At 68.3% G+C, this 167,489-nt stretch carries 163 protein-coding genes and 1 pseudogene; 106 read left to right on the top strand and 58 right to left on the bottom strand.

Annotated elements, in window-relative coordinates; genetic code table 11:
* The 5 genes from DAT37_RS37570 to coaD all read left to right on the top strand — a co-directional run.
* Positions 1 to 714: biotin/lipoyl-containing protein (locus DAT37_RS37570; protein ID WP_332873386.1), on the top strand; the 714-nt coding region annotated here is incomplete at its 5' end.
* Positions 711 to 1,274 carry a 16S rRNA (guanine(966)-N(2))-methyltransferase RsmD gene (gene rsmD, locus DAT37_RS37565; protein ID WP_109529684.1) on the top strand — a complete coding sequence of 188 codons (564 nt, stop codon included), beginning with the start codon at positions 711 to 713 and terminating at the stop codon, positions 1,272 to 1,274. The genes DAT37_RS37570 and rsmD, both read left to right, overlap by 4 nt.
* 41 nt (positions 1,275 to 1,315) lie before the next feature.
* Complete coding sequence (locus DAT37_RS37560) at positions 1,316 to 2,017, top strand: helix-turn-helix transcriptional regulator (protein WP_109529716.1); 702 nt, start codon at positions 1,316 to 1,318, stop codon at positions 2,015 to 2,017.
* A 105-nt stretch (positions 2,018 to 2,122) separates the two neighbouring features.
* Positions 2,123 to 2,494 carry a VOC family protein gene (locus DAT37_RS37555; protein WP_109529683.1) on the top strand — a complete coding sequence of 124 codons (372 nt, stop codon included), beginning with the start codon at positions 2,123 to 2,125 and terminating at the stop codon, positions 2,492 to 2,494.
* A gap of 132 nt (positions 2,495 to 2,626) precedes the next feature.
* Positions 2,627 to 3,115 carry a pantetheine-phosphate adenylyltransferase gene (coaD, locus tag DAT37_RS37550; RefSeq protein ID WP_109529682.1) on the top strand — a complete coding sequence of 163 codons (489 nt, stop codon included), beginning with the start codon at positions 2,627 to 2,629 and terminating at the stop codon, positions 3,113 to 3,115.
* An 82-nt stretch (positions 3,116 to 3,197) separates the two neighbouring features.
* On the opposite strand, the gene DAT37_RS37545 is transcribed toward coaD, so the two are convergent.
* Positions 3,198 to 3,713, bottom strand: a complete 516-nt coding sequence (locus DAT37_RS37545; protein WP_109529681.1) for a GtrA family protein — start codon at positions 3,711 to 3,713, stop codon at positions 3,198 to 3,200.
* Between the two features lie 401 nt (positions 3,714 to 4,114).
* On the opposite strand from DAT37_RS37545, the gene DAT37_RS37540 reads away from it, so the two are divergent.
* The 10 genes from DAT37_RS37540 to DAT37_RS37495 all read left to right on the top strand — a co-directional run bounded on the left by DAT37_RS37540 (position 4,115) and on the right by DAT37_RS37495 (position 13,162).
* Positions 4,115 to 4,861 carry a DivIVA domain-containing protein gene (locus DAT37_RS37540; RefSeq protein ID WP_109529680.1) on the top strand — a complete coding sequence of 249 codons (747 nt, stop codon included), beginning with the start codon at positions 4,115 to 4,117 and terminating at the stop codon, positions 4,859 to 4,861.
* 88 nt (positions 4,862 to 4,949) lie between these two features.
* A complete protein-coding gene (locus DAT37_RS37535; protein WP_109529715.1) occupies positions 4,950 to 5,582 on the top strand; it encodes a YceD family protein in 633 nt (210 codons plus the stop codon).
* 66 nt (positions 5,583 to 5,648) lie between these two features.
* Positions 5,649 to 5,831, top strand: a complete 183-nt coding sequence (gene rpmF, locus DAT37_RS37530; protein ID WP_109529679.1) for a 50S ribosomal protein L32 — start codon at positions 5,649 to 5,651, stop codon at positions 5,829 to 5,831.
* 22 nt (positions 5,832 to 5,853) lie between these two features.
* On the top strand, positions 5,854 to 6,576 hold the full coding sequence (gene rnc, locus DAT37_RS37525) for a ribonuclease III (RefSeq protein ID WP_109529678.1): 723 nt from the start codon (positions 5,854 to 5,856) through the stop codon (positions 6,574 to 6,576).
* A gap of 1 nt (position 6,577) precedes the next feature.
* Positions 6,578 to 7,438 (top strand): bifunctional DNA-formamidopyrimidine glycosylase/DNA-(apurinic or apyrimidinic site) lyase, encoded by an 861-nt coding sequence (mutM, locus tag DAT37_RS37520; protein ID WP_109529677.1) that lies wholly within the window; start codon positions 6,578 to 6,580, stop codon positions 7,436 to 7,438.
* A gap of 64 nt (positions 7,439 to 7,502) precedes the next feature.
* Entirely contained in the window at positions 7,503 to 8,084 is a 582-nt protein-coding gene (locus DAT37_RS37515) for a dihydrofolate reductase family protein (protein ID WP_109529676.1), read from the top strand.
* A gap of 5 nt (positions 8,085 to 8,089) precedes the next feature.
* Complete coding sequence (locus tag DAT37_RS37510) at positions 8,090 to 9,154, top strand: PHP domain-containing protein (protein WP_109529675.1); 1,065 nt, start codon at positions 8,090 to 8,092, stop codon at positions 9,152 to 9,154.
* A 126-nt stretch (positions 9,155 to 9,280) separates the two neighbouring features.
* On the top strand, positions 9,281 to 10,786 hold the full coding sequence (locus DAT37_RS37505; protein ID WP_198654633.1) for a PstS family phosphate ABC transporter substrate-binding protein: 1,506 nt from the start codon (positions 9,281 to 9,283) through the stop codon (positions 10,784 to 10,786).
* 81 nt (positions 10,787 to 10,867) lie between these two features.
* Positions 10,868 to 11,989: a winged helix DNA-binding domain-containing protein gene (locus DAT37_RS37500; RefSeq protein ID WP_109529674.1), complete on the top strand. Its 1,122-nt coding sequence runs from the start codon at positions 10,868 to 10,870 to the stop codon at positions 11,987 to 11,989.
* A gap of 108 nt (positions 11,990 to 12,097) precedes the next feature.
* The gene (locus DAT37_RS37495) at positions 12,098 to 13,162 is read left to right on the top strand and encodes an NAD-dependent epimerase/dehydratase family protein (protein ID WP_109529673.1); all 1,065 of its coding nucleotides are present in this window, start codon (positions 12,098 to 12,100) and stop codon (positions 13,160 to 13,162) included.
* An 18-nt stretch (positions 13,163 to 13,180) separates the two neighbouring features.
* Here DAT37_RS37495 and DAT37_RS37490 read toward each other — a convergent pair whose 3' ends face one another.
* Genes DAT37_RS37490 through DAT37_RS37480 form a run of 3 tightly spaced genes read right to left on the bottom strand, consistent with a single transcriptional unit; the run spans position 13,181 to position 16,380 of the window.
* Positions 13,181 to 14,206 (bottom strand): sensor histidine kinase, encoded by a 1,026-nt coding sequence (locus DAT37_RS37490; RefSeq protein WP_109529672.1) that lies wholly within the window; start codon positions 14,204 to 14,206, stop codon positions 13,181 to 13,183.
* Positions 14,199 to 14,897, bottom strand: coding sequence for a response regulator transcription factor (locus DAT37_RS37485; RefSeq protein WP_109529671.1), 699 nt, complete (start codon positions 14,895 to 14,897; stop codon positions 14,199 to 14,201). Before DAT37_RS37485 ends, DAT37_RS37490 begins: the two co-directional genes overlap by 8 nt.
* A 4-nt stretch (positions 14,898 to 14,901) precedes the next feature.
* A complete protein-coding gene (locus tag DAT37_RS37480; RefSeq protein ID WP_232840238.1) occupies positions 14,902 to 16,380 on the bottom strand; it encodes a hypothetical protein in 1,479 nt (492 codons plus the stop codon).
* Between the two features lie 153 nt (positions 16,381 to 16,533).
* Here DAT37_RS37480 and DAT37_RS37475 point away from each other — a divergent pair, with 153 nt between their 5' ends.
* The 6 genes from DAT37_RS37475 (at position 16,534) to DAT37_RS45100 (ending at position 20,658) form a co-directional block, all read left to right on the top strand.
* Positions 16,534 to 17,175: a glycosyltransferase family 2 protein gene (locus DAT37_RS37475; RefSeq protein ID WP_109529712.1), complete on the top strand. Its 642-nt coding sequence runs from the start codon at positions 16,534 to 16,536 to the stop codon at positions 17,173 to 17,175.
* Positions 17,172 to 17,852 (top strand): TIGR04282 family arsenosugar biosynthesis glycosyltransferase, encoded by a 681-nt coding sequence (locus DAT37_RS37470; protein ID WP_109529670.1) that lies wholly within the window; start codon positions 17,172 to 17,174, stop codon positions 17,850 to 17,852. Before DAT37_RS37475 ends, DAT37_RS37470 begins: the two co-directional genes overlap by 4 nt.
* Positions 17,849 to 18,523: a methyltransferase domain-containing protein gene (locus DAT37_RS37465; protein WP_232840237.1), complete on the top strand. Its 675-nt coding sequence runs from the start codon at positions 17,849 to 17,851 to the stop codon at positions 18,521 to 18,523. Before DAT37_RS37470 ends, DAT37_RS37465 begins: the two co-directional genes overlap by 4 nt.
* Before the next feature lie 38 nt (positions 18,524 to 18,561).
* A complete protein-coding gene (locus DAT37_RS37460) occupies positions 18,562 to 19,887 on the top strand; it encodes a molybdopterin-dependent oxidoreductase (protein ID WP_232840236.1) in 1,326 nt (441 codons plus the stop codon).
* The gene (locus tag DAT37_RS37455; RefSeq protein ID WP_109529669.1) at positions 19,884 to 20,330 is read left to right on the top strand and encodes a hypothetical protein; all 447 of its coding nucleotides are present in this window, start codon (positions 19,884 to 19,886) and stop codon (positions 20,328 to 20,330) included. The genes DAT37_RS37460 and DAT37_RS37455 overlap by 4 nt, the downstream gene beginning before the upstream one ends.
* Before the next feature lie 187 nt (positions 20,331 to 20,517).
* Entirely contained in the window at positions 20,518 to 20,658 is a 141-nt protein-coding gene (locus tag DAT37_RS45100) for a hypothetical protein (RefSeq protein WP_198654632.1), read from the top strand.
* A gap of 55 nt (positions 20,659 to 20,713) precedes the next feature.
* Here DAT37_RS45100 and DAT37_RS37450 read toward each other — a convergent pair whose 3' ends face one another.
* The 5 genes from DAT37_RS37450 to DAT37_RS37425 all read right to left on the bottom strand — a co-directional run bounded on the left by DAT37_RS37450 (position 20,714) and on the right by DAT37_RS37425 (position 26,777).
* Positions 20,714 to 21,799 (bottom strand): saccharopine dehydrogenase family protein, encoded by a 1,086-nt coding sequence (locus DAT37_RS37450; protein WP_109529668.1) that lies wholly within the window; start codon positions 21,797 to 21,799, stop codon positions 20,714 to 20,716.
* A 78-nt stretch (positions 21,800 to 21,877) separates the two neighbouring features.
* Complete coding sequence (locus DAT37_RS37445) at positions 21,878 to 22,801, bottom strand: potassium-transporting ATPase subunit C (RefSeq protein WP_109529667.1); 924 nt, start codon at positions 22,799 to 22,801, stop codon at positions 21,878 to 21,880.
* Between the two features lies 1 nt (position 22,802).
* A complete protein-coding gene (gene kdpB, locus DAT37_RS37440; protein ID WP_109529666.1) occupies positions 22,803 to 24,938 on the bottom strand; it encodes a potassium-transporting ATPase subunit KdpB in 2,136 nt (711 codons plus the stop codon).
* 1 nt (position 24,939) lies between these two features.
* Positions 24,940 to 26,610 carry a potassium-transporting ATPase subunit KdpA gene (gene kdpA / locus DAT37_RS37435; RefSeq protein WP_109529665.1) on the bottom strand — a complete coding sequence of 557 codons (1,671 nt, stop codon included), beginning with the start codon at positions 26,608 to 26,610 and terminating at the stop codon, positions 24,940 to 24,942.
* 83 nt (positions 26,611 to 26,693) lie between these two features.
* On the bottom strand, positions 26,694 to 26,777 hold the full coding sequence (locus DAT37_RS37425; RefSeq protein WP_109529663.1) for a potassium-transporting ATPase: 84 nt from the start codon (positions 26,775 to 26,777) through the stop codon (positions 26,694 to 26,696).
* Between the two features lie 288 nt (positions 26,778 to 27,065).
* Between DAT37_RS37425 and DAT37_RS37420 the strand changes: the two genes are divergently transcribed.
* The 8 genes from DAT37_RS37420 (at position 27,066) to DAT37_RS37385 (ending at position 34,564) form a co-directional block, all read left to right on the top strand.
* Positions 27,066 to 27,230 carry a hypothetical protein gene (locus tag DAT37_RS37420; protein WP_157978884.1) on the top strand — a complete coding sequence of 55 codons (165 nt, stop codon included), beginning with the start codon at positions 27,066 to 27,068 and terminating at the stop codon, positions 27,228 to 27,230.
* Positions 27,227 to 29,875: a sensor histidine kinase gene (locus tag DAT37_RS37415; RefSeq protein ID WP_109529661.1), complete on the top strand. Its 2,649-nt coding sequence runs from the start codon at positions 27,227 to 27,229 to the stop codon at positions 29,873 to 29,875. Before DAT37_RS37420 ends, DAT37_RS37415 begins: the two co-directional genes overlap by 4 nt.
* A 62-nt stretch (positions 29,876 to 29,937) precedes the next feature.
* Positions 29,938 to 30,648, top strand: coding sequence for a response regulator (locus DAT37_RS37410; protein WP_109529709.1), 711 nt, complete (start codon positions 29,938 to 29,940; stop codon positions 30,646 to 30,648).
* Between the two features lie 127 nt (positions 30,649 to 30,775).
* Complete coding sequence (locus DAT37_RS37405) at positions 30,776 to 31,258, top strand: OsmC family protein (RefSeq protein WP_109529660.1); 483 nt, start codon at positions 30,776 to 30,778, stop codon at positions 31,256 to 31,258.
* 87 nt (positions 31,259 to 31,345) lie between these two features.
* Positions 31,346 to 31,654, top strand: a complete 309-nt coding sequence (locus DAT37_RS37400) for an acylphosphatase (RefSeq protein ID WP_109529659.1) — start codon at positions 31,346 to 31,348, stop codon at positions 31,652 to 31,654.
* Between the two features lie 457 nt (positions 31,655 to 32,111).
* Complete coding sequence (locus DAT37_RS46160; protein ID WP_269814833.1) at positions 32,112 to 32,921, top strand: hypothetical protein; 810 nt, start codon at positions 32,112 to 32,114, stop codon at positions 32,919 to 32,921.
* Positions 32,921 to 34,087 (top strand): glutathionylspermidine synthase family protein, encoded by a 1,167-nt coding sequence (locus DAT37_RS37390; protein WP_109529658.1) that lies wholly within the window; start codon positions 32,921 to 32,923, stop codon positions 34,085 to 34,087. The genes DAT37_RS46160 and DAT37_RS37390 overlap by 1 nt, the downstream gene beginning before the upstream one ends.
* Positions 34,088 to 34,114: 27 nt before the next feature.
* Positions 34,115 to 34,564, top strand: a complete 450-nt coding sequence (locus DAT37_RS37385) for a DUF350 domain-containing protein (protein ID WP_109529657.1) — start codon at positions 34,115 to 34,117, stop codon at positions 34,562 to 34,564.
* Positions 34,565 to 34,625: 61 nt separating this feature from the next.
* Here DAT37_RS37385 and DAT37_RS37380 read toward each other — a convergent pair whose 3' ends face one another.
* Both DAT37_RS37380 and DAT37_RS37375 read right to left on the bottom strand, forming a co-directional pair.
* A complete protein-coding gene (locus tag DAT37_RS37380; protein ID WP_109529656.1) occupies positions 34,626 to 35,252 on the bottom strand; it encodes an MBL fold metallo-hydrolase in 627 nt (208 codons plus the stop codon).
* A complete protein-coding gene (locus tag DAT37_RS37375; protein ID WP_109529655.1) occupies positions 35,249 to 36,334 on the bottom strand; it encodes an S-(hydroxymethyl)mycothiol dehydrogenase in 1,086 nt (361 codons plus the stop codon). The genes DAT37_RS37380 and DAT37_RS37375 overlap by 4 nt, the downstream gene beginning before the upstream one ends.
* Positions 36,335 to 36,523: 189 nt before the next feature.
* On the opposite strand from DAT37_RS37375, the gene DAT37_RS37370 reads away from it, so the two are divergent.
* The gene (locus tag DAT37_RS37370) at positions 36,524 to 36,949 is read left to right on the top strand and encodes a DUF1707 SHOCT-like domain-containing protein (protein ID WP_109529654.1); all 426 of its coding nucleotides are present in this window, start codon (positions 36,524 to 36,526) and stop codon (positions 36,947 to 36,949) included.
* Positions 36,950 to 36,976: 27 nt separating this feature from the next.
* Here DAT37_RS37370 and DAT37_RS37365 read toward each other — a convergent pair whose 3' ends face one another.
* A complete protein-coding gene (locus DAT37_RS37365; protein WP_109529653.1) occupies positions 36,977 to 39,259 on the bottom strand; it encodes a hypothetical protein in 2,283 nt (760 codons plus the stop codon).
* Between the two features lie 268 nt (positions 39,260 to 39,527).
* Between DAT37_RS37365 and smc the strand changes: the two genes are divergently transcribed.
* On the top strand, positions 39,528 to 43,142 hold the full coding sequence (smc, locus tag DAT37_RS37360) for a chromosome segregation protein SMC (RefSeq protein WP_109529652.1): 3,615 nt from the start codon (positions 39,528 to 39,530) through the stop codon (positions 43,140 to 43,142).
* Between the two features lie 30 nt (positions 43,143 to 43,172).
* On the opposite strand, the gene DAT37_RS37355 is transcribed toward smc, so the two are convergent.
* Positions 43,173 to 44,090 carry an NmrA/HSCARG family protein gene (locus tag DAT37_RS37355; protein ID WP_109529708.1) on the bottom strand — a complete coding sequence of 306 codons (918 nt, stop codon included), beginning with the start codon at positions 44,088 to 44,090 and terminating at the stop codon, positions 43,173 to 43,175.
* 131 nt (positions 44,091 to 44,221) lie between these two features.
* Between DAT37_RS37355 and DAT37_RS37350 the strand changes: the two genes are divergently transcribed.
* A complete protein-coding gene (locus DAT37_RS37350) occupies positions 44,222 to 45,007 on the top strand; it encodes a TetR/AcrR family transcriptional regulator (RefSeq protein ID WP_109529651.1) in 786 nt (261 codons plus the stop codon).
* A 248-nt stretch (positions 45,008 to 45,255) separates the two neighbouring features.
* Here the strand turns inward: DAT37_RS37350 and DAT37_RS37345 are convergent, their stop codons facing one another.
* Positions 45,256 to 45,645: a DUF2237 family protein gene (locus tag DAT37_RS37345; RefSeq protein WP_109529650.1), complete on the bottom strand. Its 390-nt coding sequence runs from the start codon at positions 45,643 to 45,645 to the stop codon at positions 45,256 to 45,258.
* Between the two features lie 163 nt (positions 45,646 to 45,808).
* On the opposite strand from DAT37_RS37345, the gene ftsY reads away from it, so the two are divergent.
* From ftsY to trmD, 14 genes are all read left to right on the top strand, one after another.
* A complete protein-coding gene (ftsY, locus tag DAT37_RS37340) occupies positions 45,809 to 47,482 on the top strand; it encodes a signal recognition particle-docking protein FtsY (RefSeq protein ID WP_109529707.1) in 1,674 nt (557 codons plus the stop codon).
* A gap of 682 nt (positions 47,483 to 48,164) precedes the next feature.
* Positions 48,165 to 49,511 carry an ammonium transporter gene (locus tag DAT37_RS37335; protein ID WP_109529649.1) on the top strand — a complete coding sequence of 449 codons (1,347 nt, stop codon included), beginning with the start codon at positions 48,165 to 48,167 and terminating at the stop codon, positions 49,509 to 49,511.
* Between the two features lie 5 nt (positions 49,512 to 49,516).
* Positions 49,517 to 49,855: a P-II family nitrogen regulator gene (locus tag DAT37_RS37330; protein ID WP_039799550.1), complete on the top strand. Its 339-nt coding sequence runs from the start codon at positions 49,517 to 49,519 to the stop codon at positions 49,853 to 49,855.
* A gap of 100 nt (positions 49,856 to 49,955) precedes the next feature.
* Positions 49,956 to 52,403: a [protein-PII] uridylyltransferase gene (locus tag DAT37_RS37325; protein ID WP_269814832.1), complete on the top strand. Its 2,448-nt coding sequence runs from the start codon at positions 49,956 to 49,958 to the stop codon at positions 52,401 to 52,403.
* A 198-nt stretch (positions 52,404 to 52,601) separates the two neighbouring features.
* A complete protein-coding gene (locus tag DAT37_RS37320; protein ID WP_408637484.1) occupies positions 52,602 to 52,886 on the top strand; it encodes a hypothetical protein in 285 nt (94 codons plus the stop codon).
* A 144-nt stretch (positions 52,887 to 53,030) separates the two neighbouring features.
* Positions 53,031 to 54,593: a signal recognition particle protein gene (ffh, locus tag DAT37_RS37315; RefSeq protein ID WP_109529646.1), complete on the top strand. Its 1,563-nt coding sequence runs from the start codon at positions 53,031 to 53,033 to the stop codon at positions 54,591 to 54,593.
* Positions 54,594 to 54,780: 187 nt separating this feature from the next.
* On the top strand, positions 54,781 to 55,188 hold the full coding sequence (locus DAT37_RS37310; protein ID WP_109529645.1) for a DUF302 domain-containing protein: 408 nt from the start codon (positions 54,781 to 54,783) through the stop codon (positions 55,186 to 55,188).
* A gap of 117 nt (positions 55,189 to 55,305) precedes the next feature.
* Entirely contained in the window at positions 55,306 to 56,397 is a 1,092-nt protein-coding gene (locus DAT37_RS37305; protein ID WP_109529644.1) for an amidohydrolase family protein, read from the top strand.
* Positions 56,398 to 56,505: 108 nt separating this feature from the next.
* Positions 56,506 to 57,090, top strand: a complete 585-nt coding sequence (locus DAT37_RS37300; RefSeq protein ID WP_109529643.1) for a Uma2 family endonuclease — start codon at positions 56,506 to 56,508, stop codon at positions 57,088 to 57,090.
* A gap of 138 nt (positions 57,091 to 57,228) precedes the next feature.
* The gene (locus DAT37_RS37295) at positions 57,229 to 57,804 is read left to right on the top strand and encodes a dihydrofolate reductase family protein (protein ID WP_109529642.1); all 576 of its coding nucleotides are present in this window, start codon (positions 57,229 to 57,231) and stop codon (positions 57,802 to 57,804) included.
* A 228-nt stretch (positions 57,805 to 58,032) separates the two neighbouring features.
* Positions 58,033 to 58,473, top strand: a complete 441-nt coding sequence (gene rpsP / locus DAT37_RS37290) for a 30S ribosomal protein S16 (RefSeq protein ID WP_109529641.1) — start codon at positions 58,033 to 58,035, stop codon at positions 58,471 to 58,473.
* The gene (locus tag DAT37_RS37285) at positions 58,474 to 58,716 is read left to right on the top strand and encodes an RNA-binding protein (RefSeq protein WP_067782143.1); all 243 of its coding nucleotides are present in this window, start codon (positions 58,474 to 58,476) and stop codon (positions 58,714 to 58,716) included.
* Entirely contained in the window at positions 58,717 to 59,238 is a 522-nt protein-coding gene (rimM, locus tag DAT37_RS37280) for a ribosome maturation factor RimM (RefSeq protein ID WP_109529640.1), read from the top strand. It begins immediately after the preceding gene.
* 61 nt (positions 59,239 to 59,299) lie between these two features.
* Entirely contained in the window at positions 59,300 to 59,983 is a 684-nt protein-coding gene (trmD, locus tag DAT37_RS37275) for a tRNA (guanosine(37)-N1)-methyltransferase TrmD (protein WP_109529639.1), read from the top strand.
* 32 nt (positions 59,984 to 60,015) lie between these two features.
* Here the strand turns inward: trmD and DAT37_RS37270 are convergent, their stop codons facing one another.
* The gene (locus DAT37_RS37270; protein WP_109529706.1) at positions 60,016 to 60,867 is read right to left on the bottom strand and encodes a helix-turn-helix transcriptional regulator; all 852 of its coding nucleotides are present in this window, start codon (positions 60,865 to 60,867) and stop codon (positions 60,016 to 60,018) included.
* A gap of 119 nt (positions 60,868 to 60,986) precedes the next feature.
* Here DAT37_RS37270 and DAT37_RS37265 point away from each other — a divergent pair, with 119 nt between their 5' ends.
* The 17 genes from DAT37_RS37265 to DAT37_RS37185 all read left to right on the top strand — a co-directional run bounded on the left by DAT37_RS37265 (position 60,987) and on the right by DAT37_RS37185 (position 79,112).
* On the top strand, positions 60,987 to 62,678 hold the full coding sequence (locus DAT37_RS37265) for an AMP-binding protein (protein ID WP_109529638.1): 1,692 nt from the start codon (positions 60,987 to 60,989) through the stop codon (positions 62,676 to 62,678).
* A complete protein-coding gene (locus DAT37_RS37260; RefSeq protein WP_109529637.1) occupies positions 62,678 to 64,327 on the top strand; it encodes an AMP-binding protein in 1,650 nt (549 codons plus the stop codon). The genes DAT37_RS37265 and DAT37_RS37260 overlap by 1 nt, the downstream gene beginning before the upstream one ends.
* A 70-nt stretch (positions 64,328 to 64,397) precedes the next feature.
* On the top strand, positions 64,398 to 66,884 hold the full coding sequence (locus DAT37_RS37255; protein ID WP_109529705.1) for a Tex family protein: 2,487 nt from the start codon (positions 64,398 to 64,400) through the stop codon (positions 66,882 to 66,884).
* A 33-nt stretch (positions 66,885 to 66,917) separates the two neighbouring features.
* A complete protein-coding gene (locus DAT37_RS37250) occupies positions 66,918 to 67,781 on the top strand; it encodes a hypothetical protein (protein ID WP_109529636.1) in 864 nt (287 codons plus the stop codon).
* Positions 67,782 to 67,980: 199 nt separating this feature from the next.
* On the top strand, positions 67,981 to 68,322 hold the full coding sequence (rplS, locus tag DAT37_RS37245; protein WP_109529704.1) for a 50S ribosomal protein L19: 342 nt from the start codon (positions 67,981 to 67,983) through the stop codon (positions 68,320 to 68,322).
* Positions 68,323 to 68,449: 127 nt separating this feature from the next.
* The gene (gene lepB, locus DAT37_RS37240) at positions 68,450 to 69,241 is read left to right on the top strand and encodes a signal peptidase I (RefSeq protein WP_109529635.1); all 792 of its coding nucleotides are present in this window, start codon (positions 68,450 to 68,452) and stop codon (positions 69,239 to 69,241) included.
* Positions 69,242 to 69,307: 66 nt separating this feature from the next.
* Positions 69,308 to 70,072, top strand: a complete 765-nt coding sequence (locus DAT37_RS37235; protein ID WP_109529634.1) for a ribonuclease HII — start codon at positions 69,308 to 69,310, stop codon at positions 70,070 to 70,072.
* A gap of 124 nt (positions 70,073 to 70,196) precedes the next feature.
* Entirely contained in the window at positions 70,197 to 70,502 is a 306-nt protein-coding gene (locus DAT37_RS37230; RefSeq protein ID WP_011210678.1) for a DUF2469 domain-containing protein, read from the top strand.
* A gap of 112 nt (positions 70,503 to 70,614) precedes the next feature.
* Positions 70,615 to 70,971: a YraN family protein gene (locus DAT37_RS37225; protein WP_109529633.1), complete on the top strand. Its 357-nt coding sequence runs from the start codon at positions 70,615 to 70,617 to the stop codon at positions 70,969 to 70,971.
* A complete protein-coding gene (locus DAT37_RS37220) occupies positions 70,971 to 72,479 on the top strand; it encodes a YifB family Mg chelatase-like AAA ATPase (RefSeq protein ID WP_109529632.1) in 1,509 nt (502 codons plus the stop codon). Before DAT37_RS37225 ends, DAT37_RS37220 begins: the two co-directional genes overlap by 1 nt.
* A 62-nt stretch (positions 72,480 to 72,541) precedes the next feature.
* The gene (gene dprA / locus DAT37_RS37215) at positions 72,542 to 73,732 is read left to right on the top strand and encodes a DNA-processing protein DprA (RefSeq protein ID WP_109529703.1); all 1,191 of its coding nucleotides are present in this window, start codon (positions 72,542 to 72,544) and stop codon (positions 73,730 to 73,732) included.
* A 490-nt stretch (positions 73,733 to 74,222) separates the two neighbouring features.
* Positions 74,223 to 75,146: a tyrosine recombinase XerC gene (locus tag DAT37_RS37210; protein WP_198654631.1), complete on the top strand. Its 924-nt coding sequence runs from the start codon at positions 74,223 to 74,225 to the stop codon at positions 75,144 to 75,146.
* Positions 75,147 to 75,226: 80 nt separating this feature from the next.
* A complete protein-coding gene (locus DAT37_RS37205) occupies positions 75,227 to 75,958 on the top strand; it encodes an acetoacetate decarboxylase family protein (protein WP_109529631.1) in 732 nt (243 codons plus the stop codon).
* Between the two features lie 315 nt (positions 75,959 to 76,273).
* Positions 76,274 to 76,468 (top strand): hypothetical protein, encoded by a 195-nt coding sequence (locus DAT37_RS37200; RefSeq protein ID WP_109529630.1) that lies wholly within the window; start codon positions 76,274 to 76,276, stop codon positions 76,466 to 76,468.
* Complete coding sequence (locus tag DAT37_RS37195; protein WP_109529629.1) at positions 76,465 to 76,830, top strand: YidH family protein; 366 nt, start codon at positions 76,465 to 76,467, stop codon at positions 76,828 to 76,830. Before DAT37_RS37200 ends, DAT37_RS37195 begins: the two co-directional genes overlap by 4 nt.
* Positions 76,827 to 77,168: a DUF202 domain-containing protein gene (locus tag DAT37_RS37190; protein WP_109529628.1), complete on the top strand. Its 342-nt coding sequence runs from the start codon at positions 76,827 to 76,829 to the stop codon at positions 77,166 to 77,168. The genes DAT37_RS37195 and DAT37_RS37190 overlap by 4 nt, the downstream gene beginning before the upstream one ends.
* A 42-nt stretch (positions 77,169 to 77,210) precedes the next feature.
* Entirely contained in the window at positions 77,211 to 79,112 is a 1,902-nt protein-coding gene (locus DAT37_RS37185; RefSeq protein WP_109529627.1) for an alkyl/aryl-sulfatase, read from the top strand.
* A 41-nt stretch (positions 79,113 to 79,153) separates the two neighbouring features.
* On the opposite strand, the gene DAT37_RS37180 is transcribed toward DAT37_RS37185, so the two are convergent.
* The 3 genes from DAT37_RS37180 to DAT37_RS37170 all read right to left on the bottom strand — a co-directional run bounded on the left by DAT37_RS37180 (position 79,154) and on the right by DAT37_RS37170 (position 80,823).
* A complete protein-coding gene (locus DAT37_RS37180; RefSeq protein ID WP_109529626.1) occupies positions 79,154 to 79,669 on the bottom strand; it encodes a DUF1990 family protein in 516 nt (171 codons plus the stop codon).
* Between the two features lie 105 nt (positions 79,670 to 79,774).
* Positions 79,775 to 80,323, bottom strand: a complete 549-nt coding sequence (locus tag DAT37_RS45860; RefSeq protein ID WP_408637483.1) for a M23 family metallopeptidase — start codon at positions 80,321 to 80,323, stop codon at positions 79,775 to 79,777.
* Between the two features lie 242 nt (positions 80,324 to 80,565).
* Positions 80,566 to 80,823: a hypothetical protein gene (locus tag DAT37_RS37170; RefSeq protein ID WP_109529625.1), complete on the bottom strand. Its 258-nt coding sequence runs from the start codon at positions 80,821 to 80,823 to the stop codon at positions 80,566 to 80,568.
* Positions 80,824 to 81,203: 380 nt separating this feature from the next.
* Here DAT37_RS37170 and rpsB point away from each other — a divergent pair, with 380 nt between their 5' ends.
* The 5 genes from rpsB (at position 81,204) to DAT37_RS37145 (ending at position 85,891) form a co-directional block, all read left to right on the top strand.
* A complete protein-coding gene (rpsB, locus tag DAT37_RS37165; protein WP_109529624.1) occupies positions 81,204 to 82,076 on the top strand; it encodes a 30S ribosomal protein S2 in 873 nt (290 codons plus the stop codon).
* Positions 82,077 to 82,225: 149 nt separating this feature from the next.
* Complete coding sequence (tsf, locus tag DAT37_RS37160) at positions 82,226 to 83,050, top strand: translation elongation factor Ts (RefSeq protein WP_109529623.1); 825 nt, start codon at positions 82,226 to 82,228, stop codon at positions 83,048 to 83,050.
* A 286-nt stretch (positions 83,051 to 83,336) separates the two neighbouring features.
* Positions 83,337 to 84,065: a UMP kinase gene (pyrH, locus tag DAT37_RS37155; protein WP_109529622.1), complete on the top strand. Its 729-nt coding sequence runs from the start codon at positions 83,337 to 83,339 to the stop codon at positions 84,063 to 84,065.
* A 50-nt stretch (positions 84,066 to 84,115) separates the two neighbouring features.
* Positions 84,116 to 84,673, top strand: a complete 558-nt coding sequence (frr, locus tag DAT37_RS37150) for a ribosome recycling factor (RefSeq protein ID WP_109529700.1) — start codon at positions 84,116 to 84,118, stop codon at positions 84,671 to 84,673.
* A 315-nt stretch (positions 84,674 to 84,988) separates the two neighbouring features.
* Positions 84,989 to 85,891, top strand: a complete 903-nt coding sequence (locus tag DAT37_RS37145) for a phosphatidate cytidylyltransferase (protein WP_408637486.1) — start codon at positions 84,989 to 84,991, stop codon at positions 85,889 to 85,891.
* Positions 85,892 to 85,912: 21 nt separating this feature from the next.
* On the opposite strand, the gene DAT37_RS37140 is transcribed toward DAT37_RS37145, so the two are convergent.
* Positions 85,913 to 86,230 carry a LapA family protein gene (locus DAT37_RS37140; RefSeq protein ID WP_109529621.1) on the bottom strand — a complete coding sequence of 106 codons (318 nt, stop codon included), beginning with the start codon at positions 86,228 to 86,230 and terminating at the stop codon, positions 85,913 to 85,915.
* Positions 86,231 to 86,352: 122 nt separating this feature from the next.
* On the opposite strand from DAT37_RS37140, the gene rlmN reads away from it, so the two are divergent.
* Both rlmN and DAT37_RS37130 read left to right on the top strand, forming a co-directional pair.
* Entirely contained in the window at positions 86,353 to 87,462 is a 1,110-nt protein-coding gene (gene rlmN / locus DAT37_RS37135; protein ID WP_109529620.1) for a 23S rRNA (adenine(2503)-C(2))-methyltransferase RlmN, read from the top strand.
* 196 nt (positions 87,463 to 87,658) lie between these two features.
* A complete protein-coding gene (locus DAT37_RS37130) occupies positions 87,659 to 89,440 on the top strand; it encodes a serine/threonine-protein kinase (protein ID WP_109529619.1) in 1,782 nt (593 codons plus the stop codon).
* An 85-nt stretch (positions 89,441 to 89,525) separates the two neighbouring features.
* Here the strand turns inward: DAT37_RS37130 and DAT37_RS37125 are convergent, their stop codons facing one another.
* Complete coding sequence (locus DAT37_RS37125) at positions 89,526 to 89,939, bottom strand: DUF5997 family protein (RefSeq protein WP_198654630.1); 414 nt, start codon at positions 89,937 to 89,939, stop codon at positions 89,526 to 89,528.
* 103 nt (positions 89,940 to 90,042) lie between these two features.
* Here DAT37_RS37125 and DAT37_RS37120 point away from each other — a divergent pair, with 103 nt between their 5' ends.
* Positions 90,043 to 90,969 (top strand): LysR family transcriptional regulator, encoded by a 927-nt coding sequence (locus DAT37_RS37120; RefSeq protein ID WP_109529618.1) that lies wholly within the window; start codon positions 90,043 to 90,045, stop codon positions 90,967 to 90,969.
* Positions 90,970 to 91,032: 63 nt separating this feature from the next.
* On the opposite strand, the gene DAT37_RS37115 is transcribed toward DAT37_RS37120, so the two are convergent.
* The gene (locus DAT37_RS37115; RefSeq protein WP_109529617.1) at positions 91,033 to 91,302 is read right to left on the bottom strand and encodes a DUF2631 domain-containing protein; all 270 of its coding nucleotides are present in this window, start codon (positions 91,300 to 91,302) and stop codon (positions 91,033 to 91,035) included.
* 107 nt (positions 91,303 to 91,409) lie between these two features.
* Here DAT37_RS37115 and dxr point away from each other — a divergent pair, with 107 nt between their 5' ends.
* The 5 genes from dxr (at position 91,410) to DAT37_RS37090 (ending at position 98,161) form a co-directional block, all read left to right on the top strand.
* The gene (gene dxr, locus DAT37_RS37110) at positions 91,410 to 92,549 is read left to right on the top strand and encodes a 1-deoxy-D-xylulose-5-phosphate reductoisomerase (RefSeq protein WP_109529616.1); all 1,140 of its coding nucleotides are present in this window, start codon (positions 91,410 to 91,412) and stop codon (positions 92,547 to 92,549) included.
* Between the two features lie 203 nt (positions 92,550 to 92,752).
* Positions 92,753 to 93,952, top strand: a complete 1,200-nt coding sequence (locus tag DAT37_RS37105) for a M50 family metallopeptidase (protein ID WP_109529615.1) — start codon at positions 92,753 to 92,755, stop codon at positions 93,950 to 93,952.
* Between the two features lie 184 nt (positions 93,953 to 94,136).
* On the top strand, positions 94,137 to 95,291 hold the full coding sequence (gene ispG, locus DAT37_RS37100) for a flavodoxin-dependent (E)-4-hydroxy-3-methylbut-2-enyl-diphosphate synthase (RefSeq protein WP_109529614.1): 1,155 nt from the start codon (positions 94,137 to 94,139) through the stop codon (positions 95,289 to 95,291).
* 101 nt (positions 95,292 to 95,392) lie between these two features.
* Complete coding sequence (locus DAT37_RS37095) at positions 95,393 to 96,256, top strand: GNAT family N-acetyltransferase (protein WP_232840235.1); 864 nt, start codon at positions 95,393 to 95,395, stop codon at positions 96,254 to 96,256.
* A gap of 108 nt (positions 96,257 to 96,364) precedes the next feature.
* Positions 96,365 to 98,161 carry a penicillin-binding transpeptidase domain-containing protein gene (locus DAT37_RS37090; RefSeq protein ID WP_109529612.1) on the top strand — a complete coding sequence of 599 codons (1,797 nt, stop codon included), beginning with the start codon at positions 96,365 to 96,367 and terminating at the stop codon, positions 98,159 to 98,161.
* Between the two features lie 15 nt (positions 98,162 to 98,176).
* Here DAT37_RS37090 and DAT37_RS37085 read toward each other — a convergent pair whose 3' ends face one another.
* Positions 98,177 to 98,683: a peroxynitrite isomerase gene (locus tag DAT37_RS37085; protein ID WP_109529697.1), complete on the bottom strand. Its 507-nt coding sequence runs from the start codon at positions 98,681 to 98,683 to the stop codon at positions 98,177 to 98,179.
* Positions 98,684 to 98,749: 66 nt separating this feature from the next.
* On the bottom strand, positions 98,750 to 99,100 hold the full coding sequence (locus DAT37_RS37080) for a winged helix-turn-helix transcriptional regulator (protein WP_198654629.1): 351 nt from the start codon (positions 99,098 to 99,100) through the stop codon (positions 98,750 to 98,752).
* A 69-nt stretch (positions 99,101 to 99,169) separates the two neighbouring features.
* Between DAT37_RS37080 and DAT37_RS37075 the strand changes: the two genes are divergently transcribed.
* Complete coding sequence (locus tag DAT37_RS37075) at positions 99,170 to 99,928, top strand: SDR family oxidoreductase (protein WP_232840234.1); 759 nt, start codon at positions 99,170 to 99,172, stop codon at positions 99,926 to 99,928.
* A 126-nt stretch (positions 99,929 to 100,054) separates the two neighbouring features.
* Complete coding sequence (locus DAT37_RS37070) at positions 100,055 to 100,528, top strand: hypothetical protein (protein ID WP_232840233.1); 474 nt, start codon at positions 100,055 to 100,057, stop codon at positions 100,526 to 100,528.
* Here the strand turns inward: DAT37_RS37070 and DAT37_RS37065 are convergent.
* On the bottom strand, positions 100,525 to 101,016 hold the full coding sequence (locus DAT37_RS37065; RefSeq protein ID WP_109529610.1) for an ImmA/IrrE family metallo-endopeptidase: 492 nt from the start codon (positions 101,014 to 101,016) through the stop codon (positions 100,525 to 100,527). The genes DAT37_RS37070 and DAT37_RS37065 overlap by 4 nt on opposite strands.
* An 82-nt stretch (positions 101,017 to 101,098) precedes the next feature.
* A complete protein-coding gene (locus DAT37_RS37060; protein ID WP_109529609.1) occupies positions 101,099 to 102,508 on the bottom strand; it encodes an APC family permease in 1,410 nt (469 codons plus the stop codon).
* A 217-nt stretch (positions 102,509 to 102,725) separates the two neighbouring features.
* Between DAT37_RS37060 and DAT37_RS37055 the strand changes: the two genes are divergently transcribed.
* Both DAT37_RS37055 and DAT37_RS37050 read left to right on the top strand, forming a co-directional pair.
* Entirely contained in the window at positions 102,726 to 103,538 is an 813-nt protein-coding gene (locus DAT37_RS37055; protein WP_109529694.1) for an ABC transporter permease, read from the top strand.
* Entirely contained in the window at positions 103,535 to 104,347 is an 813-nt protein-coding gene (locus tag DAT37_RS37050) for an ABC transporter permease (protein ID WP_109529608.1), read from the top strand. The genes DAT37_RS37055 and DAT37_RS37050 overlap by 4 nt, the downstream gene beginning before the upstream one ends.
* A gap of 3 nt (positions 104,348 to 104,350) precedes the next feature.
* On the opposite strand, the gene DAT37_RS37045 is transcribed toward DAT37_RS37050, so the two are convergent.
* Together DAT37_RS37045 and DAT37_RS37040 are read right to left on the bottom strand one after the other, a co-directional pair.
* The gene (locus tag DAT37_RS37045; protein WP_109529607.1) at positions 104,351 to 105,220 is read right to left on the bottom strand and encodes a helix-turn-helix domain-containing protein; all 870 of its coding nucleotides are present in this window, start codon (positions 105,218 to 105,220) and stop codon (positions 104,351 to 104,353) included.
* Between the two features lie 74 nt (positions 105,221 to 105,294).
* Complete coding sequence (locus DAT37_RS37040; RefSeq protein ID WP_109529606.1) at positions 105,295 to 106,458, bottom strand: lytic transglycosylase domain-containing protein; 1,164 nt, start codon at positions 106,456 to 106,458, stop codon at positions 105,295 to 105,297.
* 444 nt (positions 106,459 to 106,902) lie between these two features.
* Between DAT37_RS37040 and DAT37_RS37035 the strand changes: the two genes are divergently transcribed.
* Entirely contained in the window at positions 106,903 to 108,429 is a 1,527-nt protein-coding gene (locus tag DAT37_RS37035; RefSeq protein ID WP_232840232.1) for a flavin-containing monooxygenase, read from the top strand.
* A 6-nt stretch (positions 108,430 to 108,435) separates the two neighbouring features.
* Here DAT37_RS37035 and DAT37_RS37030 read toward each other — a convergent pair whose 3' ends face one another.
* From DAT37_RS37030 to DAT37_RS37020, 3 genes are all read right to left on the bottom strand, one after another.
* Positions 108,436 to 109,143 (bottom strand): PAS and ANTAR domain-containing protein, encoded by a 708-nt coding sequence (locus DAT37_RS37030; RefSeq protein ID WP_109529605.1) that lies wholly within the window; start codon positions 109,141 to 109,143, stop codon positions 108,436 to 108,438.
* An 89-nt stretch (positions 109,144 to 109,232) separates the two neighbouring features.
* Positions 109,233 to 110,747, bottom strand: coding sequence for a catalase (locus DAT37_RS37025; RefSeq protein WP_109529604.1), 1,515 nt, complete (start codon positions 110,745 to 110,747; stop codon positions 109,233 to 109,235).
* Positions 110,748 to 110,853: 106 nt separating this feature from the next.
* A complete protein-coding gene (locus DAT37_RS37020; RefSeq protein ID WP_109529603.1) occupies positions 110,854 to 111,957 on the bottom strand; it encodes a glutamate--cysteine ligase 2 in 1,104 nt (367 codons plus the stop codon).
* A 264-nt stretch (positions 111,958 to 112,221) separates the two neighbouring features.
* On the opposite strand from DAT37_RS37020, the gene DAT37_RS37015 reads away from it, so the two are divergent.
* Positions 112,222 to 112,686: a hypothetical protein gene (locus DAT37_RS37015; RefSeq protein WP_232840231.1), complete on the top strand. Its 465-nt coding sequence runs from the start codon at positions 112,222 to 112,224 to the stop codon at positions 112,684 to 112,686.
* A 117-nt stretch (positions 112,687 to 112,803) separates the two neighbouring features.
* A complete protein-coding gene (locus DAT37_RS37010; protein ID WP_109529602.1) occupies positions 112,804 to 113,283 on the top strand; it encodes a Dps family protein in 480 nt (159 codons plus the stop codon).
* A gap of 172 nt (positions 113,284 to 113,455) precedes the next feature.
* Here DAT37_RS37010 and DAT37_RS37005 read toward each other — a convergent pair whose 3' ends face one another.
* The 11 genes from DAT37_RS37005 to DAT37_RS36955 form a co-directional block, all read right to left on the bottom strand.
* The gene (locus DAT37_RS37005; RefSeq protein WP_232840230.1) at positions 113,456 to 114,001 is read right to left on the bottom strand and encodes a GNAT family N-acetyltransferase; all 546 of its coding nucleotides are present in this window, start codon (positions 113,999 to 114,001) and stop codon (positions 113,456 to 113,458) included.
* Positions 113,998 to 114,984 carry an ABC transporter substrate-binding protein gene (locus DAT37_RS37000; RefSeq protein ID WP_109529601.1) on the bottom strand — a complete coding sequence of 329 codons (987 nt, stop codon included), beginning with the start codon at positions 114,982 to 114,984 and terminating at the stop codon, positions 113,998 to 114,000. The genes DAT37_RS37005 and DAT37_RS37000 overlap by 4 nt, the downstream gene beginning before the upstream one ends.
* 30 nt (positions 114,985 to 115,014) lie before the next feature.
* A complete protein-coding gene (locus DAT37_RS36995) occupies positions 115,015 to 116,097 on the bottom strand; it encodes a FecCD family ABC transporter permease (protein WP_109529600.1) in 1,083 nt (360 codons plus the stop codon).
* Positions 116,094 to 116,903, bottom strand: coding sequence for an ABC transporter ATP-binding protein (locus DAT37_RS36990; protein WP_109529599.1), 810 nt, complete (start codon positions 116,901 to 116,903; stop codon positions 116,094 to 116,096). Before DAT37_RS36990 ends, DAT37_RS36995 begins: the two co-directional genes overlap by 4 nt.
* Positions 116,900 to 117,766, bottom strand: a complete 867-nt coding sequence (locus tag DAT37_RS36985) for a class I SAM-dependent methyltransferase (RefSeq protein WP_109529598.1) — start codon at positions 117,764 to 117,766, stop codon at positions 116,900 to 116,902. Before DAT37_RS36985 ends, DAT37_RS36990 begins: the two co-directional genes overlap by 4 nt.
* Complete coding sequence (locus DAT37_RS36980) at positions 117,747 to 119,066, bottom strand: MFS transporter (protein WP_109529597.1); 1,320 nt, start codon at positions 119,064 to 119,066, stop codon at positions 117,747 to 117,749. Before DAT37_RS36980 ends, DAT37_RS36985 begins: the two co-directional genes overlap by 20 nt.
* Positions 119,063 to 120,106 (bottom strand): dipeptide epimerase, encoded by a 1,044-nt coding sequence (locus tag DAT37_RS36975; protein WP_109529690.1) that lies wholly within the window; start codon positions 120,104 to 120,106, stop codon positions 119,063 to 119,065. The genes DAT37_RS36980 and DAT37_RS36975 overlap by 4 nt, the downstream gene beginning before the upstream one ends.
* Positions 120,103 to 121,161: a pyridoxal-phosphate dependent enzyme gene (locus tag DAT37_RS36970; RefSeq protein ID WP_109529596.1), complete on the bottom strand. Its 1,059-nt coding sequence runs from the start codon at positions 121,159 to 121,161 to the stop codon at positions 120,103 to 120,105. The genes DAT37_RS36975 and DAT37_RS36970 overlap by 4 nt, the downstream gene beginning before the upstream one ends.
* The gene (locus DAT37_RS36965; RefSeq protein WP_109529595.1) at positions 121,149 to 122,018 is read right to left on the bottom strand and encodes a Rossmann-like domain-containing protein; all 870 of its coding nucleotides are present in this window, start codon (positions 122,016 to 122,018) and stop codon (positions 121,149 to 121,151) included. The genes DAT37_RS36970 and DAT37_RS36965 overlap by 13 nt, the downstream gene beginning before the upstream one ends.
* Positions 122,015 to 123,280: an ATP-grasp domain-containing protein gene (locus tag DAT37_RS36960; RefSeq protein ID WP_109529594.1), complete on the bottom strand. Its 1,266-nt coding sequence runs from the start codon at positions 123,278 to 123,280 to the stop codon at positions 122,015 to 122,017. Before DAT37_RS36960 ends, DAT37_RS36965 begins: the two co-directional genes overlap by 4 nt.
* Before the next feature lie 96 nt (positions 123,281 to 123,376).
* Positions 123,377 to 124,084, bottom strand: coding sequence for a hypothetical protein (locus DAT37_RS36955; RefSeq protein WP_408637485.1), 708 nt, complete (start codon positions 124,082 to 124,084; stop codon positions 123,377 to 123,379).
* 341 nt (positions 124,085 to 124,425) lie between these two features.
* Here DAT37_RS36955 and DAT37_RS36950 point away from each other — a divergent pair, with 341 nt between their 5' ends.
* The 3 genes from DAT37_RS36950 to DAT37_RS36940 all read left to right on the top strand — a co-directional run bounded on the left by DAT37_RS36950 (position 124,426) and on the right by DAT37_RS36940 (position 126,404).
* Positions 124,426 to 124,947, top strand: a complete 522-nt coding sequence (locus DAT37_RS36950; protein WP_232840229.1) for a DUF4254 domain-containing protein — start codon at positions 124,426 to 124,428, stop codon at positions 124,945 to 124,947.
* Between the two features lie 177 nt (positions 124,948 to 125,124).
* On the top strand, positions 125,125 to 125,727 hold the full coding sequence (locus tag DAT37_RS36945) for a DUF4126 domain-containing protein (RefSeq protein ID WP_198654628.1): 603 nt from the start codon (positions 125,125 to 125,127) through the stop codon (positions 125,725 to 125,727).
* A gap of 83 nt (positions 125,728 to 125,810) precedes the next feature.
* Positions 125,811 to 126,404, top strand: coding sequence for a GNAT family N-acetyltransferase (locus tag DAT37_RS36940; RefSeq protein WP_109529591.1), 594 nt, complete (start codon positions 125,811 to 125,813; stop codon positions 126,402 to 126,404).
* A gap of 62 nt (positions 126,405 to 126,466) precedes the next feature.
* Here DAT37_RS36940 and DAT37_RS36935 read toward each other — a convergent pair whose 3' ends face one another.
* Positions 126,467 to 127,594 (bottom strand): FAD-dependent oxidoreductase, encoded by a 1,128-nt coding sequence (locus tag DAT37_RS36935; protein WP_109529590.1) that lies wholly within the window; start codon positions 127,592 to 127,594, stop codon positions 126,467 to 126,469.
* 278 nt (positions 127,595 to 127,872) lie between these two features.
* Here DAT37_RS36935 and DAT37_RS36930 point away from each other — a divergent pair, with 278 nt between their 5' ends.
* The 4 genes from DAT37_RS36930 (at position 127,873) to DAT37_RS36915 (ending at position 132,207) form a co-directional block, all read left to right on the top strand.
* Complete coding sequence (locus DAT37_RS36930) at positions 127,873 to 128,724, top strand: PaaI family thioesterase (protein ID WP_157978883.1); 852 nt, start codon at positions 127,873 to 127,875, stop codon at positions 128,722 to 128,724.
* Between the two features lie 65 nt (positions 128,725 to 128,789).
* Positions 128,790 to 129,653, top strand: coding sequence for a type I methionyl aminopeptidase (gene map / locus DAT37_RS36925; protein ID WP_109529588.1), 864 nt, complete (start codon positions 128,790 to 128,792; stop codon positions 129,651 to 129,653).
* 103 nt (positions 129,654 to 129,756) lie between these two features.
* The gene (locus DAT37_RS36920) at positions 129,757 to 131,415 is read left to right on the top strand and encodes a cobyric acid synthase (RefSeq protein WP_109529587.1); all 1,659 of its coding nucleotides are present in this window, start codon (positions 129,757 to 129,759) and stop codon (positions 131,413 to 131,415) included.
* 228 nt (positions 131,416 to 131,643) lie between these two features.
* Positions 131,644 to 132,207, top strand: a complete 564-nt coding sequence (locus tag DAT37_RS36915) for a hypothetical protein (RefSeq protein WP_109529586.1) — start codon at positions 131,644 to 131,646, stop codon at positions 132,205 to 132,207.
* Here DAT37_RS36915 and DAT37_RS36910 read toward each other — a convergent pair.
* Complete coding sequence (locus DAT37_RS36910) at positions 132,187 to 133,248, bottom strand: alpha/beta hydrolase (RefSeq protein WP_232840228.1); 1,062 nt, start codon at positions 133,246 to 133,248, stop codon at positions 132,187 to 132,189. The genes DAT37_RS36915 and DAT37_RS36910 overlap by 21 nt on opposite strands.
* Before the next feature lie 288 nt (positions 133,249 to 133,536).
* On the opposite strand from DAT37_RS36910, the gene mqo reads away from it, so the two are divergent.
* The 6 genes from mqo to DAT37_RS36880 all read left to right on the top strand — a co-directional run bounded on the left by mqo (position 133,537) and on the right by DAT37_RS36880 (position 140,394).
* Positions 133,537 to 135,057, top strand: coding sequence for a malate dehydrogenase (quinone) (mqo, locus tag DAT37_RS36905; protein WP_109529584.1), 1,521 nt, complete (start codon positions 133,537 to 133,539; stop codon positions 135,055 to 135,057).
* Positions 135,058 to 135,069: 12 nt separating this feature from the next.
* Entirely contained in the window at positions 135,070 to 135,519 is a 450-nt protein-coding gene (locus DAT37_RS36900) for a GNAT family N-acetyltransferase (RefSeq protein WP_109529583.1), read from the top strand.
* Positions 135,520 to 135,665: 146 nt separating this feature from the next.
* The gene (locus DAT37_RS36895) at positions 135,666 to 137,726 is read left to right on the top strand and encodes a VWA domain-containing protein (RefSeq protein WP_109529582.1); all 2,061 of its coding nucleotides are present in this window, start codon (positions 135,666 to 135,668) and stop codon (positions 137,724 to 137,726) included.
* Between the two features lie 59 nt (positions 137,727 to 137,785).
* Entirely contained in the window at positions 137,786 to 138,400 is a 615-nt protein-coding gene (gene cobO / locus DAT37_RS36890) for a cob(I)yrinic acid a,c-diamide adenosyltransferase (RefSeq protein ID WP_109529581.1), read from the top strand.
* Complete coding sequence (locus DAT37_RS36885) at positions 138,394 to 139,923, top strand: cobyrinate a,c-diamide synthase (RefSeq protein ID WP_109529580.1); 1,530 nt, start codon at positions 138,394 to 138,396, stop codon at positions 139,921 to 139,923. Before cobO ends, DAT37_RS36885 begins: the two co-directional genes overlap by 7 nt.
* 72 nt (positions 139,924 to 139,995) lie before the next feature.
* Positions 139,996 to 140,394 carry a cobalamin biosynthesis protein gene (locus DAT37_RS36880; protein ID WP_269814831.1) on the top strand — a complete coding sequence of 133 codons (399 nt, stop codon included), beginning with the start codon at positions 139,996 to 139,998 and terminating at the stop codon, positions 140,392 to 140,394.
* 113 nt (positions 140,395 to 140,507) lie between these two features.
* On the opposite strand, the gene DAT37_RS36875 is transcribed toward DAT37_RS36880, so the two are convergent.
* The 4 genes from DAT37_RS36875 to DAT37_RS36860 form a co-directional block, all read right to left on the bottom strand.
* Complete coding sequence (locus tag DAT37_RS36875) at positions 140,508 to 141,605, bottom strand: hypothetical protein (RefSeq protein ID WP_109529688.1); 1,098 nt, start codon at positions 141,603 to 141,605, stop codon at positions 140,508 to 140,510.
* A gap of 2 nt (positions 141,606 to 141,607) precedes the next feature.
* The gene (locus DAT37_RS36870; protein ID WP_109529578.1) at positions 141,608 to 142,738 is read right to left on the bottom strand and encodes a phosphotransferase family protein; all 1,131 of its coding nucleotides are present in this window, start codon (positions 142,736 to 142,738) and stop codon (positions 141,608 to 141,610) included.
* Positions 142,739 to 142,877: 139 nt separating this feature from the next.
* A complete protein-coding gene (locus DAT37_RS36865; protein WP_109529577.1) occupies positions 142,878 to 143,873 on the bottom strand; it encodes an isopenicillin N synthase family dioxygenase in 996 nt (331 codons plus the stop codon).
* A gap of 17 nt (positions 143,874 to 143,890) precedes the next feature.
* Positions 143,891 to 144,361: a nucleoside deaminase gene (locus DAT37_RS36860; protein ID WP_198654627.1), complete on the bottom strand. Its 471-nt coding sequence runs from the start codon at positions 144,359 to 144,361 to the stop codon at positions 143,891 to 143,893.
* A gap of 84 nt (positions 144,362 to 144,445) precedes the next feature.
* Between DAT37_RS36860 and DAT37_RS36855 the strand changes: the two genes are divergently transcribed.
* Entirely contained in the window at positions 144,446 to 145,975 is a 1,530-nt protein-coding gene (locus tag DAT37_RS36855) for a PucR family transcriptional regulator (RefSeq protein ID WP_109529576.1), read from the top strand.
* 31 nt (positions 145,976 to 146,006) lie between these two features.
* On the opposite strand, the gene DAT37_RS36850 is transcribed toward DAT37_RS36855, so the two are convergent.
* Positions 146,007 to 147,386, bottom strand: coding sequence for a purine-cytosine permease family protein (locus DAT37_RS36850; protein ID WP_109529575.1), 1,380 nt, complete (start codon positions 147,384 to 147,386; stop codon positions 146,007 to 146,009).
* Between the two features lie 215 nt (positions 147,387 to 147,601).
* Here DAT37_RS36850 and cobA point away from each other — a divergent pair, with 215 nt between their 5' ends.
* From cobA to DAT37_RS45855, 3 genes and pseudogenes are all read left to right on the top strand, one after another.
* Complete coding sequence (gene cobA, locus DAT37_RS36845; protein ID WP_109529574.1) at positions 147,602 to 148,858, top strand: uroporphyrinogen-III C-methyltransferase; 1,257 nt, start codon at positions 147,602 to 147,604, stop codon at positions 148,856 to 148,858.
* A 141-nt stretch (positions 148,859 to 148,999) separates the two neighbouring features.
* A complete protein-coding gene (locus DAT37_RS36840; RefSeq protein ID WP_109529573.1) occupies positions 149,000 to 150,484 on the top strand; it encodes an MFS transporter in 1,485 nt (494 codons plus the stop codon).
* Between the two features lie 72 nt (positions 150,485 to 150,556).
* Positions 150,557 to 151,254: pseudogene (locus DAT37_RS45855) on the top strand (DUF5984 family protein).
* Positions 151,255 to 151,258: 4 nt separating this feature from the next.
* Here the strand turns inward: DAT37_RS45855 and DAT37_RS36825 are convergent.
* The 5 genes from DAT37_RS36825 to DAT37_RS36805 form a co-directional block, all read right to left on the bottom strand.
* Entirely contained in the window at positions 151,259 to 151,579 is a 321-nt protein-coding gene (locus DAT37_RS36825; protein ID WP_109529570.1) for a hypothetical protein, read from the bottom strand.
* Positions 151,579 to 151,815 carry a ribbon-helix-helix protein, CopG family gene (locus DAT37_RS36820; RefSeq protein ID WP_157978881.1) on the bottom strand — a complete coding sequence of 79 codons (237 nt, stop codon included), beginning with the start codon at positions 151,813 to 151,815 and terminating at the stop codon, positions 151,579 to 151,581. Before DAT37_RS36820 ends, DAT37_RS36825 begins: the two co-directional genes overlap by 1 nt.
* Before the next feature lie 74 nt (positions 151,816 to 151,889).
* On the bottom strand, positions 151,890 to 152,333 hold the full coding sequence (locus DAT37_RS36815) for a PPOX class F420-dependent oxidoreductase (protein ID WP_109529568.1): 444 nt from the start codon (positions 152,331 to 152,333) through the stop codon (positions 151,890 to 151,892).
* Positions 152,334 to 152,595: 262 nt separating this feature from the next.
* Positions 152,596 to 154,086: a CoA-acylating methylmalonate-semialdehyde dehydrogenase gene (locus DAT37_RS36810; protein WP_109529567.1), complete on the bottom strand. Its 1,491-nt coding sequence runs from the start codon at positions 154,084 to 154,086 to the stop codon at positions 152,596 to 152,598.
* Positions 154,087 to 154,604: 518 nt separating this feature from the next.
* Entirely contained in the window at positions 154,605 to 155,336 is a 732-nt protein-coding gene (locus DAT37_RS36805; RefSeq protein WP_109529686.1) for a DUF7873 family protein, read from the bottom strand.
* Positions 155,337 to 155,776: 440 nt separating this feature from the next.
* On the opposite strand from DAT37_RS36805, the gene DAT37_RS36800 reads away from it, so the two are divergent.
* Both DAT37_RS36800 and DAT37_RS36795 read left to right on the top strand, forming a co-directional pair.
* On the top strand, positions 155,777 to 157,084 hold the full coding sequence (locus tag DAT37_RS36800) for a lipase family protein (protein WP_198654626.1): 1,308 nt from the start codon (positions 155,777 to 155,779) through the stop codon (positions 157,082 to 157,084).
* Between the two features lie 89 nt (positions 157,085 to 157,173).
* The gene (locus DAT37_RS36795) at positions 157,174 to 158,763 is read left to right on the top strand and encodes a GMC oxidoreductase (protein WP_109529566.1); all 1,590 of its coding nucleotides are present in this window, start codon (positions 157,174 to 157,176) and stop codon (positions 158,761 to 158,763) included.
* A gap of 34 nt (positions 158,764 to 158,797) precedes the next feature.
* Here the strand turns inward: DAT37_RS36795 and DAT37_RS36790 are convergent, their stop codons facing one another.
* Both DAT37_RS36790 and DAT37_RS36785 read right to left on the bottom strand, forming a co-directional pair.
* Positions 158,798 to 160,006 carry an NADH:flavin oxidoreductase gene (locus tag DAT37_RS36790; RefSeq protein ID WP_109529565.1) on the bottom strand — a complete coding sequence of 403 codons (1,209 nt, stop codon included), beginning with the start codon at positions 160,004 to 160,006 and terminating at the stop codon, positions 158,798 to 158,800.
* 2 nt (positions 160,007 to 160,008) lie between these two features.
* Entirely contained in the window at positions 160,009 to 160,584 is a 576-nt protein-coding gene (locus DAT37_RS36785) for a TetR/AcrR family transcriptional regulator (protein WP_109529564.1), read from the bottom strand.
* Between the two features lie 180 nt (positions 160,585 to 160,764).
* Here DAT37_RS36785 and DAT37_RS36780 point away from each other — a divergent pair, with 180 nt between their 5' ends.
* Complete coding sequence (locus tag DAT37_RS36780; protein WP_109529563.1) at positions 160,765 to 161,097, top strand: hypothetical protein; 333 nt, start codon at positions 160,765 to 160,767, stop codon at positions 161,095 to 161,097.
* Between the two features lie 10 nt (positions 161,098 to 161,107).
* Here DAT37_RS36780 and DAT37_RS36775 read toward each other — a convergent pair whose 3' ends face one another.
* Both DAT37_RS36775 and DAT37_RS36770 read right to left on the bottom strand, forming a co-directional pair.
* A complete protein-coding gene (locus DAT37_RS36775; protein ID WP_109529562.1) occupies positions 161,108 to 162,361 on the bottom strand; it encodes a PucR family transcriptional regulator in 1,254 nt (417 codons plus the stop codon).
* A gap of 532 nt (positions 162,362 to 162,893) precedes the next feature.
* Positions 162,894 to 163,259, bottom strand: a complete 366-nt coding sequence (locus DAT37_RS36770) for a hypothetical protein (protein ID WP_157978880.1) — start codon at positions 163,257 to 163,259, stop codon at positions 162,894 to 162,896.
* A 536-nt stretch (positions 163,260 to 163,795) separates the two neighbouring features.
* On the opposite strand from DAT37_RS36770, the gene DAT37_RS36765 reads away from it, so the two are divergent.
* Complete coding sequence (locus tag DAT37_RS36765; protein WP_109529560.1) at positions 163,796 to 164,422, top strand: HD domain-containing protein; 627 nt, start codon at positions 163,796 to 163,798, stop codon at positions 164,420 to 164,422.
* Positions 164,423 to 164,563: 141 nt separating this feature from the next.
* Here DAT37_RS36765 and yaaA read toward each other — a convergent pair whose 3' ends face one another.
* Positions 164,564 to 165,307, bottom strand: coding sequence for a peroxide stress protein YaaA (gene yaaA, locus DAT37_RS36760; protein WP_109529559.1), 744 nt, complete (start codon positions 165,305 to 165,307; stop codon positions 164,564 to 164,566).
* A gap of 136 nt (positions 165,308 to 165,443) precedes the next feature.
* Here yaaA and DAT37_RS36755 point away from each other — a divergent pair, with 136 nt between their 5' ends.
* Together DAT37_RS36755 and DAT37_RS45850 are read left to right on the top strand one after the other, a co-directional pair.
* Positions 165,444 to 167,192 carry a proline--tRNA ligase gene (locus tag DAT37_RS36755; RefSeq protein ID WP_109529558.1) on the top strand — a complete coding sequence of 583 codons (1,749 nt, stop codon included), beginning with the start codon at positions 165,444 to 165,446 and terminating at the stop codon, positions 167,190 to 167,192.
* Between the two features lie 117 nt (positions 167,193 to 167,309).
* Positions 167,310 to 167,489: hypothetical protein (locus DAT37_RS45850; RefSeq protein ID WP_232840226.1), on the top strand; the 180-nt coding region annotated here is incomplete at its 3' end.

Below are 167,489 nucleotides of genomic sequence, written 5' to 3'. Positions count from 1 at the left end.
GACATCCCGGACTCGGTGATCGGGTTCCTGCGCGGCGAACTCGGCACCCCACCCGGGGGCTGGCCCGAACCCTTCCGCACCCGCGCGCTGGAAGGCCGTGGACCGGCCAAACCCGAAACCCCGCTGACCCCGACCGACGAGGCCGGGCTCGCGGGAACCTCCGAACAGCGTCGCGCCACGTTGAACCGTTTGCTGTTCCCCGGCCCGACTTCGGAATTCCTGGCGCATCAGGAGAAGTACGGCAACACGATGGGGCTCTCGGCCAACCAGTTCTTCTACGGCCTGCGCCGTGGCGAGGAACACCGGGTGCAGTTGGAGAAGGGCGTGACCCTGCTCATCGGTCTCGAGGCGATCTCCGAGCCCGACGAGCGCGGGATGCGCACGGTCATGTGCATCATGAACGGGCAGTTGCGTCCGGTCGCGGTGCGTGATCGTTCCATCTCCAGCGAAGTCCCGGCCGCGGAGAAGGCCGACAAGACCAACCCGAAACATGTCGCCGCCCCGTTCGCGGGTGTGGTCACCCTGTCGGTCTCCGAAGGCGACGCCATCAGCACCGGCGACACCATCGCCACCATCGAGGCCATGAAGATGGAAGCCGCGATCACCGCGCCGCGCTCGGGCACGGTCACCCGCGTGGCGATCGGCAAGGTCCAGCAGGTCGAAGGCGGCGACCTGCTCATCGAGGTGTCGGTACCGGAGTCCGCGAGCGAATGACACGGATCGTCGCCGGTTCGGCGGGCGGGCGGCGCCTGCGGGTGCCGCCCTCGGGTACCCGGCCCACCTCCGACCGGGTGCGCGAGGCGCTTTTCAGCGCACTCGACGCCAGGATCGATTTCGACGGGGTTCGGGTGCTCGACCTGTACGCGGGGTCGGGTGCGCTCGGACTGGAGGCGCTCTCGCGCGGGGCGGCGCTGGCGCTGTTGGTCGAATCCGATCGCAGAGCCGCCACGATCGTGCGCGGCAATATCGCCGACCTCGGCCTGCCGGGCGCGGAACTGCGGGTGGGCACCGTCGCCGCCGTTCTCGAACAGGGCGGTGCCGGCCTGTTCGATCTGGTGCTGTCGGATCCGCCCTACGACGTGGACATCGCGGCCGTCGTCGCCGATCTCGTCGCGCTGGCCGCTCGAGGGTGGCTGGCGGCGGGCGCGCTGGTCGTCGTCGAACGTTCGGTCCGTTCGCCCGAAATAGCGTGGCCCGCCGGGTATATCGCCGCGAAGCCGCGCAAATACGGCGAAACGCGGATCGAACTCGCGGAATACGATCCGGTGGACTGAGCCGCACCGAATCTGTCGGTACCGGGGGCTACCGTGTGCGCGTGAACCGCACGGATCGGTTGTACGCCATCGTCGAAGAACTCAGGGCCGTCGCGCCGCGGCTGCGCACCGCGCGGGAACTGGCGCAGCGGTACGAGGTGAGTATCCGCACCATCGAACGGGATATCACCGCACTCCAGCAGGCCGGTATTCCGGTCTACGCCGATGTCGGCAGGCGCGGCGGCTACGCGCTGGACAAGACCATGTCGCTGCCGCCGCTCAATTTCACCCCGGCCGAGGCCGTCGCCCTCGCGGTGGCACTGGACAACAGCCGTGCCACGCCGTTCGCCGACGCCGGGCGCAGCGCGCTGCGCAAGATCCTCGCCGTGATGCGGGAAACCGACGCCGAGGCCGCGCGTGATCTTGTGGCGTGTGTGCGGCGCGTGGAACGGCCCGACCAGCCACCCGCCGAGCAGATTCCGGCCGTGATCGAGCGCGCCATCGAGATCGGGCGGGTGTTGCGCATCGACTACACCGACAGATTCGAAGCGCACAGCGCGCGCGAGGTCGAACCGATGGCGTTCGTCGACGGCGTCAACGGCTGGTACCTGGTGGCCTGGTGCCGATTGCGCGACAACTCGCGGTGTTTCCGCCTCGATCGGATCCGCGCGGTGACGATGACGGACGCGCCGTTCCCACGCCGCCTCCTCGACCCCACCGCCGCCGCGCCGCCCGACCGCGTGGTGCGCGCGGTCGGCTTCTGAATCGGTGGAATCGGCTCGGAAACACCGACATAGGGTTGTCGCCGGGGCGGGAGATCGTGAACGGGCACGTCAGCATCCACATATCCACACTCCAGGAGGAGCGAGATGACACAGCCCGCGGAGAACACGGTCGCCTGGTTCCAGATCGGCAGCGACAAGCCCGCCGAGGTGGGCAAGTTCTACGGCGATCTGTTCGGGTGGAATTTCACCCCGGATCCGAACACCGACGGATACGACCTCATCACCTACCCCGGCGGCCAGGGACCGAGCGGCGGGATCATGCATTCCGCCGACGCGAGCGCCAATCACGCCACCTTCGTCGTTCTGGTCCGCGATGTCGCGGCCACGGTCGCCGCCGCCGAGGGATACGGCGGCAAGGTCCTGGTCCCGCCGACCACCGCGAAGGACGGACTCGTCTTCGCCCACATCCTCGACCCGTCCGGCAACAACTTCGGCGTTTTCACCCCCGGCTCGTAACGCACGACCCGCGCGGCTATCGGGCGGCGTACACGACAGCGACGTCGTGTCCCGCCCGTCTCGGCGTCGGCGACCCGTCGTCCTCGGAAGTGGCGGGCGCGCGGGCGGCCTCGCGGCTGCTACGGTCGGCCCATGGCTGGAGCACTGTGCCCCGGATCCTTCGATCCGGTGACCAACGGACATATCGACGTATTCGCCAGGGCGTCGGCACAATTCGACGAGGTCGTGGTGACCGTCATGATCAATCCCAAGAAACAGGGGATGTTCACCGTCGAGGAGCGGATGGAGATGTTGCGCGAGGCGACATCGGATCTGCCCAACCTGCGGGTGGAGTCCTGGCAGGGCCTGCTCGTGGATTTCGCGCGGGAGCAGGGTATCGGCGCCATCATCAAGGGCCTGCGCGACGCGGGTGATTTCGGCTACGAACTGCAGATGGCGCAGATGAACAAGAAGCTGTCCGGGGTGGACACCTTCTTCATCGCCACCAACCCCTCGTTCAGCTATCTGTCCAGTTCCCTTGTCAAAGAGGTCGCGTCCTACGGCGGCGATGTCACCGACATGCTGCCGCCGCTGGTGCACAAGCGGCTACTGGCACGGCTGGCGGAACGGAACAAGGGATAGGTGCCCGGACACGGATCCGCCCCGGCTCCCGATCACGGAGCCGGGGCGGATCTGTCGGTTCGAGCGGTCGCAGTAGCGGCGTTCAGAAGACAAGGCCGCGCAGAGCGAGGAAGCGCATACCGCCGACCGCTGCGGTGATGGCGAGTACGGCGGCCGCCTGCATGCTGTCGCCGAGGCCGGGCGCCCACACTTCCAGGGCGGCGAGTCCCGCGGTGGAGATGCCGAGTCCGACCAGTGCCAGACCGCCGCCCTCCCACTGCGCGGTGAACCAGCCGACGCGACCGGCCGCGTGGAAGGTGAGCTGACGGTGCAGTTCGTTGGCGATGACGGTGCTCACGACCGAACCCGCCACGTTCGCGATCAGCGGACCGACGCCGTGCATGGCGAAGAACAGCAGGACGTAGGTGATATTGCTCGATCCCCCGACCGCCGCGAATCGGATCAGCTGGGCGAAGGCCCGATCACCGCGCAGGTATCCGGCGATCCGACCGATGCGACGCGTCACCGGCGCCGTGTCCAGGACCGTGTTCGGCCCCACCCACGGCGTGTACATGCCTGCGGGCAACATCGGTGTCCGCGGTACTTCCAGAACGGTCATGGTCTATCCGATCCACACTCTGCCTTCGATTGGAACAACGGCGATGGTCATCGCTTCCTTCCCACCACCGGGTGTTCCGTTCGTCGTGCGCACGTCAAGGATCCAATGCGAACGCGAACTGGTCAATCGGTATAGGGGAAGGGTTGTTCCGACCGTCGGCCTCCTCTCAGTCCCACGGTTCCGGTCGGGGCCTGTACTTCTCTTATGAAGATCTTGTCGGGATCTCCCTCGGTAAAAATGTAACACGAAGCGGAGAGGTGGTCTCCACTTGATTTTGTGTGGTCTGCGAGACACTGGCGGTGACACGCCGGAAAGTGACTCGGCACGGGCCGTGATGAGGGGCACACTGGGCTCGGCGGAATGTTTCGCCCGAAGGCCTGTACGAGAGCGGGGTAGTCAGCATGTATCGCGTATTCGAAGCGCTGGACGAGTTGGTGGCCATCGTCGAGGAGGCGCGTGGCATACCGCCGACCCGGAGTTGCATCGTGCCGCGAGGTGATGTGCTGGAGTTGCTCGACGACGTGCGCGACGCGCTACCGGGTGAGTTGGACGACGCCCAGGACGTCCTCGATCATCGCGACAAGATCGTCACCGACGCCCGCAACGCGGCCGAATCCACGGTCACCGGCGCCAACGAGCAGGCCGAGCGGACCATCGGTTCGGCCCGCGAGGAAGCCGACCGGATGCTGGCCGATGCCAAGGCGCACGCCGATCGCATGGTCGCCGAGGCGAGCGCGCACGCCGATCACCTGGTCGAGTCCGCCCAGATCGAGGCCGATCGCGTGGTCGCGGAAGGCAATGCCGAATTCGAGGCCGTCACCGGGCGGGCGGGCGCCGAGGCCGATCGCATGATCGAGGCCGGTAAGGCCTCCTTCGAGCGCTCCGTGGCCGAGGGCAAGGCCGAACAGGCCAGGCTGGTCGCCCAGACCGAGGTGGTGCGAGCCGCCCACGCGGAATCGGCGCGCCTCATCGACGGCGCCCAGGAGGAGGCGGACCGGATGCGCGACGAATGCGACCACTACGTCGACTCGACGCTGGCCGATCTGGAGGAGACGCTCAGCACGACGCTGCGCACGGTGGGCCGGGGTCGGCACCAGTTGCGTTCCGGCACCGGCTCACCCGACTACGCGGGCGATTTCCGCCGGTAGTCGGCCCTGGGCCGTTTTGATTCGCTCGGGTCACCTCGCGTATTGTCGAGTGGTTGCCCAGACCCCTTCGATCGTGAGTGAGTTCGTGATGCCCGCCGGTTCCGGTTCCACATCGCGTTCGCACGCGGCCCAGCGCCGCGAGCCGGACGCGGCATTCGTGCTGGATGTGCGCAGCCTCGGTCGGCGGCCCGGCACCATGAAAGAACTCCGGAGGACGGCGGTCGCCGCCGATCGGCTGGGACTGGAGATGATCGCGGTGCCCGAGGGCGCCGAGGTCGAACTCGACCTGCGTCTGCAGGCGGTCTCGGAGGGCGTGCTCGTCACCGGAACGGTCACCGCGCCGACGGCGGGGGAGTGCTCGCGTTGCCTGGAACCGTTCACGGATTCGCAGGAGCTCTACCTCACCGAACTGTTCGCCTACCCGGACAGCGCCACCGAGCAGACCACCGAGGACGACGAGGTCTATCGCCTGGTCGACGACACCGTCGATCTCGAGCCGGTGATCATCGACCAGCTCGGTCTGGAACTGCCGTTGCAGCCGCTGTGCACGCCGGATTGCGCCGGGCTCTGCCCGGAATGCGGTGTCAGGATGGCGATTGCGGGTTCCGATCACGGGCATGAGATACTTGACCCTCGCTGGGCCGGGCTGGCGAAATTCGCCCCCGAATCGTCCGGCAGCGCCGGCCCCGATACGGGCGCGGCCGAGCCGGACCATCAGTAGCAACACCAGTCAGCCGCCGTGGCGAACACCGCCATGGCATGCACACAGGACAGAGGAGAAGTAGTCGTGGCCGTTCCCAAGCGCCGGATGTCCCGTTCCAACACCAGGTCGCGGCGCAGCCAGTGGAAGGCCACCGCGCCGACCCTGATCACCTGCCCGAACCGCGCCTGCGGTGAGAAGACCCTGCCGCATATCGCGTGCCCGTCCTGCGGCACGTACAAGGGCCGTCAGGTCACCTCCGCTGTCTGACGGTTCGATCATTCGTATCGACGTGGCCGTCAGCGAGGACGAAGCCGGTTCGACCGGTGAACACGCGAGCCTGCTCGAGGCACTCGGTGTCGAGGTGGGGCCGGATCTCCTGCGGCTCGCCCTCACCCACCGTTCCTACGCCTACGAGAACGGCGGATTGCCGACCAACGAGCGCCTGGAATTCCTGGGCGACTCGGTGCTCGGCCTGAGCATCACCGAGCGGCTCTATCACGAGCACCCGCACAAGTCCGAGGGTGAACTGGCGAAGTTGCGTGCCAGCGTGGTCAACATGCACGCGTTGGCCGAGGTGGCCCGGGGTCTCGGCGAAGGCGGTCTCGGTGTGCACCTGCTGCTCGGCAAGGGCGAGGAGCTCACCGGAGGCCGGGACAAGCCGAGCATCCTCGCCGACGGCATGGAATCGCTGCTCGGCGCCGTGCATCTCGAGCACGGTATCGGCGTGGCGCGCGAAGTGGTGCTGCGCCTGTTCGCCGATCTGCTCGAACGCGGACCGCGGATGGGCGCGGGCCTGGACTGGAAGACCAGCCTGCAGGAGCTCACCGCCGAACGCGGTATCGGCGTGCCCAGCTACGAGATCACCTCGACGGGCCCCGATCACGACAAGGAATTCACGGCGACGACGGTGATCGGCGGTGCCTACTACGGGCAGGGCGTCGGCCGGTCGAAGAAGGAAGCCGAGCAGAAGGCGGCGGGCGCCGCCTATCGGGCGCTGACCGCAGACGCCTGACGTGCCAGAACTTCCCGAGGTCGAGGTGGTGCGGCGCGGACTCGCCGCACATGTGGTCGGCCGCACCGTGGAATCGGTGACGGTGACCCATCCCCGGTCGGTACGTCGCCACCTCGAAGGCGCCGCGGATCTCGCGGCCAGGCTGACCGGGCTGCGCGTGGAATCCGCGCGACGTCGCGGCAAATATCTCTGGCTCACCTTCGACGAACCCGATACCGCGCTGGTCGTGCACCTGGGTATGAGCGGGCAGATGCTGGTGCAGCCCGCCGTCGCGCCGGTGGAGAAGCACGCGCATATCCGCGCGGCCCTGCACGACGGCGCCGAACTGCGTTTCGTCGATCAGCGCACCTTCGGTGGCTGGGCGCTCGCCCCGCTGGTCGAGGTGGGTGGATCGCTGCTGCCGGAACCGGTCGCCCATATCGCGCGCGATCCCCTCGATCCGCTGTTCGACCAGGAGGCGGCCGTCGCCGCGCTGCGTGCCAAGAACACCGAGATCAAGCGGGTGCTGCTGGATCAGACCGTGATCTCGGGGGTGGGAAACATCTACGCCGACGAGTCGCTGTGGCGCGCTCGCATCCACGGCAATCGTCCGGCCTCCGCGCTGACGCGCCCCGCCTTGCGCACTCTGCTCACCGAGGTCGGCGCCGTGATGGGCGACGCGCTGGAGGCGGGCGGCACCTCCTTCGACGCGCTCTACGTCAACGTCAACGGGCAATCCGGCTATTTCGAGCGCTCACTGGCCGTATACGGCCGCGAGGACGAACCGTGCCGCCGCTGCGGCGCCCCGATCGTGCGCGAGCGATTCATGAACCGGTCTTCCTACTCCTGCCCGCGCTGCCAGCGCAAGCCTCACCACCGCTGAGCCGAGCGAGCTACCGTTTCCTCAGGCGGTCGGGATATCGGTCCGGTCGTTGGAGGAAGGATTTATGCGCAAGCTCACGTATTACGTCGCATCCACGATCGACGGATTCATCGCCACCGAGGACGGAGCGGTCGACTTCTTCCCGGTCGGGGGCGACCACGGTCCGGCGATCACCGCGCAGTATCCCGAGACGCTGCCGACCAAGGTGCGCGAGGCGCGCGGGATCGACAAACGCAACGCCAGCTTCGACACGGTGCTGATGGGTCGCAAGACGCACGATTTCGGCGTGCGTACCGGCACCTCGAGTCCGTACGCCCATCTGCGGCAGTTCGTGGTGTCCACGACGTTGCCGGAGAATCCCGATCCCGCGGTCGAGCTGATCGCACGGGATCCACTGGCGACGGTACGCGAACTCAAGCGGGAGCCGGGGCTCGGAATCTGGCTGTGCGGCGGCGGGGAGCTGGCGCAGGCGCTGCTGCCGGAAATCGATCAGATCTACCTCAAGCTGTATCCGATCGTGCTCGGGCACGGTAAGCCGCTGTTCGGTGTGGGGACCAGGCTGCCGGACATCACCCGGTACCGGGTGATCACCAGCCGGGTCTTCGAGGACGGGGTGGCCTTCATCAAGTACAGCAAGATTCGATAGTCGCGGTGGCCGGACCGGAGTCGTCGGCCACACCGAGCCCGGCCGCGGCGCCGGGCGCGGTGGAAGCGCTGCGTGAAATCGGTTTCTGGCTCGAACGCGCACGCGCGCAGACACACCGGGTGAAGGCGTATCGGCGGGCCGCCGATATCGTCGCCGGTCTGTCCACCGACGATCGGGAGACGCACCGGGCCGCGCACAGCTGGCAGGAGATCGCGGGGATCGGGCCCAAGACCGCCGCGGTCATCGAGCAGGCGTATTCCGGTGCGGTGCCCGCCTACTTGACCGAACTGCGCGATGCCGCGACTCCCATCGGTGTCGAGGGCCGATCGATGCGCGCCGCGCTGCGCGGTGATCTGCACACCCATTCGGACTGGTCCGACGGCGGCAGCCCGATCGAGGAGATGATGGGCGTCGCCGCCGCGCTCGGGCACGAATACTGCGCGCTGACCGATCATTCGCCCCGGCTCACGGTGGCCAACGGCCTGTCGGCGGATCGGCTGCGCCGCCAATTGGATGTGATCGCCGAACTGAGGGAGCGGGTCGCGCCGTTCCGGATACTGACCGGGATCGAGGTCGACATCCTCGACGACGGCACCCTGGATCAGCGCGCGGATCTGCTGGCCGAACTCGACATCGTGGTGGCGAGTGTGCATTCGCACCTGCGGGCCGATGCCGCGGTGATGACCAAGCGAATGGTCTACGCGGTCGCGAACCCGAATGTCGACGTGCTGGGGCATTGCACGGGACGCCTGGTCGAGGGCGGTCGCGGGACGCGGCCGGAATCGAGTTTCGACGCCGAAGTGGTGTTCGAGGCGTGCAGGCAGTACGGCACCGCCGTCGAGGTCAACTGCCGCCCGGAACGCCGCGATCCGCCGTCGCGGCTCATTCGGCTCGCCGTCGAGATGGGGTGCTTGTTCGCCATCGACACCGACGCGCACGCGCCGGGGCAATTGGACTGGCAGGGTTACGGCTGTGAGCGCGCGCTGGCCAATGGCATCGCACCCGATCGGGTGATCAACACCTGGCCGGTGGAGCGACTGATCGCCTGGACGCGCGCCGACGCCGGTTGACCGGACGTGAACAGTCGCCGAACACTGACACCGCCACCGGGTGGGTCGCCGAATCCGCTCGAAAATGGTTGGCACGCGGGGGTAGTCGAGTTCGCGTGGCAATAATTTCGGGGGAGGGAACCGTCGGTGGGAGATTTTCCGGTCGACACGATACTGGCGCTGATCGGTATCGTGATACCGGTCGCCGCGTTCCTGTGGGAGTTCGTGATCGGCGGACGCCGCAGGCTCGGCTATCGCGTGCAGATGGACACGCCGGTCACCGGTGAGGTCGAAGCGGTATTTCCCGGGGTGCTGACGCAGCTGCGCCGGGATGCCGGTGCGCATATGCGCGACCTGTCGATCGTGCTGGTGCGGATCGAGAACAGCGGAACCTCGACGATCGAGGCCGCCGACTATCTGGCCCCGGTCGCCCGGGTCGGATTGCACCTGCGCTTTCCGCAGCGACGGGTGGTCGGCATGGCGGTGACCGAACTCAGCGATCAGGATCTGGCCGACTCCCTCGGCCCCAATTCCGGTATCGGCGTCCGAGAGGACACCGGCGGCCACATCGGCGTGATCGACCTGCCCAAGGTGCCGTTGAATCGCGGCGATCACTACAAGGTGCTCGCGATTCTGCAACGTTCGGAGGGCAGCGGCGAATATCCCGATCCGGTTCTGCTCGGCGGGATCAGGCGCGGGCGCGTCACCGAGACCAGGAGCCGTACCGGGGTGTCGCGGGTGATGCTGGCGCTGATGGCCTTCCTGGTGCTGGTGATCGTGGTGCAGTTCGTCGTCACACTGGTCGAGCCGCGGCCCGATCCGCTCGACTGCGCGTCGGGAAAACTGACCGTCGTCGGTTCCTCCGCTTTCGAGCCGGTGATCCGCGACGCCGCCGCCCAGTACGGGAAGCGTTGCACCGGGGCCGAATTCGTCTTCGATTTCGCCGGTACCGAACGCGGACTGGACCGCGTGACCGAGGCTGGCCCCGACCCGTCGCTGATCACCATCAGCGACGGCGCCAAGGGACCCGGCTATCCGGCGCTGCTCGCGCGCCCGCTCGCGCTGTCGATGTTCACCGTGATCGTGCACGAGGATCTCGGCGTCACCGATCTGAGCGCGAAGCAGATCGACGACCTGTTCCAGGGCAGGATCACCAGGTGGAATCAGATCGGCGGACCGGACCTGCCTGTGGTGCTGGTGGATCGCACACCCGGCTCGGGCACCCGCACGCTGTTCGAGCGCAGGATGCTCGGCGGCGGCCGGACCGAACGTCCGCACCAGAGCTGTACGGCGATCAAGGACACCGCGGGCACCTACTGCGACGTCCCGGTGACGAAGGATATGCACAAGGCCGTCGCCGAGATCCCCGGCGCCATCGGCTACAGCGAACTCGCCGAGGCCCGCAAGGCCGATATGCGGATCGTCACCGTCGACGGGGTTGCCGCCGACCGGCAGCGGGCCATCGACCGCTCGTATCCGTTCTGGGGCGTCGAGTACGCCTACAGCAACGGTGACCTGCCCGGCGACTCCCTGGCGGCGAGTTTCCTGCACTACCTGACCGCCGATATCGGGGCCGAGGTGCTGCGCGCACACGGGAACGAGCCGTGCGACAGCGCGCTGATCGAACCGGGACGTTGCGATCCGAACCGCTGAATCGGGCGTTCACGGCCGATGTCGTCGTCCGCGCACCGGTGGCCGCGCCGATCTGTCGGTGGTGTCGGAGAAGATTCATTCATGACGGAACTTTCGCTGCGTGCGCTGAACCGGACCCTGCTGGTGCGTCAGATGTTGGCCGAGCGGTCCCCGATCGGTCCGCTCGAGCTGGTCCGGCACGTGGTCGCCGTGCAGGGGCAGGAACCGAACTGGCCGTATGTCGGATTGTGGTCGCGGCTGGCGGATTTCGACCACGACGAGCTGGCGACGCTGCTGCGCGAGCGGAAGCTGGTGCGCTCCACCATGATCCGTCGCACCGTGCACCTGGCCACCGCGCAGGATTTCCGCTGGCTGCGCCCGACGGTGCGCCCGATCGTGCACGCGGCGCTGCGCGCACCGTATTTCCGTGACGAGATCGACGGTATCGACCACGACGAACTCGCCGCCGTCGGACGCGAGATTCTCGCGGGGAAGACGTTGAGCCGTAGCGATTTCGGGAAGCTGCTCGCCGAGCGTTTTCCCGATCGACTGCCCCGCAGACTCGCGGAATCGGTGGAGATGCTGGTACCGATGGCGCACGGTCCCGAGACCGGCGAGTGGGGCAGGTGGCGCAATCGCTACGTGACGATGAGCCTGGCCGACGAATGGATCGGTGACCCGATGGGCACCGAGCCAGACCCCGAGCAGTTGATCCTGCGCTACCTGGCCGCCTACGGCCCGGCGACCGTCGCCGATATGCAGGCGTGGGCGGGTGTCACCAGGCTGGCCGAGGTGATCGACGATATGCGCGACCGCCTGCGCGTCTTCACCGACGACAAGCACAAGGTGCTGTTCGACGTCCAGGACGCGCCACTGGCCGATCCGGACCTGCCCGTGCCGGTCCGTTTCCTGCCCGCCTTCGACAATGCCCTGCTCGGCCACAAGGACCGCCGCCGGATGATCAGCGAGGAGGACCGCGCGCGCACCGCCGCGGAGGCGTCCGCGGGGGTGCCCGTGTACCTGGTCGACGGTTTCGTCCACGGCCGGTGGGCGCTGGACGGCGCCACCGTCCGCGTCATCCCCTGGCATCCGCTCACCCCCGGTGACGAGGAGGCGGTGCGCGCCGAGGCGGCCTCCCTGCTGGGTTTCGTCGCCCCCGGCGAGGAGGGAAAAGTGGTCGTGACGGACCACAGCGGTGGCGCGGCAACCGTGACCGAAATCTGACGCTCCGGCGCGGGTACTCCCGCATCCCGGCACGACCGGGCACGATCGGGGTATGACACGAGACCGGCGAGTGGTGATGGGCGCGGTACACCGGCCGGAATCGCGCCGGTGAGCGGCATGAGAGTCCTGCTGACCGGCGCGGCCGGATTCATCGGATCGCACGTCTACCGCGCGCTGACCGGCGCGGGACACGAGGTGGTCCCGATCGATCTCATGGTGCCCGCCGCGCACGGCCCCGACGCGACAGCGCCACCGGGTGTGGCGCGAATCGACGTGCGCGACGGCGCGGCGTTGGACGGCGTACTGCACGGAATCGACGTGGTCTGCCACCAGGCCGCGGTGGTCGGCGCGGGCGTGAGCGCGCAGGACGCGCCCGCCTATGCCAGTCACAACGATGTCGGCACCGCCGTGCTGTGCGCCGCCATGGACCGGGCGGGCTGTCGCAGGCTCGTGCTGGCGTCGTCCATGGTGGTCTACGGCGAGGGGCGCTATTTCGGTCAGCGGTGCGGCCGAGTCGAGGTCGCCTCTCGTCGACCGGAGGATCTCGCGGCCGGAATCTTCGAATACCGTGGCCCCGACGGCGAATCGCTGACCTGGGACACCGTCGACGAGGACGCGCCGCTGCGGCCGAGAAGTCTGTACGCGGCGAGCAAACTCGCGCAGGAGAACTACGCGGCCGCGTGGGCCGCCGCTACCGGATCGACGGTCGCGGCCCTGCGCTACCACAATGTCTTCGGTCCAGATATGCCCAGGGACACACCGTATTCCGGGGTGGCGGCGATCTTCCGCTCCGCGCTCGAGGTCGGGCAGCCGCCACGGGTTTTCGAGGACGGTGGGCAGATGCGGGATTTCGTGCACGTCGCCGATATCGCGGCCGCGAATCTGGCCGCCGTCGAACGGCCGTTGCCCGGCTTCCAGGCGCTCAATATCTCCTCCGGACGCCCGATCTCGATTCTCGAGGTCGCCGCGACCCTGGCCGTGGCACGCGGCGGACCGGAACCGGTGGTCACCGGCGGCTACCGGGCCGGGGATGTGCGCCATATCGTCGCCGATCCGGGAAGGGCCGCGCGCGCACTGGGTTTCGTCGCGACCGTGGATCCGCTCGACGGTCTGGCCCGCTTCGCCTTCGAGCCGCTGCGTGAAAGCGCGGGAGTCTGCGCGCCGAGCGTGTGAGATTCGGTGCGTGTGGATTCAGTTCTTCGACAGCGGTAATCGCACTTCGAAACGGCTGCCCTTGTCGCGGTTGACGACGGTGATGTCGCCGTGGTGCGCCTGGACGAGTCCGGCGGCGATGGCCAGGCCCATACCGCTGCCCGCGGGAACCCCGTCGGCCGCGACCGGGGAACGCGCGGCGGTGCCGCGGTAGGCGACGTCGAAGATGCGGGGCAGGTCGGCTTCCGAGATGCCGGGGCCGGTGTCGTCGACGCGCGCCCACGCCTGGCCGTCGGTGGTGCCCGCCGACAGCGACACCTCGCCGCCGGGCGGGGTGTGGGCGATGGCGTTGGAGACCAGGTTGGTGAGTACTCGGCCGAGGGCCTGGTCGCTGGCGGTCACCATGATCCGGTGCTCGGGCTGCTCGGCGCGCAGGGTGATGCGGGCGCGTTCGGCGGTGGTCCGGTTGGCCGCGAGCACCTCGTCGATCAGTTCGCGCAGGTCCACCGGTTCCAACTCCAGTCGCAGCGCGCCCGCGTTGATCTTCGACATCTCGAACAGGTCGTCGACCATTCTGGACAGCCGGTCGGTCTCGCACCCGATCTGCGCGGCGTACCCCGCGACATCGTCGCGACCGCTCACGACACCGTCGGCGAGGGCCTCGGCCATCGCCCTGATCCCGGCGAGCGGCGTGCGCAGATCGTGGCTGACCCAGGCGACCAGTTCGCGCCGGGATTTCTCGGCCGCGCGCTCCTGATCCCTGATCTGCTTCTCCCACACCGTTTTGCGCGCCTGCTCACGCCCGAGCAGAATCGCCGCGGGCACGGTGACGGCGGCGACGACCGCCAGAACCACGGCGGTGCGCTGCAATTCGTGGGTGAACATCAGACCGCTCACGCCGATGATGCCCGCCAAGGTCGCCAGCGTCGGGATCAGGACGAGCACGGCCATGCTGACCGTCAGCGATCGATTGCTGTTGGCGCGCAGTATCAGCGCGCCGATCAGCACCACCGGCACCGAACAGGCGAGCGAGAACGCGATCAGCGCGACGGTGTCCTCAGGCATGGTTTCCTCCGGAATCGGTACGTCCCCAGGCGTAGCCGCGCCCCCAGACGGTGTCGATGCGGTGCCGGTCGCCGAGTTTGGCGCGCAACCGTTTGATGTGCACGGTGACGGTGGACAGATCGCCGAAATCCCAACCCCACACCCGCGCGAGCAGTTCCTCCCGGCTGAAGACCTCGCCGGGATGTCGGAGCAGGAAGACCAGCAGGTCGAGTTCGCGCGGGGTCAGATCGACGGGTTCGCCGTCGACCAGTGTCAGGCGCGCGGCGGGACGCACTTCGATGGGGCCGTCGCGCAGCACCTGGTGGCCGTTCTCGCGGACCGGTTGCGCGCGCCGCAGGACCGAGGCCACCCGCAGCGCCAACTCACGGGGGCTGAACGGTTTGGTGACGTAGTCGTCCGCGCCCGCCTCCAGTCCGAGAACCCGGTCGTCCTCGTCGCCGAGTGCGGTGAGCAGGATGATCGGGGTGTCCGGGCGCGGACCGGACCGGATGGCCCGGCAGATCTCGATCCCGTCCGGCGCGGGCATCATCACGTCGAGTACCGCCAGTTCCACCGCGTCGCCCTCCTCGGCCAGCGCGGCCGTCGTCGTCGCGCCGTCGACGGTTTCGCGCACGGTGTGGCCGTCGCGTTCGAGGTAGCGCCGGACCACGTCCCGGACGACGGGATCGTCGTCGGCGATGAGAATGCACATGGTGTCACCAATTCGTCAGGACCAGATGGACGAGCGTGAGCGTGCCCGCCGCCTGGATCGCGAGCCAGACCCTGGCGTGGGACCGGGGCAGCAAAGCTGTCGCGGCGAGCAGCCACACATCGAACGGTAACCAGATCCGCTCGGTTTCGGCTTTGCTGAGTCCGCTGATGTCCGCGGCGATGATCGCGCACAGCGCGGCGACGACCAGCAGCGCCGCCGGGTCGAGTGCCCGCAGCGTGCGCGGGGCCAGAGCGCGGGCCAGGCCCGCCGCGGTGGCGAGTCCGACCGCGCACAGGGTGGCGGCGAGGTTGCCCCACCAGTAGTACGAGTAGGGACGTTCGGTGGCGATGCCCTGGTAGTAGCGTTCGATCACCAGGTGATAGCCGTCGAACCAGCAGAATCCCGAGGCGGTGAACACCGCGACCACCGCCGCCGCGCCCGCCGCCGCGGGGAGCAGCGGGCGTGCGGTGCGTCCGGCGATCAATACCGCCACCGCGGGAAAGGCCATCAGCACCAGGCCGTAGTTGAGGTAGATCCCGAGTCCGAACAACACACCGGCGGACGCCGCGATCAGCGGTCGACCCCCGCGCTGTGGAGCGGTGATCACGGATTCGGCGGTACGGCGTTCGAAGCGGCCACGACCGGTGTGGTGTGAGACGGCGGATTCGGCGGCCGATATTTCTCCGGCCGGGGTGCGCGCCGCGCGGTGACGGGTCGCGATCGCGAGCAGGGCGACGGCCCACGCGGTGACACCGGCGAACATCGCGTCGGCGGAGACGGCGATCCAGATCGCGGCGGGCGCCAGCGCCAGGTACGGCAGCGCGGTGCGCGCGCGTTCCTCGGCGCCCAGGGCCCGCAGCGTCACCGCGACCGCCACCACGGTGCTCGTGCCGATCAGGAGGCAGGCCGTCGCCGCCCAGGTCCCGCCGCCGAGACCGATCCGGTCCAGGGCGACGAAGAACAGCAGCGCGGCGGGCGGATGCCCGGAGACGTGCGTGGTCCACGAATCCGGCTGGAAATCGAGGATGCGGTCCGAGAAACCACGCAGCGCGGCGGGAATGTCGGTGATGCCCGGCACCTCGTGCAGGTATTCGTGACCGTCGGTGAGGTGGTCGGTGAAGCCGCGCCGCCATCCGTCGACCATGGCGAGTGCGAAGGCCCAGGCCAGCGCGGTGAGCCAGGCCGTAGCCAGCAGCCGCTGCCACGGGAGTCGTGCCGCCAGGTCCGGTCCCCGGAGGATCACCAGACAGGCCACGATGACGGCGGGTCCCGTACCCCAGCCGATATGCGGTAGCCAGTTCCCGAAGATCGGCGCCGAGCCCGCGTACAGCGTGGCTCGCCACTGTTCGCTGTGGATTCGCGGAACGATGAAGGCCGCGGCGACCAATGTGGCGGCGATCCCCGCGGCGGTGATCTCGCCCCGCCACCGGAATCTCGGCTGTTGCGCGGATTCCTGCTCGATGGCGTCTTCGACGTCGTGCACGGCTCTCACCCTAGGGTGCCGTATCGGTGGTTACCGCAGTTCCAGACCGTTTTTCAGGCACCGTCACTGTTTCGTCACAGGATTTCGACCGCCGATCGATCCCGCACCGCATAGCGTCGAACCGTGACCGAAGCCCACGTTGATCCGCACGGAGTGACCGTGGTTATTCCGTGTCGAGACGAAGCTGAATCATTGCCGGATGTCCTCGCGGCGATCCCCGCCGGATATCACGCACTGGTCGTCGACAACGGGTCGACCGATGGCACCGACGCCGTCGCCCGCAGTCGCGGCGCGACCGTGGTCCGCGAGGAACGCCCCGGTTACGGCTCGGCGGTGCAGGCGGGTATCCACGCGGCCCGCACCGAATTGGTCGCGGTACTGGACGGCGACGGGTCGATGGATCCCGCCGAACTGCCCGATCTCGTCGAATTGGTCCGTGGCGGAGTCGATCTCGCGGTGGGGCGGCGTCGCCCGGTCGGCGCGGGGGTGTGGCCGTGGCACGCGCGGATGGGCAATATCCTGATCGCCCGCAGGCTGCGGCACAGGTACGGACTCCCCGTGCACGATATCGCCGCCATGCGGGTGGCCCGGCGCAGCACCGTGCTGTCGCTGGGGCCGCTGCATCCCCGCTCCGGATATCCCCTGGAACTGCTGGTCGGGGCGGCCGGTTCGGGATGGCGGGTCGTCGAACGGGATATCAGCTATCGGCCCAGGTCGGGCGGCCGATCCAAGGTGTCGGGATCGTGGCTCGGCACGGTGCGCGCCACCAGGGATTTCCTGGCGGTGCTGCGATGACCGGCCGCGAGACGACGCTGCTCGTCATCGCCAAGGCGCCGATCGCCGGATTCGCCAAGACCAGGCTGACCCCGCCGCTCGATCCGCGCGCGGCGGCCCTGGTGGCCGCGGCGTCGCTGCTCGACACTCTCGACGCGGTGACACGCAGCGGGGTCACCCACCGGGTGGTCGCGTTCACCGGTGATCTCGCCGTCGCCGAACGCGGTGCGGAATTGGCGCGGGCACTGGAGGAATTCGTGGTATTTCCGCAGCGCGGACCCGATTTCGGCACCAGGCTCGCGAACGCGCACGCCGACGCCGCCCGGTTCGGCGGTCCTGTCCTCCAGATCGGGATGGACACCCCGCAGGTCGGTCCCGACGTGCTCGGCGCCGCCGCGCGATGGCTGGCCGAGGACGATTCGGTATTGCTCGGACCCGCCGAGGACGGCGGATGGTGGGCGCTCGGACTGCCGGTGCCGCAGCCGGCGCATCTGCTCTCGGGGGTGCCGATGTCGACCTCTCGCACCGGTGAGATGACCCGTGACATGGTGCGCCACTGTGGTTTCCGAGTGCGTGACCTGCCCACCTTTCGGGATGTGGATACCTTCGCCGATGCGGTGGCGGTGGCGGCGGTCTCGGGTGGACGTTTCGCCGCGACCGTCGACGCCGTGCGCGAACACGGGCTGGTGACACGGTGAGCGGCACCGATTTCGACGTGTTCGATCGCATGCTCGCGGGGGAGCGATGTTGGATACGCAGCGACGACGGAATGCGTCATCGGCTGCCGACCCGGCGTTGGCTCGGGCTGTCCGGGGCCGAGCACCGGGCGGATTCGGCGCTGACCGCCTGCTGTGACGGACCGACGCTCGACCTGGGCTGCGGTCCCGGCAGGCTCGTCGCGCGATTGCTGCGCCGCGGGGTCCTCGCCCTCGGCGTCGACATCTCGCCCGCGGCGGTGCACATCACCAGGTTCCGTGGCGCACCGGCGCTGCATCGCGATCTGTTCGGCCCGTTACCGGGGACCGGACGCTGGGCGTATGCCCTGCTGGCCGACGGCAATATCGGCATCGGCGGCGATCCGGGGCGCATCCTCGCGCGCACCGCCGAACTGCTCGCCCACGACGGGCTGGCCATCGTCGAATTCGCCGTTCCTGGAACAGGTGTGGTGACCCGCCCGATCCGGTTGGAATCACGGTCCGGGGTCGGCGCGTGGTTCCCCTGGTCCCGTGTCGGCATCGAACACGCGGACGAGGTCGCGGACGGGGCGGGCCTTCGGGTGGTCGGCACGGCCTCGGTGGACGGCAGACATATCGCGTGGTTACGGCGTGACCCGGAGGCGGAGCAGGTGCGTTGCGATGAGTTCCGGTGATATCGATTCCGGCCCGGGGGGGTTCGGATTTCCGGCGGGTGCGCGAGTGGTCGCGGATCTCGCGGGCGCGGGGGCCCGAGGTCGCGAGCCGGGTCGGCATCGCGCTCGGCGTCGCGATCCTGATCTGTTTCTGCACCGGTCTGATCAGTCACGGCATCCAACATCCGCCGAACTGGTTCCGGTGGCCCGCGCATCCGGTCTGGCTCTACCGGTTCACCCAGGGACTGCATGTCGTGTCCGGGGTGACCGCGATACCTCTTGTCGTGGTGAAACTCTGGGCGGTCTATCCCCGGCTGTTCCAGCGTCCGCTGTTCGGCTCGCCGCTGCGCGTCCTGGAACGCGGATCGATCGCACTGCTGGTCGGAGCGGTCCTGTTCGAACTGTCGACGGGACTGCTCAATATCGCCCAGTGGTACCCGTGGAAATTCTTCTTCCCGACCGCGCACTACGCGATGGCCTATATCGTCGCCGGTGCGCTGGCGGTGCACCTCGCGGTGAAGTTGCCGGTCATCAGGGCGGCGCTGAGTCGTCCCTTGGATTCGGAAGCGGGGACCGTGCCGAGCACTCCGGTCCAGCCGCGTCGCGCGGTGGAGGCAGGTCGGCCCGTCGCGGCGCCGGGTGGTTCGTCGGACTCGGGTCGATCGGTCGAACCGCGCGGCGGTGACACGCCGAATCGTTCCGAGGTGTCGGCGCGTGCGGCGGGGCCGGACGGTTCGGTCGAGACGCCGGGAACGTCGAAGCCGTTGGACACCGATAGTGCTGGTGGACAGCGTAGTTCGAGGCGTACCGTGCTCACGGCGGCGTGGGTTTCGGCTGGGGTGGCTGCGCTCGCCGTCGCCGGACAGAGCGTGCCACTGCTGCGGCCTCTCTCGTTCGCGGCACCGCGCAGCGGGCATGGGCCGCAGGGGCTTCCGGTGAACCGGTCGGCGACGGCGGCCGGTGTGCGCGACAGCGCGCGGGATCCGGCGTATCGGCTGCGGGTCGTGGTGGGGGAGCGCAGTCGGGAATTCAGCCGCGCAGAGTTGTCGGCACTGCCGCAGACCACCGCGACACTGCCGATCGCCTGCGTCGAGGGGTGGAGTGCGTCGGCGGACTGGTCCGGGGTGCGTCTGCGCGACCTGCTCGAGATCGTCGGCCCGTATCCGGGCGGTGCGGTCGGCTTCGCCTCGCTCGAGACCGGCGGCATCTATCGCACGTCGTTGCTACCGCAACCGCACGTGGTCGCCTCGGACACGCTGATCGCCTTGACGCTCAACGGCGCGACGCTGGATCTGGACCACCGCTACCCGTGTCGCCTGATCGCGCCGAACCGGCCCGGTGTGCTCCAGACGAAATGGCTGTCGAGTATCGAGGTGCGCGCATGACCGCCGTGCGCGTGGCGCTGGTCGCGGCCGGATTGTGGCTCGGCTGGCACGGCATCGCCCTGTTGTTCGATCTGAGCCGCCCCGATCTGGTGTCGGTGATCCTCTGGTTCGCGGCCGCGATCCTGGTGCACGACGGGGTCTTCGCGCCGCTGTGCGCCCTGACCGGTGCGACGGCGCGCTACTACCTGCCGCGCACCCGGTGGGGTCCGATCGCCTGCGGTGCGGTCTGCACGGTCGCGGTGCTGCTGATCACCGCCCCGGTCCTGCGCCGCGGCGGGGCCGTCGCGGACAACCCGACCGTGCTCGACCGCGACTATCCGCTCGGCCTCACCGTCGCGCTGGCCCTGATCTGGATTCTCGTACTCGCCGCGGAAATGGCAGGACACCTTCGCGCGCGGCGGCTACGACATTCCGGCGGCAACGCGACAGGGAGTGCGACCTGACGGAATCGGCGACCGCACCGGGCGTCCCGAGTCGTCACCCGGGGCGATGCCACACGGAGGTCGACAGGTCGGCGTTCGCGAGATCGATGACGAGCCCATGTAAGTGGGGGCGTAGCGGATGGTAACCGGCGGACGCGCGAGTCCGACATACCGAGGGTAATAGCCGCTGCGGAAGGAGAGATTCGTCATGAGTTACCCGGATCTGATGAACTGGCTGGTCGAGGGCTACCTCAACGGTGACCCGATTCGCTACCCGATCTTCGTCACCATGATGTTTCTCGGTATGCCGCTGCAACTGCTGTCGACACTCTCGGGAGCGCCCTTCTGATCACCCCGCGGACCACGTGACCCGAGTCGCATACCCGGCGTCGTGTCCCGCCCTGTCAGCGCGGCCGCGGTCCCGACCCCGTCGGCGCCACGATCGCGCCGACATCCACCCCCGCCCGCGGGATCCCCTCGAGGAAATCCGCGCCCAGGGCTTGGCTCGGGGTGTGCGCTCCGGCGGGGACGGATTCGGTCTCGGCCAGTGTCCGCACCGCGTGCAGGGCGCTGGCGGCGGTGAAATCGTAGGTGTTGGCGACCACGAGGCTCAGCTGTCTCGCCTGCCCGGCGGGATCGCTGACCTCGGCCCACAGTTCGCTGCGGGTGTCGGCGCGGGTGTTCTCCGACGGGCCGGTGATCGCCGCCGCGATCCCCCGATCGAGCAGTTTCGCGACGCCGGGAAGGCGTAGCGTCGCGCGCACGACGGGATCGACGCAACGGAGGAAACCGCCGAACGGGATCCGGGTGAAGTCGGTGATATTCGCGATGCCGGTGGAGCGGTACGCGCTGCTGATGTCGCCGAGCGGGATGCTGTGGACGGTGACCTCTTCGCTGGCCAGCCGGACCCGGCGGGAGCGATGCGCGGTCGCGACCGACACCAGGTCACCGTTCGCGCGCACCCGTCCGCCCGCCTGTGCGCCCTCCAACGCGGTGCGCAGGGTTCCGCGACTGAACCCGCCCCGGCTGACCAGGGCGATATCGAGGTGGGTGGCGGTCGGCAGTTCCCGGGCCAGGCGCACCGCGAGGTATTCGGTGGGCACGACGTCGAACCCCACACCCGGCACGAGCGCGACCCCGGCCGCCACCGCCGCGTCGTGCAGCCCGTACAGCGCTTCGAAGACGTCGACCTCACCGGTGACGTCGGTGTAGTGGGTGCCGGTGCGCAGGCAGGCACGCGCCATCGGCAGCGCCGTCGCCGAGAACGGGCCCGCGCAGTGCGCGACGATATCGACGTCGGCGAGCGCCGCGTCCAGTCCGGCGCTGTCGGCGAGATCCACCACGACGAACGGCAGATCCAGTCGTCGCGCGACCGCGCCGACGGCCTTCGCGTCGCGGCCCGCGAGCACCGGCCGCTCACCGGCGGCGACCGCGCGCTCGGCCAGCAGCGCACCGGTGTAGCCGTTCGCCCCGTAGATCATCCACGTCATGCCGGTCTCGGTCCTCTCGCGCGGGTTGCCCGGTATGAACTACCGGTACTGACAAACTGTAACTTGTTCCCCGAGACCTCAGCCCCGGTAGGGATGGGCGCGGTCGAGCGCCAGGTTGAGTTCGACCACGTCCACGGTGGGTTCGCCGAGGAATCCGAGCACGCGACCGGAGGTGTTCGCCGCGACCAGATCGGACACCCGCTGTTCGGAAATGCCACGGGCCCGAGCGATTCTCGCGATCTGGATGGTCGCGTACTCCGGGGAGATGTGCGGATCGAGCCCGCTGCCGCTCGCGGTCACCGCGTCGGCCGGGACGGCGGGTTCGGCAGGCCCGTCGCCGTGGATCGGGACGATACGGCCCTCGGTGTAGCCGCCGAGTTCGCTCGCGCACCGGACCGCGACGCCGTGGTAGCGCTCCAGGAACGGGGTCGGATGTCGCGAGCACAGTTCGTTGACGCTGTAGACGGCCACCGGCCGCGAGACTTGCCCGTCGGCGTCGCGCGGTCCGATGACGGAAAGGACAGCGCCGATACCGTCGTCGGTGCAGAACGGACGGCGGCCGTCGACCCCCTCACGGTCGGCGATCTCCTTGCTCCGCGCGCAGACGGTGGTCAGCAGGCCGGGTTTCGTCACGGTATCGCCCGCGTCGTCGGTGACGGTGACGTCGCGGATGTCCTCCGGCCCGAGATTGGACGCCGAGGTCGACAGCGGGTCGTACCCGTCACCGGAGTCCGCGCCGAGCTCCCCGGCCGCCGACGGCCTGCTCTGGAAGTACTGGACGAGCGCCGCGCCGTCGGCGCCGGTGAACGGCTGGCCGATCAGACTGCTGCCGACGACCTTCCCGTCCACCTCGATCAGCGAACCGTCGGCCCGGTCCTTCAGGCCCGGTACCTGCCCGACCGCGAAAACCGCTACGGGATAGACGATTCCGGTGATCACGGTGAGTACGAGCAGCGCGCGCAGCGCTGCCAGATGCTGACGCATCCACGTCGACATACGCATTTCAGGACATCCCTGGGAGGAGTTGGACGAGCAGGTCGATGATCTTGATGCCGAGGAACGGCGCGATGATGCCGCCGAGACCGTAGACGGTCAGGTTGCGGCTCAACAGTTTCGACGCGTGCGACGGCGTGTAGCGCACACCACGCAGCGCCAGCGGAATCAGGGCGACGATGACGAGGGCGTTGAAGATCACCGCCGACAGGATCGCCGATTGCGGACTGGCCAGGCGCATCACATTGAGCAGGTCCAGACCGGGGAACAGCCCGACGAACAGGGCGGGCAGGATCGCGAAATACTTGGCGATATCGTTCGCGATCGAGAATGTGGTGAGCGCGCCGCGGGTGATCAGCAACTGTTTGCCGATCTCCACGATCTCGATCAGTTTGGTCGGGTCCGAATCCAGGTCGACCATATTCCCGGCCTCCTTGGCCGCGGAGGTGCCGGTATTCATCGCCACGCCGACATCGGCCTGCGCGAGCGCCGGTGCGTCGTTGGTGCCGTCGCCGGTCATCGCGACCAGCCGTCCGCCGTCCTGTTCCTTCTTGATCAGCGCCAGTTTGTCCTCCGGCGTGGCCTCGGCGAGGTAGTCGTCGACACCGGCCTCCTCGGCGATGGCCTTGGCCGTCAGGGGATTGTCGCCGGTGATCATGACGGTGCGGATGCCCATTCTGCGCATCTCGTCGAACCGTTCCCGCATGCCCTGTTTGACCACGTCCTTCAGGTGGATGACGCCCAGCAGCCGGGCCCGGCCCTCGGCCACCTCCGCGACGACCAGCGGCGTACCACCGGACGCCGATATGCCGTCGACGATGACGCCGAGTTCCACCGGAACCGCACCGCCCTGTGATCGGACCCATTCGGTGACGGCGCCCGCGGCCCCTTTGCGCAGTCGGTGATCATCGGCGAGATCCACCCCCGACATGCGGGTCTGTGCGGTGAACTCCACCCAGGTCGCACCGGTCAACTCGCCCGGCGTCCGTTCACGTTTGTTGTAGACCTGTTTGGCGTACACCACGATCGAGCGGCCCTCCGGCGTCTCGTCGGCGAGGCTGGACAGCTGTGCCGCGTCGGCCACCTCGTCGTCCGGAATACCGGGCAGCGGAACGAATTCCGCGGCCTGACGGTTGCCGAGGGTGATGGTGCCGGTCTTGTCGAGCAGCAGGGTGTTCACATCGCCCGCGGCCTCCACCGCACGACCCGACATGGCCAGTACATTGCGCTGGACCAGCCGGTCCATGCCCGCGATGCCGATGGCGGAGAGCAGTGCGCCGATGGTGGTCGGGATCAGACAGACCAGCAGCGAGACCATGACGATGCCGGTGATGCCGTGCGCGTCCAGCGCGGAGGTGTCGGGAACACCGGGGTTGTTCGCCTTGGAGTAGATCGCCAGCGGCTGCAAGGTCACCACGGCGAAGACGAAGATGATCGTCAGCGCGGCGAGCAGGATGTTCAGCGCGATCTCGTTGGGCGTCTTCTGCCTGCTCGCGCCCTCGACCAGCGCGATCATCCGGTCGAGGAAACTGTGGCCGGGTTCCTGGGTGATCCGTACGACGATCCGGTCGGACAGCACCGTGGTGCCGCCGGTCACCGCGGACCGGTCACCGCCGGATTCCCTGATCACGGGCGCGGATTCGCCGGTGATGGCCGACTCGTCCACCGAAGCGATGCCCTCGACCACGTCACCGTCGCCCGGGATGACCTGCCCGGCCTCGACGACGACGTGGTCGCCGCGCCGCAGTTCCGGTGCGCCGACACGTTGTTCGACCACGCGGCCACCCGGTGTCCAGTCGGCGAGCCTGCGTGCGACGGTGTCGGTCTTGGCTCTGCGCAGCGCGTCGGCTTGGGCCTTGCCTCGGCCCTCGGCCACCGCTTCGGCCAGATTGGCGAAGATCACGGTCAGCCACAGCCATACGACGATCGCCCAGGCGAAGAAGGCGGGGTCGGCGATCGCGAGCACCGTCGACCAGACCGCGCCGATCTCGACGATGAACATCACCGGATTGCGCCACAGGACGCGCGGGTCGAGTTTGCGGACCGCGTCGGGCAGCGAGGTCAGCAGCATCCTCGGCTCGAGCGCGCCCCGTGCGACGCCTCCTCTTCGCTGATCGGACTTGTTTTCCCTGACGGCACTGGTCATTTCAGTGAATTCCTTCGGCGAGCGGCCCGAGCGCGAGAGCGGGCAGGAAGGTGAGCGCGACCAGGATCACCGTCACGCCGACGACCATGCCCACGAATTGCGGCCGGTGCGTCGGCAGGGTGCCGATCGACGCGGGGGTGGCGCCCTGCCTGGCCAGTGACCCGGCGAGTGCGAGGACGAAGACGATCGGCAGGAACCGGCCGAACAGCATGGCCAGGCCGAGCGCGGTGTTGTACCACTCGGTGTTCACGCTCAGACCGGCGAAGGCCGAACCGTTGTTGTTGGCCGCCGAGGTGAAGGCGTACAGCACTTCCGAGAGTCCGTGCGGCCCCGAGTTGAGCATGCTCGCCCGCTGTCCCGGCAACGCCATCGCCAGCGCGGTACCCACCAGCACGATCAACGGGCTGATCAGGAAATACGACGCGGCCAGCTTGATCTCGCGCGGCGTGATCTTCTTGCCCAGGTATTCCGGGGTGCGCCCGACCATGAGACCCGCGACGAAAACGGTGATCACCGCGAGGATGAGCATGCCGTAGAGCCCGGAACCGGTGCCGCCGGGCGCCACCTCGCCCAATTGCATATCGACCATGGTCATCATGCCGCCGAGGCTGGTATAGGAGTCGTGGAACGAGTCGACCGCACCGGTCGAGGTGAGCGTGGTCGAGGCCGCGAAGGTCGCCGAATTCGCCACGCCGAAGCGGGTTTCCACACCTTCCATGGACGCGCCGATCGCGGTCGGCACGGTGCCGTGATGCTGGAGTTGGAAGAGGTTGGTGAGGCTTACGCCGACCAGCGCGATGGTGCCCATCACCGCCACGATCGCGTAGCCCTGCCTGGTGCTGCCGACCATCCGGCCGAAGGTGCGCGGCAGCGAGAAACTGATCAGCAGCAGCAGGAAGATCTCGATCCAGTTCGTCCACGCCGTCGGATTCTCGAATGGATGGGCGGAATTCGCGTTGTAGAAGCCGCCACCGTTGGTACCGAGTTCCTTGATGACCTCCTGGCTGGCCACCGGCCCGCCCGGAATGGTCTGCCGCGCGCCGTTGAGCGTCGAGGCGACCTGATCGTGCAGGTGGAAGTTCTGCACGACGCCACCCGCCACCAGCACGATCGCGAAGACGAACGCGAGCGGCAACAAGATGCGGATCGTGCCGCGCACCAGATCGACCCAGAAGTTGCCGAGTTCGCCGGTATGCCTGCGCGCGAAGCCGCGCACCAGCGCCACGGCGACCGAGATGCCCACCGCCGCCGACACGAAATTCTGTACCGCCAGACCGGCCATCTGCACCAGATGGCCCTGGGTGGATTCGCCGGAATACGCCTGCCAGTTCGTATTGGTCACGAAACTGACCGCGGTGTTCCAGGCCAGCGCGGGAGTCATCTCGGTGCCCGGATCGGTCAGGTGCAGCGGCAGTCCGCGCTGGAGCAATTGCAGGAAGTACAGGAACAGGACGCCGACCGCCGAGAACGCGAGCACGCTGCGCGCGTAGACGCCCCAGGTCATCTCGACCTCGGGTTTCGCGCCGATGGCCCGGTAGATCAGCCGTTCGGCCCTGGAATGCCGGTCGCCGCTGTAGACCCGGTACATGTAGTCGCCGAGCGGTACGTGCGCCACGGCGAGCGCGAGGACCAGGGAGGCGACGAACGCGATCCCCGCCGTTGTGGTGTTCACCTAGAACCTCTCGGGAAAGAGCAGAGCCGCCACCGTGTACAGCGCGACGAGGACGGCGAGCGCGAGTCCGACCAGATTCGCGATCACAGCTTCTCCACCGCCCGCTGGATCAGGCCGAGCAGTGCGAACACCGCCACGGTGAGCACCGTGAAAATCACGACAGACATGAACAATCAACCTCCGTTCGCACTCCCCTCATGGAGTGCGCACCGGTGAGTCAAGTCCGCGAAAGGGCTGTCGCCGCGCTTCCTTACGGGTTCTTGGCGGTCCAGCGGCAGGCCTTGACGTCTCGTTGACGGCGCGCGCCGCGGGTGGAAAGAGTCCGTCAAGGCCGGGCGCGATCCCGTCAAGACGTCGTAAAGACCGCGCTCGTCGCCGGACGCCGGGGGTAGGAACGACATCGAGGGGCCGAGCGGACATTCCAGCGCGACCCCGTGGTGGAAAGGAAGTCGGTCGTGGCGGTCACCCTGGTCGTGGGGTTCGTACTGTGCGCGCTGTCGATAAGGACATCGCAGGTGGCGGCCGGTGATGGTGGCGCCGGTCGGCGCGCGAGGAAGCTCGCGACAGACCGTGTTCGCAACGGTGGCCGCGCGTCGTGGCGCGCGATGATGGACGAGTGAAACGCGGTCAGCTTCGCATCTACCTGGGTGCGGCACCGGGGGTCGGCAAAACCTTCGCCATGCTCGGCGAAGCACATCGCCGCGTCGAACGCGGTCGCGATGTGGTGGCCGCGTTGGTCGAGACGCACGGCCGGGCCAAGACCGCGGAACTTCTCCAGGGAATCGAGCGGATCCCCACGATGCCGATCACCTATCGCGGCGCCGAATTCCGGGAACTCGATGTCGAGGCGGTGCTGCGCCGCCAACCCTCGGTCGTGCTCGTCGACGAACTGGCCCATACGAACGCGCCGGGCAGCAGGCACGAGAAGCGCTGGCAGGACATCGAGGAACTGCTCGACGCCGGTATCGACGTCATCTCGACGGTGAACGTGCAACATCTGGAGAGCCTCAACGACGTCGTCGAGCAGATCACCGGAGTCGAACAGCGCGAGACCGTTCCCGACGCGGTCGTGCGCGGCGCGGAACAGGTCGAACTGGTCGATATCACCCCGGAAGCGTTGCGGCGCAGACTTTCCCACGGCAACGTCTATGCCGCGGACAAGGTCGACGCCGCGTTGCGGCACTACTTCCGTCAGGGCAATCTGACCGCGCTGCGCGAACTCGCGTTGCTCTGGCTGGCCGATCAGGTGGACGCGGCGCTGGCGAAGTACCGGGCCGACCACAAGATCACCGATCTGTGGGAGGCGCGCGAGCGCGTCGTGGTCGCGGTGACCGGCGGTCCGGAATCGGAGACGGTGGTCCGGCGCGCGAGTCGCATCGCGACGAAATCGAGTGCCGATCTCGTCCTGCTGCACGTGGTGCGCGGTGACGGGCTGGTCGGCGTCTCCGCGGCGCGGATGGCGAGACTCCGTGATCTCGCGGCCAGTCTCGACGCGTCGCTGCACACGGTGACCGGCGAGAATGTGCCCGCCGCGCTGCTGGAATTCGCCCGCGAGGTGAACGCGACGCAGTTGGTGCTCGGCACCTCGAGGCGGTCGCGCTGGGCCAGGATCTTCGACGAGGGCATCGGGTCGACCGTGGTGCAGCGGTCCGGGAAGATCGATGTCCACATGGTCACCCACGAGGAGGCCAACCGGGGCCTGCGCCGACGGTCCATCGCACCCCGGCGGTCGGTGACGGCCTGGCTCGCCGCGGTCCTCGTGCCGCTGGCGGTCTGCGGGATCGGCGCCGCGTTCCTGGACGGGTACCTCGAACTCGGCGGTCTGAGCGCGATGTTCTTCATCGGCGTGGTCGCGGTCGCCCTCCTGGGCGGCGTCGTGCCGGCGGCGTTCTCGGCGCTGTTCTCCGGACTGCTGCTGAACTGGTTCTTCGCCGACCCCCGCTACAGCCTGACCATCGCCGAACCCGACAGTTTCGTCACCGTGGTGGTACTGCTGATCGTCGCGGTCGCGGTGGCTGCCCTGGTCGATGTCGCGACCGAACGCGCGGGCCAGGCGCGCAAGGCCTCTCGGCAGGCCGAACTGCTGACGATGTTCGCGGGCGCGATCCTGCACGGCGCCGACCTGCCCAAACTGCTGGAACAGGTGCGCGAGACCTATGGGTTCCGCGCGGTCGCCATGATGTGCGGTGACGTGGTGGTCGCGCAGGTCGGGGTCGATCCGCCGCGCCGCGCCGCCGACGCCGAGACCGTCGTCGAAGCCGGTGACACGACCAGCGCGTTGCTGCTCGCGGGATCCGCGCTCTCGGCGGGTGACCGGCCGGTCCTGACCGCTGTCGCGAACCAGGCGGCGGGACTGGTGCGACAGGCGCGACTGGCCGAGGAGGCGAACGCGGCGGCGGCGCTCCTGGAAGCGGACCGGTTGCGCCGGGCATTGCTTTCGGCGGTCAGCCACGATCTGCGCACCCCGTTGGCCGGGGCGAAGGCCGCCGTCTCCAGTCTGCGCAGCGACGATGTCGAATTCTCGCCCGAGGACACCGCCGAACTGCTCGAGGCCGTCGAGGAGTCGGTGGATCAGCTGACCGCGCTGGTCGGCAATCTGCTCGACTCGTCGCGTTTGGCCGTCGGCGTCGTCACGCCGCGGGTGCACCGGATCTACCTGGACGAGGTGGTGCATCGCGCGCTGGTCAGCGTCGGGATGGGCGCGCGTGGACCGCGCCGTGCCGCCATGGATCGGGTCGAGGTGGCGGTGGGCGAGATCTCGGTGCTCGCCGACAGCGGGCTGCTGGAACGGGTGGTCGCCAACCTGATCGACAACGCGCTGCGTCACTCCGGACACGACACCCCGATCCGGGTGACGGCGGAACGGGTCGGGGATCGGGTCTCGCTGACGGTCGTCGACGTGGGCCCCGGCATTCCCCGCGGTGCCGAGGAGCAACTGTTCGAACCGTTCCAGCGTCTGGGCGATCACGACAACACGACCGGCGTGGGATTGGGACTGTCGGTGGTGCGCGGGTTCGTCGAGGCGATGGACGGCACGGTGCACGCCGAGCCGACGCCGGGTGGCGGGCTGACGATGGTCGTCGATCTGCCCGCCGACCCGGAGGCGTCGTCCGGGGTCGTCGAGACGGAGGCGTCGTCCGGGGTCGTCGAGACGGAGGCGGGTGCGGAGTCGTCGATCGCGACGGAACAGACGTCGGAGGTGGTTCCCGCCGACGCCGCGTCCTTGCCCAACCCCGTCGACGAGCGTGAAGGCGGTGGCCGATGATGACAACGACCGTGATCGAACGGGCCACGGCGCAGTATCCGGAGAGGCGGAGCGAAGTCTCGATGACCGAAACCAAGCAGGACGGCTCGTCGATCACGGTGCTCGTCGTCGACGACGAACCGCAGATCGTGCGGGCGTTGCGCATCAACCTGTCGGTGCGCGGCTACGAGGTGATCACCGCGGGCAGCGGGGCGGCGGCATTGCGCGCGGCCGCCGAAAGGCATCCCGACGTGGTGATCCTCGATCTCGGGCTGCCCGATATGGACGGGATCGAGGTGCTGGCCGGGCTGCGCGGCTGGACGGAGATCCCGGTGATCGTGCTGTCGGCCCGCACCGATTCCGCCGACAAGGTCGAGGCGCTGGACGCGGGCGCCGACGACTACGTCACCAAACCCTTCGGCATGGACGAACTGCTCGCCAGGCTGCGCGCGGCGGTTCGGCGCGGTGCGGCCGCCTCGGCCGATTCCGACGATCCGGTGGTGGTGACCTCGTCGTTCACCGTCGATCTGGCCGCCAAGAAGGTCACCAAGGACGGTGTTGCCGTACATCTGACGCCCACCGAATGGGGCATGCTCGAAATGCTGGTCCGTCACCGGGGGAAGCTGGTCGGGCGCAAGGAACTGCTGCGCGAGGTCTGGGGGCCGTCCTACGCCACTGAAACCCACTACCTGCGCGTGTATCTCGCGCAGTTGCGGCGCAAACTCGAAGACGATCCGTCGCATCCGAAACACCTGCTGACCGAGGCGGGGATGGGGTACCGCTTCCAGGAATGAGCGGCGGCGCGCACGTTCGTCCTCGCGGGTGTGACGATGCTCCCCGCAGGAATGCGGGCGCGTCCGGACGGTGTTGGCAACCGTGAGTGGTTCCCGACCGTCCCGACGACAATGGCAGGATCGACCCATGGCTGACCAGACCGCTGCACCCGTGACCAATGCCGCCGTGAGCAACGCGGCAGCGCCGACGAGCGCGGAACCGACCACGCTGTGGGCCGAGCGCACCGGAACCCGCGAGTACACCGGTCGCAGTTCCCGTGGCGCCGAGGTACTGATCGGGTCGCAGGGGGTCCCAGGCCGGTTCACGCCGGGCGAACTGCTGAAGATCGCGCTGGCCGCCTGCTCGGGTCTGAGCGCGGATTTCCCGCTCTCGCGTCGGCTCGGCGACAATTTCGACGCCACCATCCGGGTGTCGGGCGACCCGGATCGGGAGAACGAGGTCTACCCGCAACTCGACGAGGTCTTCGAACTCGATCTGAGCGAACTCGACGACGAAGCCCGCGAACGACTACTCGTCACCGTGACGCGGGCCATCGACAAGGTGTGCACCGTCGGTCGGACATTGAAGTCGGGGACCAAGGTGACGCTGTCGTTCGAGGTCGACGCCTGAGCCGACACGCGGGAAGCCGCGCCGGGCGCGAACCGACTCCGCCGGTGGGGTGCACCCGTCGACGCCGCACCCGTTAGGGTCTGCGCCATGGGTGAGATACCTGCGCCGGGATCCGGGCCGGACGAGCGCGCGCGACTGAGCGCGTGGGTGCACGGCACCGTGCAGGGTGTCGGATTCCGCTGGTGGACGCGCTCGCGCGCACTGGAACTCGGACTCACCGGATATGCCAGGAACGCACCCGACGGCCGCGTGCACGTGGTCGCCGAGGGACAGCGGACAGCCTGCCTGAAGTTGCTGGAACTGTTGCGCTCGGGCGATACGGCTGGCCGGGTCACCCTGGTTGTGGAAAGCTGGGAGCCCGCGCGGGGTGATATGCCCGGATTCGAGGAGCGGTAGTGGTGGTTTCGAGAGTGCCGGGGAGGTTTCGTTGAGCACGCAGCAACCGGGTGGGGAATCATCTGGCGGTTCCGGTCGTGAAGAACCGGGCAGTAGTGCGCCGATTCCGCCGTCGCCCGGGGTTTTTCCCGGAGCCGGTGACAATGCGCCGCCGCCTTGGCCTCCGCCTTCCGGAAGTTCTTCCGGGGCCGGTGGTAACGCGCCTCCGCCGTGGCCGCCTTCCGGAGGTACTTCCGCGTCCGGTAGCAATTTGCCGCCGCCTTGGCCTCCGGCTTCCGGAGGTACTTCGGGTCCCGGTGATAACGTGCCGCCGCCGTGGCCGCCTTCTGGAGGCTCCGCTGGGTCGGGTGGTAACGCACCTCCGCCATGGCCGCCTTCCGGAGGTACTTCGGCGTCCGGTGGCAATGCGCCGCCGCCGTGGCCGCCTTCCGGGGGCACCGCTGGGTCGGGTGGCAACGTGCCGCCGCCGTGGCCGCCGCCCGGAGGTACTTCGGCGTCCGGTGGTAACGCGCCGCCGCCGTGGCCTCCGGCTTCCGGAGGTGCTTCGGGTCCCGGTGATAACGCGCCTCCGCCGTGGCCTCCGCCCGGAGGTCCTTCCGAGTCCGGTGACAACGCGCCTCCGCCGTGGCCGCCCCCGGATTCGACGGGTTCCGATGCGGGCCAGCCGGTTCCGACCACGCCATTCGGTGCACAGCAGGGTGATGACCGGCAGTCCTGGCAGGGCAGTGTCCAGCGCCAGGAACCCGGCGTCACCCAGCCGCGTCCACCGACCGTCGCCGAGTCGAGGGCGCGTGACAAAGCGCGCAAACGCGCCGAGGAAGCGCAGCGCGCGGCGGTCGCCGCCACGCAGAACAAGAAGCGCAACCGCAATCGCGTCCTGATCGGCGGTGTCGCCGTCGTCGGCGTCGCCGGATTGGTCGGCGGCGGCTACCTCGCGTATCGCGCGCTGACAGCGCCGGATTCGGTGACCGCCTCGTGCGTGCAGGTGAACGAGAAGGGGCAGGAGGTCGTGGTCGAGGACAAGTTCTGCAAACCCGGCCAAGCCGGGTTCGCCGACGACGACACCGGACGCAACAGCGCGGGCGCCATCATCCTGCTCGGTGGCTGGCCGCAGTACCGCTACTACTACGGCGGCAGCACCACCATCGGCAAACCGCCGACGGGAGCGGTTACCGTGCGGCCCAAGGGCGCCGAGATCAAGACCAAATCCGGCACCACCGTGCAGCGCGGCGGACTCGGGAGCAAGAGCACCGGGGGCGGATCGTAATGCGGCGTGTCCGAGGCACGCCGAGGCCAGGATGGCAGCAGATCATCGAAGGCCAGGGTCTGGTCTACGGTGCGCCCGGCCGCGACGCGAGCGGACAGCCGCGCCCGTACTGGGACGAATCGGTGCACTACGAATTCGACATGGCGGAGATCCTCGCGCTGGAAGCCGATGTCGAACTGCTGCATTCGATGTGCCTGCACGCGGTCGAACACGTCGTCCTGACCGAGCGGTACCGGGAATTCGGCCTGCCGGAGTGGACGTGGGAACCGATCGCCGAATCCTGGCGGCGCAGCGACCCGCACGTGTACGGCCGCTTCGATCTGCGCTACGACGCGCGACGTCCGGCGAAACTGCTGGAATACAACGCCGATACGCCGACCTCGCTGCTCGAGGCCGCGATCATCCAGTGGCACTGGCTGACCACGGTCCACCCCGACGACGACCAGTGGAATTCGCTGCACGAGAAGCTGGTCGAGCGCTGGCGCGAATTGCGCGACATCCTGCCCTCGGCACAACTGCATTTCAGCTGGTCGTCCGCCGACGCCACGGGTGAGGACAATGTCACCACCGCGTATATGCAGGAGACCGCGGCCGAAGCGGGGTTCGACACCATCGCGCTGCCGATCGAGGAGATCGGATTCGATTCCGAGCTGGAACGTTTCGTCGATCTCGCCGAGGCCCCGATCGAATCGGCTTTCAAGCTCTACCCGTGGGAGTGGGTGCTCGACGACGACTTCGGAAAGAAGGTCGTGCAGAGTCTGCCGCAGACCATGTGGGTGGAACCGCTGTGGAAAACCCTGCTGAGCAACAAGGCGATTCTCGCGGTGCTGTGGGAGATGTATCCCGGGCACCCGAATCTGTTGCCCGCCTATCTCGACGAGCCGCACGAACTCACCGAATACATTCGCAAACCGAAATTGGGGCGCGAGGGCGCGAATATGACGATCGTCGGCGCGGGTATGGAGACGGCGACCGGCGGGATGTACGGCGACGAGGGTTTCGTCTACCAATTGCTCGATCCGCTGCCGGAATTCGACGATATGCGGCCGGTCCTCGGTGCCTGGATGGTCGGCGACACCGCCGCCGGTCTCGGTATCAGGGAGACCGCCGGTCTGATCACCGACGACGGCGCCGCCTTCGTCCCGCACCGCATTCCCACGAACTAGACGTTCAGTGTTCAGGAAGGACCATCGATGACCGCAGTCGCCCTCGAATCGGGGTACTGGAGCTCACTCGGCGAAGGCGTGGGGGCCATTCTCCTCTACGCCGTGATCGGCCTGGTGTTGATGCTCATCGGCTTCTACGCCATCGATCTGACGACGCCGGGTAAATTGCGCAAGCTGGTCGCCGCGGGCAAGCCCAACGCCATCATCGTGACCGCCGCCGGCATCATCAGCATGGCGATCATCGTGGTCCTCGCGATCTTCTCCTCCGAGGGCAAACTGTCCGAGGGCCTGATCTCCTCGCTGGTGTACGGCCTGGTCGGCATCATCGCCCAGGTCATCTCGGTGCGCGTGCTGGAGCGGGTGCTCGGCATCCACATCGGGAACGCCCTGCACGCCGATACCTACACCGTCGAGGTTCTCGTCGTCGCCGCCGCGCATTTCGCGCTCGGTCTCGTCGTCGCCTTCGCCATCCTGTAGACCGCCGTCGCGGAGGCCGGAACCCGTTGGCGGGTTCCGGCCTCCGAGGCGTATCACCGGGTCAGTGACCGCGGGCGATCCAGTCGGCCAGCGCGGGCTTCTCGGCGCCGATGGAGGTGCCGTCGCCGTGCCCGGTGTGCACGGTGGTGTCCTCGGGGAGGGTGAGCAGCCGGGTCCGGATGGATTCGATGATGGTGTCGAAATCCGAATAGGAGCGTCCGGTGGCTCCCGGTCCCCCGTTGAACAGGGTGTCGCCGGTGCACAGCGCGTGCAGTTCGGGCAGGTGCAGGCTGACCGAGCCGGGGGAGTGGCCGGGGGTGTGCAGGATGTCGATATCGGTGCCCGCCACCGTGATTCGCTCGGTATCGGCGAGCGAGCGATACCCGACGCCGGGGTGGGTCATCTGCCACAGCGGCTCGTCGCCGGGGTGTAACAGGATGGGCGCGTCCAGGCGTTCGCTCAATTCCGGTGCGACGGTGACGTGATCGTTGTGCCCGTGCGTGCAGAGCACCGCGACGACGTTACGGTCGCCGACGGCCGCCGCGATCGCGTCCGCGTCGTGCGCGGCGTCGACGACCACGACCTCGCTGTCGTCGCCGATCAGCCAGACGTTGTTGTCCACATCCCAGGTGCCGCCGTCGAGCGAGAACGTGCCCGAGGTGACGACCCGATCGATACGCGCGCTCACAGGACCACCACCGATCGCAGCACGTCGCCCTTGTGCATCGAGTGGAATGCCGCTTCCACCTGGTCGAGCGCGATGCGTTCGGAGACGAAGCGGTCCAGCGGCAGCCGGCCCTGGCGGTACAGGTCGATCAGCACGGGGAAATCGCGCTCGGGCAGGCAGTCGCCGTACCAGGAGGATTTGAGCGCGCCCCCGTGGGAGAACAGGTCGATCAGCGGCATGTCGAGGGTCATCTCCGGGGTGGGGACGCCGACGAGAACCACGGTTCCGGCCAGATCGCGCCCGTAGAACGCCTGCTTCCAGGTTTCCGGACGGCCGACCGCGTCGATGACGACGTCAGCGCCGAATTCGTCGGTGAGTTCCTTGAGGCGCTCCACCACGTCCTCGGTACTCGCGTCGATGGTGTGGGTCGCGCCGAATTCGGTGGCCCAGGCGAGTTTCCGGGCGTCGCGGTCGATGGCGATGATGGTTTTCGCCCCGGCCAGCCTCGCTCCCGCGATGGCGGCGTCGCCGACGCCGCCGCAGCCGATCACCGCGACACTGTCGCCACGGGACACATTGCCGGTGTTGACCGCCGCGCCGATCCCCGCCATGACGCCGCAGCCGAGCAGGCCCGCGACGGCCGGATCGGTCTCGGGATCGACCTTGGTGCACTGCTTCTCGTGCACCAGCGTCTTGTCCGCGAAGGCGCCGATGCCGAGGGCTGGGCTCAGTTCGGTGCCGTCGGTGAGCGTCATCTTCTTGCTCGCGTTGCTGGTGTCGAAGCAGTACCAGGGCCGTCCGCGCTGACAGGCGCGGCACTGTCCGCAGACCGCGCGCCAGTTCAGCACCACGAAATCGCCCGGGGTCACGTGGGTGACCTCGGCGCCGACGGTGTCCACGATGCCGGCGGCTTCGTGGCCGAGCAGGAACGGGAACTCGTCGTTGATACCGCCCTCGCGGTAGTGCAGATCCGTGTGGCACACCCCGCATGCCTGAACGCGCACGACCACGTCGTGCGGTCCGGGGTCCGGGATGACGACGTCGACGATCTCTACCGGTGCACCTTTGCCTCGGGCGATGACGCCACGCACGGTTTCCGACACGAATGCCTCCTGGGTTCGGCCTGTCGCTTTTCGAACATCGCCCATCCTGCCGTGCACGGCATCGGTGCGCCACGGGGACCGGCAAACGGTTGACATTCCACATTGGAGGATTCATTCTTGAGTTACATTCCAATGTGGAATATGACCGCGGTGTCGCGGCCGTAGGAACAACGACATAAGGAATCGGATATGGATATCGCGACCGGTATGCGGGCATCGGACCAAGAGCGTGACCATGTGGTGGGGCTGTTGAGCAGGCATCTGGCCGAAGGCAGACTCGACCTCGCCGAATACGACCAGCGCGTGGCGAAGGTCTACGCCACCGCCACCCGGGACGATCTGGCTCTGGTGCTCTCCGACCTGCCCCGGCTCTCGAAGCAGGCACCGGGCGACACCGGCGTCACCCGCACCCGGATTCCGCTCTGGCAGCATATCGAGGGTGTGTCGTGGCTCGGAGTCAGCCTGCTGGTGCTGGTGATCTGGGGCGCGATCTCGCTCGGCGTCGGCGAACTCACCTACTTCTGGCCGGTCTGGGTGATCGGACCGTGGGGTGCGGTACTCGCGTTCCGCATGGTGACCGGATTCGAATCCGGACATCACCGCAAGCGGGTCTGAACACCGCGGGCGGCGCGATGTCGCCCGCTATCTGCCGTGGCGGGACCGCGGCACGTCGTCGTAGTAGTCGTCGTCGAAATCCCGGCGGCTCCGCGCGGCGGCCGCGCCGTCGACCCTGCGCTCGGAGGTCACCGGAGCGCGCCGCCGTGCCGCGTCGGCGGGCCGCGCTGGTTCGAGCGGCGTGCGCGCGGGCTGCGCCCGCGTGCGCTCGGAACGTTCGCGCCCCGGCGTCTCCGGTACGGACCGCCCGTTGCGGATCGGCTCCTGCTCGGCCGACCGCGAATTCGCCGCACGGCGCGCGTTGCTCGCGGGCGTCTGTCGCCGCGCGTCCTGATCGCGCCGCGCGCCACCCTCGCGCGCGGCCGCGCCACGACGGGCGGGAGGATCCTCGGACGACGCCCGTCGGTCACGCGGCTCGGCCGCCACGACCGGCCTGCGCGCCGGACGATCGACCGGATAGTCGTCCTGATCGCGACGTCCGCGACGCCCGTCGCCGACCGGCTCGGCCGGAACCGCACCGTTCGCGCGTGCGGACGCGCTACGCGCCCGAGGCGACGGACCGGCGGGCTCAGGGCCGGGATCGCTCAGCGAGCGGCGGGACCGGCCGCCGGGGTCCCCCGTGAACGGTTGCCCCGAATCGTGGCCGCGTGATCGAGCGGCGGTGGGGTCGATCGCGGACTGCGGCCCCGAGTTGTGTGCCGCGCGGCGTGATCGGCTCGCCGCCGGATCGGCGATCGATCGCTGCTCCGCGTCGTGTGACGCGTTGCGTCGGCTGGACGTCGGGTCGATCGCCTGCTGTCGACCAGAATCGTGTGCGGGGCGGCGTGATCGGCTCGCGGTGGGGTCGACCGTGGCTTGCGGCCCCGAATCGTGGAGGCCGCGGCGGGATCGGGTCGGCGTCGAATCGGTGGCGGGCCGGACCGGCCAGTCGGATCGTGGCGCGGCCGGGCGGTCCTGGGCTGCGGCGCGGGCGCGCACGGGTCGGCCGTCGCGGTCCGCGTCGGAGTCGTCCGGACGGAACCGGGCGGCCGGTGGTGTCGCGATCCGGTCCGCACGCCCGCCTCGGTCCGGTTCCGGGGCGTGACGGTCGCGCGTCGCCGGTGCCACACGGTCGGCGGCGGCTCGCGCGGGCACGGCGCGCCTGCCTCCGGTGTCGGCACGGTCGGTCGCGGCGGACCCGTTGCGCCGTGTCGCGCCGGAGCGGCGCGCGGTCGCGTCGTCGCCGACCGGACGACGTCGCGGCCCGGCATCGTCGTAGCGGACGTCGTAATCGGAGTAGTCGTCGTAATCTGCGGGAGCGGGCCGGTAGTCGGACCGAGCGGCGGCGGCGAACAATTCGTCGTCCGGATCGTCGCGGTACTCGTCGTCGTATTCGTCCTCGAGGTCATCGAAGTCATCGAAGTCGCCGACGTCATCGAATTCGTCGTCGGCGCGTCGCTGTGGGATCACCCGGGCCAGCAGCCCGCGCGCCTGGTCGAGCCGGTCGCGCAAGGACGGCGGATAGTCCTGCGCGGGCGCGTAATCCGCGATGTCGTCGAGATCGGAGTCGTCGACGTCCCGGTCGGCACGGCGACCACCTCGGACCGACACCCGCGAGGGTTCGGGCGTGACCCGGGGGTTCGGGCCGGACGGCGGGCGCGTCGCGTCGCGTCGGACCGGCGCCGCGGGCGCGGCGGTCGTTCCCGCCGCGATGGCGGCGACCCGGCCGGTCTGCAATTCGCGTGGCAGCCCGCGTTTGAGGATCGGCAGTTTGCGGGTGGCGTGGCTGGGGTTGTCGCCCTTCTCGCGGTAGGTCGCGGTGATGCCGTGCGCGCGCACCCACGCGCCGGGGTCGCGGCGACTGTGCCGATCCAGTCGGGGGACGATCTCCTCGAGTAGTCGCACCAGTTCGCCGTCGCCGCCGCCGAGGGCGGTCCGGATCGCGGGGAAGGTATTGGGACGGAAGGTCCACGACCACTCGTGGGCCTGCGGGCCGTCGGAGATCTCCCTGCCGTGGAACACCAGATTGCCCGACGGCGCGATCCGCGCCCGGATCCGCCGTCCCTCGGATTCGAGCAGGAACTCACCGGATTCGCCGGTCTCGGCGGCTTCCTGTTCGGCGGTCCGATTGCTCAGCGAGATCTCGAACCAGGCCGCGGCGATCCCCGCGATTCCCAGGCAGGCCGCGAGCAGCACCTCGCCGAGCACATCCGAGAGCATCGAACTGCGGCTGCGTTCACAGGCGTAGAGAAAGACCAGGCTGCCGAGCACCAGGGCGGTGATACGGGCAAGCCGGTAGCGGGTGCTGGTCCCGAGTGTGGGGGCTGGCATCGGCAATACTCCCGAACAACATTCCGCTGGCGAATCACGTGGATGGTAAGCCCAGTGAGGCGTTCATGGCAGAGTTTGCGCTCGAGTGCCGCCGCGACGGCATCGGGGCAAACACGGAGCACACCCGGATACCCGATATCGCCCGACGACTCGATAACCTGGACCGGGCGCCCCGCCGGTCAGCGGGTACGCGCTGCTCGGCCGATGGGCACGGTTGGTCGTCTCCCAGTACTGTCGGCCGTATCGAAGACGGAAAGGTCGTCCGAATTTGCACCTGAAGAGCCTGACGTTGAAGGGGTTCAAATCCTTCGCGTCCGCGACGACACTGCGCTTCGAGCCCGGCATCACCTGTGTGGTCGGTCCCAACGGTTCGGGCAAATCCAATGTCGTCGACGCGCTCACCTGGGTCATGGGTGAGCAGGGTGCGAAGGCGTTGCGCGGCGGCAAGATGCAGGACGTCATCTTCGCCGGAACCACCGGCCGCGCGGCGCTCGGCCGCGCCGAGGTGACCCTGACCATCGACAACTCCGACGGCGCGTTGCCCATCGACTACGCCGAGGTGTCCATCACCCGGCGCATGTTCCGCGACGGCGCGGGCGAATACGAGATCAACGGCAGCTCCTGCCGTCTGATGGATGTGCAGGAACTGCTCAGCGATTCCGGCATCGGGCGCGAGATGCACGTCATCGTCGGACAGGGACAACTCTCGGCCATCCTGGAATCGCGTCCCGAGGACCGCCGCGCCTTCGTCGAAGAGGCCGCCGGTGTCCTCAAACACCGCAAGCGCAAAGAGAAGGCCGTCCGCAAACTCGAGGCGATGCAGGCCAATCTGGCTCGCCTGACCGACCTCACCACCGAATTGCGCCGCCAGCTCAAACCGCTCGGGCGGCAGGCCGAGGTCGCGCGACGCGCGCAGACCGTGCAGGCCGACCTGCGCGATTCGCGGATGCGCCTGGCCGCCGACGATCTCGTGACCCGCCGGGGTGAACTGGAGAGTCAGCAGAGCAAAGAGGCGTACGCGCGCGAGCAGCAGATCACCGTGCAGTCCGAACTCGACGCCGCCAACGCCGCGCTCGCCCAGCAGGAATTCCAGCTCTCCCGGCTCACGCCGAGTGCCGAGGCCGCCGCCCAGATCTGGTTCCAGCTCTCCGCGCTCGCCGAACGCGTGAACGCCACCCTCCGGATCGCCGGTGACCGGGCCCGGCACCTGCACACCGAGACCCAGGTCGGCACCGGGCGCGACCCCGACCAACTGGAGGCCGAGGCGGCGCGCGTCGAGGCCGAGGAAGCCGAGCTGCGCGAAGCGGTGGAGATGGCCACCGAAACCCTGGAGGCGGCTCGCGACGCGCTGCACGAGCGCGAGTACGCGGCAAAGGCCGCCGAACAGGCGCATCTGGCGGCGGTGCGGGCCATCGCGGATCGCCGCGAGGGTTTGGCCAGGCTCGCCGGACAGGTCGACAACCTGCGTACCCGGGGCCAATCGTTCGACGCCGATATCGCGAGACTGTCGCTGGCGATCACCGAGTCGCGGCAGCGCGGCGAGATCGCCGAAGCCGAATTCGAGTCGGTGCAGAACGAACTCGGGGAACTCGAAGCGGGTGAGGCCGGACTCGACGCCCAGCACGAACACGCGGTGCAAGCCATGACGCTGGCCGACCAGCGCGTCACCGAACTGCGCGAACAGGATCGCGACGCGAGTAAACGGGTCGCGTCGCTGAGCGCGCGCATCGAGGCGCTGAGCATGAATCTGGCGCGGCGTGACGGCGCGGCCTGGCTGGCCGAGCATCGCGCCGACGGGCTGCTCGGCCCGCTGTCCGGAATGCTGCGCGTGCACGGCGGTTTCGAGGCCGCGGTGGCCGCGACCCTCGGTCCGCTCGCCGATGCCGTGGCGGCCGAGACCGGCGACGGCGCGCACGCGGCGGTCCGGGCCTTGAAGGACGCCGACGGCGGACGGGTCGCGCTGGTCTTCGCCGCGGGAACGGCGACACCTCCGCTCGGTGCGCCCCTGCCCGAGTCCGCCCGCTGGCTCGGCGATGTGGTCGACTGCCCCGAACAGGTGCGCGGGGCGATCGCGGCGCTCACCGCGGGCGTGGCGGTGGTGTCCGACCTCGCCGAGGCGACGCGATTGATCGCCGAACATCCGCAATTGCGGGTCGTCACCCGCGACGGTGACCTGGCCGGAAGCGGCTGGGTGCTCGGCGGTTCCGATCGCGCGCCCAGCCAGTTGGAGATCCAGGCCGACATAGATACGGCCGCGGCCGACCTCACCGCCGCGCAGCGACGCGCCGAGGAATTGGAAGCGGCGCTGTCCGGCGCGCTGGACGAACAGGCCGACCGCAAGGACGCCGTCGACCAGGCGCTGCTGGCGCTGCACGAATCCGATCAGGCGCTGACCGGGATCTACGACCGGCTCGGCAGACTCGGCGAGGCCGCCCGCGCCGCCGAGCGCGACAGCGAACGGCTCACCGGACAGCGCGATGTGGCCGAGGCGAACCGTGAGGAATCCCTCACCGCGCTGGCCGAATTGGAGGATCGACTGCGCGCGGTCGAACTGGAACAGGGCGACGACGACGGAGCGGGCGCGGCGGGCACCGAATCGGCCGGACGTGACCGTGAGGAAGCCGCCGCCGCGTTGGCCGAGGCCCGCTCGATGGAGGTCGAGGCGCGCCTGTCGGTCCGCACCGCCGAGGAACGCGCGGAATCGGTACGGGGCAAAGCCGATTCGTTGCGTCGCGCGGCCCGCGCCGAACGGGAGGCGCGTGCCCGCGCCGAACGGGCGCAGGCCGCGCGTCGCCAAGCCGCCGGAGTCGCCGCCGCGGTCGCCGAATCCGGTGCGAGGATCGCCGCCGAACTGGAGAAGGTGGTGGCCGAGGCGAGCGCGCGACGCGACGACCTGGTGCGCCGCCGCACCGAGGCCGCGGCCCAGGTGGACCAGGTCAAAGAGCGGGTGCGGGCGCTGGCCGTCCAGCTGTCCCAGCTCACCGACACGGTGCACCGCGACGAGGTCGCCAAGGCGCAGGCGGCGCTGCGCATCGAACAGCTGGAGGCGAATATCGCCGAGCAGTTCGGTATCGCGCTGTCGGATCTGATCGCCGAATACGGCCCGGACGTGCCGCTGCCGCCCTCGGATCTGGAATGGCAGGAATACGAACAGGCCAAGGAGCGCGGCGAGCAGGTCACCGCGCCCGCCCCCATGCCCTACGACCGCGCGAGCCAGGAGCGCCGGGCCAAACGCGCCGAGAAGGATCTCACCACCCTCGGCAAGGTGAACCCGCTCGCGCTCGAGGAGTTCGCCGCGCTCGAGGAGCGCTACAACTTCCTCGCCACCCAGCTCGAGGATGTCAAGAGCGCCCGTAAGGATCTGCTGGAGGTGGTCGCCGAAGTCGACGCGCGCATCCTGCAGGTCTTCACCGAGGCCTACGAGGACGTGGAACGCGAATTCGTCGGCGTTTTCGCGAAACTGTTCCCCGGCGGCGAGGGCAGGCTGGTGCTCACCGACCCCTCCGACATGCTGACCACTGGTATCGAGGTGGAGGCGCGGCCGCCGGGCAAGAAGGTCAAACGTTTGTCGCTGCTGTCCGGCGGCGAGAAATCGCTGACCGCAGTGGCATTGCTGGTCGCCATCTTCCGGGCCCGCCCGTCACCGTTCTACGTGATGGACGAGGTCGAGGCCGCGCTCGATGACACCAACCTGCGGCGTCTGATCGGGTTGTTCGAGCAGTTGCGCGAGAAGAGTCAGCTGATCGTCATCACGCACCAGAAGCCGACCATGGAGATCGCCGACGCCCTCTACGGCGTGAGCATGCGCGGCGACGGCATCACGCAGGTCATCTCCCAGCGTCTGCGCGGAGACGAGCCGTCGCCGGTGCGGTCCGCGAGCTGAGATCCACCGTCGCGAGGTATGCCCGTTCGATCAGCGTCCGGCGTCGGCCCGCTGCTGCTCGCGCTGGGTCGCGAGTTTCGCGGATCCGCCCGTGGTCAGCCAGGTTTCGAGGGTGAGCAGGCCGGGGTGCAGTTCCCGCAGCGCCGGGATGTCGGCACGCCAGCCGCCGGTTTCGCGTGACAGACGCCAGGCACCGGCGATCTCGGTGCCGAACGCCTCGGCTTCGGACTCGGTGAGTTCCCGGTAGCGGACGGGGTGACCGGTGACGCGGGTGATGATCGCCGCGGCCTCGTCGGGGGTGGGATCGTCACCGGCGATCTCGAGGATTTCGCCGTGGAAGCGATCGGGATTCGCGAAGGCCATGGCGGCGAACACCCCGATATCGGCCACCGCGATCATCTGCAACGGCCGATCGGCCCGGAAGATGTGGTGGTTCACGCCGTCGGCGATGCCGTCGACAGGGAAATCCCGGATCAGGTAGTTCTCCATGAACCGCACCGGGCGCAGCACCGTGTAGCGGGTCTCGCCGTCGATCAGCGCCGCTTCGATACGTCGCTTGCCCGCCGCGTCGCGCTGGGCGTCGCCGCTCATCGAGGCGACTCCGGTGAACACGACGTGCTCGACTCCGGCGCGCGCGGCGGCCTCGATGACATGGATGCCGCGGCTCGCCTCCAGATCGACATCCCACCCGGTGGGCCCGAAGGCCACCGGCGGCACCAGGAAGACACCGCGCGTGCCCGCGACCGCCGGTGCCAGACTCTCGGGCCGGTCGAGGTCACCGGTCACCAGTTCCGCGCCGGACGCGGCGAGATCCCGCGCGGCGGCCGACTGTGGGTCGCGGACCAGCGCCCGCACGGCGATGCCGTCGGCGAGGAGTCTGCGCGCGGTGGCGCCGCCCTGCTGGCCGGTCGCTCCGGTGACCAGGATCGGATCGTGCTGAGAGGACATGCTGACCTTTCGTTTCCGGACGATGTCGTCCGATCGGGCGATCTCGGTAGAATCGGGTCGTATGACCCGTATCGGCACCGTATGGCGCCGCTGCGAACCTGGCCAGCAACCGAAATGGAAGGCCGTAACGAATGTCTGCCCCTTCGCTCCGGCACGACGGGTTCGGTCGCGCCGACGCGCGCCGCAATCGCGGCCGTGTGCTCGATGCCGCTCAACGCGCCTTCGCGGAAAACGGGACCGGGGTGTCGCTCATCGAGATCGCGCGGCGGGCAGGCGTCGGCGCGGGCACCGTGTACCGACACTTCCCGACGAAAACCGATCTGCTGGAAGCGGTTATGCAGCAGCGGGTGGACGGTCTGGCCCGGCTGGCCACCTCTCGCCTCGGCGATCCCGACCCCGGGGCCGCCTTCTTCGCGGTCTGCACCGAGGTGGTCGCCCGCAGCCCCGGTAACCAGGCACTCTGCGATCTGGTCCAATCCGACGACGGCTGGCCGAAGGCCCTGTTGCGCGGTGCGGGGGAACGCTTCCAACGCGCGCTGGAGGAACTGCTGCGCGCCGCGCAGCGTCAAGGGTCGGTCCGCGCCGATATCACCGTCGCCGATGTCCAGGATCTGTTCACCGGATGCGTTGCGATCCAGCGATATCAACGCCCCGACGGACAATTGGTTCGCGCCGCCGCCCTGGTGCTCGACGCGTTGCGCACCAATCCCACCGCGCCTTCGGTGACGAAACACGCTCCCGAGAGTGATGACCGCGACGAAACAAGGGACCGTAACGAAAGTGCCACACTCGCGCGGTGCCCGATCTGTCGCGGCCCGGTGCGCAGGACCGGAATGGGGCGGCCCGCGCGATATTGCTCGGCGGCCTGCCGTCAGAAGGCGCACCGCAGGCGTCGGGCTATCGGGTCGGCTTCGTGAGCGCGACGCGCCGCTGAACCGGTGGACGGGACCGTCGCGCCGTCGACGTCGACCGATTCGGCCGATCGGTCCGCGAGGTGAACGAGCGGTTCCGACGTACGGGCGAGTGTGCTGCCTTCGCATCGGCGTCTGGCGCACGGTGGTTGTGAGCGGCGTTCGCATGGGGGAAGCGGTCGCGTCCGGGCATGCGTGAGCCCGACAGCCGGACCGCGTGCGGGCTGTCGTGGATCAGGGCGTCGGTGGGGGACTCAGAGCAGGTCGCTGACGTCGTCGGGCACGTCGACGGCGTATTTCCGCAAGATCTCGACGGAGATCACTTCCAGCGCGTTCTCGTGGGTGGCGGCCAGTACGACGGGGGCGGCGACGCCGTCCTCGTGCGCGTGCAGCCAGCGCACCGCGACCACACACCAGCGGTCGCCCGGTTGCAGTCCGGGGAAATTGTTCTCCGGACGCGGCGTACTCAAGTCGTTCCCGATGGACGCCTGATGCTCGAGGAACTCGGCCGTGACAACAGTGCATACAGTATGGCTTCCCAGATCCTCCGGCCCGGTACTGCAGCAGCCGTCCCGGTAGAACCCGGTGAGAGGATCGGCGCCGCACTCTTCCAGCGGCCCCCCAAGCACGTTTCGATCGGTCACGTGGCCGATCCTATTGTCACTTCGCGAGAAGTTCCGCAGGACAAGAAATCTCGGGGGCTGTGTCGATGGCCTCTTCGCCGCCGTCAGCGCATGCCCGCGCGCCGACTACCTGCGGCGCGACGCGGAGACCGGCATCCGCGCCGGGTTCTGCAAGGATGGTCGCGTGAGTTCCGAAGCCTGGATTCTGATCGCCGTTGTCGCCGCGCTGCTGCTGGTGGCGTTTGTGGCCGGATTCGTCCTGTACAAGCGTCGCCGCGTATCGCTGACGCCACCGACCGAGGAAAAGGAGCTGACCGACCGATCGGGTGGTTACACCGCCTCGGGCGGCTTCAGCTTCAGCCAGGGCGGCACGGCGACGCCGACACGCCCGGAGCCCGCGCCGATCGAACGGACCGACACCGAGGGCCAACCGCATATCGGTGACGACGCCGCGATCCCTCGCGACGCACCGAAGCGAGGGATCACCAACGTCGCGCTGCCCGACACCGACGTGGAAACCGTCGAGAAGGGGGCCGGGACCGAGACGCAACCGGCCACCGATACCGCCACTGGCACGTCCGGCACCGCGACCGTCGACGGGGCGAGCACCGCGCCCGAGACATCCGCACCCGGCACTCTCGCGCCTGATAACGCCGGTGCCGACGGAGCCGGATCCGGCACGCTCACGCCGGAGACCACCGATACCGGCACGCTCGCACCCGATACCACCGCGCCCGATACCACCGCGCCCGATACCGACGACACCGGCACGGCCGCGCCGGAAGCCGCCGCGCCCGGCGTCACGACGGCAGGAACCGACGGAACCGCCGTCGCCGAACCGGAAACACCGTCCGCGACCGTCGAACCCCCCGCCACCATCACACCGGAGACAGTCCTCACCGCGCCGGAGACCACCGCTCCCGCCCTCGAGGAGATAGAACCCACCGCGGGCCGCCTCATCCGCCTGCGCGGCCGTCTGTCGCGCTCCCAGAACGCCGTGGGCAAGAGCCTGCTCGGTCTGCTCGGCGGCGGCGATCTCGACGAGGACTCCTGGGAAGAGGTCGAGGACACCCTCGTCCTCGCCGACCTCGGCACCGCCAGCACCGCCGCCATCGTCACCCGACTGCGCGAGGAAATGGCACTCCGCAGCGTGCGCACCACCGATCAGGCCCGCGACGTGCTGCGCGACGTCTTGATCGAAGCGCTGCGCCCCGAACTCGACCGATCGGTGCGCGCGCTACCGCACGACGACCACCCGTCGATCCTGCTCGTCGTCGGCGTCAACGGCACCGGAAAGACCACCACCACCGGCAAACTGGCCCGGGTACTCGTCGCCGACGGCCGCCGGGTACTGCTCGGCGCGGCCGACACCTTCCGCGCCGCCGCCGCCGACCAACTACAGACCTGGGGTGAACGGGTCGGGGCCGAGACCGTCCGCGGCAAGGAAGCCTCCGACCCCGCCGCCGTCGCCTTCGACGCCGTCGCCGCGGGAATCGAACGCGGCGTCGACGTGGTCCTCATCGACACCGCGGGCCGCCTGCACACCAAAACCGGCCTGATGGACGAACTCGGCAAGGTCAAACGCGTCGTCGAGAAGAAGGCGAAAGTCGACGAAGTACTGCTCGTACTCGACGCCACCGTCGGCCAGAACGGCCTCACCCAAGCCAGGGTCTTCGCCGAAGTCGTCGACATCAGCGGTGTGGTGCTCACCAAACTCGACGGGACGGCCAAAGGCGGAATCGTCTTCCAGGTTCAGCACGAGCTGGGGGTCCCGGTGAAACTCGTCGGGCTCGGCGAGGGCGCCGACGATCTGGCGCCGTTCGAGCCCGGAGCCTTCGTCGACGCGCTGTTAGGTTAGGCCGCGCCTGCGGCGCGGCGTGGTTCGCGGCCCCGATGTCTCGCGTCCGAGCGGTCGAGACTCGCGCCTGCGGCGCATGCGCTTCGACCGCTCGGACGCGAGACGGCCGCGAACCGGGCGCTCGTAAGACTCGCGCCGGCGGGCTGGGTTTGGTTTGGAGGGTTCGTGCCGGGGCTCACCGTGGGTGGGGCCGGTTTGGTTTGGAGGGTTCGTGCCGGGGCTCATCGTGGGTGGGGCCGGGTTGGTTCGGAGGGTTCGTATCGCGGCTCATCGTGGGTGGGGCGGGTTTGGTTCGGAGGGTTGGTTTGAGGCTCACCGTGGGTGGGGGTTGTGCGGAGGGTTTGCTGATTTTCGGTTGATCGCAGATTTCCTCGTGAAGGGGGAGGGGGAGGTGACGTTCTTTCTGTCCTCGCGCGGAGATTCCGCAAACATCGCGCGCTCCCCGGGGGAATGTGACGCATGACCTACTGTCGGGTAGTCATATTTCGGGTGGCGCGGCACCGGCTTCACGCGGGGGCGGAAACCCGTGGTGTACACCGTGAAACGTGGTGGCAACACAACTCCGCCATCCGTTCACGCAGGTGAAACATTGCAGCATGACGGATGAAACACCGAGTGAGGAACCTCTTGTGCAGGTCCATTTGCCGGAGTCGGCTGGGCCCGAGATGAGGAGGACATTAAGGTGGCATTTCCCGTAATCGGCGCGCCGGACGCCGGTGACACCGCATGGATGCTGGCCAGTTCAGCACTCGTGCTCTTGATGACACCCGGACTCGCGTTCTTCTACGGCGGCATGGTCCGCTCCAAGAACGTGCTGAACATGATCATGATGAGCATCAGCTCCATGGGCTTGATCACGATCCTGTGGGTGCTGTACGGCTTCTCGCTGACATTCGGCGAGGACAAAGGCAATCTCATCGGAGACCCGGGTCAATATTTCGGTTTGAAGAGCGTATTCGGCGGTAGCTACCTTGCCTCCACCGATCCGGCGGCACCTGCCGCGGTTCCCTTGAACGGAACCATCCCGTTGTCGGTATTCGTCGCGTTCCAGCTCATGTTCGCGATCATCACCGTCGCACTCATCTCGGGCGCTGTCGCCGATCGACTCAAGTTCGGCTCCTGGCTCGTCTTCGCCGGTATCTGGGCGACCGTCGTGTACTTCCCGGTGGCGCACTGGGTGTTCGCGTTCGACGGCTACACCGGTGAGGCCGGTGGCTGGATCGCCAACAACTTGAAGGCGGTCGACTTCGCCGGTGGTACCGCGGTCCACATCAACGCCGGCGCCGCCGGTCTGGTGCTGGCCATCGTCCTCGGCAAGCGCAAGGGCTGGCCGGGCACGCCGTTCCGTCCGCACAACCTGCCGTTCGTCATGCTCGGCGCCGGTCTGCTGTGGTTCGGCTGGTACGGCTTCAACGCCGGTTCGGCCGTCGGCTCCAACGGCATCGCCGGTGCCACCTTCCTCACCACCACGATCGCCACGGCCGCGGCCATGCTGGCGTGGATCCTGGTCGAGAAGTTCCGTGACGGCAAGCCCACCTCGCTGGGCGCCGCCTCGGGCATCGTGGCCGGTCTGGTCGCCATCACCCCGGCGTGTTCCTCGGTGAACGCGCTGGGCGCCGTGGTCGTCGGTGTCGTCGCGGGTGCCCTGTGCGCCCTGGCGGTCGGCCTGAAGTTCAAGTTCGGCTTCGACGATTCGCTCGACGTGGTCGGCGTCCACCTCGTCGGTGGTCTGGTCGGCACCCTGCTCGTCGGTCTGGTCGCCGCGCCGGAAGCTCCGGCGGCGGTCGAGGGCTTGTTCTACGGTGGTGGGATCGAGCAGTTGAAGCTGCAGGCCGTCGGTGCGTTCACCGTGCTTGCCTACTCCCTGGTCGCAACGGCCGTGATCGCGTACGCCATCAAGTTCACGATCGGCCTGCGTAAAGACGAGGAGGGCGAGTCGGTGGGTCTGGACGAGTCCGAGCACGCGGAGACCGCATACGATTTCGCTGCTGTGGGTGGCACGGCACGCTCGCTCGTCAAGGAGGCATGACGACAATGAAACTGATCACGGCAATCGTCAAACCGTTCACACTCGAGGACGTGAAGTCCGGGCTCGAACAGGCGGGCGTGCTCGGTATGACCGTCAGCGAGGTGCAGGGTTACGGACGGCAGAAGGGCCACACCGAGGTGTACCGCGGTGCGGAGTACTCGGTCGATTTCGTGCCGAAGGTCCGGGTCGAGGTCGTCGTCGACGACGCGTCGGTCGACAAGGTCGTCGAGGTGATCGTCGAGGCCTCGCGTACCGGCAAGATCGGTGACGGCAAGGTCTGGGTGACGCCCGTCGAGGCGATCATCCGGGTCAGGACCGGCGAACGCGGCACCGACGCGCTGTAAGCGCAAGGTCGACACGAAAAATCGAAATCGAGCAGCGGCTCCGCTCCCACCGGAATTCCGGTCGGAGCGGGGCCGCAAGCATCTGACGGGCGGTGGGGTAGTGGGTAGCGATCGTGACAGCGGAGACCGGGTTTCCAACGGTGCCGCCGATCTGGTCAGGGCACGGGAACAATTACTCGACGGCGGAATGCCCCGTAATCCTCGGCTCGACGCGGAATCATTGCGTTCGGCCCTGGTCGACCTCTACGAATTATGGCTTTCCAGTAAAGGATCCGAACTAGGGATCACCGCCGACAGCGGACTGTCGGTCGTCGCGGTCGGCGGGCTCGGGCGCAGGGAGATGCTGCCGTACTCGGATCTGGATCTGGTGCTGCTGCACGACAATGTCGATCCGGCGCGGGTCGCCGAGGTCGCCGACCAACTCTGGTACCCCCTCTGGGACGCCCACATCAAACTCGACCACAGTGTTCGCACCGTCCCGCAGGCATTGCGTGTCGCCAACGACGATCTGATCGCCGCGCTCGGCATGTTGGAGGCCAGGCATATCGTCGGTGACGTCGAACTGAGCAACCTGCTGATCGGCGGGGTGCGACGGGAATGGCGCAACGGAATTCGTTCGCGCTTCGACGAGTTGATCGCCCAGGCCGCCACCCGCTGGCAGCGCAGCGGCGAGATCGCGCACCGGGCCGAACCCGATCTGAAGAACGGTCGCGGTGGGTTGCGCGATATCCAACTGCTCGACGCCCTTTCCATCGCCCAGCTGACCGACGCGATGCCGGGCCTGGGCCCCGACGTGCCCGGCGGCGGGCTCAAACAGGCCCACCGCAGGCTGCTCGACGTCAGGACGGAATTGCACCGGGTCGCGGGCCGGGCGCGAGATCAGTTGCGCGCCCAGGACGCCGACGAGATCGGCGCGGCCCTGCGGATCGGGGACCGCTTCGATCTGGCTCGCACACTGAGCGATTCCGCGCGCACGGTGAGTTACTCCGTCGATGTCGGCCTGCGGACCGCCGCGAACGCGCTGCCGAGGCGCGGTCTGGCGCGGCTGCGCCGGATGCCGGTGCGACGACCACTCGATGAGGGGGTGGTCGAGCACGCGGGCGAGGTGGTGCTGGCGCGAGACGCCCGCCCGCAACGTGATCCCGGCCTGATCATGCGGGTTTCGGCGGCCTCGGCGCAGACCGGGCTGCCGATGTCGGCGACCACCTTGAACCGGTTGTCGGAGGACGCGCCCGAATTGCGGGAGCCGTGGCCCAAGGACGCGCTCAACGATCTGCTGGTGCTGCTCGGCGCGGGTCGCGGCACCATCGACGCGATCGAGGCGCTCGACCGCACCGGGTTGTGGGGCAGACTGCTGCCCGAATGGGGCGCGGTACGCGATCTCCCGCCGCGCGACGCGGTGCACACCTGGACCGTTGATCGCCATCTCATGGAGTGCGTCGCCTACGCCAGCGCACTGGTCACCCGGGTCGCCCGCCCCGACCTGCTCATGCTCGGCGCGCTGCTGCACGACATCGGCAAGGGACGCGCGGGCGATCACAGTGTCGTCGGCGCGGAACTGGCCACCCACATCGGACGTCGGCTCGGGCTGTGGCCATCGGATGTGCGGACCCTCAGCGCGATCGTGCGCTACCACCTGCTGCTGCCCGAGACCGCGACCCGCCGCGACCTGGCCGACCCCGACACGGTGCAGCACGTCGTCGACGCGCTCGACGGCGACGTGCAATTACTGGAACTGCTGCACACCCTCGCCGAGGCGGATTCGCTGGCGACCGGGCCCGGCGTGTGGGGGGACTGGAAGGCCTCGCTCATCGGCGAACTGGTGCGCCGATGCCGTCTGGTCATGGCCGGTGACCCGCTGCCGACACCGGAACCCATCGCCGCGGAACTGCTGGAAAGGGCCGAGGCGGGCGGGGTGCACGTCGATCTGCGTCCGGGCGAGGGCAAGTACACCTACACCGTCACGGTGATCGCGCCCGACGCGGCGGGTCTGCTCTCCGACGCCGCGGGTGTGCTCGCGTTGCATTCGCTGCGTGTGCTCTCGGCCTCGGTGGGCGGTGAGGGCCGCTCGGCGATCAATACCTTCGTGGTCTCACCGAAATTCGGCGATCCGCCCGAAGCCGGGCTGCTGCGCCAGGAACTGATCAGGGCGACCTCGGGCGAACTCGATCTGACCGCGCTGCTCGCCAAGCGGGAACGCGAGGCGACCGGTGTCGGCCCGAGTCCCTACGCGCAGGCTCAGCCTCGGGTGATCTGGTTCGACGGCTCGAGTGAGGGCCAGGCGATCCTGGAACTGCGCGCCGAGGACCGGATCGGACTGCTGAGCAGGCTGGCCGCGACCTTCGCCGCGGCGGGCGCGAACGTGCGGTGGGCGAAGGCGGTCACGATGGGCTCCGCGGTGGTGGACGTGTTCGGTCTCGAGCTGGGTTCCGACACCGGTCCGGCGCGGCGCGAGGCAATCGAGAAGGCGGTCCTGGAAGTGGTGCCCCGACCCGCGCCCAAGAAGCCCGACGACCCGTCGACACCGGGCGGCGATCAGGTTTCCTAGTTATTTGCCAAATGTCCAGTCCGCTCGCCGATCTCCGGCTGTTCCAGTAAGAAGAGCCAGCAATCAAACCGTTGCAGACTATTTGCTGGAACATATCGGCGTGCTGCCTTGCGCACCCTACGATCAGAGCGTCCCGCCCTATCGCCTTAGTACGAGGGGAGCATGTCGGTGGCAATTGAGGTTGTTTCGGCTTCGATGATGACGAGTGACGAGACGACACATATGGCTCGGTGTGTCGGCGGCGACCGCTGGGTCGTTTCCTGGCTACCCGGGCGCACCCTGACCGGCAGGCAGGCGGTGACCGCGATGACCATCGCCACCACCGTCGCCACCCGCGAGATGCGGACCGGTGCGGAGTGGGCCCTGCTCGACGACCTCGCGTTGGAATTGGGGCTCACCGCCCGCGAGGCGACATTCATGGTGGCCCTGGAGAACCACGACTATCGCAAGACGGTCGAGCCGCGCGCTCGCGTGCTCGACTGATCGAACTCCTGTGACCTCGGAGGACACACCGGTTGCGCGCCGGTACGGGTGATCCGATTACCCTTGACGGTAATCGTCTCACTACGCGGTGCACCCGCTTGCCGCCGTCCCCAGTGATGTCCCCCGAGATCAGGAGCGCGATCGGTGTTCGAATCCCTGTCCGACCGGCTTACCGGTGCCCTCAAGGATCTGCGCGGTAAGGGGCGTCTGTCACCGGCCGACATCGACGCCACCTGCCGCGAGATCCGACTCGCCCTCCTCGACGCCGACGTCGCGCTGCCCGTCGTGCGCGGATTCATCGCCAAGATCAAGGAACGCGCCAAGGGAGCCGAAGTCTCCGCGGCGCTCAATCCGGCCCAGCAGGTCGTCAAGATCGTCAACGAGGAACTGGTCACCATCCTCGGCGGCGAGACCCGCAGGCTCACCCTCGCCAAGAATCCGCCGACCGTGGTCATGCTCGCGGGTCTACAGGGCGCCGGTAAGACGACGCTGGCGGGCAAACTCGCGAAATGGCTGAAGGGACAGGGACATCAGCCGCTGCTGGTCGCGTGTGACCTCCAGCGTCCCGGCGCCGTCACCCAGTTGCAGGTCGTCGGTGAGCGCGCGGGCGTCCCCGTCTTCGCGCCGCATCCCGGCACTTCCGTCGGCGCGGGCGCGAATCCGCTCGGCATCACCGCCGCCGACCCGGTCGCGGTCGCCCGCGACGGTGTCGCCGAAGCCAAGGCCAAACAGTACGACGTGGTGATCGTCGACACCGCGGGTCGCCTCGGTATCGACGCCGAGCTGATGCGCCAGGCCGCCGGTATCCGCGACGCGGTCCAGCCGGACGAAACCCTGTTCGTCCTCGACGCGATGATCGGCCAGGACGCGGTGAGCACCGCGGAGGCGTTCCGTGACGGCGTCGGTTTCACCGGTGTCGTGCTCACCAAACTCGACGGCGACGCCCGCGGCGGCGCGGCGCTGTCGGTCCGCAATGTGACCGGCGCGCCGATCATGTTCGCCTCCACCGGTGAGAAGCTCGAGGATTTCGATGTCTTCCACCCGGACCGCATGGCCAGCCGCATTCTCGGCATGGGCGACGTGCTCACCCTCATCGAGCAGGCCGAACAGGTCTACGACGCGCAGGCGGCCGAAGAGGCCGCGCGCAAGATGGGCAGCGGCGAGCTCACGCTGGAGGATTTCCTCGATCAGATGCTCGCCATCCGCAAGATGGGCCCGATCGGCAACCTGCTCGGCATGCTGCCCGGCGCGGGCCAGATGAAAGACGTGCTGGCCCAGGTCGACGACAAACAACTCGACCGGGTGCAGGCCATCATCCGCGGTATGACCCCCGCCGAGCGGGACAACCCCAAGATCATCAACGCCTCGCGCAGACTGCGCATCGCCAACGGCTCCGGCGTACAGGTCTCCGAGGTGAACCAACTCGTCGACCGCTTCTTCGACGCCAAGAAGATGATGGCCATGATGGGCCGCCAGATGGGCATGCCCGGCGCGCGTCGCGGAAACAACCGCAAGGGTAAGAAGGGCAAGAAGGGCGGTCGCGGACCGACCCCGCCGAAGATGCGCGGCGGAATCCCCGGAATGCCCGCCGGAATGCCGGGGCTGCCGCCGGGGATGGACATCTCGAATATGCCGCCCGGTCTCGACCAGTTGCCGCCCGGACTCGAAGGTTTCGACCTGAGCAAGTTCAAATTCCCGAAACAGTAGGCGCTACCTGCTCCCGAATCGGCCGCCGTCGAAATTCCGACGGCGGCCGATTCGCGTCTGTTCGTGGCGGCCGCGCAGTGGTGATCCCGTCCCGGGTGCGCGACATGCGCATCGCCCCCGCCCACTCGGTGTCATAGTGGAAAGGGGTGATGAAAAGGGGAAACGCTCGAACACGGAAGGCACGATCATGGAATTGGGACTGTCGACCACACTGCACACCGGTTTCGACCAGGCCGTCGATCGCACCCGTGACGCGCTCGCCCGGCAGGGTTTCGGTGTCCTGACCGAAATCGATATGCGCGCCACCATGAAGGCCAAACTCGACGTGGATATGGAGGATTACCTCATCCTCGGCGCGTGCAATCCGTCGCTGGCGCACCGTGCCGTCGGCGTCGACCGCAGGATCGGGCTGCTGCTGCCCTGCAATGTCATCGTGCGCCGTGATCCCGACGCCGAGACCGACATCATCGTCGAGGCGATGAATCCGCAGGTGATGGTCGAGGTCACCGACGACCGGGCGCTGTGCCCCGTCGCGGAGGACGCGACCGTCGCGCTGCAAGCGGCGATCGACTCGCTGACGACGGTGCGTCCGTAACCGCTCCGGCCTCCACGTCGGCCGTCACCGCGAGTTCGTCTCGGTCGGTCTCTGCCGTCGTGTCGCCGATCGGTGGGCGCGGTAGGTTCGACACAGCCGAGACGTCAGGAGGTCGCTGTGCATCTACGCGGGGTGGTTCTGCCCGATGACGAGGTGCGGGATCTGTGGGTCCACGACGGGCTGGTGACCGACGAGCCGGTGCCGGGGGCCGAAACCCTGTGTGACACAGGCTGGATCGTGCCGGGCCTGGTCGACGCGCACTGCCACGTCGGAATCCGGTACGGCGGCGGACACGAGGACCGCGACGGCGCCGTCGCGCAGGCCGAGACCGAGCGTGACGCGGGCGCGCTGCTGCTGCGCGACGCCGGATCGCCGATCGACACCAGGTTCATCGACGACCACGACGAATTGCCGCGCATCATCCGCGCGGGCCGGCACATCGCCCGCCCCAAGCGCTATATCCGCGAACTCGGCATCGAACTCGACGACGAGCGCGACCTGCCCGATATCGTCGCCGAACAGGCCCGTTTCGGCGACGGCTGGGTCAAGATCGTCGGCGACTGGATCGACCGTTCGGTCGGCGATCTGCGTCCGTTGTGGAGCGACGCGATCCTGAAGGACGCCATCGAGGCCGCCCACGCCAACGGCGCCCGCGTCACCGCCCACGTCTTCGGCGAGGACGCGCTGCCCGGCCTGATCAACGCCGGAATCGACTGCCTCGAACACGGCACCGGACTCACCGACGACACCGTCGCCATGATGGTCGAACACGGCACCGCCCTGGTGCCGACCCTCATCAATATCGACACCTTCCCCGACATCGCCGACGGCGCGGGCAAATTCCCCACCTACGCCGCCCACATGCGTGACCTGCACCGTCGCGTGCGCGGCACCGTCGCCAACGCCTACGACGCGGGCGTCCCCATCTACGCGGGCACCGACGCGGGCGGCTCCATCCGCCACGGCCGCATCGCCGACGAGATCACCGCGCTCACCGCCGCGGGCCTGTCCCCGCACGACGCCCTCGGCGCCGCCTCCTGGAATGCCCGCACCTGGCTCGGCAGCCCCTCCATCACCCCCGGCGCCCCCGCCGACTTCGTCGTCTACCGCGAAGACCCCCGAATCAACCCGGCCATGCTCACTGCCCCGCAATGGGTCGTGTTGCGCGGGTGCGTCGTCGAATCGGGCCCGGTAACAGGCCACCGCTGACCGGGGCGACGTTAGAGTGAATGTGGTTTTCTGTGTATTCGAGCAGTTGGCGAGTTCGAGTTCGAATCAAGCGGTTGAGCGGCGGCACGCGACGGGAGATCGGAAGATATGACGACGAGCTCCGAGGTTGAGATGATCCACCCCCTGGGGTCGAAGACCGTGGCAGACTGGCTGGCCGAAGAGCAGCCGTCTGATGGATCTCGACTCGAACTGATTCTGGGGTACTTCCACATGACGCCACCACCCGGTGGGCCACACCAGCATGCCGCGTTCAAGTTGTCGATGTTGCTTCACGAGTCACTGTGCCGCGCGGGGCGCACCGATCTCCATGTTCTGCCCGCGGTAGGTGTGCGGATCAGCACAGCCTTCCGCACGGGTGTGATCCCTGACATCGCAGTTGTGAACGTAGACGTAAATCGCACGAGTTTCGCACCGGAGGAACTGATCCTCGCGGTGGAGGTGTGGTCACCCGGCAATAGCAGGGAAGAGCGGGACACCAAGGTTGCCGGATACGCGTCGGCACGGGTTCCATTTCTGTGGGTCGTCGAACTCCCCGAAGGCCGCCCGGCCCGGTTCGAGGGCTATCGACTCGGCGAAACCGGCTACCGCCAAGAGGTTTTCGCCGCTGCGGGGGAGACCGTGACCGCGCCCGGACCCGTTCCCATCGAGGTGGACACCACTGCTCTGCGCTGAATCGGCCACACCGCCGTGCTCGAATCGCGAGCAGGTGGCCTGTTACCGAGATCGGTGAACTCTTCGGCGTAGCAGCGATGAGTTCCTGTCCGCTGTCGCGTCCAGATCGACAAGACCTATTGCGACAGGAGGTTCGAGATGCGGGATCTGGTGGTCACCCAGAACATCACGGTCGACGGGGTCATCGATGCGAGCGAGGGATGGTTCACCGTCGGTGACGACGCCGCGGACGATTCCGATATCAACGCCGAGTTGATGACGCACACCGCCGCCTGTGACGCGGTGCTGTTCGGCCGGGTCACCTTCGAGCAGATGCGCGGGTACTGGCCCGAACAGACCGACGACAAAACCGGGATCACCGACGATCTGAACGAGATGACCAAATACGTCGTGTCGGGGTCGCTCGGTGATCCGGGCTGGCGGAACTCGGTCGTCCTGCGCGGGGTGGACGAGGTCAGGGCGCTCAAGGAGCAGCCGGGCATGGATATCGTGAGCACCGGCAGTATCACGCTGGTGCACGCGCTGATCGCGGCGGACCTGGTCGACGAATACCGTCTGTTCGTCTATCCGGTCGTTGTCGGGCACGGTGCCCGGCTGTTCGTCGACGGCGCGGCGGTCCCGGCGTTGCGGCTGGTCGAGAGCAAACCGTTCCGGTCCGGTGTGGTCTTGCTGCGGTACCGGACGACGTCGACGGAAGGCGCGCCGGCACGGTGAGCGACGACGTCGGCCCCGACCGGGTCGACACCCTCGCTCCGACCGAGGCGATTTCCGGGCGCGGCGGCCGGTCTGGCACAATGATCCACCGTCCTTCCTGGACAGTGTCAGCCCGTCTCCGGTCACGTACCGCGCGGCGGTCACACACTCCAAGCGTGAAACCGGGCTCGCAGACCGTGCGAGTCGCTGAATCGCGCCGTGACCAACCACCGAAAGAGGCAGATCAGCATGGCTGTTCGCATCAAACTCACCCGTCTGGGCAAGATCCGCAACCCGCAGTACCGCATCGTCATCGCGGACGCCCGCACTCGTCGTGACGGCCGGGCCATCGAGTCCATCGGCAAGTACCACCCCAAGGAAGAGCCGTCGCTGATCGAGGTCGACTCCGAGCGCGTGCAGTACTGGCTGGGTGTCGGCGCGCAGCCGACCGAGCCCGTGCAGCGGCTGCTGGAGATCACCGGCGACTGGCAGAAGTTCAAGGGCCTGCCGGGCGCCGAGGGCACCCTGAAGCTGAAGGCCGAGAAGCCGTCCAAGCTGGACCTGTTCAACGCCGCGCTGGCCGCCGCCGACAACGCGCCGACCGCCGACGCCGTCACCCCGAAGAAGAAGGCCGCCAAGAAGGACGAGGCCGCCGCCGAGGCGACCGCCGAGACCGAGGCTGCCGAATAAATGAGTGCCGTCGTCGCCGATGCCGTCGAACATCTGGTTCGCGGTATCGTCGCCAACCCGGATGACGTCCGCGTCGAGCTGATCACCGGCCGCCGCGGGCGCACCGTCGAGGTGCACGTGCACCCCGAGGACCTGGGCAAGGTCATCGGGCGTGGCGGTCGTACCGCGACCGCGCTGCGCACCCTGGTCGCCGGAATCGGCGGCAGGGGCATCCGGGTCGACGTGGTCGATACCGATCAGTAGATGGAACTCGTCGTAGGACGGGTCGCCAAGTCGCACGGTGTGCGCGGCGAACTCGTCGTCGAGGTTCGCACCGACGAGCCGGAGGCGCGTTTCGCGCCGGGCGTCACCCTGCGCGGTCGGCTGCGGTCGAAAGAGGTTCGTGACTTCACCGTGGAGTCGGCCCGTGAACATTCGGGTCGGCTCCTGGTTTTCGTCGCCGGAATCGCCGACCGCACCGCCGCCGACGCGATACGCGGCGTCCTGTTCTTCGTCGACAGTGACGACCTGCCGCCCTCGGGCGATTCGGACGAGTACTACGACCACGAGCTGGAGGGCCTCGCCGTCCAGCTCACCGACGGGACCGCGATCGGCACCGTGACCGAGGTATTGCATTCCGCCGCGGGAGAACTGCTTTCGGTGCGCGCGGCCGAGGACGGCAGGGAGATCCTGATCCCGTTCGTCAATGCCATCGTGCCCACCGTGTCGCTGGCAGATCGGCTCGTCGTCATCGATCCGCCCGAAGGGCTGCTCGATCCGGAGTAGGGGTGGCACAGCACTCGGCACCGTCGAGGCGAGTGCGCGGGCGTGGAGACCAGGAGGGTCGATGAAGATCGATGTCGTCACGATCTTTCCGGAATATCTGGAGCCGCTGCGCACCGCGCTGCTCGGCAAGGCCGTCGACAAGGGCCTGATCTCGATCGATGTTCACGACCTGCGTCGGTGGACCCACGACGTGCACAAATCGGTCGACGATTCGCCCTATGGCGGCGGCCCGGGCATGGTCATGAAACCGACCGTCTGGGGTGACGCCCTCGACGAGGTGTGCCCCGACGACGCGCTGCTCGTCGTGCCGACTCCGGCGGGTGTGCCGTTCACCCAGGCCACCGCCGAACGCTGGGCGGTCGAGAAGCATCTCGTCTTCGCCTGCGGCCGCTACGAGGGCATCGATCAGCGGGTCTTCGATGACGCCGCCCGTCGCGTGCGCGTGGAGGAAGTCAGCATCGGCGACTACGTTCTCATCGGCGGCGAGGCCGCCGTCCTGGTGATGACCGAGGCATTCGTGCGCCTCATCCCCGGTGTTCTCGGCAATCAGCAGTCGCATCGGGAGGATTCGTTCTCCGACGGACTTCTCGAAGGCCCCAGCTACACCCGCCCGGTCACCTGGCGTGGCCTCGAGGTTCCACCGGTATTGCTCTCCGGCGATCACGCCAAGGTCGCCGCCTGGCGTCACGAACAATCCCTCGCCCGCACCCGCGACCGTCGCCCGGATCTGCTGCCCGACGCCTGAGCGCGGGATCGCCTGAGCGTGGGATCGCCGTGTCAGGCGAGCAGCCCGTAGCGGCGGGCCAGGACGACCGCTTCGTGGCGCGAATGCGCGTCGAGTTTGGTCATCGCGTTGCGGAGATAGCTCTTGACCGTTTCCGGCCCGAGTGAGAGCCGTTGCCCCACTTCCTGATTGGTGCAGCCGAGGGCGATATGAGCGAGGACGTCGAGTTCGCGCCGCGACAGGCGCGGTGCGTCGGCGACCGGAGCGCCGTTGAGGGCACGGGCCATGCGTTCGCAGACATCGTGCAGTCGGATGCGCAACTTCTCGTCGGAGGCGGTACGCGCCAATCCGCGCAATTCGGCGTGCAGGTCGCGCAGTTCCTCGGTGACGGCGGGCGCGGTCTCGGTCGTCGGCGCCGCCGATTCGAGCATGCGCAGCCGCCGGTCCACTTCGTCACGGACGGTGATCTCGGTGGTGAGGCGACGACCGGCCGCGACCATGAGGTCGACGGTGCGGTCGCCCAGCGGTGTGTCGCCGCGCGTCGCCGCGTAGAGCACGGCGCGCGAGCGGTTGGCCACCACCACCGGCACCGCGAGGACCGAGCGGATGCCCTCACCCGAAACCGGTCCGTCGTAGTGGTGGGTGATGGACGCGGCGCTGCGGTAATCGGTCACCGACGCCGGACGGCGCGTATCCATGACGCGGCCGCCGAGACCCGAGGTGCGCAGCACCGGAAGGCCACGTAATCCGTTGGTGACGGTGCCGACGAATTCCGTCAGCAGCAGGGTGTCCTCGTGCACCTCGCCGCCGAAGACAACCGGGACCCCCGCCGTGCTCGCGACCCAGCGGATCTCCGAACGCAGCGCGTCGCCGTCACGGGGGCGAAGCAGGGATCCGGTGGTCAACAGACTCACCCCTTTTCGGGGGTAGTGGCGAAGCGGGTGTGACCCACATCCTAGGGGAGACGGCAGTGGCCCGGATCACCGATGGGCCACGGCGGTACGAACACCGATGAGGAGACGACATGAGCACGGACCTGACGCGGCGGGTGCGCGATCTGCTGGACACCTACGACGGGCCGCACGTATGCGCGGCGCGCCTGCTGTGCGACCGGCATCCGAGCGACGCCGTCGCCTTCACCGTCATCGAAGCGGACCTCAGCGCCACCGACCTCACCTACGGCGACCTGCGGGAACGTTCGTCGCGATGCGCGGCCGCACTGGCCGATCTCGGCATCGGACCCGGCGACCGGGTCGCCACCCTGATGTCGAAATCCGCCGATCTGGTCGTGGCACTGCTCGGCATCTGGCGGCTGGGCGCTGTCCACGTACCCCTGTTCACCGCTTTCGCCCCGCCCGCCATCGCCCTGCGCCTGACCGCGAGTCGCACGGTTCTGGTCATCGCCGACGCCGATCAGGCCGCCAAACTGGCCCCCGGCGACGACATCCCCGCCGACGCGCCCTGGCGGCTCGTGATCGCGGGTGAACGCGCGCGGGTCGCGGCCGCCCTCGGCGCGGCCACGGTCGCGGATTCGGCCGAACTCCGGCCGCCGCCTTCGGTCTTCTCCTTCGACGAACTCCTCGCCGCGCACTCCGCGGACGACCCGGGAGCCGAAGCGGTGGCGGTCGGCGGCGACGGCCTGCTGGTGCAGTTGTTCACCAGCGGCACCACCGGCACGCCGAAGGGGGTGCCGATTCCGGTGCGGGCCCTGGCCTCGTTCCACGCCTATCAGGAATTCGCCCTCGACGTCCGGCCCGACGACGTGTTCTGGAATGCCGCCGATCCGGGGTGGGCCTACGGGCTGTACTACGCGATCCTCGGCCCGCTCGCCTCCGGTATCCGCTCACTGTTGCTGCACGCGGGATTCTCGGCGCCGCTCACCTGGCAGGTGCTCGAACGGTTCGGCGTCACCAATTTCGCCGCGGCGCCGACGGTGTATCGCGCGCTGCGGTCCGACGAGACGCCGGTGCCGGAGGGGATCTCGCTGCGGCGCGCGTCCTCGGCGGGGGAGCCGCTGACCCCCGACGTGGTCTCCTGGTCGGCGCGCGAACTCGGCGTCGCGGTGCGCGACCACTACGGGCAGACCGAGCACGGCATGGTGATCTGCAACGCCTGGCACGACGACCTCGACGCGCCGACCCCGCTCGGCTCGATGGGCAGGCAACTTCCCGGCTGGCGTTGCGCCGTCCTCGCCGACGACGCCGATGTCGAGGCCGCGCCGAACGAGATGGGACGCGTCGCCATCGACACCCGTGACAGTCCGCTCATGTGGTTCCTCGGCTATCTCGACGCCCAGGATCGCACCGCGCAGCGTTTCTCCGCCGACGGTCGCTGGTATCTGACCGGCGACGCCGGATCACGTGACGCGGCGGGGTTCTTCCGCTTCTCCTCCCGCGACGACGACGTCATCATCATGGCCGGTTACCGCATCGGCCCTTTCGAGGTGGAAAGCGTGCTCGTCCTGCACGATCGGGTCGCCGAGGCGGCGGTGGTCGGAATGCCGGACGAGTTGCGCGGCGAGGTGCTGGAGGCATTCGTCGTATTGCGCGACGGGCCGGGCGGCGATGCCGAACTGGCCGCGGAACTCCAGCGGCTGGTGAAGGAGAAATTCGCGGCCCACGCCTACCCGCGTCGCGTGCATTTCGTGGACAGCCTGCCGAAGACCCCCAGCGGCAAGGTGCAGCGTTTCGTGCTTCGCGGACAGGGGACCAAGTGATGTCGGCTCTGCCCAGCTACGCGTCCGGTACCTCGGACACCCCCATGCTCGGCGACACCATCGGCGCGAACCTGGATCGCACGGTCGCCGCGTACCCGGATCGCCTGGCACTGGTCGACGGCCCCAGCGGTCGGATCTGGACCTATCGCGAAGTCGGCGCCGCTGTCGACGCGGTGGCGACCGGCCTGGCCCGCCTCGGTGTCGGCCCCGGTGATCGCGTCGGAATCTGGGCGCCGAACTGCGCCGAATGGTTCCTGGTCCAGTACGCGACGGCGAAGATCGGCGCGATCCTGGTCACTGTCAACCCGGCCTATCGGACCGGTGAACTCGAGTACGTCCTGCGGCAGGCGGGCGCGCGCGTGCTCGTCGCCGCGCGGGAATTCAAGTCGTCGGACTACGCCGAGATGATCCGGCAGGTGAGTCCGAACTGCCCCGGGCTGGAACAGGTGCTGATCCTCGGATCCCCCGAATGGGAGGCGATGGCCGGCGCCGAACCCGATACCGACCTGCTGGCCGCGCTCGGCGCCACGCTCTCCGCCGACGATCCGATCAACATCCAATACACTTCGGGGACAACCGGTTTCCCGAAGGGGGCCACCCTCAGTCATCACAACATCCTGAACAACGGATATTTCGTCGGCGAGCTGTGCGGCTACACCGAACACGACCGGGTGTGCGTCCCGGTGCCGTTCTATCACTGCTTCGGGATGGTCATGGGGAATCTGGCCGTCACCACTCACGGTGCGGCCGTGGTGATTCCGGCTCCCGCCTTCGATCCGGTCGCGACCCTGGCGGCGGTCGAGGAATACCGGTGCACGTCGCTGTACGGGGTGCCGACCATGTTCATCGCCGTGCTCACGGAACTGGAATCCCGCGCCGACGGCGACCTACCGGATCTGTCGAGCCTGCGGACCGGCATCATGGCCGGATCCCCGTGCCCGGTCGAGGTGATGAAACGGGTCATCGATCGGCTGGGGATGACCGAGGTCTGCATCTGCTACGGCATGACGGAGACGAGTCCGGTGTCGACCCAGACCCGCCGCGACGACAGCCTCGACCGCCGTACCGCCACGGTCGGCCGGGTCGGGCCGCACCTGGAGGTCAAGATCGTCGACCCGGCGACAGGCGTCACGGTGCCACGCGGTGAACCCGGCGAACTGTGCACGCGCGGCTATTCGGTCATGCTGGGCTATTGGGAGCAGCCGGAGAAGACCGCCGAGGCGATCGACGCCGCACGCTGGATGCACACCGGCGATATCGGCGTGATGGACCAGGACAGATATCTCGCGGTCACCGGCCGGATCAAGGACATGGTCATCCGCGGCGGCGAGAACATCTATCCGCGCGAGATCGAGGAATTCCTCTACACCCATCCGGATGTTCTCGACGCCCAGGTCATCGGGGTTCCCGACGAGAAATACGGTGAGGAGCTGATGGCCTGGATCCGAATACGCGAGGGCGCGACGCCTTTGGACGCCGCGTCGGTGCGGAACTTCTGTACGGGAAGATTGGCGCATTTCAAGATCCCGCGCTACGTGCACATCGTGGACGATTTCCCGATGACGGTCACCGGCAAGGTCCGCAAGGCCGAGATGCGTGAACTCGCGGCACGGATACTGGCCGAATCCGGTGGATCGGCGACCGGATGAACGGGGTGTGGCGACCGCACTTCACCCGGGCGTCGGCCGCGTGTCAGCGGACAGCGGTAGTGTCTGCGGCGTGACGACAGCGCCCGAGACCGCCAGTTCAACGACGAACACCGAAACGCCGGCCGCCGCACCTGCCGCCGCCGCGCCCACCGCTCTGGCCAGCGTCGGCCGACGCATCGCCGAGGAACTCGGTGTGCGCGAGAGCCAGGTCAGATCGGCCGTCGAATTGCTCGACGCCGGTTCGACCGTGCCGTTCATCGCGCGGTACCGCAAGGAAGTCACCGACGGACTCGACGACGCGCAGCTGCGTCAGCTCGACGAACGCCTGCACTATCTGCGCGAACTCGACGAGCGTCGCGGCGCGATCATCGAATCCATCAAGGGGCAGGGCAAACTCGACGACGCGTTGCTCGGGCAGCTGATGACGGCCGAGACCAAGGCCCGCCTCGAGGACATCTACCTGCCGTACAAGCCCAAGCGGCGCACCAAGGCCCAGATCGCCCGCGAGGCCGGACACGAGCCGGTGGCCGACGCCCTGATCGGCGACGCCGCGACCGACCCGGCGCAGTACAGCGCCGAACAGCTCGACGGCGCCCGCGCGATCCTGGTCGAGCGCTTCGCCGAGGACGCCGATCTGGTCGGTGAACTGCGCGAACTGATGTGGAATCGGGGGCAGGTCGTCTCGTCGGTGCGCGCGGGCAAGGAAGAGGCCGGCGCGAAATTCTCCGACTACTTCGAATTCAGCGAGCCGTTCGCGAAACTGCCGTCGCACCGGATTCTCGCGCTGCTGCGCGGGGAGAAGGAAGACATTCTCTCGCTGCAACTCGAAGCCGATACCGAAGAACTCGAACCGGGCGAGCGCACGATCTACGAGGGCCGTATCGCCGTGCGATTCGGCATCGCCGACCGTGGACGCCCCGCCGACAGCTGGCTGCTCGACACCGTGCGCTGGGCTTGGCGCACCAAACTCCAGGTGAGCCTGGGCATCGACACCAGGATGCGGTTGCGCCAGGCCGCCGAGAAGGACGCCGTCGACGTCTTCGCCACCAACCTGCGTGATCTGCTGCTCGCCGCGCCCGCGGGCACCCGCACCACGATGGGACTCGACCCCGGCTACCGCACCGGTGTGAAGGTCGCCGTGGTCGACGCCACCGGCAAAGCGGTCGCCACCGAGGTCATCTACCCGCACAAGCCGCAGGGGCAGACCGAGAAATCCCTCGCCGTGCTCGGCGCCCTCGTCGCGCGCTTCGGTGTCGAGCTCATCGCCATCGGCAACGGCACCGCCTCGCGCGAAACCGATGCTCTCGCCACCGAACTCATCGCGCGCATCCCGGAGAACAAGCCGACCAAGATCGTCGTCTCCGAGGCGGGCGCTTCGGTCTACTCGGCCTCCGCCTACGCCTCGCAGGAACTTCCCGATATGGACGTCTCGCTGCGCGGCGCGGTCTCCATCGCGCGCCGTCTCCAGGATCCGCTGGCCGAACTGGTGAAGATCGATCCGAAATCCATCGGTGTCGGCCAGTACCAGCACGACGTCTCGGAGACCCTGCTGGCGCGCTCGCTCGGCGCGGTGGTCGAGGACGCGGTGAACGCGGTCGGCGTCGACGTCAACACCGCTTCGGTGCCGTTGCTCTCGCGCGTCTCCGGTATCGCGGGTTCGATCGCGGAGAACATTGTCGCCCACCGCGATCAGAACGGGCCGTTCCGCAGCCGCACAGCGCTGCTCGCCGTGCCGCGCCTGGGGCCGAAGGCCTTCGAACAGTGCGCGGGCTTCCTCCGGATCCGCGGCGGTGACGACCCGCTCGACACCTCCGCCGTGCACCCCGAGGCGTACCCGGTGGTGCGGCGCATCCTGGAGTCGACGGGCAGTCCGATCACCGAACTGATCGGCAACACCTCCGCACTGCGGGCCCTGCGTCCCGCCGAATTCACCGACGAGACCTTCGGTGTCCCCACCGTCACCGACATCATCTCCGAACTCGAGAAGCCCGGTCGCGACCCGCGTCCGGAATTCAAGACCGCCGAATTCGCGGCGGGCGTGGAGAAGGTCGCCGATCTGGAGCCGGGCATGGTGCTCGAAGGCGTGGTCACCAATGTGGCCGCTTTCGGGGCTTTCGTCGACGTCGGCGTGCACCAGGACGGCCTCGTGCACGTATCGGCCATGTCGCACAATTTCGTCAAGGATCCGCGCGAGGTCGTGAAATCCGGCGACGTGGTCAAGGTCAAGGTGCTCGAGGTCGATGTCGCCCGTCAGCGCATCGGACTGTCGTTGCGCCTGGACGACGAGCCGGGCGTGGCCGCCAAGCCGGAACGGGGCGGTGGCAATCGCGGGCAGGGCGGGCGCGGACAGGGCCAGCGCGGTCAGCAGGCCGGGCAGGGTGGCCAAGCGGGCCAGGGCGGTCAGGACAAACGACAGGGCGGTCAGGGCAAACCGCAACAGGGCGGCCAGGGCCGTAATCAGGGCCAGGGCCGCAACCAAGGTAATCAGCGTCGTAGCGCGCCCGCGCCGACCGGATCCATGGCCGACGCACTGCGTCGCGCCGGTTTCGGTCAGTAGGCTCCGGACCAGAAGCGGAGGTATCAGGCGGCCATGCGCAGATGGCTCGAAGACGATGTGATCGCGCAAGGCCGCCTGCCGCTGCTCTGTTTCCTGTTCGGCTTCATCGTCGGTTTCCTGTTCATCCGGCTCAGCGTGCGGCTGATCAGGAAGAAGGTGCGCTGGTGGCCGGGCAATCTGAGCGCGGGCAGCGTGCACGTGCACCACATGGTGTTCGGTGTCGTGCTGGTGCTCGGCTCCGGCCTCGGCATGATCGCGGTCTACGACGACGCCGACAATCTCACCGCGAGCCTGCTCGCGGCGTCGTTCGGCATCGGCGCCGCCCTCGTCCTGGACGAATTCGCGCTGATCTACTACCTGCGCGACGTGTACTGGGAGGAACAGGGACGCACCTCGGTCGACGCGGTGTTCGTCGCGCTCGCGGTGACCGGCCTGCTGCTGCTCGGATTCCATCCGCTGTCGCTGCTGGAGATCAACGATTTCCGCAGTTCCATGGGGACCGAGGCACGCACCGTCGTCAGCCTCTTCGCGGTGTTCAACCTGATGCTCGCGGCCATCGTCATCGCCAAGGGCAAGATCTGGACCGGCCTGTTCGGCATGTTCTTCCCGCCGTTGCTGATGGTCGGGGCTTTTCGGCTCAGTCGTCCCGGCGCGCCCTGGGCCCGCTGGCGCTATGCCGACCGCCGACGCATGATGTATCGCGCCATCGTCCGGGAACGTCGCTATCGCAGGCCCGTGATCAGGGCGAAGATCTTCATCCAGGATCTGATAGCCGGTAGCCCCGATGTCGAGCACGTGCGCGTCGCGGCCGAGGCCGAACTCACCAGGACGGTGGTGCCCGCCCCGCCGTCCCCGCACCCGCATCACCTACCGTGGGACCGCAAGTCCGAGCACTGAGGAACGCGCCGTTCCGCGCGTCGACGGCCACGCCGTGACGGGGCGATTTTTCCCGCGTGTCCGTGGTCTGGCACAATGCATGGGTTGCCCTGGGTGCATGTCGACCCCGGGAGCGTCCCTTGATTCGGAGCATGAACCGGTCGCGCAGTCATATGCCGCCAGGGTCCTCTGTTCGCGCAAACATCACATAAGGATGGACATGAACACCCTTGACTTCGTAGACGAGCAGTCGCTGCGCAGCGACGTCCCGGACTTCCGTCCGGGCGACACCCTCAATGTGCACGTGAAGGTCATCGAAGGCTCGAAGGAGCGCATCCAGGTCTTCAAGGGCGTCGTCATCCGACGCCAGGGTGGTGGCATCCGCGAGACCTTCACCGTCCGCAAGGTGTCCTTCGGCGTCGGCGTCGAGCGCACCTTCCCGGTGCACACCCCCAACATCGACCACATCGAGGTCGTGACCCGCGGCGACGTCCGTCGGGCCAAGCTGTACTACCTGCGTGACCTGCGCGGCAAGGCCGCCAAGATCAAGGAAAAGCGCTGATCTTCGTCGCTTGACACCTCGGGCCGGTGAACTCCACGGCCCACCCCGGCGCCTCGGTCGCGCCGCGAAGTTTCCTTCTGGCCCGGCACCGGACGAACAGTCCTGGTGTCGGGCTAGTCTGTTCGGCGTGGCAAACGAAAGTGGGTCGGTGGAGGTGTCCGGATCGGACGACGAAGGAGCTTCGCGCAGTCGCGGTAGATCGCGTCGGAAGAAGTCCAAGAAACAGCGCCCGTTCTGGCAGGAATTGCCGATCCTGATCGTTGTCGCGGCGGTGATCGCCGCGCTCATGGTGAGTTTCGTCGGGCGTCCCTACGTCATTCCGTCGCAGTCCATGGAGCCGACCCTGCACGGTTGCCCCGGCTGCACCGGCGACCGCATCTACGTCCAGAAGTTGACGTCCTACTGGAGCGATCCCGAGCCCGGTGACGTCGTGGTCTTCGTCGGACCGCCCTCGTGGAACGACACCTACACCTCGATCCGTTCGGACAACGCGGCCGTGCGCGGCGTCCAGAATTTCTTCGCTTTCTTCGGATTGGTACCGCCCGACGAGAACGACCTGGTCAAACGGGTGATCGCGGTCGGCGGCCAGACCGTGCAGTGCTGTGATGCCGAGGGGCGGGTCATGGTGGACGGTAAGCCACTGGACGAGCCCTACGTCGAGTTCGACTACAAATGGGTTCCCGGCCAGCAGAACGCGAGTTACCCCCACGGGCGAGTATTCGGTCCGGTGACCGTGCCCGAGGGCAATCTGTGGGTGATGGGCGACAACCGCAACCAGTCGCGGGATTCCCGCGCCCACGTCGGAGACGAATTCAACGGCACCGTGCCCCTGGACAATGTCCGAGGTAAAGCCGTGTTCAAGATCTGGCCGCCGAGCCGGATCGGTCCGATCAAGTCGCAGGATCCCCAGACGAATTGAGCCGGTCGCGGATCACCGAAGTGGCGGCGGGATAATCGAACGGTGGGGCAGGGTCGAGAAGCTGTGATGCCGAGTACTGGTTGGCCGCCGCGCGTGGTGATGCGCCGTGCGGGCGGACTACGCACCTTGGAAGCGGCGTTGATCCGCAACGGCCTCGGTCCGGTCGCGGGTGTCGACGAGGCGGGCCGTGGGCCGTGTGCCGGACCGCTGGTGGTCGCGGCGTGCCTGCTGGCGCCCAAGGCCTACGACAAGCTGGCCGGGCTCGACGATTCGAAGAAACTCAGCGAGGCGACCAGGGAGGAACTGTTCCCGGTCATCACCCGGTTGTCGCTGGCCTACGAGATCGTCGTGATCCCGGCGTGGGAGATCGACGCGATCGGCATCCACGTCTCGAATATCGAGGGCATGCGCCGCGCCGTCGCGGGGCTGAAGCAGACGCCCGGATACGTGCTCACCGACGGGTTCCGGGTCCCCGGTATCCCGGTGCCGTCGTTGCCGGTCATCGGCGGCGACGCGGCCGCGGCCTGTATCGCGGCGGCGAGCATCCTGGCGAAGGTCACCAGGGACCGGATGATGGTCGACTTGGACCGGCGCCTGCCCGGTTACGGTTTCGCGGCGCACAAGGGCTACAACACGCCCGAACACACCGACGCCCTGCACCGGCTCGGGCCGAGTAACGAACATCGCAGATCGTGGCGCAATGTCAGGGACGCGATGGGTCTGCGGCCGCTGGACGCGGCGGTGGATTACGCGGACACGGTACTGGCGTCGGGCTCCGTGGAAGGCTCCGGGGACAGCCGAGTGGCTGGCGATGCCGCTCATGCGAGATGATTGTCCGCATGCGACGCAGCGGTTTGAGTGACGGGCCAGGAAGCGGCAGCCTGCGTTACCACGAAGGGCCCCACGAACACCGCACATCGAACGCAGTGCGGCGAGAAGGAGGACGTCCCACCCGATGAGTGCCGAGGACCTCGAGAAGTACGAAACCGAGATGGAACTGTCCCTGTACCGCGAGTACAAGGACATCGTCGGTCAGTTCTCGTACGTGGTGGAGACCGAGCGCCGCTTCTACCTTGCCAATTCCGTCGAACTGCGTCCGCAGAACGCCGACGGTGAGGTGTATTTCGAAGTGCGGATGAGCGATGCGTGGGTGTGGGACATGTACCGTCCCGCCCGCTTCGTCAAACACGTCAGGGTGATCACCTTCAAGGACGTCAACATCGAGGAGCTGGAGAAGCCGGACCTGCGGCTTCCCGAGTGATCGCGCGGTAGCCGTCGGGCGAGTTGTCCACAGCCCGTCCGCTATCCACAGGGCAGATGTCGTGCCTGGTCGGCGTCGGTGACTCGCGGCGGTCGCGGGTGATGCTGTCCGGGTGGCAGACAAACAGATGCTCGGCGCGCAGGGGGAGGAGCTGGCGGCACGGTTCCTCGAGGCCGCCGGAATGCGGATCATCGAGCGGAACTGGCGGTGCCGATACGGCGAACTCGACCTGATCGCCCGCGATCGCGAGGTCACCGCCTTCGTCGAGGTGAAGACCCGAACCGGCCTCGGCTACGGCACACCCGCCGAATCGGTCACCTTCACCAAACAGCAGCGCATCCGCAGGCTGGCGCTGACCTGGCTGGTCGAGCAGGAAGGGCCGTGGCGCCACATCCGATTCGACGTGGTCGGGGTGTTGTTGCGCCGCGGGTACCGGCCCGTCATCGAACATCTCGAGGGGGTGTTCTGATGCCGCTCGGTCGTGCGAACTCCGTCGCGGTCACCGGGGTCGACGGGCAGCTGGTCGAGATCGAGGCCGATATCGGTCAGGGTCTGCCCTCGGTGAATCTGGTCGGCCTGCCCGACACCGCGCTCCAGGAGTCCAGGAACCGGGTCCGTTCGGCGGTCGCCAATTCCGGCGAGAAATGGCCGGACGGGCGTGTGGTGCTCGCGCTCTCGCCCGCGACCCTGCCGAAGATCGGCAGCGTCTACGACCTGGCGCTGGCGGTCGCGGTACTCGACGCGGCGGGTTCGGTACCCGCCGAGCGGCTGGCGAAGACCGTCCTGCTCGGCGAACTGGCCCTCGACGGCCGGGTGCGGCGGGTACGCGGCGTGCTGCCCGCCGTGATCGCGGCGCGCAACGCGGGCTGGTCGACCGTTGTCGTCCCGGCGGCGGCGCTGGCCGAGGCCGGATTGGTGGACGATATCGAGGTTCTCGGCGCGACCGACCTGCGCGCCGTGGTCCGGTGGCTGCGCGGCGAGGGCATGCTGCTCGAACCGGACGTGACATTGCCCGACCTGCCCGTCCCGGGCGGTGACCTCAGCGAGGTCGTCGGTCAGGAGGACGCGCGGTGGGCGCTGGAGGTGGCCGCGGCGGGCGGGCATCACCTCCTGCTCACCGGTCCACCCGGAATCGGTAAAACCATGTTGGCGCAGCGCCTTCCGGGTCTGCTTCCGCCGCTGACCGAATCCGAATCGCTCGAGGTGACCGCCATCCACTCGATGGCGGGATCCCTCTCGGGTGACCATCCGCTCATCACCGCACCGCCATTCGTCGCCCCGCACCATTCCACCTCGGCGACCGCCATGGTCGGTGGCGGCTCCGGCTCGGCGCGGCCGGGCGCGATGAGCCGCGCCCATCGGGGCGTGCTGTTCCTCGACGAATGCGCCGAACTGGGAACCAAGGTGCTCGAAGCCCTGCGTACCCCGTTGGAGGAGGGCGAAGTTCGGATCGCCCGGCGCGACGGCGTGGCCCGATACCCCGCCCGATTCCAACTCGTGCTGGCCGCGAACCCGTGTCCCTGCGCGCCCGCGCGCGATATCGACTGCATCTGCGCGCCACTGGCCCGTCGTCGCTATCTGGGCAAACTCTCCGGTCCCCTGATGGACCGCATCGACCTCCGTGTGCGCATGCACGGCGGCGCCGGTGCCGCCTTCGACAGCGAGGTGGCCGAGAGCAGCGAGGTCGTGCGCGCCCGGGTGACCACGGCCCGCCGCGCCGCCGTCGACCGGTGGAGCGAGTACGGCTGGACGACCAACGCCGAAGTTCCCGGTCACGCGCTCCGACAGAAATTTCCGCTGCCGAAGGATGCCGTCGCGCCGGTCGAAGCGGCGCTGCGTGTCGGTCGGATGTCGGCTCGCGGCGCGGACCGGGCACTGCGCGTGGCATGGACCATCTGCGACCTCCGTGGTGGCGAATTGCCCACCGCCCGGGACGTGCTGCTGGCCCTCAACTTCCGTCAGCGGGATGCGCAGTGAGCGCGGAGGGGCTCGGTGTTCCCGTCGGTGCGGGGAACTCGGAGTCGGTGGCATGCGAACTGATGCTCGCGCACCGTGGACCGCGGACGATCGACCTGGACCCCGCGGTGGCCGACGAGCGGCGGCTCGCATGGGTGTACCTGTCGCGGGTGGTGCAGGGTCCGTGCGCGCCGCTGTCGGCCTTGATCGAATCGGTCGGACCGGTGGAAGCGGCGCGCGCGGTGCGCGAACGCGATCTACCGGAATCCTTACGCGGACCGACCGATCAGCGGCGTGACAACGACTGCGCGGCAAGGGATCTAGACGTGATAGGAGCGCTCGGAGGTCGGGTGGTGACGCCGGATGATTCGGAATGGCCCGCCTGGCGGATGCTGGGATTGGCACAGTTGGAGACCGGCCGGGATCAGGACGGCGCGGTCCCCCTGGTGCTGTGGGTGCGCGGATCGCGATCACTGATCGACGCCACCGAGCGCGCGCTGGCCGTGGTCGGCGCGCGGTGCAGTACCGGATACGGCGATCGGGTGACCGGCGAGATCACCGGAGATCTCGCCGCGCGCGGCTGGACGATCGCGTCCGGTGCGGCCTTCGGCATAGACGCCGTGGCGCACCGGGCGGCGCTGGCCGTGGGCGGGACGACGATCGCGGTCCTGGCCTGCGGTGTCGACAAGCCCTATCCCGCGCAGCACGACCGGCTGCTCGCCGAAATCGCCGACGTCGGACTGGTGGTCAGCGAATATCCGCCGGGCACGGTCGCGCGCAAACATCAATTCCTGGCCAGGAATCGAATAATCGCCGCTCTCGCCGACGGTGTACTCGTGGTCGAAGCGGGCCTGCGCAGCGGCGCGCGGAACACCGTGAAATGGGCACGCCGAATGGGCCGTCCCGCACTCGCGACACCGGGCCCGGTGACCTCGGCCGCCTCCGTCGGCTGCCACCGCATGATCCGTGACGGCGAGGCGCTGCTGGTCACCCGCGCGTGCGAGGTGATCGACGAGGCGGGCCCACTACGCCTGTCTCTGCCTGACGCCTCGCCGACGTCGAACGCCCCGGCCCAGGCACTGACCGGCACCCGCGCCACCGTCTACGCGACCCTCCCGACGATCGGTGCTCGCCTCCCCGCCGCCCTGGCGACACAGACGGGTCTACCGGTGCCGGAGATCCGCGCCGCGTTGACCGAACTGGAACTGGCCGGGCTGGTCGGCCTCGACGACACCGGCTGGCATCGTGTCCCTCCCGGCCGTGGCACGGGATAGGTGTGGGAGCGTGGCTGTCGCGTGCCGACCCGTCGCCCGGACCTCGAACGATGTCTGCGGTGCCGCCGGATGGGCCACCTGCCCGAACACCCCGGCGGCGAACGGGCTGTCGAGGGCCCACTCGAACGGGGCGACCCGACGAAGAATCGGTGTGCGCGAGAGCGGGTCGGGCGGCGATCAACACCGCGACCAACGCCGTGGCGCCGAGGCGGGGACAACTCACTCGACCGCCTACTCCTCACGAGTACCGCCCCCGATACGGATCGTTGCTGGTCGGCGTCGGCTGCCGTGAGGTCGATCAGGAGCGGACCGAGCCGAGCGGGGCCGCAAGTGTCGACACGGCCGTCGCGTAGTGGTGTGCGGACAGACGCCGCGGTGTGCGCACGGCGTGCGCCGACGGGCAGGGTGCGCGCGGTCGTGCGTACCGCCGCGCGGCGGGGTACCGGCGCGGGGGCTTGCCAAGGAGGGGGTGGGGGGTGACGGTGGTGGGGTGGAGGAGTTACCGGAGGATCTGGGTGCGTTGGTGCGGGAATACGGGCGGCATCTGCGGTTGGGGCGGAACAGGTCGGCGCATACCGTGCGGGCCTATCTGGGGGACGCGCGCTCGCTGTTGGCGCATCTCTACGCGCAGTCGCCGGATTCGGCGATAGGGGAGTTGGATCTGAGTCTGCTGCGTTCGTGGCTGGCGGCGCAGTCGGCGGGAGGTGCGGCGCGCACGACGATGGCGCGGCGCGCGTCGTCGGCGCGCACGTTCACCGCGTGGCTGACCGCCAACGGCAGGCTCCCGGTCGATCCGGGGTTGCGATTGGGATCGCCCTCGTCGCATCGGGTGCTTCCGGCCGTCCTCGGTCAGCGACAGGCCGTCGGTGCGATGGAAGCGGCGCAATCGGGTGCGGCCCAGCAGGATCCGATGGCGTTGCGGGACCGGCTGATCGTCGAGTTGCTGTACGCCACCGGGATCAGGGTCGGCGAATTGTGCGGGCTCGATATCGACGATGTCGATCGGGAGCGACGGCTGGTGCGGGTGCTCGGTAAAGGGAACAAGGAGCGGTCGGCTCCGTTCGGCGGACCCGCCGACGAGGCGATCGAACGGTGGCTGCGTTCCGGCCGCCCGTCTTTCGCCCGCCCGGATTCCGGTCGCGCCCTGCTGCTCGGCAGGCGCGGTCGTCGGCTCGACCAACGTCAGGCCAGAACCGTTGTGCACGAAGTCGTTTCCGCGATTCCCGGAGCACCGGATATCGGGCCGCACGGGTTGCGGCACAGCGCGGCGACGCATCTGCTCGAAGGGGGCGCCGATCTTCGGGTGGTCCAGGAACTGCTCGGCCACGCCAGTATGGCGACGACCCAGCTCTACACCCATGTGTCCGTCGAACGATTGCGGAAGGTGCACGACCAGGCTCATCCGCGCGCGTGACATTCCGGCGGAACGGGATGTGACGAGCGAGGCGAACTCGTATTCTGAAACGAGTTCTAGTTTTGGGAGGATCCATCCGGATGAGCACGCATACCGTCCTCGGTCGCGAAGTCCAGATGCCGGTGCGGATCCGGCACGCGCGCGCCTTCATGGCTTCCTACCGCGTTCCGGCCGACGCCGCGCAGCGACTCATCGACTATTCCGGCCTCCGCGTCCTGCGGGTGCCGCGAGATCGCGCACTGTGCACCCTCGTCTTCGTCGAGTACATCGACGGCGACCTCGGGCCGTACAACGAATTCGGCGTGTCGTTCATGGTTCGCCACCACGCGGCCGCGCGCGATGGCGGCCTCGCTGACCTGCGGGCCCTCGCGACGGGGAAGGCGGGTGTCTTCATCCACCAACTGCCGGTGGACGGCGATTTCACCCTCGCCGCCGGACGCGGGATCTGGGGGTTCCCGAAGGAGATCGCGGAATTCGACGTGAATCACGAGGGCGGACTTCGTCGTGGGGTTCTCCGTCAGAACGGCGACCTCGTCGTCGATCTCTCGGTGAAAACCGGCCTGTCCACGCCCGGTGGCCGTGGCGCGGGGACCTCCTTCGATGCCTATTCCCATATCGACGGCCTGACCAGGTGCACGGAATGGGAGATGGCGCCGTCCGGTATGCGGGCCCGCCCCGGTGGGGTGGAGTTGCGGCTCGGCGACCATCCGATCGCCGCGGAATTGGCCGGTCTCGGACTTCCCGCCCGCGCGCCGATGGCATCGACGGTCGACCGCCTCACCATGACTTTCCAGGACGCCGTCACCGTCTGAGGGCCCGGGGAACGCGTAATGTATTCGGCTGTGACCGACGGGTTCTCGATCGTGGGATTCGAGGGATCGCGGCGGCGCGTTTGCCGGTGCCGCACGGCGTAGTGCGTGGACGGTCACTTCCCTCGGCGTTAGGCTGGCGTAGCGGTATGTTTGCTCCGATCCGGAAATCGACAAGGGATGGAGACGTCCATGAACCCGGAGGCTCGGCTGCGTCCAGCGGTTCGGCCCCCTGGGGTGCGTGAATTCCGGTCGTACCCTGGGGAATTCCTCGGATATGTCCTGCGGGCACGCGGAGATGCGGGGACGCCCGATGCGGTGGACATGCCCGTATCCGGCAACTACCTGGACAACAGCGAATGCGAGATTTCCGCCGCGCGGACGGTCCGTGAGCGACGACCGCTGAGCGTGATCGGTGACGAATCGGTCCGCCACGCCCGGACGCACGCGGCACCCGCGTCCGGCACCCGCCCGTTCGTCCGCGGATCCGGTGTCGGCGGTGGAGCGCCATGACCCTGCCGAGCCCGGCGGAGGAGTCCGAGGAAGGCGAGGAGGAGGTCGACTACCGCTTCACCCTCGCCAACGAACGAACCTTTCTGGCCTGGATGCGGACCGCGCTCGGCTTGCTCGCCGGTGGTGTGGCGGTGCATACCCTGGTCCAGCCCATGCACCTGCCCGGCATCCGCCGGGCGATCGGGATGAGTTGTCTGGTGCTCGCGGTGATCGTCGCGGTGGGAGCCTACGGGCACTGGCGCGGGGTGCGCGAGGCGATGCGGAATGGTCGGCCGCTTCCATCGAACCTGCTGGTCCCGATCCTGTCGGCGGGTATCGGCGTCGTGTCGGTGCTGGCCTGCGTGGCGGTGTTGCTGCGATGACCGGAACAGGTACGCCGCCGCCCGGCGCGGGCCCCGATGTCGGCTTGGCCGCCGAGCGCACCGCCTTGGCCTGGCGGCGCACCGCCATCTCGGCGATGGTGATCGCCGTCCTGTTCCTGAACCACGCCGCGGTCAACGGGTGGCGCGCGTTCGGAACCGCGCCGCTGGCGGCGGCGGGGACGATGATCGCGCTGGCGCTGCTCGGATTCTTCCGCAGCCGCGATCTGCGCGCGGGCCGCCGCGACATCGAGAACGGCGCGATCGCGATGGCCACGGTGGCGGTGGTCGTGGTCGCGGGGATCGCGGCGGGTCTGGGATTCGTGTATCCGGGGCCGTGAGGAACGACAGGACGGTATTCGGCAGAGCACAGGAGGACGGATATGAGCACAGCGACCGAACCCAGCACCGTCATCGCGGCCGCGCAACGGCGTGCCGCCGCGGCCCTGCCGTTCGCGGACGAGACGGATCGGGCCGACGCGCGCCGAGGATTCATCGCCGCGCTCGATCCGGGCGTGGTCACCATGGCCGACGGAACCGTGGTGTGGGACAGCGATTCCTACGAATTCCTGCGAGAACCCTGCCCGGCGTCCGTGCATCCGGGCCTGTGGCGGCAATCCGGGCTGGTCGTGGAACAGGGACTGTTCGAGGTCACCGAGGGGATCTATCAGATCCGAGGTCTCGATCTGTCGAATATGACTCTGGTAGAAGGTGATTCGGGTGTCGTGGTGATCGATCCGCTGCTGTGCGCCGAAACCGCCGCCGCCGGGCTCGCGCTCTATCGCGCGCACCGCGGCGATCGGCCGGTGACCGGTCTCGTCTACACCCATTCGCACGTCGACCATTTCGGCGGGGCGCTCGGCGTCACCACCGAGGAGGAGGTCGCGGCGGGTCGCTGCCCGGTACTCGCCCCGGCGGGTTTCCTGGAACACGCGGTGGCAGAGAACGTCTACGCCGGAGCGGCGATGGCCCGTCGCGCCGCGTACATGTACGGCGCGGTGCTGCCGCGCGGTCCGCTCGGACAGGTGGGCGCCGGTCTCGGGCAGACCACCTCGCTCGGCACCGTCACCCTGATCCCGCCGACCGTCGACATCATCGAGACCGGTCAACGGGAGATCGTCGACGGGGTGCATATGGTTTTCCAGATCACGCCGGGAACCGAGGCGCCAGCGGAGATGAATTTCCACCTCCCCGATCATCGGGCGCTGTGCATGGCCGAGAACGCCACGCATACACAGCACAATCTGCTCACCCTGCGCGGCGCGCTGGTGCGTGATCCCCATATCTGGGCGAAATACCTGACCGAATCCATCAACCTGTTCGCCCGCGACGCCGACGTGGTGTTCGCCTCGCACCACTGGCCGACCTGGGGCACCGATCGTCTGGTGGAATATCTCGCGCTGCAACGAGATCTGTACGGTTACCTGCACGATCAGACGGTGCGACTGCTGAATCAGGGCTACCTCGGCACCGAGATCGCCGAGCGTTTCGCCCTGCCGCCCGCGATCGATGCGGCCTGGCACACGCGAGGTTTCTACGGTTCGGTGAGCCACAACGTCAAAGCGATCTACCAGCGGTATATGGGCTGGTTCGACGGGAATCCGGCCACGTTGTGGGAATATCCGCCGGTCGAATCCGCCGAGCGGCACGTGGAATTCATGGGCGGAGCCGACGAGGTACTGCGCAAGGCCCGCGCGTCCTACGCGGCGGGTGATTACCGCTGGGTGGCGCAGGTCGTCAACTACGTGATCTTCGCCGATCCGGGTAATTCCGCGGCCAAGGAATTGCAGGCCAGTACCTTCGAACAGCTCGGCTACGGCGCGGAGAACGCCACCTGGCGCAATTTCTACCTCAGCGGCGCCTACGAATTGCGGTACGGCACCTTCGGGACGCCGACCACGCCGGAGTCCCCGACGGTGCTGTCGGCGCTGAGCACCGAGCAGATCTTCGACGCGCTGGCGCTGCGTGTCGACGGTCCCTCGGCCTGGGGGCACCGGCTGGTGACCGACTGGCATCTGGTCGACGAGGACCGCACCCATCGGGTGGAACTGCGCAACGGCCTGCTTGTCCACTACGACCGGCCCGACCACGTGAAGATGCCCGACCCGGACACCCTCTTCACGCTGACCCGCCGGACACTGATCCGGGTGCTGCTCGCCGGCGACGATTTCGGTGTCGCCGTCGCCGCGGGTGATATCGCCATCGAAGGCGATCCGGTCACCCTGGCCGATCTGGTCGGTGTCCTGGACACCCCTGATCCGGATTTCGCCATCGTCACGCCGTAGGTGACGCGCACCGGCTCCGTGCGGTCCGCCACGTCCGTCGATCAGGGCGAGGTGGGCAGCGCGGCGATATATCTGCCCGCGATGTACCGCTGGAGCGCTCGGACGACCGGGCCGCCGAGTCTCGTGTACCATGTCCCCGGTCGGGAAAAGGCGGTGACCACCCCGTAGACGCTGTCGTCGGCCGCGTCGTATTCCACCGCGAACAGTTCCTCGCCGATTTCCGGATGACCGGGCAGCGTGCCGTAGGCGAAACCGCTCCGGTCGGACTCCCCGAGCAGGTACACCACCCGGCAGGGAGCGGTGATCGCCAGCGGCCCGACGCCGAGCCGGACCGTCAGCAGTGTGCCGACCTCCGCTGTCGGTGTACTCGCCCCGTGGAAGATTCCGGTGCCCTTCTGCATCCGGTAGGCCAGGATCTCCACGCCCGCCCGCTCGAACAGCACACGTCCCGAACCGATTCGGCGTTTCAGCGTGAAGTGGTGGTACCCCTGCGGCAAGGTGCCCGCCGTCGCGCCGACCTCCGCGTAGGTGAGCGTAGCGCCCGATTCGTTGCTCATAGGCGAATCGTCGTCGCCTTCGGGCGGGGAAGGACGCGCGGGGTATCCAACCGGTCTCCGCCGAGCGACCGCGCAGGGCGGTGTCGTGTTCGGGAACGGTCGTCCTCACCGCGCACCGACCGGCTTCAGCCGCAACGGCGACAAGTGCAGCAGCGCAAGGGGATCGAGATATTCGCGCGGGTTTCCCGCGCCCGCCTCGCGCCGCAGACCCCAGTGCAGGCAGGCCGCCGCAGCGCACCCCTCGTGCCCGGCGTCCAACTCTCCGATCCTGCTACCGCGCCCGACCCGGCTGCCGATCGAAACCCGCGCTCGCACAGGTTCATACGTCGTCCGCAGCCCGCCGGGATGGTCGATCGACACGACCGGCCTGCCCGCCACCTCCCCGGCGAACACCACGATTCCGGCCCCGGCAGCGAGCACATCCTGTCCGGGAACGCCCGCCAGATCCACTCCACGATGCCCGGGCAGCCAGTCTCGGGCCGGTTTGTCGAAGCGGCGCTCCACATGCGGGCGCGGGCGCAACGGCCAGTCGAATTCGCCGGTGGGCGCCGCCGAGGCCGGATGCGAGGAATGCAGCGCTATCGCAGCGACGAGTCCGACGGCTAATCCGGTGGTCCGGCGCGTAGTCGGGGCGGCTGGCGGGTGCCTGTCCACCGGGCGAACAAGCCGGTCGTCGGCCCCGAGTGCGACGGCTGATGCGGTGGTCCGGCGCGTAGTCGGGGCGGCTGGCGGGTGCCTGTCCACCGGACGAACAAGCCGGTCGTCGGCCGCGAGTCCGACGGTGAATCCGGTGGTCAGGCGCGTAGTTCGGGTGGCCGACGAGTGCCTGCCCGCCGGAGGATCGGGCCGGTGGCATACCGGGGTTCGGCGTGCCCCGAGCCGGATCGCCGTGCGTCTCATCGCGACGAGCACCAGGGCATGCGCGCGGCATCGAGGGAAGTGGAGGGAATCGCCGTCCACGGGATCCGCGCGGGTCCGAGGACGCGCAGACGGCAGGGGGCCGAGCGTAGCCAGCCTTGCGGCACGCACGCCGAACCGGTACACGCCGTCGCGATACCCGAGGGTGGCTGCGCGACGGCGGGACAGGCCAGGACCAGGGACAACGCGAACATCAGTGGGACCAGCGCGGTCACCGTCACCGAGATACGATTCATGTCTCGACATTCGCCGATCGACCGGGCCGCCGGGGTCGCGAATTGTCGAATGTGGACAACTTTCGACCTGTGGACACCGTGTGTTTCGCCTGGCCGGTGCCTCTGCGCCCGGCCGATTTAGGTCGCGGGGACCGCGCGTCGTAGACTGATCGAGCGGTCTGTGCTGGCACGGACCGACTTCGCGCGCCGCCCGTGCTTGTTCGTTACGGCGCTGTTCGAACCGGACCTCATGGGAGATCGTTCGGGGCAGCGCATGTGCGGAGCAGGGAATCGCCGGCTGGTCCCGATCCACGTGATCGGGTCCGGTGATTCGGAGGCGCCAGGGCAGTGGATCGCCGATCCGCTGCGTCAACCGGCTAGGAAAGAGAGATACGAGAGCTATGGCTGTCGTAACAATGAAGCAGCTGCTGGACAGCGGCGCGCACTTCGGACACCAGACCCGTCGGTGGAACCCGAAGATGAAGCGGTTCATCTTCACCGACCGCAACGGCATCTACATCATCGACCTGCAGCAGACGCTGACCTACATCGACAAGGCCTACGAGTTCGTCAAGGAGACCGTCGCCCACGGTGGCACCGTTCTCTTCGTCGGCACCAAGAAGCAGGCCCAGGAGTCGATCGCGGCCGAGGCGACTCGCGTCGGGATGCCCTACGTCAACCAGCGCTGGCTGGGTGGCATGCTCACCAACTTCTCCACCGTGCACAAGCGTCTGCAGCGCCTCAAGGAGCTCGAGGCGATGGAGCAGACCGGTGGTTTCGAGGGTCGCACCAAGAAGGAAATCCTCATGCTCACGCGTGAGATGAACAAGCTCGAGCGCACCCTCGGCGGTATCCGCGACATGGCCAAGGTGCCTTCGGCCATCTGGGTCGTCGACACCAACAAGGAGCACATCGCCGTCGGCGAGGCTCGCAAGCTGAACATCCCGGTCATCGCGATCCTGGATACCAACTGCGACCCCGACTTGGTCGACTACCCGATCCCGGGTAACGACGACGCGATCCGTTCGGCCGCCCTGCTGACCAAGGTCGTCGCCTCCGCGGTGGCCGAGGGCGTGCAGGCCAGGGCCGGCGGCTCCGCGAGCGACGACAAGCCGGAAGCCGGCGCGGGCGAGCCCCTCGCCGAGTGGGAGCAGGAACTGCTCTCGCAGGCTGCCCCCGCCGCCGAGGCCGCTCCGGCCGAAGCCGCCCCTGCCGAGGCTGCCCCCGCGGAGGCCGCCCCCGCCGAGGCCGCTCCTGCCGAGACCCAGGCCTGAGACGTACCTGGAACGCGGTATTCAGACACTGTTCCGGCGGTGATCACGAGGCTGTGCCATCGTGATCACCGCTGCCCAGTACTCAGGAGCGTTCGGGCGGACAACAGTCGCCGCCCGTCGCGCACTCTCTCGAAGGAGGCTCGCCACCCATGGCGAACTACACCGCTGCCGATGTGAAGCGGCTCCGGGAGCTCACCGGCTCCGGGATGATGGACTGCAAGAACGCGCTGACCGAGACCGACGGTGATTTCGACAAGGCCGTCGAGGTGCTGCGCATCAAGGGTGCCAAGGACGTGGGCAAGCGCGCCGAGCGCGCCACGGCCGAGGGCCTGGTCGCGGCCAAGGACGGCGTCCTGGTCGAGATCAACTCCGAAACCGACTTCGTCGCCAAGAACGCGGAGTTCCAGACGCTGGCCGATCAGATCGTGGCCGCGGCCGCCGCCGCCAAGCCCGGCGATCTGGACGAGCTCAAGGCGCTGCCGCTGGACGGCAGGACCGTCGACGCCGCGCTGCAGGAGCTGGCCGCCAAGATCGGCGAGAAGCTCGAACTGCGTCGCGTCGTCTCCTACGACGGTCCCGTCGCGACCTACCTGCACAAGCGTGCCACCGATCTGCCGCCCGCCGTCGGCGTGCTGATCGAGTACACCGGCGAGGGTGACGCCGCGGCCGAGGCCGCACGTGCCGCCGCCATGCAGGTCGCGGCCCTCAAGGCCAAGTACGTGACCCGCGACGAGGTGCCTACCGACATCGTGGAGAACGAGCGCCGCATCGCCGAGCAGACCGCTCGCGAAGAGGGCAAGCCCGAGGCCGCGCTGCCGAAGATCACCGAAGGCCGCGTCAACGGCTTCTTCAAGGATGTCGTGCTGCTCGAGCAGGCGTCCGTCACGGATTCGAAGAAGACGGTCAAGGCGCTGCTGGACGAGGCCGGTGTCACCGTGAGCCGCTTCGCCCGCTTCGAGGTCGGTCAGGCCTGATCTGCTCGAAAGGCCTCTCGCACGTCGATCCCGATGTGCGAGAGGCCTTTTGCGTGCGTACCGCCCGCCCGCCGGCGCATTACTGAAGCGCGTACGTTTCGAAGGCGGTCCCGGAACGTCACGCGGGCAGTGATCCGCGCGAGGTCCCACGTCCGAGGGGGGCTTCTGTGGCCGCCGAAACCCCGTAAGGCAGGATGGGAGCGCTCTGTGTAGCGCAAACCACTCCGAATTACCGTTGACACCCGAGCCTGCCGAGCGGGCACAGCACCGAGGGAGAAGAGCACCGATGACGGACCCCGGGACCGACCGTCCAGGATATCGCCGTGTGCTTCTGAAATTAGGTGGGGAGATGTTCGGCGGAGGCACCGTCGGACTCGACCCGGATGTCGTGCAGACGGTCGCCGAGCAGATCGCCGAGGTGGTCGAGGACGGCATTCAGGTGGCCGTGGTGATCGGCGGCGGGAATTTCTTCCGCGGCGCCGAACTCGAGGAACGCGGCATGGACCGGGCTCGCTCCGATTACATGGGCATGCTCGGCACCGTGATGAACAGCCTTGCGCTGCAAGATTTTCTGCAGAAGCAGGGGATCGAGACCCGTGTGCAGACCGCGATCACCATGGGGCAGGTCGCCGAGCCGTATCTGCCGCTGCGGGCCAAACGCCACCTGGAGAAGGGGCGGGTCGTCATCTTCGGCGCGGGGATGGGCATGCCCTACTTCTCGACCGACACCACCGCCGCGCAGCGGGCGCTGGAAATCGGCGCCGAAGTGGTGCTGATGGCCAAGGCCGTCGACGGTGTGTTCAACGCCGACCCTCGGGTCGACGCGAACGCGACCATGTACACCGAGATCACCCACAAAGAGGTGATCGAACGCGGTCTGAAGGTCGCCGACGCCACCGCCTTCAGTCTCTGTATGGACAACCAGATGCCGATGCTGGTGTTCAATCTGTTGACGAAGGGCAATATCGCCCGTGCGGTCGCCGGTGAGAAGATCGGCACATTGGTTCGGTCCTGACCCCGCTACCCGCGGATCATGACGATGACGACGCTGTGGAGGAAACGGTCGTGATTGATGAAGCGCTCTTCGATGCCGAGGAGAAGATGGAGAAAGCCGTCTCGGTAGCGAAGGACGATCTCGGGAGCATCCGTACCGGCCGGGCCAACCCCGGCATGTTCTCCCGGATCGTCATCGACTACTACGGCTCTCCGACCCCGATCACCCAGGTGTCGAGCATCACGGTGCCCGAACCGCGCATGGTGGTCATCAAGCCCTACGAGCAGTCGCAGCTCGGTGTGATCGAAACCGCGATCCGGAACTCGGACCTCGGGGTCAATCCCACCAACAACGGCGACATCATCCGGATCTCCGTGCCGCAGCTCACCGAGGAGCGGCGCCGTGAACTGGCCAAACAGGCCAAGGGCAAGGGTGAGGACGCCAAGGTCTCGATCCGCAACGTCCGCCGTAAGGCCATGGACGAACTGTCGCGGATCCAGAAGGATGGCGAGGCGGGTGAGGACGAAGTCGGGCGCGCCGAGAAGGAACTCGACAAGACCACCGCGAAGTACGTCGGTCAGATCGACGAATTGGTCAAGCACAAGGAAACTGAACTGCTCGAGGTCTGAGGCATCACGGGTGTGGGCGGCGGGCCGGACGACACGGCCGCCGCGTGCGCGCGGATCGGTAACAGCCGAGGACATGCTCGAGTGGGGGACGAACGGAACGACGAGTTGAGCGACGGGACAATCGTGGCCGAGAAAGCCGCCGCGACCGGTGCGGCGAAGGAGCCGAAGCCGGCGAACGGCACACCTGAATCGCCGTACAGGCATTCCGGCGATGCTCCGACCGCAGGACCCCTCGGCGAGGAGCGGGCCGCCGATCTCGGTGCGGCGCCCGCACGCGAACCGTCCGCTCTCGCGCCTGCCGAATCGTCCCCGGCCGTGCCGGACGGGGACGCCGCGCCGTCCACCGAATCGATCGTCGCCGAAGCCGGTCACCCGGCCGAACCCCAGCCCGCCCCCTCGGGATCGCGAGCGGGCCGCAATCTGCCCGCCGCGCTCGCGGTCGGATTCGGCCTCGGTCTGTCGCTCATCGCGATCCTGCTGTTCGTCCCCAAGGTGTTCATCGCCGTGGCGGGCACTGCGGTCGGCGTGGCGACTTGGGAGGTCGCCAAGCGGCTGCGCGAGGCCGATGTCCTCGTCCCGAGGATTCCGCTCATCGTGGGTGGTCAGGCGGTGTTCTGGCTCGGCTGGCCGTACGGGGCCAGCGGCGTCGCCGGGGCCTTCGCCGGAACCGCGCTGGTGTGCATGGTGTGGCGACTCTTCGATCACGGACTCCGGACGGCACCGCGAAATTTCCTGCGCGACACCGCGATCACCGTGTTCACGCTCGCCTGGATCCCGCTGCTCGCTTCCTTCGCGACCCTGCTGCTGCTCGAACCCGACGGCAATCTGCGGGTGCTGACCTTCATGATCCTGGTCGTGTGCTCCGACGTCGGCGGCTACGTGGCCGGTGTGCTGTTCGGCAAGCATCCGATGGTGCCGTCGATCAGCCCGAAGAAGTCCTGGGAAGGGTTCTGCGGATCGCTGCTGTTCTGCGTCATCGGCGGACTGCTGACGGTGACATTGCTGCTCCAGGCCAATTCGATGGTCGGCGTCGTGCTCGGTGTCGGTCTGGTCGTGGTGGCGACCGTCGGCGATCTGATCGAATCGCAGATCAAACGCGAACTGGGCATCAAGGACATGGGCACGCTGCTGCCGGGGCACGGCGGCATCATGGACCGGCTGGATTCGATGCTGCCGTCGGCCTTCGTCTCCTGGCTGGTTCTGTCCACCCTGATCTGACCCGCGAGGACCTCCTGCGGGCTAGTGCTTGGCCGCGCGACGCAACTGCATGATGCGCACGCCGCCGACCAGCGCCATGACCAGCGCGCCGCCGATCACCGACAGCAGCACGGCGACGCCGATCGGCAGATTGAATTCCCAGAAGAACAGGCTGACCCGAATGGATTCCAGGTTCTGCAGGATGAAGATCAGCAGGATGATCAGGATCAGCGCGCCCGCCACCAGACCGACCCAGGCGTAGCCGGTGCGGGAGGAAATCGACTTCCTCGAGGTGACCGTCGGCGTCTGCGGCGGCGGGAACGCTTCGGGGTCGGGCAGATCGTCGGCATTGGTAGACATGACTGAATCATTGCCGACGGCTATCGCCGACGCGGGTATTTCGCCTGGACGGACTCCATGTCCCGCCGGTCGCTTCGGCCTGAATGTGCGCGCGGACGTGCTGATGAGAGAATGGGGGCACTATGACCGTCTCCCTGCCCCTCGTTTTCGATGCCCCGCGCCGTGGCATGCCCCCGCGGCATCTCGCCGATCTCGACGCGGACGGACGGAAGGCGGCGGTCGAGGCGCTGGGTCTCCCCAAATTCCGTGCCGATCAGATCGCCCGGCAGTACTACGCCAGATTGCAGGCCGACCCGGAGCAGATGACCGATCTGCCCGCGCCCGTGCGGGAGAAGGTCGGCGCCGCGCTGTTCCCGCCGCTGCTGTCGGTGGTCAAACACATCACCTGCGACGCGGGGGAGACGCGAAAGACGCTCTGGCGCGCCGGTGACGGCACGCTGCTGGAAAGCGTGCTCATGCGCTATTCCGACCGCAATACGCTGTGCATCTCCAGCCAGGCGGGGTGCGGTATGGCCTGTCCGTTCTGCGCGACCGGTCAGGGCGGGCTCACCCGTAATCTGTCCACGGCCGAGATCGTCGACCAGGTGCGCGCAGCCGCCGCGGCGCTGCGCGACGGTGAGGTCGCGGGCGGCCCCGGCCGACTGTCCAACATCGTGTTCATGGGTATGGGCGAGCCGCTGGCGAACTACAAGCGGGTGGTCGACGCCGTTCGCCGCATCACCTCACCCGCCCCGGACGGGCTCGGCATCTCCCAGCGCAGCGTGGTCGTCTCCACCGTCGGGCTGGCTCCCGCCATCCGCAAACTCGCCGACGAGGGACTCTCGGTGACGCTGGCGGTCTCGCTGCACACGCCCGACGACGAATTGCGCGACACCCTGGTGCCGGTGAACAGTCGCTGGCCGGTGGCCGAGGTGCTCGACGCCGCCAGGTACTACGCCGACAAGACCGGCCGCCGCGTCTCGATCGAATACGCGCTCATCCGCGATATCAACGATCAGCCGTGGCGCGCGGACATGCTCGGCCGGAAACTGCACAAGGCCCTCGGCTCGCGCGTCCACGTCAACGTCATCCCCCTCAACCCCACTCCGGGTAGCAAATGGGATGCCAGCCCCAAACCGGTCGAACAGGAATTCGTGCGCCGGGTGAACGACCAGGGCGTGCCGTGCACCGTCCGCGACACCCGCGGCCAGGAGATCGCCGCCGCCTGCGGCCAACTCGCCGCCGAGAACTGATCCGGCTTCGAACTCGCGGAGCGGAGGTCCCGGTCTCGTTCGAGAGCTGGGATCACGCGGTGGTCCATCTATGTTCGACCGGGTGAGAGTCGCGTGCGGGCGGTGTACAGTGCGCGACGGGCGGCCGAGACGGTCCGCCGCACGCGGCAGTGCGCTGCCGGGGAACTGATCGGAAACGTTCGAGGGGGATGATCCGGTGCTGCGCGAGGGGGAGGTTTTCGCGGGTTTCACCATCCAACGACTGCTCGGGCAGGGCGGGATGGGGGCGGTGTACCTGGCGCGGCATCCGAGGTTGCCGCGACTGACCGCGCTGAAGCTACTGAATCCGGAGTTGTTCTCCGACGACGAGATCCGCGCGAGGTTCGAGCGGGAGGCGGATCTGGTCGCGCGGCTCGACCATCCCAATCTGGTGACCGTTTTCGACCGGGGTGTCGAGGACGAGCAGCTGTGGATCTCCATGCAGTACATCGACGGTGTCGACGCCTCGGGTGTCGATCCGCGCACGTTGCCACCGCGGCGGGCCGCGCAGATCGTCGCCGAGACGGCGGCGGCGCTGGACTACGCGCACGCGATGGACGTCCTGCACCGCGATGTGAAACCCGGCAACATCCTGCTCGCCCGTGGCGCGGGACAGGAACGGGTGCTGCTCACCGATTTCGGTATCGCCCGGCCACGCGAGGACGCCGGGCACCTCACCAAGACCGGCAGTTTCACCGCCACCCTGGCCTACGCGGCGCCGGAACAGTTGACCGGCGGGCATCTGGACCACCGCACCGATCAGTACTCACTGGCCTGCACGCTGTACTGGCTGCTGAGCGCCACCGTGCCCTTCGATTCGCCGCACGCGGTGCAGGTGATCGAAGGACATCTGCGCAAACCTCCGCCGCCGATCACCGGTCATCGACCCGATCTGCCCGTGGAACTGGACGCGGTACTCGGCCGCGCACTCGCGAAACGGCCGACCGAGCGCTTCGACAGCTGCGCCGAATTCGCGGCGGCGGTGCACGCGGCGATGAGCCGGAACGGTTCTGGGACCGGGACCGCGCCACGGTCGATGCCGAGCCGGTCGATGCCGAGGGCGGTGCCCGCGGTGGACCCGCAGGCTCGGCAAGCGGGATCGGGTCCGGGAAATCCGCCCGCTCCGCGCGAAGTCGGCAGCACGCCCGTCGGCGGCGGAGCGTGGGGGCCGGGGCACCCGGTGCCGGGTTACCCGTCGCCGATGCCGCCGAACGTGCCGATTGTCGGAGCCCCGAACCGGATTCCCGGGCAGGCTCCCGCATACGGTCCGCAGGCCGTTCGGACGCCCGGACACGGTGGTGTGCGTCCCGGCCCGCCGCCGGTGGCCCGCCGTCCGGTCCCGCGCCCACCCCGGCGGCGGCGCAACGGTGTGACGATCGTGCTCACCGTGTTCGGTGTCATCGGCACGCTGCTGGCGGGGTGCGCCATCTTCGCGTGGCAGGACGAGACCACCTGGGTCTCGCAACTGACGGGCCGTTCGAAAGGTCACCAGGATCTGTCGGCGATGTCGGCGGCTTTCCCACGAATGCTGCCCGCGGGCAATCGCGACACGGGCACGGGATACGAGGGCGCCACCTGCTCACCCGCGTCGAAATGGAACGACTGGCGGGCAGAGAAAGGCGACAAGGCCGCGTTCGACCATTGGCGCGCACGGTGGAAGTGCCTGTTGGGCAGCGGGACCAGGTTGGCCTATACCTTCTACGCCTATGACTCCGAGGACGCGGCGCGGCGGGCTCTGAGCGCGTTCCGGGCCGCGACCGACGATCTGGGAACCAGCACCACCGGCAATCGCACCGACTACCGGGTGATGTACAACGGCGGCTACGCCCACGACGATCATCCGACGATCGTCTCGACGTTCGACGACCCGTCACGTGCACGCTGGATAGCGAACTTCGGGCTCGGGTCGGGCGACATGGACGAACTCGTCGCGGAGGTGAAATCCGCGCCGCTCAGCTGACCCGTTCGGACCGCTGCACCGGTGCACGTGGCCCGGTTCTCGACCGCCCGGCAGTCGGAGATGGCCCGGGCGAGTACTCGGTGTATCAGCCGCGATTCTTGGCCGGACGGTTGGTCGCCGCCCTGCGCTCGGCATCCCTGGCCTTGACGCGTTCGCTCTCCGCGCGCGTGGCGGCATGCGTTTCGCGCTCACGCACGAGCCAGGCGGGCGGATCGGCGAGCAGTGCCTCGATCTCCTGCGCGGTCATGGCGTCGGCGACGTCGGCGCGAGCCAATCCACTGTTGGATATCCCGAGTTTGCGAGCGACGACATCGCGCGGGAAGGGACCGTTGTTCCGCAGTTCGGTCAGCCACTCGGGCGGATCGGTGCGCAATTTCTCCAGGTCGGCGCGGGAGATCTCGGCGGCGCGGAATTCCTCGGGGGTCGCGGGGAGGTAGATGCCGAGCTTGTTCGCCGCCGTCAGCGGCTTCATGGTCTGCGGTTTCTTCTCCTGGCTCACCCGGCGAGTTTAATCGACGCCGCGCGAACGTTTCGCCACCGCGGGCCGACCTCGACGCGGCCTGTCCGATTCGCCGCAGGTCGAGGCGGCTAACCTTCATGCAATGAGCCGGTTCGACTCGATCGACGTGACCCGCGTGCGCTGGTTCGCCGCGGTCGCGCAGGAATTGCATTTCGCGCGGGCGGCGAAATCGCTGAACATCTCCCGGCAGCGGCTGAGCCGCACCGTCATCGACCTGGAAGAGGAACTCGGCACGAAACTGTTTGTGCCGGGAGCCCAGCCGACCGAACTCACCGAGGACGGGCGCGCATTCCTGGCGGCGGCTCCCGGGTTGATCGATGCCGCCGAAGCATCTGCCGCGCAACAGGTTCCGGATTCCGAGACCGGCTTGCGTGTGGGCTTCGCGCCCGGGGTGACGGTGTCCAAGTGGACCAGGATCTGGGGCGAACGTTTCCCGGAGACCCCGCTGCGGGTGGTCGCGCTGACGGCGGCCGACCAGGAGGACGCGCTGCGTGAGGACCGCGTCGACATGTGCTTCGTTCGCCTCCCGATCGACCGGGACGGTCTCAACGCCATCCCGCTCTACCGGGAGGTGCCGGTGGTCGTGGTGCCGAAGGATCACCCGATCTCGGTGTTCACCGAGGTCAGCACGGCCGACCTGGCCGACGAGCGGATGCAGGAGACCCACGCGATCGATGACGCCGCGGTCACCCTGGAAATGGTCGCCGCGGGTGTCGGCCACGCCGTCCTCCCGCATTCCATCGCCCGCCTGCACGCCCGCCGCGATCTCGTCTACCGCACGGTGACCGATGCCCCCGAGACCGAGATCGCCCTGGCCTGGCCCGCCGACCGAACCACCGACCTGGTCGAGGAGTTCATCGGTATCGTGCGCGGTCGTTCCGCGCACAGCTCCCGCGCCCCGGAATCACCGCGGGCACGCCCGGCTCAGCCCAAGCGTGTCGCTGCCAGGAAGCCTGCTCCGGCAAAGCATTCCGCCAAGAAGAAGCCGACGAAACGCCGCGGTCGCTGAGCCCGGAGAAATACGAACGCCGCCCTCGCGTGGTGCGGGGCGGCGACGTGGGAGCGATCGGAGTCAGCGGGGTTTGCGCGACAGGATCTTGTCGTAGCCGACGATGCCGAGCAGGGCGACGGCGAAGCCGACCAGGAAGATGTCCTCGACGCGGCCCTTGTGATTGCCGACGAGCATCGCGAGCAGGATGAGCGCGACGACGACGGCCGCGATCTTGAAGGTGCGCGGCGACTCACCGCTCCAGCCCCACGCGGCCGAAGGAACTTCGGCGGTATCGACATGAGAGACGAGGGCGCGCTCGGTGTTGGCGGGTTCGAGTTCCGTGGCGGCCACGATCGCTCCTTAGCTCGAGGTTCGGGGTGATCCCGATTCCGGGTACTTCACCGATATCGTGGCATACGACCGTCCGTCGTAGCCAGTGACCCTGCCACAATGGGCCCGTGTCCGACATCGTGAGAGTTCTGCTGCTCGGCAGCACCGGATCCATTGGCACCCAAGCGCTCGAGGTGATCGCCGCGAACCCCGACAAGTTCGAGGTGGTCGGGCTGGCCGCGCGCGGCGGCAACGCCGAACTGTTCGCCGCGCAGATGGCCGCGACGGGAACTCGTCACGTCGCGATCGCCGATCCCGTGGCCGCGCGCGCGCTCGATGTCGAACTCGGCGGTCCGGACGCGGCCACCGAACTGGTGCGCCGCACCGAGGCCGACGTGGTGCTGAACGCGCTGGTCGGCTCGCTCGGTCTCGGCCCGACCCTGGCGACCCTGGAATCGGGGACCCGATTGGCGCTGGCGAACAAGGAGTCGCTGGTCGCCGGTGGGTCGCTGGTGACGCGGGCGGCCGCGCCCGGCCAGATCGTCCCCGTCGATTCGGAACATTCGGCGCTGGCGCAATGCCTGCGCGGCGGGCGGGCCGAGGAAGTGGACCGGCTCGTTCTCACCGCGTCCGGCGGCCCGTTCCGCGGGTGGACCGCGCAGATGCTGGAATCGGTGAACCCGGAGGAGGCGAAAACGCATCCGACCTGGTCCATGGGCCCGATGAACACCCTGAACTCGGCGTCACTGGTGAACAAGGGCCTGGAACTGATCGAGACGCACCTGCTGTTCGGCATCCCGTACGACCGGATCGATGTCACCGTGCACCCGCAGTCGATCGTGCACTCGATGGTCACCTTCACCGACGGTTCGACCCTGGCTCAGGCCAGTCCGCCCGATATGAAGCTGCCCATCGCCCTCGCCCTCGGATGGCCGCACCGGGTGCCGGGGGCGGCGGCCGCGTGCGATTTCGGCACGGCGTCGACGTGGACATTCGAACCCGTCGACACCGAGGTTTTCCCCGCGATCGACCTGGCCAGGCAGGCCGGTGAGGCGGGCGGCAGCGTCACCGCCGTCTACAACGCGGCCAACGAGGTCGCGGTACAGGCGTTCCTCGACGGGCATATCCGCTTCCCCGATATCGTGCGCACCGTCGCGCGGGCGGTCGAGGCGGCGTCGCGGTGGCGCGCCGAACCGGAATCGCTCGCCGATGTGCTCGCCGCCGACACCTGGGCGCGCGAATACGCCGGTGCGCTGATCAGCGCGTGATCATGGTCGCTGGTACGGTGTCGACCGGCCATCGGGCGTCCGGCGCCTGGCGCGCCTGGCAGACTGTGACGTGAGGTCGGTCTGCGTCCGGTTACTGTGGTCGGGTGTTCGCGGCCGGAACCGGATGCGGGCGCGGTCGATGATCGCGGCCGACCGGCGGTCGTGTCGAGGCGAGCTGCGTAACGCAGGAGGGCTGTACATCAATGGTGTTCGCGTTGGGTTTCGCGTTGTTCGCCCTCGGTATCACGATTTCGATCGCGCTACACGAATGCGGGCACATGTGGACCGCACAGGCGACCGGCATGAAGGTGCGCCGCTATTTCATCGGCTTCGGCCCCAAGGTGTTCTCGTTCCAGCGCGGTGAGACCGAATACGGACTCAAGGCGCTGCCGCTGGGCGGCTTCTGCGATATCGCGGGAATGACGGCGCTCGACGAACTCGCGCCGGAAGATCTGGACCGCGCGATGTACCGGCAGTCCACCTGGAAGCGCCTGGTCGTCATGTCCGGCGGTATCGCGATGAACTTCCTGCTCGGCTTCCTGCTGGTCGCCGTGCTGGCCATCGGCTGGGGACTTCCGCGTTTCGATCAGCCGCCCGCCACCGCGCTCGGCACGATGGGCTGCGTTCCGCAGCAGAACCCCGACGGCACCACCCAGCCGTGCACCGGCACCGGCCCGGCGCAACTGGCGGGCCTGCGCCGCGGCGACGTCGTCGAGAAGGTCAACGGCGTGCCGGTCGACACCTGGAAGGAGTTCCAGGCCGAGACCCAGAAACAGACCGGTCCCTTCAGCTACACCGTCGATCGCGACGGGCAGACGCTTACCATCCCCGTCGATCCGGTCCGGGTGATGCGCTACCCGGCCGACGGCGGCCCCGGCAAGGAGGTCAGCGCGGTCGGTGTCGGCGCGGACTTCTACGAGCCGGTGCAGTACGGCGTGCTCGCCGCGATCCCGGCCTCGGTGGCGTTCACCGGCGACATGTTCGTTCGCACCTTCCAGTCGCTGGCCCAGATGCCGCAGAAGGTCTCGGCGCTGTGGACGGCGGTCACCGGCGGTGAGCGTGATCCGGAGGCGCCGATCAGCGTGTACGGCGCGAGCCGCATCGGTGGCGAGACCGCCGAACGGGGCCTGTGGAGCGTTTTCATCCTGATGCTGGCCAGCCTGAACTTCTTCCTCGGCGCGTTCAACATCCTGCCGCTGCTGCCGCTGGACGGCGGCCATATCGCGGTCGTGCTGTACGAGAAGATCCGCAACTCCATCCGCGGCTGGAAGGGACTGGCCCCCGGCGCGCCGGTGGACTACCTCAAACTCTTGCCCTTGACCTACGTCGCGGTGGTGATCGGCGGTGCCTACATGGTGCTCACCCTGGTCGCCGACATCGTGAACCCGGTCAAACTCTTCTGATCGGTACCCCCTCGCGGCCCGACCGTGATCGATTCCACGTGGGCGACGGGGGGACACCGGCCTGTCAGTACGCATGTCATCGCTCTCACAGGGCGACGTCGGGAAATGCGCGACTAAGCTTGGCAGGCGAACGGCACGCTCACAGAATCACGCTCAGGGAACGCAGGAAAGAAGGCAGCCGAAAGTGACCAGCACAATCGGATTGGGGATGCCCGCCGCACCGGCGGCCGTTCTCGCGCCCCGCCGAAAGACCCGCCAGTTGATGGTGGGCGGTGTCGGTGTCGGTAGCGACCACCCGATCTCCGTGCAGTCGATGACCACCACCAAGACCCACGACGTCAACGCGACGCTCCAGCAGATCGCGGAACTGACCGCCTCCGGCTGCGATATCGTCCGCGTGGCCTGCCCCCGGCAGGAGGACGCCGACGCGCTCGCGACGATCGCGCGTAAATCGCAGATTCCGGTGATCGCCGATATCCACTTCCAGCCGCGCTACATCTTCGCCGCGATCGACGCGGGCTGCGCGGCGGTACGGGTCAATCCGGGCAATATCAAGGAGTTCGACGGCCGCGTCGGCGAGGTGGCCAAGGCGGCGGGCGCGGCGGGAATCCCTATCCGCATCGGCGTCAACGCGGGCTCGCTGGACAAGCGCATGCTCGAGAAGTACGGCAAGGCCACCCCGGAAGCGCTGGTCGAGTCGGCGCTGTGGGAGGCGAGCCTGTTCGAGGAACACGGGTTCGGCGATATCAAGATCTCGGTCAAGCACAACGACCCGGTGATCATGGTCGAGGCCTACCGGCAGTTGGCGGCCCGCTCGGACTACCCGCTGCACCTCGGCGTCACCGAAGCCGGTCCGGCGTTCCAGGGCACGATCAAATCCGCGGTCGCGTTCGGCGCGTTGCTCAGCGAGGGCATCGGCGACACCATCCGGGTCTCGCTGTCCGCGCCGCCCGCCGAGGAGATCAAGGTCGGCGGGCAGATCCTGCAATCGCTGAATCTGCGTCCGCGCAAACTCGAGATCGTCTCCTGTCCGTCCTGTGGACGCGCACAGGTGGACGTGTACACGCTGGCCAACGAGGTGTCGGCGGGGCTGGAAGGCATGGAGGTGCCGCTGCGCGTCGCCGTGATGGGCTGCGTGGTGAACGGTCCGGGCGAAGCGCGTGAGGCCGATCTCGGTGTCGCCTCCGGCAACGGCAAGGGGCAGATCTTCGTCAAGGGCGAGGTCATCAAGACGGTGCCCGAGGCGAAGATCGTCGAGACCCTCATCGAGGAAGCCCTGCGAATCGCCGAGCAGATGGGTGAGGACGCGTCGGGCGAGCCGGTGGTCACCGTCGGCTGAGTCCGGAAACGTGGTCGCACGCGGGTCACGCGGCCACGCCGCGGAAATGTTCTTTTCGGATGCGCATACCGCAGTCGCGGTTTTCGTGGCAGGCTGTCGATGTGCGGAGTCTGCTGGAGCCGACGCGACGGGCGAAGTTCGCCCCCGCGCGTCAGCTGGCGAACCGAGATCTGGCACAGGTTCTCCGTGTCCTCGACACCGATCCCGTGGCGTCGTGCATGGTCGCGGCCCGACTACAGGAATTCGGTCTCGACGCGCGCGCCGGGACCGGCGAACTGTGGAGCCGGGGCGGCCCGAGCGAGTCCCTGTGCTTCTCCGGCGCCAATCTCGTTCCCTTGCGCGGTGACCAGGCGGCCCTGCGGGCCTTCGCCGATCGCGCCGCGCGCTGGCCTCGGATCTGTTCCTCGGTGGTCGGCCGGCAGGAACTGGCGTTGCCGCTGTGGGAGATGTTGGCGCACCGGTGGGGACCGGCCCGCGAACTACGCGGCGAACAGCCGCTGCTTGCCCTCGCCGAGGCGCCGCTGACCACACCGGATCCGCAGGTGCGTCGGGCCAGACCCGACGAGCTGGACCGCTACCTCGCCGCCGCGATCTCGATGTTCATCGAGGAGGTCGGTATCGACCCGCGCGCGGGCGACGGGGGCCGCGGCTATCGGCGACGGATCCAGAGCCTGATCGAATCGGGGCGCGCCTGGGCGCGTTTCGACGACGGCGAGGTGGTTTTCAAAGCCGAGGTCGGGTCGTTGTCCCGACGCACCGGCCAGATCCAGGGTGTGTGGGTGCATCCCGACCATCGGGGCCACGGTCTCGGCACCGCGGGCACCGCCGCGATCGCCTCCGCGATCGTCGCGTCGGGCCGGACCGCGAGTCTGTACGTCAACGACTACAACAGGGTGGCCAGGCGGGCCTACGGTCGCGTGGGGTTCCGCCAGATCGCGACGTTCGCCACGGTTCTGCTCGACTGATCCCGCGCGACCGAATCGCGGCACGCCGACACCGATTTGCCGCGTGTCGACACGAAATCCGCGTACTTCGCGGATGTTTGCCGATTGTTGGCTATACGATCGGTGTCGATGTGGACTCGCATGCTCGTTCCGCCCGCGATCATCGCGTTCGGCATCGCGGCAGCAGGCGCGACAGGCTGCTCCGCGGGCTCGCAGGGCCCGGTTCCCGCCGCCGACGCCTTCGTCGCCGCGTTCGCCGACCACGATGTCGATCGGGCCGCGCGCCTCACCACCGTCCCCGAGAAGGCCGCCGCCGCAATGGATTCGGCCTGGACCAAATTGCAGGCCGAATCCATGAGCGCCGAGACCGGCGCGGCCAGGGTCAGCGACGACACCGCGACCGTCGAATACACCTACGAGTGGAAACTGCCCAAGAATCGGACCTGGCGCTACACCGGTCAATTGCAGATGGGGCGCAGCGACGGTCGCTGGGTGGTGCGCTGGGCGTCCTCGGATATCCATCCCCGCCTCGGTGATACCCAGACCATGGTGCTGCGCGCGAATCCGGCGCCACGCGCGCGCGTCAACGAATCCTCCGGCAGTGATGTGATGGTGCCGGGCAAGGTCACCCGGGTGGCGTTTCGGCCCGCGACCGCGACGGACGCGAATTCGGTGTCGAACGCGTTGGCGGCGGCCCTGTTCCGTTTCGACGAGCGGTTGACCCCCGAGAACATCCTGCGCGCCGCGCGCGCCGCCGACGGCACCTATACCGTGGCGCTGCTCAACGAAGTCGAATACGGCGAGGTCGGCGCCCAGTTGCTGGGTCTGCCCGGCGTGACGCTGACCCAGGAGTGGGATCTGGTACCCACCGAGCGGGGGTTCGCTCCCGATCTGCTCGCGCAGGTGCGCAAGACGGTGATCGAGGAGGTGGACGGCAAGGCGGGGTGGAGCGTGGTGACCATGAACTCCAACGGCGTCGACACCGACGTGCTGAAAGAGGTTCCGTCCCAGCCCGCCCCGTCGTTCGCGCTCAGTATCGACCGGTTCGTGCAGGCGGCGGCGCAGCGGGCCGTCGACGTGCCCACCGAGCAGACCATGATGGTGGTGCTGAAACCCTCCACCGGCGCGGTGCTCGCCGTGGCCCAGAACGAGGCGGCCGACCGCGACGGTCCGGTGGCGACCATCGGACAGTATCCGCCGGGTTCGGTCTTCAAGACCGTGACCGCCGCCGCGGCGATGTCGACCGGTCTGGCCACCCCGGACACCATCCTGCCGTGTCCGAGCCGAATCACGATCGGCGAGCGCACCATCCCCAACTACAACCTGTTCGGCGTCGGCAGCGTGCCGATGGCGACCGCCTACGAACGTTCCTGCAATACCTCCTTCGCCGAACTCGCCAGTGAATTGCCGGGGTCGGCTCTGCACGACACCGCCGCGAAACTCGGGGTCGGTCCCGGCTATTCCGTGGTCGGGTTGCCGACCGCGTCGGGTTCGGTGCCGCCCGCCGACGATCTGGTGCAGCGCGCGGAGGACGGTATCGGCCAGGGCAAGGTGGTGGTGAGCCCGTTCGGCATGGCGGTGATGGCCGCGACGATCGCCAGGGGCACCGCGCCGGTGCCGTATCTGATCGCCGGTCGGCCCACCGTCGTCGACGGTGATCGGGCCGCGCTCACCCCGGAGGTCATCGACGGATTGCGGCTGATGATGCGCAAGGTCGTCACCGGCGGTACCGCCGAACGGATCGTCGATCAGGGCGAGGTGTACGGCAAGACGGGGGAGGCCGAGGTCGAGGGCGGATCGCATTCGTGGTTCGTCGGCTACCGGGGCGATATCGCCTTCGCCACGCTGCTGGTCAGGGGCGGCAGTTCCGACAACGCGGTGGGCGTGACCCGGGATATGTTCGCGATGCTGCCGCCGGACTACTGATCGAGTCCGGGAACCTCAGGCCCGGCGCAGCGTGGCCGCGAGGTGGTGGGTCAACGGTTCGCCGACCGCGGCCATGCGCAGGGTGTAGTCGATGGTGTCGCCCGCGAGGGTGAACGACCGGCCCAGCGCGGTGACCAGTTTCGCGGTGCTGCTGCGCCCGATGCTGGTCGAATCGAATTCCATCCGTAGCGAGCCGTCGCTGACGACGAGTCCGCCTTCGCAGATCTCGGTGATCCCGGTCGGGTGGGCCAGGATCAATTCGACGTGGTCCGGGCTCGGGCAGCGCAGGTAGCCGGTTTCGGCGTGCATCGGTCTGCTGCCGTCGGCGGCGCGGGTGCGCTGGCGATAGGTGAGGAAGGGGCGGCCGAGATGGCCGAACCGCACTTCCTCCAGGTAGTCGAAGGATTCGATGGTCGGGTACTCACCGTGCCCGCCACCGCGCCAGATGCCGAGCAACGGCGCCAGCGGTGCGATATCCGGATGGGGGGCGACGGACGGTTGAGGTACCACGCGCGAGAGCATACTGCGCATGGCCGCCCGGGTCGCCCCCTGAACGCGGAGTCGGCCGAACCTGTCCGTTTTATCGGATTACTCGGACGGTTCCCCGCCCGGCCTCGCCGCCCAGCTCCGCGACCATGTCCAGAGCGGTCGCATGGCCGCGGTGAGTTCGGTGCCCGCCGCGGTCAGCTCGTAGACCTTGCCGGGGGTTTTCACTATCAATCCCGCGGCCTGGAGATTGTGCAGGCGCACCGAGAGCACACTCGACGAGCACTGCCCCATGCGGCGACGCAACTCCAGGAACCCCAGCGGCGCCGGTTCCAACTCCCAGAGCACCCGCATCATCCACCGCTGGCCCAGCAGTTCCATGACCGCCAGCACCGGTTCGTCGGCCGGGTCGGCACGGCCCCTCGGCGGTTTGGCTCCGCTTGCGCTTCTCATTTCGAACTACGATAGTGATTCTGATTCAGAAGCATTGCCATGGGTCGACCGGAGACAGGAGGGCCGAGGGTGGGTACGACGGGCAACACGGGACGGCGGATCGTCCTGATCACGGGAGCTTCCCGGGGTATCGGCGCGGAAACGGCGCGGATTCTCGCGGAGGGCGGCGACCACGTCGTCATCAACTACCGGGAGAAGCGCAAACGCGCCGACGACCTCGCCGGGCGGATCGCGGCGGCGGGCGGCAGCGCGTCGGTCGCGGGAGCCGATATCGCCGAACCCGACGCCGCGCGCACCCTGATCGACCGGGTCGTCGCGGAATTCGGCGGATTGGACGTACTTGTCCTCAATGCCTCGGGCGGGCTCGAACGCGACGCGGCCCCCGGATACGCGATGGCGATCAATCGTGACGCGCAGCGGCGATTGGTGCGAACGGCGTTGCCCTTCATGCGATCCGGTGGTCGGGTCGTCTTCGTCACCAGCCATCAGGCACACTTCCACGGCCGCAAACCGGTGCCGGCCGACTACGAGCCGATCGCGGCGAGCAAACGCGCGGGTGAGGACGAGTTGCGCGCGATGATCCCGGAACTCGGCACGCACGGTGTCGATCTGCGGGTGGTGTCGGGGGACATGATCGACGGCACCATCATCGTCCGACTGCTCGAGCGCAGGAATCCGGACGCGGTGTCGGCGCGCAAGGAACACGGCGAACTGCCGACCGTGGCCGAATTCGCCGCCGCCGTCGCCGCCGCGACCCGAGGCGTCGCGGAGTCGGGACACACCGTGTACGTCGGCGGACCGGACTACCTGGCACTTTCCGCTACCTGACGATCGAACGTCCCATACCTCGAATTCCCGCGATTCGTGGTTCCGACGGGGCGGACATGGGGGACGAACGGGTTGTCCGCTGGGTTTCCGGTACGCGTTCGGTCACATTTAGGAGACGATTTGTTGATGTCGGAGACCGATGAACGGGCGACGCGGGCGATGAGTGGTACCGGCGATCATTGGCTGGTGCCGGGCAAGGAAATGGTTGTCGCGGTGTGCGGTGGGTTGACCCACGACGGTCATCCGATGCTGGATGCCGCGGGCCAACTCGCGCGTCTGCACGAGATCCGTGAGCGCACACCACTGTCCGAGGCGGCGGGGATCGATCGGCGGCGCCTACAACTGGTGCGCAGCATCGACCGATGGATGACGTTGACGACCCCGGTTCCCTATCACGAGGTCGGCACCTTCGACGCGACGGTCGGGCAGGTGGTCGACCGGCTCGCCGAGCGCGTCACTCAGGTCTGCGTGACGTTGGCCTACGCACCGGATTCGGTGGTCGACAACGCGTGGTCGCGGGTCTACGAATTGGCCGACGCCTACCAGGATCTGGTGGACGGCCTGTGCGCGGGTACCCACCGGGTCCCGGACGCCTGCTAGCGGCCGCGTCCGAAGATCCGCATGCCGCGTCCCTTCTTCCTGGGAAGGGTCGCGTAGACCATGGTCATATCGGCGAAGACCTCGGCCTCCTGTTCGCGTTCGGCGCCGAATTCGCCACGCCCGAGCGCGTGCTGGATCGACAGCGACGGGAGCAGGGCCGCGAGCGTCGTCGGCAACGGCGCGGTCGGCTCGTCCTCGGATCTCCCGTGGCCGAGCAGCATATGGCCGATCTCGTGCAGGATGATGTGGTCGGCGTTGCGTTCGGTGGCGTCGGCGTCGTAGACGATGATGTCGTCGTGATTGCGGGCGATCCACAGCCCTTTGCCGCGACAACCCCGCTCCGCGAGCATTTCCGAGGGAACCTGGCGCAGCGAGATCGAGCGTCCGCGATGGGCCGCGACCGCGGCGAGATAGGCGTTCATATTCCAGGGAAAGGGGAGGGGCACCGCTCTGGTCGCGTCACCGATGCGTGCTTCCATGCTGGTCATCCGGGCCCACCTTACCCATCGGGTTGCGCGGCGTCATCTCCGCATTTCGGACATGGCCGCCGCGCGCTTCCGGGTCGTTCGGTCACTCCTTCCGATCCGGCTCCGGTATCGGGACCGCCTCGGCGGCAGGTCTTTCGCCGTGCGAGACCCGGATCACCAGGTAGTTCACCACCCACAGGGCAGCGCCGATGGCGAGCAGTATCCCCGCGATGACGTACTGATCGGTATTGCGATCCGTCCACGGCGTCACGAGGAATCCGCAGGTGATCGCGCCGACCACGGGCAGCGCCGTCGGCGTGCGGAAATGCTTGTGCTCGACGGTGTCCCGACGCAACACCAGCACCGCCACGTTCACGATGGTGAACACGGTGAGCAGCAGTAGTGCCGTGGTTCCACCGAGTTCGGGCACCTCGCCGACGAACAGGATCAGTCCCAGCGCCAGCACCGTGGTGAACGCGATGGCCACGTGCGGGGTGCGGCGGGAGGCGTGCACCGCGCCGAGCGGACGCGGGATGACGCCCTGGCGTGCCATGCCGTAGAGCAGGCGGCTGGCCATCAGCATATTGATCAGGGCCGAATTGGCGACGGCGAACATGGTGATGAACGCGAAGATATGCGTCGGGAAACCCGGTGCTCCCGCTTCGACGACCTTCAGCAGGGGCGTATCGCCCTGTCCGAGTTCTTCGGCGGGGACCAGGGCGATCGCGGTGATCGACACCACGACGTAGATGAGGCCGGTGAGCAGCAGTCCCGCCAGCAGGACCTTGGGGAAGATCCGGCTCGGTTCCTTGCACTCCTCGGCCATGTTCACCGAATCCTCGAAGCCGACCATCGCGTAGAAGGCCAGTGTGGTGGCGACGATGACGCCGCCGAGCGCGCTGCGGTCGCCGGTGTCGAATTCGACGATCCGCCCGAAATCGCCGTTGCCGAACCCCAGCGCCCACAATCCGATGACGATGACGATCAGCAACCCGCTCAACTCGACGCAGGTGAGCACCACATTGAGTTTCACGCCCTCGGCGACGCCGCGCAGATTGATCGCCGCCACGACGAGGATGAAGGCGAGCGCGACGAGGGTGACGCCGATCCCCGTGCTCAGGTCGAACTCGAAGGCCTCGGCGAAATTCGCGGCGAAAGCCCGCGACGCGGTGGCGGCCGAGGTGATACCCGAACTCATCACGGTGAAGGCGACCATGAAGGTGAGGAAGTGGACGCCGAACGCCTTGTGGGTATAGAGCGCCGCGCCCGCGGCGTGCGGATATTTCGTCACCAGCTCCAGGTAGCTGAACCCGGTGACCAGCGCGACCAGGAACGCGACGAGGAACGGCACCCACACCGCCCCGCCCACCTGGTTGGCCACTTTGCCGGTGAGTGCGTAGATGCCGGTGCCGAGGATATCGCCGACGATGAACAGCAACAGCAGCCCCGGGCCCATCACCCGTTTCAGTTCGGGTTCGGGCGTGGTTCCCGAACCGGCGGTCACGTCGGCCATACGGTGTCTCCTACAGGTCGTGAACAGATTGTGGGAATACCCATTTCTCTCGCAAACCAGTCGCGGTCGGTGACCGCACGCGCAACGAAACCGTCTCGGCGTGAACCGCTCCCGTCTCTGTCGCGTTCCTCCGAAGATCAGCGCATTCTCCGGCATCTCGCCTCCGGGCGATCCACCGGATGCCGGGACGTGTCTCGCACAGGATGGGAAGGTGCAGATGACCAGTGATCAGCGCGCCGGGCCGCGGCTTCCGGCGGTGGCGCAATGGTGGGTGCTGGCCGGCCGGTTGATCAGGCAGTCCCTCCGCAACGGTGAGGTGCTGACGGCCGTCGCGGCGCCGACGGTGTTCACCATCGGGTTCTACGTCCCGCTGAACACGGTGATGAACCTGTACGGGCACGGACTGAGCAGTTACGCGCAGTTCCTGATGCCGATGATCGTCATGCAATCGGTGGCGTTCTGCGCCTCGGCCGCGGCGTTCCGTGCCGCGACGGACGCGCGGGACGGGCTCAACGCGCGTTTCGGATCGCTGCCGATGCCCTTGGCGCTCCCGTTGACGGCCCGGCTGACCGCGGCCACCTATCGCGCGGGACTGGCGCTGGCGGCCGCGGTGGTGTGCGGGTTCGTCATCGGGGTGCGTTTCTACGGGACCGCGGCGGATACGCTGGGATTCCTGGCGTTCGCGCTGTTCATCGCGCTGACGTTCTCCCTCGGCGCGGATGTGGTCGGCACATTGTCGAAGAGTCCGGAGGCGACCACCCAGTTGCTCATCATGCCCCAGCTCATCCTCGGCATGGTCTCGACCGGATTCGCCCCGGCCGAACAGTTCCCCTCCTGGTTGCAGGGGTTCGCGCGCAACCAGCCGATCTCCCAGTTCGTCTACGCCCTGCGGGCGCTGGCGGGCGATCCGTCCGGCAACGCGGGCGTCGTCGGCTGGGAGGTGCTCGGACCAGGGCTGGCCTGGGCGTGCGGCCTGTTGGTCGCGTTCGCCGGATGGGCCGCCGTCATCGTGATGCGGAGGTCGGGATGACAGTGACATCGCAGATGCCGAGGGCCTCCGGGCCGACGGAGACCTTGCGCCTGGTCGTGCCGCAGACGCTGATCCAGACTCAGCGGCTGTTGCTGCGCTGGTGGCGCGATCCGCTCACCGTCGTGCAGTCGCTGATCTTTCCCGCGCTGCTGCTGGTCATGCTGAATACCGTCCTCGGCAAGCAGATCTCGGCGGCGTCGGGGATGAACGCGCTCTACGGGTCGGTGCCGATGGTCGCCCTGGTCGGGGTGATGTCGGGATCTCTCGCCGGTGCGGTGACGCTCGGCCGCGAACGCGACGACGGGCTGCTCGCCCGATTCTGGGTGCTGCCGGTGCACCGCGCGTCGGGGCTCGCCGCGCGGATTCTGGCCGAAGGTGTCAGGATCCTGCTGTGCACCGCGGTCATGTTCGCGGTGGGCACCGCGCTGGGCTTCCGATTCGAGCAGGGGTTCCTCGCGGGCGTGGCGCTGTTCGGCGTGCCGTTGATGTTCGGGCTGGGATTCGCGACTCTGGTCACGGCCGTCGCCACCTATTCCGCCAAGGCCGCCCTGGTCGAGGCCATCTCGCTCGGATCGTCACTGCTGATGTTCTTCAGCACCGGATTCGTGCCGCTGGCCGCCTACCCGGGGTGGGCGCAGCCGATCGTCGCGAACCAGCCGATGAGCCATGCCATCGACGCGATGCGCGGATTGTCGGCGGGCGGCCCGGTGCGTGGGCCGCTGTTGGCCACCACGGCGTGGTCGCTCGGCACGATCGTGGTGTTCGCGATCCCGGCGGTGTTCGGCTACCGGCGCGCCAGCCGCGCCTGAGGCTCAGCCCCTGCGCTCCCTGTCCTGGGCGACCTGCTCGATATGGGCGATGGAATCGCGCGGGCTCAACGCCATGGCACGCAACTGGTCGAATATCACACCGAAGCGCCGGATCTCGAGGTGACCCTCGATCAGCGTGTCGCCCGTGATCCCTTCGACGTACACCAGTTCGGGGTCGTCGGGTTGGGGGAAATCGAGGAGAGTGAACGATCCGAGCATGCCGGGATGCGCACCCGCTGCGAACGGAAGTATCTGCAGGATGATGTTGTTCATCTTGCTGTGTTCGATGAGCTGCTTCAGCTGGCCCTGCATGACCTCGTGCCCGCCGACGACCCGGCGGATAGCGGCCTCGTCGAGGACCACCCACAGCTCCAAGGGCTCGGCCTTGGTGAGCACGCTGCCTCGGCTCATTCGCGCTGAGACCTTACTTTCGGTGACGGCCGCCTCGAGCTTCGGCATCGAGGTATCGATGACGGCGCTCGCGTATTGCGGTGTCTGTAGGAGACCGGGAATGTAGGAGGTCTCGTAGTGCCGCGCGGACAGTGCCGCGGATTCGAAATTGATGTACGCGGAGTAGACCTCGGACAAATTGTCTTCGTAAGGCCGTGACATCCCGGGTTTCTGCGCGTCCGAGAGCAGGTCCATGACGTATCGGCGCTTGTCCGTGTCGATGGCGTACAGGTCGAGAAGTGTCATCAGGGTGCGCCGTTGCGGGCGGGCCTGCGCCTGCTCGATCCGGTACAGGGTGGTGACATTGATACCGGTCCGGCCGCTGACCTCTTCCTTGCTGAGACCGACGCTCTCGCGCATCTCGGTCAGCAAAGCGGCCAAGCGGCGCAAACCGGCGGTGAGAACGGTGCGCTTGCCTGCCATGTCGCCAATCCTTTCACCTCGCGCGGTATTCGGGCCGGAAATCGGGTCGGCACATGGGCCCTCGGATGCCGGGGTCAGGTCTGCGGCATCGGCAGCGGGACGACGACGCCGAACGGCAGCGTGATGCTCGGCTGATGGGTGGCGGGCGGTGCGGGTTGTTCCTGCTCCTGCGGCTGCTGCTGCTCGAGACGGAACGGCGGCTGCTCGGGTGCGCGCACGGCGGGCGGATCGACGGGGTCGGGCCGGACCGGGGCACAGAGGATTCCGCATTCGACGGTGACGCCGGGCATGGTCACCAGCGGCGGCGTCGCGCGCACCGGCGCGCTGGTCTCGGTCATCGGTTCCAGCAGCAGCGGGCGATCGGCCCGTACGGCGCGGGTCGCGAGCACGTCCGGACCCGGCGCGGGTGACATCGTGCCCGGCGTGACGAGATCCGGGGCGATGGTGACCCGGCTCGGCGCGCCACCGGTCCGGTAGGCCGCAGACCAGCTCAGGACATCCGCGGCGTAGGCCCTCGAATTGTTGTAGCGCAGGACCGCTCGCAATTCCTGGGCCGGGTCGCGCAGGTCGAGATCGCCCGAGCAGAGGTACTGCCCGGCGCCGAGTGCGGCGTCGAAGACGTTGTGCGGGTCTCGGATTCGGTCACCGTTGCCGTCGGCGGCGTAGTGGTCCCAGGTCCCGGGCAGGAATTGCATCGGCCCGAGCGCGCGCACGTACCCGCCGCCGGGGGCGGCGATGACCTCGTTGGCGGGCAGCGTGCCGTCCAGCGCGGGGCCGAGGATCGGCTGCGTCGTGGTGCCCGCGGCATCGGTGCGCCCGCCGAAAGCGTGCCCGGATTCGATCCGTCCGATGCCCGCGAGAAGGTTCCAGCTCAGTCCGCAGCCGGGTTTCGACGATGCCATCGCGAGTTCGGCGTTGCGATAGGCCGCGAGCACGATCTCCGGAATGCCCAGCGCCCCGGTATTTTCGGGCAGGGCGATCTCGTGCAGCGAGACGGCGGCCGCCGTCGACGCGCGGTCGTCGGCGGGGGCTATCGCGTGCAGGGTGCGCGGCGAGTCCGGCATCACGGGCAGCAGTCCGACGGCGGTGTCCGCCGATGCCTCCGGCGCGGCGGCCGCGGCCGCGGCCGCGCCGGCGTTGTCGCGGGGCGCCGAAATCGCCGTCGCGGGTACGGAACCCGAGACGACGACGCCGACCGCGATCAGGGTCGACGCGGTGATCGGGGCGGATAAACGCATGCGGCCACACCTATCCCGACGTCGCGAGCCCGCGGCGTGACCGTGTCCGGTCGGTCGCCGTCCCGGACGACGCCGTCCAGAGAACAAGAACGCTCAGTAACATATCGCATGATCGGTCCATGTAGATAGCTTGTTCTTCGGTGATGCTCTGATCACATGAATGGTGAGGTGTCGCGTCGTGACGCGAGTTCGGATTACCGACCGGTCGGGTCTGATTAGCTGAATATCTGCTATTGGTATTCGGTAATCTGAAAAATTGCGCAACAATTCCTCGTGTTCGGTTTTAGCATGGCCGAAAGCATTCCGCTCACCAGCGATTTTCTCTGTCTCTAGCTCGGTTTATTCGGTCCGGTGCCGTTTTCATATCGCAATCAATCCATTCGAGCTCGCCACGCGAATAGAGATTGCTGAATGTTGACTGAATGAGAGAGGCTGGACGTCGACGTGGTGCTTGACCTGAAAGTGGTGGTAGTGGGCGCGGGGTTCGGTGGGATCGGTATGGGGGTGGCGCTGAAGCGTGCCGGGTACGAGGATTTCGTCATCCTCGAGAAGGGCGACCGGGTCGGCGGTGTGTGGCGGGAGAACACCTATCCCGGCTGCGACTGTGATGTGCCCTCACATCTCTACTCGTTCTCCTTCGCCCCGTATCGCAGTGCGAAGCAACGGTATCCGGGCCAGGAGCAGATTCTGTCCTACCTGCGTCAGGTCGCCGACGACCACGGCCTCACCCCGCATCTGCGGTTGAACTCGGCGCTGTCGGGCGCGACCTATCTCGACGATCTTGCGCGCTGGGAACTCACCACCACCGACGGTGAGACGATCCGCGCCGACGTCGTGATCTTCGCGCTCGGCCAGTTACACCGGCCCTACATCCCGAGTATCCAGGGGCGGGATCTGTTCGCGGGTCCGGCATTCCACACCGCGAGATGGGATCACCATCAGGATCTGCGTGGCCGCGATATCGCGGTGATCGGCACCGGCTCCAGCGCGGTGCAGTTGCTGCCCCAGATCGCGCGGATCGCCGGGCGCGTGCACATCTACCAGCGCACGCCGCAGTGGCTGCTGCCCAAACCCGCTCGCGAATTCGGTCCGGTGTCGCGATTGGCGCTGCACGTGCCGGGCGCGCATCAGGCCTACCGCAGGGCATTGCACCGGGGCGCGGACACCCTGCTCGCGCCGATCATGCATCGCGGCTGGTCGGCGCGGCCCGCGCAATGGTTCGCGCGCGCGTACCTGCATCGCCGGGTCACCGATCCCGGGCTGCGCGCGGCGGTGACGCCGGACTATCCGATCGGTGGCAAACGGATCATCTTCGACAATGCCTACTACTCGACGCTGGCCCGCCACAACGTCAAACTCGTGACCGACCCCATCCAGCGCATCGTCGCCGACGGCGTCGAGACCGTCGACGGCGCGCACCGGCGCGCGGATATCCTCATCTACGCCACCGGCTTTCGGGCCGCGGAGTTCATGGTGCCGATCTCGGTCCGCGGTCGCGGCGGACAGGTGCTCCAGGAGCAGTGGTCCGACGGCGCTGACGCCTTCATGGGATTGGCCGTGCCCGGATACCCGAACGCCTTCCTCATCGCGGGACCGAATTCCTTCACGCCCGCCGGGAGCAATCCCACCATGAAGGAATACCAGATCGGCTACATCATGGAATGCCTGCGCTGGCGCGAGGAGATCGACGCTCCCGCGATCGAGGTCGGTGCGACGGCGATGGCGCGGTACCGCAATTGGTTGCAGGGGGCGATCGCGAAGACGATCTGGACGGGATCGGTCAACAGCTGGTTCAAACACGCCAACGGTCGCGTGGTCAATCCGTGGCCGGGGACGACACGCAGTTTCGCGCGCATGCTCGCGCATCATCCGGCGGACGCGTTCACCGTGGTCCCGGCCGGTACGGGCATCGCGTCGAAGGCGAGCGCGGACGCCGAGCAGAGCGACCACGGCGAGGGCGCCTCTCGTTGAACGCGCCTACCGCTCGTTGGATTCGCCGGGGCCGTCGGCCCACTCGTGCGCGGTGAGCAGGAGGTGGTCGAGTTCGGAGCGCATGCGCGTCTCGGCCGCCGCGATCGTGGGCAGTCCGGCGATCAGACGTTCGGCCACGGTGCGCAATTTGGTGTTGGTGTCCTGGGAACGCCATCGCAGCACGCGGAACGCCTGATCGGGTCCGATGCCGTACACCACCATCAGCACGCCCTTGGCCTGTTCGATCACCGCGCGCGAGGCCACGAGATCGGGCAGGACCTCACCGAGCGCCTCGTCGCGATGATCGGCGAGGGTTCCGGTGATGTCGATGTAGTAGCCGATCGTGCCGACGACCTCGCCGCCGTCGTCGAGCATGCGGTCCGACACCACGATCACGTCACGGACCGTGCCGGAGGTATCGACGATCCGGTGGTTGCTGGAGAACGGAGATCCGTCCTCGACCGAGGTGACCAGAGCGGCCTCGACCCGATCGCGGTCTTCGGGATGTTTGTGCGACAGCAGTAGTTCGGTGGTCGGCACCACCTCGCCGGGTTCGTAACCGTGCATACGCGCGACCTCGGGTGACCACTCCCAGCTCTGATCGGCGAACAGGAACCGGAAACCGCCGACACCCTGCGGCTGTCCCGCGCCGACGACCTGCTCGAGCCGGTCGATGTCGACCCGGGGTCCGTCACCGTCACCGCCATCGGTCATCAGCCATTGGTACCACGTCGGCGTGGACGGCCGAGCGGTTTCGCCCTCGGGTGCGCGGCCCGCGCGCCCGAGGGCGAAACAACCCGCGGTCAGGCCTTGCGCTGCGCCGAGGAGCGGGCCGGATTGGCCTGTTCGGCGGCTTTGGGGTCGAGTTCGTCCTGTTTATCCCTGACCCCGGCCTCGATGCGGTCGCCGAGATCCTTGTCGACATTGCGCCAGTACTCGAACGCGCGGCCCAGCACCGGTTCGCTCACGCCGTTGAGCAGATGGCCGACGATATTGTCCACGAGCCGCTGCCTGGCCGGGTCGTCGAGGACATCGCGCACCATGGTGCCCGCTTGGCCCCAGTCGTCGTCCTCGGCGCGGACCGTATATGCCTGCCTGACCATCTCCCCGTCGGTATGCCACCCGACGGGCGGTCCCGACACCTGGGGATCGGCGTGCGGACCGCCCTTGGAATTGGGGACGTAGACCGGATCGCCGGGGTTGTGATGGCGCATCGCCCCGTCCTTGGAATACGAACGGACCGTCGTTGCGTGCGGCGAGTTGACCGGAAGTTCCTTGTAGTTCACACCGATCCGATAGCGGTGCGCGTCCGGATACGAGAACCAGCGCCCGAGCAACATCTTGTCCGGACTCGGGCCGGTGCCCGGGACGGAATTACTCGGTTCGAACGCGGCCTGCTCGATCTCGGTGTGATAGTCCGCCGGATTCCGATTCAACGTCATCCGGCCGACCTCGATCAGCGGATAGTCGCTGTGCGGCCAGACCTTGGTCAGGTCGAAGGGATTGAACCGGTAGGTCTTCGCGTCGTCGAACGGCATGATCTGCATCTGTAGCGTCCAACTCGGATGGTCGCCGCGATCGATGGCCTCCCACAGATCCCTGGTGTGGTAGTCGGTATCGATCGAGGCCATCTGGTCGGCCTCGTCCTGGGTGAAGAACTCGATGCCCTGATCGGTCTTGAAGTGATATTTGACCCAGAAACGCTCGTTCGCGGCGTTGTACCAGAGGTAGGTGTGGCTGGAATAGCCGTTCATGTGCCGCCAGGTGCGCGGGATGCCGCGATCACCCATCAACCAGGTGACCTGGTGCGCGGATTCCGGTGACAGCGTCCAGAAATCCCACTGCATATCGTGGTCGCGCAGGTTGTTGTCGGCCCGGCGTTTCTGCGAACGGATGAAATCCTGGAATTTCATGGGGTCGCGCACGAAGAAGATCGGCGTGTTGTTGCCGACCATGTCGAAATTGCCCTCTTCGGTATAGAACTTCAGCGCGAAGCCGCGCGGATCACGCCAGGTATCGGGGCTGCCGCGCTCGCCCGCCACCGTGGAGAAGCGCGCGAGTACCTCGGTCTTCTTACCGGGCTGGAACAGATCGGCCCTGGTGTAGGCACTGACATCCGCGGTCACCTCGAAGGTGCCGAAGGCGCCGCCGCCCTTGGCGTGCGGCTGCCGCTCGGGCACCCGCTCCCGGTTGAACGCGGCCATCTTCTCGATGAGATAGGCGTCGTTCAGCAGGATCGGGCCGTCAGGCCCCACCGTGAGTGAGTGTTCGTCGCTCGGTACCGGAATACCCGCGTCATCGGTGGTGAAATTCGACATCTTGCTCCCTTCTACCTCAGGTACCGGGAGATCGAGCCGTAGCTCGCGTCCGGCCGTGACAGTTGCCGCCTACCCCCGGCTCCAGCGGTGAAACCGGCCGCCTCGCTCAGTCGCATCCCTCGAGGGTCGCGCGGGCGAGTTCGGCGATGACATCGGTGACCTCCCCACGGGCTCGCATCGCCCGCAGTTGCCTGCGGGCGCCGTTGCCCCTGCTGTGGAGCGCGGCGATCGCCTCGGCGACGAAGTCGTGGTCGCCGGTTTCGCGCAACGCGGGTTCGATCCGTTCGACGAGATCGGCCAGCAGTTCGCGATGCGGCCTGACATGACCGGTCACCGGGTCGAGCCCGTCACCGCCGAGTCCGGAGTGGGCGGCTTTCCAGTAGGCGGCGCGCAGGACTTCGGCGGGGACCGCGGGCGCGCGGACCCCGCCGACGATGGAACGCAGCCCCATCGTCACCGTCGCCCGGATCAATGCCGCGAGCAGGGCAGATTCCTCGGCGGTCGCCGGAACGTCGCTGACACGCACCTCGACGGTGGGAAACGTCTCCGAGGGACGGATATCCCAATAGACCATCTTGTTGTCGAGAATGCTGCCGCTGGCCCGCATCATCGCCACCATCGACTCGTATTCGGTGGCGGAGCCGAAATACGGTGGCGGCCCCGCGCTCGGCCAGCGCCGCCACAGAATGCTGCGCCAGCTGGCGTAGCCGGTATCGCGGCCCCGGTAGATGGCCGAATTGGCCGTCGTCGCGAGCAGGACGGGCAACCAGGGGCGGACGTAGTTGCCGACGAGCACCGCCGTCTCGCGATTCGGCACACCGACGTGGACGTGGCATCCGCACAGGCCCTGCTCGTGGGCCAGCATGCCGTAGGCCTGCTCGATCCGCCGATACCGCGGGGTGTCGGTCACCGGGAAGTGCTCGGGGACGGTCGGGGGGATGGCCACCGCGATCAGCCTGGCGTCGTTGTCCTCGGCGCAGGCCGCGACCGTGCGGCGCTGCGCGCGCAATTCATCGAGCAGCGCCGGGATCCGCGAGTGCACGCTCGTGCTGGTCTCCACCTGACAGCGGGTCAGTTCCAGTTGCAGCGCGATCCCCGCCTGCTTCGCCGCGTCGGCCACCGCCAGATTCTTGGCGGCGGGTGCGCCGGTGACCGGGTCCGCCAGCAGGAACTCCTCCTCGACGCCGACGGTCGGTGCGGCTGCGTCCATGCCTGTAGGCTACGCCGCCTACATGTCGTCGCGGCTATAACAGCTGGTCGAAGGCGCGCCATCGAGGATCGTCGCGCCCACCTCGCCGCCGGGGCCGCGCCTGTAAGGATTCCGTAGGAAAACTCCTAGCTCCAATGGATTTGATTCACAGGTACGAACACGACAGTGGGGTTCGCCTCGACCGGGGATTCGATCCCGGAAGGTCGCACGGATGCCGATACGAGATCCGGATCCGATGGAGAAAAGGAGAAGACAGTGCCGACGATGTTTCCGACTTCCGTCACGGTGGCGAGCCAGGACACCACGCAGGATTACACCCGTTTCGGGTGGACGGTCGCGGCGACGGCCAACGGCGCCTGCCTGATCACCGACGACCGGGTCGCCGGTATCGAACTGACGGGGGAGTTGGCCGCGAATGTGCGCCGCTTCCTGCGCGCGAACAATCTGTCCGGTCCGGTGATCGAGATCCCGGGCGCGCAGCGTCGTGAAATCCATCTCGTCACCGGCCTGAATCGGGTCGAAGGAGCGATCGAGGCGCTGCGGGGTGCGGGAGCCGTCGTCCACAGCGACGGTGCGGGCGTCCCGCTGCCGCCGAGCACCTTGTCGACCGGCGCCCTCACCTGGGGCATCGCCCCCGCCGAGGCCCGCTGGATGCCGCCGCTGGTCGCCCTCGCGGCCGCCGTGCGCGCGGCCTCGCGCCGGGCGCGGATCGTCGGCATCGCCTGCTGAGAAGTGTCGCCCGGGCGACACTCGTGACTCGCGACACCCCGGTTTCGGCTCTATGAGGCCGGGTAGTTCGGTCCGTGAGGACGGCGAAAGCGTCGCGACACGAGAAAGGCGTGAACGATGACCAAACCGATCACGAGCACACTCGACCAGGAACAGCAGCGGATCGCCGGCGAGGCATTGCAGGCCACGGTGGTGGATCTGATCGACCTGACCCTGATCGCCAAGCAGGCACACTGGACCGTCATCGGCCGCAACTTCCGTTCGGTCCACTTGGCCTTGGACGAATTGGTGGTCGTCGCACGGGATTTCACCGACAGCAGCGCGGAACGCGCCACCGCGATCGGTATCAGCCCCGACGGCCGCGCCCAGACGGTGTCGACGGACTCCGGCGCGCTCGGCATCGGCGCGGGCTGGCAGCAGGACACCGACGTGATCGACTCCGTTGTCGCCAATCTCGGCGCGGTCATCGCGCGATTGCGCGACCGCATCGAGGCGACCGAGAAGGCCGATCCGGTCACCCAGGACCTCTTCATCGAGATCGCGGCGCGGCTGGAACAGCTGCACTGGATGTGGCAGGCACAGCTCGCCACCGTCTGATTGCCACCGTCTGATCGCTACCGTGCGATCGACCCGGTGCACACCGAGGTAAGGTTTATCCGCCGTCGACCACCGGTCGACGGCGGATCGCTGTACGAGAGGCCGTCCGTCCCACCGATCGCGGTGGGACGGACGGCCGAATTCGTTCGTGCGCGACCGCGACCGGTGCCCGTCAGTCCAGGGGAATGACGAGGTGGACGGTCTGGAACGTGGCTTCGGGACTTCTCGCGTCGTGGATGACGGTGCCGAAGTTTTTCCAGAAATCCAGCGCGCCGGGTGAGCGGGCATCGGTGTGCAGGTAGAGCCGGTCCAGCGCGGGGTTCTGTCGGACGAATTCGATGGCGTGGCGCACGAGTTCGGTGGCGAGGCCCTGTCGCTGGTGTTCGACCGCGACGTAGACGCGGAAGAGTTGCGCGGTGACGCCGTCCGGGAACTGTTCTGCCAGCCACGCCGGGTGCGGCGGATTCCTCGGTCCCCGTGCCTGGATCGCGGTGGTCGCGACGACCTCGTCGTCGCGTACGGCGACCCAGAGGCGCTGGTTCGGATGTTCCAGGTACGCGGTGCGCGCATCGATCACGTCGTCGTGATGTTCGGGCATGTAGCCGCAACCGAGGACCTTGTAGAAGGTGTCGAGCATGACCCGGCGCGCGCCGGGTAGGTCGCGGGCCTCGGCGACGCGGATCGCGTAGCCGGTGCGGGTCGAGATGGCCGCGGTCACCGCAGGGCTCCGAGTTTGCCCGCCAACGTCTCCAGACCTTCCACGGCGACCGGCCCCGGGCCGGTGTAGCCGAACGGGACGGCGATGACGCGATCGGCGCGGATCGCGTCGATCGCGGCGAGTTCGGGTCGGGCGCGCAGGGCGGCGCGGGCCGACTCGGGGGTCTGATCGCCCTGGGTCAGCAGGATCACGATCTCGGGGTCGCGCTGGATGAGGGTTTCGGTGTTCGCGCCGAAACTGCGTTTGGCGACATCGCCGAAGATATTGGTCAGGCCGAGGATGTCCATCTGAGTGTCGACGGTGCTGGTACCGCCGTAGGCGTTGAGCGTCGATCCGTCGCGGGAGAGGATCAGTGCGGCCGCCGGGCGTTTGCGCTGTTCCGGGGGGTATTTCGCGGTGACGGAAGCGACCCGCGCGCGCAATGCGGCCACTTCGTCCGCTGCCGCTCGCTCGGTGCCGAAGAGTGTGCCGTAGAGCTCGATGTCGGCGAAGACGTCCTCGAAGGTGCCCGCCGCGTCCTGGCAGTATCCCCGGGTCACGATCAGCGGAATCCGCGCGGCCGCGAGGTCGTCGGGGGTGACGGCCGCGCCCTCGAAACTCACCACCACGTCGGGGGTGCGGTTGATGATCTCCTCGCGGGCGAGTTCAGCGGTGGGAGCGACGTATTCGGCGTGTGCGAGCCGGTCGGCGTACGCGCCGGGGAAGGGCGCGGTCTCGAAGGTGCGGGAGACGACCCGGTCCGCGGCGCCCGCGGCGGCGATCATCGGCGCGGCGATGGAGCCCACGGTGACGACACGCTGTGGTGCTCTGTCGAAGGTGACGTCGCGACCGCAACTGGAGATCGTCAGCGGGAAGCCGCCGCCCGGAGTGGCTTCGGAGGTCGGTGGGGTCGATCCGCCGCAGGCGGTGAGGCCGACGAGCGTGGCGAGCGCGAGTGGTAGGACGGCGAGTCGGCGGGCGCGGCGCACCGGGGATATTTTCACGGCTTGTGGGATTCCTTCTCTGACAGTGAATTACGAGGTGACAGTGCGGAGTCGGCGGATCAGGAGCAGCAGCATGGGAGCGCCGACTACGGCGGTGACGATGCCGAGCGGCAGTTCGCGTGGCGCGAACGCGGTGCGCGCCACGACATCCGCGGCGACCAGGAATATCGCGCCGATCAGCGCGGATACCGGGATCAACTTGCGGTGCGCGCTTCCCACACAGAGCCGGGCGACGTGCGGGATGATCAGCCCGACGAATCCGATCGCGCCCGATACCGCGACCACGGCGCCGACGCCGAGCGCGACCAGGCCGAGCGCATAGGTGCGCAATCGGATCGGCGCGAAGCCGAGGGTGCGCGCGGTGTCGTCGCCGATGGCGAGCGCGTCGAACCTGGTGCCGAGCAGAAACAGCGTGCTGAGAGCCACGGCGACGGCGACGGCGGTGATACCCAACGACGCCCACGCGGCCGACCCGAGCGAGCCGAGCAGCCAGAAGAGTACGGCGCGCGCGCCTTCGGGCGAATCGGAGGCGAAGATCAGGAAACTCGTCGCGGCCGAGAAGATGTAGCCGATGGTGACCCCGCCGAGCAGCAGACGCAGCGAGGTCATCTGCCCGTTGATCCGGGCGATCATGAACAGCAGGGCGGTGGCGATCAGCGCCCCGAGGAAAGCGCTGGAGGCGAGCATGCCGGTGGCCACCGTCGTGGTCGAACCGAACAGCAGGCAGACGGCCGCTCCGGTGGACGCGCCGGATGTGACGCCGAGGATATGTGGGTCGGCGAGCGCGTTGCGGACGATGGTCTGGAGGACGACGCCGCTGACCGCCAGCGCCGCGCCGACGCAGGCACCGAGCAGTACCCGTGGCGTGCGCACCAGCCAGACGATGGAATCCTGGGCGGCGGTCCATTCGACGTCACCGGATCGGCCGAGCACGTGGTGGCCGACGATCCTGGCCACCGTCGACGGCGGTACCGAAACCGGCCCGATTCCGATCGCGACGATGATCGTCGCGCACAGCAGTCCGGCGAGCCCGCCGATCCACGCCGCCGTGATCCACCGTTTTCCCGCGTGGTCCAGATCGTCGACATCGGTGCTCGAGATGGTCGCGGTCACGGTGCGAAAACCTTTCCGGTATCGGTGGATACGGAGTCTTCGACACCCAGCCGCCCCGGCCCGAAGAGGAGCTGGATCGAGCCGAACGCGGTGGAACGCGCCACGGTGACCTGGTAGACGGGTTCGAGCAGCTCCGGGGTGAGGACCTCCGCCACCGGGCCCGCCGCGGCGATTCGCCCGCGATCCAGCAGGACCAAGCGGTCGCAGTACCGCGCGGCGAGGTTGAGGTCGTGCAGGACGACAACGGTGGTGACGTCGAGATCGTGTACGAGACCGAGGAGTTCGTGCTGGTAACGGACGTCGAGATGATTGGTCGGCTCGTCGAGCAGGATGTGGTCGGCCCGCTGGGCGAGGGCGCGGGCGATCAGCACCCGCTGACGTTCACCGCCCGAGAGCGAGGAGAACGGACGTTCGGCCAGCTCGCGTACCCCCACCCGTCGCATCGCGGCGGCGGCGGTGACCCGGTCGTCGTGTGAATACCCCTGCAGCGCACCGGCCCACGGTGATCTGCCGAGCAACACCATCTCGGCGACCGTGATCGGGGTATCCGCCGAGGACTCCTGCGTCACCACGGCGAGGCGGCCCGCGAGGTCGCGACCCCGCAGGGTGGCCACCGGTGCGCCGTCGACGGCGACGACACCCGTGCGCGGACGCAGGGCCCGGTAGATCAGGCGCAACAGCGTCGATTTGCCCGAGCCGTTGGGACCGATGAGACCGAGGGTGGTTCCCGGTTCGGCCACCAATCCGATTCCCGACAGCACGATATCGCCGTCGTAGTCGAAATGGACGTCGTCGAGGCTGATCACGCGACAACCCCGGCGGGGGAGACGGTCGCGGGCCCGGCATGTCGCCGGGCCACGACATGCAGGCGGTCGTCGTCGAGCCGGTCGCCGAGCACACCGTCACCCGGCCACGCCGGGTCGGTGAGCGGTCCCGGTCGGTCGAAGAGCGCGACGACCTCGAATCCGCTCAGGCCGAGCAGGTATCGCAGTTCCCGGGGGAACAGCAGACGCCAGGCGGTGTCCTGGGCGACCGGCTGGTCGCAGCCGTCCCAGGTCCAGACTCGCCGCCTGCGCAGCAGTTGCTCGGGTAGATCGACCGACAGCGAGGTACGCGAGGTGTACCCGACGCCCTCCCATTCGACCGTGCGGATCGATTCGTCGCCGAGCAGCTCCTGTCGTCCCCGGTCGGTGAGCAGGAACGCGCCGTTGCGCATCTCGAGGATCAGCAACCCGCCGGGGCGCAGGCACGCGGCGAACCGGGTCAGCGCCGCGACGATATCGGCGGTGTCGTGCAGGTGCAGCAGGGTGCTGCCGAGACACGTCACCACGTCGACGGGCGCGGCGGCTTCGACGTCACGCGCGTCGCCGACCGTCACGTCCAACTCCGGGTATTTCGCGCGGGCGTAGGCCACCATCCGGGCCGAGATGTCGACGGCGCTCACCCGGTAGCCGAGGTCGGCCAACCGGGCGGCATCGCGTCCGGTCCCCGCTCCGATATCGAGCAGCCGCCTCGAACGCGTCGCGGTGTCGGCGAACCGCGTCACCAGGTCGTGCACGAAACGCGCGTTGCGTTCGCCGTTGTCGGGGAAGGTCCGCTCGTAGAGCGCGGGATTGTCGGTCAGCAGATTTTCGCTGGTGAGCACCGGGCTAGCGTCGGTCGGTGTCATGGTCGGAATCACCTTTCACGAGAACGGTGTGCGGGTCCGGCCGAGCGTCCGGCGGGCTGTCGGGCTCGGGTAGCGTGCCGCGCCGGTGCAGGACTGTCACGGCGGCGGCCGAGAGGAAACCCGTCGCGGCGCACAGCAGCGCGGGCCACCAGGCCAGCGGTCCGCCGAACCGGTCGACCGCCGCGCCGACCGTGGAGGTGAGCGTCACCGTGAACACGCCCGCGACGAGATAGAAAGCGCCGTAGTAGGTTCCGGTCAGGGTCCGGCCGCTGAATCGCGGTATCAGCTCGTTGACGAAGGGCTGCACCGTCATGACGCCGACGGCGAGGATCGCCGCGGCCACCGCGACCGGCGCTACCGCCGCGACCGTGGGAAGCGTGCCGCCGGAACGGGATTCGAGTAAGCGCGCCGCGATCGGCGGGACCAGGAAGGCCGCGCCCATCGTCGTCATGCCCAGTGCCATCGCGGGTCCGCGCGCCCGGGTACCGAGCGCGCGGGTGATACGCACCTGGAGCAGCAGGATGGTGATCGTCTCGGTGAGGAACAGCGCCGCCACCGCGATGGCCGCGCCGTCGTCGCCCGCGGCCCGCTGTGCCTGCAAGGTCAGGATGAAATAGATCTGACTCTGCAAGGCGAACATGCCCATCAACGCGATGGCGAAGGACCGGAACGCGCGGTGGGTGAGGACGGTGCGGATATCGCCCCGCACGGTCGTCGCGCCGCGCGCGACCGGGCGATCGGGGAGCAGGAGCAGTTGTGCGACGGTGAGGCACAGGAAGATCGCCGCGGCCACCACGGCGCTGAGCCGGAAACCCACCGAGACGAGAACGGTGCCGACGATCGGTCCGAGTGCCGAACCGATATTGCCGAAGATATTGAACAGCGCGAAGGCGTCCGCCGCGCGGTCGTCGCTGTCGAGGGCGATATAGGAGCGGACCGCCGGATTGAACAGCGCCCCGGCGAATCCGGTGAGCACGGACGCGATCAGCACCACCGCGACGGACCCGCCCACCGCGAACAATCCGAATCCGGCCGCGCGAATGGCCGCCCCGATGATGATCACCCGGCGCGCGCCGAGTCGATCGGCCGCCGACCCGCCGACCAGGAACAACCCCTGCTGGCTCAGATTGCGCACCCCGAGCACCACGCCGACGGTCGCCGCCGACAACGCCAGATCGTGCAGCAGGTAGTCGGCGAGAAACGGGATGAGCAGGTAGAACCCGGTATTGCCCGCCAACTGGTTGACCAGGAGCAAGCGCACCGACAGCGGGAACGTCCGGAACAACGCGAGGGTGTTCACGCGGCCTCCCGTCGGCGGATTCCGAGTCCGGGCCCGGCGGGACGGCGCAGGCGACCGTCGAAATCGCCGAGCCCGCACCACGGGTCGGCGGCGATGAGCAGATGTCCGTCCAGGTCGACCCACCGCGCGGCGCCGCTCAGATGCGCAGCGGGGGCGATGCCGAGCGATGTCGACACCTGGCAACCGAGCATCACGTCGACACCCGAGCGCCGTGCCCAGTCGATCATCAGCGCGGCCGCGTCCAGGCCGCCGCATTCGGCCAGTTTGATATTGATGCCGGCCACGGTCGGGGGCAGGGCCGCCAACTGTTCGACCGAACCCGCGTCCTCGTCGGCGATCACCGGCATGGGTACCGCTCGGGCGACGGCATCGAGTTGTTCCGGCCGTCCCGCGGGTACGGGTTGCTCCACCGCGGCGATCTCGAGGTCGGCGAGTTCGGTGAGGATCCGCACGGCGGTCCCGGTGTCCCATGCCCCGTTCGGGTCGAGTATCAGCGTCGCGGTCGGAGCGGCCGCCCGCACCGCACGGACCCTGGCGATATCGGCGGCGGGATCGCGTTCGCCGAGCTTGAGTTTGAGCACCGAGAAACCGGCGGTGATCAGCCGTGCCGCCGAGCGCGCCGTGGCCAGGGGCGGTCCGATGCCCAGGGTGTAGGCGGTCGGGACCGAATCCCACGGCGGCATACCCAGGTAGGAGCACAGCGGCTGTCCGTCCCGGATGGCGAGATGGTCGTGTACCGCGATATCGACGGCGGCCGCGACGGGCAGCGCGTCGGCCAGACGTCGGCGCAGGACGGGCAGTGCCGCGCGCAGAGCGTCCGGGTCACTCGCACGCGCGACCCACTCGGCGGTGCCCGCGAGCGCCCGCCCGATCGTCGCGCCGGTGATTCCCAGACGCGGACTGGTGACGACTTCGCCCCGACCGGAGACGCCGTCGTGCGACAGGGTGACGCAGACGGCGTCGCGTTCGGCCATGGTGGCGCGTGAGATGCGCAGCGGTTCGGTGAGTTCGATCCGCGTGGTTGTCCATTCCAGTCTCATGCCCGCACCCGCGCGGTCGCCGGGTCGCGGACGACGCGGCAGCGCGCCCACCCCCGTGCCTCGGATTCGTCGGGGTCGCCGAATTCGACCGGCTCGGTGCGCGGTGCGCCGAGCAAGCCGCGCTCGGAACACCAGCCGTCGTCGTAGATGGTGTGCAGATACCGGTGCGGCCCGTCCGGAAAGACGGTCAGCACCCGCGATCCCGCTTCGCGGCGTGCCACCCAGTCGGCGACGAGCGCCGCGGCCCCGGTGCTCCATCCGCCCCCGAGGCAGGTACGCGCGGCGAGTTCGCGGCAGGCGGCGACCGATTCGACCGGGCCGACCCAGTGCACCTCGTCGAAATCGGCGTAGGCGACATTGCGCGGCAGGATACTGCTGCCGAGGCCGCGCATCACCCGGCTGCGCGCGGGCTGGCCGAAGATCCGCGAGCCGACCGCGTCGACGCCGACGACCCGCAGGTTCGGCCAATAGCGCCGCAGCGCCCGGGTCAGGCCCGCGGAGTGTCCGCCGGATCCGACGGTGACCACGAGCACGTCCATCGGCTCGGCCTGGTCCAGAATCTCGCGCGCCATGTCGAGATAGCCGAGCGCGTTGTCGGGATTGTTGTACTGATCGGGCCAGTACGCGCCGGGTGTCGACGTGAGCAGGGCGGCGATCCGATCGAGTCGGGCGCGCTGCCAGCCGCCTTCGGGATGTGGATGTTCGACGACCGCGAGGGCGACGCCGTAGACGCCGAACAGCGTACGCATATCCGATTCGAGTTCCGCGTCGACGACGAGGGTGACCGGATGGCCGAGCGCTCGCCCCACCAGCGCCAGTCCCACGCCGAGTGTGCCACTCGTCGATTCGATGATCGGCGCGCCGGGCTTCAGTTCCCCGCGATCGGCGGCGGCGAGCAGCATGGACGCGGCCGCCCTTGCCTTCATACCGCCCACGCCCGCCGCTTCGATTTTCGCCCAGTAGTTTCCGGACTCCGTGGGGATCGAGGTGACCGGCGTCCCGCCGATCAACCGCAGCAGCCCGGATCGACCGCCGTGTGGCTCTACTGTGCGCACGTGGACTCCGAACGGTGGTAGTGGAAGTGAGTGCTCGGGCCGCCGTCGAGGGAGAAGAACGGATACGGTTCGGCCGAAATCGCCGTGACGGCGTCGTCTCCGAGGAACCAGGGCAGCACGGCGCTACCGCTCTGCGCGAACATCACCAGAGGCAGGCCGTGCCGCCCCGCGTGCTCGAGCAGATGATCGAAACTGCCGTTGACCAGGGTCATGCCGGTGACCAGCATGGCGTCGTACGGTTCGGTGATCTCCGCTGTCGACCTCAGCACCGGTTCGTCCCATTCGGTCACCCCGCCCGCGCGGTCGCAGGGGATGTAGTCCATGCCGCGCTCGCGCAATTCGGCGAGCAGGGAATTGACGACCCCGACCACCAGCACCGTCCGTATGCCGCGCGTCGGCAGCAGGTCGATGACGGTGGCGGCCCGGCACCGGGATTTCGCCAGTGACGACGCGCCGTCGACCACGACCGTCCGACCCGGTCGACCCGCCGCCGAGGGGTGTGGGTGCAGGTGCATGAGGTAGGCGTCCAGTGCCGCGATACGGACGGCGGGTACGGCGTGGTCGAGCAATTCGGCGATCGTCGCGCCGACACAGTCGGAGACGACCGCCGAACGCTCGCCGGGTAGATCGGATTCCGATCCACAGGAGCCGACCACGGAACCGATACGCACACTGAAGATCTCGTTGTGATAGCGCTGTGCCCGCCCCGCGTGCCCGGTGCCGTACGTGGTGAGGAAGGCGCTCGCGACCGTGACGGTCTCCGGTGCGGGACCGAGCGCGCCCGACCGGACCAGGGCGACGAGTTCGGCGACCGAGCGCGGTCGGTGACCGAGTGCGAGGGGTTCGGCGGCCGTCATGCTCGGCTGCCGGAATCGCGATAGGTGACCTGTAGTTCGCTGATCGAGCGCTGGGCGAGTTCGCTCGCGGCACCGAACTTCTCGTCGACCACCATGACGTGTCCGAGGTACTCGTTGTTGTTGTCGGCGGTGCGCACGGTCTTGCCTGCCGCGGCGAGGTGATGATCGACGATCCGGTCGTCGAGCGACCACTGCCGCGCGCCGTCCACGGACTCCAGTTGTCCGGCGCGCTCCGGAATCAGGAAAGCGATGGCCGCGCTGCCGATACCGGTATCGACCGGTTCGAGGACGGGTTCGATTCCGGCGGCCAGATCCGCGTGGACCGAGGGGAGGTCGATGCCGGTGACCCGGCGCACCAATTCGGTGATCCGGTTACCCGCCGGTCGCGGGTTGACCTCGATCAGTCGCGGACCGCGCGCGGTCAGTTTGACCTCGGTGTGCGCGACCGTGTCGTCGAGTCCGAGCGCCGTCACGGCGGCGGCCGCGGCCGCGCCGATCGCCTCGGACTGCTCGGGTTCGGTGGCGGCGGGGAACATGTGCCCGGCCTCGATGAAGCAGTCCGAACCCACCACACGCTTGTCGGTGATGCCGACGATCGTGGTCCGGCCGCCGTGGGTGACGGTCTCGACACTGTATTCGGGACCGTCGAGACATTCCTCGACGAGTATGTCCGGCGCGCGCAGTTGACCACGCGCGTTGACGGGGAACCCGGCGATGGCGGCGACCGCGTCGTGTAGTCGGTCGACGTTGTCGACGCGGCGCACGAACATCCCGCCGCAGAGGTCGACCGGTTTGACGACGACCGGATAGCCGATTCGCTGCGCCGCCGCGGCGATCTCGTCCCATGCGGCCACCACCGCGAATGCCGGACCGGGAACCCCGGCGGCCGAGCAGATCCGGCGGGTCGTCGCCTTGTCGCACGCCGCGCGCATCGCGTCGCGGCTCGGTCCGGGAAGCCCGAGGTCGGCGGCGATGGCGGCGACGGTGGGCAGGTAGTAGTCACACGAGGACAGCACCCCGTCGAATTCGAAGACCTGGTGCAGACGACGCACGGTGGCGACGACGGCCTGCTCGTCATTGGTCTCGGCCGTAAGGATATTCGTCGCGCCGAGCAGGGGATGGCGCGCATCGGTCGCCGTCCGCAGGTAGTGCCCGAGATCGCGGGTCAGGAAACTGAATCGGTGTCCTCGGTCGCGGATGCCGTGCGGGAGCAGTGTGCTCATGGATCCGACCCAGCTCTCCACCATCAGTAGGTGTCCCATGTGTTCTCCTCGTCAGGTGCGGTCGATCAGTAATGATTATCGTTATCATTATCTCTCGAAACCCCTCCCCGGGAAGGGGTTTCGAGAGGGTGCGACCTAATGGGCGGGCGCGGTATTCGGCGAGGGGGAGTTGATCGTCGTGAAGTACTGCGCGGCGGCCAGTATCGCGACCGGTCCGGTCACGAGAAGTTGCCCCGCGACCGTGCCGAGCGCGCCGACCGCGACGATTCCGCCGAGGCAGCCGACGGCGGCGGCGGGGATGAACGAGCCGAACAGTCCGACGATCGCCGCCGCGGCGACGGTGGCTCCGGCGATGCCGCCGAGTGCGCAGCCCACCGCCGCGCCCGCGAGTCCGCCGGTCAGCGTCCCGATGGTCGCGCCCATCGAGATCGTGCTGGTCAGTCGACTCCAGGCCGCCTGTTCCCGTTCGTAGTCGTTCTTCCAGGGCGCCTTGTTCTCGTAGGGCAGGGCGACCGGTCGATACGTCGCGTGGGCCGGATCGAATCGTGGCGTGAGCGTCGCGGTGTCACCCGCGATGTCGGCGGCGATCGGGAAGACGAAATCGTCGACGCGGAACGCGAGTTCGGTCCCGGCGAGGGCGGTTCCGTCGGTCGCCCTGATCGTGAAGGTGCCGTTCTCGACGGCCATCGATCCGGAATCGGTGGTGATGACGGTGGAGGTCTCGGTGGTCTCGGCTCGATACGAGACGGCCTCGACGGGCACCGCGTGGACGGTCGCCTGGCCGAATGTCATAGCGGCGATCAGCAGTGTCGCACCCACGGTGGGGGCGGCGGTTTTCCTCATCTGCACGTTCGGATTCCTCGTCGGTCGGTGGAGCTGGCGAATGCGCCGACCCGATCTTAATGACAATGAATGTCGTTTGCATAGTGGGAGGGTGTGAGCCCGCCCGGCCGTCGGCTGTCGCGGACCGCGCGGTCTGTTGCTCGCCGGGTGCGGAACGCCGGAAACCCCTCTTGCACATGCCGTTCCGTCTGTTTCGCGGACTTCCCGTGGTCACGGCCGTGCGATGACTTCGAGATTGCATCTGTAAGAACATGTTGGTTGCAGCAAGTAGAACGCAATCTTGCGTTCTGGTATCCGTGAGCGCCGGTTGCCGCTAGCCTGATGCGAGAACAACTGATCCGATGACCGGGAAAACCGAATCGAGAGCCAATAATGTTGGTACTGAGAGCATTGGTGTCGGGCGATTTTCGGGGGATGCGATGAGCGCGCCGACTGTAGGGGTACTGCCGACCGCTCCGCAAATACTGTGCGCATTCCAGGGGCGGCGTTTCCTGGATCGCGAACTGTTGCGATCCGCCCACGCCCTCGCCGAACTGCATGCCCGTCGCGCCCAGATACGCGATGCCTTTCTTGTCGCCGAAATCGACTGTCGGCGAGTAGAGCTCGTCGACGATATCAACGACTGGATCTCGCAGGAGGTCCCGCAGCATCGCCAGGGTGCGTCATTGCATACCGAAAGCCTCGGGTCCGTCGTCGATCGGATGGCACGTAGCTGGGTCGATGCCAACCAGGCTATCGATGTCGACGGTCCGCGCAGCGACAGCACGCACAAGCATTGGTATCACTTGGCCGAACTCGTCGACGGTTACACGGATCTGGTCACCGACGTCGCCGGTGGTCGTCGTCGACTGCCCGAGAAGTAACGCCGGGAAGCGACCCGGAATCGGTCGGATGTCGTGAATCGAATTTTTATCGTGTTGTTATGAAACTGTATTCGATTCCGCGACAACGATTTCTCCGCATGGACCGCTGCCACGATGATCGTGTGGCAGCGGTCTCGCTTTGTGCTCATTCGCCGGGACCTGATTACGATCGACGGGGTGTCGCTGCTTCCTTTGATCTTCACCGCGGGCTGGGCCAGTGGAATCAATGCCTACGCGGTAGTCCTGCTATTCGGGCTCTACGGTCTGACCGGGTTATCCGATGACGTACCAGTCGGTTTGCAACGTGCCGATGTCCTGATCGCGGCGGCCGTGCTGTTCCTGATCGAGGCGGTGGCGGACAAGATCCCGTATCTCGATTCGTTCTGGGATTCCTTCCACACCGTGGTGCGCCCCGCCTCCGGCGCGGTCGTGGCCGCGCTGATCGCGGGACCGGACGGGTCGCTGCCGCAATTGGCCGCGGCGGCGGTCGGCGGGACCTCGGCGCTGGTCAGTCATCTCGTCAAAGCCGGGCTACGGATGGCGATCAACACCTCGCCGGAACCGGCGAGCAATATCGTCGTCAGCACCGCCGAGGATTTCGGTGTCGCGGCGATCATCACCCTCGCCGTCTTCCATCCGGTCCTCGCCGCGAGCATCGCCGGAACCCTGTTGCTCATCGGCGCACTGCTGGTCCTGTTGGCGGCGAGCAGGATTCGCCGCTTCCGCCGACGCAGGCGCGAACGCCGCGCCCGACGCGAGGAAGCCGCGCTCGCGGGCTGAGGCCGCTCGGGCGGTGGATCGGGCGACACTCCACCCGTCCGAATCGCCTTGCGGCCCCTCGGCGCGCCGACGACGATCGATACATGGAACAGCCGACGCCACCGCAGCGGGCGCTGGCGCGGGGAGTCACCCCGCCCCGGCGCATCGAACTCGGCGACCTGTTGCTGCGGCGATGGGAGAGCACCGACTTCGAGGCCCAGTTCGAAGCGCTCACGGCGTCGTTCGATCAGTTGCACGCCTGGATGCCGTGGATGGCGCAAGCCCCGTCGCGCGACCGGCAACGCGAATTCCTCGCCAAGGCCACGGCGGGCTGGCCGGACCCGACCGGGGAATGCGCCTACGGCATCTTCGATTCCGAGGGCGGTCTGCTCGGCGCGATCGGCCTGGGCGACCACCTGGGCCCGAAAGCGCTGGAAATCGGCTACTGGTGCCACTCCGCGCACACCGGCCGCGGGCTGATCACCAGATCCGCCGCCGCACTGACCGATATCGCGCTGGCACTGCCCGATATCGGGCACGTCGAAATCCACTGCGACGCCGCCAATACCCGTAGCGCGGCGGTTCCGCGCAGGCTCGGCTACCGCCTGGACCGGGTCGCGCCCCGGGAACGGCTCGCGCCCGCCGACTCCGGTAACGGCATGGTCTGGGTACGGGACACCCCGCTGAACGGTGTGTGACCTGTCCGCTCGGTGGCCGTCGTTCCGCTCGACCGGGAACGGCGCCTCGGCGCGGGCAGGGCTCAGAGTCCGAGCAGGTCGGCGGTGTCCTCGCCGAGGAGAGGGCCGAATGTCGTCGCGAGATGTCCGGCCCCGGTGACGACCCAGACGCGGTCGCTGGCCCGGATCCGGGTGACGGGCGCCGACGGGTCGGCGCTGTGGCTGCGGACATAGGACCAACGCCGCAGCACCCGGGGCAATTTGCGGCCGAGCAGTTCCTCGGTGACCTGGGTGAGGTGGTCGTAGGGTGCCTCGTCCACGTCGAAGGGGAAGGGTTCGGCGGATTCGTGGGTCCGGCCGATCGTCAGTCCGCCGTGCAGGCGCTGGACACAGAGCAGTTGCATCGTGTGTTGCGCGGCGACGGCGGTCTGGGACTGTTCGGCGATCAGCGCGTCGACGGCCGGGCCCGCGAAACCGGGGTGGTAGCGGAAACTGTCACCGTCGGCGACGGCGGTGCTCAGTGGTTCGCCCAGCGGTGCGGTCTGCATCATCTGCGCGCGGACCCGGTGCAGCGGAAGGACACCGGCGAGTTCGCGGGTCAGGCCGGTGTGGGTCGCGCCGGGGCAGTGCAGGACCAGATCGGCGTCGAAGACCCGGCCGTGATCGTCGAGAACCCGCGCACCCGAACCGGTATCGGTGACCGACCTGGCCTCGGCGCCGGAGTGGAAGGTGTAGCGCCCGGTCGCGGTGAGAGAGGCGCGCAGCGCGGGCAGCGCGCGGCGCGGTTCGATGACCGAATCGGTCGAACAGTGCAGTCCGGCGATGAATTTGCCACGCAGCGCGGGGGTGAGTGCCCGCACTGCTTCGGGCTCCAGCAGTTCCAGGCCGCGTGATCGCGCGTCGGCGTCCGCCGCCGCGGCCTCGGCGACGGCGAGTTCCGCGTCGGTGCGGATCACGGTGAGCGAGCCGGTCGGCCGGAACCCGATGCCGGGCACCCTGCCGCCGATCTCCTCCCACAGCTGCCTGGCGAGCAGGGCCGCCCCCAGGTCGGCGGACGAGCATCCCGACACCCGCACGAGTCCGCTGTCGCGCACCGCGGCGCCCCGCGCACTCGACTCCCGCTCGAGGTGCACGACCTCGTGCCCTCGGCGCACCGCGGCGAGCGCGTGGGCGGTACCGAGGAGTCCGCCTCCGATGACGACCGATCGCATGGACCCATGGTGGGCCGTTACACCGGAGCGCGGGCAGCGCGCGGGCGAACGGCAGGTTAACAAGTGACCGGTTCTCGACGTCTACCCACCGCGCTACCGGGTCGAATACCACCCGGACGACGCCGCGATGGCACGGCTGCGGGCGGTGGCAGCGCTGCGATAACGGGGCGCTCGGTCCGATCCGCCGCGACGGTCGGGAAACCGAGGGTGTCCAATGGCTACGAGACAGATGGTTTCCGAGACGAACGGTTTCGGGATGTCGGCCGGGAGGACAGTCGGTGACGAGCGATATGCGCGGGCAGGGTTCGGTCGAGGGGACGGCCCCGAGCGAGGAGACGAAACCGGAGATCGCGGTGCGCCCCGACCATCTGTTCCGGGTGCAGACCATCGCCGCCGACGCGGCGACCTCCACCGCCGTGATGGATATCGGTCCCTGGCTGCACGGACTCGACGGAAACTACGCGCACGGATCGCTCGGTGTCCTCGCCGATATCGTCTTCGGTCACAGCGTGTTCGTGGCGGCCCAGCCGCACGTGCGCGCCGTCACGACCGAACTGCTGCTCGAATTCTGCGACCCGGTCACGAGTGCGGGCGGCGTGTTGACCGCCGAGGGCACGACGATGCACGTCGGGAAGGGATACGGGGCCGGGGCCGGGGTGATACGCGCCGAGGACGGCACCGCGATCGCCACCGGCATGGTGCGCCTGCACTTCTTCCCGGGCGAACGAATCGGCCCGGCCCGCGCTCCGGCCTCGCGCGCGGATCTCGACCGGGCGCCCCATCCGCTCCGGGTACTCGACATGGACCTCGAATCGCGCCGCGACGCGGCCGATCTGCGCGTGCGTATCACCAGGGAGATCTGCAACCCCGGCGGCGGGATCCACGGGGGTATCTCGGTGTGGCTGTCGGAACTGGCCGCCGCCGAGGCCGTCGGCGCGGCGTCGGAACGGCTGCGGCCCACCTCGCTGCACATCACCTACCTGCGCCACAGCCCGGTCGACACCTCCGTCACCTTCGCCGCGCGCGTCGAACACCGCACGAATCGGTCCGCGGTCGTGCGGGTCGTGGCGACCAGGGAGAACGGCGGGGTCGGCACCGAGGCGACGATCGTCTACCGGAAGGTGGAATGAGGGCGGGCGTCGGCGGCGCCCGGCACCGCCGGGTGGTGATCGGCCGGTCCGGATAGTCTTGTCCCATGGCAGTTCGGACCCGCAAACCCCTCGTACCCGGCACGCAGTCGCCCACGCGTGAGGTGCCCCGCTCGATCGAGCGTCCGGAGTACGCGTGGAAGAAGACCGTGAACGAGGGGCGTGAGCCCTGGGTGCAGACCGCGGAGACGATCGAGAAGATGCGGCTCGCGGGAAAGATCGCGGCGCGGGCGCTCGAGGAAGCGGGTAAGGCGGTGGCGCCCGGCGTCACCACCGACGAACTCGACCGCATCGCGCACGAGTACATGTGCGATCACGGGGCCTACCCCTCCACGCTCGGCTACAAGGGTTTCCCGAAGTCGTGCTGCACGTCACTGAACGAGGTGATCTGCCACGGCATCCCCGACTCGACGGTGATCGAGGACGGCGACATCGTCAATATCGACGTCACCGCCTACATCGACGGCGTGCACGGCGATACGAACAAGACCTACCTCGCCGGCGATGTCGACGAGGAGGTCCGGCTGCTGGTCGAGCGGACCGAGGAGGCCACCGCGCGCGCCATCAAGGCGGTGCGGCCGGGGCGGGCGCTCAACGTCATCGGGCGGGTGATCGAGTCCTACGCGAATCGCTTCGGCTACGGCGTCGTCCGCGATTTCACCGGTCACGGCGTCGGCCCGACGTTCCACAGCGGCCTGGTGATCCTGCACTACGACCAGCCCGCGATCGAATCGGTCATCGAACCGGGCATGACCTTCACCATCGAGCCGATGATCAACCTCGGCGGCATCGACTACGAGATCTGGGACGACGGCTGGACCGTGGTCACCAAGGACCGCAAGTGGACCGCCCAGTTCGAGCACACGCTCGTGGTCACCGACACCGGCGCCGAGATCCTCACGCTGCCGTGAGGGTTCGGCGGTGCGGTGCGGGGCCGACGCCGTCGGGTGGTCGCGAGGTCGCGCGGGGGCGGCCGCGCGCACGGTCCGGTGATATCCCGGCGACGGTCACGTCGTGAAGGGAGCGTTACTGGTCGCGGGCACCACCTCCGACGCGGGCAAGAGCGTGGTGGTGGCCGGGCTGTGCCGCCTGCTGGCCCGTCGGGGCGTCAAGGTCGCCCCGTTCAAGGCCCAGAACATGTCCAACAATTCCGTCGTCACCCTCGACGGCGGGGAGATCGGCCGAGCGCAGGCATTGCAGGCCCAGGCCTGCGGACTGGAGCCGAGCGTCCGCTTCAACCCGGTCCTGCTCAAACCCGGCAGTGACCGGCGCTCGCAACTGGTGGTGCGGGGCAAGGCCGTCGGCACCGTGGGCGCGCGCGACTACTTCCAGCACCGGCAGAGTCTGCGCCGAATCGTCGCCACCGAACTGGATTCGCTGCGCGCCGAATTCGACGTGGTGATCTGCGAGGGCGCGGGCTCGCCCGCCGAGATCAATCTCCGTGCCACCGACCTGGCGAATATGGGTCTGGCGCAGGAATCCCGACTACCCGTGCTCGTCGTCGGCGATATCGACCGCGGCGGTGTGCTCGCGCACCTGTTCGGCACCGTGGCGGTTCTCGACCCCGCCGATCAACAACTCATCTCGGCCTTCGTCATCAACAAATTCCGCGGTGACGTCGAACTGTTGCGTCCCGGCCTGGAACGACTGACCGAGCTGACCGGCCGCCCGACCCTCGGGGTGATCCCCTTCGCCGACGATCTGTGGATCGACGCCGAGGATTCGCTGGGCACGGTCGGCGACACTGCCGTCGGCAGACCGCGGTCGCCCGTCGGCGCGCAGTGGCTGACGGTGGCCGCCGTCCGGTTGCCGCGCATCTCGAATTCCACCGATGTCGAGGCGCTGGCGTGCGAACCGGGCGTCGCGGTGCGGTGGGTGACCGAGCCGTCCCGGCTGGCCGACGCCGATCTGGTGGTACTGCCGGGCAGCAAGTCCACCGTCACGGATCTGGAGTGGTTGCGGCGCAGCGGTATCGCGAAGGCGCTGCGCGAGCGCGCGGCGATCGGCCGCCCGATCCTCGGAATCTGCGGCGGCTATCAGATGCTGGGCAAACAGATCAGCGACGACGTCGAATCCGAGGCCGGGATGGTCAACGGGCTCGGTCTGCTCGATCTCGACATCGAATTCGATCCGGTGAAGGTGCTGCGCACGGTCGACGGCCGGGGCGCGGGCGGCGCCGCGACCGAGGGAATCGCGGTGGCGGGCTACGAGATCCACCACGGTCGGGTCACCCACAGCGGCGATCGGGCGTGGCTGGAAGTGGACGGTCGGGGGGAGGGCAGCGTGCGCGGCGCGGTGTGGGGCACCCACCTGCACGGCCTGCTCGAATCCGACGAATTCCGCCGTGCCTGGCTGCGTATCGTCGCCGATCGGGCCGGACGCTTCGATTACGTCGTCGCCGAGGATATCTCGGTGGCGGCGGTGCGTTCAGCGCAACTGGACCTGCTGGCCGATCTCCTCGAGGAACATCTCGACATCACCCGGATCGAGGAACTGATCCGCGACGGCGCTCCCGCCGATCTCCCCGTACTCGCCCCCGCGCTGCTCGTGCCCGCGCCGGTGCAGCCGCATCGGCCCGCCGCTGTCGCGCTCGCGCCGGACGCTGTCGCGCTCGCGCCGGACGCGGCGATATCGAGTACGGAGTCTTCGGCGGTACGTGCGGCGGATGGGTGAACGATGGATCGGTCGTCGGATACGGGCAGGACGGTCGTGTCGGCGACCATGGCGGGCGGGGGCCGGATCACCGTCCCGGTGGACAGCGCGCGGATCCACGACGTGCTCGGGGAGGACCGGTGACGCAGGAGACACCCGGCGATGCCGGGCGATGACTGCGGGCCCGACCCGGCCCCGGCGACGCGGCGACGCGGGCGAGTTCAGCCGAGCGGTGTACCGTACACCGGCATGAATTCTCGGCGGATCACAGTCGGTGACCGGGCCTGGACCGTGCGGGTCGACGGGCCGGATACGCGGCACAGCGTGCTGCTGCTACCCGACGCGGGTGACCCCGTGGACGTGTACGACCAGGTATGTGCCCGACTCCACAATTCGGACCTGCGCACCATCGTCGTGGAGTCCATCGACGGGCTCGACGCGCCCGCGGTGCACGCCATCCTCGACGAACTCGGCGTGCCCTACGCCAATGTCGCCGCGCGCGGCGCGGGCGCCGCGCTGGCCTGGCAGATCTGCTCGGGGACCTTCGGTCGTTTCGTCAGCCTGATCGTCGCGGATCGGGGCCATCCGGCCGCTCCCGGGGCGGACGGGGTCGTCGCCGACCCCGCCTGCCGTCCGATGGAACTTCCGGTGACGGTGCTGGTGACCAAGAACCTGCCGCGTTCGGTGGCCGACGCGTCGGGGCGCTTCGTCTACGGGGAGTTCCGCGTCGTCGAGGTCGACGTCGACGATGTGGCCGACGCCGCGGGCCACGAACTCGCGACCGAGATCGTGCTACGCACCAGCCTCTGGTGAATCGGTCGCCGCGCGGTATCCCGCCAGCCAGCTCAGCCAGTTGTCGAGTTCGGTGAACGCCTGCGCGCGTGGCCGCTCCGAGGACAGGAAGACGTCGTGGCGGGCCCCGTCGACGGGCACGATATTGGTGCGGTCGCCGATGCAGCCCGCCCAGCGCTGGATCTGACGCACGTCGAGCACGACATCGGCGACGTCGGCGGACGGGCCGTACTCGCGCATGAATCTGGTCACCCGGGACCGCAGGATCAGTGAGGGCACCCCGACGTCGAGGCCCCGGTGCAATTGCGCGTGCCCGGCGCGGATCGCCCGCAGCCAGCCGAGCCGGACCGGGAATCCGGACAGCGGCTTCCAGTCGAGGTTGTAATCCCATTCGCCCGACACCGTGTGGTGCAGGCTGTCGCCGTAGGTCCTGATCTCGGAACCGGGCAGCGCGACCATCGCCCTGACCCGGCCGACCGCGTTGATGATCGGGGTGCCGACGCTGCGGTAGTAGGCGGGGCCCTGCAGGTCCAGCCACGGGCTGTTGAGCACGAGGCCGACGATTCCCGACGCGACGGTTCCCGATTTCCGGTTCAGCCGATCCAGCCACAGCGCGGTGATCAGTCCACCGGTCGAATGCGCGACGATCAGCAGCGGCGCGTCGGTCTCCTGGGCGATGATGCGCGCGGACTCGTCGAGTTCGGCGTCGTAGAGCGCGAGATCGGTCACATAGTGCGGGGTCTGTCCCTCGCGCAGGGAGCGTCCGCACTTGCGTAGGTCGAGCGCGTAGAACCGGTGCCCGCGCTCGGCGAAATGCTCGGCCAGATGGCGTTGGAAGAAGTAGTCGGTGAAACCGTGCACGTACAGCACCGTGGGCTCGGTGGCCTCGGGCGCGTCGGTGCCGGGGGTGTAGCGCACCAGCGTCGCGACCGCGTCGCCCTCGCCGTCCGGGTCGGGACCGAGGGCCAGGGTCCGCTGTTCGTAACCCGCACCGAGAATGTCGGGCTGCCACTGCGCCCGATCCGTGATGTCCGACACGGCATATGAGGTTTTTTCGGTCACGTGTCCCAATCTAGGCGATATCTGTTCCGATGGCGCGTGAGATCACCGAACCGCCGAGGAGGCATCTACGTCACATTCACCCGGTTTGTTGCAGGTTGCCGCGGTGTCGAGGTGCACAATTGGCAGTAGGTGAACGGCGGGTAACCTCTTCTCCGCCAGCAATTCGAGCCGAAGCCACGACGCCAGGCTCGGCAACAACCGCATAGCGCATGTGCCCAGGCAGCTCCACCCAGCCGGTGGGCTGCGCAGAGTGACAAGGAAGTCGATCTACCCGTGCCGAACGCTGCCATGACAGAGAAGACCGATGTTGTCCTCATCGGTGCAGGAATCATGAGTGCCACCCTCGGCGCGCTGCTTCGGCAGCTGCAGCCGGAGTGGTCGATCTCGCTGTTCGAGCGACTCGATGCCGCCGCCGCGGAGAGTAGCGACCCGTGGAACAACGCGGGCACCGGTCACTCGGCGCTGTGCGAACTCAACTACAGCCCGCAGAACGCGGACGGTTCGGTCGATGTGAGCAAAGCCATCGACATCAACGAGCGTTTCCAGGTGTCGCGTCAGTTCTGGGCCTACGCGGTGGAGAACGGCGTGCTCGGCGACCCGTCCGGTTTCATCAACCCGATTCCGCATGTCAGCTTCGTGCACGGCGCCTCCGATGTCGAGTACCTGCGCAAGCGCTACGAGGCGCTGGCCCGTCACCCGCTGTTCGAGGGGATGGAGTACATCGACACCCCCGACGAGTTCAGCAGGCGGTTACCGCTGATGGCGCGCGGGCGCGATTACTCCGATCCGATCGCGCTGAACTGGACCGACGCCGGCACCGATATCGACTTCGGCTCGCTGACCAAGGAACTGCTCGCCCATCTCGGCGCCACCGGCGCGGATCTGGCCTTCGGGCACGAAGTGCGCAACCTGTCCAAGCAGGCCGACGGCAGCTGGCTGGTGAAGGTGCGCAACACCCGCAACGGCAAGATCCGCACCATCGCGGCGAAATTCGTCTTCGTCGGCGCGGGCGGCGGGGCGCTGCCGCTGCTGCAGAAGTCGGGCATCAAGGAGATCGCGGGTTTCGCCGGCTTCCCGGTCAGCGGCCAGTTCCTGCGCTGCACCGACCGCGGGCTCATCGGTCGACACCGGGCCAAGGTGTACGGCAAGGCCGCCGTCGGCGCGCCGCCGATGTCGGTCCCGCACCTGGACACCCGCGTCATCGACGGCGAGGCCGGGCTGCTGTTCGGCCCCTACGCGGGCTGGACGCCGAAATTCCTCAAGGACGGCAGCAACGGTGATCTGTTCAAGTCGATCAGGGCGGGCAACCTGGCCCCGATGCTCGGCGTCGGCCTGACCGAGCTGTCGCTGGTCAAGTACCTCGTCTCCGAACTGCTGAAATCGCAGGCGGGCAAGGTCTACACGATGGAAGAGTTCATCCCGCGCGCCGACGGCCGCGACTGGGAACTCATCACCGCCGGTCAGCGCGTGCAGATCATCCGGCGCAAGGGCGCCGGTGGTGTCCTCGAACTCGGCACCGCCGTCATCGCGGCCGAGGATGGCACCATCGCGGGCCTGCTCGGCGCGTCTCCGGGGGCGTCGACCTGTGTGACCGCCATGCTCGACGTGCTCCAGCGCTGCTTCCCGCGTGAGTACAGCGAGTGGACGCCGAAACTCGAGACCATGATCCCGTCGCTGGGCGTGAAGCTGTCGGAGAACAAGGCGCTGTTCCAGGAAGTCTGGAACTGGACGTCCAAGACGCTGAATCTCACGGATGTGGCGGTGGACACGGACACCCGCGCCGAGGTCGCGTCGACAGCGCTGGTGTGATAGCAAGACGCGATGATGTCAACGGTTGCTCTCAAACGGTCATGGTCACTGGATCTCGATACCGCCACCCTGTATCAGCTGTTGAAATTGCGCGTCGAAGTCTTCGTCGTCGAGCAGAAGTGCGCGTACCCCGAGTTGGACGGACTCGATCTGCAACCGGAGACCCGGCACTTCTGGCTCGAGGACGACGGTGAGGTCATCTCGACCCTGCGGCTGCTCGAAGAGCACGACGACGGGGTCAAGAGCTTCCGTATCGGACGCCTCTGTACCGCCGCCCCGCTGCGCGGCCACGGTTACACCACCAGGCTGCTGAAGGCGGCGCTGGCCGAGGTCGGATCGGCGCCCGCACGGCTCAACGCGCAGACCTACCTCGTGGACATGTACGCCAAATTCGGGTTCAAGCCCGACGGTGCGGAATTCGACGACGACGGCATCACCCACCTGCCCATGCGCAGGGGATAGTCCTCCGGTGTCGCGCGCGCCCGTCCCGACTCCGGGGCGGGCGCGTGTGTTCGGGCCCACGTCGGCTCGCGGCCCCGCGTCGGGCGGACTCCGGCACGGACGGGGTGCCGACGGCCGGGCGCACGCCCGCGAATAGTGTGAGGGGTATGTCCGTGTCCCACGTCGAAATCGCACCACCGTCCCACTCTGCCGGGTCGCGCGCGGACCTCGAGGCCGGGTTCCCGTTCTCGGCGGTGGTCGGGCAGGAACAGCTGCAACTGGCGTTGATCCTGTGCGCGGTGCACCCGGGAATCGGCGGTGTGCTCGTGCGCGGCGAGAAGGGCACCGCGAAGTCGACCGTGGTTCGCGCGCTGGCGCAACTGCTCCCGCCGGTCGTGGACGAGACGGGTGCGCGGCCCGCGCGCCTGGTGGAACTTCCCGTCGGCGCGACCGAGGACCGGGTGGTCGGATCACTGGATCTGGAACGGGTGCTGCGCGACGGCGAACAGGCCTTCCGTCCGGGGCTGCTCGCGGCCGCCCATCACGGGGTGCTGTACGTCGACGAGGTCAACCTGCTGCACGACCACCTGGTCGACGTGCTGCTCGACGCCGCGGCGATGGGGCGGGTGCATATCGAACGCGACGGCGTCTCGCATTCGCATCCGGCGCGTTTCGTCCTGGTCGGCACCATGAATCCGGAAGAGGGCGAACTGCGTCCGCAGCTGCTCGACCGTTTCGGCCTGACCGTCGACGTGGTCGCCTCCCGCGATGTGGACACCCGGATGGCCGTGGTGCGCCGCAGACTCGACTACGAGGCGGACCCGACCGGGTTCGCGGCCCGCTACGCCGGTGCCGATCGCGCGGTCGCCGACCGCATCCTGACCGCCCGCGACCGGGTCGCGAGCATCGCGCTCGACGACACCGAACTGCGCCGGATCGCCGCGCTGTGCGCCTCTTTCGACGTGGACGGGATGCGCGCCGACCTTGTCGTCGCCCGCACCGCGACCGCCTACGCCGCTTGGCGCGGCGGTGACGCGGTGACCGAGGAGGACGTCCGGGTCGCCGCGGAACTCGCGTTGCCGCATCGTCGTCGCCGCGATCCCTTCGACGAGCCCGGTATCAGCGAGGACCAGCTGGACGACGCGATGCGCGACGCCGCCGCCGAGGTCGATCGGGCCGACGAAGAGCAGGCCGAGGATTCCGGACCGCGCGACACCCGGGACGACACCGCGCCGCGTGCGGATTCCGCCGCCGACGATGCGGGATCCGACGACGGGCCCGACGGCTCGCGCGAACAGAATTCGACCGAGGACGATTCGGCCGGTCCCGACCCCGACGACGACCCCGATTCACCCCCCGACGGTCCGCGCGGCGGGAAATCCCGCGAGAACCGCACGGGCGCCCCGGCATCCACGACCGCCGCCGCCCCCCGCTGGGAAGTTCCCGGCGTCGGCGAAGGCGCTCCGGGCCGTCGCTCCCGCGCCGAGACCAGGCACGGCCGAATGGTGCGACCGAGCACCGACACCTCCGCCGGACTCCACCTGCTCGGCACGATCTTCGCCGCCGCCCCCCACCAGCACCGTCGCGGCCGCGTGGACGGCCCGCTCGCGCTGGCCGCCGAGGATCTGCGCGGCGCGTATCGGGAAGGGCGCGAAGGCAATGTGATCGTCTTCGTGGTCGACGCCTCGGGGTCGATGGCGGCCCGCGACCGGCTCTCCGCGGTCACCGGCGCGATCGTCGCGCTGCTCCGCGATGCCTATCAGCGCCGTGACAAGGTCGCCGTGATCACCGTGCGCGGAGCCGAAGCCGAACTGGTCCTGCCGCCGACCTCGTCGGTCGATATCGCGGTACGCCGCCTGTCCGGCCTGCGGACCGGCGGCAAGACGCCGCTGGCCGCCGGGCTGCTGAAGGCTCGCGAGGTCGTCCACCGGGAGCGGGTGCGCGATCCGCGACGTCGCCCGATGCTGGTGCTGCTCACCGACGGCCGCGCGACCGGCGGGGTCGACCCGGTGCCGCGGGCCCGCGCCGCCGCCGGGTTGCTGGCCGACGACGCGGTGACCGCGATGGTCGTCGACTGCGAGCGCGGCATGGTGCGTCTCGGGCTGGCCGCCGATCTGGCGCGTGACCTGCGGGCGGGCTACGTCCGCCTGGCCGAGTTGACCGGCGATTCGGTCGCCGACATCGTCCGGGCCGGGCGCGGCTCGGGCCCGGCCGCACGGGCCGCCTGACCGGTGACCGGGGTTTCGGTCGAAACCCGCACGACGCGAACGACGAACGAGGAGATTCGATGCCCAAGGGCGTGCCGGAAACGGTTCCGGAAGACGGGCTGACCACGCGCCAGCGCCGCTACCAGCCGGTGCTGGCCGTGCACACCGGGCCGGGCAAGGGCAAGTCGACGGCGGCGTTCGGCATGGCCTTGCGCGCCTGGAACCAGGGCTTCGACGTGGCTGTCTTCCAATTCGTCAAGAGCGCCAAGTGGAAGGTGGGCGAGGAAGCCGCCTTCCGCACCCTCGGTCGCCTGCACGAGGAGACGGGCGCGGGCGGCGCGGTGGAGTGGCACAAGATGGGCGAGGGCTGGTCGTGGAGCCGTAAACCGGGCAGCGACGAGGACCACGCCGCCGCCGCGCTGGCGGGCTGGCAGGAGATCGCCCGGCGGCTGCGAGCCGAACAGCACCGGTTCTACGTGCTCGACGAATTCACCTATCCGCTCAAATGGGGCTGGGTGGACATCGACGACGTCGTCGAAACGCTGCGGGAGCGCCCGGGCAACCAGCACGTCGTCATCACCGGTCGCGACGCGCCGCCCGCGTTGCTCGAGGTCGCGGACCTGGTCACCGAGATGACGAAGGTCAAGCATCCGATGGACGCGGGCCGCAAGGGTCAGCGCGGAATCGAATGGTGACGAACGTGCCCGCGGTGGTGATCGCCGCACCCGCGTCCGGGAGCGGGAAGACCACGCTCGCGACGGGTTTGATCGGCGCGTTGGGACGGGCCGGGCATCGGGTCGCGCCGTTCAAGGTGGGACCGGATTACATCGACCCCGGCTACCACGGGTTGGCGGCGGGCAGACCCGGTCGCAATCTCGATCCGGTACTGGTCGGCGAGCATCGGGTGGTGCCGCTGTACCTGCACGGCGCGCGGGGGTGCGACCTGGCCGTGGTCGAAGGTGTCATGGGACTGTTCGACGGCCGGATCGACGAGAACCAGTCGGGTCCGGTGGCCGAGGGCTCGACGGCGCAGGTCGCGAGTCTGCTCGGCGCGCCCGTCGTACTCGTCGTGGACGCCCGCGGCCACAGTCAGAGCCTCGCGGCGCTGCTGCACGGTTTCGCCACCTTCGACACCTCCGTGCGGCTCGGCGGGGTGATTCTCAACCGGGTGGGCAGCGAACGACACGAACAGGTGCTGCGCGCGGCCTGCACCAGGGTGGGTCTGCCGGTGCTCGGCTCGTTGCCCCGCATGGCCGAATTGGAAGTGCCCTCACGGCATCTCGGCCTCATCCCCGCCATCGAACACGGTTCGGCCGCGACGATCGCGGTGGCGGCCATGACCGATCTGGTCGCGGCCCATGTGGATCTGGCCGCGATCGCGGGGCTGGCCCGCAGTACGGTCGACGGTCCCGCGTGGGATCCGGAGGCCGAAGTCGGCGCCTTCGCGCGCGAGCGGATAGCTCTCGGCGCACATGGCGCTTCGGTGACGGCCGAACATGCCGCGGCCGACTCGATCGCCGCCGGTGGAACGAGTGACGCGTTCGACTCGATCTCCCCACCGCTTCGCGGCGGGCCGGTGATCGCGATGGCGGGCGGTCCCGCGTTCACCTTCGGATACGCCGAGCATCGTGAACTGCTGACGGCCGCCGGCGCGCGTGTCGTGGTCTTCGACCCGCTGCGTGACGAATTGCCACCGGACACAGCCGGTCTGGTGGTTCCCGGTGGTTTCCCGGAGGAGCACGCCGCCCAACTCGCGGCCAACACCCGGCTGCTGACGGCGGTCCGCGAACTGGCATCGGCGGGACTGCCCGTACACGCCGAATGCGCCGGACTGCTGTACCTCACCCGTTCGCTCGACGGGCACGCCATGGCCGGAGTGGTCGACGCCGACGCGGAATTCGGACCCCGCCTGACCCTCGGTTACCGCGACGCGGTGGCCCTGGCCGATTCCCCGCTCTGGCGCACCGGTGAACGCGTACGCGGCCACGAATTCCACCGCACCCGCCTGGTGTCGGCCGCCACCGCCGGTTCCGCGTGGGGTTGGCGCGGCGGTCTGGGCGAACGCGTCGCCGAGGGTGCGCTCGTGCGCAATGTCCACGCCTCGTACCTGCACACCCATCCGGCCGGAAACCCCACCGCGACAGCACGGTTCGTCGCCGCGGCGGCAGAGTACGCCCGCGTCGGCGTGGTCGCCCGAGTATCGGGGGCTGTCCGATAATGACACCGTGTATGTGCGCCGCGTGCACGATACGACTTCGCGAGACGCACGCGCCGCCGCAGTGGTATCCGGGTGGATGAGAGTCGTGAATTGCCACCTGTAGCGGTGGGACTCGGCCTTCGCCCCGCCGTCCCGGCAGTGCGGATAATCACGGCCCTCGCCGAACTCCGTCGTGAATTCCGGATCGTCTGCCTGGCGACTGTCGATCGCCGCGCCGACGAGGTCGGCCTACTCGAAGTCGCCCGAACACTGGCTGTTCCACTACTCGTGTACACCGCCGACGCGCTGTCCCGCGTCGAGGTGCCACACCCCGCCGACCGGACCTCGGCAGCGATCGGCACGCCGAGCGTCGCGGAGGCCGCGGCGATCCTGTCCGGCGACGGACCGTTGATCGTGCCGAAAAGGGTGATGAACGGCGTGGTGATCGCGGCAGCCGCCTTCCTCGACACAACCGCACCGCATCCGTCGTAGTCACCCGGTCCGGGTCCGTCCCGCACGGCCGAACGGGATGCCCGCGACCATGGGTTCACCGGGCATTCGCGGCGGACAGGTCGAGCCGCGCCCGGCCTACCTGCGCGAGAACCTCAGGGGGCGACCGAGGTCCAATCGGCGAAGCCGGTGGGATCGTGACGTCCGAGACTCCCGTGTTCGAACAGCCCCCACCCCTCGGCGTCTCCGCAGCGGGCGTGGGCGACGTGGTCGGTCACGCCGTACGGGATGCGCGCGGCGACGGCGGGATCGGTGAGGTCGTAGCGGCTGGTGCTGGTCCAGTCGCGGCCTTTCCACTGGCCGTGCTGCCAGTCGGGGTCGCCGCTGTAACCGCAGCCGACGTGCAGCGGGACACCGACGCCCGTGGTGATCTCGACCTCGAGCGGTTTGCCGTCGGGGGTGGTGAGGTCGAGTCTGGCGCTGATCGGGACGCGGGTGCCGGAGCGATAGCGCAGGGAGATGCGGGGCCAGCCGAGTTGTTCGGTGCGGCCGTCGGGCCACACGCGCACCGCGTCGTTGAGGGTTCTGGTGCCGTCCGGCTCCTCCTGCACGATGACGATGATGGCGAAATCGTCGAAACGCAACGGCGCGTACAACCACCAGAAGCCGCCGGAGGGTTCGCTCGCCGCGCGCCCGGGCGGTTCCGGCTCGCCCACCGGGCGGATACCCCACGACCGATCCCTGCTGCCGGTCCACACGGCGGGGTCGACGGCGACATCCTCACCTTCGATACTCACAGTGCCCGCCCAGGAGCCGACCTGGGCGAATCGAGAGGCTTCGATGAGGGGCCGGTTGCCGGTGAGCACCAGATGCGGCTGTTCCTGCACGGCGGGAAACGACCCGGTCCAGGTGAGATCGAACGAGAGTTCGTCGTGTTCGCAGATCACCCGGATCCGTTGCAGCGCTTCGACGACCTCGATGCGATAGCCGCCGACCCGCATCGCGAGATCGCGGTCGCCGAGCGCGTCGGAGAAACGCACCGTGCGATGGATGTCGCCGCGCCGCACGCACGCGTAGGCGTCGGTCACGCCGAGATTCGGGTAGACGCCGAATCCGGTGATCAGGAACAGGCCGCCGTCGCGATTGTGGGCGTTGAAGTAGCTGCGGTCGTAGAAGTTCCGGTCACTGCTGGCCACCCGGGTGAACGGCAGCGTGGTCTGGTGGATGGCGTATTCGTCCAGGGGTGAAGGCATGGTCAGTCCCATTCGTAGGTGCCGTCGAGCATCGCCTCGAGGCTCGCGCGGTGCATCACGTAGTCGTCGCGGTCCTCGGGAACGGTGGCCTCGCCGAAATGGATCATGCGACGGGTCACCCGCGCCATCACGATCGCGTGCCGCAACGCGGCGTAGACGAGATAGAAGTCCAGGTCGCGCACCCGGTAGCCGCTTCGTTTCTCGTATTCGGCGGCGACCGCGTCGCGGCGCAGGAAGTCCGGCAGACCCGGCTGGCCGAATTTGACGGCCAGATCCTGGAAGAAGCGGTGGATGAAGATCACCCACGCCACGTCGAGTTCGCGCGGCCCCAGCGCCGCCATCTCCCAGTCCAGTACCGCGACCGGCTCGAATTCCCGATAGATGATATTGCCGGGCCTGGCATCGCCCCAGCTCAGAACGTCGGGCCCGGGATCGGCGGGCCAGTGCTGTTCGAGCCAGGCGAAGCCGCGTTCGATGAGCGGTATCGCGTAGCCGTCATCGGCCAATGCCCAGCGGTACCAGGCTTTCTGGGCGTCGACATGCCTGCGCAGCGCCTGTCCCGGCCCGTCGAGCATCGGGAACCGGGTCGCGGGATCGGCGATGGCGTGGATCTTCGCGAAGATCTCGAGGGTGTCGCCGGTGAGCCGGTCGCGCTCCTCGGCCCGCGCGTCGAGCAGCCAGCCGACGAAGACGTAGGGCGGATTGTCCGAGGGCACCCGCCCGTCGACCCGCCTCATCACGAAAAACGTGGAGCCGAGCGCCTTCTCGTCGGTCTCGAGCCAGCACAGCCCCGGAACCGGCACGTCGGTCGCGGCGGCGACACCTTCGATGACGCGGTACTGGGTGGCCAGATCGTAGGTTTCGAATACCGGGAAGGAATCGTCCTCCGGCGCCATCCGGGCGACGAACGAGCCGCTCTCCGCGCGCCCGCCGACACTCCATTCGGCTTCGAACAGGATCGATGTGCTCGACATGCCGCCCGCCTGCGGCCGCGCCAGCTCCGAGATCGTCGGCGGGCCGTCGGCGCCGACCCGGTCACCGAGCCAGCGGGACAGATCGGCGGCGAGATGGTCGAGATCGCGCTCGCTGACGGTCAATCGGGTCCGCTCGGTGGGATCTGGATCGTCGGCCATCGAGGTCCTCCTGTGTCGCGCCTGCGCGTCCGGACGGGCAACCGCACGCGGAACTGCCCGGGATACGGACTGTAACGCGTTCTAGTTGTTTCGCAGGGCGGAAATCCGGAGAAATTTCTCGACGGCGCGCTCGCGCCGATCACCCGACGGTGATGGCGTCCAGTCGGGTGCGCAGGAAATCGGCGGAGATCACCGGCGGCTGACCGGTGACCCGGCCGATCGGCGCGGCCAGCGGCGTCACCACCGCGTCGTGGTCGAGTTCGTAGAAGTAGATCAACGACACCAGATCCTCCTCGGGCGCCTCCGGCTGCGGCGGCAGCACCCGGTGCCTGCCCGAGGGCCAGCGCTGACCGCTCCAGTAGGCGAGCAGATCACCGATGTTCACGGTGAGCGCGGCCGGGTCCCACGGCGCGTCGGCCCAGCCCTGTTCCTCGGTGTACACCTGGAGACCGCCCGCGCCAGGTTCCCGGTCCAGCACCGTCACGGTGCCGAAATCGGTATGCGGGCCGATGCGGAACTGCCCGGGTTCCGGCGTGCCGACCGTCGACATCGGCGGGTAGTGGTTGATATTGCAGGTCCAGGTCGGACGGGTGGTGACGGCGGCGAACGGGTTGTCGGGCAGGCGCAGGGCGGCGGCGAACAGGGCGAGCAGTTCGTCGGAGAGCGCGCGCACGGCGGTGGTGTAGGCCGTGAGGAGTTCGCGCAGTTCGGTGACCTCGGCGGGCCACACATTCGGCAGGAACCACACCTCGTCGACGGCGCGATCGCCGGTCGCGGTATCCGCGCCGACCGCGTAGGTCTCCTTCAGATCCGGTGGTGTCTCGGTGCCCTCGGCATAGCCGTTGGCCTCCTTGCCCGGTCCGATCCAGCCCCGACCGCCGACGGTGACCGCGTAGGCCTGCTTCACCTCGTCGGGCAGCGCGAAGAACCGGCGCGCGGCCGCTCGCACCGCCGCGGGCAATTCCGCCGGAATCCCGTGGCCGTACACCAGGAGGAATCCGGCGCGGCGCAGGCCCGCGTCGACCTCGCGTTCGACCTCGGCCGCCGCGTCGCCGCCCGCGCGCCAACAAGCCAGGTCGATGGAGGCGATGGCGTCGGGGGCATCCGGGGTAGCGGGGGCGTTCGGGGCATTCATCGGGTGTCGCTCCTGTCTCACTCGACCGTGCTCGGGTCGGCCACGCCGATATCCTCGAACCACAGCGCCGGTTGTTCGGCGATGAAGGCGGTCATCAGATCGATGCAGCGCCGGTCTTGCAGCACCGTGACCGCGACGCCGTGTTCGATCAGCCAGTCGTGGCCGCCGTGGAAGGTGGTCGACTCGCCGACGATCACCGTCCCGATCCCGAATTGGCGTACCAGACCGCTGCAATACCAGCACGGTGACAGCGTCGTCACCATGATGGTCGAGCGGTAGTCGCGCCGTCGTCCGGCCGCGCGGAAGGCGTCGGTTTCGGCGTGCGTGCTGGGATCCCCGGATTGCACGCGACGGTTGTGCCCGCTGCCGAGCAGGACACCGTCACCGTCGAACAGCGCCGCCCCGATCGGCACCCCGCCCTCGGCGAGTCCGCGCAGAGCTTCCTGGTAGGCCACCTCGAGCAGCCCGTCGGGCGTCAGCTGGGTCATGGGTCAACCCTCGCGGCGGACCGGTCGCTCCGCAACGTACAGATCGTCCGGTTCGTCCCGGAGACGGGATGACAAGATGACCGGATGCTCCCCACCGTTCGCGAACTACTCGCCGACCAGTTCGTCGCGGCCGATCCGCACGTCCTGGCCGGTCACGGCGGACTCGATCGTGCGGTGCGCTGGGTGCATTCCAGCGAGATCTACGAGATCAGTCCGCTGCTGTCCGGCGGGGAACTGCTACTCACCACCGGACTCGGCCTCTCCGGTGTCGACGCCGGAACCAGACGGCACTACCTGCGTGAGATCGCGGCCCGCGAGGTGGCCGGGGTCGCCTTCGAACTCGGCCGCACCTTCGAGGCCATTCCGGCCGAGATGGTGGAGGAGGCCTCGCGCAACGGCCTTCCGCTGATCGCCTTGCGCACCGTCGTTCCCTTCATCGACCTGTGCCGCGACGCCAATACCGAAATCGTGTCCCGCGAGGTGCGCTCGCTGCGCCTGCTCAACGCACTGGCGCGAGACCTGACCGGTGAACTTGCCGCGGGCAACGGGGTGGCGCGGCTGCTCGCCCGCATCGCGGCGGTGACCGAATGCGCGGTCGTCGTGACGAGCGGCAGCGGAGCGCTGATCGCCGCGCACGGGGTGGACGACGACAGATCCGCGTGGGCCGCGGTCGAATCCGGCGCCGCGCGGGCCGGTATCCGCGTCAAGGACAGCGCCTGGGGCACCCTGACCGCCGGACCTGGTTCGCCGCTCGACGCCGCCACGTTGGCCGCGGTGATCGACCAGTCCGCGCCGGGAGTCGGTCTGGCCCTGGCGAATTCGGGAACGCCGAGCGGTCGGCCACAGATGGCGGCCACCGCGTTGCTCACGGATCTGGTGAACGGTCAGCAGATCAGGCAGGCCGATCTGCGGTCACGGGCCGGTGCCGCCGGTGCGCCCGGACTGACCGGGCGCACCGTGGTCCCCGTCGCGATCGAGGCCCCCGACAGCCGGATCGCGACCGGATTCCTCGACGCCGCCACCAAGGCGCTCGGGCGGCCCGGGGTGATCGCCGATGTCCACGCCACCACCTATGCCCTTGTCGCGGTGGCCAATTCGGTCGCCGATCCGGTCGGCGAGGTCTCGCGGGCGCTGCGCTCGTCCATCGGTGCGAGCGGCACCGAGGGCGTCACGATGGTGGTGGGCGACGCGTGTGAATTCACCTCGGCCGCACTGGCCGCCGGGCTCTCGACCGTCAGGTCGGCCCTTCGCTTGGCCACCCGCCACCGTCGTGACCGGCTGCACGGGCCGCTCACCAGCTGTCGGGAACTCGCCGCCGAACTGACCGTGGAAACCCTGCCCGCCGCCGAACGGGCCCGCCTGGCCGCCGTGCTCACCCCGCTCGTCGACTGGGACACGGCCCACCACAGCAGTCTGACCCGCACCCTCGAGGCCTACCTCCGGCACGGTGCGAGCCCGACCCGCTGCGCCGCCGCGCTGCATATCGGCCGTCAATCGCTCTACCAGCGCCTGGACCGCATCCGCGAACTGCTCGGCTACGAACCCAACGATCCCGCCCTCGCCGCGACGCTGCTGCTGGCGCTGTGCGCCCACCGTCTCGGCGGCGATCGGTGAGTCAGGCGCCGGTGAGTCGGCGATCGGTGCGTCAGGCGGTCAGGCGTCGCCGGTTCAACAGCAGGTAGGCCGCGCCGGACAGGACGAAGCCGACGAAGAAGGTGATATCGCCCAGTTCGGGGATCTCCCGCACCACGTAACCGGTGAATTTCGCCTGATTGCAGAACAGCAGTACCGACACCGCCAGCCCGGCCAGGAAGGCCGCGACGCCGCCCCAGTTCGTGTAGGAGCGGTCATAGAGTAGTTCGACGATATCGCCGCGCCGCCGCAGATACTGATCGGCGAACATCACGCCGAGCCACGGGCCGATCCAGTACGCGACGATCAGCAGGAACGCCTCGTAACTCTGGGCCGCGTCCGGCAGCGCCCACAGCGCGACCAGGAAACCGACCACGCCGAAGGCGATCGACACCACCGCGCGCTGGGTGCGCACCGGCAGTTTCACCCCGATCGTCACGAAGGCCATCGCTCCCGAATACACGTTCAGCGCGTTGGCGGCCACCGCCCCCAGGGCGATCGCGAGCAGGGTCAGATTCGCCAGAACCGACGGAAGATTCGAGGTGAAGACATCGGTAGGGCTTCCGGTCGCCGAACTCACGATGGTGGCCGAGGCCGCGCCGAGCGCCGAAAGCCACAGGCAGGAGATGAACAGTCCTGCCGCGGCGAATCCGCCGGTCGCCGCCTTCGAGACGCGGGCAGGCAGATAGCGGGTGTAGTCCGCGGCGTAGGGGTTCCAGCCGCCCGCGTAGCCGAACGCGGTGCCGACGGTCAGCAGGAATCCGCCCATGCCGCCCACCCCGCCGGACGGCGCGGCGGCACCGAGATCGGCCTTGCTGAAGATCACCACGGTGACCACCAGGAACACCACGGCCAGGACGGGAAAGACGAACCGCTCGAAGGCGTGCACCAGATTGTGGCCGAAGACGGCGAATCCGGTCTGCGCCACCACGATCAGCGTCAGCGCCAGCGGTTTCGGCATCCCGGTCAGCGTGTTGAGCGCGAACGCGCCGCTGACGCTGTTGGTGGCGAACCAGCCGACCCCGCACATGATCGACATGAACGCGGCGGGCAACGCGTTGCCGCGATAGCCGAACGCCGCGCGTCCGAGCACCATCTGCGGCACCCCGTACCGCGGCCCGCGCGCCGACAGCACGAAATGCGCCGCGCCGCCGAGGCCGACGCCGACGGCCAGGCCGAGGGTGGCCTGCCAGAAGTTCATGCCGAACGCCGTCACCGACAGCACGCCGATGAAGATGGTGGCGAATTCGAGATTCGGGGAGGTCCAGGTCCAGAAGAGCTGGCGGGGTGTCCCGTGCCGCGCGTCGTCGGGAATTACCTCGTTGCCGCCCGGTTCCACCGCGACGACGCGATCGGCGTAGCCGGCCAGCGGCGTGTCCTCGGTCAATGCCATGCATGAACACTGGTCGCTGCGGCCCCGGTCGGCAACGGGCGAATCGTAAGCCAGAAATCCGACGCCTGCGGACAGTTCGTCAGGGGTAGCCGGCGACGTCCCGCATCCGAAACGTGCGGGAAACCTGGGTGTCGATCCGGGCGCCGAACGCGGCCCGCCCGCACATGCCGGTCTGTCTGCGAGCGGCGCGAAGCCAGGCCGTACTCTCGACCATTGTGCCGAATACGTCAGAAGCCACCGAAGACCAGCCGACCGGTGACCCGAACTACCTGGTCGGGCTCGATCTCAACGGCCGCCGCGTCGTCGTGATCGGCGGCGGAACGGTGGCCCAGCGCCGCATCGGGCTGCTTCTCGCGTCCGGCGCCGATGTCCACGTCATCAGCCGCGAGGTGACCCCCGCGGTCGAGGGCATGGCCACGTCGGGACAGCTGACCATCACTCTGCGCGCCTACGCCGACGGCGATCTCGACGGTGCCTGGTACGCGATCGCGTGCACCGACGAGCCCGAGACCAACGCCGCCGTCGTCGCCGAGGCCGAGCGCCGCCGCGTCTTCTGCGTCCGCGCCGATATCGCCCGGCTCGGTACCGCCGTCACGCCCGCGACCGCCCGCTACGACGGACTGAGCATCGGCGTGCTCGCCAGCGGTCAGCATCGTCGTTCGGCCGCGGTCCGCACCGCGCTGCTGGAAGCCCTGCAATCCGGCGTCGTCACCGACGAGTCCTCGCCGATCGTGCCCGGTGTCGCGCTGGTCGGCGGCGGACCCGGCGACCCCGACCTGATCACGGTGCGCGGCCGCCGCCTGCTGGCCAGGGCGAATCTGGTGGTCGCCGACCGCCTCGCGCCGCCGGAACTGCTCGCCGAACTCGGTCCCGACGTCGAGGTGATCGACGCCGCGAAGATCCCCTACGGGCGCGCGATGGCGCAGGAGGCGATCAACGCCGCCCTGATCGAAGGCGCCAAGGCGGGCAAATTCGTGGTGCGGCTCAAGGGCGGCGACCCCTACGTCTTCGGCCGCGGCTTCGAAGAGGTCGAGGCCTGCGTCGACGCCGGTATCCCGGTGACCGTCGTGCCCGGCATCACCAGCCCCATCTCCGTGCCCGCCGCCGCCGGTATCCCGGTGACCCATCGCGGCGTCACCCACGAATTCGTCGTGGTGAGCGGTCACGTGGCGCCGGATCATCCGGATTCGCTGGTCGATTGGCCCGCGCTGGCCCGGCTGCGCGGCACGCTCGTGCTCATGATGGCGGTCGAGCGGATCGAACAGTTCGCCACCGCGCTCATCGACGGCGGCAGGCCCGCGAACACCCCGGCCACCGTCATCCAGGAGGGCACCCTGCGCACCCAGCGGGTGCTGCGCGCCGATCTGGGCACCGTCGCCGCGCGGGTGCGCGGCGAGGGAATCCGCCCGCCCGCCATCGTGGTGATCGGCCCGACCGCGGCGTTCTCGGCCGATCTCGTCGCCAACGGCTGAATCCTGGGACCCGCGGCGCGGATCCCGGCCTCGCGTGGCGGACCGGCACGGTCACAACGGAGACCGCGGTCCGTTGTGGCTCGTCGGTCCAGCGCGCCGCGGGGCAGGCACAGGTTGCCGCATCAATTACAGTGGCTCACTGTGCTCCAGAACCCCGCTGCGCCGACGCAGTATCCCGTGACGCAGCGGGCCTTCGGGCTCGCCATCTTCGTGCTGAGCGGTTTGCAGCTGATGGTCGTCCTCGACGGCAGCGTGGTCATCCTCGCGCTACCGAGACTCCAGCAGGAGATGGGCCTGTCCAGTTCGGGCAGCGCGTGGACGGTGACCTCCTACGGTCTCACCTTCGCGGGCCTGATGCTGCTCGGCGGCCGGATCGGCGACGCCTTCGGCCGCAAACGCATGCTGATCGTCGGCGTAGCGCTGTTCACCTTCGCCTCGCTGCTGTGCGGTCTGGCGAACGGCGAGGCGATGCTGATCGCGTCACGCGCGCTCCAGGGCACCGGCGCCGCGCTCGCCGCACCGTCGGCCTTCGCGCTCGTCGCCACCACCTTCGCGCCGGGTAAGGCGCGCAATCAGGCCATCGCCATCGTCGGCTCCATGGTCGGTATCGGATCGGTCGGCGGCCTGGTGATCGGCGGCGCGCTGACCGAACTGTCCTGGCGCTGGATCTTCCTGATCAACGTGCCGATCGGCGTGCTCATCGTCGTCGGCGCGATCTACTGTCTCGCCGACACCGACCATCACCGCGTCGGCCTCGATATCCGCGGCGCCGTGCTCGGCACCCTGGCGTGCACCGCCATCGTCTTCGGCGCGACCGAGGGGCCCGAACTGGGCTGGGGGCACTGGGCCATCATCGGTTCGCTGGTCGGTGGGGCAGCGCTGCTGATCGCCTTCGTCTTCGCCGAACGTCGCGTCGACAATCCGCTGGTGCCGTGGTCGCTGTTCGACAGCAGGGACCGGGTGGCGACCTTCGTGCTGATCCTGCTCGCGGGCGGTGTGCTGGGAGCGATGACCTTCTTCGTCGCCCAATTCCTGCAGAACGTCCTGAACTACAGCCCGCTGCACGCCGGTATCGCCTGCATCCCGTTCACCGTCGGTATCGGTGTCGGTGCGGCCGTCGCCTCGAAGCTGGCGTTGCTCGTCGCGCCGCGCTGGTTGCTGGCGGGCTCGGCGGCGGTGCTCGCCATCGGCCTGTTGATCGCCTCGACCCTCGACCGCGACGTGCAGTACCTGCCCACCCTGCTGATCCTGCTCGTGGTGATCGGCGCGGGCGTCGGCGTGGCGATGGTCCTGACGCCGCTGTGCGTACTCATCGGCGTTCCGCCCTCCGACATCGGCCCGCTCGCCGCGGTCGGCCAGATGTTCATGAACCTCGGCACCCCGCTCGCCATCGGCATCCTGACCCCCGTCGCGGTCTCACGCACCCTGTCCCTCGGCGGCCGCACCGGCCACGCCTCCGGCATGACCCCCACCCAGATCGACGCCCTCAGCAACGGCTACACCCTGGTACTCGCCGTCTGCGCGGGCGTCGCCGTCCTGATCGGACTCGTCGCCCTCACCCTGCGCTTCACCCCCCAACAGATCGCGCAGGCCCATTCCGCCCAAGAAGAAGCCCAGCGAAGCTAGCTGCCGGAGAGCCGGGGTGGGAAAGCGAGTGGGCTCCTCGCGACGCGGCTCGGCGATCGGGTTGCGGCCGTGATGCGCTTCCAGTTCGAGTTGGTCCCGGTCGGCGAGGTCGCCGCGTGGGGGACAGGCCGGAACCTGCACTGGTTCGGGCTCACCGAGGGCCGGTACTGCCTGGAGGTGGGGGGAGTCGAGTTGTTGCGATACACGGAGCAGACCGTGGCCCGGCGCTCCCGCCGGGATGGGCGAGAGAAGCCGCCGTGGGCCGAGTATTACGTAGTCCGCCCATGGGAGGACATGCTGCGAGCGCTGCCCTACATCCTCGAACCCGTGCCTGCTGATCTTGTGGACACCGTGGCTACCGGACGGTCCATCGACTGGGACGACAACGCGGAGTTCCTGCACGACACACGGATCGATGCGGCGCCGACCCCGACGGCGAGATCGCTTTCACCGCGCCGCGAACAGGGCGTGTATCGGTCGATACCGATGAATTCATCTCCGCTGTAACAGATTTCGACCACCGGCTGCTCGAAGCCATGCAGGAACGGGTCGACGGGATCGCCGCGGTCTGCGTAGCCGAGGGGATCCACCTCGATATTCCCGGGCTGGTGCGCGAGCAGGCCGACCGACGAACCTGGCTGTCGCGATCGTTGACGCGACGAGCGAACACCGACTGGGATGCGGTGCGCGCGGGTGCGTCCCTCACTTTCGAGGTGATTCCGATCGGGCTCTCGTTGGTCGGCACACGCTGGGGTTCGGTATCCCCGTGATCGCTCAGGGGCCGAGGATGGCGCGGACCTGGTCGGCGGCGCGGCGGGCGTCGGGTTCGTCGAGGATCGCGATGGGTTCGTCGGTGCCGTCGAACCAGTTCGGGCCGACGGCGAAGGGGGTGCCGGTGAGGGCGACGCCGATGCCGGGGCCGAGAGGGCAGATGATCGCGTCGCCGGACAGCGGGTCGGTGACCACCTCGACGATGATGTACTGGCGACGGATCCGGTTGTAGTCGTCGGAGCTGACGATCAGACAGAGCATGCCTCCGGGCAGCACGCTGCCGGACGGGGCGTGCCAGACCTCGCCGAATCGGGGCGACGGCATCAGTGGCCCGCGCGTCGCTGCGCGAGCAGACGGGCGGCCACCGTCGTGGCCCGGTCGGGGGTGTGTCCCGCCGAATTCAGGGTCGCGGTGTCGGCGGCCAGCCGTTGGCGCAGGTCGTCGCGGTGGATGAGTTTGGCCAGGTACGCCGAGCGTCCGAGGTTCTCGGCCTCGGCGCGGCGCTCCAATATCCGGAGGGTCTCCTCATCGAGCGATACCGAGGTCTTGCGTCCAGCCATACCGTCGAGCGTACCGCCGGTGGCGGTACGCCGCGGCACGGCCGAGAGCCGCCGGGTGATCGATATCTGTCGGCTCAGAGGCGGCTGACGACCTTGGTCGGGGTTATCCGCACGATGATGCGTTCGGCGCTGTCGTCGGGGGCGGACGGGTTGAAATCCGCGTAGTCCTGCCCCGTGTACTTGCGGGACAGGCGGTTCGGCAGCACCCGTTCCGGATCGTCGGTCACCGTGGCGGTGCCGCGGATCTCGGCGTAGACGTAGGGATTGTCGGGCGGGCTGACCAGGATGGTCACCCGCGGGTCGCGAACGATATTCCTGCCCTGCGCCCGCGTGCGGGTGGTGGAGAACAGTAGATCGTCGCCGTCTCGCTCGATCCAGACCACCGTGAGATGCGGTTCGCCGGTGGGGCTGATGGTCGCGGCGGTCGCGAACACCGTGGACTCGTCGAGGTACTTCTTCAGGCCTTCGGAGAGGTCGGTCGTCACGTCGGGAGCCAACGCCCGCGTCGGCGCGATCATTCCACCCGCACCGAGAACGCCGGTTCCGAACTGTTCGACTACCCGCTGCGGCGATATTCGTTGCCGGGGCAGACTTTATCGAAGGAGAAAGTTCGCGTATCGACGCGCGCTGTTCCCGCAGCATTGTTTCCGAATGGCGTATTTCGGCGTGGCCGCCGAAATATCGGCGGCCCGCCTACTTTATGCGCAGTCCGAGCGCAACTTACCCAGTGCGTTGACGATCAGGGAAGCATCGGCGGGTGTCTCGGCCGCCTGTAGCGCCCTAGGTATTGCGGGGGAAGCCCAATTCGAGGCCGCCGTGACTCGGGTCGAGCCATCTGGCGGTGACGGCTTTGCCCCGGGTGAAGAATGCCACCCCGTCGGTGCCGTGCGCGTGCGCGTCGCCGAACAACGAGTTCTTCCAGCCGCCGAAACTGTAGTAGGCCATCGGCACCGGAATCGGCACATTGATGCCGACCATTCCGACCTCCACCTCGTGGTGGAACCGCCGGGCCGCGCCGCCGTCGTTGGTGAAGATCGCGGTGCCGTTGCCGTAGGGGTTGGCATTGATCAGCGCCAGCCCTTCGTCGTAACTGTCGACGCGGACCACCGAGAGCACCGGGCCGAAGATCTCGTCGGTGTAGACACTCATTCCGGGGTCGACATGGTCGAGCACCGTGGGCCCGAGCCAGAATCCGTCGTCGGAACCGTCGACTCGCACACCCCGACCGTCGAGAACCACTGTCGCGCCGTCGGATTCGCCCGCCTCGAGATAAGCGGCGACCCGATCGCGGTGCTCGCGGGTGACCAGCGGCCCCATATCCGCGCCGCGGACGCTGTCGCCCGTGGTGATGGTCGCGGCGCGTTCGGCGATCTTCGACACCAGTTCGTCGCCGATCGGCCCGACGGCCAGTACCACGCTGATCGCCATGCATCGTTCACCGGCCGATCCGAATCCGGCGTTCACGGCGGAATCGGCGGCAAGGTTGAGATCGGCGTCGGGCAGCACGAGCATGTGGTTCTTGGCCCCACCCAGAGCCTGCACCCGTTTGCCGTTGGCGGTGCCGCGTTCGTAGACGTAGCGCGCGACAGGTGTGGAGCCCACGAAGGAGACGGCCTTGATCGCCGCGCTGTCGAGCAGTGCGTCGACCGCCACCTTGTCGCCCTGCACCACGTTGAAAACCCCTGCGGGCAAACCGGCTTCGTGCCACAGGCGCGCGAGCCACAGCGACGAGGACGGGTCCTTCTCGCTCGGTTTGAGTACGACGGTATTGCCCGCGGCGATGGCAAGCGGGAAGAACCACATCGGCACCATGGCCGGAAAGTTGAACGGCGAGATGATCGCGACGGGACCGAGCGGCTGGCGGATCGAGAAGATGTCGACCTTGGTCGACGCGTTCTCGGTATAACCGCCCTTGAGAAGATGCGGTATGCCGCAAGCGAATTCGACGACCTCGAGTCCGCGTGTCACCTCGCCCAGCGCGTCGGAGGCGACCTTGCCGTGTTCGGCGGTGACCAGCGCGGCCAGTTCCTCCTTGCGGTCGTTGAGCAGTTCTCGGAATCGGAAGAGGATCTGCGTGCGCCCGGCGAGTGACGTGTCACGCCACGCGGGGAACGCGTCGGCCGCCGCGGCGACGGCGGTCTCCACATCGGCGGCGTCGGCCAGCGCGACCCGGCCGGTGACCACGCCGGTCGCGGGATTGGTCACCGGGGCGGAGCGGCCGCTCGTGCCGTCGAAGGGTTTGCCGTCCAGCCAATGCGCGATGGTGTCCATATCTCCTCGATCGTGGGAGTCGTGGTTGCGCTGTCTCGCGCGTCCATCGTCGCCGAGCGGAGGCCGCCGTGTCGGTCATTCGACGCTTTCGGCATGTCGGAGATGGGAGAACCCGGGGGTCTAGCCTGCCCCCGGGTTCCAGTGATGCCACCCAATTCGCACACCGGGATCGGTGGGATCGGATCAAGATGATCGCGACGCGTCCTGCCTTTGGACCATCCCCCATCGTGGCTGAGGGAGCCGGAGTTGAACCGGCATCTCGGCGCTGCGTGTCCTTTCCTCGTGATCCCGTGTTCGGCGGCGAATACTCGAAGCTGGAGCGAGAATCTGAGCGTGGTCACGGCTGCCTCTGCCGATTGGGCTACCCGGGCAGGTACCCGGGGCGGGGCTCGAACCCGCACTGACACCGTGTGATTCAGATCTGAACTTCAGTTTGAGTGTGCGCTCCTGCGCTGTCCCCGCCTCGCGGCGAGGACGAATGTGGGATCCGGGGCGGGCGATACCGCCCCGGATCGGTGTCATCGGAAAAGGTAACCGAAGATCGCCGCACCGGTCTTGCGATCGGTGATCTCGGCGCTGTTGGCCTCCTCACGAGCGAATTTGACCGCCTGCTGCACCTTCTCGATGCGATCGGCGATCTCGTTGACGCGCCGCGCGGGCAGCGCGCCGGAGAATTTCACCGTGGTCCAGTAGCCGATGGCGATGTCCTCGTAGTACACCTCGACCTGGGCCGGGTGCTTCTCGGTGGCCTCGGCCTTGACGTGGTTGCGCGGCACCTTCTTGGTGCGCAGGGTGCGCACCGCGTCGGTGCGCCAGGTGTCGGAGGAATCGTCGAAGGACCAGGCCTCGGCGGCGTCGAGTACCGGCAGCTTCTTGACGAAGGTGTGCAGGTCGGCGAGCTGCTTCTCCAGGAAGAGCAGGTAGGAGACCGGGACGTCGCTGAGCAGCGTCGTACCGTCGACGGTGACATCGGCCTTGGCCTCGGTGTTGGCCCAGTCCTTGGTGGCCGTCACGTCGAACAGGCGCGTCAGCGTGCTCGCGGTCTGCCGCAGCACTTCCTCGGATTTCACCTGCACGCGCGTCGACTCCGGCGGGAGCTGTTCGCCCTCTTCGTCCTTCGGCTGATACGTGCGCGCGATACCGGCGAGCAGCGCGGGCTTGTGCAGCTGTCCCTGGGTGTCGGCCAGTTCGCGTAGCGCGCCGCTCTTGACGCCCTTCTCCACGGCGATGATCTGATTGAGTTTGGTCATCGTCTGCCTCCTCTCGGCGCTGCTCGGTTCGCGTACGCCGAAATCATTGCACCGCAACGTCTTTGTGTCCGGTACCTTCGGTGCGGCGCCGATGATGTTCCCCCCGCCGCGCATGTCACGGTAGCGGCGCGTCACCCGCGGCGCATCCGAATTACCCGGCGATGAGGGATGTTCCGAGGTCACCGCGTCGATTCCACTCGGGCGCGGGATGTTTCGGCGGTCGTTCGCGCGCGCGGTCGTCACGCGTTCCGCACTCCGGCAGCAATCCGATACCTGCGGTTACCGCTATTCCGGTAACCATGTTACTGTCTGGTAGTGCGGCTGTGACGTGAGTCATGTCATCTGCCTATTGCGAAACTGGACACTCCGGCGACGGTGCGGGGGTGGTGTCACACGGAGAGTTGTCTATGCGTCAGCGGGTTCGTTCGCGTGCAGTGTCGATGTCGCGTCCGCGGCCGGGTCGGGTGCCCGCCGTGCTGGCGATGGCCGCCGTGGTCGCGCTGTCCGGCGCGGGAATCGGTGTCCCGGCTGCCGTGGCGGCGCCGGTCGGCTCGTTCTACACACCGCCTGCGGATATCCCGAACACTCCGGGCGTGGTCGTCAAGACCCAGCCGATGACGATCCTGGCCACCGTGCCCACCGAAGGCGGCTGGCCGGTTCAAGCCAGGCACGTCATGTACAGCAGCAGACTCCAGGATGGCTCGCCGGTAGCGGTCAGCGGCACCTATATCGAGCCGAACGGCCCCTGGCAGGGGCAGGGCGCACGACCGACGGTCGTCATCGCCCCCGGCACATCGGGTCAGGGCGACCGCTGCGCGATGTCGGTGGCGTTCTCGACCGGCATCAGTGTGACGACCGATCCGTCGCCGTCGCTGTCCGCGAACCAGGAGCTACCGTCCTCCGCGGTGTGGAGCGCGCTCGGCGCCCGTGTGCTGGTCACCGACTACATCGGCCTCGGAACCCCCGGGATCCACACCTACGCCAACCGGATCGAGGGCGCCCACGCGGTTCTCGACGGGGTGCGCGCGGCCAACGAACTCGGCGGTGTCGGGCCCGACACCCCGGTCGTCCTGTGGGGTTACTCCCAGGGCGGCGGCGCGACGGCGGCCGCGGCCGAGATGCACTCGTCGTACGCGCCGGAGCTGAACCTGAAGGGCACGTGGGCGGGTGGGCCGACGGCGGATCTGGCCGTCATCCTCGAACGGATCGACGGCGCGCTGATCGGCGGCGCCATCGGATTCGCGATCAACGGCATGCTCGCCCGCTACCCGGAACTCGACCAGGCCCTCGACCGGGTGATCAGTCCCGCCGGGCGGGCCAAACTGACCGAGCTGAGCGACGAGTGCATCGGTGACATCATCGTCAGGAATCCCTTCCTGAAGACCAGTTCGATGACCGTCGACGGCCGTTCGCTGAGCGAACACCTCGCCGGGATGCCCGAAGCGGCGCCCGCACTGGCGCAACTGCGTATCGGCAGTCTGACCCCGACGTCGCCGGTGCTGATCACCAGCGGCCTCAACGACGACACCGTCCCCTACAACCAGGCCCGTCGCCTCGCCGACGACTGGTGCGCCAAGGGCGCCACGGTCGACTTCCGCACCAACGATCTGCCGCCGATCCTGCCCGGGACCACCATCCCCGGTCATTTCGGTCCCGAGATGATCGACGGTTTCGGCCCCGACAACGCCATCACCTATCTGCTCGACCGACTCGCGGACAAGCCTGTCTCGGGCTGCACCTACCGCTGAGTGAAACGGCGTCGCGTTCGCGGCGCCGACGAAATCCCGAACCACCCCACCCGCCCTGTCCACGGTCGGGCTTCCCTTAAGGATCCGTGATGACCGCATTCTCGCGCCGGTCACTGCTCGGCGGCGCCGCTGCTGCCGCCGGTGCCCTCGCGCTCGGCGCGCGCTCGGCCGCTCCGGCCGCCGCCGCGCCGGGCACTGTCCCGTTGACCCGTGAAGAACACCGCGTGGTGGTCATCGGTTCCGGTTTCGGCGGCGGTGTGAGCGCCCTGCGCCTGGCGCGGGCGGGGGTGCCGGTGACGGTGCTCGAGCGTGGTCTGCGCTGGCCGACCGGTCCGAACGCGGAGACCTTCCCCCGCGCGTCCGCGCCGGACAAACGGCTGCTGTGGCACCGCTCCAGCCCGAACCTGTTCGGGCGGCCCATGCTGTTCGAGCCCTATACCGGGCTGGTCGAGGCGGTGCCGGGGGTGAACATGACCGCACTGTGCGCGGCCGGTGTCGGCGGCGGTTCCCTCGTCTACCAGGGGATGTCGCTGCAACCGACCCGGGAGGTGTTCGACACCCACTTCCCCCAGGAACTCGACTGGGCGCTGATGGACCGGGTGCACTACCCGCGGGTGGCGGCGATGCTGGGTCTGGCCGAGGCCCCCGACGAACTGGTGGCGAGCGAGAACTACCGGGCAGCAAGGGTTTTCGCCGAGCGCGTACGGCGGGCGGGTATGCCGCTGTCGAAGATACCCATGCCGATCGACTGGGATTTCGCGCTCGCCGAACTGCGCGGGGAGATGAAACCCTCCTACACCAACGGCGACGGCGCGATGGGCGTCAACAACGGCGGCAAGCATTCGGTGGATGTCACCTACATCGCCGCCGCCGAGGCCACCGGACTGGTGCGGGTGCAAACCCTGCACGAGGTCACCGACGTCGAACGCGCGCCGGACGGTCGTTGGGTCGCCCACGTGCTGCGCCTGGACACCACCGGCGCGGTGGTCGAGAACAAGATCCTCACCGCCGATGCCCTGATCATGGCCGCGGGCAGTCTCAACACCACCCGGCTGCTGGTGCGCGCGGGTGCCAAGGGCCTGATTCCCGGCCTGCCCGACGGGCTCGGGCAGGGCTGGGGGACCAACGCCGACCGCATCTACGTGTGGACCGACCCCGACGCCGAATTCGGCGCGCCCCAGGGCGGACCGGTGGTCTACGGCAGCAAGAACTGGGACGACCCGCGATCGGCGCACACCGTCATCCAGGCGTCCATTCCGCCGCTGTCGATCGACCCGCGCAGCACCATGATGGTCGGCTACGGCGTCAGCGACAGTCGCGGCGCCTTCGCCTACGACTCCGCGCGCGACGACGCGATCCTGCACTGGCCCGCCGACGGCGACAGCGATATCCAGAACAACCACATCGATCCCGCCGTGCGCCGGATCGCCGGGCCGGACGGCATGCTGATCGACACCAACGCGCTGTTCCCCTCCACCTGGCATCCCCTCGGCGGCGCGAGTATGGGCGCGGTCTGCGATCTGGACGGCCGCGTGCACGATCAGCCCGGTCTCTACGTTCTCGACGGCGCGCTGCTACCGGGTAACGCCGCCGCCTGCAATCCGTCGATGACCATCGCCGCGGTCGCCGAACGGGCACTGGACAATATCGTCGCCCGCGATATCGGCACGCTGATCTGAGTGTGTCGCGGTACGGCCCGGACCATCGGGCCGATCAGCCCGAGACGGTCGGCATCGTCAGCGTGACGGGTTCGTGCGGGAGCACGGGGCGATAGATGCAGCGGGTGCCGGAGTAGATCGTCGGCATGCATTCGTTGCAGTGCACACACGCCGACCGCGTCGATTCGTCGGATCGGATGCGGTGCAACAGATCCGGTTCCCGCAGCAGCGCGCGTCCCATCGCGACGAAGTCGAAACCCTCGGTCATCGCCAGGCGCATGGTCTCCATGTTCGTGATCCCGCCCAGCAGGATCAGCGGCATGGACAGTTCACGGCGGAACTGGCGCGCCCGCTCGAGCAGATACGCCTCCTGATAGGGGTACTCCTTCAGGAAGGCCCGTCCGACCGCGCGGAAGCCCCAGCGCGCCGGGCCGGGAAGGGTTTTCGCGAACGAGCGGCGCGGCGCGTCGCCGTGGAACAGCAACATCGGGTTGAGCAGCGAACTGCCCGCGGTCAATTCGATCGCGTCGAGGGTGCCGTCGGCCTCCAGCCACGAGGCCACCTGGAGGGATTCGGGGACGGTGAGTCCGCCGCGCCTGCCGTCCTCCATATTCAGTTTGGCGGTGACGGCGAGCCGCCCGCCGACGGCCTCCCGGACGGCGCGCGCGATCTCGCGGGCGAAGCGGGCCCGGTTCACGAGCGGTCCACCGTAGTCGTCCTTGCGACGGTTGAGCAGCGGGCTCAGGAAGGCACTCGCCAGATAGTTGTGGCCGAAATGGATTTCCACGGCGTCGAATCCGGCCTGTTCGGCCAATCGCGCGGCGTCGGCGTGCGCGGCGACGAGATCGGCGATCGCGGCGGCGTCGGGGACTTTCATGGCCCGCATCCCGAGCGGGCTGAACAGCGGGCTCGGCGCGAGCGCCGGTACGCGGTTGGAGGCGGCGTTGGCGACGGGTCCGGCATGACCGATCTGGGCGTTGGCCGCCGCGCCCTCGGCGTGCACGGCGTCGGTCAACTTCCGCAGACCCGCGACGGCTTCCGGTCGCATCCAGATCTGGTGCCGATCGGTGCGCCCGCCCGGCGCGACGGCGCAATAGGCCACCGTGGTCATGCCGACGCCGCCCGCGGCGACCTCGCGATGGAACGCGATCAGATCGTCGGTCGCGAGCGCGTCGGGGGTTCTGCCCTCGAAGGTCGCGGCCTTGATCACCCTGTTGCGCAGCGTGATCGGGCCCAGTGTCGCCGGTGCGAACACTTCTGTCATGGTCACTCCTGTACCGGTGCGGTGAGGCCGGCGACGACGAAGCTCCGCAGTGTCGCCACCGCGCGCTCCGACATGCCGTGTTCCTCGGTTTCGGGGCTGCCGAAACGCATGATGACGAGATCGAAGGCGAGCATCCAGCGGCGTCGGCTCTCCCCGGTGCTCAGTTGCGGCAGCAGTCCCGTCCACGAGTCCATGCGGAACCAGCGTCCCTGCCATGCCGTGAGATGGCGCCCCGACACGAAGCGGGCGAGCAGGCGAAGATGCAGCCTGCCCACCGGATCGGCGGCCAGATCCAGGAACGGGGCCAGCACGGCGTCGACGAGCGCGGGCACCGAATCGGGCCGCGAGCCGGTGGCCTCGGCCATCCCGCGCGCCCACAGTGGTCCGAGCCGGTCCTCGATCAACGCGCCGACCAGCGCCTCCTTCGACCCGAAGTGGTAGTGGACCGCCGCCGGATTGGTCCCGGCCTCGGCGCAGATCGCCCGCACCGACACCTCGTCGTAGGGCTCGCTCAGCAGTAGCCGTTCGGCGGCGGCGAGCAGGCGGTGACGGGTGCCCTCGGCAAGTTTCTGGACCACTCCAGAATTAGAACACGTTTCAATACCTTGTTCAATCAATGATTGAATCGGTGACCGGATCGGCGCGCGATTCGGTGACGATGTGGAAACGAACCCCGCGCGATCCCGAGCCGGACCGTAGCGTCGTCGGCAGGCGGTTCAGGGGGGCCGTCGTCGGGACACGAGCAGACGAGGCGACGAATGAGACAGCGGCCGACCGCGATCGGATACCTGCGCCGAGACGTGTCCGGGGTGTCGTGGGAATGGCACGAGGTCCGGATTCGCGGCATGGCCCGGCGGTTCGGCTACGACCTGGCCGATACGGTCGCCGCGGGTTCCGACGTCGAGCGGCCGCTGCCTCGACTGCTCGAACTGGTGCGAGGCATGGACGTCGACGCCGTCATCACGCCGAGCCTGGTGCACCTGGGTGGCGCGCTACCCGACGACCTGCTGCGGCTGTGCGAGATCAACACCTTCGAACCGGAAGCGACCTACGCGGCACGGACTCCGGCGCGCTGGGACGGATATCGCTGAGCGGCGGCCCTCAGTGATCGTCGCCGGAATCCCGCGCTGGCGGGGGCGGGAACAGGCGGTGGATGGTCAACGACGCCGCCAGTAATCGGGAGTTGTCCGGTTCGTTCGGGTCGATCCCGGTGAGTTCGGCGACGCGCCGCAGCCGATAGCTGAACGTGTTGGGGTGGATATGCAATCGCGCCGACGCGGTCTTGCGGTCGGAGCCGTGGCGGATGTGCGCCTCCAGCGCTTCGAGCAGGTGCGGGTTGCGCAGCAGGGGCGTGATGCGTTCGGCCAACCGATCGCGCGCGGAGCCGGGACGGGTGAGCTGGTACTCCAGCAGCAGATCGTCGAGCCGATAGAGCCCGGACGGACGCCCGAGCAGGCGCGCCAGGGTCGCGAGTTCGGCGACTTCGGCCGCGGCGGCGGGAACGTCCGCGCGCCGGACCGCGCGACATTCGGTGAGATAGGCGGGCACGCCGAACTGTTCGGCCAGCTCCTCGGCCAATCCCGCGTAGCGGGCGGAATCGGTGCCGGGATCGGAGTGCACGGGAAGTAGCGCGATTCCCGCCGAACCGTCGAAGGTCGCCAGCGCACCGCCGTTGGTGCGGGCGTCGAGGGTGCGATGCAGGACCCGGATGCGCCTGCGCGCCAGCAGATCCGATGCGGGGCCGGGCTGCGCGGGCGGGGCGATCCCGATGGCGAGCACGGTGTAGCGGTCGGTCAGCGCCGTGTCGGCGCGGGCGGCCTCGTCGTACGCCGGTCGGCCGCGGAGCAGAGCCGAGCACAGTTCCCGTCGCGCTTCGCGCTCGGCGCTGTATATGGACTGTTCGACCTCGGCATAGGCCTCCATCACGGTCACGTTGATATGCATGAGCAGATCGAGCAATCGCGAGATGACCACGGTCAGCTCGTCGATCTCGCCCGGCGCGGTGAGCGCGGCGGCCTCGGCGAGCACCGACTGCGCCGAGCCGTGCATCGCCTCGATCAGCAGGGCGAGTGGCAACCGGTCCTCGGCATGACGCTGTGCGACGGGAGCGACGAATGCCGTCACCTCCGCCCTGGTGAATTCGCGTTCCTCGCCGATGGCCTGCAACACCGCGCGCCCGCAGCCGTAGATGGCGGGCAGTACCTCGGCGGTGAAATGCCCCTCGGGCAGATCGGCCGCGGGTGGGGTGGCGCCGAGCCCGGCGGCCAGCATTCGCTCGGCGATCTGCGGCCACCGGGCGAGTAGTCGGGTGACCAGGGGCGGATCCGCGGTGGTCGACGGTGTGACGACAGGCATGGGCCGATTGTGTCCGACGGCCCCGCGCCGGACAACGTTTCGGTTCCGGCAACCAGAACTTTGTCACCGGCGACAAGGCGAACGGGCGCGACTTCGTTCCCGCCGACCATCGGCGTCCCGTCGCGCTGTCGTGGACGCCCGACTCGACGCCGCACGCCGCACGCCGCACGCCGCACGCCGGACTGTCGGAACGCGAAGTTCTCCGTTCGCCCGGGCCGAATCCGATGGGATTTCCGGAACTTCCCGCCATATCGCGCCCGGGGGAGATATCGACCGTTGTCCGATTTGTCTGGTCTATCCGGATAATCCAGTTCTGTGCCGGTCGACTCGCGATGTCGACCATTGATCGGGTGTCGGCATCGCGCGACGGGATGATGATTTCCAATGGCGACACCCACACGAGGTGACTTTTCACAATCCCATTCGGCGCTGCTATGAGCGGAATTGTGCCTCCGGTCGAAATTCTTTCCGGTAGATACGCGAAAGCGGGGTCACCGAATGGTCGGTGACCCCGCTTTCGGAGCGTGAGATGTTATGCGCAGTCGGAGCGCAGTTTGCTCAGCGCGTTGACGATCAGATACCCCTGGGCCGGGGAAGTCGCGGTCTGGAGCGCATTGATGAAATTCTGCACATTCGCGCGCCCCTGATCGGTGGTCAGTTCGCCCGCCCGCCCTTGAAGCTCTCCGATCAAGGCCTCCTTGATCGGCTGCGACTCCTCCAACGGAAGTGTCGCCAGCGGCGTCAACGCGTTGAGTGCGTCGTTGGCGATCGAGGTGATGGCCGGGCAGTCCGCGGCGATATCGGGGCTGGGCGCCGCCGTCGCGGCCGACGACATGATGCCGGTCATCGCGGTAGCGGTGGCGAGCACGGCGAGGGCCATTGCACTTCTTTTTCTCATGAGAATCTCCACTGATTTACTGAGTTCGTCCACCGGACAATGCTGACGGATTATCGATCCGCAGGTTGGCGAACAGCGAGCGGGTCATTCGTGAGACCCGTGCGAAACCGGGGGAATTCGACCGATGGCGCGGTGTGACCCGAACCGATGGACCGTCCCGGCTTCCGATAGTTTCCGGATTCGCCGAGTTGTGTCTCTCGGTGAAGTCGGAGAACTATCATGAATCGAAACGCTACAGCAATTGTTGTGGGATACCAGGGGGCGGCATAAAGATTCTTGCTTCCGCCCAATCCCGATTTCGGCGTCCCGGCGCGGTGATTGCGGTCCACTGTCTGAGTCTGTCGGTCACATCCAGAGGAAATGCCGATACGCCGGAGAGACGGCTCGGCACATCGGTCACGCGCGCATTTCGATGAGGATTGTGACGCATCACAGGATTCGCACCACCACGATCCCGTCACCGGAATCGGATATGCGTCCAATCGCACAGCGGCCCAGTGATTGTCGAAGCGCGCGTCGGTGGGCAGACTTGTCGGATGCGAACAGACGTGGGACCGGATCTGATGCGGCGATGGGTGGCACTGTCCGGTGCGGCGGCGGAATCGGTCGGGGCGGAACTGATCGCGCGATACCGGGAACCACATCGGCGCTATCACACCGTGGAGCACCTCGCGGCGATGCTGTCGGTCATCGACGACCTGGCCGCCGACGCCGACGATATCGACGCGGTGCGCTACGCCGCCTTCTTCCACGACGCCGTCTACGCGGTCGACCGTGCCGACAACGAGGAACTCAGCGCCCAGCTGTCCGAGTCGACCCTCGCCGCACTCGGCGCACCGGCGGAACTGATCGGCGAGGTCGCCCGATTGGTGCGGCTCACCGCGGGGCACGCCCCGGAACCGGGCGACTGCAACGGCGGCGTGCTCTGCGACGCCGACCTGGCGGTACTCGCGGCGGACGAATCCGGGTACGACGCCTACGCCGCGGCGGTCCGCGCCGAATACCGGCAGGTGCCCGACGAGGTGTTCCGGCCGGGCCGCGCCGCCGTGCTACGTGGACTCGCCGAACAGGACCGTTTGTTCCACACCCCGACCGCGCGCACTCGTTACGAATCGGCGGCACGGGCGAATCTCGCGCGCGAAATCGCGCAACTCACCGGATAGGCAGATGCGCCGGGAATGACGCCCGAGCCTTCGATTCCGCGCTTGCCCCGCCGTCGACCTGCTGTGCCCGTGCCTTCGGTAGCGCGGAACCGGCAGCCGAACGCGCACGGACGGCGGTGCGGGTGTCGGCGCACCGCCGGGTCAGGTCAGGACGAGCAGTTCGGTGGGCGAGGCGATCTCGGTACGCAGGCCCGCCTTGGTCGCGATCCGCGCGACCGCTCGGATATCGGTGGGATCGGCGCGGGTGACGACCAGGGCGCGCGCGAGCAGCCCCTTGTGGTGTTTGTTGAAATGGCTGACCACCGTGCGGCTGCCGTCGGGATGTTCGGTGAGCACGTTGGCGGTGACCGCGCCGGGGACGCGGCCGAGTTGCTGGTAGGTGCCCGAGCGCAGGTCGACGACGAGTTCGCCCGCCGCCTCTTCCGCGAGCGCCGCGCCGAGATGATCGCGCCAGATCGCCGAAAGGGTCGGCAGGCCGGGGAGTTTGGTCCCTCCGGAGAGCCGGTAGGCCGGGATGGGATCGCTCGCGCGGATCGCGCCGAACAGTGCGGAGCCGATACCGAGTCTGGCGTAGGCCTTCTCGCTCTGGACCTTGGTGAAACCCTTCGCGTCGAGCGCGTCGTAGAGCACCCCGGTGTAGCGCTGTAGGGCGGGACGGGTCGCCGAGGTGCGCAGCGCGGCGTTGCGCGCGATCTCACCGTCGGCCCCCTTGCCGAGCCCGAGGACATCGCGGGAGCGGTCGGGATCGGCGGCGAGCCGGATCACTTCGGAGACGAGCCGGTCGCGTACCTCGGTCAGGCGTGGCATCGCGAGCTCCGAGAGTTCCAGTGGCGCGCCCGCGCCGCCGTCGGATTTGGTTTCGGAGGGAGGCAGCAGCACCAGCACGAGCGGATACGGTACCGGCGGGCGCGCCCGGGACGCGGAGGTGGTCGCCCGTGTGATCGCCCGGTGCGAACACGGCGCGCGGTAAATGGGTAATGGCTTGCGTGGTCCCTGTGACCGGCGACTACGCTTTGCACCCGTGATCACCCGCCTCTCCAGACTGTTCCTGCGTACCCTGCGCGACGATCCCGCCGACGCCGAGGTGCCGAGCCACAAACTGCTCGTCCGCGCCGGATACGTGCGCCGCGTCGCCCCGGGGATCTACTCGTGGCTGCCGCTGGGTCTGCGGGTGCTCCGGCAGGTGGAGAATGTCGTCAGAGAAGAGATGGACGCCATGGGCGCCCAGGAGATCTCGCTGCCCTCGCTGTTGCCGCGCGAGCCCTACGAGACCACCAACCGCTGGACCGAATACGGCGACGGCCTGTTCCGGTTGCAGGACCGTAAGAACGCCGATTACCTGCTCGGACCCACCCACGAGGAACTGTTCGCGCTCACCGTGAAGGGCGAATACAACTCGTACAAGGATCTGCCGGTCGTGCTCTATCAGATCCAGACCAAATACCGCGACGAGGAGCGTCCCCGCGCGGGCATCCTGCGCGGACGCGAGTTCATCATGAAGGATTCCTACTCCTTCGACCTCGACGAAGGCGGTCTGAAGAACAGCTACCGGGCCCATCGCGATGCCTACCAGCGCATCTTCGAACGACTCGGCGTCAAGTACGTGATCGTCGCGGCGACTTCCGGCGCCATGGGCGGCAGCGCGTCCGAGGAGTTCCTGGCCGAGAGTCCGGTGGGCGAGGACACCTATGTGCGCAGCGTGGAGTCCGGGTACGCGGCCAACGTGGAAGCCGTGGTCACGCCCGCGCCCGAGCCGCTGCCGGTGGACGGTCTGCCCGCCGCGGTCGTCCACGACACCCCCGGTACCCCCACCATCGCGACGCTGGTGGAATGGGCCAACGCGGCGGGCGTGCTCGATCGCCCGGTGACCGCGGCCGACACCCTCAAGAACGTCATGGTGAAGTTGCGCCACCCGGACGGCAAATCCGAGATCATCGGCATCGGCATCCCCGGTGATCGCGAGGTCGACGACAAACGGCTCGGCGCCGCCGTCGAGCCCGCCGAGGTGGAACTGCTCACCGATGCCGATTTCGCGGCCAACCCGTTCCTGGTCAAGGGCTACATCGGGCCGAAGGCGATGCAGGACAACGGCGTTCGCTACCTGGTCGATCCGCGCGTCGGGACCGGTACCAGCTGGATCACCGGTGCGGACGTCTCGGGTAAACATGCCGTCGGCCTGGTCGCCGGACGCGATTTCACCCCCGACGGCACCATCGAGGCCGCCGAGGTCCGCGACGGCGACCCGTCGCCGGACGGGCGCGGCACCCTCGTGTCGGCTCGCGGCATCGAGATCGGGCACATCTTCCAACTCGGCAACAAGTACACCGACGCCTTCGAGGTCGACGTGCTCGGCGAGAACGGTAAGCCGGTGCGGGTGACCATGGGTTCCTACGGCATCGGCGTCTCGCGCATGGTCGCGGTGATCGCCGAACAGCAGCACGACGACAAGGGCCTGCGCTGGCCGTCCGAGGTCGCCCCGTTCGACGTGCACGTCGTCATCGCCAACAAGGACGACGCGGCGCGCACCGGCGCGGAACAGGTCGTCGCGGGTCTGGACGCCAGGGGGCTCGACGTGCTCTTCGACGACCGCACGGCCTCGCCCGGCGTGAAATTCAAGGACGCCGAACTCCTCGGCATGCCGTGGATTCTCGTCATCGGCCGGGGCTGGGCCGAGGGCAAGGTGGAATTGCGCGACCGGTTCACCGGAGAGGTCACCGAGATCGCGGCCGATTCCGCCGTGGACGCGGTCGTCGCCAAGATTCGCGCCTGATCGTTCGCCTGTCGTCGCGGCCCCCGGTGCACTACGACCGGGGGCCGCGGTCGTGCGGTGCGGATCTGTTCGGTGACATCGCACAGCGTCGGTCGCGCGCGGTGGTGAGAAGATGGAGTGATCGGCTTCTACTTAGTACTGCAACGACAGGTTGTGATTTGGGGTGTCGTGCTGGTAGTGATCTGGTTCGTGTTGTTGGAGAGGGCAGTCGGGTGGTCGGCGGGTTTCGAGGCGTTCGTGGGTCGGTTCGCGGCTCGGTTTCCTCGGTTCGAGTCGCGGCGGCAGATGCGTTTCTAT

The sequence above is a fragment of the Nocardia aurea genome, assembly GCF_003123685.1.
Lineage (GTDB): Bacteria > Actinomycetota > Actinomycetes > Mycobacteriales > Mycobacteriaceae > Nocardia > Nocardia aurea.
Note: the sequence above shows the minus strand (reverse complement) of the source record. Positions and strands in the feature narration are given on the sequence as shown.

Coding starts and splice junctions, on each gene's coding strand:
- DAT37_RS37235 (WP_109529634.1), top strand. CDS start 69,308: ATGCCGAGTACTGGTTGGCCGCCGCGCGTGGTGATGCGCCGTGCGGGC.
- DAT37_RS37355 (WP_109529708.1), bottom strand. CDS start 44,090: ATGTCCTCTCAGCACGATCCGATCCTGGTCACCGGAGCGACCGGCCAG.
- DAT37_RS36960 (WP_109529594.1), bottom strand. CDS start 123,280: ATGGGACACCTACTGATGGTGGAGAGCTGGGTCGGATCCATGAGCACA.
- DAT37_RS37185 (WP_109529627.1), top strand. CDS start 77,211: ATGAGCACAGCGACCGAACCCAGCACCGTCATCGCGGCCGCGCAACGG.
- DAT37_RS36985 (WP_109529598.1), bottom strand. CDS start 117,766: ATGACACCGACCGACGCTAGCCCGGTGCTCACCAGCGAAAATCTGCTG.
- DAT37_RS36850 (WP_109529575.1), bottom strand. CDS start 147,386: ATGGCATTGACCGAGGACACGCCGCTGGCCGGCTACGCCGATCGCGTC.
- DAT37_RS37025 (WP_109529604.1), bottom strand. CDS start 110,747: ATGTCGAATTTCACCACCGATGACGCGGGTATTCCGGTACCGAGCGAC.
- DAT37_RS37540 (WP_109529680.1), top strand. CDS start 4,115: ATGTATCGCGTATTCGAAGCGCTGGACGAGTTGGTGGCCATCGTCGAG.
- DAT37_RS36795 (WP_109529566.1), top strand. CDS start 157,174: ATGACCGCATTCTCGCGCCGGTCACTGCTCGGCGGCGCCGCTGCTGCC.
- DAT37_RS36915 (WP_109529586.1), top strand. CDS start 131,644: ATGAATTCTCGGCGGATCACAGTCGGTGACCGGGCCTGGACCGTGCGG.
- tsf (WP_109529623.1), top strand. CDS start 82,226: ATGGCGAACTACACCGCTGCCGATGTGAAGCGGCTCCGGGAGCTCACC.
- DAT37_RS37220 (WP_109529632.1), top strand. CDS start 70,971: ATGCCGCTCGGTCGTGCGAACTCCGTCGCGGTCACCGGGGTCGACGGG.
- DAT37_RS37535 (WP_109529715.1), top strand. CDS start 4,950: ATGCCCGCCGGTTCCGGTTCCACATCGCGTTCGCACGCGGCCCAGCGC.
- DAT37_RS37045 (WP_109529607.1), bottom strand. CDS start 105,220: ATGGCAGGCAAGCGCACCGTTCTCACCGCCGGTTTGCGCCGCTTGGCC.
- DAT37_RS37265 (WP_109529638.1), top strand. CDS start 60,987: ATGAGCACGGACCTGACGCGGCGGGTGCGCGATCTGCTGGACACCTAC.
- DAT37_RS37055 (WP_109529694.1), top strand. CDS start 102,726: ATGACCAGTGATCAGCGCGCCGGGCCGCGGCTTCCGGCGGTGGCGCAA.
- DAT37_RS37040 (WP_109529606.1), bottom strand. CDS start 106,458: ATGCGTTTATCCGCCCCGATCACCGCGTCGACCCTGATCGCGGTCGGC.
- DAT37_RS37350 (WP_109529651.1), top strand. CDS start 44,222: ATGTCTGCCCCTTCGCTCCGGCACGACGGGTTCGGTCGCGCCGACGCG.
- DAT37_RS36775 (WP_109529562.1), bottom strand. CDS start 162,361: ATGCCTGTCGTCACACCGTCGACCACCGCGGATCCGCCCCTGGTCACC.
- DAT37_RS37410 (WP_109529709.1), top strand. CDS start 29,938: ATGACCGAAACCAAGCAGGACGGCTCGTCGATCACGGTGCTCGTCGTC.
- DAT37_RS37090 (WP_109529612.1), top strand. CDS start 96,365: ATGTGGACTCGCATGCTCGTTCCGCCCGCGATCATCGCGTTCGGCATC.
- DAT37_RS36965 (WP_109529595.1), bottom strand. CDS start 122,018: ATGACGGCCGCCGAACCCCTCGCACTCGGTCACCGACCGCGCTCGGTC.
- DAT37_RS37555 (WP_109529683.1), top strand. CDS start 2,123: ATGACACAGCCCGCGGAGAACACGGTCGCCTGGTTCCAGATCGGCAGC.
- DAT37_RS37450 (WP_109529668.1), bottom strand. CDS start 21,799: ATGACGTGGATGATCTACGGGGCGAACGGCTACACCGGTGCGCTGCTG.
- DAT37_RS37120 (WP_109529618.1), top strand. CDS start 90,043: ATGAGCCGGTTCGACTCGATCGACGTGACCCGCGTGCGCTGGTTCGCC.
- DAT37_RS37545 (WP_109529681.1), bottom strand. CDS start 3,713: ATGACCGTTCTGGAAGTACCGCGGACACCGATGTTGCCCGCAGGCATG.
- DAT37_RS37285 (WP_067782143.1), top strand. CDS start 58,474: ATGAGTGCCGTCGTCGCCGATGCCGTCGAACATCTGGTTCGCGGTATC.
- DAT37_RS37400 (WP_109529659.1), top strand. CDS start 31,346: ATGGGTGAGATACCTGCGCCGGGATCCGGGCCGGACGAGCGCGCGCGA.
- DAT37_RS36935 (WP_109529590.1), bottom strand. CDS start 127,594: ATGCGATCGGTCGTCATCGGAGGCGGACTCCTCGGTACCGCCCACGCG.
- DAT37_RS37065 (WP_109529610.1), bottom strand. CDS start 101,016: ATGACCAGCATGGAAGCACGCATCGGTGACGCGACCAGAGCGGTGCCC.
- DAT37_RS37485 (WP_109529671.1), bottom strand. CDS start 14,897: ATGTGCATTCTCATCGCCGACGACGATCCCGTCGTCCGGGACGTGGTC.
- DAT37_RS36805 (WP_109529686.1), bottom strand. CDS start 155,336: ATGACCAAACTCAATCAGATCATCGCCGTGGAGAAGGGCGTCAAGAGC.
- rplS (WP_109529704.1), top strand. CDS start 67,981: ATGAACACCCTTGACTTCGTAGACGAGCAGTCGCTGCGCAGCGACGTC.
- pyrH (WP_109529622.1), top strand. CDS start 83,337: ATGACGGACCCCGGGACCGACCGTCCAGGATATCGCCGTGTGCTTCTG.
- DAT37_RS37490 (WP_109529672.1), bottom strand. CDS start 14,206: ATGCCTGAGGACACCGTCGCGCTGATCGCGTTCTCGCTCGCCTGTTCG.
- DAT37_RS37230 (WP_011210678.1), top strand. CDS start 70,197: ATGAGTGCCGAGGACCTCGAGAAGTACGAAACCGAGATGGAACTGTCC.
- DAT37_RS37405 (WP_109529660.1), top strand. CDS start 30,776: ATGGCTGACCAGACCGCTGCACCCGTGACCAATGCCGCCGTGAGCAAC.
- DAT37_RS36955 (WP_408637485.1), bottom strand. CDS start 124,084: ATGAGGAAAACCGCCGCCCCCACCGTGGGTGCGACACTGCTGATCGCC.
- DAT37_RS37385 (WP_109529657.1), top strand. CDS start 34,115: ATGACCGCAGTCGCCCTCGAATCGGGGTACTGGAGCTCACTCGGCGAA.
- DAT37_RS36790 (WP_109529565.1), bottom strand. CDS start 160,006: ATGACAGAAGTGTTCGCACCGGCGACACTGGGCCCGATCACGCTGCGC.
- cobO (WP_109529581.1), top strand. CDS start 137,786: ATGCCCAAGGGCGTGCCGGAAACGGTTCCGGAAGACGGGCTGACCACG.
- DAT37_RS36885 (WP_109529580.1), top strand. CDS start 138,394: ATGGTGACGAACGTGCCCGCGGTGGTGATCGCCGCACCCGCGTCCGGG.
- DAT37_RS36820 (WP_157978881.1), bottom strand. CDS start 151,815: ATGGCTGGACGCAAGACCTCGGTATCGCTCGATGAGGAGACCCTCCGG.
- DAT37_RS37370 (WP_109529654.1), top strand. CDS start 36,524: ATGGATATCGCGACCGGTATGCGGGCATCGGACCAAGAGCGTGACCAT.
- kdpB (WP_109529666.1), bottom strand. CDS start 24,938: ATGACCAGTGCCGTCAGGGAAAACAAGTCCGATCAGCGAAGAGGAGGC.
- DAT37_RS36765 (WP_109529560.1), top strand. CDS start 163,796: ATGCGAACAGACGTGGGACCGGATCTGATGCGGCGATGGGTGGCACTG.
- DAT37_RS37140 (WP_109529621.1), bottom strand. CDS start 86,230: ATGTCTACCAATGCCGACGATCTGCCCGACCCCGAAGCGTTCCCGCCG.
- DAT37_RS37080 (WP_198654629.1), bottom strand. CDS start 99,100: ATGAGAAGCGCAAGCGGAGCCAAACCGCCGAGGGGCCGTGCCGACCCG.
- DAT37_RS36825 (WP_109529570.1), bottom strand. CDS start 151,579: ATGCCGTCGCCCCGATTCGGCGAGGTCTGGCACGCCCCGTCCGGCAGC.
- DAT37_RS37390 (WP_109529658.1), top strand. CDS start 32,921: ATGCGGCGTGTCCGAGGCACGCCGAGGCCAGGATGGCAGCAGATCATC.
- DAT37_RS36940 (WP_109529591.1), top strand. CDS start 125,811: ATGGAACAGCCGACGCCACCGCAGCGGGCGCTGGCGCGGGGAGTCACC.
- DAT37_RS37470 (WP_109529670.1), top strand. CDS start 17,172: ATGACCGGCCGCGAGACGACGCTGCTCGTCATCGCCAAGGCGCCGATC.
- DAT37_RS37500 (WP_109529674.1), top strand. CDS start 10,868: ATGACGGAACTTTCGCTGCGTGCGCTGAACCGGACCCTGCTGGTGCGT.
- DAT37_RS37170 (WP_109529625.1), bottom strand. CDS start 80,823: ATGAATCGTATCTCGGTGACGGTGACCGCGCTGGTCCCACTGATGTTC.
- DAT37_RS36810 (WP_109529567.1), bottom strand. CDS start 154,086: ATGGACACCATCGCGCATTGGCTGGACGGCAAACCCTTCGACGGCACG.
- DAT37_RS37190 (WP_109529628.1), top strand. CDS start 76,827: ATGACCGGAACAGGTACGCCGCCGCCCGGCGCGGGCCCCGATGTCGGC.
- DAT37_RS37060 (WP_109529609.1), bottom strand. CDS start 102,508: ATGGCCGACGTGACCGCCGGTTCGGGAACCACGCCCGAACCCGAACTG.
- DAT37_RS37195 (WP_109529629.1), top strand. CDS start 76,465: ATGACCCTGCCGAGCCCGGCGGAGGAGTCCGAGGAAGGCGAGGAGGAG.
- rsmD (WP_109529684.1), top strand. CDS start 711: ATGACACGGATCGTCGCCGGTTCGGCGGGCGGGCGGCGCCTGCGGGTG.
- DAT37_RS36870 (WP_109529578.1), bottom strand. CDS start 142,738: ATGGCCGACGATCCAGATCCCACCGAGCGGACCCGATTGACCGTCAGC.
- DAT37_RS37020 (WP_109529603.1), bottom strand. CDS start 111,957: ATGGACGCAGCCGCACCGACCGTCGGCGTCGAGGAGGAGTTCCTGCTG.
- rlmN (WP_109529620.1), top strand. CDS start 86,353: ATGACCGTCTCCCTGCCCCTCGTTTTCGATGCCCCGCGCCGTGGCATG.
- DAT37_RS37260 (WP_109529637.1), top strand. CDS start 62,678: ATGTCGGCTCTGCCCAGCTACGCGTCCGGTACCTCGGACACCCCCATG.
- DAT37_RS37010 (WP_109529602.1), top strand. CDS start 112,804: ATGACCAAACCGATCACGAGCACACTCGACCAGGAACAGCAGCGGATC.
- DAT37_RS36950 (WP_232840229.1), top strand. CDS start 124,426: ATGACCGGGAAAACCGAATCGAGAGCCAATAATGTTGGTACTGAGAGC.
- DAT37_RS36780 (WP_109529563.1), top strand. CDS start 160,765: ATGAGACAGCGGCCGACCGCGATCGGATACCTGCGCCGAGACGTGTCC.
- DAT37_RS37085 (WP_109529697.1), bottom strand. CDS start 98,683: ATGCTCTCGCGCGTGGTACCTCAACCGTCCGTCGCCCCCCATCCGGAT.
- DAT37_RS37445 (WP_109529667.1), bottom strand. CDS start 22,801: ATGCGTATGTCGACGTGGATGCGTCAGCATCTGGCAGCGCTGCGCGCG.
- DAT37_RS37070 (WP_232840233.1), top strand. CDS start 100,055: ATGTCGGAGACCGATGAACGGGCGACGCGGGCGATGAGTGGTACCGGC.
- map (WP_109529588.1), top strand. CDS start 128,790: ATGGCAGTTCGGACCCGCAAACCCCTCGTACCCGGCACGCAGTCGCCC.
- DAT37_RS45100 (WP_198654632.1), top strand. CDS start 20,518: ATGAGTTACCCGGATCTGATGAACTGGCTGGTCGAGGGCTACCTCAAC.
- DAT37_RS37205 (WP_109529631.1), top strand. CDS start 75,227: ATGAGCACGCATACCGTCCTCGGTCGCGAAGTCCAGATGCCGGTGCGG.
- DAT37_RS37030 (WP_109529605.1), bottom strand. CDS start 109,143: ATGACCGATGGCGGTGACGGTGACGGACCCCGGGTCGACATCGACCGG.
- DAT37_RS36800 (WP_198654626.1), top strand. CDS start 155,777: ATGTCGCGTCCGCGGCCGGGTCGGGTGCCCGCCGTGCTGGCGATGGCC.
- dprA (WP_109529703.1), top strand. CDS start 72,542: ATGCTCGCGCACCGTGGACCGCGGACGATCGACCTGGACCCCGCGGTG.
- DAT37_RS36900 (WP_109529583.1), top strand. CDS start 135,070: ATGATGTCAACGGTTGCTCTCAAACGGTCATGGTCACTGGATCTCGAT.
- DAT37_RS37330 (WP_039799550.1), top strand. CDS start 49,517: ATGAAACTGATCACGGCAATCGTCAAACCGTTCACACTCGAGGACGTG.
- DAT37_RS36975 (WP_109529690.1), bottom strand. CDS start 120,106: ATGAGACTGGAATGGACAACCACGCGGATCGAACTCACCGAACCGCTG.
- rimM (WP_109529640.1), top strand. CDS start 58,717: ATGGAACTCGTCGTAGGACGGGTCGCCAAGTCGCACGGTGTGCGCGGC.
- DAT37_RS36860 (WP_198654627.1), bottom strand. CDS start 144,361: ATGACCCAGCTGACGCCCGACGGGCTGCTCGAGGTGGCCTACCAGGAA.
- mqo (WP_109529584.1), top strand. CDS start 133,537: ATGACAGAGAAGACCGATGTTGTCCTCATCGGTGCAGGAATCATGAGT.
- DAT37_RS37050 (WP_109529608.1), top strand. CDS start 103,535: ATGACAGTGACATCGCAGATGCCGAGGGCCTCCGGGCCGACGGAGACC.
- DAT37_RS37300 (WP_109529643.1), top strand. CDS start 56,506: ATGACGACGAGCTCCGAGGTTGAGATGATCCACCCCCTGGGGTCGAAG.
- DAT37_RS37425 (WP_109529663.1), bottom strand. CDS start 26,777: ATGTCTGTCGTGATTTTCACGGTGCTCACCGTGGCGGTGTTCGCACTG.
- DAT37_RS37455 (WP_109529669.1), top strand. CDS start 19,884: ATGACCGCCGTGCGCGTGGCGCTGGTCGCGGCCGGATTGTGGCTCGGC.
- DAT37_RS36855 (WP_109529576.1), top strand. CDS start 144,446: ATGCTCCCCACCGTTCGCGAACTACTCGCCGACCAGTTCGTCGCGGCC.
- DAT37_RS37105 (WP_109529615.1), top strand. CDS start 92,753: ATGGTGTTCGCGTTGGGTTTCGCGTTGTTCGCCCTCGGTATCACGATT.
- DAT37_RS36770 (WP_157978880.1), bottom strand. CDS start 163,259: ATGAGAAAAAGAAGTGCAATGGCCCTCGCCGTGCTCGCCACCGCTACC.
- DAT37_RS37295 (WP_109529642.1), top strand. CDS start 57,229: ATGCGGGATCTGGTGGTCACCCAGAACATCACGGTCGACGGGGTCATC.
- rpsP (WP_109529641.1), top strand. CDS start 58,033: ATGGCTGTTCGCATCAAACTCACCCGTCTGGGCAAGATCCGCAACCCG.
- coaD (WP_109529682.1), top strand. CDS start 2,627: ATGGCTGGAGCACTGTGCCCCGGATCCTTCGATCCGGTGACCAACGGA.
- DAT37_RS37365 (WP_109529653.1), bottom strand. CDS start 39,259: ATGCCAGCCCCCACACTCGGGACCAGCACCCGCTACCGGCTTGCCCGT.
- DAT37_RS37515 (WP_109529676.1), top strand. CDS start 7,503: ATGCGCAAGCTCACGTATTACGTCGCATCCACGATCGACGGATTCATC.
- DAT37_RS37180 (WP_109529626.1), bottom strand. CDS start 79,669: ATGAGCAACGAATCGGGCGCTACGCTCACCTACGCGGAGGTCGGCGCG.
- DAT37_RS36815 (WP_109529568.1), bottom strand. CDS start 152,333: ATGATCGCGCCGACGCGGGCGTTGGCTCCCGACGTGACGACCGACCTC.
- DAT37_RS36895 (WP_109529582.1), top strand. CDS start 135,666: ATGTCCGTGTCCCACGTCGAAATCGCACCACCGTCCCACTCTGCCGGG.
- rpsB (WP_109529624.1), top strand. CDS start 81,204: ATGGCTGTCGTAACAATGAAGCAGCTGCTGGACAGCGGCGCGCACTTC.
- DAT37_RS36865 (WP_109529577.1), bottom strand. CDS start 143,873: ATGAATGCCCCGAACGCCCCCGCTACCCCGGATGCCCCCGACGCCATC.
- DAT37_RS37015 (WP_232840231.1), top strand. CDS start 112,222: ATGTTTCCGACTTCCGTCACGGTGGCGAGCCAGGACACCACGCAGGAT.
- trmD (WP_109529639.1), top strand. CDS start 59,300: ATGAAGATCGATGTCGTCACGATCTTTCCGGAATATCTGGAGCCGCTG.
- DAT37_RS37310 (WP_109529645.1), top strand. CDS start 54,781: ATGGAATTGGGACTGTCGACCACACTGCACACCGGTTTCGACCAGGCC.
- DAT37_RS37320 (WP_408637484.1), top strand. CDS start 52,602: ATGACGAGTGACGAGACGACACATATGGCTCGGTGTGTCGGCGGCGAC.
- DAT37_RS36875 (WP_109529688.1), bottom strand. CDS start 141,605: ATGCCTTCACCCCTGGACGAATACGCCATCCACCAGACCACGCTGCCG.
- DAT37_RS37250 (WP_109529636.1), top strand. CDS start 66,918: ATGCGCAGATGGCTCGAAGACGATGTGATCGCGCAAGGCCGCCTGCCG.